This window comes from Pseudomonas gingeri, from assembly GCF_013385425.1.
Classification (GTDB): Bacteria; Pseudomonadota; Gammaproteobacteria; order Pseudomonadales; family Pseudomonadaceae; genus Aquipseudomonas; species Aquipseudomonas gingeri_D.
Genome location: NZ_JACAQA010000002.1, coordinates 57,490 through 288,175 on the forward strand (window position 1 = coordinate 57,490; position 230,686 = coordinate 288,175).

Consider the following 230,686-nt stretch of genomic DNA (forward strand, 5'->3'; position numbering starts at 1 on the left):
GATGTACGCACCCCGGAAGAATACGAAGCCGGTCACCTGCCCGGCGCCCGCTCGACGCCGGGCGGCCAACTGGTGCAGGAAACCGACCATGTCGCCAGCGTGCGCGGCGCGCGCCTGGTGCTGGCCGATGACGACGGTGTAAGGGCCAATATGTCCGCCTCCTGGCTCGCCCAGCTGGGTTGGGAAGTGCATGTGCTGGATGACCTGCAACCGGCTCATTTCAGCGAGCAAGGCCCGTGGCAGGCGCCGGTCCCGGCACCTCGGCAGGCCGAAGTCATCAGCCCGCAGACCCTGGCCGAGTGGTTGACCCACGGCGACACCGCCGTACTCGACTTCACCAGCAGCGCCAACTACGTCAAACGCCACATCCCCGGCGCCTGGTGGGCCCTGCGCGGGCAATTGCCGCAAGCCCTGGCCAAGGTGCCGACGACGCAACGCTATGTGCTGACCTGCGGCAGCAGCCAACTGGCGCGCCTGGCGGTGGCCGAAGTCGAGGCCCTGACCGGTAAGCAAGTGTTCCTGCTGCAAGATGGCACCGCCAGCTGGATTGCCGCACAACTGCCGCTGGAGGAAGGCGAGACCCACCTCGCCTCACCGCGCATCGACCGCTATCGCCGCCCCTATGAAGGCACCGACAACCCAAGGGAAGCCATGCAGGCCTACCTGGACTGGGAGTTCGGCCTGGTGGAGCAACTGGCCCGCGACGGCACCCATGGTTTTTTCGTGATCTGAGCCCTCCAGGCTTCTGCACCGCATGCCGGGCAGCGCCGTTTGCCATACCACACATTGAATTCAGCCCGACCCCTTTCTCCAGGCGGAGGTGACACGAAACATCAAGCTTCGCCTGGAGCACGCTGTCATGCGCTTTACCCAACCGTTCAAGCACCTGCTGCTCGCCAGCGCCCTCGCGTTCGGCGCGGCGAGCCACGCCGCCGACCTGCAACCGCTGTTGGTGGCCAATCAAAAGTCGACGATCAAAGTGCTGCTGGAGGTCTCCGGCGAACTGGCCGACGTGCCCTACGAGATCCAGTTTTCCGAGTTCCCCGCCGCCGCCCCGCTGGGTGAAGCACTGAATGCCGGTGCCGTGGATATCGGCGCCTTGGGCGATGCGCCCTATGTCTTCGCCCTCGGTGCCGGTGCGCCGCTGAAGGTAGTGAGCATCATCCACGCCGAGGGACGCTACACCACGGCCATGCTCACGCTGAAGGATTCGCCGCTGAACACTGCCGCTGATCTCAAGGGCAAGCGTATCGTCACCACCCGCGGCTCCATCGGCCACTTCCTGGCGATCAAGGCGCTGCGCAGTGTCGGCCTGAGCACCCAGGACGTGCAATTCATCTACCTGCTGCCCAGCGAGTCGCGCCTGCTGCTGGACAACGGCAGCGCCGACGCCTGGGCGACCTGGGATCCCTACACCACCATCGCCACCACCCAAAGCCAGGCCAAGGTCCTGGTCAGTGGTGACAGCCTGCTGACCAACCACTTGTACCTCGCGGCCACCAGCCAGGCCATTGCCGGCAAGCGCCAGCAACTGGACGACTTCGTTGCCCGGGTCGATCGCGCCTATCGCTGGAGCAATGCCCATCCCGAAGCCTATGCCGCCGCCCTGGCCAAGGTCACCGGCCTGCCCCTGGCGGTGCATATAGCCGTGGCCAAGGCCACCCATATGCAACCGGTGGCGATCGACGACGCGGTGATCAGCGGCCTGCAAACCACCGCTGATATCTACCAGGAAGAAGGGCTTCTCATCCGACACATCGACGTCTCCCAAGGCTTCGACAAGAGCTTCAACGCCCAGCGTGCCCCCTTTACCCAAGCTTCTCGATAAACAGCCTTCCCGCTAAAGGAGTGAGAACATGAGCAAACGCCAACTGAAACTCGGTGCGATGGTCCATGGCGTCGGCCATGGCTGGGGCGAATGGCGCCATCCGCAGGCCCAGCCCAACGCCAGTGTCAACTTCGGTTTCTACAAGCAGCAGACACAACTGGCGGAAGGCGCGAAGTTCGACTTCGTGTTCATTGCCGACAGCCTGCATATCCATGAAAAATCCAGCCCCCACTACCTCAACCGCTTCGAACCGCTGACCATCCTCTCGGCCCTGGCGGCGCTGACGTCACACATCGGCCTGGTGGCGACCGTCACCGTCAGCTACACCGAACCCTTCCAGGTGGCGCGCCAGTTTGCCTCCCTGGACCATATCAGTGGCGGCCGCGCCGGCTGGAACGTGGTGACCTCCTGGCTCAGCGGCACCGCCGACAACTTCGGCAAGGCCGAGCACCCGCCCCATGCCGTGCGCTATCGCATCGCCAAGGAGCACGTGGAAGTGGTCAAGGGCCTGTGGGACTCCTGGGAGGACGACGCCTTCGCCTATAACAAGCAAAGCGGCGAGTTCTTCACCCCCGGCAAGCTGCATGCCCTGGAACACAAGGGTGAGTTTTTCTCAGTCAAGGGCCCGCTGAACATCGCCCGTTCCCGCCAGGGTCAACCGGTGATTTTCCAGGCCGGCACCTCCGAGGCCGGGCGTAACTTTGCCGCCGAGAATGCCGATGCGATTTTTGTCCACGCCGAGAACTTCGACGAAGCCCGTGCCTATGCCCAGGACCTGAAAAAGCGCGCCCGTGGTTTTGGCCGCGATGCCGATCAGCTGTCGATCCTGCCGGGCATCCGGCCGATTGTCGGCCGCGATGAAGCCGAGGTGGAAAGCCGCTATCAACAAGCCGTGGAACTGGTGACCGTCGAGGATGCCATCGTGGCCCTGGGTCGGCCGTTCAACGATCATGATTTCAGCCAATATCCGCTGGACGCGCCGTTCCCCGAATTGGGCGACCTGGGCTCCAACAGCCAGAAAGGCGGCTCTGACCGCATCAAACAGCTGGCCCGGGACGAAGGCCTGACGTTGCGGGAAGTGGCGCTGCGCTTTTCGCGCCCCAAACGTGATTTCGTCGGCACCCCGGAGCAGGTCGCCGACGCGATCCAGACCTGGTTCGAAGCGGGCGCTGCCGACGGTTTCATTATCAACTCGCTACTGCCGGATGGCTTGCAGTCCTTCACCGAACAGGTGGTGCCCGTGTTGCAGCAACGTGGTCTGTTTCGCAGCGAATACAGCGGTGTCACCCTGCGCGACAACCTCGGCCTGGAGGTCCCGGCCAATCGCCATAGCCTCGCCTTTGAATCCGAAGCGCAACAGGAGGCACTGGCCTGACCATGATGAACACGATCATCCAGGGACAGCTCAATCGTCGCGGTTTCCTGACCGCCAGCTCCGTAGCCTTGGCCGCACTGGGGTTGTCGACCCTGGTGCCACGGGCGCTGGGGGCCACGGCAAAACTTTCGGAGCTGACCCTCGCCGTCGCCAGCTACCGTGGCCAGGACTCCTATTTCACCGACGATGCCGGCACCTCCGATACCCCCTACAAAGTCGACTATGCGGAATTTGCCGGCGGCAACCTGATTGTCGAGGCCTTGGCTTCAGGCAGCCTGGACATCGGCGGCATGAGTGAAATCCCGCCGATCTTCTCGATCCAGAGCCATCGCGAGCCCAAGCTGATCGCCGTCCTTCAAGGCGACGTGAACAACCAGGTGATCCTGATCCCCAAGGACTCGAAACTGGAATCCGTCGAGCAACTGAAGGGCAAGCGGGTGGGCTATGTGCGCTCCACCACGTCCCACTACTTTTTGATCAAGGCCTTGAAGGAACAAGGGCTGACCTTGAACGACATCACCGCCGTCGCACTCACCCCACAAGATGGTTTCAGCGCGTTCCAGAGCGGCCAGCTGGACGCCTGGGTGATCTACGGCGTGTTTATCCAATTGGCGAAATTTCGCAGTGGCGCCCGGGTGCTGAAAACCGCCCTGGGCTACCTCTCGGGCAACTACCTGATCGCGGCCCGCCCCGCCGCCCTGGAGGACCCTCTGCGCAAACAGGCGATCCAGGACTACCTGCAGCGCGAAGCGCGCACCCTGGAGTGGATGAACAACAACCCCGAGCCCTGGGCCGTGAAATCGGCGCAGTTGCTGGGGGTGGATAAAGCGGTGTTCCTCGACATGTACAACAGCCGCAGCCAGCCCTACAAGCTGATCGAAGTGAATGAGCAGGCCATCGCTTCGCAGCAGGAAGTGGCGGATCTGTTTTTCAGCGCCGGGGTATTGAGCCAGCGCTTGGATGTCAGCCCGTTGTGGGATCGGCAGTTCAAGTTGCTGCCGATATAAACACTATTTTGATCGAGTGAGCCGACCATGAGCCTTTCCTCTCAACAAACGCCACTGCTGCGCTCGGTGGCAGTGGCCAATTTCGAAGCCTTGCTGGAACGCATCAGCAGTCAGTTGGCCGCCACCGCTCATCTTTACGACGAAAGCGGCGCCTTCCCCCATGACAATTTCAAGCTGTTGCACGAACACGGCCTGGTGGCCCTGACCGTGCCCAAGGCCCTGGGCGGTGGCGGCGCCAACCTGGCCCAGGCGCGCAAGGCCATCAGCGCCATTGCCAAGGGCGAGCCCTCCACCGCCTTGATCCTGGTGATGCAGTACCTGCAACACACCCGTTTGCAGGACAGCAAAACCTGGCCTCCGGCCTTGCGCACGCAGGTGGCCGAGGACGCGGTGAGCAAGGGGGCGCTGATCAACGCCTTGCGCGTCGAACCGGACCTCGGTACGCCAGCCCGTGGCGGCCTGCCGGCGACCATCGCGCGACGCACCTCTGCCGGCTGGCGGATCAGCGGGCGCAAGATCTACTCCACCGGCAGCCACGGTCTGACCTGGTTCAGCGTCTGGGCCCGCAGCACCGATGAAGACCCGCTGGTCGGTGCCTGGCTGGTGCACAAGGACACGCCCGGCATCAGAATCATCGAGGATTGGGACCATCTGGGCATGCGCGCCACCTGCAGCCACGAGGTGGTATTCGACAATGTCCTGGTGCCGCTGGATCACGCCGTCAGCGTCAGCCCCTGGAGCGCACCGCAACCCGAGCTGGATGGCGACGGCTTCCTGTGGATGTCGGTACTGCTTTCATCGGTCTACGACGCCGTTGCCCAAGCGGCTCGGGACTGGCTGGTGGGCTGGCTGGAACAACGCAAGCCCTCCAACCTCGGCGCGGCACTCTCGACCCTGCCGCGCTTCCAGGAGACCGTCGGGCATATCGACACCTTGCTGTTCGCCAACCGCAGCCTGCTCGATGCCGCGGCTGAGGGACACACGCCCACGAGCAACGCCGCGCAACTGAAATTCCTGGTCACCGGCAACGCCATCCGCGCCGTCGAATTGGCCATCGAGGCGTCCGGCAATCCCGGCCTGTCACGCCACAACCCCTTGCAACGGCATTACCGCGACGTGCTCTGCAGTCGCGTTCACACGCCGCAGAACGATGCCGTGCTGCAAGGTGTCGGCAAAGCCGTCTTCGCCCAGCGCCAGCCAAAGGAACGCCCATGAGCCAGCTTGTGATTGCCAGCCAATTGGATGAAGACCTCAACGAGGTGGTCCGCCAGCGCCTCGCCCAAGCGCACCCTGGCGTGCGCCTTATCGGCGTCCCGGCCGGGGTACCCAGCGACCTGGCACCCGAGGTCAGTATCCTGCTGGCGCGGCCGATCAATGTACGCGGCTACCTGGCGCCGGACACGCCACCGCCGGGCTGGCCCTATGGGTTGAAATGGATTCAGGTGGTGTCTTCCGGTATCGACTTCTACCCCAAATGGTTCTTCGACGGCCCACCGGTGAGTACGTCACGGGGCAGCGCCGCCGAGAACATCGCCGAATTCGCCCTGGCCGCGATCTTCGCCGCCGCCAAGCGTCTACCGGACATCTGGGTGCATGACTCACAGTGGAATTTCACCGCGCTGACACCGCTCAAGGGCACCACCCTGGGGATTCTCGGCTTTGGTGCCATCGGTCGCAGCCTCGCGACCAAGGCCCACGCCCTGGGCATCAAGGTGCTGGCGTTGCGTCAGAGCCAGACGCCCTTCGAGGTGGAAGGTGTCGAGGCCGCGCGGGATATCCATGACCTGTTTGCCCGCGCCGATCACCTGGTGCTGGCCGCCCCCCTGACCGACGCGACCCGGCATATCGTCAACACTGCCGTGCTCGCCAGCGCCAGGCCCGGCCTGCATCTGATCAACATCGCGCGCGGTGGCCTGCTTGACCAGGGAGCGTTGCTTGAAGCACTGGAGAACGGAACGATCGGCCTCGCCTCGCTGGACGTCACCGAACCCGAACCGCTGCCGGACGGACATCCGTTCTACGCCCATCCACGGGTTCGTCTGTCACCCCATACGTCGGCGATTTCCAGCAACAGTGGTCACGAAATTGCCGACAGTTTCCTCGCCAATCTCGAGCGCGTCCTCAACGGCCTGACACCAGAGAACCTGGCGAACGTGCAGCGCGGGTACTAGCAACGGAGCCAAAGGCGCGGCCAGCGGCGCCGGAGCGGGACCTTGCGAAACGCCTCCAGCAACTGATCGGTATCGATGTTCCGCTGCTCGGGGTCGAAGCTCAGCGTCTGGCGCAAGGCAGGCCAGAGACGGCCCGGCAGTTGTGCCGGACGTCGCAGGGTTCGCTCCAGACCTTGGTCCCTGGCCTTGAGCGCATCCAGACGATGGAAAGGGTGCATGCCGCTGGCCAACTCATACAGCACGCATCCCAAGGCATAGATGTCCGTCGCGACCGATAATGGCGCCCCTTCCAGCAGTTCGGCTGCCGCATACGCTGGCGTCCAGGCTTTGAAACGCGACCGGTTCAACTGCGCCAGGCCGGGCAAGACTCCCGCCATCGGCCGACCCAGGCCGAAATCGAACAGCCGCGGGCCATCCTTCGCCAACAGGACATTGCCGGGTTTCACATCGCCATGCAGCACCCCACGCTGGTGCACATGGGCCAATGCCTCCAGCAGGCCAATGGCAATAGGCTGCAACACCGGCCAAGACAAGCCCTCGGGCCGCTCGCACAGCAGCCGGTCCAAGCTCATGCCCTCAATCAACTCCTGGGTCATGAAGGTCCGCGCACAAGCAGTGTCGACTTCAAAACTGTAGGTACGTACCACACAGGGATGACACAGCCGTCGCATCAGGGCGAACTCGCTGTAGAGCAACGCACTGGCATCCGTGACATCGACAAAGTCGGGATTGAGCAGTTTCAACGCCACCCAAGGCGCCGGATCACCGAACTGCTCGTGCAGCAGATCCCGGGCCCGGTACACCACCCCCATTGCACCCGCCCCCAGCAGACGTTCGACACGGTAACGTTGCGCCAGAAGCAAAGGCAGTTCGCTGAGACGAGCCGTTGCCAAGGGTTCAAGACCTGGCAGGCAACCCTGTTGCCAGGGCCGAGGCGCCGTCATCGCTGCACGACCACGGCCGTCAGGTTGTCCTGCGCCGGACCGGCCAACGCGCACTCGAACAGTCGGTCCACCGCCCGGCGAGGTGAGCCGAGAGCCAAGGCGCCGCTGAGCTGTGTGTTGTCCACTGACTGATAAAGACCGTCACTGCATAACAGAAACGCGTCGCCCGGACGCACCTCGAACGTCAACACCTCCAGGCTCAGACGCGGCTGAGCACCGACCGCCCGTGTCAATGCATGATCGCCCGACTGTCGAGCTGCCCCCTCGGTCCCCCCGGGTTGCTCGGAGAGCCTTTGCTGCCAAAGCGAGTGATCCTTCGACAGCTGGTACAGGGATTGGTCACGCCACAGGTAACAGCGACTGTCTCCCGCCCAGATGCAGATGCCCTTGCCCTGCTCGACCAGCAGTGCAACCACGGTGCTGCCGATCACTCCACCCTGACGGTCGCACGCCAGGGTCAGCTCCTCGGTCAGGCGCCGGTTCAGCCAGTGCAGGCAACGCCTGACCGCTTCGCCGCGCAACTGCACATCAGGTTCGGGTGGCAGCATCGCCAGGTGGTTGACGATCAACTGGCTGGCAATGTCCCCCGACTGATGCCCCCCCAGGCCGTCGGCCACGGCCCACAGGCCCAGGGCCGTACTGTCGAGAAACGCATCCTCGTTGCGCGTCCGGACCTTGCCGGGATCGGTACGCCCGGCGCTGCAAGGGAATTTCGAGCGCACCATCAGAGTTGCGCCGGCAGTTGAAAGCGCCGCACCGTTTCCAGTTCAAAAGGATTCGGTGAGCGCTGGCTGGCCAACAGGTAGTTGAATCGTGCCCCCGCCAGGTCCGCCTTCATCACCAGGACATCACGGCCACTGAGGTATTCGGTCTGCATCAGGTCCAGCAGGCGAAACAACGACCAGGGCCCGGTGTTCTTCTCGATCCCGACGGGACGCTCGGCCACCCGCTCCAATACCAGGCTGGTGCGCCCGTCCTCGACCTCGCTGGGCCAATGGAACAGCACTGGTACCACCGGACCATGGCGGTATTCCATCGACTGATTGCCGAAACGGAACTCGGCACGGCTGACCACCGGGTCCAGCGTGTAAGGTTCTAGCCGGAAGCGAACCGACGGCTCCGGTGAATCGGGTTCGAAGAAGCTCTGGCGAATACGTTGCGCCCGCCCCATCTGTTGCAGCACCAGCGATGACATCGGCAACCCGAGTCCATCCACGCGACGCAACTGGTAGGCCCCCGACTCGTGGCTGACAAAAGGCCTCAGGTAATCATTGAAGAAACGTTCGACGACGCCTTGGGCCTTGAAAAACTCGCGAAAGTCATTGAGGGCGACATCGCTGCTGCTATGGGCATGAAACGGATAACGCTGATGAATCGACTCCTTGTAGAAGCCATACACCTCATGCTGGTAGCGGCGGTCGACGTACTGATGGGCCAGCGTCAGGACCTGTCCCCAACTGTGATCGGCGATCACACCGAACCACTCGCTTACCGGCACCGGCAAACGGGCGGCGGCGGTACGCAGGTGCGTCATGGCATCGCGCTGGCCGCTCATTCGCGACTTTGCCAGTTCAAAAGCGGCCTGTTCCGGTTGATGGGCACGCACCAGGGTCGCCAGTTGAGCCTGTAATTCGTTCAACGCCTGCAAGGCCATGCGTAACTCGGCCGTTGGCGCCCCCTCATCGTCGAGCAGGTGGTGCAGAGGCTCGAAACGACGCTGCAAGGCCTCTCGACCGGCACTCGGCAAGCTGTTTGCCACGGCACCCGCGGTCTGGTCGGCGAGCACTGCCAAGGCTTTACCCGGCATGGCGTCGGTAGCGCCCTTCTCACCATCGCTGCCCGCCGAGAAACGGGTATTTTCTCGCACCAGCGCCAAGGTCTTGATCAACGGCGAATCAACCGCGGACAAGGTCGTCAGGTAGCCGCTGCCCAAGCTAGCCTCCAGTAGCGGCTGCAGGGACAACGCCGCCACCGCCTCGCCCCAGTGCCGTGCATAATCGGCAAAGTAGAGTTGCTCCAACTCGACCATCAATTGACGCAACTCGGCGGCGCTCAGCGTGCGTTCTCCGAGCACCCAGTGCTCACGCTGGATCTGTCCGGCCAACGACGTGGCCAGGCTCAGGGCAAACTGCTGATAGCCGCGCTGGGTATACAAGCCGGCAATCCTATGATCGATGCCGGCCAAGGCGGCGCCCTGGCTGCCGAGATGCTGGCTGAGGCGATAGTCGGGCAGACGACCGCCGTTCTGGCGCAGGCTGCGATAGACCACGCTCGCCAATGCCTCTTGGCGCAACAACTGGCGGGTTTGTGCAACCAGGTTGTCGTCGAGCGAATAGCTGAACGGTTGGGCCAGCAGACGATCCAGATGCGGCTCCAGATCGCCCGGCAGGCCCGGCTGTGCCTGGTGCTGGGCGGACCACTGGACAAGGATTTTCTCCTTGAGCCAGGACGCTTCGCGATGCTCGGCCAGGCCCAGCATCAGGTAGGCCCGCAGGCTGTCGAGCAGGGCTTCACGATCAGGATGCTGACCACGCACCTGAGTCTCCAGACCACGGGCGATGTAAGGCAACAGCCGCTCACGCAGCGTTTGTTCGTAGGCCCACTCGACCGGCGGCCGACTTTCGCCACCCTGGTAGAGGCCGTTGCGCTCGGACAGAGGTACCTCGCCGGGCGCCGGAAAGACCTGGGTCGCGGCATAGCTGATCTCCAGCGCCGCCAGCAAGGCTTGCCCGTCGTCCTGTGTAGCCGGAAGCAGTGGGTGTCGTGTCAATTCCCGGGCAAACTCACGGATTCGCTCAAGACGCTCATGATTGGAGGAAAAACCAATGCTCCAGATCAGCCCGAACACGGTCAGCACCCCCAACGCCGCGCCATACACTGCCTTTTGCCCCCACTCGATACGGCGTCGCTCTCGCCCGTCGAGCCCGGCGACATGCGCCTCGGGAAACACCACCTGCTCAAGCAGATCGGCGATAAAGCCTGGACGCTGGTCGCGCACACACGTCAGGTAGACGCCGCGCAAGCGCAGGTCGCGGGAATGACTCTTGCCTGAAAACACCGCCTCGATAAAGCTCCCCAGTGGCGTGACGATACGCTCCAGGTGACGGGGAAACTCGAGAATCCGTGCGCGACGCTGGAGCAGGCGTTCCTGATGCAAACGTTGAATCAACTGGCTGTTGAGGCGCTGCAACAGGGCATCGAACATCTCCCGAAACACGGCTTTTCCAGGGCTGGACAGCGTCTTGGGGAAACTGAAGCCCAGGACCTGCCCCCACTCCTCCCGTGACAAAGAGTCAAAGAACTCCTCAAAACCAGCCAAACTATCGGCGTGGCTCAACACCAGGTAAACCGGCACCTCGACATGCAACGTCCGGCGTATTTCCAGCAGCCGTGAGCGTGCTTGCAGTGCCAGCTTGTCGGCGGCCTGATCGTCCAGTTTGTCCAGGCTTTTCAGCGAAACCACCAGCAGAACACCATTGAGCGGCTGATGGCGACGCCGGCGACGCAATAGCTCCAGTAGCGCCGACCAGACTCGGTTGTCGACAGCACCGTCGGGTTGCTGCAAATGCCCACCTGGTGCTTCAAGCAGCACCGCCGGCGCGGCGAAAAAGCCCTGGATATCCTGCCCATCTCCACCGCTGATCCGGGATTCCTCGTCTGCGGATCCCAGAACGGGCTCGAGCCCAAAACCTTCCAGCAGCGTGCTTTTCCCCGCGCCTTGAGGACCGATTACCAGGTACCAGGGCAGCGCTTTGCGTCCCTGCTTGCCCTGACGTCGATAGAGTTCCGCGCTGTTCAAACGTCGCACCAATACCTGTAGACGCTGCTGCTGAGTGTCCAGGCGCTTATCGAGTCGGCGTTGCGTCAGCAGCCGTGCGTGGCTTGAATTCCTGTCTGCCTCGGCGGGCTGACGAAGGTTACGACGCCAACTGACCACGACCATGGACAGCCCCCAGCCCAGGAACAGCACGCTGATACTCAACAATCGGGCCGCGGCGGCGGCCCAGAACCGATAGTCGGCCACGGCGAGCCAGGGCCCCGCGAACCAGATGAACAAGGCCATGCCCAGCACCAGCAACAGGCTCCAGCACCAGGTCTGGCACAACCCGGTGATCAGGCTCTTCAACAATTTTTTCATTTCACATCCTTGCGCAGATCGACCATCGGCGGGTTCAACGGTGGGTAATGTTGCAGCACCAGCTTTCTCTGCTCCCCGAGCACCCAGGCAAATCCTCCGTACATGACGCCCAGGCAGGTCAGGGTAAAGAGTGGTACCAGCCAGCCGGGGACCGAGCGAACCCGTCTTGCCGGTTGCCGTCCCACCCCCTGCCAGCAAGGCGACAGCTCTCGGGCGGGCTCACCGCGGAGCTGACGAATCTGTCGATAGAGACTGTCGCGGGTTGCGTCCAGCGCCAGGGAGCCGCGGTTGGCGATGCGGTATTTGCCTTCAAAACCCAACGCCAGGCAGAGGTACATGAGCTCCAGCAGGAAAAGGTGCTTGACCGGGTCCTGCAACAGGCGCTCCAGCAACTGGAAGAACTTCTCGCCACCAAAGGTTTCGTTGTGAAAGCGGCTGAGCAGGCTCATCTTCGACCAATGACCCTCCTGGCTGACGGCAGCACTCATGACCGCCTCGTCCAGCGCGGTACAGAGCACATAACGGGCGCTCATCACCTGGCTGGCCTCCAGCTCCAACTGCAGGGCGCGTGCTTCGAAAGCCTCAAGTTTCAACACCAGGCGCTCGTGCAGTGCACCCAGGCTACGGTCGCTTTCGTGACGACTGATGGCCGCCAGTTCTTCCAGCAGATCGGCCGCGGCGATCACCAGGCGGTTTATGCCCTGGGTAACGGTTTCTTGCGGCCGGGCGCGAGAGGCATGAATCATCCGCGCCTGTAACTGCTCGACCTTCGGTACGGCATCGGCGTCCGTCAACGGCCCCTGGAACACGTTGCTCTCGTCGAGTCCGACCAGTACCGTCAGGTCGTCCCGGGGGGCCTGGGTTTCGTCCTTGTGCATGTTCAACTCCTGATAGCCCAGAAATGCAGTTCAAGTTCACCAAGCTCGCCCGACTGGTGAAAGGCGAACCCACCCGAACGGGCCAACTGCGCCAGCTCCTGGGCATTGGGCTCCAGGCTGAAATAGGTCTGGCCCGAATCAAAGGGAATCTGTCTCGGCGCGACGGGTAATGGCGTCACGCGGATGCCGGGCAGGTGCAGATTGACCAGGTCGCGAAGCCCCTCGACAGTGCCGACCTTCAAGTGCGCGGGCAGGCGCTGACGCAATTGCTCGCGGCCACAGTTGGCACTTGCGGCGATCACGAAGGTGGCGGAGCCGATCAGGTCAGAGTCCACCAGGGGAGAAACCAGGATGCCGTAATGGCGGGGTTCCAGGATCAGCTCGATGGCATGCTGTTCAAGGACCATGGACAGCAACTGACGCACCTCGACCATCAAGGCGCGAAAACTGCCGCCCTGGTCACCGTGTCGATAAGCAGGCACGAACTCAGGACGCCGGGAGCCGGCGGAGAACGTGGTTAACTCGCCGAGCACTTCGAGCAGCAAGCGATAAAGGCGTTCCGGGTGTAGCCCGGCCTGCTCCTGATGGTGGCGCAGCAACAGTTCGGTACGGTTGATCATTTGCAGCATGATGAACTCGCCCACCTCTGCCCCGCCGACCTTGCCATTGGAACGTATCCGCTCGGCCAGGCAGTGAGCTCGATTGTCCAGCAAGGCGATCACTTCCCTGAGGCAGGCACTCAGGAACTCGGAGGACTGCGTTTCGATCACCGTCGGCATGAACTCGGGGTCAAGGCTGATGGTCCGGTCGGCATTGCTGCCCTGTATCTGGCACAACGGCAGCTTGACCCAGGCCTGGTCGTTGCCTGACTCCCCCGCCAGCAATTGCAGATTGGGTTGGGCGCAGAGGATCGAACTGCGGGTCTGCGCGCCGGCATTGGAGTCCATGACTTCGGCTTCATAACTGCAATAACGCGCCAATACCTCTTCCTGGCTCGCTGACCGTGCCTCGATGTGATGACCCGTGACCAGCGGCAACGCCAGGTAGATCGGCATGGGACCACTGTTGGCCGGTATCTCCAGCATCAGGGGCTGGCGGCTGCCCTCCCTGTCGAACAAGCTGCCATCGGGCAATACGCCGGCCGCCCGATTGAGCACGACCTGGCCGATCTGCAGGAACTGCGGGTCGATCTCCACCTGGGTAAACCCCCAGAAATGACGGCTCGACAAGCGGGTCCGGATCTTGAGTTGGTGGTCGTAGTACCGATCGTTGTGTTGCAGATGCTGAGGACGCAACAACATCCCTTCCTGCCAGATGACTTTGTGTCTGTTCATGGTCGGTGCTCCGTCCGGTCAGGTAATCCGGAAGCTTGATGAATGCCGGTGTGATCGAGCACCAGTCGGATCTCGCTGCGCTGGGTGTCAGGCAAGGTCAGGACGTGGCGCCAGCGGGTGTGGGGCAGATCGCGATAGGCCGCCAACAGCCCCACGTAGCGGCTGCCCGGGGCGATGCGCAGCTTGAGCGCCAGGTCTTCCCCAGGACGTAACTCCAGCTCCTGGGTGGCAATCAGATCTTGGGGAAGAGACTCCCTGGCGCGGTCGTAAAGACTGAAAAAATCGGCGTTTTCGAAGGCCACCGGGTGTTTGAGTTCAAACAAGCGCAACACGATGGGTGACGGTCGCCCATTGAGGTCGTGGTTCAACTGCTCACTGGCCTTCAGTTGCAAGTCCAGCTTGGTGACCGACGAAAAAGGCGATAGCGCCGAACAGCCCGACAGCAGCCAGATAGCCGCGCCAAGTAACAACGAGCGGATCTCAAACATGCTCGCTCCCCTGGCTCGCGGAACGGGAAAGCCTGTCGGTCTGGCGAGCCAGTTGTGAACAGCTCGCGAGAAAATCCGTGGCGCTGACATGCCGTGCCAGTCGGGCGGCCTGCAGGGCCAGGTCTTCACGGCTGTGCTCATCGAGATCGCTCAGGTCGACACCCAGCACACGGCCGAAACGTTGCCAGAAATCAGCCGAGGGCGGCCCTGGCAGGTGCCTGCTGGCAATGACTGTCGAGGTGCCCCATTCGGGCAGTGGCACACGTTCCATAAGCCCGGGAGCATGATCCGAGTGCATCGACACCCGAGCGCTGGCCGCGGCGCTCAAGTGGTCCAGTTCACTGTAGATACGCTCCTGTTGATCCAATGCCCGCAACGGGTCGAGATCGAGCAGGACAGCCTCCGCCAGCTCCGGCCCGGGTTGAGGCAACGGCCTGACCACCGAGGGCCGTTGACGCAGACTGGCGCGCAGCTCGATACCTGCCAGCACATAGACTTCGCCGTCCTCGATACGCTGCTCGCGTCCTCTGGCCAGGAAGGCGCCACCGGGTTTGAGCTGGATGCCGTTGCGACTGGTATCGGTCAGGTAGAAAGCCCCATCGTGATAGCTGACCAGCGCGTGAAAACCGGAGAGATGCCGCGCGGGATCGACAAGGCTCAAATGGCATTCGGGGGCACGCCCGATGGTGCCGCCGGCGCGGGTGAAGGGACGGCTTTGCAAGGGACTGCCGACTCCCCTCTGTCCGGCGGACACATGAAAAATCAGTTCCATGAAACAGCACTCCTTGAACTATGAACGGCGATCGACCGCGGTGGCGTCACCCAACGAGCGATAGGCCTCGTCGTCAAATCTGTAGTTGCCGCTGCAACTCCAAAGCACAGCGATCACCAGCAACAGACACACACTCGATAACCAACGGCGAACAGACATTGTTTTCTCCACTAACAAAAACGAATACGCAGGCAGAACCGCTCAACTCGCACACTGGGCAAGATCGATGTTCAAACGCGCCATGCGATACAACAGGGTGCGACGAGGCAGCTCCAACTCACGGGCCACCTGGGATTTGTTGCCGCCGTTCTCACGAAGGGCCGTCAACAACAGATTTCGCTCTATCTGATCCATCCGGTCGCGCAGGCTTTTGCGGCCAGGGGCAGAACGCCCGGGATGCAAGGCAAAATGCCCGGCCAGCAGGACATCGCCCTCGCACAACAGAACGGCACGCTCCACCAGCGCCTTGAGCTCGCGAACATTGCCGGGAAAACCATAGGCACAGAGTTGCTCGATAGCCCCGTGCGACCATTGCAGCGGCGCTCGTAGCAGGCGCTGGCAGGTGCTTTGCGCAAAGTGTCGAGCCAGTAGCTGGATGTCACCTTCGCGCTCACGCAAGGGCGGCAGCTCGATGGGAAACTGTGCCAGGCGGTAGTAGAGATCTTCGCGAAAGCGCCCGCTGGCCACCAACGCGGAAAGGTCGTGATGGGTTGCCGCGAGAATCCGGACATCCACACGATGGCTGTCATTGCAGCCCAGGGGACGGATTTCACCTTCCTGCAATACGCGTAACAGCTTGGCTTGTAGTGGCAACGCCAGGTCGCCGATCTCATCGAGCAACAAGGTCCCGCCATCGGCCAGGTCAAAGAGGCCGCGGCGATCCCGATCAGCCCCGGTAAAAGCCCCCTTGCGAAAACCGAACAGCTCGCTTTCCAGCAGATTCTCAGGAACCGCGGCGCAGTTCTGCACGACGAAGGCACGGCTACGTCGAACACCATGCTCATGGATCGCACGCGCCACCAGTTCCTTCCCAGTGCCCGTCTCACCGCCCAGCAGGACCGTGAAATTGTTGTCCAGTACCTTGCCGATCAACCGCCAGGTTCGCTGCATGACCGCGCTGGAGCCGATCATCCCGAAGCGCTCGGTACCCTGCACAGGCAGACGAGCCGTAGTAGGTGGAGCAGATTTCAACAGTGGCAGCTGGGCCAATACCAGCGTCCCCAGCGCACCCAGCGCTTCCTCAAGGCCGGTCGGATCGATGCGCCGGGCGCTCGCGCAAACCAGCACACCCTGCTTGTGCCCAGGCAACGCAATGCATAGCAATGAGCGCCAGGGCTGTTCACTTCCCGGTAGAAAGCCGGTGTCATGGAGCCTGTCGTCAAGGTCGGCCAGATACAGCGATCGACCTTGTTCAAGGACATAACGTAGCAACGGCGGCACGGCCTGAGATTGAAAAGACCTGGCGAGCGAGCTGCTCTTGAACTGCGGTATATATTCATGACTCAGATGCAGGGTCGAGTCCTGCTCGTCCAGCCAGTACAACTGGCATAACTCGCAGACACTCAGCTGGCCCGCCATGCAAACGAATTCTTGCAATAGCGAGACGCTATCTTCTGCACGCGCCAGCTGAGCCAGTTTGGCCACCAGAGCCCTAGCCTCGTTAATCAACATAGTTGCCATGCTCAATAAAAGGTGTGATCAACCGTGACCGTGCCGTCGGATTTTTCCGGTTCCAGCCAACTGGACCAGCCCAGGCGACAGCTGTTTTCCGCACCCAGATGCAAATCTCGCCGCTGCGTCTCGCGTAACACCAGACGCACATCGAAGTTCAGTGGATCACGCAGGGTAAAACGCACCAACGCATTCAATATCGGATGGTTGGAACCACCGGGAAGAAACTCATGAAAACCCAGCCAATCCAGGTTTCTGATATGGACACGAAACTTTCCACTGCAGTCCGATACACAGGTTCCCAACACCAGGTCATGTCCCAATGAACTGTTGGCAAGACTCAAGCGGTTCCGTTGATCCGGCACAATCATCAGCGTTCGCTCGACACACTGCTCTATGGTTATTTCAACCCGGTTGAAGTAGTAACGCAGCACTGCCTCGATCAACGCCGCGCAATGGGCCCGCTGGCTCAGCAGCCCCAGATAGGGCAGCAGGCGCTTCCAATCCAGCTCCTCGGCCTGGCGAATATCCTCTCCCCCCAGGCCCGCCAGGGCATAAAGTTGTTCGGACAGCGGATCCGTGGCGCCATGGCGAAAACGCTTGTAATAACGATACTTTTGCCAGACGGGTAATATCAGCCGTTGAAGACGGTGATGAAAGACATCCAGGAAAGCTCGGGTTGCCTGTCCGGTTTCTGTTTCCTGAAGTACCTGTTCGGCATAAAACATCGGCAATGGAGAACTGGCACCAGACAACGCCATCAGGTTGAAACGCAAACACGCACGTAACGAACCGGCCTCTTCAAAGAACGTGACCTTGTCAACGTCACTGCCGGGAAAAGCAAAACTTGGGTTGGCCTGAAATTCAAGTTTCTCGTACAGGCTGTCTTCATCCAGATCGGGGTAGGCTTCACGTAATCTGGTAATCACCACCCGGACGGCTTGAAACAGCGTGTATTCTCGAATCGTACAGGTCAACGCATTCAAAACAGCGGTTGTTGCCCCAAACGTGGCGTCCATTTATAAACCTCTCCCTTGGCACTGAGAACGTGCAACTCATGAAATGAATTAAGCCCGACATACAGTGCGAAAAACTCGTTGAGCACCGTGGCAAACAGGAACAGGTCGCCTTCTCCGCCAAAGTGTTGCGGGTCCATCGCCAACTCCGTGCGCAGGCCTCGCAGGGGAAGACCGCCATAAAGTCGATCGGTCGCTTGATGGCGGATGGATTTGAGACCGGCGAGGCGCTGCTGGCTGACCTCCTGCAGCCGCGTGTCGTGGTGGCTGGCAAAGTCATAGGTCTCGAGCACCTTGCGCAGTGCCGTGATATTGGCCAACGACAAGTAATTCAGTGACATGTTGCTGATGAGTTTCCAGAGCATGCCCTGCCCCAGGGGCGGCGGATAAAAGCGGCTGGCCGGGGTGATATTGCGAAAACTCAAGGACTCCGGAAGACCGCTGCCGGCATGACAGATATCGCCCACTGAAAGACGCTGGGGCAGATTCTGATTGGTGCAGGTGAGTTCAGTGGAGAGCGTCTCGGCCAGTAACACACCCTCGCTGTTAAAGCGCACATAAGTGTCCAGACCGTCGTGTGCCAACGAAGGGCGCTGACGCAGGGTGTAATGCGCGACCGACTGCCCCGGGCCGCAATGGCTATCGTGCTCGAAGGATTCGAAAGGCACAAAATCACGATAACCCAAGCCTCCCGCGCGCCACCCGGTCATGCGATCCACCGAATACACACCGCACTGACCGGCCTCGTACTCGGTCGGCAGCAACAGGTACTCGTCCTGCTTGCCATCCAGTTGCAGGGGCAACCCATCGTGCGGGAACAAGTTGACAATGGGTGTGCAGTACAACTTGATGTTCTCAAGCGTGGGCCGCAACTCCCGCGTCTCATCAGCCGCCTTGATCGTGAAACGAACCTCCAACCCACGCACGTTGGCCAGGACATCGTCCGGGAACTGCTTCAAGGCCTCCAGCCCGAGCAGATCGACAAACAGGAACTTCTCCTTGAAGGAGAAATACTCCTGCAACAGGCGATAACCGCGGAAGGTGTTGAGCGGGTACGGAATCAAGGCTTCGTCTTCGGCGAAACCCACGGGTGACATCGATTGGGCCGGCAGGGAAAACGACTGCGACATTCCCCCGTTGTCCAACAGTACCTGCCCATCACGGCCCAGTAATACGACACTGATGCCTTGCAGATGACGTGAAAAATTGAGATAGAGCATCTGGCTGATATAACGCTCACCCGCCAGGTGCAGACGCAAGCGTTTGAGTTCCAGCTGCCCCAGGTGGCCTTCGCCCGTCATGTTCAATTGCAGGCTCAACAGGCTCCGATCACCCTTTGTCGAATAGCTCAAGGCATTCAAGACAAGTGGCAGCACCTCAGTGGAATAGCAGGTGCGAAAACGGCAACGCACGCCGTCGATACCACGGCTCTCGACCGACGAATGACGAGGTACCTCCAGCGCCGGCGCGGCCAACGGCGACGGATCGAACTCGAGCACACTGAAGGCCGGCAATGGCCGCATATAGTTGGGCCATAACAGTTGCATGAGTGAGTGCGTCAGTTCCGGCAGTTCGTCATCCAACCGTTCGCGCAAGCGCCCGGTCAGAAACGCGAACCCTTCGAACAAACGCTCGACATCCGGATCACTGCCACTCTCCCCCAGAAAAGGCGCCAGGGCCGGATTACGCTCGGAAAAGCGCCGACCGAGCGTGCGCAGGGCACTCAACTCACTCTGGTAATATCGATTGAACGACGACACAGCTCACTCCTCATCCGCTTTGACGGTCACTTCGCAGCGCTCATCCAGTACCGCCAGAAAACGGACCCTGTGTTTCAGATTGCCCACTTCGAGCATTCCCTCGATGCTGAAAGACAGCCTCAGCGAGCCCGGCGCAGAAGAACCGGGCACGACCGAAACGGCAGAAAGTCGCGGCTCATAGGTTTCTATGAATTGGCCTATGGCCCGGGCGGTTTCGACCAGGACGTCGTACTGGCTCAAGCGCATATCGTTGATATCCGGAAGGCCATAATCCGGCAGCGCCTGGACGCTGCCTCGCCGACTGCCCAGCATCCGCGTCAAGTGGCTGGCCACCGACGCATTGACCGCGCGTTCCAGGCTCCAGCCCTGGCGATGCAAGGCCTGGCCACTCAACCGTTCGAACAGACTGCCGTAAGCCATGGCCTTAGACCGGTTGGTCTTTATCGAGCTTGCCGACCAGGGACAACGTGAAGTCGGCCCCCATGTACTTGAAGTGCGGTCGAACGCTCAAGCCGATCCGGTACCAACCCGGCTCGCCCTCGACATCGCTGACCGCGATGTTGACTGCCCGCAAGGGCCGTCGTCCGCGGACTTCCGCACTGGGGTTGTCCTGATCGGCGACGTACTGGCGTATCCATTTGTTCAGTTCCAGCTCCAGGTCGGTGCGTTCTTTCCAGGAACCCAGTTGCTCGCGCTGCAGGACCTTCAGGTAATGCGCCAGGCGGTTGACGATAAACAGATAAGGCAGCTGTGCACCGAGCTTGTAGTCCAGTTCGGCATCCTTGCCCTCTTCGCTGTTGCCGAAGAACTTCGGCTGCTGAACGGAGTTGGCCGAAAAGAACGCGGCGTTGTCGCTACCCTTGCGCATCGCCAATGAAATGAAACCCTGCTCGGCCAATTCGTACTCTCGGCGGTCCGACACCAGGATCTCGGTAGGAATCTTGGTCTCGATTTCACCCATGCTTTCAAAATGGTGCAGAGGCAGGTCCTCCACCGCCCCGCCGCTTTGCGGCCCGATGATGTTCGGACACCAGCGGTACCGGGCAAAACTGTCGGTCAGCCGGGTGGCAAAGGCGTAGGCGGTATTGCCCCATAGGTAATGCTCGTGATCGCCACTGACGTTTTCCTTGTAGACAAAGGTCTTCACCGGATTGTTTTCCGGATCGTAAGGGCTGCGTAGCAGAAACCGTGGCAGTGTCAGGGCCAGGTGACGCGCATCTTCCTGCTGCCGGAAGCTCTGCCATTTGGCGAACTGCGGTCCCTCGAAGTGATCCCGCAGATCCTTTATGTCGGGCAGCCCGGTAAAGCTCTCCAGGCCGAAGAAACGTGGGCCGGCAGCGGCAATGAACGGCGCATGGGCCATGGACGCCACGCTGGCGACATACTGCATCGTTCGCACATCGGGTGCGCTGGGCGAAAACGCATAGTTGCCGATGATCGCTCCGACCGGCTCACCGCCGAACTGGCCGTACTCCGCCGTATAGACATGCTTGTAGAGACCCGACTGGGTCACTTCCGGAGAGTCTTCGAAGTCCTCCAGCAGATCCTGCTTGGAGACATTCATCAGCTCGATCTTGATGTTTTCACGGAAGTTGGTCCGGTCCACCAGCAGGTGCAGGCCACGCCAGGACGACTCCAGGGACTGGAATTGCTCATGGTGCAGGATTTCATCCATCTGCCGGCTGAGCTTCATGTCGATCTGCGCAATCATGCGATCGACCAGGGCCTTTTTGACCGGCTCGCCGCTGTTCTGTGGTTTGAGCAACTCCTCGACAAAGGCGGATATGCCGCGCTTGGCCACCTCGTAGGCGTCGTCCTCGGGAGTCAGTTTCGTCTCGGCGATGATGCAATCGAGCACGCCATAGTCCGAGGTCAGCTCACGGTGCTGCTGTAGGGTATCGTTAGTGGTCACAATGGCTTCCTTGTTATCAGTTGGGTTCGGCGGGCGAAGGGTCCAGGCCGAGTTCAATCAGTGCCCGGTCGCGCAACTGTCCATCGGCAAGCACACCTTCTATCGCGCGCCTGAACGCTGGCGCATTACCCAGTGGCCCCTTGAGGGCAACCAATGCCTCGCGCAGGGCCATCAGCTCCTTGAGCTCGGGAATCTGCTCGACTAGATGGGCCGGGCCAAAATCCTTCATGCCGCGCACGCTCAGATCGATCGCCAGTTCCGCAGCCGGTTGGTTGTCCTTGAGTACGTTGCGTACATTAAACTGAAGGCGCAGTTGTTGTTTTTCCATGACATCGTCAAAACTGTTCTTGTCGATGCTGATGGGCTTTCGGTCCTCAACTTTGCGTTCATCCGGACGCTGGACAAAATCGCCGACCACCAGAAGTTTCAAGGGAAGTTCCACATCCTCCACGGCGCCGCTCTGCGCTGGCTTGAATGTAATATTGATACGTTCCTTCAAGGGTTGAGAAGATTCTCGGGCCATGGGCTACTCTCTTTTCCATTTTAGATAATGACCGCGTCAAGATTCAGATGACAAAGACGGCGATACGCACGCGCCCTGTCTTCTTGCGTGTCGGTGGTTTCAGGCAGTGCTTCAAAACACTGATACAGCAGATGCAATACTTCCGCGGCCAGATCCGGCTCCCAAGTCTGCAATCCCGACGCCTGTAGCTGTTGATCGAGGGCATCGAGTTTCAACCTGGCCAACTCGTACTGCCTGGCCTGAAAGCACAACTTGACCAGCGCCAGTTGCCAGAAAAAAACGGCGCGCTGCCCACGGGCCGCTTGCATGCCCTTCGTCAGTAACTGGACCGCGGACTTGAAGCCATCCTTGAGCAATACCGGCTGAACGTCCTGCAGCGCCTGCTCCCAGGCCGCATCGACCGGCACTCCATCGCGGGCACTCGGCGCTACAGCCGGTCGTAGATGCAATAAAACACGGCTGCTGATCCAGCCTCTTGTCGCGCCATCCGCAAACGGCGCACCATCGTGGAAACGCAGTTCGGCGATGCCGGGAAGCCGTTCGAGAAACAGCGCGAAATGCAACTCCAACTCCCGCACCGCCTGGCTCAGACTCAAGGCCTGAAGGCACTCCCAGAGCATACGCAGACCATCGAACCAGAATGGCGCCCCGGCCAGCGTGGCTTCCAATTTGGGCAACAACGCCTCATGGTCACCGCGTGCCAAGGCCTCGGCGTAGATCCTCAGCGTATCCAGCGGTGGCGCCCTCAATGCCGTGACCTGCTCGCCATCATGCTCCGGCAGCCGTTCGATGGGCAGCCAGAGCAGCGTCCGACTCAAGCCCAGTGCCTTGGCCGTCGCCGCTTTCTGGCGTAGCCACCAGGCACACAACGGACGGGCCAACTCCTGTTGCAGACGCAGGCTTTTCTGCGCCTCCTTCTCACCATCAATGCGAACGCCATGGGTGGATGAACCGGAAGCAGCCGAGGGCGCCTGGGCATTCATGCCCGTTGCCTGGGACGACTCGGACCGGCGAGCCGATGGGCGATTGGCCCAGCCCGACAGGCGCCGTGCAATCGAACTGATCTGCGGAGCTTCACCGGCCAGCCGCTCATCCAGCAGTTTGTCCAGCTCATTGAGGCGCGCCGCCAGCGCGGTAAGAACGGACGCCTGCTCGACCTCCCGGCATTCACCTTCCAGCGCCTTTTCGATTTGCGCGATCAGCCAGCCGATAGCCGCCGAGCGGGTACGCGGCTTGAGCGGGTGCAGCACTGGCCAGTGGTATTCACACAGGTGGCCGACCAACTCCAGCCCGGCCAGCAAGCCGGGGAACGCCGCCTGCTTATAGAGCGCCCAGGTCATCCAGCAAGCGACCCGCAGATCCTTGGAGTGATGACGCAGGATCACCTCGCTTTCGACCTTGACCTTGTGCCAATCCACTCCGTCCGTGGCATAAGGGGAAAGAGCCTTGCCCAATTCCCGCTCAAGACTTTCGTATTCACCGGAAAAGCGCACGTCATCGCCGGCAAAGTTATCGACGAAAACCGGAACACTCGCCAACTCGAAACAATAAGACTGCAATACGCTCGGACAGGTCATCCTTGGCCTACATAAAATTAATCAATAAAAAATCCGAATATCCAACAACACAGTATTACAAACCCACAAGAAAACGCGATTTTTCCTAATCACCAAACAAGCTTAGAAGTTGGTTGTTATGTTCACAATGGAAAAAACCACAGCAGCGCGTAGGAAATATCTACATGAAGAATAAGATCCCATGTAACTCCCGAAAAAATTAAAATCTCCTAAATCATTCCGCATCTAACAACAAGGCCCAGCAATACAAAAACATAAAACCAGACACTTATTTTTTCCATATAAGGTGCCCTGCTCGGTAACCAGACCTTCAGCCAGACACTGCTGTGCGACCGACGCTTCCTGGATCTGCCGAGCATGGGCAGGCGGACTTTTCATCAGACGCACTGGGCGGTACGGCCTTCAACATCCACTTTCCGATCCCTGAACCCTTAACAACCTCCCTACACTCTCTCTATTGAGCCCGGCGCGACCCGCGACCTAAACTCGCCGGCCCTCACACGAGAGATCCCCTCATGACAGCACCTGCCTCCCCCGCAGCCGAGTCGGACCACCGCTGGCTCGCCTTGATCGTCCTGTGCCTCGGGGTACTGATGATCGTGCTCGACACCACCATCGTTAACGTCGCGCTGCCGTCGATCCAGACCGATCTGCACTTCACGCAAACCTCCCTGGCCTGGGTGGTAAACGCCTATATGCTGACCTTCGGCGGCTTTCTACTGCTGGGCGGTCGCCTGGGTGATCTCTATGGCCATCGACGCCTGTTCCTGCTCGGTATCGGCTTCTTCACCCTCGCCTCGCTGGCCTGTGGCCTGGCCCACAACCAGGAAACGCTGATCTGGGCCCGGGCCTTTCAAGGCCTGGCCGCCGCCGTGGTGACCGCCGTGGCCCTGTCGCTGATCATGGACCTGTTCAGCGAACCGGCCGACCGGGCCAAGGCCATGGGCGTCTACGGTTTTGTCTGTGCCGGTGGCGGTAGCCTGGGCGCCCTGCTCGGCGGCGTGCTCACCAGCACCTTGAGCTGGCACTGGATCTTCCTGGTCAACCTGCCGATCGGCGTGGTGGTGATCGCACTGTCCCTGCGCCTGCTCTCGAAAACCCTCAACCAGCACCCGTCCCGCGACCTCGATGTGGCCGGCGCACTCAGCGTGACCGCCTCGCTGATGCTGGCGGTCTACGCCATCGTCAATGGCAATGAAATGGGCTGGACATCACTGCGCACCGTCGCGCAACTGCTGATTGCCGTCGGCCTGCTGCTGGCCTTCCTGGTCATCGAGACCCGCATAAAAGTCCCGCTGATGCCCTTGCGCCTGTTCCGCCTGCGCAACCTGGCCATCGCCAATATCATCGGCGTGCTCTGGGCCGCCGCGATGTTTGCCTGGTTCTTCCTGTCGGCGCTGTACATGCAGTTGGTGCTGGGCTACACGCCCTGGGAGGTGGGACTGGCGTTCCTGCCCGCGAACCTGATCATGGCGGTCTTTTCCCTGGGTATCTCGGCCAGGCTGGTGATGCGTTTCGGCATTCGCCTGCCCCTGGCGGTCGGGCTGGCGCTGGCGGCCCTGGGGCTGCTGCTGTTCGCCCAGGCGCCGGTCAACGGCCACTTCCTGCCCAACATTCTCCCGGGCATGCTGTTGCTCGGCCTGGGCGCGGGCATTGCCTTCAATCCGTTGCTGCTGGCGGCGATGAATGACGTCGCGCCGTCCGAGTCGGGGCTGGCTTCCGGCGTGGTCAATACCGCTTTCATGATGGGTGGCGCACTGGGATTGGCGGCACTGGCCAGCCTGGCCGCGGCGCGTACCGAATCGCATCTGGCAACAGGAGTGTCGGCACTCTCGGCCCTCAACGACGGCTATCAGAGCGCCTTTCTGGTGGGCGCGGTGTTTGCCGCGCTGGGTGCGGGCCTGGCCGCGGTCATGATGCGCAGCAAGAGCGGTGAAAGCCTGGGTGGTGCCGAGGCCTAGCTTGCAGCCTGACGTTCGAGCCGGCCGATATCAGCCATGAATTTCTCCGCCGGCAAGGGGTGCCCCAGCAAGTAGCCTTGCAGGGAGTCGCACCCCAGACGGGTCAGGAAACTCTGCTGCATATCGGTTTCCACCCCTTCGGCGACGATCCGTAACCCCAGCGCCTGGCCCAGGGCGACAATCGCCGAAACGATCGCCGCATCGTCGGAGTCATGCTCCAGGTCGCGGACAAAACCACGGTCGATCTTCAACTCGTTGGCCGGCAGGCGCTTGAGGTACATCAGGCTCGAATAGCCGGTGCCGAAATCGTCGATGGACAGGTCCACGCCCATGTCCGAAAGTTTCTGCAACACTTCCATACTCGCATCGGCGTCACTCATGGCCGTGGTTTCGGTGATCTCCAGGGTCAGGCTGTTGGCCGGCAACTGATGCCGGGCCAGGGCGCTGGCCACGCTGTCGACCAGGCCCGCATGGCAAAACTGCAGGGCCGAGAGATTCACCGCGATACGCCAGTGCTGGTAGCCCTGTTCATACCACAGGTGCATTTGCCGACACGCTTCGTTCAGTACCCAGTCGCCGATGGGGATGATCAGGCCGGTCTTTTCCGCCAGGGCGATGAACTTGTCCGGCAGCAACAACCCTTCCTCGGGGTGCTCCCAGCGCAACAGAGCCTCGGCGCCGATCGGTGTGCCCTTCAGGGCGTCGAACTTGGGTTGGTAAAAAAGACGGAACTGTTGCTGTTCCAAGGCCTGGCGCAGGTCCTGCAAGAGTTGCAACTGCTTGCGGGCGTTGCTGTTCATCGATGCGTCGAAGAAGCTGTGGCCGTTTTTGCCCGCCCCCTTGGCGTGATACATCGCCGCGTCGGCGTTCATCAGCAATTCTTCGGCGGTCTGACCGTTGCCCGGGAACAGCACGATGCCGAGGCTCGCGGAGATCAGCAGGTCGTGGTCGCCCACCCGGAACGGCCGGGAGATCAGGCCGACCTGACGCGACGCCACTTGCAGCGCATCGTCCGGCTCGGCCAACTGCACCAGCAACACGAACTCATCACCACCGATGCGCGCCAGGGTGTCCTGGCCGCGCAGATCTTCGCGCAGGCGCAGGGCGACTTCGCGCAGCAACTGATCGCCCATGTGGTGGCCGAACGCATCGTTGACCGGCTTGAAGCCGTCCAGATCGATAAACATCAGCGCAAAGCAACCGCCTTCGTCCGTGGCCTTGTGCATCGCCTGGTCGATCCGGTCCGCCAGCAGCACACGGTTCGGCAAGCCGGTCAGGGTGTCATGCAGCGCCAAATGGATGAGTTCCTGGTTCGCCTGACTCAGCGAATTGGCCAGCATGGCGGTCCGGGCTTCGAGTCGGGCATCGAGCAGCGAGGTCAACAGGGCGATGGACAGCACCGCCAGGCTGGTGACCAACACCAGATTGTCCAGCCCCTTACCGGACAACCCGCTGCCCACCGCGCCACAGAAACTGCCCTGGCTGAAGTTGGCGGCCGCCATGCCGGTGTAGTGCATGCCGACAATCGCCAACCCCATGACAACCGACGCACCGCTACGGGCCAGGCGCACATAGGGTGTGCTGCGCCGCAGGTGAAAGGCGATCCACAAGGCCGCCGCCGAGGCCACCACGGCAATCACCAGTGAGGCGCCGAACAGGGTCGGGTCGTAATCGATACCGGGCTGCATCTGCAGTGCCGCCATGCCGCAATAGTGCATGGCACTGATGCCAGCCCCCATGATCAGGGCGCCGAGGGCCAATTGCACCACCGGCAGGCTGGGCTGGCTGACCAGCCAAAGGGCAAAGCCGCTGGAAAGAATCGCAATCAGCAGTGACAGCAACGTCAGTGGGCCGTCGTAGGCCAAGGCAATCGGCAGCTTGAACGCGAGCATGCCGATAAAGTGCATGGACCATACCCCCACGCCCATGGCCATGGCACCGCCGGCCATCCACAGGTACACCGCCCGTCCGCTGGCCGTGGCAATGCGCCCGGCCAGATCCAGCGCGGTATAAGAGGCCAGGATCGCCACACAAAGGGACATGAAGACCAGCGCGGAGGAATAGCTACCAATGAGCATGACGAATCTCTGAAACATCGAACCGGGCAATGCCCGAACTCGGTGAAAAAACGGCGGATTGTACCTGCTTCCCTGCGAGTGCACGGTGGAATATTGGCTACTGGCCATTATTCAGGAGGACCTGCCCGACGTATAGGTCAGCGCCCAGGGAAGACCGACCAACGGCATGCTGTATCGATTATGCGCAGGCTCGACCGGCCCAACACTATTTGACGTGCTGGTCGCCTAATCGATGATAGCCGATCAGGCGTAAGTCGCTCCGGTCCAGGCCTGATCAAGCCCTCTCTCCCGGAGATTCACGTTTGACCCGCTCGATATAACGCGCCACCGCCGGGGCCTTTTCAAAACGTCGATAAATCAGCGACAACCAGGAACTTGCCTCGCAGCCGTGGATCGGTCGATACACCACATTCGGCAGGTTCACATGGCCGACCACCGATTCGGGCACCACCGCCACGCCCTGCCCCAGGGACACCGCCGCGATCACCGCCACCAGCCCGCCGGGCTGCGGCCCCAGCTTCGGCGCATAACCACCCTGGGCGGCGACCTGCAGGGTGCCGCTGATCTGCTCCGGGAGAATGAAGGTTTCATTCTGCAAATGTTCGGTGCCGATCTGTTTCAGACGGCACAACCAGGCATCGTCCGCCACGGCCAGCACAAACCCTTCGGCGTTCAGGCGCACCGCATCCACGCCCTCGGGCAAGGACATCGGCGAGCGCACATAACCGATATCGAAACGTCCCTCGGCGATCAACCCAGGCAGCACCGCCATCGGGCTTTCGCGCACCGTAAGGCTGACCTCGGCGAACTCCCGGCCGAAGGCCTTGACCTGGCGCTGCAGCACCCCGGAATACACCGCCGAGGCTACATAACCGAGTTCGATATGCCCGACTTCACCGCGTCCGGCCCGCTGCGCATTGCGCTGGGCAAACTCGAACTGGCGCACCGTTGCTTCGGCTTCCGGCAGCAGTGCCGCACCGGCTTCGGTGAGGGTGACCTCGCGCTGCCCACGCAAAAACAGCCGGGTGCCGAGAGCGACCTCCATATCCTGGATCTGTCGACTCAGGGTCGGCGGTGCGATATCCAGCTGCTCGGCCGCCCGGGTGAAATTGCGTTGCCGGGCCACCGCCAGGAAATAGCGGAAATGACGAATTTCCATACAGGCATTAGCTCAAAGGTAATGAAGTACCGAAGCCCACCTAACAAAGCCAGGTCCGAGCCGCGATAAGCTGCTTCTACCGCCACAGTAGAGAGCTTGTACCATGCGCGTCAAATCCCTTATTCCCTTGTTTTTGCCTGCTTGAGCCTGCCGTTGGTGGCAACAGCCGACTCATCACCCGCCATTGCCCACAAGGCAATCCTTGACCTGGGGCTGGCCCGTACGCTGCTCGAGGCCGCCGAGCAGGCAGCCACGGCAAAAGGCTGGCCCTGCGCAATTGTGGTGGTCGATGACGGCGGCTGGCCGGTCCTCGGCGAACGCATGAACGGCGCCCCCGTAGTGGCCGGTATTCAACTGGCCGAAGGCAAGGCCCGAACGTCGGCGCTGTTCAAACGGCCGTCGGGCGATCTGGAAAACGCCGTCAACGGCGGACGCCAGGCCGCCCTCAGCGCCGGCCTGGTGATGATGAAAGGGGCACAGCCGATTCGCCTCGAAGGCCAGGTGATCGGCGCCATCGGCATCAGCGCCGACACCCCGGCCCATGACGATGAAATCGCCCTGGCCGCCATCGCCGCCCTGCCGTCGCAGGCCCAGCCATGAGCCGGGTCAGCCCACGCTTGACACTGCTGACCGCCTCCGGCGTCTGCTCGCTGATTGTCCTCGATACCAATATCGTCGCCGTCACCCTGCCTAGCATTGCCCGCGACCTGGGGGCAAACTTCGCCGATATCGAGTGGGTGGTCAGTGCCTACATGCTGGCCTTCGCCGCCCTGCTGCTGCCGGCGGGGAGCATCGCCGACCGCTTCGGCCGACGCAAAACCCTGCTCTGGGGCCTGACCCTGTTCATCCTCGCATCACTGGGCTGTGGCGCCGCACCCGACAGCCTGTTCCTCGATATCGCCCGCGCCATCAAGGGCGTCGGTGCCGCGCTGTTGCTGACCTCCGCCCTCGCCTCCATCGGCCACGTCTTTCACGACGAGGCCGAGCGGGCCAAGGCCTGGGCCTTCTGGGGTGCCTGCATGGGAGTCGCCATGACCGCCGCGCCAACCCTCGGCGGGCTGATTACCCAGTACCTGGGCTGGCGCTGGATTTTCTACCTAAACCTGCCGGTGGGCCTGCTGCTGATGGCGATGGTCCGCCACGCCGTGCCGGAGTCCCGGGACAGCCAGGCGGCGCGCCTGGATCCCTGGGGCAGCCTGGCCTTCAGCGGCGCCTTGCTGTGCCTGATCTGGGGCTTGATCGAAGCCAATCGCATCGGTTGGAACAGCCCGCTGACCTACACCCGGCTGCTGGGCGGCGCTGCGCTGCTGGGCCTGTTCGTGTTCGTCGAACGGGTGCAACAACGGCCGATGGTCGACCTGCAACTGTTCCGCCACCCGCGCTTTATCGGTGCCCTGCTGGGGATGTTCGCCTATGCCGGTTGCGCCCAGGTGATGATGACCCTGCTGCCGTTCTACCTGCAAAACGGCCTGGGCTTTTCCGCCGTGGCTTCGGGCCTGGGCATGTTGCCCTTCGCCCTGGCCATGCTGATCTGCCCGCGTATCGGTATTCGACTGGCCTCACGGTTCGCCCCGGCGACAATGATGGCGAGCGGCCTGACCCTGGTCGGTTGCGGCAACCTGCTCAGTGCCTGGGCGGTCGGCAGTGGCAACTACCTGCCATTTGCCCTGGCGATTACCGTGACCGGTGCCGGCGCCGGACTGCTCAACGGCGACACCCAGAAAAACATCATGGCCTGCGTACCCCGGGAACGGGCCGGCATGGCCTCGGGGATGAGCACCACCATGCGCTTCAGCGCGATCATGCTGACCATCGGTGTGTTCGGTGCCCTGCTCGCCAGCCATACCGAGCAATTGCTCCAGGCCAGCCTCGCCGCCCAGGCCGCGCCCTGGCTCGATCAGGCCCGGGCGATTGCCTCGCGGGTGGTCGCCGGTGATATGCCGGCGGCCATGGCAACGCTGCCGGAGTCCGCACGCCAGGTGGTCCAGCCTCTGGCTCGCGCAGCCTTCGTCGGGGGCTTTGCCACGGTGCTCTGGGTCGCGGGCTTGCTGGCGTTGTCAGGGGCGTTGGTGGTGGGCAGTTTGATGCGCCATCCGCTGCCCGCCAGCCGCTCTTATTCATTGGCCAGGGAATAAATCCGTACGGGGCTCGTCGTACGGGCACTGAAATTATTCAGCCGCCCAATTTAGAAGCCCTTACAGTGGTAGCCGTGGTTGCGGGGACTGGATCGACGCCAATACCCGCTCGGTGTTTTCCGTGCAACTGACCCCATCGGGTCGGTTGCGGATGCTATTGACGATCCCCAACAACTGCATTTTGCTATGGGCCAGGCGCGCCTGCATGGCTTCGATCTGATCGATCTTGCGCTCCAGGCTGTCAACCATGACCTCATGGCCCAAGCCCCCGGTCTCGGCCACCGGCACCAACGCCCGTAGTTCCTCGAGACTGAAACCCGCCTGCTGTGCGCACTGGATGATCGACAATGTCTGCAACACCTCGGCCGGATACTCACGGTAGCCGTTGGCCTGGCGCTGTACCTTGCGAATCAACCCCTGGGCTTCGTAAAACCTGATCTTCGACGCCGCCAGGCCACTGCGTAGGGCCAGTTCACCGATCTTCATAAGAGGCCTCGAATGGACGCTTGACATTAAAGTTAGGTTTAAGCTTAGCCTGAACTCCCCACTACCCCGGAGTCAAGCATGTCCCCCTTTCAAGCACTGCTCCTGCCCAACGGCGTACAGATCCCGAATCGCATCGCCAAGGCCGCCATGGAAGAGAACATGGCTGACCTGGATAACGCGCCTTCCGCTCAGTTGATGGAACTCTACCGCGCCTGGGCCGACGGTGAACCGGGTTTGCTGCTGACGGGCAACGTGATGATCGACCGTCGCGCCATGACCGGCCCGGGCGGTGTGGTGCTGGAAGATGAAAAACACCTGGAAAAATTCCGCCATTGGGCCGCCATTGGCCGGGCCAAGGGCGCGCAATTCTGGATGCAGATCAACCATCCCGGACGCCAGACCATGGCCAATCTCGGCCAGACCGCCTGGGCGCCATCGGCGGTAGCGCTGGACCTGGGCGGCTTCTCGAAGATGTTCGCCGAACCTCGTCCCATGAGCGAAGCGGATATCGAAGAGGTGATCGGGCGTTTCGCCAACAGCGCCCGTCTCGCCGAGCAAGCGGGATTCACCGGTGTAGAGATCCATGCGGCCCACGGCTACTTGATCAGCCAGTTCCTCTCACCGCTGAGCAACCAGCGCAAAGACCGTTGGGGCGGCTCGCTGGAAAATCGCGCCCGTTTGTTGCTGTCGGTGGTCAAGGCGATAAAGGCCGTGGTTTCGCAGGACTTTTGCGTGGCGATCAAACTCAACTCGGCGGACTTCCAGCGCGGCGGCTTCGACGCTGACGATGCCCGCCAGGTGATCGAATGGCTGAACGACTTGCCGGTGGATCTGGTCGAGCTTTCAGGCGGTAGCTATGAGGCTCCGGCCATGCAGGGCGAAGCACGGGACGGTCGCACCCTGGCGCGGGAGGCCTACTTCATGGAAATGGCCGGCGAGTTGGCGAAGGTGGCGAAAATGCCGGTGATGGTCACCGGTGGCATTCGGCGCTTGCCCATCGTCGAACAGGTGCTGGACAGCGGCATCGCCATGGCCGGTATCGGCACTGCGTTGGCCGTGGAACCGCACCTGCCCCGACACTGGCGCGAAGGCCGCGACAGCCATCCGCAATTGCCACCGATCCACTGGAAGAAAAAGCCGCTGGCGGCCTTGGCGAACATGGCGGTGGTCAAGTTCCAACTGCAGCGCCTGAGCAAGGGCAAGCGCCCTCACCCCGAGGTTTCGGCGGTGTGGGCGCTGGTGCTGGATCGGTTGTTTATCGGTCGAAGGACAAAGCAGTATCGCGCGGCGATGAAGAACCTGAGCGCCTGATCCCGTTAGCGCCCGGCAAACCGCAACCGAGACAGCATCTTCAAATCGCCATCCTTGTAATACCCATCGCTCCAGCTGTTGTCCGGCGACAGCGGCTGGACCTGCTTGAGCTCCAGCTTCTTCGCGTAATAGCGAAACCGGTAGTGCTCATAAAAGCGCAGGATCTCCAGGCCATAACGATCCGCCAGATCGGTATCGCCACGAATCACCAGGTAGTTCTCGTCATTGCCATCGCTGGCGCCGACGCTGAGGTTGTGGCTGCCACTGATAATGGTCGGCGCGTCGGTGGTGAAGTCAGTGACGATGGCCTTGGTATGCACCAGCAGGTTGCCCTTCTGGCCAAGGAGCCCCTCCTTGATCCAGCCCTCCAGGCCGGTATTGAGCAGCGCCGTGGCCACGAAATCATCCGTCCGATCGGCATGAATCCCGGAGATGCTGCTGGCGGTGTTCTGCAAGCCGAAACGCAGCACATCGTCGTGGGGCTTGCCGAGCAAGGCGTCGAGGATTTCCTGGGGCAAGGCAAAGGCCGTGGCGAACAGCACATCCTTCTGCGCCGCCGTAATGATCTGCACGAACTCCTTCAGATCGCCCTGTCCGGTACGCGGGGAAAACCCGGCGAACAGCGGCTGGCTCGGGTCCATGGGATTGTTCTGGGTGATCCACTTGCGGGTCGCCGCCACATCCGCCGGCGCCGCCCAGATCTCCTCGAAGACCTGGGTGTACTCGGTGGCCAGGCGGACGTCGTCAAGCACATGCACCACGTTGGCCTGACGATAGACACCATTGGCGGTGAAGTTGGTGCTGCCACAGAGCACGGCTTCAGGCCGGTACTCGCCACCGGCGTCGCGCTGACTGAGCACGATGAACTTGTCATGGAAGATATTGCTGGTGACCCGACCCCGTTTGCTCTCGGCCGGAATCGGCGCCAGGCTCTGCTCGTTCAGGGTGGTGTCCTCATCACCGACCTTGGCGTGGTAGAGCACGCGAATCCGCACACCGCGCTGCTGCGCCGCGTTCACCGCATCGACTATCGCTTTCAACTGATACTCGTAGATGGCGATATCCAGGCCCCACTGCACATCCGTTGCACGGGCAATAAAACCCAGCAACTCTTCCAGCAGGCCGTTTTCCAACCACAGGCGCGCCGCATCGGGCCAGGCTTCGATGGGCAGGTTTTTCTGGGTGGTGATCAGTTTGTCCAGATCCGGAAATTTGCGTTCGAAGCCCTGGCTGGCCGCCACCGCACGGTTGAAGATCACCCGCTGGCCCTTGGGCAGGCCATTGTCGGTGGTCACCGTCACCGCCAGCGATTCGCCCAGTTGCGGCGCATCAGGCGTGCCGTAGGCCAGGTGCACCCGGTAGTTGCAGGTGCTGCCGGGCTCGACGTTGTAGTCGGCCCAACGGAATTTCTGCAAAGGTGCCAGATTGCTCGGGGTCGCGTGGTACTGGGGGAAGGTGTGTTCCTTGCCGGGGAACGTCAGGCTGTTGAACAGGAACTCCCAGGGCGCGCTGCCTTCCTGGCGTTCGATGGCAAAACCGAGCAGGCCGGCCCGCCGCGATTCGGCCAGGTCGATGGCCAGCAACACGCCACTGGTCCCGGCGTAGGCCTTGACCCGAAAATCGTCCTGGGGATTGCTCTGAAGTACGCGCATGCACCACATCCTTGGGAAGTCCGCTGAGGTGTTCGAGCGTAGCGAATTTTTATAACGCCAGGCACTTCATACGCGACTTTCACCATGAAATTTTCCATCCAAGGTTTCAACCGTCCGACCTTGATCAACGACAAGCGGCGAGTTACCGTCTGACTCCATCCGGTGCCCCCGACGCCAGAACCAGAGAGGACATGCCATGGAATCCCCCTTGCACCCCAGCGTAGGACCGGCCCTCAGCTTCAACGGCGGCTTCGTCGACACCCTGGGTTTCCTCGCCTTGCAAGGGCTGTTCACCGCCCACGTCACCGGCAACTTCGTCACCCTGGGGGTGAGCATTGTCCATGGCACCTCCGGCGCACTGCCCAAGCTGATCGCGCTACCGGTATTCGTGCTGGTGGTGGGGCTGACGCACCTGGCCGCGGTGGCCATCCATCGTCGGGGGCTGACGCCGCTGCGCCTGCTGCTGGTGACCCATACGCTGATACTGGCCGCCTTCGCTTTCCTGGCGATTTTCTGGGGCCCCTTCATCGACGGCGACAGCACGACGGCGCTGATCACCGGCATGACCGGGGTCACCGCCATGGCGATTCAGAACGCCATTTCCCGCCAGCATATGAAAGGCACACCGCCGACCACGCTGATGACGGGCAACGTCACCCAGTTCGCCGTCGATGTGTTTGCCCTGTGGACCGAGCGGGACATGCAGCAACGGAGCGTGATCAAACAACGTCTGAAACCGATTTGCACGACGCTGCTGGCCTTTGCCTCAGGCTGCGTCAGCGCCGCCCTGCTCTATCTGGCCTGGGGATTGTGGGCGCTGATTCTGCCGGTAGTGGTCGCCGTGGGCGTCTGCCTGGGTGTCTACCGCGGCGACCGACTCAAGCCGTAACCGGCGTTACCCCTCAATGCCCGTGTGTCGAGGGGTGAGTGTGGGCCTGCAATGAATCGGGCACACCGGTACGAACCAACCCGCCCTCCTCGATCCAGATGCAGGTTTGTTCATAGGCACGCTGCAACAGGGCGTCGGTCTGGCTGAAGTCAAAGACCGAGATCCCCAAGGGACACAAAGGCGCTACCACGTGAATACCCGCCCGGTGCGCGTAGAGTTCGATATCCCGCACCAATTGCCGCATGCTCATCAGGTTCAACGTGTGCAGCGCCAGGGCCACCAGGCCGGCCGGCGGTTGTGGGCAGGCGCAGCCGAAGCCCGTCGGCACCACCACGATGCGATTGGCCCCCAGGTCGACCGCGCTGGCAATCGGTGTATTACTCGCCACACCACCGTCGATCAACAACTTGTCGCCAACCCTCACACAAGGAAATACCAACGGGATCGCCGCACTGGCCAGCAGCGCCTGTTCCGCGCTGCCGCTGGACAACAGCTCTTCGGCCCCCGTCAGCAGGTTGGTGGTGACGATATGCAGTGGCAGGACCGTGTCTTCGATCCGTGCCACGGGCAACGCTCGCTTGACCAGTCGCTCCAGCGCCGTGGCCTGCAACAGAAAGCCGCGCCGATTGATCAGCGCCCCCAGGGTATCGAGTAACGACAGGGGAAACACATCGCCCTTGCGCAAACTGCGCCAGAAGTCCGCCAGCTCCGCCACCCCCTGCGCGGTGGGCCGTGCGGCAAAGTAGGCGCCGTTGATGGCACCGACCGACGCGCCGATCACCAGGTCAAAGTTCACCCGGGCCTCTACCAGGGCCTTGAGCATGCCCACCTGGACCGCGCCGAGGCTCCCACCTCCAGCCAACACGAGGGCAGTTTTGACAGCGTGCATGGCAGGCCTCGCTCGTACTCAATGACGGTCATACAGGAGCATAGCTGGCGACTTGAAACTCAACGCGATAGCCAACTAGTATTGGGTCCGGACTCAATACTCCTTGGCCGTGAACGAGACCGTGCTCCTTTCTTCACATCGAGAGGGCGTTCTTCGTGAGCCTCGGGATAGTTGCGTGTCCGGCACAGTAACCGGTTCAAGCCCCAGGGGCTGCCAGGATTCTCTTCACCGCATCAAAAGGACAGGATCAATGAAGCTTATCGGTATGCTGGACTCTCCCTACGTGCGCCGGGTCGCTATCACCCTCAAGCACCTGGGCATCGCCTTCGAACACCAGTCGGTGTCGGTGTTTCGTGACTTCGAGCGCTTTGCGCAGATCAACCCGGTGGTCAAGGCCCCGACCCTGGTCTGCGACAGCGGCGAAGTGTTGATGGACTCAGGGCTGATTCTCGAATATCTGGCGCTGATCGCCGGTCCCGGCCAGGCCTATGCCAGCCTGGCCGAGCAGGTGCGCGGACTGCGGCTGATCGGGCTGGCCCTGGCCGCCTGCGAGAAATCGGTGCAGATCGTCTATGAAAAGAATCTGCGTCCCGCGGAGAAACAGCATGGTCCCTGGCTGGAACGGGTTGGCGGCCAGTTGGCAGCCGCCTACACGCAGATCGAGAACGAACTGTCACGCCAGCAACTGCCCCAAGACGGCACGATTCGTCAGGAAGGCATCAGCCTGGCGGTTGCCTGGAGCTTCAGCAAGATGATGCTCCCCGAGCAATGCCTGGCGGCACACTATCCGCACCTCGAACAATTCACGGCCTATGCCGAGCGCCTGGAGATTTTCGTCAGTACTCCGGCCACCTGATTCCCCGCTTCCTCCCACACCTGTTGATCCTGTCGGCGGTCAGTGACTAGGCCGCCGACACGGCACCATAGTGGCGAACTGGCATTTCGGCAAAACTCGACAATACTTGGTCGCGATCGGAATGCTCAGTCACTCTTCTCCTCGAAATGGAGTTCGCCATGAAGTCGCAAGAACTGGAACTTGATGTGGCGGTGGTCGGCGGTGGCGTCTCAGGTTGCTACAGCGCCTGGCGACTGCAGCAGGTTCATGGCGATACGCAGAACATTGCCTTGTTCGAATACAGCGACCGGATCGGCGGACGCCTGTTCAGTATCACCCTGCCAGGCTTGCCCAATGTGGTCGCCGAGGTCGGCGGCATGCGCTACATCCCGGGCCCTGACGGCCATGTGGTGGTGGACAGCCTGGTCAAGCACCTCAAGCTGCCCAGCCAGGATTTCCCCATGGGCGCGCCCAAGCCGGTCTATTCGAAGAACAACCTGTTCTACCTGCGCGGCAAGCGCTTCCGTTATCGCGACTTCGTCGAAGCCCCGGAAAAAATCCCCTACGACCTGGCCTGGTCCGAGCGCGGCTTCTGCCCCGAGGACTTGCAGGTCAAGGTGATGAACTACGTCTACCCCGGCTTCGACAAACTCAACCTGTGCCAGCAGATGCAGGTCAGCGTGTTCGGCAAGGAAATCTGGCGGTACGGCTTCTGGGACCTGCTCTACCGGGTGATGAGCAATGAGGGTTACCAGTTCATGAAGGATGCCGGCGGCTATGACGCCAATGTCGCCAACGCCAGCGCCGTGACCCAGCTTCCGGCCACCGAATACAAGGACACCACCGAGTTCCTGACCCTGACCAAGGGTTTCCAGAGCCTGCCCCTGACCCTGGCGGCAAAGTTCGCCAAGCTGCCCGGAAAACTGCCGGGCAAGCAGCGGGTACAGATGAACCAGCGGCTGACCGCCATCAGCTACGCCAAGGACGCCGACTTCCCCTACCGCCTGCACTTCCAGGCCACCACCACGGTGGACGGCAGTACCCGCGACAGCGGCGGCCAGTCCGTGGTCAAGGCGAAGAAAATCATCCTGGCCATGCCCCGCCGGTCCCTGGAACTGATCGACTCGCCGTTCTTCAGCGATCCCTGGCTCAAGGACAATCTCGGCTCGGTGCTGGTGCAATCGGCCTTCAAACTCTTCCTCGCCTACGAGCAACCCTGGTGGCGCGCCCTCGGCTTGGTGGCCGGGCGTTCGGTCACCGACCTGCCGGTGCGGCAGATCTACTACATGGGCACCGAATGCGAGCAGAAAGGCGGCGAGCCGACACTCAACTCGTTGCTGATGGCCTCCTACAACGACATCGGCACCGTGCCGTTCTGGAAAGGCCTGGAAGGCGGTGCGCCCTTTGTTGGCCACACGCCTGTCAACCTGGCCGGCCTGCTCAAGTCCGAACCGGTGGTGCCCAGGACCCAGTTCACCGTCAGCGACGAAATGGTCCGGGTAGCGCAGATGCAGGTCACCCAGGTCCATGACCAGGTGGAACTGCCGCGTCCCTACTCGGCGGTCTATCACGCTTGGGACGCCGACCCGTACGGCGGCGGCTGGCATGAATGGAAAGCCAATTACCGGCTCGACCAGATCATCTGCCGCATGCGCCGGCCGGTGGAAAACCAGCAGATCCATATCGTCGGCGAGGCCTACTCCTATGGCCAGGGCTGGGTCGAAGGCGCCCTGACCGTGGCCGAATCGACACTCCAGGACTTCTTCGGGCTCAAGCGTCCGACCTGGTTACCCAAGCACTACGCCCTGCTGCCAGTGCCGACACCCGACGGTTGTGCCCTGCAACCGGGCCAGCGCCCGGCCTGCAAGGACTGCGCGGACACCCTGAATGAAGTGACTCAATTTGCCTATAAGGGGATCGACCATGGCAATACGTAGAGACTTTACTGTCGCTGACTACCTGCTGGCACGACTCCTTCAACTGGGTGTGCACAAGGTGTTCCAGGTCCCCGGCGATTATGTGTCGGGATTTATGGATGCCCTGGAGAAGTCCGCCGATATCCAGCCGGTCGGCGAAGTCAATGAAATGAGTGCCGCCTACGCCGCCGACGGTTACGCCCGTTATGCCGGGATCGGCGCGGTATCGCTGCAATACGGTGTCGGCACCTTCAGCGCGGTGAATGCCATTGCCGGCGCCTATGTCGAGCGCAATCCGGTGGTGGTTATCAGTGCCAGTCCGTCGGCGAAGAATCGCCAGATCATCTGGGCGGCGGACGTCCTGTTCCACCACTCCACCGGCGACCTGGACGTCGGGCGCAAGGTGTTCGAGAACATCACCGTCGCCTGCGAACTGCTGGACGACAGCCGCACCGCACCGGCACTGATCGACCGGGCGCTGGTCGCCGCCATCAGCCAGCGCCGGCCGATCTACCTGGAAGCCTGGCAGAACGTCTGGGGCGAACCTTGCGAGGAACCCGTCGGCGAACTGTCTCCCGTGCCGGCCGCCTGCGATCTGCTGTCCCTGGAAGCGGCGGTCGAGACCTCGGTGCAACGCCTGCGCGAGGCGAAAAAGCCGTTGATCATGCTCGGCATCGAGATCGCCCGTTTCGGCCTGCAAAAGCAGGCGCTGCACCTGATCGAAGCCAGCGGCCTGTCGTTCACCACCTCATTGGAAGCCAAGACCGTTGTCGACGAAAACCACCCGCAATTTATCGGCACCTATGCCGGTACCGCCTCTCGGCTGTGGACCCAGGAGCTGGTGGACCAGACCGATTGCATCCTGGCCATCGGGGTCATCTTCACCGACGACTACCTGCAACTGCTGAAAAAGGATTTCGGCCAGATCATCCTGGTCAACACCCAGCTGGCCCGCACCGGCTTGCAGTACTACCCCCATGTTCCGCTGCCGCAGTACCTCACCGCGCTGACCAGCGCACTCGGCCTGGACGATGATTTCCCGCTGCCCCTGCGCCCGCGCGAACCACTCTCGCCGCTGCTCAAGGCAACCGACCATGACACGCCCCTGAGTTACGAGCGGTTCCTCGACACCCTCGCCGATTTCGCCCGGGAGCAACGCCTGTGGGACAACAGCGCGCTGATCCTCGGTGAAAGCTCGGCGCTGTACGCCGCCAGCAATATCATGGGCATGCCCGAGAACAGCTTTGTCGCGGATGCCATCTGGGGTTCCCTCGGTCACGAGACCGGCTGTGCCCTGGGAGTGGCCATGGGTGGCCAGCGCCGGCCGCTGGTGGTCGCCGGCGACGGCGGCTTCATGATGATGTGCCAGTCGCTGTCGACCCTGGTGCGCAATCGCGTGAATGCCGTGGTGTTCGTCATGAGCAACGAGGTCTACGCCATCGAGCAGGCCTTTGTGAACATCAACGCCTTCAAGGAACACGGCGAGTTCGCAGCGTTCGACATCCTGCCCAGCTGGGATTACCTGGCCTTGGCCCAGGGTTTCGGCGCCAAGGGCTACAAGGTCTCGACCCTGGGTGAGTTGCGCGAACTGCTGCTCAAACTGCTGGTGATCGACGAGACCGTGCTGGTCCAAGTGGTCATTCCGCAAAAAGACCTTGCGCCCCAGATCGAACGACTCGCGTCCTGAAAGGAGCATTCACTACATGGCTGTATTGCGTCTTGCTGTCGCTGCCCTGCTGCTCACCGGCCTGTCCGTGGCCCAGGCCCATACCCACGGGCCTGAAACGGCCGAAACTCCGAAACGTTTCACACCCGTCTCGCCGGACACCCCGTACCTCGAAGTCCTGCACCAATGCGTCAGCCAGAAGGACACCGAACAGGGCCAGTTGCTCTCGGGCCTGGGCGGCACGCGCTACCCCATGGTCAGCCTGAAGGACGCCGACCGGGTCGAAGCTTTCTATAGCCAGGGCATGGCCCTGCAATACGGCTTCAATTTCTCCGAAGCAATCCGCGCCTTCTACCAGGCCAGCCGTTTCGACGAAGGTTCGGCGATGCCTTATTGGGGTATTGCCCTGTCGGCCAACTCCAATATCAACAGCGACGCCACTCCCGGTTGCGACCAACTGGCCTATCGCTCGGCGCAGATTGCACTGGAGCACGCCAATGCTCGCCTCAAGGACCCGGACGCCAAGGCCCGTTTCAGCGAAGGGCAGTTGCAGCGTGAAGTCGATTACGCCAAGGCGTTCCTCAGCGCCTATACCCTCAAGGACGGCCAGGTCAGCCTCGACGGCGACGGCAAACAGCACTACGCCGACGCCATGAAAGAACTGTCGCAGACCTATTTCGACGACCTCGATGCCGCCACCCTCTACGCCGACGCCCTGCTCAATCTGACACCCTGGAAATGGTGGGACGGCGAGGAGGCGGTCTCCGATCAGGTCCACCCGACGCCGGCGGCCTATCAGGCGCTGCAAGTGCTCAACCGCGTACTGGTGCAGGACAAGCTGCACACCGGTGCCAATCACTTCTATATCCACGCCATCGAGGAGTCGCCGTTCCCCGACAACGGGTTGCCCATGGCCAATCGCTTCCGCGACCAGAATCCGGCCATCGGCCACCTGGTGCACATGGCCTCGCATATCTACCAGCGCACCGGCAATAACGCCCTGGCCAGCGTCGCCAACTACACGGCGGTTTCGGTGGACCGGGCCTACGCCCATCAGGTCGGCCCGCAGAGCCCCTACCCGTTGCATTACCTGGGCCACAACATTCACTTCCTGATCTGGACCCTGTCCATCGAAGGCCGTCGGAACGAAGCCATGAACATGGCCGAGGAACTGGTGGAGAACACCACGCAGTATTCGGCGCTGGAGTTCCTCTGCAAGCAGTACCCCGACGAGATCCGCACCAAGTCGGACTACTTCTATGCCGTGCCCTATTACTTTGCCGTGCGCTTCCAGGACTGGGCAGCGCTGGAGCGTATCGAACCGAAGATCGAGCAGGGTCTGAAGACCATCAACGAGACCTGCACCCAGGCCGACAAGGATTGGCAGCCACTGACCGCGCCTTACACCCGGGTAATGGCCGCTTATGCCAAGGCTTATCGGCAGTTGGCCGAGGACGGGGCGGACAAGGAGAAGGTCAACGACGCGCTCAAGGGCTACTGGCAGGCGGTGACCGATACCCTGAAAGCCTCACCGGCTCTCAACTACGGCAACAACAAGGCCTCGGAGCTGTTTCGCATCGCCAACCTGATCCTGCTGAACAAGGCCCAGGACAGCAGCCACGGCAAGCTGGACTTGGCGTCACTGCGGGAAACCGCTGCGAAGGTGTTTGGCAAGGATCCCTCACAGGCCTTGGCCACTGACCTCAAGTCACTCCAGGGCGATAACCAGGAACAGATCATCGGCGCCTGGCGCAAGGCGGTCTCCATCCAGGACGCACTGAGCTATAACGAGCCGCCGGACTGGTATTACACCTTGCGTGAGTCCCTGGGCTACGCACTGTTGGCCCAGGGCAAGGCGGCCGAAGCCGAGAAGGTTTTCCGTGAAGACCTGATGGGCAATCGCCTCAGTGGTCGTTCGCTCAACGGGCTGAAGCTCAGCCTGCAACAACAGCCTGACAAGCCGGTGCCGGCGCTGCTCGACAAACAACTGCAGACCGCCTGGCGCAACGCAACCATCAGCGCCGCGCCGTCAGGCTTCACCACACAAGCGGTTCTGAAAGCCGGCGACTAGCCCGGCAGGCACTGGAAGTCGCCGGTCTCGGCGACTTGCTTGCCATGGGAGTCCATCAGGCGCGCGTTGACTTCCTGGCCCAGGCTCGACTCCACCAGCTTGTAGTGCTCGCCGGCCTTGAACTGGTTGAAGCTGACTTCACCCGAACAATCCTGCTGGTTGCCATCGCCCCACGGCATTTCCACCAGCATCACGTCCAGCTTGTGGGCGCCAGGTGGCACTTCGAAGAAACGCCCGTCATCGATTTTCTTGCCATCGACCTTCTCGGCGAGCATGTCGTTCGGCGCTTCATTTTGCAGACCGATCCAGGCTTCGCTCGGATCCGCTTTCGGCATCGGGCCGGCACACGCGGACAGCAGAAAAGCCAGGCCCAGGGTTGGAATCAGCATCAGGGGTTTGAATGTCATGGTGTTCTACCTCAAAAAATGAAAAAGCTGTCAGCGGTTAAATGCAGGAAAACTTCCTGGAATGGGCCACGGTCACGCCTTGGTCGTTCACCAGCTCAGCCCCTACATCCGCACCCGATCCCGACTCCACCAGGTGATAGCGCTTGCCGGCCTTGAACTGGTCGTAGTCCACCTGACCGGTGCACTCGGGCTGTTCGGTATTGCCGTTGGCCCCCTGGACCAGGAGCACTTTCAGATCGTGCTTGCCCGGCGCCACTTCGAAGTAGCGGCCGTCATCGACGCGCTTGCCATCCACACGCTCTGCCAGCAGGTCGTCGCTCGACTCCTGCCCCAGGCCGATCCAGGCTTCGCTCGGATCAGCCTTGGGCACTGGCGCTGCGCAGGCAGACAGCAGGCAAACCAGTCCAAGGGTCGAAATCAGCATCAGCGGCTTAAGTGTCATTGAATGAATTCCTCTCATCTTCAAGTGCTTTATCGCTGGACGGAAAGTCCGTCTAATCGAGGCAAAGAGTGGCGGACTAGAGGCTTTTGCACAAATGAACACACATGAAGGGATTTTCAGTCCTTATCTAAAAGATCCTTCATGTTGGTGAAAGCCAAACGTTAAGTTCCAGACGCAAGACTGCCGGTGTTTGCAATTCCACTCCCCGGAGGTTCAGGCATGCTCGGGCTGGTAAAGACCGCACTGCTCAAGCCCTACACGTTTATCGTGTTGGCGATATTCATCTGCATCATCGGGCCGCTGGCGGCCATGCGTACCCCCACCGATGTGTTTCCCGATATCGGTATCCCGGTGGTCGCAGTGGTCTGGCAATACAACGGCCTGTCCCCAGAGGACATGGCCGGCCGGGTGATCTACACCTACGAACGCTCCTTGAGCTCCACGGTCAACGACATCGAACATATCGAGTCGCAATCGCTACCTGGCATGGGCATCGTCAAGATCTTCTTTCAGCCGGGAGTGGACATCCGCACCGCCAACGCCCAGGTGACCGCGGTCTCGCAGACCGTGCTCAAGCAAATGCCGCCAGGGATCACCCCGCCGCTGATCCTCAACTACAGCGCCTCGACGGTGCCGATCCTGCAGATGGCGTTTTCCAGTCCGACGCTGTCTGAAGCGAAGATTCGTGACCTGGTACAGAACAATATCCGCCTGCCACTGACCTCCGTTCCGGGCCTGGCAATTCCGACGCCGATGGGCGGCAAGCAACGCCAGATCACCCTCGACCTCGATCCCCAGGCGCTGGCCGCCAAGGGCCTCTCGGCGCAGGATGTGGGCAATGCCCTGGCCGCGCAGAACCAGATCATTCCGGTGGGTACCGCCAAACTCGGCCCCTACGAATACACCGTGCTGCTGAACAACAGCCCGAAAGTCATCGAAGAACTCAACGACCTGCCGATCAAAACCGTCGACGGCGCCCTGATCACCATCGGCCAGGTGGCCCACGTGCGTGACGGCTCGCCGCCACAGACCAATATCGTGCGGGTCGATGGCCGCCGCGCGGTGCTGATGCCGGCGATGAAGAACGGCAATATTTCCACCCTGTCGATCGTCGACAACATCCGCAACATGCTGCCGCTGATCAATGAAACCCTGCCGCCGGAGCTCAAGACCTCGCTGCTGGGCGACGCTTCGGTGTTCGTCAAGCAGTCGGTGGGCAGCGTGGCCCGCGAAGGCATCATCGCCGCCCTGCTGACCAGTGCGATGATCCTGCTGTTCCTTGGCAGCTGGCGCTCGACCCTGATCATCACCGCCTCGATTCCATTGGCGGTGCTCTCGGCCATCGCCCTGCTGGCCGCCACCGGCCAGACCCTCAACGTCATGACCCTCGGTGGTCTGGCGCTGGCGGTGGGGATCCTGGTGGACGATGCGACGGTGACCATCGAGAACATCAACTGGCACCTGGAACAGGGCAAGGCGGTCAACGATGCGATCCTCGACGGCGCGAAACAGATCGTCGGCCCGGCCTTCGTTTCGCTGCTGTGTATCTGCATCGTGTTCGTACCGATGTTCATACTGCAAGGCATCGCCGGCTTCCTGTTCCGGCCGATGGCCCTGGCGGTGATCTTCGCCATGGCCAGTTCCTTCCTCCTCTCGCGGACCCTGGTGCCGACCCTGGCGATGTTCCTGCTCAAGCCCCATATGGTCGAGGGCGGCAGCGGTCATCATCCCGAAGATGAATTTATCAACCATCACGAAGGCGAACAGCACCGCAAGCCACGCAACCGCCTGCTGCAAGGCGCACTGAATTTCCAGCAGGGCTTCGAGCGCGGCTTCTCCACGGTACGTGACGTCTACCATGGCCTGCTGACCCTGGCGCTGGGTTGCCGCAAGCGCTTCCTGCTGGGTTTCCTCGCCTGTGTGCTGGCCTCCTTCAGCCTGCTGCCGAGCCTGGGCGAGGACTTCTTCCCGGCCACCGACGCCGGTGCCCTGGCCCTGCACGTACGCCTGCCGCTGGGTACACGAATCGAAGAAAGCGCCGCGACCTTCGACCGTATCGAAGCACGGATCCGCGAGGTGATTCCCGCCGAGGAACTGGACAACATCGTCGACAACATCGGTATTCCGTTGAGCGGTATCGACATGGCCTATAGCAGCAGCGGCACCATCGGCCCGCAGGATGGCGATATCCAGGTCACCCTCAAGGCCGATCACCAGCCCACCGCCGACTACGTGAAAAAACTGCGCACGGCTTTGCCGGAAAGCTTCCCCGGCAGCCAGTTCGCCTTCCTCCCGGCGGATATCAGCAGCCAGATCCTCAACTTCGGCGCACCGGCCCCGCTGGACGTGAAAATCTCCGGACGCAGTGCCGAGGAAAACCGCGTCTTCGCCCTCGAACTGCAACGACGCCTGCAACACGTACCGGGGATCGCCGACCTGCGGATCCAACAATCGGTCGGCTACCCGTCGCTGGAAGTGAAGGTCGACCGCATGCGCGCCAAGGGCCTGGGCATTACCGAGCGTGACGTCACCAACAGCATGGTCGCCTCCCTGGCCGGCAGCTCCCAGGTGGCGCCGACCTTCTGGCTCAACCCGGCCAACGGCGTATCCTATGGCGTGGTCGCGGCCACTCCGCAATACCGCCTGGACAGCCTGCCATCGCTGGAAGCACTGCCGGTCACCGGTAGCAACGGCCAGTCGCAGATCCTCGGCGGCCTGGCGACCATCAATCGGGTGCAGAGCCCTGCGGTGGTCACCCACTACAACATCCAGCCGACCCTGGACATCTACGCCAGCGTGCAAGGCCGAGACCTCGGCGCGGTGGCCCATGACATCCAGAAGATCCTCGACGATGCCTCGTCCTTGCGGCCCAAGGGCGCGATTGTCAGCCTGCACGGACAGATCGACGCCCTCCATGAAGCCTTCGGTGGCCTGAGCTTCGGCCTGCTCGGCGCGGTGGTGCTGATCTACCTGCTGATCGTGGTCAACTTCCAGTCCTGGGTCGACCCGTTCGTGATCATCACCGCCCTGCCCGCGGCCCTCGCCGGGATTGTCTGGATGCTGTTCTTGAGCGGCACCTCGCTGTCGGTGCCGGCCCTGACCGGGGCCATCCTCTGCATGGGCGTGGCCACCGCCAACTCGATCCTGGTGGTGAGCTTCTGTCGCGAACGCCTGGCCGAACACGGCGATGCCCTCAAGGCCGCCCTGGAAGCCGGCTACACCCGTTTCCGTCCGGTTTGCATGACGGCCCTGGCGATGATCATCGGCATGTTGCCGCTGGCCCTTTCCGAAGAACAGAACGCCCCCCTCGGACGCGCCGTGATCGGCGGTCTGATCCTGGCGACCACTGCCACCCTGCTGTTCGTCCCCGTGGTGTTCAGCCTGGTGCATGGCCGCCGACCTATTCGCGCCGTAGCTGGAGAAAACACCCATGACTGATCGCAAACCTTCGGGCAAACGCCTGCTTTACATGGGCGTCGGCGGTCTGACCCTGGCCGCCTTGCTGGTCGCCAACGGGATTGCCGCGCGAACCCGCCACGAAAAATCCGTGACCGCCTGGACCGAATCCGCCGCCATCCCCATGGTCAGCGTCTTCAAGCCGGCGCAGAACGCCGCCGGCGACACCCTGCGCCTGCCGGCCCACCTCGAAGCCTGGAGCAAGGCGCCGATCCATGCACGGGTCAGCGGTTACCTGAAGGACTGGAAAACCGACATCGGCAGCCAGGTCAAGGCCGGCCAGATACTCGCCGAAATCGACAGCCCGGATCTCGACCAGCAGGTCGCCCAGGCCCATGCCCACCTGGTGCAGGAACAGGCCAATGCGCGCCTGGCCGAAACCACCGCCACCCGTTGGCAGAACCTGGTGGCGACCCATTCGGTATCACGCCAGGAGGCCGATGAAAAAAGCTCCAATGCCGCCGCGGCCAAGGCCAATGTCGAAGCCGCCGCCGCCGACTACGCGCGGCTGTCGGCACTGGAAGCGTACAAGACCATTCGCGCGCCCTTCGCCGGCACCATCACCGCCCGCAACACCGATATCGGCCAGCTGATCAAGGCCGACAACGACAGCGATCCGGAACTGTTCGACATCGCCGACACCCATCAACTGCGGCTCTACGTACCGATTCCGCAGAACTACGCCAGCGTGATCCGTCCCGGTCTCGAGGTGAAGCTGACGGTGCCGGAACATCCGGGCCAGCAGTTCAACGCAAAATTGCTGGGCAACTCCACCGCGATCGACTCGCGCTCCGGCACCCTGCTGGCGCAGTTCGTCGCCGAGAACCCGGACAACGTCCTGCTGCCCGGCGACTATGCCGAGGCGACCCTGCCGATCCCGGCGGACACCAACGGCGTCAGCATTCCGGCCAGCGCCTTGATCTTCCGTGCCCAGGGCACCCAGGTGGCGGTGCTGGACGCCCAGTCCCATGTGCACCTGCGTGACATCCACATCGGCCTGGACCTGGGCGAGCGCCTGGTCATCGACCAGGGCCTGAAACCCGCCGACACCGTGATCGACAACCCGCCGGACGCCCTGCGCGAAGGCGACCCGGTGAAACTCGCCGACGCCGGAGGCCAACATGTCCCCAAGGCTTAAGCTCAGCGCCTGGCTCTTGATGATCGCGGCCTTGCAGGGTTGCTCCCTGGCGCCGACCTACAAGCCGCCGCAACTCGACTTGCCGGAGCACTATCGCGAACAGACCAGCGACGGCCCATGGCACCTGGCACAACCGGGCGACAAGCTGTCGGAACAATGGTGGTCGCTGTTCCAGGACTCACACCTCAACGACCTGCAGCAGCGCCTGCTCAAGGCCAACCCTGACCTGGCCGCCGCCCTGGCGCACTACGACGGTGCCCAGGCCTATGCGAGCCAGTTGCATGCCGGGCTGTTCCCGCAGATCAGCGCCAGCGCGCAGCCCCTGCGCCAGCGCCAATCGGACAATCGCCCGTTACGCGGCAGCACCCAGCCGGCGGTATACAACAGCAACACCGCAGGCTTTGCGCTGAACTTCGACCTCGACCTGTGGGGACGGATTCGCAACCAGGTGGCCGCCGGCGATGCCCAGGCCCAGGCCTCCGGCGACGACCTGGCGGTGGCGCGCCTGAGCCTGCAACAGCAATTGGCGACCTTGTATATCCAGCTCAACGGCCTGGACGCCCAGAGTCGGATTCTCAGCAGTTCCCTGGATGACTACACCCAGGCGCTGCAACTGACCCGTGACCGCTACCAGGGCCAGATCGCTTCGGAACTCGACCTGACCCGTGCCCAGAGCCAACTGGCCGAGGCCCAGGCACAACTGGACGACGTGCGCGGCCAACGCAACCTGGCCGAACACGCGATAGCCGAGCTGGTGGGTGAACCGGCCAGTGATTTCCAGTTACCGCCGACCCAGGCAATCCTGACCATTCCCAAGGTACCCGGCGCCCTGCCCAGTGGCTTGCTGCAACGCCGTCCGGATATCGCCGCGGCGGAACGCCGGGTGTTTGCCGCCAATGCCGGGATCGGCGTGGCCAAGGCCGCCTGGTACCCGGACTTCAGCCTGACCGGCCTGCTCGGCGGCCAGACCCAGGGCAGCGGCAGCCTGCTGTCGACGGGTAATCGCTACTGGGCGTTGGGGCCGCTGGTCAACCTGCCGATCTTCGACGGCGGTCGTCTCAGTGCCCAGGAGCATCAGGCCAAGGCCGAATTCGACGAGGCTTCGGCCCATTACCGCAGCCAGGTCCTGCGCGCGGTGCGCGAAGTCGAGGACAACCTGGCGCAACTGCGCGACTTGCAGCGCGAGGCCCTGGATGAGCAAGCGGCGGTCAATGCCGCGCAGAACACCCAGACCCTGGCGATGAACAGCTACCAGGCCGGGGCCGTGAACTACCTGGATGTGGTGACGGCGCAGACGGCGGCACTGCAGACCCAGCGGCAGTTGCAGGCGTTGCAGACCCGACAGCTGCAGGCCAGCATCGGCCTGATGACCGCGTTGGGTGGTGGTTGGAGCGCCCAGGGCTGAACGCGGTTCCTGTAGGAGCCAGCTTGCCGGCGATTGCGATGTCACCTTCGCCACCGCTATCGCTGGCAAGCCAGCTCCTACAGGTCTCGTGGCGTACGAGAGACCTCGTTTCCTGACTGCGCAACTTCTGTCCCACCACTGGGATGAAAAACACCGCCTCCAGCTCCGCAGCGCCTGCAACACAAGGCCCCCATCCATCTGGCAACTTCCTGCCCGCTCATGCGCAACACCTTGCGCACTTTTCCTGAAGAAACACCCTTTAAATCTATAAATTTTCTAGAAAATCAAAGTAACTAGTTGTTTTTAAACAAAAACTAAAGAACAGGCACAACTCTTGATCTGTAGACCTGCGAACCCATCGAGTTTCCCTTGATGGCAAACAGCACCTCTTCGGACAAGGAATTCATCCATGCCAACACCTGCCTACCTGACCCTGCAGGGCACCAAGCAAGGCCTGATCACCGCGGGTACCTTTACCCAGGACTCGGTCGGAAACATCTACCAGGAAGGTCATGAAGACCAGATCCTGGTCCAGGGCTTCGCCCACGACGTCACCATCCCCCGCGACCCGCAGTCCGGGCAACCGACCGGCCAGCGCGTGCACCAGCCGCTGATGATCAGCAAGGTCTTCGACAAGTCCTCGCCGCTGATCTTCAGCGCCCTGACCAGCGGGGAAAAACTGACCAAATGCCGCCTGGAGTGGTACCGCACCTCCTCCTCCGGCACCCAGGAACACTATTTCACCATCGAGCTGGAAGACGCCATCGTCGTCGACGTGAAATCGCGCATGCCCAACTGCCAGGACCCGAACCAGGCGCACTTCACCCATCTGGAAGACGTGTTCTTCAGCTACCGCAAGATCACCTGGACCCACGAAGTTGCGGGCACCTCAGCCTCCGATGACTGGCGCTCCCCGGTGATCTGATTGCCCTTTGGCGTCGTTCGGCCTGGCCGACGACGCCTTCCACCGTTCCCTCAAACCTTATGGCGCGCCGCGGCTTCGGCATTGGCGAAGGTTTCGTACGGCCCTGATTTCACGCCAAAGGGTTTTCCAAGGAGGAATCCATGCCAGTGCCAGCCAATCAACCTCGCTTCAGCCTGACGATCGAGGACTTCGAACACCCACTGCAGATCGCCGCCTTCAACGGCCGTGAAGCCCTTAACCAGCCCTTCAGCTTCGATCTGGAGTTGGTAGGCGAACGGGATCTCGATCTGCAAAGCCTGCTGCACAAGCAAGCCTTTCTCAGACTCTGCCCCTCGGGGGCGGGTATCCACGGGCAGTTCCATCGCGTCGCCCAGGGAGCACGGGGCAGGCGCCTGGCGCAATACCAGGTCAGCCTGCGCCCACGCCTTGCCGACCTCGAACACCGTATCAACCAGCGCATCTTCCAGCACCTCAGTACCCCGCAAATCATCGCGCGGGTGCTCAATGACCACGGCCTGTTCTGCAACCACTACCGCTTCCACCTCGGTGGCCACTACCCGGAGCGGGAATACTGCGTGCAGTACCGGGAGTCCGACCTGCATTTCATCCAGCGTCTGTGCGAAGAAGAAGGCCTGCATTTCCACTTCCAGCATGATCCCGGCGGCCACACCCTGGTGTTCGGCGACGACCAGGCGTTTTTCCCCACACAAGCGCCTCGGCGCTATCAAACAGACAGTGGCCTGGCAACATCGACCACGGTCATCAAGCACTTCAACGTGCGCCTGGAAACCCGAAGCAGCGGCGTCGCGCGACGGGATTACGACTTCGAGAATCCCGGCCGGCCCCTTGAACAGATCAGTCGCGGCGAACAGCTGCCAGATCTCGAGGACTATGCCTTCCCGGCGCTCGGTATCGACCCGCGGCATCGTAAACAACGGGCTCAACGAGCCCTGGAGCGACACCGCTGCACCTTCCGCCAAGCCCAGGGCCGAAGCGATATCCCCGTTCTGTCGAGCGGCCATCTGCTGACGCTCAGCGAACACCCGAACGACGACTGGAATGCCCTCTGGCTGTTGACCGAAATCAACCACGAAGGCCGGCAACCGCAAGTCCTGGAAGAGCTCACCGCCACCGCCAACACGGCGGACGGCTTCCGGCAGGGCTATCGAAACAGCTTCCGCGCCCTGCCCGGCGACACGCCTTTTCGCCCCGCACCGAGCCACCCGAAACCACGCATCGATGGCAGCCAGACCGCCGTGGTCACGGGTCCGCCGGGCGAAGAGATCCATTGCGATGCCCATGGCCGGATCAAGGTGCAGTTCCACTGGGATCGGGCTGCGCCCCACAACGACTCCAGCAGTGGCTGGTTGAGGGTCGCCTCGGCCTGGGCCGGAAACGGCCATGGTGCGCTGAGCCTCCCCCGTGTCGGCATGGAAGTGCTGGTGAGTTTTCTCGAAGGCGACCCGGATCAGCCGCTGATTACCGGTTGCCTGCACCATGGGCGCAACCGACCGCCCTACGAGTTACCCGCCCACAAGACCCGCAGCGTCTTCAAGACCCTCAGTTCACCCGGCGGTGGCGGCTTCAACGAGCTGCGCATCGAAGACCGCAAGGGCCAGGAGCATATCTACCTGCACGCCCAGCGTGACTGGCAACAGGTGGTCGAACACGACCAGTTCATCCAGATCGGTCATGAACGCCACGACAGCGTGACCGCCAACAGCTACCGCGAACTCAAGGCCGACGAACATCGCAGCACCTCGGCCGATCGCAAGACCGAGGTAGGGGCCGACGATCACCTGAATATCGGCCAGAGCCGGCATATGCGACTCGGCCACGGCTATCTGCTCCAGGCCGCCGAGGAGATCCACCTCAAAAGCGGTGCCCGGGTGGTGATCGAGGCCGGTAGCGAACTGACCCTCAAGGTCGGCGGCAGCTTTATCAGGATTGATGGCAGCGGCATCACCCTGAGCCCGGAACCGAACGCTGATACCGGGGCGGTGCCGGGTGTCGGCACTCGGGTTGCCACCTTGCTGCCCGGTCTGTTCCAGGCCATTGACCGCCCTCTCCCCACGGCGCCTTTGTCCATGGCGCAACTGACCACCCTGCTGCGTGGCGCAGCGTTCTGCGAAGAGTGCGAGAAGTGCAAGGCAGGTGTCTGTGAGCTCTGACCTCCTGACACCCGAGCGCTGGCTGGCCCAGGTCCCGCTTACCCCTCACGAACGGCTCTATCTGATACTCGGCGACGCCAGCGAGGCCAAGCCTCTGGCGGCCTTGCGCAAGATCGGCAGCCCACTGGCCCCCCTGCCGGTCTGGAGGGACACACCTTATGCCGATTGGTTTGAGGTGATGCCTTATGTCCTCGAACTCACGGCGCAAAGCCCGTTTCTGTCGTGGATAGCCGACACCGGCTACCAGGATTGGGGCTGGCTTGCGGTGTCGTCGAATACCCCGGAACAGCTTGTGGCGCACCTGCGCGGGCTGACCCAGGTGAAGCTGCCGACGGGCAACCCGGTGTTCTTCCGCTTCTGGGACGGCCGCCAATGGTTGCCGACCCTCGACTTTCTCGGCGCCGAGGCCGGTGAGCTGCTGCCGGGCGTGAGTCGCTATCTCATCAACGGCCAGGCGCGAACGCTCGCCACCGCGGTCAGGCGCGAAGCCAGGACCTTTCCCTGGTGGGAGGTTCCGCCGTTGCTGCTGGAACACCTGTCCGGGGCGAGCCCCGAAACCCTGATTGACAACAGCCTGCAGTGGCTGAGCGAAGACCATCCGGCGCTGTATGACGCCGCGCCCATCCCCCACCTGCGACACAAGATCGCCCGTTTCCTGGAGCGTTCGGCGCCCGGCCCGAACCGGCAGGACGCCCTGCTCGCCTACCTCACCCGGGAACTGGAGACTGGAGGGTTTCTGGCCAGGGAGGCCAACCGATGAACCGCATCGACTACATCGAAACACAACTCGACGATTTCAAGGACAGTCTGACGCTCTATCACCAGCAGACCCACAGTTGGTACGCCCAAGCACTGGATCAGGTCAGCCATGCCGCGGACCTGCCTTCACTGCTGAGTATGGACCGGGTCATCCGCTTCGGCGACAGCCACAAGGTCGTCGGTCTCCAGGACCGCGACTTCCTGTCCAATGTCGCACAGTGCCCGGACAGCGGCGTGCTGAACATCGAGAGCCTGTTCGAGTCGGTCCACGAGATTCCACTGGGCGATCTGCTGGTCGACGTCATCTCCGTCGACGGTGGTCCTGCGACCCCGATCCTGCTTGATGCCCAGGGCAAAGGCAGCTTCCAGGGCCAGCCGGGTCAGTTTTATCGGGTGCGGGTGCAAGGAGGCGTCACGTCCGAGCAGGTCGACGCCCTGTTCGCCGCCTACGCGGACCTGACCCAGGACCTGGAAACCTGGTTGCGTCGCGAATGGAGCGGCTTCAAACCGCAATGGTCGTCGCAGACCGCCTCGACGGCACTGCTGGCCGTCGGTGAAGGCCTGGCCAGCGGCAGTTGGGAAGCGATCAAGGGGGTATGGGAAGGGCTCGAGCTGGTGCTCGACATCCTCAAGGATCCCCTCGCCTATGTTGATCGCCTGGGCAGTGGTGCCCAGGAGCTGGCCGACCTCGCTCGACGGGCACCCGCCGTGATGGAAAAGGCCCTGTTGCTGGCCAGCGATGAAGCCGCGCTCTTTCTGTTGTTGCGCACCGCCGCGATCTGGCTGGCGTCGCTGCCGCCAAGCCAGCTCGCCGGAGACACCGCGCATGTTGTGGCGAGCACCCTGGTCTCCGTGCTGATCGACTTGCTTCTGGGGTTGGTGCTCACCGTCGCGGCGGCGGGAGCCGGTGTCGCCTATCTGGCCCTGCGCCTGAAGAAGTACGGCAGCCAGATGGTGGAAGCCGGCACCCGTTTTATCCAGGGCCTGTTCAACCTGCTCGATGGATTCATGGGTTATGTCGGTCGTTACAAGGCCGTGGCGGCTCGGGGTGTCGCGGGCGCACAAAAAAAGGGTGTCCTGCAGATGCGCTGGGACGGGCGCAAGAACGCCACGCTGCGCCAGACCGAACACCTCGACGACGTTCCGCGACAAGCCGGCAATCCCAACGGCCACAGCGCCGAGCGCGCGGACAAGACCCAGACCCAGGGTTGCCCGGTGTCGATGGTTACCGGGGAGGAACTGCTGACTCTGGTCGACGGCGAGCTGGACGGCCCCTTGCCGTTTTCCTGGAGCCGACTGTATCGCACCAGTGCCGTGGAAACCCGCCAGGGCCTCGGTCCGGGCTGGAGCCATGGACTGGCCCACAGCCTGAGGTTCGACGGTGACGACGTCATCTGGACCGATCAGGAAAACCGCTCCATCAGCTTCCCTCGTCCCAGTACCCAACGGCCGGCCATTCACAACAGCCTGAGCGAAGCGGCGATCTACCTGGGCGATACGCCCGATGAACTGATCCTGACCCAGGCCGGTAGCACGCCGTGGTTCTATCACTTCAAGTACGACCGGTACGGCGCCCGACTGTTTTCCCTGAGTGACCGACATGGCAATCGACTGAGCATCAGCCATGACCTCGAGGGCCGCATCCAGCGCTTGGACAACGGCCTCGGACGCGCCCTGCTGTTGCGTTACGACCGTAGCCGTATCGTCGCGGTCGAGTATCAGCAGGAACAGCCCGGCGCTTATCTCTCCGAAGGCTGGCAGACCTTGCGCACGCTGGTGCGCTATCGCTACGACGACCAGGGCCACCTGATCGAAGCCGCCAATGCCGTCGACGAGTGCGAGCGCTACGCCTATGACGAACATCACGTCATTCGTGAGCGCCAGTTGGCCGGCGGTGCCGCGTTCTACTGGGAGTGGCAAGGCGTGGGCAAGCGAGCCCGCTGCGTACGCCACTGGGCCAGTTTTGCGCAGATGGACAGCCGTTACACCTGGGGCGACGACGGCAGCGTTACCGCCCTGCATCTCGACGGCAGCGAAGAAGTCTTTGTCCACGATGAGCGGGCGCGGCTGATCCGCAAGGTCGATGCCGATGGCGCCGAGCAACACAAGGACTACGACGCCCAAGGCCGGCTGATTGCCGAAAAGGATGCCCTGGGCGCCATTACCGAATACCGCTACAGCGAAGCCGGCCGGCTGCTGGCCGTTATTCCGCCGGAAGACGAACCGACCTTCTACGAGTATCACAACGGCCATCTGTGCAGCGTGCAACGTGGCCAGGCACGCTGGAAATATGCCCGTAACCCACAGGGTGATATCACCCGCACGACCGACCCTGCGGGCCAGGTCACCGAGTATGAATACGAACGCCGGGGCCTGCTGAGCGAGATCCGTCATCCGGATGGCAGCCGGCACAGCCTCAGTTGGGACCGACTCGGGCATCTCTTGGAAGAACGCCTCCCCGACGGCAGCCTGCTGAAATACGGCTACGACGAACAAGGTCGGCAAACCAGCCGACAGGCAGCGGACGGGGCCGTCACCCGCTACACGTGGAACGCCATTGGCCGCCTGACCCAGGTTGAAATGCCCGGCGGGGCCAAGCGCCGCTTCAGCTACAACGCCTACGGCAAGATCACCGCCGAAACCGATGAACTGGGGCGGGTGACCCGTTATGAATACGCGGACGACCTGCACCAGGTCAGTCGTCGCCTCAACCCCGATGGCAGCCAGCTGCGCTATCGCTACGACAACGCCCGGCTGCTGCTCAGCGAAATCGAGAACGAACGTGGCGAGCATTACCGCCTCGACTATTACCCCAACGGCCTGATCCGCGAGGAAACCGGCTTCGATGGCCGGCGCACAGCCTACGCCTACGACCTCAACGGCCATCTGCTGGAGAAAAAGGAGTTCGGCGACGATGGCAGCGAGCTCGTCACCGGCTACCAACGCGACAGTACTGGACGCTTGCGGCTCAAGAGCCTCGCCGATGGCCAGAAGATCCACTATCACTACGATGGGCTGGGCCGTCTGGTCAGCGTCGATGACGGGCACTGGCCGCTGACCTACGGCTACGACAACCAGGATCGCCTGACCAGCGAACACCAGGGTTGGGCTACGCAGCGTTATCGCTACGATGCCGTGGGACAGTTGATTCACTGCCGTTTGCCGGACGGCAACCTGATCGATTATCGCTACTTACCGGGCGGGAGACTGATCGGTGTCGACCTCAACGGCCGGCACCTGACCCGCCACCGCTTCGAGGCCGGACGCGAGCGCCTGCGCCAACAGGGTCAGTTGCTCAGCCATTACCGTTACGACGAACAAGGTCGGCTGCTGAAACACCGCCTCAGCCAGGACAATAGCGGGCGTTACCAGCGTTTCTACGCCTATGAAGCCAACGGCAATCTGGCGAGTATCGACGACAGCCGCCACGGCCTGCGCCGTTACCAGTACGACCCGCTGGATCGACTGAGTGAAGTCCGTGGCGATCCCTGCGAACGTTTTGTCCACGATCCCGCCGGCAACCTGCTGGGCGATAGTCCACGCATGGCGCGAACCCGCGGCAACCGTCTGCTGTTCCGTGGTCATAGCCATTTCGACTATGACGCCTTTGGCAATCTGGTCCGTGAACGCAATGTGAGCGAGCCACAGCTCGTTACCGAATACCGCTATGACTGCCAGCACCGACTGGCCGGCGTCAGCCTGCCGGATGGCAGCACGGTCAGCTACCGCTACGACGCCTTTGGCCGCCGTATTGCCAAGACCTGCGCGGGCCGGACCACCGAATACCTCTGGCAAGGCGACCGGCTGATTGCCGAAAGCGGCCCGGCACATTACCGCAGTTACCTGTACGAGCCGGACAGTTTCCGGCCCCTGGCCCTGCTCAATGGCGAGGGGCCGGAGCAGGTCGAGGCGTTCCATTACCAACTCGACCACCTGGGTACACCGCAGGAGCTGACGGACGAAGCCGGCAATATCCGCTGGGCGGCGCGCTACCACGCCTATGGCCGGATAGCCCACCTCGACCGCGCGGATATCGACAACCCGCTGCGTTTCCAGGGCCAGTATTTCGATACAGAAACCGGCTTACACTACAACCGGCATCGCTACTACAATCCCGAAACCGGCCGCTACCTCACCCCCGACCCGATCAAACTGGCCGGCGGGCTAAACAGCTACCAGTACGCGCCCAACCCTACGGGGTGGGTGGATCCGTTGGGGTTGAGCTGTGACTGTCCTGGTTCAGACAAAAAGAAAAACGACACAACCCGCTCTCAAGGACCTGATGTCGAGAGCGGAGAGCCAAAGAGTCCAGAGGCCGGTGGAGATAAAAAATATCTCTATCGGGGAGAAAACAAATACCGCCCCAGTGAAATTTTTGAGAGCGGATTCACAAGCAAAGGCGATAGTACGGACCTTTACCTACATGCATTGAATAGCAAAGACCCACTAAGCAACTTCATAAGCACCTCCACATCAAAGGACGTCGCAATAGATTTTGCAACCAATTTCAGAACTAAAAAAGGATATTTGTTTACACTCAAAAAAATTCATGGCCGCGACGTAAACAAAGAGCTTGGAAAACATTCGGAGTACCAATATGAAATGGAGATAGCCATACCAAATCGTATCAACAGCGAAGACATTTTAGGCGCGACCCCACTAAAATCAGATGGGAGCTACGTCGGACACTCCATACCAAACCCTCGGAGAAAGTAAATTGAAACCCATAAAAATCAAAATACTTATCAACAATGAAAAGCAGACTGCAACTTTAGCATGCAACACCAAAACAACATCCATGAAGCTCATCATAGATGGCGCCCCTGAAGAAACTTACATCGCCGACGACTTCTATGAGTGCCTCGGAAAAATCAGAAAAGAACATCAAAATATAACCTTTCTCTGTAAGGGCTCAAAAATAAATGTTCGCCCATCGAGCATGTCATCACAAATGTCCCTTGGAATAAAAGCGTATGAATTGACACTAGGAAAACCGTCTTCACCAAAAGATTTAGTAGACATTTTTGACTACGAGGAAAACGACCTCACCAACAGCCGAGAAGAACAGGAAGCCTTCTATATGAAATGGCGCGAGACACCAAAATCTTGAAATTTAAAATCGATGATATTTTATTTTTCAGTCACAAAAACAAGAAAAATATAACTGCAACTAATTTGGCACCAGAAAAGACTCCTCAGCAAAAATCCCGATGACTGCTCACCGGGACCACACATCAACTACAAACCAAAATCTCAACACGCACAAGCAACCCCTCCCTCCCGTTGCAGTGCCTGCTCACCCACCAGGCTGAAGCCTTCATCCAGCCATCCCATCACCCCACCCATCATCTCCTTCACCGGATACTCGAGCGCAGCCAGTTTCACCGCCGCACGGTGGGCGCCGTTGCAATGCGGGCCCGCGCAATAGACCACAAACAAGGTGTCCCGCGGGTATGACGCCAGGTACTCGGCGGTCATCAACCGATGGGGCATATTGATCGCCCCGGGCACATGCCCCTGTGCAAAGGCCGACTCGCCCCGCACATCCACCAGCACGAAATCCAGCTCGCCACCCTGCTGGCTGGCATGCACGTCGGAACAGTCAGTTTCCAGGGTCAGGCGGTGACTGAAATGCTTCAGGGCAATCGCCGAAGAGGCGGCAGGGATACTACGAACCAGGCTTGCCATGGTGTGGATGCTCCAATCAGTGGGTGTGAGAACACTTTATCCAGCGCGCCGTTATCGCTACAGTGGCGCACAAGACACTTACTGGTAAGTTTCCGCCATATGACTTCCTTTCCCGGCCTGGTCGCGATCCTGGCATACGATGGCCTCTGCACTTTCGAATTCGGCATCGCCGTGGAGATCTTCGGCTTGCCACGCCCCGAGTTCGACTTTCCCTGGTATGAACACCGTATCGTCGGCGTCGATTCAGGGCCGATGCGGGCCATGGGCGGTATCCAGGTGCTGGCCGACGGAGGGCTGGAACAACTTGACGACGCCCGAACCCTGATCGTTCCCGGCTGGCGCAGTCGTACCGAGCCACCTCCTGCGCCACTTATCGAGGCCTTGCAACAGGCTCACGCCCGAGGTGCGCGGATCGTTTCCATTTGTTCAGGGGTGTTCGTACTGGCTGCGGCCGGTCTGTTGAATGGTCGACAGGCAACCACCCACTGGCGTTACACAGAAGAACTCGCTCAGCGCTTTCCCGCCATCGAGGTGAATCCCGACGTGTTGTATGTCGACGCCGGGCAAGTCATCACCTCGGCCGGCAGCACGGCCGGTATCGATGCCTGCCTGCATCTGGTCGCTCGTGACTTCGGCACCCAGGTGGCCAATACCGTGGCCCGGCGACTAGTCATGTCGCCTCAGCGTACCGGTGGCCAGGCGCAATTCATTCCGGCACCGGTCGGTCGTACGCCACGCAATGATCTGTCACGGGTCATGCAATGGGCCCGGGAACGCCTGCATGAACCGCTGGAGGTCCGCCAGCTCGCCAGCGAGGCCGCCATGAGCGAACGCACCTTCCTGCGACGCTTCAGCGAGGCAACCGGCATCACGCCCAAAGCCTGGTTGCAGCACGAACGACTGGCCAGGGCCCGAGAATTACTGGAAAGTGGCAATGAAAGCAGCGATCGTATCGCCGAACAATGCGGTTATCGCTCCGTCGAAAGTTTCCGGGTTGCGTTTCGCAGCCTGGTCGGTTTGCCACCTTCGGTTTATCGCGAGCGCTTCGGGCAGGCACAACGAGATTGAACAACACTGAGGCACGTACCGTATGGATACCCAGAACCTGATGTATGCCGGCCCCCTGATCTCCCTCGCCCTGCTCTGGGCCGTTGCCGTGGTCACGCCAGGGCCGAATTTCTTCACCACCGCCCAACTCGCCGCCGGTAACTCGCGCAAGCATGGCGTGGTCTGCGCGCTGGGTGTCGCCACGGGTACCATCCTCTGGGGCCTGGCCGGTGGGCTGGGGGTCAAGTCGCTGTTCACCGCCGCACCATCGCTGTACCTGGTACTGAAGATCGCCGGTGGCGCCTACCTGATCTACCTCGGTGTAAAGCTGTTCCTGCGCAAACACCCCGCCAGCGCCGGCCGGCAACCCACACTCCACGAACCCAAACGCAGCCTGCTCTCGGCCTATGACCGGGGCCTGCTGGGCAATATGACCAATCCCAAGTCGGCGCTGTTCGTCGCGACCATCTTCGCCACCACCATGCCCAGCTCCCCGTCCGCGCCGCTGCTGGCCATGGCCGTCGCGATCATGAGCAGCCTGTCCTTCTGCTGGTACTCCAGCGTGGCCCTGGTGTTTGCCAGTACGCGGATGTCAGCCTTCTACAGCCGCTGCCGCAAAGGCCTGGATCGTTTCGCCGGGACTTGCTACCTGCTGTTCGGCGCCCATCTGATGGCCAGCCGCTGAGTCAGGGCCGCAGAATCTCACCATCCACCGCGTCGCCGATTTTCAGGAAATGCCCGCCGGCGACGTGGTGCAAGGTACGCAACGCGTCATGCCCCTCAAAATGCCAGCGCCCCTCGCTGAACACCCGCGAATCAGCCTGGGCTGAAATCACTTCGGCCAGGAACAGGTCGTACTGTTCGTGGTTGTGCGGCTCCGGCAACAAGCGACACTCCAACCAGGCGACACAGCCCTCCAGCATCGGCGCATCGATCTTCTCAGCCTTGAAGGTTTCCAGGCCGTAGGCATCGAACTTGTCGCGGCTATGACTCTGGGTCAGCTCCAGGCCGGAAGTCGTACCGACGGTTTGCACGACATCGGCTTGGGCAACGCAAGGCACGTTGATCACAAAAGTCCCCGAGGCCTCCAGCAGACGCCGCGTCCAGGTGGACTTGTCGATCACCACCGCGACCTTCGGTGGCTCGAAGTCCAACGGCATGGCCCAGGCGGCCGCCATGATATTGCGCTGGCCATCGTGGGCAGCGCTGACCAGCACCGTAGGACCGTGATTGAGCAGGCGATAGGCTTTGGACAATGGCACGGCGAGACGATGATGGGCGGACATGAGCAATGTTTCCTGGCAAAAATACAGAGTGGACATCCTAGGGGAGCACGCCAGGGAAACACAGCCCCTCTCGGGCAAAGAAACTGCATCGTTCCATGTCTGCCGCTACCCGGAAAATTCAACCGCAAGAGTCGGAGTGTTTGGCCCCAGCGGCCTTTCTAGACTGCAAGCCTCACCGGATATGCCCCGAGGCAAGCTCATGCACACCCGAATACAATCACTGGATTGGCCGGCGATCCGCCGCGACCTGGACCAGCAAGGCAACGCCCTGTTGCCCAACCTCCTCAGCCCCGAAGAATGTCTGGAACTCGCCGCCCTGTACCCGCGCAAAGCGTCTTTTCGCTCCCGGGTCGTCATGGCCCGCCACGGTTTTGGCCAGGGCGAATACCAATACTTCGCCTACCCACTTCCGCCACTGGTCCAGCAACTTCGCACCGACCTCTATCCGCCGCTGGCAACGATTGCCAATGACTGGAACGAACGCATGCAAATAGCCGGATCGTTTCCCGAAACACACCAGGCCCTGCTCCAACGTTGTCATGACGCCGGCCAGCAACGCCCCACCCCATTACTGCTGCAATATGCAGCCGGAGACTACAACTGCCTGCACCAGGACCTCTACGGCGAACAGGTGTTTCCGCTGCAAGTCGCCATTCTGCTGTCCCGACCAGAAGAAGACTTCAGCGGCGGCGAGTTCGTCCTCACCGAGCAGCGCCCACGCATGCAGAGCCGCCCCCAGGTGGTCCCGCTGAAACAGGGCGACGCAGTGATCTTTGCCGTGTCCCAGCGCCCGGTTCACGGCACGCGGGGGTTCTATCGCGTAAATATGCGCCATGGCGTCAGCCGCGTGAATGCAGGCCAGCGGCATACCCTGGGCATCATCTTTCATGACGCCACCTGACATCCCGCTCACAGTCAGTAGAATTCAACCGCAAGACTCGGAGTTTTCCTGTCTCGCAGTGCCCCTAAGCTGAGCGAGAACTGAATCTTCCGACAGGAGAACACCATGAATACCTCGACCCAAGGAAACTCCATGGAACAGGATCCGCGCTGGCAAGCGGTACTGACACGGGACGCCAGCGCCGACGGCAGCTTCGTCTACGGCGTCAGAACCACGGGCGTGTATTGCCGCCCGAGCAGTGGCGCGCGTCGGCCCAATCCGGAAAATGTCGAGTTCTTCGATACCCCCGAGCAGGCCGAAGCTGCCGGCTACCGGCCAAGCCGGCGTGCCGCCGCCGACCAGACGTCGATCAACGAGCAACACCTGGCCCTGGTGACCCGGGCCTGCCAACTCATTGAAACGTCCGACACCCCACCCTCACTCAATCCCCTGGCCGAACAGTTGGGCCTGAGCCCTTTTCACTTCCATCGGGTCTTCAAGTCGGTCACCGGTCTGACACCCAAGGCCTACGCCACCGCTCATCGCGCCGGCAAACTACGGGCACAGTTGGCCCGGGGCGGCTCGGTCACCGAGGCCTTGTACGAAGCCGGCTTCAACGCCAGCAGCCGGTTCTACGAATCGTCCAATGGCGTGCTGGGCATGAAACCCAGCGACTATCGCGCTGGCGGTGCCAACACCGATATTCGCTTTGCCATCGGCGAGTGCTCGCTTGGGGCAATCCTGGTGGCACAGAGTGATCGAGGTGTCTGCGCGATCCTCCTCGGTGACGATCCGGATGCGCTGGCCAAGGACTTGCAGGACAAGTTCCCGCAGGCGCATTTCATTGGCGGCGACGCCGCCTTCGAGCAACTGATCGCCAAGGTGGTGGGTTTTATCGAAGCACCGGCCATTGGCCTGGATCTGCCGCTGGACCTGCGCGGTACAGCTTTTCAGGAACGGGTCTGGCAGGCACTGCGCAACATTCCAGTGGGCAGTACCGCGAGTTATGCCGAGATCGCACAGATGATCGGTGCGCCGAAATCCTTCCGCGCCGTGGCCCAGGCCTGTGGCGCCAACAGCCTGGCCGTGGCGATTCCCTGCCATCGGGTGGTGCGCAGCGACGGCAACCTGTCCGGTTATCGCTGGGGCGTGGAACGCAAACGGCAGTTGCTGGATCGGGAAGCGCAATAGGTTGCCACAACACAGGGTGTGCGGCGCTCCAACGCTGCCTCACCCCAGGCAGCACCCAGGATCGAATCCCTCGCCCCGAGAATAAAGATTGCAGGCTAACGATCTCCGCCTTTACCCTTCCCCACCCGCCTACCACCAAGGCTTCAGCTTCAATAATGTCCTCCGTACTAAGCGTCCTGCTGCCCATCTTTGCCCTGATCCTGGTCGGCTTCATCTGCCGTCGAACCAATCGACTGGGGCCCAACGCGGCTTCCGAGATCAACCGCATGGTGGTCTGGCTGTGCCTGCCGGCGCTGCTGTTCAAGGCCACGGCGACCGCGACCTGGGAACAGATCTGGCACCCGGGATTTGTCCTGGCATTTACCCTCGGTACCTTGGCGATGTTTGTCCTGACCTTGTTGCTGCGCTGGCGCAAGTCCGGGCATTTTGCCGACGCGAGCATCGATGCCCTCAGCGCGTCCTACGCCAATACCGGGTATATCGGGATTCCACTGTGCGTGATGGTGCTCGGCCAGAACGGCCTGGAGCCGGCGTTGATCGCCTCTTTGCTGGTGGTCTGCGTGCTCTTCGGACTGGCCCTGGTGTGTATCGAGATCGGCTTGCAGACCGAACGCCAGGTGCACCGGATCATCTTCAAGGTGCTGCTGGCCCTGGCGAAAAATCCGCTGGTGGTTTCACCCTTGCTCGGCGCGCTCTGGGCCTGGGGTGGAGCACCGTTGCCGGCGCCTTTCGAGAAGTTTCTCAGCCTGCTGGGCGCCGCCACCATTCCTTGCGCGCTGATCTCCCTGGGGCTGTTCCTCGCCCACAAGCAACAAGGCCCACGCCAGGGCGCGACAATGCTGGTGCTGATCAAGCTGATCGCCCACCCGCTGCTGACCTGGTTCCTCGCCTTCAAGGTGTTTCATCTGCCGCCGCTTTGGGCCAATTCGGCGCTGCTCTTGAGCGCGCTGCCCACCGGCACCGGGCCCTTTATGCTGGCGGAGTACTACAAGCGCGAAGCCTCGGTGGTGTCGAGCACCATCCTGATTTCCACCCTGGGATCACTGGTGACACTGTCGATCTGTCTGTATGTGATCGGCAACTGAGGTCCTAAGCCTCAGACGCCACCTCTTGCGTCAGTAACCACTCCCGCGTGTCGCTGAGCACCTGATCGGCCAACCGCGGATCATCACAGACTCGCGCCAACACCATGGCGCCGACCATCGCGGCCCAGCTTCCAGTAGCGGCACGGCGTTTTTCCTCGACCGTGGCACCCGTCATGGCCTGGCTCAAACTCTCGATCTGACGGCGAATACTCCCGGTCATCTGCGCCCGCGCCTCGGGGGCCTGACGGCTGGTCTCCGATGCCAGCCCGGCCATCGGACAGCCACCGGCACAGTCCTTCAAATGTGCGGAACTCAAATACTGCGTGACATAACCCGCCACGTCAGCGCCCGCCGGCACCGCCGTCGAAAACACATGGGCCAGGGACTGGGCCACCAGATCGTCCTTCGAGGCGAAATACCCGTAGAAACCGCCATGGGTCAGCCCCGCCGCCTTCATCACCTCCGACACGGTGACCGCCTCATAACCCTTGGCGCGAAACAGCCGACTGGCGGCTTCGAGGATATTGCGCCGGTTCTCTGCCACCTGCTCGCGACTGACCTTCATTGGAAACCTCCGGTAATAGGCTTGACAGTATACATGACAGCCATCATATTTACTAAACATGACAATGGTCATGAATAAATCAACCCGCTGAGGATTACCGTCATGACAGTCAAACCCGCCGTTCTGATCACCGGCGCTTCCACCGGTATCGGTGCCGTGTATGCCGATCGCTTTGCCAAGCGCGGCCACGACCTGGTGCTGGTGGCTCGGGACAAGGCCCGCATGGACAGCCTGGCCGAGCGGCTGCGGCAGGAAACCGGAGTTTCGGTGGATGTGGTCCAGGCCGACCTGACCGATGCCGGCGATCTGGCCCGTATCGAAGCTCGGGTTCGCGACGACAACAAGATAGGCATTCTGATCAATAACGCCGGGATGGCCGGAGCCGGGACTTTCCTGGAGCAGGTGCCTGATGCGGTGAGCCAGGTCATCAACCTCAACATCACCGCCCTGGCCCGCCTGACCAGTGCAATCACCCCGCGCCTGGTCCAGGCCGGCACGGGGTCGATCATCAACGTCGCGTCGGTGGTCGGCCTGGCGCCGGAACTGCAGATGACGGTCTATGGGGCGACCAAGGCCTTTGTACTGTTCTTCAGCCAGGGACTGAATATCGAACTCGGTGGCAAGGGCTTGTATGTGCAGGCCGTCCTGCCGGCCGCCACCCGCACCGAAATCTGGGAACGCTCGGGCAAGCGGATCGAGGACCTGTCGGCGGTCATGGAAGTCGATGATCTGGTGGATGCGGCGCTGGTGGGCTTTGATCGCCGTGAAACCGTAACCATTCCACCGCTGCCCGATGAAGGCCAGTGGCAAGCCCTGGAAGCCGCTCGCCTGGCGATGCTGCCGAACTACATGCAGGTCCTGCCGGCGGCGCGTTATCGCAATGGCGCCTGAGGTCAGCGTCGCGCCACGATAGCGCGTCGTACTCTGGAGCCGGATCTTCTGATCCGGCTGCTCCAAACCCTCAGCGCACAAGCACCCGCTTGAAGCCCAGCGTCCAGCCCTGTTGCATCCCCGCCGCCGCCAGCAGAATGGCAATCACCCCGACCCACTGCACCAGCACCAACTGGTGACCGAAGGCGAACCAGTCGACGAAGATCGCCGCAATCGGGTAGATAAAGGACAGCGCCCCGGTCATGGCCGTCGGCAATTTCTGGATCGCGCCATACAGCAGCACATACATCACCCCCGTGTGCACCACCCCCAGGGTCAGCAAGCTGCCCCAGGCACTCGCCTGCTGCGGGAACGCCGAAATATGCGCCCAGGGCGCCAGCAACAGTACCCCGGTGCAGACCTGGACCAGGGCGATCAGGTGCGGCGGTGTCCCCTTCAAACGCTTGATGATCAACGCCGCGATGGCATACAACAGCGCCGCCGCCAACGCCAGGCCGATACCCAGCAGATACTCGCCGCCGCTCTCTCCCGGCTGCCCGTGGGCACTGACAATCGCCAGCATCCCGACAAAAGCCAAACCCAGCCAGAACAACTTCTGTGCGGTGATCTTCTCACCGAGAAACAACGCCGCCAGGCCCACCAGCATAAACGGCTGGACGTTGTAGACCGCCGTGCCGATGGCAATCGAGGCCCGGGAATAGGAGGCGAACAGCAGCACCCAGTTACCGACGATCGCCACGCCGCTGAGCACCGCCAGCAGGAAGGTGGTGCGGGTCAGGATGCCCGGGCGCAGAAAGCCCATGACGGCGCAGATCACCAGCAAGGTCAGTGCACCGAACAGGCAGCGCCAGAACACCACGTCCAGCACCGGCTGGCCGGACACCAGCACGAACCAGCCGATGGTCCCCGAGATCAACATGGCCGCGACCATTTCCAGCGAGCCACGATGCAGTGATGTGTTCATGAATGAGTTCCTCTGAGTCAGCCTTGGACAGATGGCAAAAGTATGCCGATTCCTCCAGCCGCTTCTCCAGCGCCAGAAATAGGCTAGACTTTGCTTCTGCCTTTCTTATCAAGGCAATTTTAGCGATTGACCTAACGAGACCGCCATGACTGACGAAATCGACCACTTATTGATCAGCGCCCTGATGAGCGACTCACGGCGTTCGCTCAAGGCTCTTGCGCAGGTCAGCGGGCTGTCCTCGCCCAGCGTCGCGGAACGCTTGCGCCGGTTGGAAGAACGCGGCGTGATCAAGGGCTACACCGTCGATGTGGAACCCAAATCCTTCGGCTACCTGTTGCAGGCCATCGTGCGTATTCGCCCCCTGCCCGGCCAGTTGCAGGAAGTGGAACGACAGATCCAGGCGATTCCCCAGTTCACCGAATGCGACAAGGTCACCGGCGACGATTGTTTTATCGCCCGTTTACATGTCCGCGATATGGAGCAGCTCGATACGCTGCTGGACCGACTCAACCATCACGCCGAAACCAACACCGCCATCGTCAAGAAGACACCGATCAAGCGCCGCTTGCCGCCGATGACCTGAGATAATCCGTTCAACCCCGCGCCTCTGCGCAAAAACACAACGCGTCGTCGGGAAATACGCCATCAAACAGGTCGCCATACGGACTTGAAATGGCGGAGGTACACACTCGGCACGCTATAAGAAATCGCCCACGCCCCGATAGGCCGAAACCTTCAACACACGTGGGGGCCCAACGGCTGGCGAAGGCCCACCGCTGGGTTATCATTCACCCATCACCCCTTATCCATCGGATACCCTCCCATGCCCACTCTTACCCAAGCCGCCCCCGCCCGAGGCTGGTCGCTCTGGTGGAAACCATTGCTGTTTCTCGCCGTCGCCGCCATCGGCCTGTACTACGTCAAATGGTCGCCCTATTACGCCAAGGCCTTCGTCGCCGCCGACAGTCACAGCATCGGCGCCTCGATCATCAACGACAACCCGGCCTCGCCGGTCGCCGCCGCGCTGGCCTACGCCCAGGTGTACTTCCTGGCGATCTGGAAAGCCGCGGTACTGGCAGTGATCCTCGGCTCGCTGCTGCAAGTGCTGATTCCCCGCGACTGGCTGTTGCGCCTGTTCGGGCGCGCCGGTTTCGCTTCGACCCTGCGCGGTGGCCTGTTCGCCCTGCCCGGCATGATGTGTTCGTGCTGCGCGGCACCGGTAGCGGCCGGGATGCGTCGACAGAACGTCTCGGTGGGCGCGGCGCTGGCGTTCTGGATCGCCAACCCGGTGCTCAACCCGGCGACCCTGGTGTTCATGGGCTTCGTGCTGGGCTGGGGCTTTACCGCGATTCGCCTGGTGGCGGGCCTGGTGCTGGTACTGGGGGTTTCGCTGGTGGCACAACGGGTCGCCCGTCCGGAAACCTTGCCGGAAGCGGCGGTGGAAGCCGTGGTCGATGCCAGCAGCCCGGACCAGAGCAGCTTTATGGCACGCTGGGGCAAGACCCTGTGGCAACTGTTCTGGACCACCATCCCGATCTATATCCTGGCGGTGCTGTTGCTGGGCGCGGCGCGGGTCTGGCTGTTTCCCCATGTGGATGGCGCCATGGGCAACAGCCTGCTGTGGCTGGTACCGCTGGCGATTATCGGAACCTTGTTCGTGATCCCGACGGCGGCCGAGATTCCCATCGTGCAGACCATGATGACCCTGGGCCTGGGCACCGCGCCGGCCGTGGCACTGCTGCTGACCCTGCCGAGCATCAGCCTGCCGTCGCTGCTGATGCTGCGCAAGGAGTTCGACGCCAAGGTGCTGGTGACCGTGGCGGTGCTGACGATGCTGGTGGGTGTGGTCAGCGGGCTGGTGGCCATGCTGGTCTTGTAAGACGCACTACCCACTCAACGCCTTTGGCGGCGGCTCCTGAGATACTCCAGCACCGCCGCCTGCTCCCCGGCAAACTCGATCCGCTCGCCTTTGCTTTCACGCTGGAAGGCGTACATCGGGTCGTAATATTCGTTCAGCAAACCTTCGATCCACCCCCGGTGCAGCTCCACCGCACCGCTACGCTCCTGCTCTTCCAGCGCCGCCTGCATCAAGGCCTTCATCCGCTGGTGTCGCTCGCCACCAAGGCGCTTGTGGATGTTGTCCAGGCTGCCCAGCAGTCGCTCGGCAAACAACCGGAATCCCTGATCGGCATACACCGCGACGAATTCCGCGCAGAGATCAACCACATAGTCCCGCAGGATGCGCTCGACCCGGCTCTCCAGGCTGTCTTCAAGCCAGACCATGGGAAACCGTTGCATCCCCTGGAACAGCGTCAGTGGCAAGGCACAACGCCCGACCATGCGGCTCTCATCCTCCAGCACGAAGGATTCGATGCCCCGGTCCTGCTTCTTCAGCAGGTCCACGGCCAGACGGTTTTCAAAGTCGATATTCGACGGCTGGCCGGTAGCGCGCTTGCCGAAGCTGGAACCGCGATGGTTGGCGTGCCCCTCCAGGTCCAGGCTGTTTTCCAGTTGAACGATCACATCGGTCTTGCCGGTCCCCGTCATGCCCCCCAGCAAGACGAAGTCCGCCTGGGCCACGGCCAGCTCAATGGTCTGCATCAGAAAGCTGCGCATCGCCTTGTAGCCACCAGCGACGCGTGGAAAGTCGATCCCCGCGTCGCGAAGCCACTGCTGGACAATCTGCGAACGCAGCCCGCCACGAAAGCAATACAGCACGCCGTCGGGATGGGCGCGGGTGAAATCGGCCCAGGCCTGGAGCCGGGCCGCCTTGACCTCGCCGCCCACCAGTTGGTGACCGAGGACAATCGCGGCCTGCTGCCCGTGCTGCTTGTAACAGGTGCCCACTCGTTGCCGCTCGAGGTCGGTCATCAGCGGCAGGTTGACCACCCCGGGAAAGGCGCCCTTGTTGAATTCGACAGGCGCCCGGGTATCCATCATCGGTGTGTCATTGAGAAACAAACTGCGGTAGTCGGTGATATCACGGGACATCAATACACCTCTACCGCGTGGCTCTGTCGCTCTACCAGTTGGCCGATGGGCTCAAGCTCCAGGCCCAGTTCGGCAGCCACGGCGAGGAACTCGGCCTCGCCTTCGGCGCTGACCGCCACCAGCAGCCCACCGCTGGTCTGCGGGTCGCAGAGCACGCGCTTGTGCAATTCGCGCAGAGGCCCGACCTTGCTGGCGTAGCTGTCGTAATTGCGCAGGGTACCGCCGGGCACGCAGCCCTGATCCAGGTAATACTCGACGGCCGGCAGGCGCGGCACCTGCTCATACACGATACGCGCGGTCAGGCCACTGCCATCGGCCATTTCCACCAGGTGACCCAGCAGGCCGAAGCCGGTGACGTCGGTCATCGCGGTAACCCCCGCAAGCTTGCCGAAGCGACTGCCGGGTTTGTTCAGGGTGCACATCCAATCCCGGGCCACGCCAACGTCTTCGCTGCGCAACTTGCCTTTCTTTTCCGCGGTGGTCAGCACGCCGATCCCCAGGGGTTTGGTCAGGTACAGCTTGCAGTCGGCCGTCGCGGTGTCGTTGCGCTTCATATGGCGCTTTTCCAGCAGACCGGTCACCGCCAGGCCAAAAATCGGCTCGGGGGCGTCGATCGAGTGACCGCCGGCCAACGGGATACCCGCCGCGTCGCACACCGCGCGCCCTCCACGAATTACTTCACGGGCGATTTCCGGGGCCAGCAGGTTCACCGGCCAGCCAAGAATGGCGATGGCCATGATCGGATCGCCACCCATGGCGTAGATGTCACTGATGGCGTTGGTGGCGGCAATCCGACCGAAATCGAAGGGATCGTCGACGATCGGCATGAAAAAGTCGGTGGTGGAGACCACGCCACGCTCTTCATCGATGGCATACACCGCGGCATCGTCACGCGAGGCATTGCCGACCCAGAGTTTCGGGTCGAGGTTCTGCGCGCCACTGCCGGCCAGGATCACTTCCAGCACCTGGGGCGAGATCTTGCAACCACAGCCGGCGCCGTGGCTGTACTGGGTCAGACGAATCGGTTCGCTCATCGGTACACCTCAATCCGTTTCAAATTCCATCGAGTTTAACAGAGCCATCGACACCGGGCCCGGATCAGACATGGCCCAATCGTGAGCTTGCCCGGCCCGATTGGCGCTCATGCCCGGGGATTTGCGGCTCAACATCGAGCTGCCCCACCGGCGAGCCATTGCCCGCCTCCCCGGCCCCTGTATCGACCTCCAACAAAAACGGGAACCCTCCTACCATGAACAAGGCAAAACTGAGCCTCGCCTGGCAGATCGTCATCGGTCTGCTGCTGGGCATCGCCGTCGGCGCGCTCCTCAACCACTCCAGCGCGGACAAGGCCTGGTGGATCGGCACAGTCCTGCAACCGGCGGGCGACCTGTTTATCCGCCTGATCAAGATGATCGTCATCCCGATCGTGATTTCCTCGTTGATCGTCGGTATCGCCGGGGTCGGCGACGGCAAGAAACTCGGACGCATCGGTTTCAAGACCTTGCTGTACTTCGAGATCATCACCACCGTGGCAATTATTGTCGGTCTGGTCCTGGCGAACCTGTTCCAACCCGGCCATGGCATCGACATGAGCCTGCTGGGCACCACGGACATCTCCCAGTACGAGAAAACCACCAACGAAGTGCAGGCCAACCACGCCTTTATCACCACCCTGCTGAACCTGGTGCCGTCGAATATCTTCGCCGCCCTCGTACGCGGCGACATGCTGCCGATCATCTTCTTCTCGGTGATGTTCGGCCTCGGTCTGTCGAGCCTCAAGGACGAACTGCGCCTGCCCCTGGTCGGGGTGCTGGAGGGCGTCTCGCAAAGCATGTTCAAGGTCACCCATATGATCATGCGCTACGCCCCGCTCGGGGTTTTCGCCCTGATTTCGGTGACTGTGGCCAACTTCGGCTTCGCCTCGCTGTGGCCGCTGGCGCGCCTGGTGACCCTGGTGTACGCCGCCATCGCATTTTTCGGCGTGGTGGTGTTCGGGCTGGTGGCGCGGATCTGCGGCTTCTCGGTGTTCCGACTGATCCGTATCCTCAAGGCCGAACTGATCCTCGGTTTCTCCACCGCCAGTTCGGAAACCGTGCTGCCACGGATCATCGAAAAGATGGAAGCCTTCGGCGCGCCACGGGCCATCAGCCGTTTTGTGGTGCCCACCGGCTATTCCTTCAACCTCGACGGCTCGACCCTGTACCAGAGCATTGCGGCAGTGTTCATTGCCCAGTTGTACGGGATCGACCTATCCCTCGGTCAGCAGATCACCCTGGTGCTGACCCTGATGGTGACGTCCAAGGGCATCGCCGGGGTGCCGGGAGTGTCATTCGTGGTGCTGCTGGCCACCTTGGGCAGCGTCGGCATTCCCCTCGAAGGCCTGGCGTTCATTGCCGGCGTGGACCGCATCATGGACATGGCCCGCACCGCGCTGAATATCGTCGGCAATGCCCTGGCGGTGGTGGTCGTGGCGCGCTGGGAAGGCCTGTACGATGACGCGGCGGGCGAGCGTTACTGGCAATCGCTGTCGCGGCCGCAAGCGGACGAGGAGCAGGCGTTTGTCCCGGCGCGTTAACGGATAGACTGACGCGAGACACCTGAATGACCACCCTGGAGGTCGATCCCATGGCGCATTTATCGCCCAAGCTCAGCAGCATGTCCCCCGACGTGTTCCGCTTCGAGATCAGCGAAAGCACAGGTTATGCCCAGGACTGGCACGCCCACGACTGTCATATGCTGCTGTTACCGCGCCAGGGCGGGTTGTTCCTGTCGACCGAAAGCAACAGCAATGCGCTCCACGTCTCGCGCCAGGCCTTTTCCCTGGTGCCAGCGGATTTCGCCCACTCGACCCAGGCCGCCCCGGGTCGGGAGAAACACGTGGCGCTCTACGTCGACTCGCACTACATCAATCACCAGGGTCGGCTCGACGGCTACCAGGCCTTTGCCGAACAGGCTGATCGTTCGGGGATCTGGCAAGGCAGCGAGACCCTCGACAGCATCCTGCGCCTGCACGACCAGCTGGCGTCGGGATGCTCGGCCGAAGCCTTCCAACGCCAGGTCCCGCACCTCAACCACCTGCTGTTCGAAGAGTGCGCCCGACTGATTGCCCGCCAGCAACCGCCGACGCAGCACAGCGATAGCCAGCGCAATGCCCTGCTGGTCCGCGATATCCAGCGCTATGTGCGCGAACACCTGCAGGACGAGCTGAATGTCGACCTTATCGGCTATCAGTTCCACCTGTCGCGGCGCCACCTCACCCGCCTGTTCAAGGCCTGCACCGATGAAACCCTGGTGGATTTTACCAATCGCACTCGGGTCGAAACCGCCGCCCAACTGATCTCCAGCAGTTCCCTGTCGATCCTCGAGGTCAGCCTGGCCGTGGGCATCGATTCGCCTTCCTACCTGGCGCGCCTGTTCAAGCGCTACCTGGGCCTGGTGCCCAGCGACCTGCGCAAGCCACATTGAGGTCATGGCCCAAACGTTCGCTTGCAGGACCCGATCCACCTAGAACCTGTCGCTGTCCGTTGCCAGAATCGACCTTATCCACCGTGTCGTGAGGTCAGGTATGAGTGATGTACAGGTTGTAGAAGTCTTCAAATCGAAACAGGGTGGCGGCAACCCCGCCCCCATCGCCGTCGCGGCCGACGGCCTGAGCGCCGAGCAGATGACCGCTATCGCCCGCGCCTACGGCCATGAAAGCGGCTTTGCCTTCACCCCGCAGGATCAGGCCAGCCACGACTACCATTTCCGTTTCTTCGTCCCCTTGCATGAAATGAGCATGTGCGGCCACGCCACCATCGGCACCGTCTGGCTGCTGCAACAACTCGGCAAGCTCGACCGCCAGCAGCTGTCCATCCAGACCCAAAGTGGCACCGTGACCGCGCATATCCAGGGCAAGCCGGGTGATGACGCCTTTATCGAGATTTCCCAGCCGGCGGGCGTGGTGAGCAAGGTCGAGGATGCCGAGATACGGGCACGGATCATCGAGGCCATCGGCCTGCAAGCGGACGACATCCTCGACCTGCCGTTCCTGAACGCCGCCACCAGCCGCATCAAGACCCTGGTTCCGGTCAAGACCCCGGCCCTGCTGGATGCCGCGCGTCCCGACTCGCCGCGCATCAAGGACCTGTGCGAGCAGATCGACTCCACCGGGCTCTACCTGTTCTGTCCACGTCCGGACATCGCCCGGCAGTTCGACAGCCGGCAATTCCCCAAGGCCTCGGGCTATCCCGAAGACGCCGCCACCGGCATTGCCGCCACGGCCCTGGCGTTCGGCCTGCTGGAGTACGGCATGATCGAGGCCGATGAACAGCCGATCCTGGTGCATCAGGGCCGGGCCATGGGTCGACCCTCCGATATCTACGTGCGCCTGGACCTGGACGCAGGCAGTGCGCAGCCGGTCGGTTGTTATGTCGGTGGCTACAGCGCGTTTGCCGCCGAACAGCAACCGGCGGGAGAGCAGCATGAGCGCTGAAATCCGCCAATGGCTGCCGTTCTCCAAAGTCCGACAACCCTACCAGGCATTGCTCTGGGCGATTTACCGCGAGGCGCCGCACAGCTTCGTGGTCCCGACACACTTCAAGTTGAGCGTGCGTGACGGCAACCTGCTGTGGGTATCGGGCCAGGTGCCGCGCTTCAACCATGAGATTCGCCATACCGGGATCGTCGGCCAGGATATTTCCCTGGAGCAGGCGCGGGAAGCGGCCCGACTGTGCACGGCAAACTTCCTGTCGATTGTCGCCGCCGCCTGCGATGGCGACCTGGAACGTGTCGAGCAGATCGTTCGCATCACCGGTTATGTACGGGCCCCCTCGGATTTCGGCGCTCAATCCGAGGTGATCAACGCGGCCTCCGAAGTCCTGGTCCAGGTCTTCGGCGACCGTGGCCGACATGCGCGCTCGGCCATCGGCGTGCAGTCCCTGCCAGGTGGCGCGGCGGTGGAGATAGAAGGTGTGGTTCGATTGAAGGATTAAACGGCGTTTTCCTTTACCATTCGCTTACTTCGGACGGTAAAGGGAGCACCAGGCCACATGGATCAGCGCACAGCAATCACCGACTGGGTCCGGCGGGCGCCACAATCCAGCCCGCTGGAGCGTATTGAAGCATTCTTTTCCGGCCACGGCTTCGACCCTCATCGCCACGACACCTACGCCATCGGCTGCACCTTGTCCGGCGTGCAGAGTTTCAAATATCGCGGCAGCCAGCGCCATAGCCTGCCCGGCGGTACCTTGGTACTGCACCCGGACGAGGTGCACGACGGCGAGGCCGGGACGCGGGATGGCTTCAAGTACCGCATGGTCTACGTGCAACCCTCCCTGATCCAATCGGCACTGGGCGGGCAGCCCCTGCCCTTTGTTCCAGGCGGTATCAGTCACGATCCGCGCCTGCGCCGGGCCACCGAAGCCCTGCTGCGGGGCATGGACAACGTCCTTGATCCACTGGAGGAGGAAGACGCGCTGTTCGACCTGGCCCAGACCCTGAATGCGCTCTGTGGCGCACCACGCCAGCCGCGAAGCTTCGATTACCAGGCGGCGGAACGGGCTCGAGCGTACATTCACAGCGCCCTGGATCGCACGGTTACCCTCGATGAGCTGGCCGAACACAGCGGGCGTGATCGCTGGAATCTGTCACGGGACTTTCGAATGCTGTTCGGCACCAGCCCTTATCGCTACCTGAGCATGCGCCGCCTGGACCTCGTCCGGTCATTGCTGGTTCAGGGTCGATCACTGGCCGAGGCGGCGTTGATCGCCGGCTTTACCGACCAGAGTCATATGACCCGCCAGTTCGGCAAGACCTTCGGTCAGTCGCCGGGACGCTGGCTGAACATGCAGCGCCTGCACAATCGTACAAGCGGTCGACACTGAAATGCAGCTAGGCTGGGTCTTAGTCATCCGCTCAGAGGTCCAGCCCATGAATACCCCGCAAGCCCTTTCACCCATCAATTTCGCGCAGAAACTCGCCCTGTTCGATGACAAGTGGAAACCCCGGGTCATTGCCGAAATGAACGACTATCAGTTCAAGGTGGTGAAGATCGAAGGCGATTTCGTCTGGCACTCCCATGCCGATACCGACGAGACATTTATCATCCTGGAAGGCGTGCTGCGCATCGACTTTCGTGACCGCCAGGTGCATCTGGCAGCCGGCGAAATGCTGGTGGTGCCCAAGGGTGTCGAGCACAAGCCGTTTGCCGAGAAGGAGGTCAGGATGCTGCTGATCGAACCACGGGGGGTGGTCAATACCGGAGACGAAGGCGGGGAAATGACAGCCAGCAATGACGTCTGGGTTTGAGGTGTCCTGTGGGAACTGGCTTGCCAGTTCCCACGGAAATCGCGTTTCAGGTCAGGCCGACAACGAATAGATCAACGCCGAAATCGCCACCAAGCCCACCAGCGTGACGAATACGTTGGACATCTGCCCCGAATACTGACGCATCGCCGGCACCCGGCGGATCGCGTACATCGGCATCAGGAACAGCAGCGCCGCGATGACCGGCCCGCCGAGGGTCTCGATCATGCCGAGAATGCTCGGGTTCAAGGTCGCCACCAACCAGCACACCACCAGCATGAACGCCGCCGTCATCCGGTCCAGGGCCTTGGCGCCGGGTTTGCGGCCACTCTTGGCGATCAGGCCCTTGAGGCCTTCGCTGGCCCCGATGTAGTGCCCCAGGAACGACTTGGAAATCGCCACGAAGGCAATCAGCGGCGCCGCGAAGGCAATGGTCGGGTTGCTGAAGTGGTTGGCCAGGTACGACAGGATCGACAGATTCTGCGCCTTGGCTTCGGCCAGCTGCGCTGGCGACAGGGTCAGCACGCAACTGAAGACGAAGAACAGCACCATCACCACCATCAGCAGGTGCGCCCGCGACAGGATCTGCGAGCTGCGCTCTTCGGCATGGGTGCCATAACGACGCTTCTGGTCAACCGCAAAGGCCGAGATGATCGGCGAATGGTTGAAGGAGAACACCATCACCGGAATCGCCAGCCACAAGGTGTGCAGCAAGGCCGACGGCTCGGGCGGGCTGCCGGCCGTGGCGAGGATGCCGCCGTTCCAGTGCGGCACCAGGTACACCGCCAGGAACAGCAAGGCGACAATAAACGGATAGACCATCAGGCTCATGGCCTTGACGATCACCTGCTCGCCGCAACGGACCACCACCAGCAGGCCAAGGATCAGCATCAGCGACAACAGCGCCCGCGGTGGCGGCACCAGGTGCAGTTGATGTTCGAGGAAACTGCCGACGGTATTGGTCAAAGCCACGCTGTAGATCAGCAGGATCGGGAAGATCGCGAAGAAATACAGCAAGGTGATCAGCGCCCCGGCCTTGATGCCGAAATGCTCTTCCACCACTTCGGTGATGTCCGCGCCATCGCGCCCGGAGAGCACGAAACGGGTCAGGCCACGGTGGGCGTAGAAGGTCATGGGGAACGCCAGCACCGCCAGGACCAGCAACGGCCAGAAGCCGCCCAGCCCAGCGTTGATCGGCAGGAACAAGGTGCCCGCGCCGATGGCCGTGCCGAACAGGCCCAGCATCCAGGTGGTGTCTTGGCGGCTCCAGTTGCTCAGTACAGCGGGTGCCGATTCATAGCGTTCGTCGACGCTGTTGGCCTGGTCATTCATCCGGTCGAATCTCCGTTAGCCGGTCATTACCACGCGACCGGGGCGGATAAAAAGCATGTCACTGGCAGCGCCCCGGCCATAAGAGGGGCGCGATTGTCCGGGATTAAGCTTGAGAAGCAAAGGGTTAGCTGAGTAACGGTCTATTGCTGAGGCAGTTTTATCAGCCATGGCACGTGGAGTATTGATACACTGTAACAATTAACTTCAGCCTCTCGATCAGTGCCCTCCCATGACCTCCGTGCAATGTCGTGCCTGCTTTACCGCCCTTCTCCTGCTCCTGGGCAGCTCGTCGGCCCTGGCTGACGACCTGATCATCACCTGGCCCGGCGACTGGGAGGTGCAGACCCTGCCCCCGGCCCAGAATGCCGCCGGTGAAGTGATCAGTGGCCTGCGCCAGCGCGCGGTAAAAAACGACGCCAATGGCGATCCGCTGATGGTCATGGAATTGACCGAGTCGGGACTCAATCCCGACCACGCAGTCAACCTCCCCGGGGTGTTGCTGGAGATGCGCAAGGCGGTGCAGAAGAACTTCGTCGAGCGCGGTTTCATGAGTGTCTGCAACCGGATTCACGACAGCACCCTGGGCGGCATGGCGGCGGTAGAGACTACCTGCACCATCACCCAGAACGGCGGGCACGTGATGACCCAGACCCTGGTGGCCGCAGCCCGCGACGGCAAGGCGTATTCCTTGCTTTATGCCGGGTCGGCGGACGGTTACAAGAGTGTGGAGCCAGTGGTCAATGGAATCCGGGCGAGCCTGCACCTGCAGCCCTGATTCCCCAGCTACCCGGCCAGGAACCCCCGGGCCATGCCGCTGGCGGCAATCACCATCAGCATGATCAACAAGGCTTCGATATGGCTGATCCGCGCGAAAAGCCGGGCGCGGCCGATATCGATGACCGAGCTCTTCTTCCGGGCGATACGCCATTTGATCAAGGTGATCATCGGCGCCAGTTCCAGCAGCAGGATAATCACGAACAAGGTCAACTTGAGGTGGAACAGCGGCTGGTGCAGGTAGTAATCCGTGCCCTTCTCGAAACCGCCGAAAGCGCGCAGGCCACCGGTGATCAACAGGACACCGGCGCTGATGCCCCAGAGATTGTCCCAGACAAACACCTGCCGCAGTTCGGCCGGACTGGTGCCGGTGAGACGACGCAAGGCCCCGCCACGTGCGAGGACCGCCGCCAGGGCGATACCGAACGCCAGAAGGTGAAGCGCTGCCAGGGACCAGTGAGCAAACATTGAGTCGTCTCCTTGAATGAGCAAGACAGTTGTAGCTCAAGCCGCCGATATTTGCGCAGGTCCCCGGCTCGACTCAGGGTCTCAAGGCAACAGGATCACCTTGTCACTACCGCCCTGATTGACCTCGGCATAACGCGCCAGGCCCTCGGACAGCGGCGACTCCAGCAACCCCGTCGGCAGCTCCAGCAAGCCCTCGTCAAAGAAGCGCCCGAACTGATCGAGCATTCGCGCACAGGCCTCGGTGCCATAGAGCAACGAGTTGATCCCGACCACCGAACCGCCCTTGCGGTACAACGCCAGTGCCGGCAATTGCACATGGCCGTCCACCGGCGCGGCGATGATCGCGATCCGACCGAAAGGCGCCAGGGCCGTCACGGCCGGCGGTAGCCAGAAGCCGGTGGTGTCGAAGATCACATCGGCGCCACCGGGGAATACACCATTGACCGACGCCGCGAGGTCTTCCGGCTTGTCCAGTTGAATGGCATCAAAGCCCTTGTCCTGAAGCGCCTTGACCTGCTCCGCACGGCGCACCGCGCCCAGCACCCGGGCCCCGCGAATCTTCGCCAGGGCCAGCGCGGCGCTGCCGACGGCGCCATTGGCACCGATCACCAGCAAACGCGTGTCGGCCTTCACCAGGCTGCGTTCCAGGGCATCCCAGGCGGTGGTGAACGGCACGCCGAGGCTGGCGGCCTGGGCGAAGCTCAGGTGCGTCGGCTTGATCGCCACACCGCTGGCGGGCAGGGTCAGGTATTGGGCATGGGAACCGTCTCCGGTAAAGCCCAGTTCCTTGCCGGTGCCCCAGACTTCCTGGCCCAGCAGCGATTGCGGCCCTTCGATCACCACCCCGGCGAAGTCCCGGCCGGGAATCCGTGGCAGCGTGGTGTAGGAGAAACGCCCCAGCACGTTTTTCACATCGCTGGGGTTCAGGCCGGCCGCCTTGATCTGCACCAGGACTTCTCCGGCAGCAGGCACAGGGGTGGGCACGTCGACCAGTTGCAGGGCCGAGAGATCGCCGGTTTTCGCAAATTGCAGGGCTTTCATACAGTACGTATCCAGTCAGAGAAAAACGCGGGATTCAGGACAGCCAGCCGGCGACCAATTGCTTGCCCAGGGGCCAGGCCTTTTCACCCAGTTGCATGCCCAAAAGGCCAACCAGGGCCACGGCGGGCGGTGCCGGGGAACGGAAGTCGAGCCCGCCGTAAAGCAGGCCGACAGCTATGCCGATGACGAGAGAAACAAGGTAGCTCATGACGAACTCCAGGCTCGGTGAGGGAATGCCCAGAGTCTATGACCGGCAAAGCGGGGGCGTCGGTCAAAGGCTTCTGTCTTTCGGCCAAAGCACCCTCCTCTGCAGGAACAGTGCTCGTCAGCCCGCCGGATAGTGGGACGGGGCAACGCCCAGGGCGCGCCGGAACATATCGCTGAAGCTGCTGGGCGAATAACCCAGCTCCCGGGCGATACGACTGACCGGCACACCCTGGATCAACTCCGCCACGGCCGTCGCCAATTGCACCTGGCGCCGCCATTCGGCGAAGCCCATGCCCAGCTCGCCCTGGAACAAACGCGCCAGGGTTCGTACGCTGGCCCCAGCCGATTGCGCGTGCTGCTCAAAAGAGATGTCCAACGACGGCGCACTCATGACCGCCTGGCACAGGTTCATCAGGCGGCGATCACTGTCCGAGGGCATGGGAATCTTCAGAAATGCGCGGCGTGCCCGCTTGAGTTCCAGCAGCGCCAGGTTGACCAACGCTTCGTAATAGTCGCCCCGGGGATCCTCGGCCTGCTCCACCAGATGCACGATCAACTCGCGCAGCAAGCCGCCGACCTCGATCACCTGGACCCTGTCTTCAAGGGTTTCGGCCAACGCCGGGCGCAGGTAGATATTGCGCATCTGCAGGTCCGATACCACCCGGATCCCGTGGGGAACACCAGGCGGCAGCCACACCGCGCGCTGCGGCGGGACCGCCAGGGCTTCGTGGGGTGTCTCGACCCACATCACCCCCGACATCGCATAGAGCAACTGGCCCCAGGCATGGGCATGGGGCTCGATAAACAAGCCCCGCGGGTAAGTCCGGGCCAGGGGTTGTACCGGCCTGTCGGTGTCGCTCAGGTCCGGCGGTGCGGCCAGGGCCATGGCTCAGCCGGCAACCGGCGTGCGCATGGTGACGAACTCTTCGGCCGCCGTCGGGTGCACGCCGATGGTTTCGTCGAAATGCTGCTTGGTGGCGCCGGCTTTCAAGGCAATGGCCAGCCCCTGGACGATTTCCCCGGCATCCGGCCCAACCATGTGACAACCCAGCACCTTGTCGGTCTTGGCATCCACCACCAGCTTCATCAGGGTCCGTTCCTGGCACTCGGTCAGGGTCAGTTTCATCGGCCGGAAGCGGCTTTCGAAGATCTGCACTTCATGGCCCTGCTCCCGCGCCTGCTCTTCGCTCAGGCCGACGGTGCCGATATTCGGCAGGCTGAACACCGCCGTCGGAATCATCGCGTAGTCCACCGGACGATACTGCTCAGGCTTGAACAGACGACGGGCCACCGCCATGCCTTCGGCCAGGGCCACCGGGGTCAGCTGCACACGACCGATGACATCACCCAGGGCGAGGATCGACGGTTCGTCGGTCTGGTATTGCTCGTCGACCTGGATAAAGCCGTTCTTGTCCAGCTTCACCCCGGTGTTTTCCAGGCCCAGATTGTCCAGCATCGGCCGCCGGCCGGTGGCGTAGAAGATGCAGTCCGCTTCCAGCTCGCGACCGTCCTTGAGGGTAGCCTTGAGGCTACCGTCGACCTGCTTGTCGATCCGCTCGATATCGGCGTTGAAGTTCAGGCCCAGCCCGCGCTTGGTCAACTCTTCCTTCAGATGACGGCGCACCGAACCGTCAAAACCGCGCAGGAACAGGTCACCGCGATACAGCAACTGGGTATCGGCGCCCAGGCCGTGGAAGATCCCGGCGAATTCAACGGCAATGTAGCCGCCGCCGACCACCAGGATGCGCTTGGGCAGTTCCTTGAGGAAAAACGCTTCATTGGAACTGATGGCGTGCTCGCGGCCCGGAATCTCCGGAATCTGCGGCCAGCCGCCAGTGGCGATCAGGATGTGTTTGGCACTGTAGCGTTGGCCGTTGACTTCGACCTGATGCGGGTCCACCAGCTTGCCGTGGCCTTCGAGCAGGGTCACGCCGCTGTTGACCAGCAAACTGCGGTAGATGTCATTGAGGCGGTGAATTTCCTTGTCCTTGTTGGCGATCAGGGTCGCCCAGTCGAAGTCCGCCTCGCCCAGCGACCAGCCAAAGCCCTGGGCCTGTTCGAAGTCCTCGGCGAAATGCGCGCCATACACCAGCAGTTTTTTCGGCACACAGCCGACGTTGACGCAGGTCCCGCCCAGGTAGCGGCTTTCGACCACCGCCACCTTGGCACCAAACCCCGCGGCAAACCGCGCGGCACGCACACCGCCGGAACCGGCGCCAATCACAAACAGGTCAAAATCGTAGGCCATTTCAATCTCCTCGGCAGGCGCACAGCATACCCGCTGTAGCCTTCTGGGTCAGCGTCAGGCCTACATGAGGGCGCACTAACGAAAAAGCCACCCGGGTGGGTGGCTTTCTTTCTACGCAGTGCTTTCTGCAACAGCAGGCTCGATCAGTAAGCCTTGCCGGTCTTGTAGAAGTGCTCAAAGCAGAAGTTGGTCGCTTCGATGTAGCCTTCGGCGCCGCCGCAGTCGAAACGCTTGCCTTTGAACTTATAGGCAATCACGCAGCCGTCCTGGGCCTGTTTCATCAGGGCGTCGGTGATCTGGATCTCGCCACCCTTGCCTGGCTCGGTCTGCTCGATCAGGGCGAAGATGTCCGGGGTCAGGATGTAACGACCGATGATCGCCAGGTTCGACGGCGCATCTTCCGGCTTCGGCTTCTCAACCATGTTGCGTACGCGGTACAGGTCGTCACCGATCAGGTCGCCGGCAATCACGCCGTACTTGTTGGTTTCCTGCGGATCGACTTCCTGGATCGCGACGATGGTGCAGCGATACTGCTTGTACAGCTTGACCATCTGGGTCAGGACGCCGTCGCCTTCGAGGTTGACGCACAGGTCGTCCGCCAGTACCACGGCGAAGGGTTCGTCACCGATCAATGGACGGCCGGTCAGGATCGCGTGACCCAGGCCTTTCATTTCGGTCTGACGGGTGTAGGAGAACGAGCACTCGTCCAGCAGTTTGCGGATACCGACCAGGTACTTTTCCTTGTCGGTGCCCTTGATCTGGTTTTCCAGCTCGTAGCTGATGTCAAAGTGGTCTTCCAGCGCGCGCTTGCCGCGACCGGTGACGATCGAGATCTCGGTCAAGCCGGCATCCAGCGCTTCCTCGACGCCGTACTGGATCAGTGGCTTGTTCACCACCGGCAGCATTTCCTTGGGCATGGCTTTAGTCGCTGGGAGGAAGCGAGTACCGTAACCGGCTGCTGGGAACAAGCATTTCTTGATCATATAAGTCCTTGAAAGGGCGGTGTGTACAAGTTTCGGCGCAGTCTAATCAGGCAGCGGCCACCTTACAATGCCCTGCTGATAGCAGACTGACGTCAATCTAGAGAAACCTGGCGGCAGATAGTTCCGGGATTGTGTCAAATTTTGCTACATCCGGCGCTCACAGGCCCGGTCAAGCCTCGACCTTTACGCTTCGGCCAGCAACTCTAGCCGCTATTGACGGTTTATGCCTTGATCTGAGCTATCATCAGCACCTTTCATCAGCCCATGAGACAGATCGATGTCGGCAGCAAAGAACGTGAACGGTTACCTGATCAATCAAGCAAAAGATGGCCAATGGTGGCTGACCGGTGTCGATGGCGAACCTGTTGCCGGCCCGTTTCCGAGCGAAGCCCTGGCCATTGAAGTGGCCTCGGTGTTCGAAGATACACCCGCCCCCGCCGCCCGGCGTCGTGGCAACAAGGACTGAAGCCGGCATGAACAAATTTCTGGCATTGATCGCTCTACTGGCCCTTGGCGGCTGCGCCACGGCGTCCAAAACCTACCTGAACAACGGCCAGCAGGGCCTGGCTATCGACTGTTCGGGCGAGGCGATGTCCTGGGCCAAGTGCTACGAGAAAGCCGATGCCTCCTGTGCCGGTACCGGCTACACCATCGTCGGCACCGACGGCACCCCGTCGCCCAAGGAAAGCGACAAGACCCTGGGCGTCGACGTGGGCAACTTCAAAAGCCGTACGGTGATCGTCAAGTGCAAATAGCCGCAGGCCCAGTCGGGGCATGCGCGCTGGCAGCTTCAGCCTGAAATGCAATGCTCCGCGGCATTGAGCACAGCCTTGGAGCGCAAGGGAAAATTCGACATGCTCTCGAAGACCTTGATGCTGCTGCCGCTGGAGCGCTCTTCAATAATCAGTACCGCCGACGGATGGGTGGAGAATTGGTCACGCACGACCACCTTGACCCCGTCCTTGTGATACGGTTCGATCAACGAAGGCCCGCGCTCCTTGGTCAGCCGGGTATCGAAGCACTGGGCATAAGCCATGGGCTTCTTGCCTGAGATCACGCTCATTGTCGGCGGTGACTGCTCGATGTCCGATACACTCGCACACCCGCTCATGGCCAGAGCAACCAATGCCCACACACCCCACTTCATAAGCAAATCTCCAGTAAAGACGGTAGGACAGCGTCCGGGCGATTTTTCTCCCGCGTCCAAGGATTTAATCCAACTTTTATGGCGACAAGCCTACACAATCCGTCAAACTGGCGCCCGTGCCGATCGAATAAATCCGCCAGCGCGCTAAAAACGCCCTGCGCCACATGCTATCTTTTTGATTTTGTAGAAAAAGCCTTCTGGAGACGCCCTTGAAATTCATCCACCAGCGCGAGCACCTCAACGAAGACGACATCGTCGTGATCGAATGCTCCCAGACGTGCAACATCCGCCTGATGAACGACGCCAACTTTCGCAGTTTCAAGAATGGCGGCCGACACACCTACCACGGCGGCGCCTTTGATACCTTTCCGGCGAAGATCACCATCCCGAGCACCGGTTTCTGGAACATCACCATTGATACCGTGGTGACCAAGCGCGCCATCAGCGTTACCCGCAAGCCGAACCTGACACACTCGATTCGCATCATCCGACGCTCCAGCTCGAAACTGCGCTGAATCGCCACCGCTGTCCATCTTCTCGTTACTGGAATCGCCGTGAACACCACACCCACCACCAAGTACGTCATCAAATACAAGCTCAACGGTGAGCGTCGCTTCGAATTCGCCCAACTGGAAAACGGCAGCGACGAGCAAGCCCTGGCCGCGCTGAAAGCCATTCATGGTGAAAGTGACGATGTCATCAGCGATGTGAAAGCGAGCAAGGCCCTGTAAACCTCGCCACCCGCAGCCTGCCATGACCCTCGATCTGTTTGCCGACGCCGACCTGCAGCAACCCGAACGCTTCGAAGCCATCGGCGCGCAATCCTGCGTGCTGCGCGGCTTCGCCCTGCCCTGGGTCGAGCGCCTGTTGCCGGCCCTGGCCGAAGTTCTGGTAGAGGCGCCGTTTCGGCAGATGGTCACCCCGGGTGGGTTCACCATGTCCGCCAGCCTGAGCAGTTGTGGCGAACTGGGCTGGACCACCGATCGCGACGGCTACCGCTATACCCGCATCGACCCGCAAAGCGGTCGACCCTGGCCGGAAATGCCCGAGGTGTTCCAGCAACTGGCGGTGGACGCGGCCCGGGCGGCGGGGTTTACCCACTTCAGTCCCGATGCCTGCCTGATCAATCGCTACCTGCCAGGGGCGAAGATGTCCCTGCACCAGGACCGCAACGAGCGCGATTTCAGCGCGCCCGTGGTCTCGGTCTCCCTGGGGCTGCCGGCGATCTTCCTGTTCGGCGGCCACGAACGCAGCGACAAGACCCGGCGCATCCCGTTGTTTCACGGCGATATCGTGGTGTGGGGCGGCGTCGACCGGCTGCGTTTCCATGGTGTCCTGCCGATCAAGGAAGGCCATCACCCACAGTTGGGGGCCGAGCGCATCAACTTCACCTTGCGCAGCGCCGGTTAGCCGCCCGCACCCTAACGGTTGACGTCCACCACCACCCGACCGCGCACCTGCCCGGCGAGCAATCGCGGTGCTAGTTCAAGCGCCTCGCTCAGACTGATTTCCTGGCTGATCAGCGCCAGCAGCCCACGGTCGAGATCTTTTGCCAGGCGCTCCCAGGCGAGGATTCGTTGCACCTTGGGTTGCGTCACGCTGTTGATCCCGGCCAGGGTCACGCCGCGCAGAATAAAGGGAGCCACCGAGGCCGGAAAGTCCATGCCCTGGGCCAGGCCGCAAGCGGCCACCGTGCCGTTGGCGCGGATACCGGCGCAGACGTTGGCCAGGGTGTGGCTGCCCACCGAATCGATGGCGGCCGCCCAGCGCTCTTTCGCCAGTGGTTTGCCCGGCTGCGACAGGGTCTCGCGATCGATGATCTCGGCAGCGCCCAGTTGTTGCAGGTAGGCATGCTCGGCGGTACGTCCGGTCGAGGCCACCACCCGATAGCCCAGCCGCGCGAGCAAGGCCACGGCAAAACTGCCGACGCCGCCGTTGGCCCCGGTCACCAGCACATCGCCCTGATCCGGCGTCAGGCCATTGCGCTCCAGGGCCAGGATGCTGAGCATGGCGGTGAAACCCGCGGTGCCGATGGCCATGGTCTGCGCCGGGGTGAAGCCCGCTGGCATCGGGATCAACCAGTCACCGTTGAGCCGGGCTTTCTGCGCCAGGCCACCCCAATGCCCTTCGCCGACACCCCAGCCATTAAGCAGCACCCCATCGCCGACCCGATAATCGGCGTGGCTGCTCTGCTCCACCGTTCCCACCAGATCGATTCCCGGCACCATCGGAAACTGTCGCACCACCGGGCTTGCGCCGGTGATCGCCAAGGCATCCTTGAAATTCAGGGTGCTGTAGGCCACCCGCACCGTCACATCGCCTTCCGGCAACTGCGCCTCGCTGATGGATGCCAGGTTGGCCCGATAACCGTCCGCGTCCTTTTCGATCAAGATGCCGTTGAACATACTTGCCTCCAATTTAGACCGATCGTCTAGAAATAAACCAAAAAAATCAGCGCGCCAGACTGCGCACAAATCCCTGCATGAAAATTTCCAACGGTACATCGCTGCGCACCAGCCGGGCGCGCAATACCGCACCCTCCCAGCCAATCCAGAAAAAGCTCGCCAAGGCCTCGCAGTCCGCGTCCGCCGCCAACTCGCCCGCGGCTTGCGCCGCTTGCAGACAGCGCGACAGGCGCAACTCCCAACTGCGAAACACAGCGTCCAGTTGCTCGCGGTAACTGTCCGGCAACAGCGTCACTTCCTGGCCAAGATTGCCCACCAGGCAACCGCGACGAAACTCATGCCGGGCCATGCCGGCCTTGGCCTCGTCGACAAAACCGCGCAGGCGCTGCAACGGTGGCAGGGACGCATCCAGCAGCCAGCGGTCGAGCTTGCGGGCAAAATACCCGGCGTAACTCTCAAGCACTGCCTGGCCAAAGGCTTCCTTGCTGTCGAAGTAGTGGTAGAACGACCCCTTGGGCACCCCGACCCGCTTGAGCACGGTGTCGATCCCCGTGGCCATGAAACCTTGTTCGGTGAGGATCTCGGTGCCGCAACGAATCAGCATCTCGCGGGTTTGCAGGTTCTCCCGGGGGATCTTCGGCGGACGGCCAGGCTTGCGCGGTGCAGGGGTTATCGAAGTCATGGGCACAATATAGACCGATCGACTACAAAATACATGCGACCAAAGGCTTAGCCCGGCTCAATCGACGATGCCGATATACACCGCCACGCTGTCGGGCCCGGTATAGGCTTCAAAATCCGTGGCAAAACGGCGCTGCCCGGGATGCTGCTCGAAGTAGGACCAGATCCGCCCCCAGGTGTCGATCACGGTTTGAGGCATGGCGCCACGACCTTCGAAGACCAGGTAAGGACCCGCCTGTACCTGCAACGTCTCGTAGCCGGGTGCAGGCGCGCTGACCGCCACCGCGGCCGTCACATCGAAATAGCCGCTGGCATCGGATTCGTAACCGGAGTAGACGCCATACACCAGCGAGTCCGGCGTCCGGTTACTGATGCGCTGCGCCAGCCCCTCTGCGTAAAAGCCGCCCCACAGACCTCCGATCCTTGCCGTCCGGGCTTGCTGTTCATCCTGATTGCGGGTGCGGACCTGCGGGCCGGACACCTGGAAAGCCGCCACTTCTACGCGTTTCACGTCCATCTGAATTGTGCTCCTGAAGGGGTGTTTTGAAGTGCGACAACTTTAGGTGGATTTTTCGGTGCCGTCACCGGGGCAGCATTTTTTTGCGTGTTCAGACAAGACAGCGACTGGCCTTGCAGACCTTATTCCTGATACAAACCAGTCCTGTTCTCGTCGTTATCCTTTTATCTGCCCCGGAGAAAAGTCGTCATGAGCACCTGGCCTGACACCCGCATTCTTGACCTGTTCGGCATCGAACTTCCGATCATCCAGGGGCCGCTGGCCGGGGCGACCACGTCCGCCATGATGATCGGCGTTGCCCGGGCCGGCGGCCTCGCGTCCCTGCCCTGCGCGATGCTGACCCCGGAGCAGATTCGTCAGGAGGTGCAGCTCTTTCGCAGCGCGACCCAGGCGCCATTGAACATCAACTTCTTCTGCCACCAACCGCCGGCCGCGGACCCGGATCGGGAAAAACGCTGGAAAGAGCGCCTGGCCCCCTACTACCGTGAACTGGGCGTGGATTTCAATGCGCCGACACCGGTGTCCAGCCGTGCCCCCTTCGATGAAACCAGTTGCCAACTGGTGGAAGAGCTGCGCCCGGAGATCGTCAGTTTCCACTTCGGCCTGCCGCCCGAAGCCCTGCTCAACCGGGTGAAAGCCACCGGCGCGACCATCGTCGGTTGCGCCACCACTGTGGATGAGGCGCGCTGGCTGGAAGAGCGCGGCTGCCACGCGATCATCGCCATGGGCAACGAAGCCGGCGGCCATCGCGGTATCTTCCTGAGCAGCGACCTCAACACCCAGGTCGGCACCATCGCCCTGGTGCCACAGATCGCCGATGCGGTGGATGTGCCGGTGATTGCCGCCGGCGGTATCGGCGACGGCCGTGGCATCGCGGCGGCCTTTATGCTCGGGGCCTCGGCGGTACAGTTGGGGACCGCTTACCTGTTCACTCCAGAGGCCAAGGTCTCGGCGTCCCATCACCAGGCACTGCGCACGGCGAAGGAAAGCGAGACGGCGCTGACCAATCTGTTCACCGGCCGGCCGGCACGGGGCATCATGAACCGGGTGATGCGCGAGCTGGGGCCGATCAGCGACATGGCCCCGGCGTTTCCCCTGGCCGGCGGTGCGCTGCTGCCGCTGCGGGCCAAGGGCGAGGCGGACTTCAGCAATCTCTGGTCGGGCCAGGCATTGCGGCTGAGCGTGGAGCTGCCGGCCGAGGCGTTGACCCGGCAGCTGGCGGAACAGGCCCAGGCGATATTGACCAGACGCTGAGCAGGAGCCGGGCCCCTCGCCAGGGCCATCAAATCGCTATATATTTATTTATATAGCGATTTACCCTCTCAGCGCCGCACACTTCCTATAACAAGCGGCGCATTTGCCTGTCCCTTTCCTTTGAACGGAGCCGCTTCATGACCATTCGTGCCTCACGCTTTGCCCCGACTTGCCTGGCCACCCTCCTCGGCGTGCTCGCTTTCAGCTCGGCCCAGGCTGACGAAGTCCAGGTCGCCGTCGCGGCCAACTTCACCGCGCCGATCCAGGCCATCGCCGCCGACTTCGAAAAAGACACCGGCCACAAGCTGGTCGCGGCCTACGGTGCCACCGGCCAGTTCTACACCCAGATCAAGAACGGTGCACCGTTCGAAGTCTTCCTCGCCGCCGACGACAGCACCCCCGCCAAGCTGGAAAAAGAAGGCGATATCGTTGCCGGCTCGCGCTTCACCTATGCCACCGGCACCCTGGCCCTGTGGTCGGCCAAGGACGGTTATGTCGATGCCAAGGGCCAGGTGCTCAAGGACAACCAGTACCAGCACCTGTCCATCGCCGACCCGAAAGCCGCGCCTTACGGCCTGGCCGCCACCCAGGTCCTGGCCAGACTCGGCCTGACCGACAAGGTCAAGGACAAGCTGGTCACCGGCCAGAACATCACCCAGGCCTACCAGTTCGTCTCCACCGGCAATGCCGAGTTGGGTTTTGTCGCCCTGTCGCAAATCTACAAGGACGGCAAGGTCACCAGCGGTTCGGCGTGGATCGTTCCGGCCGACATGCATGAGGCGATCAAGCAGGACGCGGTGATCCTGACCAAGGGCAAGGACAACGCCGCCGCCAAGGCCCTGGTCGAATACCTGAAGGGCCCGAAAGCCGCCGCCATCATCAAGTCCTACGGTTACCAGCTCTAAATGCCGCTCACGAGTGCTGACTTCGCCGCCATCTGGCTGACCCTGAAACTGGCGTCCCTGGTCACGCTTATCCTGCTGGTGATCGGCACTCCGATTGCGCTCTGGCTGGCCCGCACCCGCTCCTGGCTGCGCGGACCGGTCGGCGCGGTGGTGGCGCTGCCGCTGGTGCTGCCGCCGACGGTGATCGGCTTCTACTTGCTGATCGCCTTCGGCCCCCACGGCTATATCGGCCAGTTCACCCAGTCCATCGGACTGGGCACCCTCACCTTCAGCTTCACCGGGTTGGTGATCAGCTCGGTGATCTACTCGATGCCCTTTGTGGTGCAACCACTGCAGAACGCGTTCAGTGCCATCGGCACGCGCCCGCTGGAGGTGGCGGCGACCTTGCGCGCCAACCCCTGGGACACTTTTTTCAGCGTGGTCCTGCCCCTGGCACGACCCGGTTTTATCACCGCCGCGATCCTCGGCTTTGCCCATACCGTCGGCGAGTTCGGCGTGGTGTTGATGATCGGCGGCAATATCCCGGAAAAGACCCGGGTGGTCTCGGTGCAGATCTACGACCATGTCGAGGCCATGGAATACCTCCAGGCCCACTGGCTGGCCGGCGCCATGCTGGTGTTTTCCTTTATCGTGTTGCTGGCGCTTTACTCGAGCCGCAAGACCAAAATGGGCTGGAGTTGAGCCATGGCTTCTTCGATACAGGTTCGCCTGCACCTGGATTATCCGGACTTTGCCCTGGACCTCGACCTGCAACTGCCCGGCCGTGGCGTCACCGCCCTGTACGGGCACTCGGGCTCGGGCAAGACCACCTGCCTGCGCTGCATCGCCGGCCTGGAAAAAGCCCCCGAGGCCCTTATCCGGATCAACGACCAGGTCTGGCAGGACAGCGCCCGTAAACTCTTCGTCCCGCCCCACAAGCGCGCCCTGGGCTATGTGTTCCAGGAAGCCAGCCTGTTTGCACATCTGTCGGTGCGCGCCAACCTGGAGTTCGGCCTGCGCCGCATTCCCCGCGCACAACGCCGGGTCGACATGGCCCACGCCACCCACTTGCTGGGCATCGGGCATCTACTCGACCGCCACCCACAGCACCTGTCCGGCGGCGAGCGCCAGCGCATCGGCATCGCCCGGGCACTGCTCACCAGCCCGCAACTGCTGCTGATGGACGAACCGCTGGCGGCGCTCGACAGCCAGCGCAAGAACGAGATCCTGCCATACCTCGAACGTCTGCATGACGAACTGGATATCCCGGTGCTCTACGTCAGTCACTCCCAGGACGAAGTGGCGCGCCTGGCCGACCATATCGTCCTGCTCAGCGCGGGCAAGGCTCTGGCCAGCGGTCCCATCGGTGAAACCCTGGCCCGGCTCGACCTGCCCATGGCCCTGGGCGATGACGCCGGGGTGGTGATCGAGGGCACGGTCAGCGCCTATGACGACCAGTATCAACTGCTGACCCTGCAATTGCCCGGCAGCCTGCTGAACGTGCGAGTGGCCCACGCACCGCTGGCCCCGGGCAAGCGCCTGCGCGTCAAGATCCAGGCCCGGGACGTCAGCCTCAGCCGGCAACCGGGCGAACACAGCAGCATTCTCAATCTGTTGCCGGTGACCCTCATAGGGGAAATCCCCGCCGACAACAACGCCCATGTGCTGATCCGCCTGGAGGCCGCGGGTACCCCGTTGCTGGCGCGGGTCACCCGTTACTCCCGTGACCAGCTCAAGCTGGCTCCGGGACAGACCCTCTGGGCACAGATCAAGTCGGTGGCGGTGCTCGCCTGACGGCACTCGATTCCCGCAAGACCGTCGCCGCGTTCTACACTGCTGCTCACTCCCCGAGCGACGGAAGACCCGATGACGGCCAAACCAACAGCGACGCTTCTCGACACCCTTGAAGGCCAGCGCCTGGCCGGTGAGGATGCCACCCGCTGGCGCGAATGGGGACCATACCTGAGTGAACGGCAATGGGGCACGGTACGCGAGGACTACAGCGCCGACGGCGATGCCTGGACCTATTTTCCCCACGAGCACGCCCGTAGTCGGGCCTATCGCTGGGGCGAGGAAGGTCTTGCGGGGTTTTCCGACAAGTCCCAGCACTGGTGCCTCGGACTGGCCCTCTGGAACGAGCGCGACCCGATTCTCAAGGAGCGCCTGTTCGGCCTGAACAATGCCGAAGGCAACCACGGCGAAGACGTCAAGGAGCTGTACTTCTACCTCGACGGCGTGCCCAGCCATGCCTATATGCGCATGCTCTACAAATACCCGCAGGCGGCCTTCCCCTACAACGACCTGATCACCGAAAACGCCCGGCGCGGCCTGGCCGATGCCGAGTACGAGATCCTCGATACCGGGGTGTTCGAGGACAACCGCTATTTCGATATCACGGTCGAGTACGCCAAGCAGGGCCCGAACGATATCGTCATGCGGGTCAGTGTGCATAACCGCTTTCACCAACCTGCCCGCCTGCGCGTGCTGCCCCATCTCTGGGCGCGCAATGACTGGAGCTGGAGCGACCACGCCCGACGGCCGCGCCTGGTCCTGGAAGGTGACAAAATCAGCGCCCAGCACGCCGGCTGCGACCCCATGCAAGCCAGCGCCTGGGGCGATGACGGCTTTGAGTGGCTGTTCTGCGAAAACGAAACCAACACTCGGCGACTGTATGGCTCGCAAGACCGCGGACCGTTCAAGGATGGTATCAACGACCATGTGGTGAACGGTGCCGATAGCATTCGCCGGGATACCGGGACACGGGTGGCAGCGCACTTTTCCCTGGCGCTGCAAGGGGATGAAACCCGCACGGTCTACCTGCGTTTCGCGCCGCCCGATGCCGCAAAAATCAATGCCCGCCACCTGTTCGAAAAGCGCCGCCAGGAAGCCGATGACTTCTATGCCGCCCTGCAGGACGGTCTCGAAGACGCCGACGCGCGCAATGTCCAGCGCCAGGCCCTGGCCGGCCTGCTGTGGTCCAAGCAGCTCTATTACTTCGATGTGAACCAGTGGCTCGACGGCGACCCGACCCAACCGCAACCACCGGCCGAACGCCTGCACATCCGCAACACCCACTGGCGGCACCTGTCGAACTTCGACATCGTCTCCATGCCGGACAAATGGGAATACCCCTGGTACGCCTCCTGGGACCTGGGTTTCCAGGCGGTGGCCTTCGCCCTGATCGATCCGGGCTTCGCCAAGCACCAGTTGCTGCTTCTGGTCAAAGACCGCTTCATGCACCCCAACGGCCAATTGCCCGCCTACGAGTGGCGTTTCGACGACGCCAACCCACCGGTGCATGCCTGGGCGTCATGGCGGGTCTACCAACGGGAAAAACAGCTGACCGGCAGCGGTGACCTGGATTTCCTCGAGCGGATCTTCCACAAACTGCTGCTGAACTTCTCCTGGTGGGTCAACCGCAAGGATGCCGAAGGCCGCAACCTGTTCCAGGGCGGCTTCCTGGGCCTGGACAATATCGCCCTGTTCAACCGCTCCGACGACATCCCGCCCGGCTACACCCTCGACCAGGCCGACGGCACCGCCTGGGTCGCCGCCTATGCCCTGGACATGATGCGCATCGCCCTGGAACTGGCCAAGCGCAATCCGGTGTATGTCGATATCGCGGTGAAATTCTTCGAGCACTTCCTCTATATCGCCGGGGCGATCAATCGGGTCGACGACAGCGCCGAAGGCCTCTGGGACAACCAGGACGAATTTTTCTACGACGTGCTGCAACACCCGGACGGCCAAAGCGAACCGGTGCGCCTGCGCTCCATCGTCGGCTTGATGCCACTGTTCGCCGTGCTGGTGCTGGAGCAGCGCGAACACGAAGGCCTGCCCGGCCTGCGCGAGCGGTTGCTGGGGTTCATGCACCATCGGCCCGACCTCGCGGCACTGGTCTCGCGCTGGAACGAACCTGGCGACGGCAATCGCCTGCTGCTGGCCCTGCTGCGTGGCGAACGCACCAAGAACCTGCTCAAGCGCATGCTCGATGAAGCCGAGTTCCTCTCCGACTTCGGCATCCGCTCACTGTCCAAGGTGTTTGCCGAACAGCCGCTGGCAATGCAGCTCGACGGCAAGACCCTGAGCGCCCGCTACCAACCGGCGGAGTCCGACTCGCGCCTGTACGGCGGCAACTCCAACTGGCGCGGGCCGTTGTGGATGCCGGTCAACTACCTGCTGATCGAATCGCTGCGCGAATTCCACCGCTACTACGACGATCACTTTTCCGTGGAATACCCCAGCGGCTCGGGCTATCTGTCGTCCCTGGACGAAGTCGCCGACAGCCTGGGCCAACGCCTGACCTCACTGTTCCTGCTCGACGAGAACGGATGTCGCCCAGCCATGGCGGCCTACACGCAATTGCAGGCCGATCCGGCGAGTCGCGACCTGGTGCTGTTTCATGAATATTTCCATGGCGACAGCGGACGCGGCCTGGGGGCCTCCCATCAGACCGGCTGGAGCGCGTTGGTGGCCTTGCTGCTGCAACCGCGGCGCTGATCCGCGATAAAAAAGTCCGGTCATAAAATTAAGTGGATATGTACTCGAGCGCCACGGCGATACATATTCACCTCATTGAAACAAACAACTTCAGAACTCAATACCCGAAGACTATCTCCTTCACTTCAGCTTATATTCAGGTTACTCCAACAAAACGCTGCATTTGATATTGACTTCAAGCACCCCGTTGAGTAAATTCCCCCTGCCTGCTGCTCAGGCCTTTTTTCAACTCACAAAAGAACCCAATGGACACAGTATCTAGACGCTGTCCGGTTCCCGCGAATGCGGCTCACCGGGCGCTTAACCCAGAAAATGACGGGACTCGACGTACAGGTCGGGTGAGCTGCGCCAGGGCTTGATGCTCTTTCCGTAACTCGCCTCTGCCGGCGCCAGTCCGGTCGAGAGGTGTGTTATGACTTTCAAAACCTACGTAATGCCAGGCGTTCGCGCCTTTGCTTCGAACATGCGCGTCAAATTGTCCCGTGAGCCGGTGAAGTCGGCCCGCGGCAACGCCCTGTTCGCCGCCCCCTCCTCCAAGGCTTCGGCACGCGCTTGCGTCTGCTGGCGTATCTGCCCGGCCACCGGCCAGCTGCAACAACGCTGGAATTTCGATGACAGCCAGGACCCGCAGAGTCCCGGGCTTGCGCAGCTGTTCCAGCGCGCCGGCCTGACCCTGAACCTGTATGTCGAGGCCCGCGCCGCTTAATTATCCGGCACTGACACTGACAACTACCGCCCCTGCACTCCCCACTTGGAAGTGCACGGCATAGTTATGCCTTTAATTATTAAAACTTGAGTATTTCATTATGGACGAAGCCAGTAGGCGGTTCGCTGTTCGTCATTATTTGGTGAACGGGCAGCGAACGTTAAAACCTTATACACCCTCTTACTCGAATCACTCGCATCCGCGTGACTCGGCCTGTATTCGTTCGCCTGTTGAATAGGTGAGTCGTCTATATGCCCGGTCACGAAGACGTGACAGAGGCATCGCTATGAACGCAGTCAAAGACCCTATCCGGCCCACCGGAAACCGTGCGACGCAAGACACCAAACTGTCGATGCGCGCCGCTCGCGAATCGCAACACACCCTGGCCACCACCCTGAGCAACGTCAACGCCAGCCGTGACGGCCTGACCGAACTGGACGCCGCCGGCCGCCTGCAACGCGAAGGCTTCAACGAAGTCGCCCACGACAAGCCGCCACACGTCCTGATCCAGTTCCTCCAGGCGCTGAACAACCCCTTCATCTACGTGCTGCTGATCCTGGCCGGCATCAGCTTCTTCACCGACTTCTGGCTGGCCGAGCGCGCCGGTGAAGAAGGCGACCTGACCAAGGTCATCATCATCATGACCATGGTGACCCTGAGCAGCACCCTGCGCTTCTGGCAGGAACACCGCTCGGCCAAGTCCGCCGAAGCCCTCAAGGCCATGGTCCGGACCACCGCCACGGTGCTGCGCCGCGAGCAGCTGGGCAACAAGCCAGTACTGCGCGAAGTGCCGATGCGCGAACTGGTGGCCGGCGATATCGTGCAGTTGTCGGCCGGCGACATGATTCCGGCGGATATCCGCCTGATCGAATCCCGCGACCTGTTTATCAGCCAGGCGGTGCTCACCGGTGAAGCCTTGCCGGTGGAGAAGTACGACACCCTCGGCGATGTCGCGGCCAAATCCGCCTCCACCGGCACCGACCAGAGCAATCTGCTGGACCTGCAGAACATCTGCTTCATGGGCACCAACGTGGTCAGCGGCACCGCCAAGGCCGTGGTGGTCGCCACCGGTGCGCGTACCTACTTCGGCTCGCTGGCCAAGGCGATTGTCGGCTCGCGGGTGCAGACCGCCTTCGATCGCGGGGTGAACAGTGTCAGCTGGCTGCTGATCCGCTTCATGCTGGTGATGGTGCCGATCGTGTTCCTGCTCAACGGTTTCTCCAAAGGCGACTGGAGCGATGCCCTGCTCTTCGCCCTGGCGGTCGCCGTCGGCCTGACCCCGGAAATGCTGCCGATGATCGTCAGCGCCAACCTCGCCAAGGGTGCCATGGCCATGGCCCGGCGCAAGGTGGTGGTCAAGCGCCTGAACGCCATCCAGAACTTCGGCTCCATGGACGTGCTGTGCACCGACAAGACCGGCACCCTGACCCAGGACAAGATCATCCTCGAGCACCACGTCGACGCCACCGGCCAGCGCGATGACGCGGTGCTGGGCCTGGCCTGGCTCAACAGCTACCACCAGAGCGGCATGAAGAACCTGATGGACCAGGCGGTGCTGCAATTCTCCCGGGAGACCCCCAACTTCCAGGAGCCGTTCGCCTACAGCAAAGTCGATGAACTGCCCTTCGACTTCGTCCGTCGGCGCCTGTCGATCATCGTCCAGGACAGCCATGCCGATCACCTGCTGGTGTGCAAGGGCGCGGTCGAGGAAATGCTCGCCATCTCCAGCCACGTCATGGAAGGCAACGAGGTCGTAGCCCTGGACGAGCAACGTCGCAAGGCCTTGCTGGCCCTGGCCAATGATTACAACAAGGACGGTTTCCGCGTCCTGCTGCTGGCCACCCGCGACATTCTCAAAGGCCAGACCAAGGGGCAATACAAGACCGCCGACGAGCGTGACCTGGTCATCCGCGGCTTCCTGACTTTCCTCGATCCGCCGAAGGAAACCGCCGGGCCGGCGATTGCCGCCCTGCGTGAGATCGGCGTCACGGTCAAGGTGCTGACTGGCGACAACGCCGTGGTTACCTGCAAGATCTGCCGTGAAGTCGGCCTGGAGCCAGGCCTGCCGCTGCTGGGCCAGGACATCGAGCATATGGACGACGCGACCCTCAAGCTGCGGGTCGAGGAGCGCACGGTCTTTGCCAAGCTGACCCCGTTGCAGAAATCCCGGGTGCTCAAGGCCCTGCAATCCAACGGCCATACCGTCGGTTTCCTCGGCGACGGCATCAACGACGCCCCGGCCCTGCGGGATGCCGACGTCGGGATCTCGGTGGACAGCGGCACGGACATCGCCAAGGAATCGGCCGACATCATCCTGCTGGAAAAGAGCCTGATGGTGCTGGAAGAAGGCGTGCTCAAGGGCCGCGAAACCTTCGGCAATATCATGAAGTACCTGAACATGACCGCCAGCTCCAACTTCGGCAACGTGTTCTCGGTGCTGGTGGCCAGTGCGTTCATCCCGTTCCTGCCGATGCTGTCGATCCACCTGCTGCTGCAGAACCTGATCTACGACATCTCCCAGCTGGCCCTGCCGTGGGACAAGATGGACAAGGAATACCTGCGCAAGCCACGCAAGTGGGACGCGAAGAACATCGGGCGTTTCATGCTGTGGATCGGGCCGACCTCGTCGATCTTCGACATGACCACCTTTGCCCTGATGTGGTACGTGTTCGCCGCCAACAGCGTGGAAGCCCAGGCATTGTTCCAGTCCGGCTGGTTTATCGAAGGCCTGCTGTCGCAGACCTTGGTGGTGCACATGCTGCGGACCCAGAAGATCCCGTTCTTCCAGAGCACTGCGTCACTGCCGATCATCGTCATGACCTGTCTGGCGGTGTCCATCGGCATCTACCTGCCGTTCTCGCAACTGGGCACGCTGGTGGGCCTGGTGCCGTTGCCGATGGCGTACTTCCCATGGCTGGTGGGCACCCTGCTGGCCTACTGCGTGGTGGCCCAGAGCATGAAGATGTTCTATATCCGCCGCTTCAAGCAGTGGTTCTGATGCGGTTCGTCAGATAACACCGAACCTTGTAGGAGCAGGGCTTGTCCGCGAAGGGGACCTCAAGACCGCTAAAAGCTTCGCGGGCAAGCCCTGCTCCTACAGGTGCGTGGTGTTCATACGATTGTATTCGCGCATTGGCACCTATAACCCGGCCATCCCCCGGAGCCCACCATGGAACCACTCAGCCAGTTCCTCGCCGTTCTCGACTACAGCTATCGGGCGCTGTCGGTCCTGTTCCTGACCAAAGCGGCAAAAGTGGTCAGGCGGGTCACCGTGAAGCTCTATGTTCGCGGGACGCTGACCGCTATCGAAATGCGCTACCTGCTGGCGTTCTCCAGCACCATCAGTCGTGTCTCGGTGAGGTTGCTGCGCCCACCCAGAAAGTAAAAAACCAGTACGTGGAGAATCCTCATGTCTGGAACCGCTCTGTTGATCCACCTCGCCGGCGCCATCGCCTTGTTGCTCTGGGGCACCCATATGATTTCAACCGCCCTGCTGCGTGGCTTCGGCACCCAGCTGCGCAATGGCCTGGGCCGCAATCTCGATAAACGCTGGAAGGCCCTGCTCTGTGGCATCGGCATCACCACCGTGCTGCAAAGCAGTACCGCGGTAAGCCTGATGGCCAGCTCTTTCACCGCCGCCGGCACCCTCAGTCTCGCTCCGGCGCTGGCGGTGATGCTGGGGGCCAATATCGGCTCGACCCTGGTTGTGCAACTGCTCAGCTTCGACACCTCGATCGCCATCCCCCTGGTACTGCTGGCGGGCTTCGTGGTGTTCCGTCTGCGCGACGACTCGCGTTATGAAAGCGTCGGCTGCGCCCTGATCGGCCTCGGCCTGATGCTGCTGGCGCTGAGCCTGCTGGGTGCCGCCCTCGGGCAGATGGAAAGCACGCCGTTGTTCCATGTGGTCATGCAAGGCCTTGACGGCGACCTGTTGATCGCCTTGCTGGTGGCGCTGCTGCTGACCTGGATGTGCCATTCCAGTGTCGCGGTGATCCTGTTGATCGCCTCCCTGGCCAGCACCGGGCTGATGTCGCCGGTGACCACCCTGGCCCTGGTGCTCGGGGTTAATATCGGCGGCGCCTTGCCGTCGGTGATGAATGCCGGCACCCCGGTCGCCCGACGCCTGCCCCTGGGCAATCTGCTGGTGCGGCTGTTCGGCGCGCTGCTGTTGCTGCCGTTCGCCTCGCTGCTGGGCAAGAGCCTGGCCGCTACCGCCATCGCCCCCGCGCAGTTGGTGGTGTACCTGCATATCGCCTTCAACCTGCTTCTGGGCCTGGGCTTTATCGGTTTGGTGGATTGGCTTGCCAAGGGCCTGACCCGACTGCTGCCGACACCGGAGCAGGCCGCCGACCCGGGCATGCCGCAGTACCTCGACGAAGCCGGCCTGGAAGTGGCCAATATCGGTCTCTCGAACGCCGTGCGCGAAGCCCTGCGCATCGCCGACATGCTCTCGGTGATGCTCGATCGGGTACTGCAACTGTTCCAGAAACCCGGCGAGGTGTCGGCCGAGGCTATCCGCCAGCTCGACCAGTCCCTGGACCTGCTCAGCGCGGCGATCCGCGCCTACCTCGCGGATATCGGCCAGGACGGCCTGAGCGACGAGGATGCCGACCGCGCCCAGGAAATCCTGATGTTCGTGATCAACCTGGAGCATGCCGGCGACATTCTCTCGACCAACCTCGCCCAATTGGCGGCGCGCCGTCGGCGCCGTGGCGAACGCTTCTCGGAGTTCGAACTGGGGCACATCTATCCGTTGCACGAAGAGCTGCGCGAAAGCCTGAGCCTGGCGGTCACCGTGTTCCTGCGCGAAGACACCGTCACGGCCCATCGACTGGTGGAGCGCAAGGAGGTGATTCGCCGCCTGGAAGCCGGCGCCAGCCGCGAACACTTTCGCAAGCTCAGTGCCGACAAGAGCACCTGGGCCGAATCGGGGGATATTTTCCAGCGGGTGCTGCGCGATTACCGGCGTGTACACCACCACATCGCGGCACTCGCCTATCCAGTGCTCGAACGCTCGGGAGAACGCGTCCCGGAAACTCAGTCCCCGGGCGCGAACGAGCCTGCACCCGGGCCTGTACACGCCCTTGAACTCAACGACGAGCCCCGGCTCGACAAGGATAACTACCCATGCGCGTCCTGATCTGCGCCGGGCGCTATTACCTGAACGCGGCGATGTGCCGCAAGGTGCTGGAGGCTTATCACCAGACCCGCAAGATCAGTGTCCTGATTCATGGCGGCAACCAGTTCCTGGGCAGTGAGATCGAGGATTGGGCCCGGGAAAGCGGTACGCACCTGGTGCGCTATCCGTCCAATTGGCAGCTCTATGGCAAGCAGGCCGAACGCCGGCGCAACCAGTTCATGCTGATGGACAGCGAACCGCAGCTGGTGATTGCCTTTCCCGGCGGCCACGACACTGAAGAGCTGGTGGCCCAGGCCAGGGCCATGGAGATCGATGTCCTGTCCCTGGAGGACTGAGCGTCTGTTCACCCCTTATCAAGCAACACCCTGCCCGGCCTTTTACCTAGGTAGAGGTCAGGCCATTGCCTGCACGCGGTCACTGACCGCCCACCCCGAAGGAGCATCAAGCATGAATGAAGAACCCGGTTGTAACGCGTACCACCACGACCTCCATACCCCTTTGCCCGTTTCACGACGACGCGCATCCGACGCGCGCGCCCGTGAGCATCTGATCACCGAGGCCTGCCATGAAAAAATCCACTTCTCGCCACACCAAGCGAACGACCACCGCCCGGCCGACGCCGACGGTTTCCAGCTCCCTGCTTAAACACCTGCCCCCGGCCCAGCGCCGCGCCCTGCAACGCACGGTGGTGCTTGTCGGTGCCACTTTCAGTACCTTCCTGCTGCTTTCGCTCTACTCCAAGGCCCACGCGGCCGGCGGCTCGTACGTCGTCGATGATGGCGGGATCAACGACCCCGGCCAATGCAATATCGACACCTGGTACAAGAGCGGCCGGCACAACGCCGCCAGCGGCGAAACCGTGCTTTCGGCGGACTGCACACCGACCAGTCTGCCCGCCGTGCAACTGGGTGCCGACATCAACCGCAGTCGTGACGACGGCGAGCACACCACGATGCTGAGTCCGCACCTGAAGGCCTCGATTTTCACTCGGGAAGACCTGGGGCTCGAAGCCGCAGTAGTGGCCCAGGCCCACGTTGCCACGGATCGCCGGCATGCCTTCGACGGCGCCGACCTCGCAGTGCCGCTGACCTACACGCCTTTCACACCCTTGCGCCTGACCGTCAGTGCCGGCTGGTACCACGCCCATAACGACGGCGCGCCCAGCGAGGGCCGGAGCTGGGGCGGTGGTGTGGAATACGATGTGCTGAAGTCGCTGACCCTGGTGGCCGAACGTTTCGGCCAACAAAATGGCGACCAGGGCTGGCAGGCCGGACCGCGCCTGCATATTGGCAAAAATCTCGACATCGACCTGGTGGCCGGTCAGCACCTGTCGGGCGATCGCGATCGTTGGTTCACCACCGGCGCGACGGTGCGCTTCTAAGCCACCGGCAACGAACCTGGTGCTTGCACGCCAGGTTCATCAGCCTTACTGCCCAGGCACCTCATCCAACAGCAGGACCTGGCGCTCACTCAACAAATCACCGATCGCCGCGGCCATCGCCTTGTAGTGCGCGGTGCCGCGGTGGTGTTCGATGGCGGCCTGATCGATCCAGCGCTCGACGAAGATGAAACGCTCGGGGTCGGCCTGATCGACATGCAGGATATATTCACGGCAACCAGGTTCGGCGCGGGACGGGACCACGCAAGCCCTGAGATGGGATTCCAGCTCTGCTGCCTTGCCCGGTTTGGCATGAAGACTGGCAACGACACGAATTTCATGGTTCATGGAATTTCCTGGAAAAGGGAGATGAAGTCGTCAGCGATCATGAGCCCTTGCTCCGACGCCTTCAAGTCAAAGGAGTGCATTCGCCACAGGCGCGATATTGATTGGGACCGGGTTTTCAACGGCAGACGAACAACACAGCCCGGCTTTGCACCGGGCTGTGTGTCTCAAGGTTTGAGCGGCAGTTCTTCATCAAGCTCAGAAAGGCTTTTGCCATCGTCGGGGTGTTTCCAGGTTTGCGGCACCTGGTGATCGTCTTCGTTGCCGGGGGTCTCGCTGAGCGGTTCTTGATCCTCATCCGGGATCGGCACCTTGCGCCAGGGCATGGCCTGGACACCCGGGTACGCAAACGCAGTGAACGGGGAAGCAGGTTGAGTATCCATACGCACCTCGCATCAGCAGCCCGGACCATCCGGGCTGTCAGTTTCAGTGTAGGCCTAGCCTGCCGCCCCCTCCACCTTGTGGCCGTCGACTGCGACTATTTGGCATCCAGCGCGTGTTTCGCCGCCTGCTCGATCAGCGCCGCCACTTCCTTGGGGTGGGACTCGTAGACCGCATGGCTGGCGCCAGCGATTTCAATGGTGTGGCTGTTGGCGCGCTTGGCGTACATGCGCTCCAGGTCCGGGTTGATGATCCGATCGGCTTTTGCCACGGCGTACCAGCTCGGCTTGGTTTTCCAGGCGGCCGAAGTAGCGGCGGTGGTAAACACCGAGGCAGAGGTCAGGGACTGGGCATTGGCCTCGAATTCAGCCTGGGCCTTGGGCAGGTCAGCCGCGAAATCAGCGGCATAGAACGCCGGATCCAGGTAGAGGAAGCCGTCCGCGGTTTTCTTCACGGCCTTGGTCAAATTCGGATACAGCTTGCCGTTGGCGGCTTCGGTTTCACCGATATCCAGGGCATGGGCAGCAATGTAGACCAGGCCCACCACATGGTCGTCGGTACCGGCATCGGAAATCACCGCGCCGCCGTAGCTGTGGCCGACAAGAATGGTCGGACCGTCCTGCATCGCCAGGATCCGCTTGACCGCCGTCACGTCATCGCTGAAAGCGGTCAGCGGATGCTGCGCCACCGAGACGTGGTAACCGTCCTTGACCAGGATGTCGTAGACCGGCTTCCAGCCCGCGCCATTCACAAAGGCGCCGTGGACCAGAACGATATTGTGCACGGGGGCCGCTGCCGGAGCCGGGGCCGCCGTTGCGCTGCCGGCCATCGCCAGGGTCATGCAGGCCAGGGAAACGGCCGCCAACAGGGAAGGTACTTTCGCAAATTTCATGGGAATTCGTCTCGCTCGGGATTCGGGTGATCGCCCGGCCTTGTCGGCCATTGCGCCAGTACAAAGTGGCTTGCCCTAGTCCGACGCGCACCACGCCGAGTTATTCCACGACCCGCTGAAAAATATTCGAAAAGCCCGTACCGGCATGCTGCTTACACGCCATCGGACAGCGGCCGTCACCAGGGTGAGGTCAGAGAAAATGGCAGGCGCAGGGGCTCGATGGGACCGTCACGCATACCGCACATCTCGTCGTGGACGACGTGTTGCACCAGCACACAGGGTAGCGACGGCAACTCGCGCAACAACTCACGCACATGACTCGTGGAACGCAGCCGCAGCACTTCACCGCGCGCGTCCAGCAAGGTACGCATGCCCTGCTCCAGTCGAGCTCGCAGCAGGTAGAAGCCGCCCTCCAGCGATAGCAGCTCCAGTTCCTGGACACGCCCTTCGGCGGCCCATTCGCTCAAAGTCTGAAGGTTCATTGCGACACCACCGGCTGCCGGCGGAAAAACAGGGTCACCTGACCCAGTTCGACGCCGAGCTTGCTCATGCTCGAACGATTGATCAAGGTGTCCTCATCCATCAGGTACATCCAGTCGTCGAGGCTCACCTCCCAGGTCGAACCGTCCACCGGCAGGTTCATCTGATAGCGCCAGCGCAGGGCATTGCCCGCTACTTCACCACGCGCCTCGCCGACCACATCGGCGGCACGGCCGGTCCAGTGCCCGGTGGCCCCAGGGGTCAGGGTCCAGATCCGCTGCTGGCGGCTGCCGTCGCTATAGAGGAAATGTTCGTCGAGAATCAGTTGCTCACCTTCGCGACGACTGGCGATCTGCACATGGAATCTCTTGACCACCTCCCCCGAACGTTTCTGGAAGATCCCCCAGGCCTCCACCGGTTGCGAAAAGAAGCGCACCAGATCGAGCGAGGGACGTTCGGCGGCGTAGTGATCGACTTCGACGTTGCCGCAACTGCCCAGCAAGAAGCAACAAAGCGCCATCAGCAGGATTCGCATGCTCCAACACCTCGTAGACTCCGAAAAACTTCAGGAGAACACTCGAAATACTATACAGAAAATAATAATTGTAAAGGTTTTGCCCGACCGGCATCAATTCGACTCCTGTCGAGATATTTGCGAGTCAGAGTGGTAGGCAGCGCGACAGAAAAATCTTGCATCACAGCCGGAAACAACCTGTAGAGCTTGATTTTTCGAGCAGGACGACTCAAATGCAACGCTGTGCATCGGCTCGATGCCGAGCCCAAGAGAACAGCGCTTACCTCCCCGGCATAAGCGATCAAAAAACGATAACCGCCAAAAACCGACACAGAATGAACAACTTATTCAATAAATTCCTATACAAAAACTCACAACCGTACAGATACGTCCACCCACACCGAGATGAAATCAAAGCGCCATCATCCGCTCGCCTTGAACAGGACGGAAAAGGACTATGCTCTGGGAACCCGAAAATATTTCAGGCATTAGCACGAGTGAATCGCTATGAACACGACCCATGGTTCATCCGCAAGCTGTCTTGCTTGTAAAGAGGGCACCGCTCTCGAGTTCGATTTCAGCATGGCATTCCAGCCAATCGTGGACGTCCGCACACACCAGGTATTTGCCTACGAAGCCTTGGTCCGCGGACTTGACGGAAGTGGCGCCCAAAGTATTTTGAGCCAGGTTTCTGAAAGCAATCGTTATGCATTCGACCAGGCTTGCCGGGTAAAAGCAGTCGAATTGGCCGCTCGACTCGTAATACCTTGCTATCTCAGTATCAACTTCCTACCCAATGCGGTGTACCAGCCGGCGGCCTGCATCCGTGCCACGCTGGAAGCGGCAAGGCGCTTCAATTTCCCGACGAGTCGAATTATCTTCGAAGTCACCGAAAACGAGTATCTGGTTGATAAGCAGCATATCAAGCAAATTATGCTGGAATATAGAAAACAAGGCTTCAAGACTGCCATCGATGACTTTGGTGCAGGTTATTCCGGGCTCTGTTTTCTCGCCGAGTTTCAACCCGACATCATCAAGCTGGACATGGAGCTTATCCGAAATATCCATGATGACCGAGTCAGGCAGGTCATCACCGACAGCGTGCTGGGCATGTGTCGATCTCTCGACATACGGGTGATCGCCGAGGGTGTCGAAAGCGAAGAGGAGTATCTCCAACTCCGCCGCCTTGGCGTTGAACTCTTCCAGGGCTACCTGTTCGCCCGCCCGCAGTTCGAAGCACTGCCCAGCATCACATGGCCAACCGAACCAGCGGGCAACGGCCAGACCGCTTGAACAAGCCGTCGACCTGCTCCGCGCACCGGTAAAGACAACCGAAAATCCCGTGCTAGCATGCTGCCTTTGCCCTGCGACAAGGGCTGACAGTGGAGAACGGAGATGGTTGAAGGTCAGCGATTCGCGGCGTTTCTATTCGATATGGACGGGACACTGCTCAACTCCATCGCCAGCGCCGAGCGCGTCTGGGCCCAATGGGCAGAGCGCCACGGCCTCGATGTGGAAGCCTTCCTGCAGACCATTCACGGTGTGCGCAGTATCGAAACCGTGCGCCGCCAGAACCTGCCGGGCGTCGATCCCGAGCGTGAAGCAGCGGCGATCACCCAGGCCGAGATCGACGACGTCGAAGGCGTGATCGCCATCGAAGGCGCAAAAGCCTTTCTCGCCAGCCTGCCGCCGGAGCGCTGGGCGATTGTCACCTCGGCGCCGCGGGCCCTGGCCGAACGGCGGATGGCCGCTGCCGGCCTGGACTTCCCGCCACTGGTGATCACCGCCGAAGATATCGCCCACGGCAAGCCGGCGCCCGACTGCTACCTGCTGGCAGCACAACGCCTGGGCGTTCGCCCACAAGACTGCCTGGTATTTGAAGATGCCCCGGCGGGCATTACCGCGGGAGAAACCGCTGAGGCACGGGTGGTGGTGATCAGTGCGACCCACGCCCACCCGATGGAAACCCCGCACCGGGTGCTGGCGGATTACCGGCAGGTCGCCGTCCATATCAACGATCAGGGCCTGGCGCTGGTCCAGGCCTGATCGAATCGGTCAGATGTACTGCACACCCAGCGAGGCCAGGGCCTTCCAGTAATCCGGGTAGGTCTTGGCCACGCAATCGGGGTCCTGGATGCGGATACCGGCGACTTTCAAACCGGCCAGGGCAAAGCACATGGCGATGCGATGGTCGGAGTGGGTGTCGATCAAGGCATCGCAGGTGGTGCCGGCCAGGGCCGGATCGGCGGCGACCAGCAGGTCGTCACCCTCCACGCTCGCCAGGCCCGGACGAATGCCGTTGAGGCCATCGAACAGCGCCTGGACCCGATCGCATTCCTTGACCCGCAAGTTCGCCAGCTCAACGAAACGCACCGGAGTTTTATTGAACGCCGCCAGTACCGCCAGGGTCGGGATCGCGTCCTGCATCTGCGAACCATTGATCACGGCGGGCATGTGCGGGAACTGCTGGATCACCTCCAGTGCCTTGGCGTCCGGCTGGGTGAAGTCTTCACCGGCCACGCCCAGGTCGATATGACCGTCGGTCAGGGCTTGCGCCGCCCACAGGTAGGTGGCCGCCGATGCGTCCGGCTCGATGCGGTAGTCACAGGCCTGGTAGCCGGTGGCGGCAACGCGCCAGAGGGTTTCGTCGAGCACTTCGACCTGGGCACCGAAAGCCTGCATGCAGGCGATGGTCAGGTCGACGTAACCACGGGCACCGATGTCCTTGCCGGTCAGGGCCACCTCGATCGGGGCCTCGCCGCAGGCCGCCAGCATCAGCAAGGCCGATACGTACTGGCTGGACAAGCCGCCGTCGATCTCGAAACGCTTGGCTTGCACGCCGCCACGACCGTTCACGATCACGGGTGGGCAGCCGGTCTCGCTTTCAACGTCCAGGCCGCCGCGCTGCAGGGCCTCGAGCAGCGGGCCAATCGGGCGCTTGCGCATATAGTGGTCGCCGTCCAGCACCACACGACCGTTCACCGTGGTCACCGCCGCGGTCAGGAAGCGCACCGCGGTCCCGGCATTGCCGAGGAACAGCGGTTGTTCCGGCACTTGCAGCTTGCCGTTGCCGGTGACCACGAAGGTGGTTTCGTCCGGTTCGTCGATCTGCACGCCCATCTGCCGCAGGGCAGTGGACATATGGCGGGTGTCATCGCTTTTCAGCGCGCCGGACAGGCGGCTGGTGCCCTTGGCCAGGGCGGCGAGCAACAAGGCCCGGTTAGTGATCGACTTCGAACCGGGCGGCGTCACCTTTCCGTTCAGGGACGCGTTCGGCGGGATCACGGTGAGGGTTTGCTGCACAGCCATTCATCAACTCTCCAGGCTCGAAAGATAAGCGCACAAGCTCGTGCACCTCGACAGTCCGCCATGATGCCATTAATGCGCCCGCTGGATCATCCGTTTCCGTCGTCGGCGGCAATGGCTTTCAGGTAGTTGTAAACCGTCGCCCGGGAAATCTCGAAGTATTCGGCGAAATAATCGACGAAATTGCGGATATCCAACAGCCCGCCGGCCTTGGCCTCGATCAGTGCCAGGCGGATTTCGGCGCGGCCGAAATCGCTTCGGCGCACGCATTGGCGGGCCGAGATGGCTTCGACGATATCGTTGAGCTTTTCCCGCCAGTCGGCATTGAACAAGGCCTGTGGACGCGGCTGCGGCTGGCTGCCGGCGGCAAAGCCGCTGAGCAGCTTCTGCACCTGGGACAGGGCCGTGACATCGAAATTCAGGCACAGCAGGGCGACGATCTCGCCGCTGTCGGCGCGCGCGGCGATACTGATGGAACGCAACTGGCGATTGTTGGCGCCGTTCTTTTCATAGGGGCCGATGACGTCCGCGCCCTGCTCCAGTTCAGCAAGATCGTCGAGCAACGAGGGATCGCCGACCTTGCGCCGGGAGAAACCGTTGGCGATGTGGGTGATCCGTCCGTTGCGGACATCGTGGACCACCGCTTCAAGGTCGGGAAACAGCAGCGCCGCGAAACCATCGGCGGCGGCGTTCATAAAGGCGATATCGACCATAGGGGAGCCGGGCCATTGAAAATAAGCGGGAATTGTACGCAATGCCCCCTGCAGGAGCGAGCTTGGTGGCGAGGCCCCCGACGCCTAACGCTCCGCGTTGCGCAGCGACTCGATCGCCAGGCTGGCAATGGCAATGTCATGGGCCGCCAGTCCCGTCAGGTCGGCCACGGTCACATCGTCATCGCTGAAGCGCCCCGGGACCTTGCCCGCCAGCACCTGGCCCAGCGAAACATCGGCTCCGGCCTCCACCAACCCCGCCGCCAAGGCATGGGCCAACTCACCCCGCTCGGCGCACTGATGCCGATCATCGGTCATGATCACCCGGGCCCGGGCCAGGATCGCCGGGTCCAGCTCCTGTTTGCCGAGGCTGTCGGCTCCCAGTGCAACAATATGGGTACCGGGCCGTACCGCCGAAGCCGGGACCAGCGCCTCGGTTGAAGGCGTGCAGGTGATCACCACGTTGCAACGCTCGAACAATAGCTCAACGCTCGGCAACGCCTGGGCGATCAGGCCCTGATGGCTGAGACTGGCCGCCAACCGCGCGGCTTTGTCCGGGCTGCGGCCCCAGATAAACACCCGGTCGATCCCCAGCATCTCGGCGGTCCAGCGCGCCTGGTGCTCGGCCTGATGGCCGCTGCCGACAATGCCCAGCGCCGTGACCCGCGACGGCGCACCGGCCTTGGCCGCCAATGCACCGGCGGCGGCAGTCCGCCAACTGGTCAACCAGCCTTCGTCATTGAGCACGGCCAGGGTCGCCCCGGTCCGCGCATCGAAGACCAGCATCAGGCCGTTATTGGTCTCAAGGCCCTTGGCGGCGTTCCCATAGAACCCCATCGCCACCTTGACCACAAACACCCCGCCACCACGGAAATGACCAAACTTGATATGACAGTCCCCCGGCGGATCCTGGAACAGCAACTCACCGCCACGGGGCGCGACGACTTCACCCTCGGCATGGCGGATAAAAGCCTCGCGCACCACCCGCAACATGTCCTTGCGCAGCAGCACGTCGCGCAACTCCCCCAGGCCATGGACCGGCAACGCTATCGGGCTCATGGACGGCGACCGCGCAGGTAGTTGGCAAACACCTCCAGCCCCTCCTCCATATGGGCCCGGCCATAACCGATACGAAAGCGATCCTGGGGCACCGGCCCCAGCGCCGACTCGTAGATGCTCGACGGCAACAGCAGCACGCCAGTGCGCTCCACCAGGTCGGTGGCGAAACGCTCGACCCCTTCGGCCCCGAGGTAACGCGGGTAGGCAATGCAGCCGCCATCAGGGCGATACCACTCGAACAACTCTTCGAACTCGCGGAAGAATCCATCCAGCAGCGTGAGGTTGTGGCGCATCAACTGGTGGATCCGCGCCAGGATCGGCTCGCGAGCCTTGAGCGCGATCCGTGCCAGCACTTCACTCGGGCCGGCGTTACAGATCGACAGGTAATGCTTCATGCGCTCCATGCGCGACAGCAACCCACGGTCCTGGCAGGCGATCCAGCCGATGCGCAGCCCCGGCAAGCCATAGGGCTTGGACATCACCGCCAGGGACAGGCCACGTTCGTAGACATCGGCCACCGCCGGCAGTTGCCCGCCCTCACCCAGGCCCAGCAAGCGATAGGCCTCGTCGCTGAACAGGTAGATACCGTGCTGGCGGCACAGGTCGACCAGAGCGTCGAAACGCTCGCGTTCAAGGATCTTGCCGGTGGGGTTATGGGGAAAGTTGATGGAGATCAGCCGGGTATTGGGGCGGATCGCCGCCGCCACCGCGTCGATATCCAGCGTCCAGCCCTGCTCCGGGTCCAGGGCCACGCCCGTGACCTCGCAGAGACTCAAGGGGATGGTTTCCGAGGACTGGTAGTTGGGCGTTACCACAATGGCGTGGTCGCCTTTGTCCAGCAGCGCATGCATGGCCACATAGAGCCCTTCCTCGGCCCCGGCGAAGCAGAGCAGATCGGCCGGAGCCAGACGCTCGTAGGTTGAAGCGATCACCTCCAGCAACTCGGGCGCGCCAAATGTCTGGGTGTAGCCCAGGGACAAGGTCTCGAAGGCTTCGCGGTCCGGCGCATCGGCCAACGCCAGCAACGCCTTGATGGTCAGGCTTTGCGCATCGGATGCGGTCATATGGTAGCGCGCGGAAAACTCCCACTTGGAAAAGTAGGTTTCCAGGCGGAAATCCGGAAGTGTGGCCATGTGATTTTTCCCCAGGTCGATTCAAGTCACGGCCCTTGCGTCAGGGACATCAGGCCTTGGAATGAGAATACCCAGAACAATACACATTGTCTAATTTTTACAAATTATATAAAAACACATTCTCAAGCCATCACGCTCTTGTGTTCGGACCCACTCAATCTGAGAGGCAGAATCACCAGGGGAATGCCATCCAGATGAAGTCGGCGCTGCAGCAGCAAGGGCGTCTGGTTGTGCAGCCACTCGCTGAAACCCCAGCTGTCCTGCAGGATCAGCTTGTTGCTGAAACAGACGCAGCCCGGGTAATGCCGGGTCGCCTCACCGAGCAGCTTCTGCAACTCGGCGACCGGGTCGGTGCCGTAGCCGATTCGCCGTGTCGCGCTGATACCGGCCTGGGCACAGAAGGCCTCCAACTGATCCATGGACTCGTCGAGCCGGGTCTTGCGCCGTTGCACACCGTCGATCCGCCCCCACACATGCCCTTCCACCTTGACGATGCCGACAAACACCACATTGGCGAAACGGTTCGGGAACAGACGCTGCACCCAAAGCAAGGTATGGATCGCCGCGCCCCAATGTTCGGTGGCCAGGATCACCGCCGTCGGCGCGTCTGGCGTGGGCTCGATGCGGGTGACGGTTGCCAGCACCTGCGCCGGCAGGGTGAACTCGGTATCCATCTGCAGGCGCAGGGTTTCCACCTTGGCGTAGTGGTGCCGGACCAGGGCACAGCCGCCGATCACCAGCAGGGTCAGGCAAAGGGTCGCCCAACCGCCTTCGAAGAACTTTTCCGTCAGGGTCACCAGCAGGATGCCCGAGGCCACGCAAAAGCCCGTGACCGACACCAGCATCCGCCCGAGCCAAGGCCCTTCGCGGCGATGCTGCCACCAGTGGCGGCACAGCCCGGCTTTGGCCAGGGCCAGGCTGAGAAACACATTGATGCTATAGAGCACCACCAGCAGCCCCAGCGATCCCCTTGATAACAGCAGGATCAGCAGCGCGCAGGCCCCCACGAAAACCACCCCGTTCTGCTTGACCAGGCGGTTCGACAGGTTGCAGAAACGGTGCGGCAGCCAGGAGTCGGCGGCCATGCGGCCGAGCAGCGAGGGGGCGAAGATCAGGATCGAATTGGCCGCCACGAAGACAATCGCACCTTCCAGTGCCAGGGTCAGCAGGAGCAGCCCATGACTGGCACCCGGTGCAATCCCGAGTTGCTCGATAACGGCCTTGAACACCACTGCGTTCAGGGTCTGCCCATAGGTCGGTTGCGCCCCCCAGAGGCTGTACAGAAGAATCATGCCGCCGGCCATGAACGCCAGGGAAAAGCCCACCGAGAGCAAGGCGGTGCGACCGGTCTTGATCCGGGGCTCGGCCAGCAGGTTGACGTTGTTGGCAATCGCTTCGGACCCCGCGTAGGTACTGCCCCCCAGGGAATAAGCCCGCAGGAACAGCGCCACCAGCAAGGGCCAGCCGATATCCCCGGACAAGGCCACGGTATCAGCGGAGCTGCGCACCAGCGTGCCCGTCAGGTCACCGGCTTTCGAGGCAACGCCATAGACGATCAGCCCCACATGCACCAGCACAAACCCCAGCGTCAGGGGCAGCAGCAAGCGGATCGAGTCGGCGATGCCGCGCAGATTCAACAGGATCAGCAGCAGCACCAGGCCGACCTCCACCACCAGCTTGTGGCTCTGCCACTCAACCGGCAACAGGCTGAACAACGCATCGGTGCCACTGGCCAGGCAAACCGCAATGGTCAGCACATAGTCGACCAGCAAGGCGCAACCGGCCACCAGGCCGAGCCTGGGGCCCAGCAGTTTCGAGACGATCTTGTAGTTGCCGCCGCCCGAAGGAAACAGCTCGACCACCTGACGATAGGCCAGCGACAGGACCCAGACGGTCAGCAGCGTCGCCAGGGCCAGGAACACCCCCAGCTCGGGATGGGCCCCCAGCGCCAGATAAGCTCTTTCCGGGCCATAACTGACCGAAGCCAAACCGCTGGCTCCCAGGCCCGCCCAGGCCAGCAGACCGACCAGCAGCGTATGGGCGCGTGTATCGGGGGCCAATGGATCGCGCGCGGGCCCGATAATCCCCTGTGCCAGCCGTTCCAGTTTGAGCATGAGCGCCGCCTTGAATGCGTTGTTAATAGCCTTGATGTCAGTTAGGACCCCAGGTGTCAATTCGCCAAGTTTCTTTACGGAAAATTGATAGCGCCAACGCCTAAAAAGACACAGGCCTTATCAGACCCGGATAATCCGAAACTTATACTGAAACTGTACCCACCGAGATCGGCCAGACCGATTGAAAGTGCCCACTAACGCTACAGGTATCGAGGACTAACATCATGTTACTCAGCGCACTCCTGTTTGCAGCGATCATCGGCTTTTATCTGTTATGCGGGCTGGTCGTCTACTTTGCCGACAACGTCATCACGCCCTCGAAAGCCCCGGATATCAAGCCCGTGCTGCCGAACCGGCACAGCCGCAACTGATCCTGGAAACGGCTCGCCGACCGATTTAAAGTCACGCAGCGGGCGTGCCCCGTCCGCTGCCCCCACTCAAACACGGCAAGAAGGAATACTCGACATGGCCATTGATCTATTACTGGCGCTGGTGGTTGGCGTAGTGATCTATCTGTTCTACGCCGTTATCAATCCGGAAAAGTTCTGACGGCCTGTTTCTGTTTAATAGCGCACGCCAGAACAGTCCGCTGATTCAGGAGTTAACGCAATGTCACACCTCTGGCTACAAATCATTATTACCTTGATCGCCACCCTGGCACTGAGCCTGGTGGCGGGACGTTATCTGGCCAGGGTGGTGACTGATCAGAAAACCGTGCTCGACCGGGCGCTCGATCCACTGGACAACCTGCTCTACCGGCTGATCGGCAAACAGGCCTGCAGCCAGGCGATGAACTGGAAAAGCTACACCCTGCACATGCTGGCGACCAACCTGGTGATGGCCCTGCTCATCTACCTGGTGCTGATCTTCCAGAATGTCCTGCCGCTCAACCCGCAGCATTTCGCCGGCATGGAACCGATGCAGGCGTTCAACACCGCCATCAGCTTTATCACCAACACCAACTGGCAGAGTTATGGCGGCGAAAGCACCCTGTCCAACTTCAGCCAGATGGCCGCCATCACCTTTCCGATGTTCACCTCGGCGGCGACCGGTTTCGTGGTGGCAATTGCCTTTATCCGTGCCTTGCTGGTCACCGACGGCGGCGCCAATCTGGGCAACTTCTACCGCGACCTGATCCGCTTTATCACCCGGGTGCTGCTGCCCGTGGTGCTGGTGCTGAGCCTGTTCCTGATCTGGCAAGGCGTGCCGCAGACCCTGGATGCCAGCCTGGTGACCGATACCCTGCAAGGCAGCCACCAAACCCTGACCCTGGGCCCGATCGCCGCACAGGAAGCGATTGAAAACCTCGGCACCAACGGCGGCGGCTTCTTCAACGTCAACGCCGCGCACCCGTTCCAGAACCCCAACGCCCTGACCAACTTCGTGCTGATCCTGCTGATGGCCAGCCTGCCCGCCGCCCTGGTGGTGATGTTCGGCCACATGATCAAGAACCACCGTCAGAGCGCGGTGATCTATAGCGTCATGGCCCTGATGCTGGTGGGTTTCCTGCTGCTCTGCGTGATTCCGGAGCAGGCCGGTACGCCGCTGCTGAGCCAGCTGGGTATCGATCCCCATGCCAGCGCCCTGCAGGCCGGCGGCAATATGGAAGGCAAGGAAGTGCGTTTCGGCATCGCCGAAAGCGGACTCTACGCCGCCTACACCACGGCATTCACCACCGGCTCGATCAACTCGATGCACGACAGTTTCACCCCACTGGGCGGTCTCTCGACCCTGGTGCAGATGATGCTGCAATGCGTCTTCGGCGGTAAGGGCGTGGGCTTCCTCAATTTCCTGATCTACGGCCTGGTCGGGATCTTCGTCGCCGGCCTGATGGTCGGGCGCACCCCGGAGTTTCTCGGCAAGAAGATCGAGAAGCGCGAAATCATCCTGGTTTCGCTGGCCATGCTGATTCACCCGCTGGTGATCCTCGCGCCCTCGGCCTGGTCGATGGTGATGCCCTACGGCGTGGCCGCGCTGGGCAATGCCGGGGTGCATGGCTATTCGGAAGTGCTCTATGCCTTCACCTCCGCCGCCGCCAACAACGGCTCGGCCTTTGGCGGCCTGAACGCCAATACGCCCTGGTACAACCTCGCCATCGCCTGCGTGATCGTGATCGGTCGCTACCCCTCGATCATCTTCCTGATGGCGGTGGCCGGCTCACTGGCGGCCAAGCCGACCCTGCAGCCCAACATAGGCACCCTGCGTACCGATACCCCGATGTTCGGCATCTGGTGGCTGGCGACGATCGCTATCGTCGGCGCACTGACCTTCCTGCCGGCGCTGGTCCTGGGACCGATCGCCGAGTTTTTCGCCATGAACAAGCACTTGCTGTTCTAAGGGTGAGGAGACTGAGATGAAAATTGAAAAAGCATTGCCACTGGCCCCGCTGTCGACCCCGGTTGCGGCCCGCAAGGCGCCGCGCGCGGAGAACCGGCAGGAGCGTCTGCGGCTGATCCTGGTCGAACCGCTGAAAAAGTTCGATCCACGGGTGCAGATCAAGAACCCGGTCATGTTCGTGGTCTGGATCGGCACCCTGGTGACCGCTGCGCTGACGATCAACCCGCAACTGTTCGGGCCATCGAATGCCACGTCGCTGTACAACGGCGTGGTGACCTTCATCCTGTTTATCACGGTGTGGTTCGCCAACCTCGCCGAAGCCATGGCCGAGGGCCGTGGCAAGGCCAAGGCCGCTTCGTTGCGCCACACCACCACGCAGCTCAATGCCACCCGGCTGCTCTCTGACGGCCGCCAGGAATTGGTGTCCGCTGCATCGTTGCGCAAGGACGACCTGGTCAAGGTCAACCGCGGCGAACTGATTCCCATGGACGGCGAAGTGGTCGAAGGCGCGGCCTATGTCGACGAGTCGATGATCACTGGCGAATCCGCACCGGTGATCAAGGAGTCCGGTTCGGACGTCAACTCCACGGTCACCGGCGGGACCAAGGTGATCTCCGACTCGTTGGTGATCCTGGTCACCGCGTCGCCCGGCAACACCTTTCTCGACCGAATGATCAGCCTGGTGGAAGGCGCCAAACGGCAGAAGACCCCGAACGAGATCGCGCTGACGGTGCTGCTCTCGGTGCTGACCCTGATCTTCGTGATCGTGGTCACCGCCATCGCCCCGGTGGCGAGCTACCTCAACGCACAGATCAACGTCGCCGACCTGGTGGCCCTGATCGTCGCGCTGATCCCTACCACCATCGGCGCCCTGCTCTCGGCCATCGGTATTGCCGGGATCGACCGCACGCTGCGCTTCAATATGCTGGCGATGTCCGGCAAGGCCGTGGAAGCCGCCGGCGACGTCAACACCCTGCTGCTGGACAAGACCGGCACCATCACCATCGGCAATCGCCAGGCCACCGAGCTGCTACCGGTCAAGGGCGTCACCCGCCAGGAGCTGCAACAGGGGGCTTACCTCGCCTCGTTGTTCGACAGCACCCCGGAAGGCAAGTCCACCAGCGCCTATGCCAAGAGCCTGGGTGTCCATGAAGAAAACCGGCTGGAAGAAGCCATCGGCATGGACTTCTCGGCACAAACCCGCATGAGCGGTTCCGATCTGGCCGACGGGCGCGTGGTACGCAAGGGCGCGGTGGATTCCCTGGTCAACTACGTCAGGGACAGCTACGGCAGCGAGATTCCCGCCGACCTCGAGCGCCTGGCCCTCGGCGTCAGCCAGCAAGGCGCGACGCCCCTGGCGGTGGCCATCGACGGGCGGATCCTCGGCATCATCAACCTCTCCGACGTACTCAAGCCGGGAATCCGCGAGCGGGCCGCACAACTGCGCGCCATGGGCATCCGCACGGTAATGGTCACCGGCGACAACCCGACCACCGCCAGTGTGATCGCCGCCCAGGCCGGCCTCGACGATTTCGTCGCCCAGGCCACCCCCGAGGACAAACTCAAGCTGATCCGCAGCGAACAGGCGGCCGGACACCTGGTGGCCATGACCGGCGACGGCACCAACGACGCCCCGGCCCTGGCCCAGGCGGATGTCGGCCTGGCCATGTACACCGGGACCATGCCGGCCAAGGAGGCGGCGAATATCATCGACCTGGATTCCGACCCGACCAAGCTGCTGGACCTGGTCACCATCGGCAAGCGCATGCTGATCACCCGCGGTGCCCTGACGACCTTTTCCATCGCCAACGACGTGGCCAAGTACTTCGCCATCCTGCCGGCGCTGTTCATGGTCGCCCTGCCGGGCCTGGCGGCGTTGAACCTGATGCACCTGGCCACGCCGCAAAGCGCGATCCTCTCGGCGCTGATCTTCAACGCCCTGATCATTCCGGCGCTGATTCCCCTGGCCCTGCGCGGGGTCAACTTCATGCCCAAGAGCGCGGAAACCATGTTCTATCGCAACTTGCTGGTGTATGGCGTCGGCGGGCTGATTGCGCCCTTTATCGGCATCAAGCTGATCGACCTGTGCCTGGCACCCTTCCTGTAGGAGGATCTGATCATGATCAAGTTCTTGTCACCGGCCCTGCGGGTCACTGCGGTCACCTTCGTACTCTGCGGCATGGCCTACCCCTTCGCCGTCACCGGGATCGGGCAGTTGCTGTTTCCCGCCCAGGCCAATGGCAGCCTGCTGAAAAACCCCGAGGGCCAGGTGATCGGTTCGGCATTGATCGGCCAGCAATGGGATGCCCCACAGTGGTTCCATGGGCGGCCATCGGCCACCACCGACACCGATCCCAAGGACCCGCTGAAAACCGTGCCATCGCCCTATAACGCGGCCAGCTCCTCGGGCTCCAACCTGGGGCCGACCAGCCAGGCCCTGAGCGATCGGCTGACCGCCGACCGGCATGCCCTGGAGCAGTCCCAGCCGGAACTGGCCGGCCAGAACCTGCCCGCCGATATGCTGACCACCTCGGCCTCCGGCCTGGACCCGGACATCAGCCCGGCCAATGCCGCCTTGCAGGCCACCCGCGTGGCACAGCAACGCGGCGCACCGCTGGATAACGTGCTGGCGCTGGTCCAGGCCAATACCCAGGCGCCGGCGCTGGGGGTGTTCGGTGAATCGCGGGTCAATGTGCTGGCCCTGAACCTGGCCTTGCAACGGGACTATCCGAGCCATCAATAAGGCGGGACAATAGGCGGGACTTAACCTGCAATAGCGACACCGCCATGAACGTACAAGCTTCACGCAACGCCCCGTCCCTGTTCTGCCTGCTGGTGCTGGCGATCAGTTTTTCAATGATCGCCGGCTGTTCGGGGAGAGGTTCGCAAACCCCGGTCGGCGGTTACGCCTGCTACGCCAAGGCGGTGCCGACACTGGGGGATGGCGGATTGGCCTGGGGGCCGAACGTGAAAAGCGCCAGCGTCAAGGCGATGGGCAACTGCCAGCGCTACGCCGCTGAATCGGGCGGAACGCCGGCGACCTGCAAGGTCACCCTGACCGGCTGCCGCTAAAAGCACACCGCAACACCTGTAGCTGGCTTGCCGGCGATGAGGCCAGTAAGCCTTGCATCGACCTTACTGACGTCATCGCCGGCAAGCCGGCTCCTACAGGAAACGCGTTCAACCTTGATGGACAGGCGTTAGCCGCGGATACCCGGCGCCATGAACTCGGGACCCACAGGGTCCTTGACGGTATTGAGCAGGATCTGGTCGATCTGCTTCAGTTCATCCGCCGACAGGCTCCAGCCAAAGGCGTCTTCGATGCCCTTCAATTGCTCAGGCTTGCGCGCGCCCCACAAGGCGATGGTCGGCCCCTGGTCGAGCACCCAGCGCAAGGCCAGGGCCAGCACCGACTTGTCATGCCGCTCACGGGCGTAGAGGTCCAGCGCCGCCACGGCCGCCAGGTACTGTTCGAAACGCGGGGCGCGGAATTTTGGATCGACACCACGGATATCATCGCTGCCAAACGCCGTCGCCGCGCTCATGGAACCGGTCAGCAGCCCGCGGCACAGCGAACCATAAGCCAGCACCACCAGCGAATGCTGCCTGGCATAGGGCAGAATGTCGCTATCGATGGCCCGTTCGAACAGGTTGTAGGGCGGCTGCACCGTGGCCAGCGCGGTGTATTCACGGAACTCGTCCATCTGCGCCGGCGAATAGTTACTCACGCCCACCGCCAGGATCTTGCCTTCCTGACGCAGCTTTTCCAGCTCCAGCGCGGTTTCCTGCTGTTCGACCAGAGGGTCGGGCCAGTGGATCTGGTACAGATCGATATAGTCAGTCTGCAAGCGCCGCAGGGAGTCTTCAACTTCCCGACGAATCCGCACGGCCGTGGCGTTACGCCGAACCGAACCGTCATCCCACTGCAAGCCGGCCTTGGTGGCGATAACGGCTTGATCGCGTACGCCCTTCAAGGCCTTGCCGATCAGCTCTTCGGAATGCCCCTTGCCGTAGACCGGCGCGGAATCAATCAGGTTGATACCCCGTTCCAGGGCGTGACGCAGGGTCTGGATCGAGACTTCATCGTCCGCGCCTCCCCACATCCAGCCGCCCATGGACCAGGTGCCGAGGGCAATGCGCGAGACCGGTTTGTCGATACCGGCGATGGCGATGTGTTCGATGCTCATGATGATCTCCAATGGAATCGAAGCATAAAAGGATCATGATTTTAGATCATCCATGGTTGAATAAGGCTCAACACCCCGTTCACCTTCTCTCCTCGTAAAGAACCCATGACATGGCAGCTTTCAACCGCTCCGAACTGGCCGATCTCAATGTGTTCATGGCCATCATCCGCCGCCGCAGCTTTCGCCAGGCCGCCCATGAACTGGGGGTCACCACCTCGGCCCTGAGCCACACCCTGCGCAACCTGGAAACCCGCCTGGGGGTCAAGCTGCTCAACCGCAACAGCCGCTCGGTGGAACCCACGGATGCCGGTGCCCTGCTGGCGCAGAAGCTGGCCGTCGGTTTCGCCACCATCCAGGAAGCCCTCGACGAACTCGACCGTTATCGCCATGCGCCGATCGGCCGGCTGCGCCTGAATGTGCCCCGGGATGCCGCCCGCCTGCTGGTCAGTCCGGTGCTCGGCGAGTTCATGGCGGCCTACCCGCAGATCAACCTGGACCTGAAGGTCGAGGACCGTCTGGTGGACATCGTCGCCGAAGGTTTCGATGCCGGTATCCGCTATGGCGCGACGGTGCCCCAGGACATGATTGCCGTGCCCCTGACCGGCGAGTTGCGCTGGATCATGATTGCCTCCCCCGACTATCTCGCCCGCCGTGGCGTCCCGGAAAAACCCGCCGACCTGCTGGAGCATGCGTGCATCCGGATGCGCCTGGGCGACAACACGGCCTACAAGTGGGAACTGGGCAACGGCGCGCAAATGATCCGCCTGGATGTCCCCGGAGCCCTGACCGCCTCGGATACCCAGGCGGTGATCGACGCGGCGCTGGCCAGTGTCGGGATTGCCTATTGCCTGGAAAAACGCGTCACCCGGGAACTCGAGGACGGCAGCTTGCAGGAGGTGATGCCGGACTGGTCGAGCATGGGCGCCCCGTTCTGCCTCTACTACTCCAGCCAGCGCCAGTCGCAGCCGGGGCTGCGGCAGTTGATGGAGATGATCCGTCGGCACAACCTTCCACTGTAGGACTCGCCCTCGCGGCAACCTGAATACTTTCAGGAGGGGCTTGCACAGCCAATATTATGGTATACCATCATACCACATGATCAACGTGCACCCAGGAGCCCCCTTATGAGTTTCGAAATCCGCAAGATCGTCAGTTATTCCGAACAGACCCTGATCGAAGGCGGCAAGGCCGCGGACAAACCGGTGACCATGATCGGCCTCGCCGTGGTGATGAAAAACCCCTGGCTGGGTCGGGGTTTCGTCGAAGACCTGAAACCGGAAATCCGCGCCCACTGCTCCGACCTCGGCGCCATGATGGTCGAGCGCCTGGTGGCCGCCATCGGCGGTGCCGACAAGATCGAGGCTTACGGCAAGGCCGCGGTAGTCGGCGCCGACGGTGAAATCGAACATGCCTCGGCGGTGATCCACACCCTGCGCTTCGGCAACCACTACCGCGAGGCGGTCCAGGCCAAAAGCTACCTGAGCTTCACCAACAAGCGCGGCGGGCCCGGCACCTCGATCCAGATCCCGATGATGCACAAGGACGACGAAGGCCTGCGCTCGCACTACATCACCCTGGAAATGCGCATCGAAGACGCTCCGCGCGCCGACGAGATCGTCGTCGTGCTCGGTTGCGCCGACGGTGGTCGCCTGCACCCGCGCATCGGCAACCGCTATATCGACCTGGAAGAACTGGCCGCCGAGAAAGCGCGGTAATCAATAAGAAAGGCAGGAGCGCTCCATGATTCGGCTCACCGCTGAACGCACCCCGGCTGGCACCAGTTACCTGGCGACCGGCCAAGGCCAGCCTGTGGTCTTGATCCACGGCGTGGGCCTGAATAAAGAAATGTGGGGCGGCCAGATCGTTGGCCTGGCCACGACGTACCGCGTGATCACCTACGACATGCTCGGCCACGGCGCCAGCCCGCGCCCGGCCAGCGGCACCCCGCTGCTCGGCTATGCCGACCAGTTGCTGGAGCTGCTCGACCATCTGCAATTGCCCCAGGCAAGCGTGATCGGCTTTTCCATGGGCGGGCTGGTAGCGCGGGCGTTTGCCTTGCACTACCCGCAACGTCTGCAAGCCCTGGTGGTGCTCAATAGCGTGTTCAATCGCAGCGCCGAACAGCGTGCCGGCGTTATCGCCCGCACCGCCCAGGCCGCCGAGCACGGACCGGACGCCAACGCCGAAGCCGCGCTGTCGCGCTGGTTCAGCCGCGAATACCAGGCGGCCAATCCCGCGCAAATCGCCGCCCTGCGCCAGACGTTGGCGGACAATGACCCACAAGGTTACCTGACCACCTATGAACTGTTCGCCACCCAGGACATGTACCGTGCCGAGGATCTGGGCGGCATTCAGGTGCCGACCCTGATCGCCACCGGTGAGCTGGACCCGGGGTCGACCCCGGAAATGGCCCGCCAATTGGCCGAACGTATTCCCGGCGCCACGGTTGCCGTGCTCGCCGAGCAACGGCATATGATGCCCGTGGAGTCGCCGCGCCTGGTCAACCAGGTGCTGCTGGACTTCCTCGCCAACGCCCACGCCCGACAAAATCAGATAAAGGGGATCGTTGCATGACACTCACCCGCTTCCAGATGTGCATCGACGGTGAATGGGTCGATGCCCTGTCCGGCCAGACCTTCGACAGCCTCGACCCGGCCCTGGCCGAACCCTGGGCACAGTTGCCCGACGCCGGCGAAGCCGATGTCGAGCGCGCGGTCCAGGCCGCGCAAAGGGCTTTCGACAACCCGACCTGGCGTGGCCTCAGTGCCACCGCCCGGGGCAAGCTGCTGCGTCGCCTCGGCGATCTGATCGCGGAAAACAAGGAGCGCCTGGCCCAACTGGAAAGCCGCGACAATGGCAAGCTGATCCGCGAAACCCGCGGCCAGGTCAGCTACCTGCCGGAGTTCTTCCATTACACCGCGGGCCTGGCCGACAAACTCGAAGGCGGCACCCTGCCGCTGGACAAGCCGGACCTGTTCGCCTACACCGTGCACGAACCCATGGGCGTGGTCGCCGCGATCATCCCCTGGAACAGCCCGCTCTACCTGACCGCGATCAAACTGGCACCGGCCCTCGCGGCGGGCAACACCATCGTGCTCAAACCTTCCGAGCACGCCTCGGCCACCGTCCTGGAACTGGCGCGCCTGGCCCTGGAAGCCGGCATTCCGCCCGGCGTGGTCAATGTCATCACCGGTTACGGCGCAAGCACCGGTGCCGCCCTGACCCGCCACCCTTTGGTGCGCAAGATCGCCTTCACCGGCGGCGCGGCCACCGCCCGCCATGTGGTACGCAGCAGCGCCGAGAACTTCGCCAAGCTGTCCCTGGAACTGGGCGGCAAGTCGCCGAACATCATCTTTGCCGACGCCGACCTGGACAGCGCGATCAACGGTGCCATTGCCGGGATCTACGCGGCGTCCGGCCAGAGTTGCGTCTCAGGCTCACGACTGCTGGTCCAGGACGACATCTATGACGAATTCGTCGAGCGCCTGGTGGCACGCGCCCGGCGCATTCGCATCGGCAACCCGCAGGACGACGCCAGCGAGATGGGCCCCATGGCCACCGCGCAGCAACTGGCCGTGGTCGAAGGCCTGGTGGCCGACGCCCTGGCCGAGGGCGCGCGCCTGCGCCTGGGCGGCAAGCGCCCGCCGAACCTGGGTAACGGCTGGTTCTACGAGCCGACCCTGTTCGAGTGCGACCGCAACTCGATGAAGATCATGCAGGAAGAAGTCTTCGGTCCGGTGGCTTCGGTGATCCGTTTCAAGGATGAGGCCGAGGCCCTGGCCATCGCCAACGACTCGCAGTTCGGCCTCGCCGCCGGCATCTGGACCCGCGACCTGGGCCGCGCCCATCGCCTGGCCCGGGACATCCGCTCCGGGATCATCTGGGTCAACACCTACCGCGCGGTCTCGGCCATGGCACCCATCGGCGGTTTCAAGAACAGCGGCTACGGTCGCGAGAGCGGCATCGATTCGGTGCTGGCCTATACCGAGCTGAAAACGGTGTGGATCAACCTCTCGTCAGCCCCCATGCCCGACCCCTTCGTGATGCGCTAGGAGACAAACGAGATGATCGAACCCGGTATCTACAAAGAAGTCATGGGCTCCTTCCCGTCGGGCGTCACGGTGGTCACCACCCTGGACGCCGAGGGGGGCATCGTCGGCATCACCGCCAGTGCCTTCAGCGCCCTGTCCATCGACCCGGCGCTGGTGCTGTTCTGCCCCAACTACGCCTCGGACACCTACCCGATCCTGCGGGACAGCAAGCAGTTCGCGATTCACCTGCTGTCCGCCGACCAGACCGCCGAAGCCTACGCATTCGCCGGCAAAGGCAAGGACAAGGCCAAGGGGATCGCCTGGCACCTGAGCGCCCTGGGCAACCCGCTGCTGGACAAGGCCACCGCCATCATCGAGTGCGAACTGTGGCGCGAATACGACGGTGGCGACCACGCCATTATCGTCGGCGCGGTCAAGAACCTGATCCTGCCCGAGCAAGCGGTGACGCCGATGATCTACCACAAGGGCAAGCTCGGCCCGCTGCCCGCGCTGGCCTGAGGTTTTGCCACGGCGCGAGCCGACGCGAATGAACGGCGCATGATAAGCTTGCCGGTGATTTCGGCCCTCGATCGGCCCCACGAACTTTTAGAGCGGATCCCATGAAACGCCTGCCACTCGACGACAGCTTCAAGGTCAATCGCAACCCCGTTACCCTGCGCGAAATCGTGCTGGACAAGCTGCGAAGCGCCATCATGAACTTCCAACTCATGCCGGGAGACCGCCTGGTCGAGCGCGACCTCTGCGAGCGCCTCGGCGTCAGCCGCACCTCCGTGCGCGAAGCCCTGCGCCACCTCGAGTCCGAAGGCCTGGTGGCGTTTGCCGATGCCAAGGGGCCGAGCGTCGCCATCATCACCCTGGACGATGCGGTCGATATCTACGAACTGCGCTGTGTGCTGGAGGGCCTGATCGTCCAGCTGTTCACCCTGCGGGCCAAGGCCAAGGACATCAAGGCCCTGGAAAAGGCCCTCGAAGTCAATCGCAAGACCCTCAAGGACGGCGAGCTGCAGCAGGTCATCGACTCGGTGCAGGGTTTCTACGACGTCCTGCTCGAAGGCTCGGGCAACCGTGCCGCGGCCACCCAGTTGCGCCAGTTGCAGGCCCGGATCAGCTACCTGCGGGCCACCTCGGTGTCCCAGGAAAACCGGCGCGGCGCCAGCAACCAGGAAATGGAACGCATCGTCGAGGCCATCAAGAGCGGCGACCCGCTGGCCGCCCACCAGGCCTCGGTCGACCACGTGCGCGCGGCGGCCAAGGTGGCGCTGGAATACCTCAAGCGCAAGCAGGACGAAACCGGCCCGGCCCCCGAGATCACCGCGCCCATCGCCCTCAAAGAACCCCGTATGGGCCGCTGACATGCCCAGCCCGCGCTTCTGCCCGCAGTGCGGCGGCGCCGACCTCGCTCGGCAAGTGCCGCCGGGCGATACCCATGAACGCCTGATGTGCGCGGGCTGCGGCTACATCCACTACGTCAACCCGAAGATCATCGCCGGCTGCATCATCGAGCGCGACGGCAAGTACCTGCTGTGCCAACGGGCGATCCCGCCACGGCCCGGCACCTGGACCCTGCCGGCAGGCTTCATGGAAGGTGGCGAGACCACCGAGCAGGCGGCCCTGCGGGAAGTCTGGGAAGAGAGCGGCGTGCGCGCGGAAATCCTCTCGCCCTACTCGATCTTCAGCGTGCCGCAGATCAGCGAGGTGTACATCATCTTCCGCGCCATCGCGCTGGAGATCACCGGCCAGTTCGGGCCGGAAACCCTGGACTACCAATTCTTCGCGCCCGAGGACATCCCCTGGGACAGCATCTACTACCCGGCGATCCGGCAGATCCTCGAACGCTACATCGAGGAACGCCAGGCCGGGGTCTACGGCATCTACATCGGCAACGACGACAGCGGCAAGATTCACTTTATCCGCTGAGCGCCCTCAGGGCGCCATGCCCTCGACAATGATCACTTCGGCCCGGGCCGCGCCTTCGCGGTGCCCGCGCGCCTCCTGATACTCCGCCGAACGATAGCAGGCCAGCGCCTGGTCGTAGGAGTCGAACTCGATCACCACATTACGCTGTGGCGTTTCCCGCCCCTCCAGGGCCTCGGCGCGCCCGCCCCGTGCCAGCATGCGTCCGCCGTAGCGGGCAAATACCGCTGGGGCGCGGCTTGTGTACTCGGTGTATTGCTCGGGGTCCGTGACATCCACATGGGCAATCCAGTAAGCCTTCATCGATGACCTCATTGCTGGTTGATTTTGTATTATGGTATACCATAAATCACACATTCAGACAGAGCGAGCGCCGGCATGGCCTTTGACAGTATCCAGGACATCATCGACGACTACCGCCAGGGCAAGATGGTCCTGCTGGTGGATGACGAAGATCGCGAAAACGAAGGCGACCTGCTGATCGCCGCCGACCGTTGCAACGCCCAGGCTATCAGCTTCATGGCCCGCGAGGCACGCGGGCTGATCTGCCTGACCCTGACCGACGAGCATTGCCGGCGCCTTGGCTTGGAACAGATGGTGCCGAGCAACGGCAGCGCGTTCAGCACCGCCTTTACCGTGTCCATCGAAGCCGCCCACGGCGTGACCACCGGCATTTGCGCCGCCGACCGCGCCCGCACCGTCGAAGCCGCGGTGGCCGCCGATGCCCGCGCCGAAGACCTGGTCCAGCCCGGGCATATCTTCCCCCTGCGGGCCCGGGAAGGCGGCGTGCTGACCCGTGCCGGGCACACCGAGGCCGGTTGCGACCTGGCGCGCCTGGCCGGCTTTACCCCCGCCTCGGTGATCGTCGAAGTGATGAACGATGACGGCAGCATGGCCCGGCGCCCGGACCTGGAAGTATTTGCGCGAAAACATGGCATCCGGATCGGCACCATCGCCGACCTGATCCACTACCGCCTCAGCACCGAGCACACGGTGCTGCGGATCGGCGAACGGGAACTGCCGACGGTGCACGGCATGTTTCGCCTGATCACCTTCGAGGACCGCATTGAAGGCGGCGTGCACATGGCCATGGTGATGGGCGATATCCGCCGCGATACGCCGACACTGGTGCGAGTCCACGTCATCGATCCGCTGCGTGACCTGGTCGGCGCCGACTACCACGGGCCGAGCAACTGGACGCTCTGGGCGGCGCTGCAACGGGTCGCCGAGGAAGGCTGCGGCGTCGTCGTGGTGCTGGCCAACCACGAATCTTCCCAGGCGCTGCTGGAGCGCGTACCGCAGTTGACCCGGCCAGCGCGCCAGTACAGCCGTTCGCAATCGCGGATCTATTCGCAGATCGGTACCGGGGCACAGATACTGCAGGACATCGGTGTCGGCCAACTGCGCCACCTGGGGCCGCCGCTCAAATATGCCGGGCTGACCGGCTACGATCTGCAGGTGGTGGAAAGCATCCCCTTCACGCAACCCTGATACCCCGTAAAAAAGCGCCAAGGCCGGATCACCGGTAAGGCAAAGTGCTTGCAGAAAGTTTGGAATACCATAATATGATATTCCGTAGACCGGAGATATTTGCCAAGTGCCCCCGACAGGGAAAGCACCCATAAAAGCCCTTGGCGCGGTCGCCTTAAAAGGCCCCGATGGACCTACTGCTCCCGATAGGCGGGCATCAACAACCCGCTCAAAAACACAACAAATGAGGGCGTGAAAATGGTGTTGAACAAAGGTGCAACCGCGACATTGCTCGCGGGTTTCCTGGCAATCGGCAGTTCCTTCGCCATGGCCGCCGACAGCGTCAACTTCGTCAGTTGGGGCGGCAGCACCCAGGACGCGCAGAAACAGGCCTGGGCCGATCCGTTCAGCAAGGCCAGCGGCATCACCGTGGTCCAGGACGGCCCCACCGACTACGGCAAGCTCAAGGCCATGGTCGAAAGCGGTAACGTGCAGTGGGACGTGGTCGACGTCGAAGCCGACTTCGCCCTGCGCGCCGCCGCCGAAGGCCTGCTCGAGCCGCTGGACTTCAGCCAGATCCAGCGCGACAAGATCGACCCGCGCTTCGTCTCGGACCATGGCGTCGGTTCGTTCTACTTCTCCTTTGTCCTCGGCTACAACCAGGGCAAGCTGGGCGCAGGCAAGCCCCAGGACTGGAGCGCCCTGTTCGACACCAAGACCTACCCGGGCAAACGCGCCCTCTACAAATGGCCGAGCCCCGGCGTGCTGGAGTTGGCCCTGCTGGCCGACGGCGTGCCCTCCGACAAGCTCTACCCGCTGGACCTGGATCGCGCCTTCAAGAAACTCGACACCATCAAGAAAGACATCGTCTGGTGGGGCGGCGGCGCGCAGTCCCAGCAGTTGCTGGCCTCCGGTGAAGCGAGCATCGGCCAGTTCTGGAACGGCCGGATCTACGCCTTGCAGCAGGACGGCGCAGCGGTGGGCGTGAGCTGGAAACAGAACCTGGTCATGGCCGACATTCTGGTCGTCCCCAAAGGCACGAAAAACAAGGCGGCGGCCATGAAGTTCCTGGCCAGTGCCAGCAGCGCCAAGGGCCAGGCCGACTTCTCCAACCTGACCGCCTATGCCCCGGTCAACATCGACAGCGTCGCGCGCCTGGACTCGGTACTGGCACCGAACCTGCCGACTGCCTACGCTAAGGATCAGATCACACTCGACTTCGCATACTGGGCCAAGAACGGTCCGGCCATTGCGACACGGTGGAACGAATGGCTGGTCAAATGAAAATGACGGCCACGCTTTCCCCTGACACCCGTCCGACCGGGAGCGCCCCTGGCGCTGCCGGCCTGGCCAGCAGCAAGGCGGCGGTCATGCAGCAGTCTTCCACGTATGCGCAGCGCTGGCGGGGGGCGGGTAACCTGTTACCCGCCCTGCTGTTCCTCGGCCTGTTTTTCCTCGCACCACTGATCGGCCTGTTGCTGCGTGGCGTCCTGGAGCCCACGCCGGGGCTTGAAAACTACCAGCAACTGTTCGCCAACTCGGCCTACGCCCGGGTCCTGCTCAACACCTTTTCGGTGGCCGGGCTGGTCACGCTGTTCAGCCTGCTGCTGGGCTTTCCCCTGGCCTGGGCGATTACCCTGGTGCCCCGTGGCTGGGGCCGTTGGCTGCTGAATATCGTGCTGCTGTCGATGTGGACCAGCCTGCTGGCCCGGACCTATTCGTGGCTGGTGCTGCTACAGGCTTCCGGGGTGATCAACAAGGCATTGATGGCCATGGGCATTATCGACCAGCCGCTGGAGATGGTGCACAACCTGACCGGCGTGGTGATCGGCATGAGCTACATCATGATCCCGTTCATCGTCCTGCCGTTGCAGGCGACCATGCAGGCCATCGATCCGATGATCCTGCAGGCCGGGGCCATCTGCGGGGCCAGCCCGTGGCGCAACTTCCTGCGGGTGTTCCTGCCGCTGTGCCGGCCGGGGCTGTTTTCCGGCGGGCTGATGGTCTTCGTCATGTCCCTGGGTTACTACGTCACCCCGGCCCTGCTGGGCGGCGCGCAGAACATGATGTTGCCGGAGTTCATCATTCAACAGGTGCAGTCGTTCCTCAACTGGGGCCTGGCCAGCGCCGGTGCCGCCCTGCTGGTGCTGATCACCCTGGTGTTGTTCTACTTCTACCTGAAGCTCCAGCCGGAATCCCCGGTCGGTGCCAGTAACGCGAGGTAAGCCGTCATGCTCCTGACTCCCAATGCCATGAGCCGGCGCCTGCGCCTGGGCCTCTACCTCACCACCGGACTGATCGCCCTGTTCCTGCTGCTGCCGATCGTGTTCATCGTGCTGCTGTCGTTCGGCTCCTCCCAATGGCTGGTGTTTCCGCCACCGGGCTGGACGCTGAAATGGTACGGCCAGTTCTTTTCCAACCCGGACTGGATGAACGCCGCCCTGGCCAGTTTGAAGGTGGCGATCCTGACCACCTTCTTCGCGGTCGCTCTCGGCCTGCCGACGGCCTTCGCCCTGGTCCGTGGACGCTTTCCCGGCCGCGAACTGCTCTACGGCCTGTTCACCCTGCCGATGATCGTGCCCCTGGTGATCATCGCCGTGGCGGTGTACGCGCTGTTTCTCAAACTCGGCTACACGGGGACGCTGTTCGCCTTCGTGGTCAGCCACGTCATCGTCGCGCTGCCCTTCACCATCATCTCGATCATCAACTCGCTGAAGCTGTTCGACCAGTCGATCGAGGATGCCGCGGTGATCTGCGGTGCCTCGCGCCTGCAGGCGGTGTTCAAGGTGACCTTCCCGGCGATTCGTCCCGGCATGGTCGCCGGGGCGCTGTTCGCCTTCCTGGTGTCGTGGGATGAAGTGGTGCTGAGCGTGATGATGGCCAGCCCGACCCTGCAGACCTTGCCCGTGAAAATGTGGACCACCCTGCGCCAGGACCTGACCCCGGTGATCGCCGTCGCTTCGACGCTGCTGATCGCCCTGTCGGTGCTGGTGATGGTGATCGCCGCCGCCCTGCGCCGGCGCAATGAACTTCGCGCCTGAGCGCCAAGGAGTAGAACATGAGTGCCGTGATCAAAGACCCCGCGCAACAACCCGACCGCCCCCTGGTCAGCCTGCGCAACCTGAACAAGCACTACGGCGACTTCGCCGCCGTGGACAATATTTCCCTGGATATCCGGGAGGGTGAATTCCTCACCTTCCTCGGCTCCAGTGGCTCGGGCAAAAGCACCACCCTGTCGATGCTGGCCGGTTTCGAGACGCCCAGCAGCGGTGAAATCCTGGTGGGTGGACAGTCCCTGGTCAAGGTGCCGCCGCACAAACGCGATATCGGCATGGTGTTCCAGCGTTACTCGCTGTTTCCCCACCTGTCGGTGCGTGACAACATCGCCTTCCCGCTGACCCTGCGCAAGCTCAGCAGCGAGGAGCGCGAGCGCCGGGTCGAGGCCATGCTCAAGCTGGTGCAGCTCGAAACCTTTGCCCATCGCCGCCCTTCCCAGCTCTCCGGCGGCCAGCAACAGCGTGTGGCGATTGCCCGGGCGCTGGTCTACGAACCGCGCATCCTGCTGATGGACGAACCCCTCGGCGCCCTGGACAAGAAGCTGCGCGAAGACCTGCAGGACGAGCTGCGCCAACTGCATCGTCGGCTGGGCATCACCATCGTCTACGTAACCCATGACCAGGAGGAAGCCATGCGCCTGTCCCAGCGCATCGCGATCTTCAGTCACGGCAGGATCGTGGGCCTGGGCAGCGGCTACGACCTCTACCAGAACCCGCCGAACGCCTTTGTCGCCTCATTCCTCGGCAACTCGAACTTCCTCAAGCTCAAGGCCCGGGGCAATGCCGCGGGGGATTTCGAGGGACAGACCCTGACGATCCGGCCGACCAGCGGGGTTTCCAGCGACCAGCCGCTGTTGCTGATGGTGCGCCCGGAGAAAGCCCTGGCCCTGAGCCTCGAACAGGCCGCCGCCGAACCCTTGCCGGCAGGCTGGAACGAGGTCTCGGCCAAGGTCGGCGAAATGCTCTTTCTCGGCGAAAGCCAGACCTGCAGCGTGGTCACCGACGGCGGCACGGCGATGACGGTCAAGGCGCTGTCGGCCACCGGCATGCCGCTCAAGGCCGGCGATCCATTGCGGGTACGCTGGGCCAGCGCGGACGCTTGCGTCTATACCCAATGGAGCGAGGGCGATCTGAACAAAGCAGCCGGCGCCCATTGAATAAAACCCGGGCTCGGGTGTTATATCCGGGTAGCCAGGCACTATCGGCCGTGCAACCCGGAGATCCGAATGAACATCCTGTTATCTGCGACAGCGCTGGCCAGTGCTCTTCTCAGCACGACAACACTGGCGGCGCCCCCGGACTGGCAGTTGGCCAAGGACGAAGACGGCATCCAGGTCTACCTCCGCCACGTCCCGGGCTCGCGCTACCAGAGCTTTCGCGGCGAGACGCGGATCAAGGCCGATGTCGGCACCCTGAGCAACCTCCAGGAAAACCTGCGGGTCGCCTGCAAATGGCTGTATGCCTGCGCCGATATGCGCCTGCTGAAAAATGACGGTGACGACACCTGGGTCTATCTGACCACTGCACTGCCGTGGCCGGCGCAAACCCGTGACATGGTGATCCATGTGCACAGCGAGCGCGCCGACGACGGCAGCCTGACCCGTTATCTGGAGGCGGTACCCGGCTTCGTCCCCCTCGTGCCGGGACAGATCCGTGTCAGCCAGATGAAGGGCACCTGGACCATGCACCCCGAAAGCGACACGCAAACCCGCGTGACCTATGAGCTGCAAGCCGAGCCGGCCGGCGATATCCCCTCCTGGCTGGCCAACCAGTTCGTGGTCGACGCACCGATGGTCAGCCTCAGGACCTTGCGCGTGGTGGCCGAACACCAGGGCATACGCGACGCCGAAACGGCACCGTAGTCAGGCCTGGAGCCGGACCTTGAAGTCCTCGATCCAGGCCCGGACCATGGCCGAATAAGGCGCCTCGGGCCGGGCCATGCGCTTCATTTCACTGAGAATCCGGTCCTGGAGGAAGTACAGGCGCTTGGCGATACTGGCGACCGTGGCCGAGGGCGGCGCCTCGGGATCAGGTAGAAGCTCATCCGCCATAGTCCCCACTTCCAGCGCGAGCATTTCCAGGAACTCCAGCTGGCGCAACAGACGCGTGCGCTCCTGCACCAGGCCCAGCCGGTTCAAACCGTAGACATGAATCGAGACGCTGCCCTTGAGGCTCAGCCCGGCGGCCAGTGCTTCCTGGAGATTTCCATCCATGGCCGCATCAGTCATGGCAGGAAGGTCCGCCCCCGTGTGCGGCCTGGGCAGTACCAGGCCGATCAGGTTGTCCCGGTCGATATGAAACCTCAGGTGTTCGTCGGGGTTGTCACGACACGGGTCGAGCAGTAGCGGGTATTCGTCGGCAAAGTCCTGCGCAGCGGACATCGCCCGCCGGCCGAGAATAGGGAAGCTGTCCTTCTTGCCGGAAAGCAGCAGGCTGCCCTGGTTGAACCCCTGGCGGTCGTCCCGCAGGGTCAGCAGTTTGGCCGACAACCTGGGGGTGACCTGCTTGCGCTTGCGGTTGCAGTCGATGCAACTGGGCAGCAGATTGTCCCAGTCCATGGCCACCCACCAGTAACCGGGATGGCTGGCGTCCTCGGACACCGCGCCCTTGGGCCGATAGTGCTCGACATCCACCGGCGCGGTGGAGGCAAAGAAGCTCTCGCAATAGGCGCATTTGCCGTGGAACAGCTCATCAAGCTGCTTCTTGACGCTATCGGATTTGTACACCGCAAAAGCCGGTGGGTTGCCAGTCGGTGCGGCGAACCAGGCCTTGAGTTTTTGCAGCTCCTTGGCGGCGGGCGAGTCGGCTCCGGACAGGGCATCCGGCGCCTTGGCAATCGTTCGAATGACCGCACGCATGCTTCAGATGCCCTCCAGGACAGCGAGGATCCGCTTTTTGGATTCCTTACGCAGTTCGCCGAGCTTGAGCGCACTGACCTGCCGGCGGTTCTGCAGGTATTCCACCACCGCTTCCTGTACCAGCCGCTGGACTTCGGTGGCGCCCACCGGCAAGGCGTCGCTGATATCCCGTTCGAAGCGGCTCCAGGCGTGCTGCTGGGCGTCGCTCAGGGGCTGGCCCTGCTCGCGGGCGGCCAGCAGATCGGCGAACATCGCCAGCTCGCGCTCGGTATCCGGCTGGTCGGTGGAGGTGAGGCTGAAAAAGTCCGAGGTCAACAGCTGCTCAATGGTCAACTGGCTGACGTTGGGCAGGCGGATCACCTGCTCCACCATCACCGGCCAATCACTGTCGGGATTGTCCTCGCTGGCGACCCTCTGCATGACGATCACCTCCCCCTCTCGCATGCCGCGCAGGCACAGGGGGTCGTGGGTGGTGGCGATAAAGGTCACGTTCGGCAAGGCGCTACGCAACGCGCCCATGATCTGGATTTTCCAGCGCGGGTGCAGATGGGCTTCGACCTCGTCGATCAACACCACCGCCTGGGCGGTTTCCAGGCTCTCGAAGTAAGGGTTGATGCGCCGGTTCATCAGGCCCTGGATGATGTCGCAGACCATGGCCAGCACCGAGCGGTAGCCTGAGGACGCCAGGCTCAATGGGGTTCGGCACAGGGTCCGGCTACCGGCCGTGGCCGTGACGATCAGGCAGCGCTGGTTTTCAACATCACGCTCCATGACTTCGAACTCGCCCTCGATGGAGAGGATATCCCGCAGGGCCCGCACCACGTTGTCGAACTCGACCGGTTTGAGGCTCAACAGCCATTTTTCCGGGTTGGACAACAGGGCCGTGGCGTCGAAAAGGTTGATAACCGATTTGCCCGGACTGTAGCGCCGCACCTGCTTCTGGTATTGGCGGAAGGCGCCGTAGGCGAAGACCGGTGGCGTGATGGGTGTACCTTCGGGCCAGTAGCCTCCGCCGGCAATGGTCAGCTCTCGTTTGCTGGAATCCTGGAAGGTGACCGTTACCGTCGCCGAGGTGCATCGAGGGACCAGCCCTGCGCCCAGTAACTCAGGATCGAGGGGCAGCGAGGCGACGTCGACCGGTAGCTGCGCGCGAGCCTCTTCGGAGCACAGCGCCAGGGCCGAGGCTTCGAGGATGGAGCTTTTTCCGGCGGCGTTTTCACCCAGGATCAGCAAGGCAGGTTGTACGGGCTTCACGCTGGAGGCGGGATAATCCTGTGCGGATGGCATCAGCAGTTCGAGATGTTCAATTCCCTTGAAATTACTCAAGTGAATCGAGGCCAATGGCGAGTACTCCCGTGGAAAGGACTGCGACGGCTTAAGCGCTTGGGCGGGAGTTTTCACAATCGGAAGTGCCAACCTGGCTTCAAGCCCCTCACGCCAGTCTTCAAAATCTGGATTTAGAGCAATGGCGTGAAATGTCCAGTGAATACGGCGGAGCGAAAGTGCCAGCGGCTGGACTTTGGTAGGTGAAAGCGCCAACAGGATACGACGGCACAGCAAGTACCAAAGCCCCCCAAACTCCAGTGAGGAAAAGTCAAGGACTGGCGGAAATGGCACCTTATCCTCCTCCACTTCAGGAAGCCGCTCGTAGAGCAGTTCGTCGAAATAGGATTGCAGTCTGCTTCTACGCTGCTCAACCAACTGACTGCGATTGAGCTTGAAATGGGAGATCGTTTCTCGTGCCCGCCCTGTCAGTGCAAGCAGCTCACCGGAAAGATTCACAGATAGGTGCCGGGCAATGCTTACTCGCTCGCAGGGATCGAGCAGGAGATGCCGCTCCTTGAGCGGATAGTCGCGCCATTCACCCAGGCTCTCCGCTGCGTAGGCTTCAAGCTGACCCTGTGTCGGCAGGGGTGAACGGGTACCCCGAACAGGGAAGTAGCCAGGCCGGTCGGGTTCACAGCCATTGCATATGGGATAGATATTCTCCCAGGCATTGCTCAGCCAGAAGTAATACAGATGAGCATCTGGCGTGTGCTCTACGGGGCTGACGCCTTCCCCAGGACGAAATCGGTAAAAAGACGTGGGGCCTCTGCGTTCACAGAACGCGCACTTGCCGTGAAACAACCGATCCAGGCTAACGTGAACGGATGGATGATCCAGATTGAAGTCCAACTCCGGGGCTCGGGTCTGTGCTCTCTTCGTCTGGTCCGCCAGAAAATAATCGGCCACCGCTTGCCTGCTGACGCTGGCCTCCCGACTTTGCAACCAACTCGGCGGCGGCACAAAACTGCGATCAAAGCGCTGCATGACTCTCTTCCCTAAGCAGTCAGGGGGAAAGCCTGTCGCCCCCCCCAAAAAGCACAGACTCTAAACGGCACCTAGGGAAAAGTGTAGCCGTTTCACACCGGCAGACTGTATCGAGCCAATACACCAGAAAAAAAGCTCTTGCATGCATGGTATTACGGTATACCATAATACTTAAATCCTACAAAAAGCAGCTCCAGCCACCCGAGGACCGCCCCATGATCGATGCCGCCATCTACAAACAAGTCATGGGCTCGTTCCCGTCCGGAGTCACCGTGATCACCACCCTGGATGACGACGGCCAGGTGGTGGGCCTGACCGCCAGCGCCTTCAGTTCCCTGTCCATGGACCCGGCCCTGGTGCTGTTCTGCCCCAACTACAGCTCCGACTCCTATCCGGTGCTGATCAAGAACAAGCGTTTTGCCATTCATGTGCTGTCCGGCGGCCAGCAAAACGAGGCCTATGCCTTCGCCCGCAAAGGCAAGGACAAGGCCCAGGGCATCCAGTGGACCTTGAGCGAACTGGGCAACCCGCTGTTGCCCAATGCCAGCGCCATCATCGAATGCGAACTGTGGCGCGAGTATGAAGGGGGCGACCACGCGATCATGGTCGGCGCGGTGAAGAACCTGATCGTGCCGCGCCAGGACGCCGGGCCGATGATCTACTGCCACGGCAAGATGGGCGCCCTGCCCGTTCTCGCCTGAGCCAGTACAACACTGCGCAGGCGGTCCTTGCTTAAGGGCAATAAACAGTATTATGGTATACCAATAAATCAGCAGACAGACCTGCCGGCCAACAACAAAAGACCCGAGGTAAGCGTCATGAAGTTTTCCCTCTTCATCCACATGGAGCGTTGGGACGAAAGTGTCAGCCACCGCCAATTGTTCGAGGACCTCAGCGAACTGACCCTGATGGCCGAGGCCGGCGGCTTCAGCACCGTATGGATCGGCGAACACCACGCCATGGAATACACCATTTCGCCGAGCCCGATGCCGCTGCTGGCGTATCTCGCGGCCAAGACCAGCACCATTCACCTGGGCGCCGGCACCATCATCGCGCCGTTCTGGCATCCGTTGCGGGTCGCCGGGGAATGCGCCCTGCTGGACGTGATCAGCAATGGCCGGATGGAAGTCGGCCTGGCCCGTGGCGCCTATCAGGTGGAGTTCGACCGCATGGCCGGCGGCATGCCCGCCTCCTCGGGTGGCCAGGCACTGCGGGAAATGGTTCCGGTGGTGCGCGCCCTGTGGCAAGGCGACTACGCCCATGACGGCGATATCTGGAAATTCCCCACCTCCACCAGCGTGCCCAAGCCGATCCAGAAGCCCAACCCGCCGATGTGGATCGCCGCCCGCGACCCGGACTCCCACAACTTCGCCGTGGCCAATGGCTGCAACGTGATGGTCACGCCATTGATGAAGGGCGACGAGGAAGTGCTGGACCTGAAGAACAAGTTCCAGGCCGCGCTGGACAACAATCCCGAGGTGCCGCGCCCGCAACTGATGGTGCTGCGCCACACCCACGTGCATGCGGTCGACGATCCCGAAGGCTGGAAAGTCGGGGCCACGGCGATCTCGAAGTTCTATCGGACCTTCGACGCCTGGTTCGGCAACAAGCAGGTGCCGGTCAACGGTTTCCTGGCGCCGAGCCCGGAAGAAAAATTTGCCGAACGGCCGGAATTCGCCCTGGAGAATATCCGCAAGAACACCATGATCGGCACACCGCAGGAAGTGATCGCGCGGATCCGTTATTACCAGGAGCTGGGGGTCGACGAGTTCAGCTTCTGGTGTGACAACAGTCTGCCCCACGCCGAGAAAAAGAAATCGCTGGAGCTGTTTATCCAACAGGTGGTGCCGGCCTTCCGTTGAGCCTCGCCAGACCGCGGGAGCACCGACCGGTTGCTCCCGCATCGCCGTGACCCGCTCGGGATCATGGCACCTTGCGTTCGAAAATCGCCCCCTCGATCCCCAGCACCTCGCGATTGTCCGAATAGATCCCCACGCCCTTCTCCCACACCGTCTTGATCGAATGGTCGGCACAGCGGATCCGGTAGTTGAGTTCGAACGCCTCCTGCCGCGACAAGGCATATTGCACCGCTCGCCAGACGTAATCGGCATCCTGCGGATGAATCAGGCTGTTGTAGGTGAAGTCATGGTTGTCCACCAGGCGCTGGGCCGGATAGCCGGTCAGTTGCAGGCAGCCGGCACTGACAAACTCCATCGTCCAATCCCGATTGTTGCGTCCGCGATAAATCAGTCCGGGCATGCTGTCCAGCAGGCTCAAGGTGCTGCGTTGACTGGCCTGCAAGGCAATTTCCCGACGCTTGTGCGCGGTGACATCACCGACTGCCAGGCAAAAGCCGTCGGCATTGCGCTTGAGATTGACCTCGAACCAGCGCAACTCCCCCGACGGGTGCACAAAACGCAGGCGCTGACTGAACGCGGTCTCGGGGCGGCGGCGCAACTCGTGGAGCGCCTGCCGCCATAACGGACGGTCCTCCTGATGCACGTAGTCGATCAGCGGGCGCTGGGCCTGCGGCCGGTCCATCAAGGCAACCCAGGCGCTATTGAAGCGGGCGATCCGCGCATCGTCGCCCAGCTCCAACAGGGCCACCGGGAAGCGGTCCAGTGCCGTTTCGGCCGGCTCGTTCAACAGCGATTCCAACAGTGATCCACGCTTGTCCATGGCTAATGACGCTCCTCTGGTCGCCCGCTACCGACGTTGTGCACCCACGCCGCCAGTTCCAGGCGTGAGTGCAGGCTCAACTTCTGCAGGAGATTCTTCACGTAGATCTTTACCGTTCCGTCGCTGATCCCCAATTCCCGGGCGATCTGCTTGTTGCTCATGCCGGCGGCAATCAGCGCCAGCGTCTGGCCTTCGCGCTCGGTCAGGCCGCCGGGGTCCGCCCGGTGTGGCGCCGGGGTGGACTCACCCTGCCCGGCCAGCAGCGAGACCAGGGTGTCGTCGAGGACAATCGCGCCCTTGTTGCAGTTGCGCATATAGGCCAGCAACGCATCGGGCTCGGTCTCCTTGAGCACATAACCATTGGCGCCCAGGCGCAGCGCGGCGAGCAACTCGCCACGGTCCATCGACGCGGTCAGCACCACGATCTGGCAGCCGAGGCGCAACTGGCGCAACTCATCGAGTACCTGCAAACCGCTGAGGCCGGGCATGTGCAGATCCAGCAGGACCTGTTGCGGCGCCAGGCTCAACGCCAGGTTGATACCTTCCCGCCCACTGGCCGCCTGGCCCACCACTTCGAAATCCTCACTGGCGGCGAACAACTGCGCCAGCCCCTTGCGGAACAGCGGATGATCATCGATCAACAATAAGGTCGTGCAGTCCATTGAAACTCCCCTGGGGATCGTCTGGGTGGCGGGAAAGGCCAAGGTGCACGCGCACACCGTGGGGCCGGATCGGTTCGATGGAGAGTCGCGCGCCGATGCTGCTGGCCCGCTCACGAATGATTTCCAGGCCGAAATGGTTGTCTTCGCCACAGGCCTGGCTCAGCCCGATGCCGTCATCCTCCACCGCGACCGAGACCTCGCCCTCCTGGGTCTGGCGCAGTTCGATGCGCACGTGCCGCGCATGGGAATGGCGCACCGCGTTGGCCAGGGCCTCGCGGATGATCTGCAGGATCTGCAATTCGGTTTCCGGGTTCAGGGCATCGTCGGCCAGGCGGTTGTCCAGCTCGAAGACAATGATGCAACGCCGGGAAAACTCCGCCACCGAGTCCGCCAGGGCCTGGCGCAGCGAACGCCCGTCCATGGTCAGGCGGGCACTGGTGATCAGCTCGCGGACCTGGCGCTGCAACTGGCTCAGGCCGCTGCGCAGCTCCCCCAGCGACGCATCCGCCTGGGCCGGCTCGCCCATGCGCGACTGCATCAGCCGCGCCTGGAATGACAGATAGCCCAGCTGCTGGGCCACCGAGTCATGGAGCTCCCGGGCCAGGGCGCCGTGCTGGGAAGTGGCGTGTTTGCGCTGCTGCTCGCGCTTGTGCCGCAGCAGTTGCACCGTGACCCCGACCGCCCGCGCCGCCTCCTCCAGCAACTGGCGCAAGGTCCGGCCGACCGGGCCCGGTGCATCGAGCAACAACAGGCCGCGCTGCGCGCTACCCACTTCAGGCAAGGCACAGAGCAGGCGGTGCGTACCGTGCCGGCGACACGCCGTGCAGGGCTGCGGCAACTCGCTCACCACACCGCCGCGCCAGGGGCAGTTGGCTTCGCCGTGGCACAGGCTGGTCAATTGTTTACGGGCCGGGCCCAGGTCCTCGTCACCGAGTATCAGGTTCAGGCGGTAACCGGGCAGCAGTGCTTCGAAACGGTCCAGCAGCCGTGGCCAGGCACCGTCAGCGTGCATCAGGCACAGCGGCAACTCGGCCAGCAGCCCGCGCACCTGGCGGACTTGCCCGGGGCTCACGCGCTGAAACCAGCGGCCCCACCACTGCGGTCGTGTTCGCACTGTCGATGACTCCCCGTCCGGTTGCTCCGCCCTGACCACTGCTGAGCAACTTCCATGCCCCGCCGCCCAATAACGACGGGCTATCTCCAAAGAGGTACTGCTTTTTCCAGATTGAGTGGAAATTCCTTCTGGGAAACTATCTTCCCCAGCAAGAAACAAGTCAGCCAGGAAATTCACCATGATGGATAGACCCAGCGCCGTCCCCGACCGGCTTCACAGCCTCCCCGTCTACCGGGAACCGATGCCCCGCGAGGCGACACGCCGGCACATCGTCGTCATGCAGTCGACGGCAGCCGGCGCGGCCTTTGTCGAAGGGCTCGACCAGCCGTTGCTGCTGAACGCCCAGGGCCGGGATTTCCCCGCGCATCTCACCGGCGTGCTGGCGGATGCCAGCGTCGGCTGTCACCTGTACATCCTCGGCGACGAAGCCTTTATCTGGCTGGTCCATGGCCAGGCCCGCAACGCCGGGCTGCACGACGACGAAATCGACATGATCCTCTCGGCCCCCGGCAGCCGCCGGATCTATTGCGTGCATTGCGGGCTGACCCAGGCCGCCGGCGCGGCGGACCGTTTCAACTGCATCGGTTGCCAGGTACGACTGGGCGTCCGTGCGCACTTTTCCAGACGCCTGGGGGCCTACCTCGGGGTCTGCGACGACACCGACCGCCCCTATGCTGGAGCCCACCCATGAGCACGCCGCTACAGGTCCGGGTCAGCGCGGCGCGCCTGCTCACGCCCCTGGTCCGCGAATTCACCCTGGTGCCTTGCGCGGGAACCTTGCCGGGTTTCTCTTCGGGCAGCCATGTGCAGGTCCATCTGCCGCTGGGGGAACACACCTTGCGCAACGCCTACTCGCTGACCGGCGACCCGGCCGACCACCGTCACTACCGTATCGCCGTGCGCCTGCAAGAGACATCGCGAGGCGGCTCGCGCTACCTGCACCAACAGGTCGAAGTCGGCGACACCCTGATCCTCTCGCCGCCAGCCAATCTGTTTGCCCCGCACTCGACCGCGCGACTACACATCCTGATTGCCGGCGGCATCGGCATCACCCCGTTCATGGCCTATCTCGACGCCCTGCAACGGCGGCGGGCGGATGTCGAGTTGCACTACCTCTACCGGCCGGGCCTGACCGATGCCTATCTCGACGAGTTGCAGGAACGCCTGGGGCCGCGCCTGCATCGTTACGCCACCGGTACGCCGTGTGACCTGTCGACGATCCTGCGCGACCGGCCCCTGGGCAGCCATGTCTACACCTGCGGTCCGCAGCGCCTGCTCGATGCGGTACGGGAAACCGCGAACCGCCTCGGTTGGCCCGCCAGCCGCGTGCACTGGGAAGCCTTCAGCGCCGCGCAGCCCGGCCGGCCCTTCGAACTGGAACTGGCCCGCAGCGGCCGCCGCCTTCAGGTCAGCGCCGGACAGAGCCTGCTCGAAGCCCTGGAAAGCGCCGGCATCGCGCCACCCAGCCTGTGTCGTGGCGGGGTCTGCGGCCAGTGCATGACCCGCCATCTACACGGCGAAATCGAACACCGCGACAGCTTCCTGAGCCGTGCCGAACAGGCCGAGTTCCTTATGCCCTGTGTCTCGCGCGGTTGCGGCCCGCGGGTTTTGCTAGATCTCTAGGAGTCGACCATGTCCGTTCAATTCAGCCCACTCCAGACCTACCGGGAGCCCTTCAACTTTCGCAACAGCCCCAAGGCCATCCAGCGTTTTCCGTTCCCCTTCAGCGAGGACAGTTACCTCTATTCGGTGAATATCGAACCGGCGAACTCGAAGGATCCCGGCTCGATCTACGAGCACTGGTTCGATATCGACGAGCACTACCGCTCGGAAATGGCCGAACGCGCCCGGGTCCTGGACCAGGACCCACGCCGCTACCTGGTAATGCCGCATATGCAGGAAGCCGCCTGGGACGCCCTGGAAATGCTGATGGAAAAGCTCGCCGCCGATTATCCGCAGTGGTTCGAACTCGACTGCGACGGCTTGAACTGGCACTGGCGCAACAAGGCCCTGGCTATCGACCAGCGCTTTATCTTCGGCGACGCCACGACCTTGCCGTGCGAGCCGCTGGAGTTCATCACCCGCCAGGTCCAGGGCGATTTCGCCCTGCTCGACCAGCGCGACGGCGACCTGTTCATGGACGCCGGCATGGTCACCAGCCCGGCGGACTGGTCGCTGGCCTTCGATGCCGGCATGAGCTTCAAGCAATGGCATTCGCCGGTGCCCATGGCCCACCAGATGGGCATCTTCGAGCGGGCCCTGAAATACCTGCTCAATGTCCCGGTGGGCCAGCCGGTGCGGCGCCTGAACTGGACGCTGACGATCAATCCGCGCCTGGACTCCTCGCCGGAAACCTTCCACGAATGGGGCGCCGACCGCGGCAGTGTCACCGCCGAAAACGCCGGTCGCCTGGTGCACCTGCGGGTCGAACTGCAACTGATGGCGCGCCTGCCCCGCAGCAACGGCCTGATGTTCAGCATCCGCACCTACCTGATCAGCCTCGACGAACTGGTCAGCCAGCCCGGCTGGGGCTGCCGCCTGCACCGCGTGCTGCGCGACCTGCCGGAGCCGATCGCCGACTACAAGGGCATGACCCGCTACCGAGAGACCCTGGTCAAGTGGCTGAGCCGCTTCGACCCCGACGCCTGACCCCTTACCCAATTTTTGACCGACAAGGACCTGCATATGGCTCATTCATGGCGCATTTCCGCACTCGCCGAGCGCCACCGCGCACTCGGCTCGAACCTGGAAGACTGGAACGGCATGGGCACCGCCTGGACCTACGCCAGCGACCTCGCCGATCACCACGAGGCAATCCGCACCCGGGCCGGACTGATGGACGTGTCCGGGCTGAAAAAAGTCCATTACGTCGGCCCCCACGCCGAGAGCCTGCTGCAATGGGCAACCACCCGGGACATCAGCAAGCTGTATCCGGGCAAATCGGTGTACGCCTCGATGCTCGACGAGGAAGGCAAGTTCGTCGACGACTGCATCGTCTACCGCACCGGCCCCAACGCCTTCATGGTGGTCCATGGTGCCGGCAGCGGCCATGAAATGCTGGTGCGTTCGGCCCAGGGCCGGCAGGTCGCGGTGCTGTTCGACGACGATCTCCACGACCTGTCGCTGCAAGGCCCGCTGGCGGTGGATTTTCTTGCCGAGCACGTGCCCGGCATTCGCCAGTTGCCCTACTTCCACCACCTGCAGACCCGGCTGTTCGAGCGCCCGGTGATGATCTCGCGCACCGGCTATACCGGCGAGCGCGGCTACGAGATCTTCTGCAAGGCCGCCGATGCGCCCTTGCTCTGGGACCAGATCCTGGAACAGGGCGCGGGCCTGGGCATCATTCCCTGCGCCTTTACCGCCCTGGACTGGTTGCGGGTGGAAAGTTCGCTGATGTTCTTCCCCTACGACAACTCGCAGATGTACCCCTTCGCCGACGAGAAGCCCGGCGACACCCTCTGGGAAATGGGCCTGGAGTTCACCGTCTCGCCGGAAAAACGCGACTTCCGCGGCGCCGAGGAACACCGCCGCCTGCAGGGCCGCGAGCGCTTCAAGATCACTGGCCTGCTGCTGGACGGCGTCCGTGCCGCCGAGGCCGGCGACACCCTCTGGCAAGGCGGCCAACAGGTCGGCGTGGTCACCTGCGGCATGTATTCGCGCTTGAGCAAACGCTCCATGGCCATCGCCCGCATGAACGTCGCCTGCTCCGTGCCCGGTATCGCCCTGCAAGTGCGCGGCAGCCTGGAAACCGGCGCCGTCAGCCACGCGCTGCCCTTCGACGATCCGCAGAAAACCAAACGCACCGCCAAGGGCTGAGCCACCCCGGGAGTTTCCATGGACCATCCAGAGCCACACTACATTCTCAAGATCACCTGCCCGGCCACCTCCGGCATCGTCGCGGCGGTCACCTCCTGCCTGGCCGGGCAGAACTGCTACATCAGCGAGCTGGCGCAGTTCGACGATGAGTTCACCGGGCGTTTCTTCATGCGCGCGGTGTTCCGCTTCAACAAAGGTTCGAGCGCCGACGTCGGCGCACTGCGCGAAGGCCTCGGTGGCCTGGCCGGCGGCTTCGACATGCAGTGGGAGCTGTTCAGCGGCGCCGAACCGACGCGAGTGCTGCTGATGGTCAGCAAGTTCGACCATTGCCTGACCGACCTGCTCTATCGCCACCGCAAGGGCGAGATGGACATGACCATCACCGCCGTGGTCTCCAACCACCTGGACCTGCGGCCGATGGCCGAGCGCGAGGGCATCCGCTTCATCTACCTGCCGATCACCAAGGACACCAAGGCCGGGCAGGAAGCCGAGCTGCTGCGCATCGTCGAGGAAACCCGCACCGACCTGGTGGTGCTTGCCCGCTACATGCAGATCCTCTCCGACGACCTGTGCCGCAAGCTGTCAGGCCGGGCGATCAATATCCACCACTCGTTCCTGCCGGGGTTCAAGGGTGCCAAGCCCTATCACCAGGCCTACGACCGTGGCGTGAAGCTGATCGGCGCCACCGCCCACTACGTCACCAGCGACCTGGACGAGGGCCCGATCATCGAGCAGGAAATCCAGCGGGTCGACCACACCCACCGGCCCGATTCCCTGGTCGCCATCGGCCGCGACACCGAAACCGTCGCGCTTTCCAAGGCCCTGAAATATCACCTGGAACACCGGGTCTTCATCAACCAGGACAAGACAGTGATCTTTCGCTGAGCGCCGACCCCATCATTAAGAGGCACGATCATGACTTTACGCGTGGCAATCATCGGCGCCGGCCCTTGCGGCATGGCGCAACTGCGAGCCTTCCAGTCGGCCCGTGACAAAGGCGCCGAGATCCCGGAACTGGTCTGCTACGAAAAGCAGAGCGACTGGGGCGGCATGTGGAACTACACCTGGCGCACCGGCCTGGACGAAAACGGTGAGCCGGTGCACGGCAGCATGTACCGCTACCTGTGGTCGAACGGCCCCAAGGAGTGCCTGGAGTTTGCCGACTACACCTTCGAAGAGCATTTCGGCCGACCCATCGGTTCCTACCCGCCGCGGGAAGTGCTCTGGGACTACATCAAGGGCCGCGTGGAAAAAGCCGGGGTGCGCCAGTACATTCGCTTCAACAATGTGGTGCGCCAGGTCAGCTTCGACGCCGACAGCGGCCGCTTCACTGTCCAGGCCCATGACTACAACCAGGATCTTCAGACCGAGGAAAGCTTCGACTACGTGATCAATGCCTGCGGCCACTTCTCCACGCCCAAGGTCCCGTACTTCGAGGGTTTCGAGCAGTTCGCCGGACGCATCCTGCACGCCCATGACTTTCGCGAGGCCCTGGAATTCAAGGGCAAGGACCTGCTGATCGTCGGCAGCAGCTATTCGGCCGAGGACATCGGCTCCCAGTGCTACAAATACGGCGCCCGGAGCATCACCAGTTGCTACCGCAGCGCACCGATGGGCTACCAATGGCCCGCCAACTGGGAGGAAAAACCGCTGCTGCAACGCCTGGAAAACAACCGCGCCTATTTTGCCGACGGCAGCAGCAAGCACATCGACGCGGTGATCCTCTGCACCGGCTACAAGCATCACTTCCCGTTCCTGCCGGACGAACTCTGCCTCAAGACCGACAATCGCCTGTGGCCGATGAACCTGTACAAGGGCGTGTTCTGGGAGCCCAACCCACGGATGATCTACCTCGGCATGCAGGACCAGTGGTACTCCTTCAACATGTTCGACGCCCAGGCCTGGTATGCCCGCGACGTCATCCTCGGGCGCATCGCCTTGCCGTCTCACGCCGAGATGGTCGCCGACAGCCGGCAATGGCACGCACGCGAGCAGACCCTGGAAACCAACCAGCAGATGTTCGAGTACCAGGGCGCCTATATCCAGCAACTGGTGGACGCCACCGACTACCCCGATTTCGACATCGCCGCGGTCAACGACACCTTCCTGCACTGGAAGCACGACAAGGCCGAAAACATCATGGGTTATCGCGACAAGTCCTACCGTTCGCTGATGACCGGCACCCAGTCGCCGCCCCATCACACACCCTGGCTGCACGCGCTGGACGACTCCATGGCCGCCTACCTCGGCGAACCGTCCACCTCGATCCAGTCGGTTGGCTGACAGGGGAGTCGCAGCATGAACGCACCACGTGTTTCGCATCCCCGGGAGCCCGGGCTGTTTGCCCGGGCGCCGGCGCAGGAACGTTATCGGGTGGCCGCCGGCGGCGTCGGCCTGGTGGCCCTGGAGCCCGGCGACACCTTGCAGGTGATCGACGTCGAAGGCCTGCAATCCTGCGAGCTGCTGGCCCTCGCGGCGAACGGCCACAGCGCCCTGGCACAATGGGCACTGGCCGCCACGCCGGGCGGCGAGTTTATCGCCGGGCAATTGGCTGAGCCGAGCCTGCACAGCCGACGCATTCTCCAGGCCTTGCACAAACGCGGTATCGATCTCCACTCACTGCCCCGCGCCGCCTCACTCTGGGGCGACGACAACGTAGCCGGGCACAGCCGCCGCTTTGTCGCCAGTGATCCGCTGCTGGTGCTGGTGGCCGCCCCCGCCAGCCCCCACGCCGTCGACCGGCAATACCGGCCCAGCGAACTTCGCCTGGTGGTCGAGCGGGCCAACCCGTCGCCGCTGTGGCTGCCCGAACTGCCGGAACCCTTGGGCGAACTGGTAGACGAGTTCACCGTGCGCGCCGGCAGCGCCCGCGGCTACACCGTCGCCAAGGGCCAATATATCCAGGTGCTGGATGTCGCCGGCCGGCAATGCTCGGACTTTGTCGCCTTCGACCGCCGGGCGCTGGAGCGCGGTCAGGAACTGGACCTCGACCCGACCGTCACCCGCACCTTGAACGGCAGTGCCTACCCGGCGCCCGGGCTGTTCTCGAAGTTCTTCGACCGGCAGTTTCAGCCCATGCTCGAAGTGGTGCGCGACACCGTGGGCCGTCACGACGCCTTCGCCCTCGCCTGCGCCGCCCGTTATTACGAAAGCCAGGGCTATTTCGGGCACGACAACTGCAGCGACAACCTCAGCCGCGCCCTCGCCCCCCATGGCGTAAAAGCGCGCGCCGGCTGGCCGGCGATCAACTTCTTCTTCAACACCGCGATCGACGCCCACCAGCAGATGACCCTCGACGAACCCTGGTCGCGCCCCGGCGACTATGTGCTGCTCAAGGCCATGAACGACCTAGTCTGCGGCAGCTCATCGTGCCCCGACGACATCGACCCGGCCAACGGCTGGAACCCGACCGACATCCATATCCGCGTCTACAGCGAACAGGAGCGTTTTTCCATCGCCATGAGCACTCGAACCACGGCGGACGCCGACCCGATCCTGACCCGTGAATCGGGCTTCCACAGCCGCACCAGCAGCCTGACCGGCAGCTTCACGGACTACCGCAACTGGTGGCTGCCCCTGCGCTACGACGGTTTCGGCGCCATCGACGAATACCTCGGCTGCCGCGAGCGCGTGGCGGTGATGGACCTGACGGCCCTGCGCAAGTTCGAGATCCTCGGCCCGGACGCCGAAGCCCTGTTGCAGTACTGCCTGACCCGCGACGTGCGGCGCCTGGCGGTCGGCCAGGTGGTGTATTCGGCGATGTGCCACGAGCACGGCGGCATGCTCGACGACGGCACCCTGCTGCGCCTGGGGCCGGATAATTTCCGTTGGATCTGCGGCGAGGACTATGCCGGCACCTGGCTGCGGGAACAGGCGGCGAAGCTGGGCATGAAGGTCTGGGTCAAGTCCGCCAGCGAGCAGATCCACAACCTGTCGGTGCAGGGTCCGCTGAGCCGCGAACTGCTCAAGCAGATGGTCTGGACCCCACCGACCCAGCCGGACCTGGAAAGCCTCGGCTGGTTCCGCTTCCTGGTGGGGCGCCTGGACGGCTACGACGGTTGCCCGCTGATGATTTCCCGCACCGGCTACACCGGCGAGCTGGGCTATGAGGTCTGGTGCCAGCCCGAGGACGCCGGGCGGGTCTGGGACCGGATCTGGCAGTTGGGCCAGCCCCTGGGCATCGTCCCCCTGGGCCTGGAAGCCCTGGACATGCTGCGCATCGAAGCCGGGCTGATCTTTGCCGGCTACGAGTTCAGCGACCAGACCGATCCATTTGAAGCCGGGATCGGTTTCAGCGTGCCGCTCAAGAGCAAGACCGACGACTTCATCGGTCGCGACGCGCTGCTGCGGCGCAGCGCCCATCCCAGCCACAAGCTGGTGGGCCTGCAACTGAGCGGCAATGAAGGTGCCCACCATGGCGATGCGGTCTATCGCGGGCGGGCCCGGGTAGGAGTCATCACCAGCGCCTGTCGCTCGCCACTGCTGGGCAGCAATATCGCCCTCTGTCGCGTCGATGTGGCCTGCGCCGAGATTGGCATGGAGCTTGAGATCGGCAAGGTCGATGGCCTGCAGAAGCGCATCAGCGCCACGGTCACGCCCGCAATCTTCTACGACCCGGACAAGAGCCGGGTGCGCGGTTGATCGGAATAACGAACGGTTACGCCAACTGACTTTGACTGCCCAACGCCCCTCCACTCAGACATGGGAATACAACGATGGAAGCGACGACGTTCGAGACCGTACCGCCGGCCACCGCCGCGGTCGGCAGCCTGCACCGCAAGATCGATTGGCGCGGCGCCTTCTGGGTCGCCAGCGGCGTGCCCGCGCTGGTGCTGTTCTCCATTGGCGCGATTGCCGCCACCGTGGGCAAACCGGCCTGGATCGTCTGGATCGTGTCGATCCTGTTCGGTTTTATCCAGGCCTTCACCTATGCCGAAATCGCCGGGCTGTTTCCGCACAAGTCCGGCGGCGCCTCGGTCTACGGCGCCATCGCCTGGGTCCGCTACAGCAAGCTGATCGCCCCGGTGTCGGTGTGGTGCAACTGGCTGGCCTGGTCGCCGGTGCTGGCCATCGGTTCGGGACTGGCCGCCGGCTATATCCTCACCGCGCTGTTTCCGGCGGACGCACTGATCAACACCTGGCAGTTCACCCTGCTTGACCTGGGCTGGGTCAAGAGCGGCCTGTCGCTGCGCATCAACGCCACCTTCGGTATTGGCCTGCTGATCCTGCTGGGAGTGTTCGCCGTGCAGCACGGCGGCATCCTGCGTTCGGCGCGACTGACCCTGGTGCTGGGCGCCACTTCGCTGATTCCGCTGCTGCTGGTAGGTGTGGTGCCGCTGCTTACCGGCGACGCGGCGCGGGTCAACTTCCTGCCGTTGTTCCCCCTGGCCCACGACGCCGCCGGACAGGTGATCGACGGGCCCTGGGATATTTCCGGCTGGTCGCTGATGGCCGGCGGCCTGTTCATGGCCGCCTGGTCGACCTACGGCTTCGAGACCGCCGTGTGCTATACCCGGGAATTCAAGGACCCCAAGCGTGACACCTTCAAGGCGATCTTCTACGCGGGCCTGCTCTGCATCCTGGTGTTCACCCTGGTGCCACTGGCTTTCCAGGGCAGCCTCGGGCTCGGTCAACTGGTGACGCCGGCGGTGCTCGACGCCAGCGGCGCGGTGGTCACTCCCGCCGTCTACAGCGGCCTGCTGTCGCCAGCGATCTACAGCGGCATGGGCGTCGGCCAGGTGATGGCCGACAGCATCGGCGGCGGCAAGCTGGTGGCCAATATCGTGCTGATCATGCTGATACTGGCCACGCTGCTGGCGATCATGACCTCGATGTCCGGCTCTTCGCGCACCCTGTACCAGGCCTCGGTGGACGGCTGGTTGCCCAGGTACCTGGGGCGGACCAACGAACACGGCGCGCCGACGGCGGCGATGTGGACCGACCTGACGTTCAATATGCTGCTGTTGCTGATGTCCGACTATGTGTTCGTCCTCGCGGCGTCGAATGTCAGCTACATCATCTTCAACTTCCTCAACCTCAACGCCGGCTGGATCCACCGCCTGGACCGCCCGGACTGGGCCCGTCCGTACAAGGCACCGACCCTGTTGCTGGCGGCCGGCGGGGTGCTGAGCTTCGTCAACCTGGCGTGCATGGGAATGGGCGCGGATATCTGGGGCGCCGGTACGCTGTTCACCGGCCTGTTACTGGCGCTGCTGATCATTCCGGTGTTTGTCGTGCGCCATTACTGGCAGGACAAGGGCCGTTTCCCGGAAGCGATGCTGACCGACCTGCATATCCAGGCCGATGCCGGACTCAAGCGCGCGGGTATGCTGCCTTATGTCACACTGCTCGCCGGCGTGCTGGTGGTATATTTCTGCCACCGGCTGGTGGCCTGACCGACCTGAAGGACACACACCTTGTAGGAGCAGGGCTTGCCCGCGAAGCTTTTGGCGGCCTCAAGGGCCCCTTCGCTGGCGAGCCAGGCTCCTACAAGGTTCCAGGGTGCTTGCGAGACCGCAGGATGGCCAGCAAACGCCTGGCCCCACTCTTTTTCCTATCCAGACCATGGTGACGCATTCGATGAATTCTTCCCTTGCACCGGCCCGTGACATCGACGGCAAGGCAATCGCCGCCCAGGTGCTCAATGAAGTCCGCGACGAAGTCGCGAACCTGGCCCGGCAAGCCATCTTCCCCGCACTGGCCGTGGTCCTGGTGGGCGACGACCCGGCCAGCCAGGTCTATGTGCGCAATAAATTGCTGCGCGCCGAAGAAGTCGGCATTCGCTCACTGGAACATCGCCTGCCCGCAAGCACCGGCCAGGCCGAGCTGCTGCAACTGATTGGCGAACTGAATGCCGATCCGACAGTGAACGGCATCCTGGTGCAACTGCCGTTACCCGCGCATATCGAAGAAAATGCCGTGATCCAGGCCATCGACCCGCTCAAGGATGTCGACGGCTTTCACCGGGAAAACGTCGGCGGCCTGGTTCACGGCGTCGAAGTGCTGACGCCCTGCACCCCCAGTGGCTGCATGCGCTTGCTCCAGGAAACCTGCGGCGATCTGCGCGGCAAACACGCGGTGGTGATCGGCCGTTCGAATATCGTCGGCAAGCCGATGGCGACCCTGCTGTTGCAGGCCGATTGCTCGGTCAGCGTGGTGCACTCGCGCAGTGTCGATGCCCCGGCGTTGTGCCGGCTGGCGGATATTGTGGTGGCCGCTGTCGGGCGCCCGCAGTTGATCGACGCCAGTTGGCTCAAGCCGGGCGCGGTGGTGATCGATGTGGGTATCAACCGGATTGAAACCGAGACCGGCAGCCACCTGGTAGGGGATGTCGACTATGCCAGCGCCCGCCTGGTGGCCAGCGCGATCACCCCGGTACCGGGTGGGGTCGGGCCGATGACCATTGCCTATCTGATGAAGAACACCGTGATTGCCACACAGTTGCAGCAATCCCGGTAGACGCTGGCTGTTGTGCTGTCCTGGCAGACGCCATCGCCGGCAAGCCGACTCCCACTGGGTTTGTGTCGTACGCAAATGGGTAGTCGACACTGCCCCCTGTAGGAGCCGGCTTGCCGGCGATGCGATATCAGCCGTTACAGCGTTTCACCGGCCGGCACACCGGGTCCAGGCTCAATGGTTGTAAGCGCGCTCATTGTGCTCGGCCAGGTCCAGCCCCATCTCTTCCACCGACTCATCGGCGCGCAAGCCGATCAACACCTTGATCACCTTGAGAATCACCCAACTGACGACAAAGCAGTAGGCCGTGGTCAGCGCCACCCCCTTGATCTGCGCCAGGACCTGCCCGCCCAGGGTCACGCCCTCCACCAGGCCGCCCATCGACGGCACGCAGAACACCCCGGTCAGCACCGCGCCGATCATGCCGCCGATGCCATGCAGTCCGAAGACATCGAGGCTGTCGTCATAGCCGAAGCGTCGTTTCAGCACGGTCACACTCAGGTAGCAGAACACCCCGCACAACAAGCCGATGGCCAGGGCACCGCCGACGCCGACATAGGCGCAGGCCGGGGTGATCCCCACCAAACCGGCCAAGGCACCGCTGGCCAGGCCCAGGGCACTGGGTTTGCCGACCTTGAACCACTCGGTGAACATCCAGCCGAGAATACCGGCACAGGCGCCCAACTGGGTATTGAGCATGACGATGCCCGATAGCCCGTTGAGACCGCCGCCGGAACCGATATTGAAACCGAACCAGCCGACCCAGAGCATCGCCGCGCCGGCCATGGTCAGGCTCAGGTTGTGCGCCGGCATCGGCTCGTTCTGATAACCCTTGCGCTTGCCGAGGATCAGGCACGCGGCCAGGGCGGCGACGCCGGCATTGATATGCACGGCGGTGCCGCCGGCAAAGTCGAGCACGCCCCAGTTGTGCATCAGGGCCCCGGACCCGCCCCAGACCATATGCGCCACCGGCGCGTAGACCAGGGTGAACCAGACCGCCATGAACAGCAGCGCCGCCGAGAACTTCATGCGCTCGGCAAAGGCCCCGGCAATCAGCGCCGGGGTGATGATGGCGAAGGTCATCTGGAAGGTCACGAACACCCCTTCCGGGATATCACCCACCAGGCTGTCGGGTTTCATTCCGGCCAGGAAGGCCCGGCTCAGGCCACCTACAAAGCTGTTGAAGGTCACCTGGCCGTCGATCATGCCGGTGGTGTCGACCACCATGCTGTAGCCGTAGATCACCCACAACACGCCGACCAGACCAGCGACACCGAAGCACTGGGTGAACAGCGAGAGCATGTTTTTTGCTCGGACCAGGCCGCCGTAGAACAGCGCCAGGCCCGGCAGGCACATGAACAGCACCAGCACCGCCGCGGTGATCATCCAGGCGGTGCTGCCGGTATTGAGGGTCGGGGTGTCGGCTGCTTGAGCCACGGGTGCTATCGCACCGAGGGCCAGCAGCAGTAAAAGGGATTTGCCAGGTAGACGATTGACCATTATTGAAGCTCCTGCAAAAAGAATGGGGATGTCTGGCAGCGAGCAATGTGAGAGTGGACGGGCCTCGGGGCCTCTTCGAATGATGAACGTGCAAATACCGCCGTCCCTGTCAGGGCCCGTCACGGCTGAGCACGCTCTCTGCAGGAGCCAGCTTGCTGGCGATGAGGCCGGTGAGCCTTGCATCGTCTGAGCGGCCGCTATCGCCAGCAAGCTGGCTCCTACAGGTTTTTCGGCGTGTTCAAGATTCCATTGGAGTCTTGGTTCAGTAGCCCGAACCCGGAATCCACGACGTGCCGGCCAGCGGCACCCGGGCCATGGCCGCCGATTCCACGGTCAGGGCCACCAGGTCCTCGGGATCGAGGTTATGCAGGTGCGACTTGCCACAGGCCCGCGCCATGGTCTGCGCCTCCAGCACCAGCACCCGCAGGTAGTTGGCCAGGCGCCGGCCGCCTTCCACCGGATCGAGGCGCTTGGACAGCTCCGGGTCCTGGGTGGTGATCCCCGCCGGGTCACGACCGTTCTGCCAGTCATCGTAAAAGCCGGCCGCCGAGCCGATCTTCTTCAACTCCTCGTCCAGGCGCGGGTGGTTGTCACCCAGGGCAATCAATGCCGCCGTGCCGATCGCCACCGCATCGGCCCCCAGCGCCATGGCCTTGGCCACATCGGCGCCGTTGCGAATCCCGCCCGAGACGATCAACTGCACCTTGCGATGCATGCCCATCTCCTGCAACGCCTGGACCGCCTGGGGAATCGCCGGCAGGATCGGAATCCCCACATGTTCGATAAACACCTCCTGGGTCGCCGCCGTGCCGCCCTGCATGCCATCGAGCACAATCACGTCGGCCCCGGCCTTGACCGCCAGCTTGACGTCGTAATACGGCCGGCTGGCGCCGATCTTCACGTAGATCGGTTTTTCCCAATCGGTGATTTCCCGCAACTCGGCAATCTTGATCGCCAGGTCGTCCGGGCCGGTCCAGTCCGGGTGCCGACAGGCGCTGCGCTGGTCGACGCCGATCGGCAGCGTGCGCATGCCCGCTACGCGCTCGGTGACTTTCATCCCCAGCAGCATGCCGCCACCGCCCGGCTTGGCGCCCTGCCCCAGGACGATCTCGATGGCATCGGCCTTGCGCAGATCATCCGGGTTCATGCCATAACGCGACGGCAGGTATTGATAGACCAGGTGCTGCGATTGCCCGCGCTCTTCCGGGGTCATGCCGCCGTCACCGGTGGTGGTGCTGGTGCCGGCGATAGTCGCGCCACGACCGAGGGCTTCCTTGGCATTGGCCGACAGCGCGCCGAAGCTCATGCCGGCAATGGTCACCGGAATCTTCAGGTGGATCGGCTTCTTGGCGAAGCGGTTGCCGAGAATCACATCGGTCCCGCACTTCTCCCGGTAGCCTTCCAGCGGGTAGCGCGAGACGCTGGCACCGAGCAGCAGCAAGTCATCGAAGTGCGGCAGCTTGCGCTTGGTGCCGCCACCCCGGATGTCATAGATACCGGTCTCGGCGGCACGCTGGATTTCCTGGATGGTCAGGCGGTCGAAGGTGGCGGATTCACGCAGCACCGGAGTAGCGGCTTTTGGGTTAACAGGGTCGCTCATGGCAGTTCTCCTCGCGTGGATCAGTACGCGGACGCGTTATCGACTTTGAAGTTGTACAACTGACGGGCCGAGCCATAGCGCTTGAAGCTGGCGGGGGACTCGTCGAAACCGGCGCGGTTGAGCAGTTCCTGCAACTCTTCCAGGTGCTCGGCGCGCATCTCTTTCTCGACGCAATCCGACCCCAGGGACTGCACGCTGCCTTTGACGTAGATACGGGTTTCGTAGAGCGAATCGCCCAGGGCATCGCCGGCATCGCCACACACCACCAGGCGCCCGGCCTGGCCCATGAAGCAGCTCATATGGCCGATGCTGCCGCCGACCACGATATCGATGCCCTTCATCGAGATCCCGCAACGGGCCCCGGCATCACCCTCGATCACCAGCAGACCGCCATGGGCCGTGGCTCCGGCCGCCTGGGAGGCGCTGCCCTTGATCCGGACCATGCCGGACATCATGTTCTCCGCCACACCGACACCAGCATTGCCGTGCACGGTGATGCTCGCCTTCTGGTTCATGCCCGCGCAGTAGTAACCGGCATGGCCCTGGATATCGATGGACACCGCCTGGTTCACCCCCACCGCGAGGTTGTGCTTGCCGTTGGAATGGGTCACCACCCATTCACGGTCCTCTAGCTGATGGACCTGGTCATGCAGCGCCTGGTTGAGGTCGCGCACCGAGGCCGTGGAAAGATCGATGGTTTTCATGCAGGCACTCCTTAAGCTGATTCGCGTTCCCAGAGGTACAGGGTGGCCGGTGCCGGCTCCCAGACCTTGGCGTGTTCGATACCCGGCAGGCTCGACAGGGCCTGGTATTCCGAGGCCATGGCCACGTAGTCGTCGGTTTCGGCGATGATCGCCGGCTTGCAGGCCACCGGGTCGCGGATCACCGCAAAGCCGTTGCGGGTGCCGATGGCGAAGGTGAAGAAGCCATCGAGGTCGCGCAGTGAATGGTCCAGCGCCTGCTTCAGCGAGTCGCCCTGTTGCAGGCGCCAGGTCAGGTAACCGGCGGCCACTTCGGTGTCGTTGTCGGTCTCGAAATGAATGCCTTCGCGCTTGAGTTCCTGGCGCAGACGGAAGTGGTTGGACAGCGAGCCGTTGTGCACCAGGCACAGGTCCGCGCCAGTGGAGAACGGGTGACTGCCTTCCAGGGTCACCGCGCTTTCGGTGGCCATGCGGGTATGCCCGATAATGTGGCTGCCCTGCATGCCGGCCAGGCCGAAACGCCGGGAAATCTCCAGCGGCAGGCCCATGCCCTTGAGGATTTCGATGCTCTGTCCGGCGCTCATGATCCGCACCGACGGCGCCAGCTCATTGAGCAGCGCCCGGACCGGGGCTTCAGTGGCCTGGATTTTCAGCACCACGGCACTGGCGTTCTGAAACCAGTCCAGGGAGCAGCCCAGGCGCCCTTCCAGCTCGGCCATCAGTGGTTGCCAGTCGAAACCCTCAGTGGTCGCCTGCAAGGTCAGTTTGAGCCAGCCGTCGGCCACTTCATCACCGTAGATGGCAAAGCCGGCGCTGTCCGGGCCACGGTCGGTCATGGCCAGCAACATCGGCTCGAACAACTGGCCGAGCCGGGCTTCCAGCTGCGGATTTTTCAGGTAAAGCCCTACGATCCCACACATATCAAGTCTCCCTCGAAGACACAGGACGCCCGGTTTGACCCCGACCGCCCGAATGGTTGTTGAAGCGGTCGGTCAGAAGAATTCGGTGTAGCGCTGGATTTCCCAGTCGGAGACATGGCGGCTGTATTCCACCCACTCCATGCGCTTGAGCTTGATGAACTCGCCGACGATTTGCGGGCCCATGACCTCGGCGAACAGCGGGTCGGCTTCGAGGGCGTCGGTGGCTTCCTTGAGCGATTGCGGCAAGGTCTTGATGCCCCGGGCGGCGATCTGCTCCAGGCTCAGGCTGTAGAGGTTTTCGTTGCAGACATGCTCGACTTCCAGTTGCCGGTCGATGCCGTCCAGGCCTGCGGCGATGATCGCGGCGCTGACCAGGTAGGGGTTGCAGCCGGCATCCGGCAGGCGGAATTCGAGGCGTCCGTAAGGCACGCGGACCATCGCCGAGCGGTTGTTGGCGCCGAAGGCGATAAAGGCCGGGGCCCAGGTCGCGCCGGACAGGGAGTTACCCACCACCAGGCGCTTGTAGGAGTTCACCGTCGGCGCGGCGAAGGCACACAGCGCCGGGCCATGGGCGAGCAGGCCGGCGGCGAAGTGATAGGCCAGCTTCGACAGGCCCATGCCGCTCGGGTCGCTGGCGTCATGGAACAGGTTCTTGTTCTCGGCGCTGGCGATCGACAGGTGAAAGTGCATGCCGTTGCCGGCCCGCTTCGGGTCGGGCTTGGGCATGAACGAGCAGATCATGCCCAGGTCGTTGGCGATCTCGCCGGCAGCCATGCGGAAGAAGGTGAAGCGGTCGGCCGAGGTCAGGGCATCGCTGTAGGTGTAGTTGATCTCGAACTGGCCGTTGGCGTCTTCGTGGTCGATCTGGTAAACCTCGAAATCCACCGCTTGCAGCGACTCGGTCAGGTGCTCGAGAAACACCCGGGAACGCGACAGGCCCTTGTAGTCGTAGCAGGGCTTGTCGAGGTTGTCGCTGGCGTCGACCGCTTGCAGCTTGCCCTCGGCGTCACGGCGGAACAGGCTGAACTCCGGTTCCAGGCCAGTGTTGAGGGTCCAGCCCTTGTCCTGCAGGCGCCGGACCTGTTGTTGCAGGACATAGCGGCTGTCATAGGGATGCGGCTGGCCATCGACATGCCCGACACAGACCACGCGGCCATACCCCGGCTGCCAGGGCACCGGCGTCAGGGTCGACAGATCGCCACGGGCCATGAAGTCCGGACCGTGGGGCTCCATGCCCATGCCGCAGATGGCGAAACCGGCAAATCCGGCCCCTTCTTCCGCCACCGTCTTGAGTCCGCACACCGGCACCGATTTGGTTTTTGCCGCGCCATGGATATCGACAAATTGCGCAAGCACGTACTTGATCCCGTGCTTGTCGATAAGGCGCTGGGTTTCTGCTGGCAACATGGGGTCTTCACTCCTCGTGAAAAGGCAAAGCGCTAGGGATGGAGTTGACGCTCTCAACCTTCTTTATTCCGCAGAAGAAAGTTAATTTCTCTTCAGGAATGCAAAGCCCTTGCCAAGTCCCGCCATGCCGAAGTGCGACATCAGTGACCGCGCATTTGTGCTGTATATATGGGAAAATTGTTTTCCTTGTGGGAATACACCGCAGCGGCGGACCACACAGGTTGCCGCCTTGCACTTTCTCAGTGCGAAACTAATATTATTGAACAGAAACCGTGCAGGTCCCGATGAATATGCCGAACGAGCTCGAACCCCGCCTCAAGCTGGAGCAGTACCTGGGCATGCAGATCAAGCGCCAGCGCCTGGCCCAGGACCTGAAGCTGTCCGATGTGGCGAAGATCGCCGGCATCAGCCAGGGCATGTTGAGCAAGATCGAAAACGCCCAGGTGTCCACCAGCCTCGATACCCTGAGCCGCCTGTGCGACGTGCTCGGGCTGCCGATGTCCAAGCTGTTCAGCCAGTACGACCAGCAAGGTGGCAGTGCCCTGCTGGTCAAGGCCGACCAGGGCATGGAGGTGGTGCGCCGGGGCACGGAGAAAGGCCACACCTACCACCTGCTCAACCATACCCGCGGGCCGAAGAAGAGCTTCGAGGCGTATATGGTCAGCATGGATGACGCCAGCGAGGAGTTTCCGACCTTCTCCCATCCCGGCACCGAGTTCCTGCATCTGCTCGAAGGCGAGCTGATCTACCGCCACGGCAATCAGCTGTACCGCATGGAAGCCGGTGACAGCCTGACCTTCGAAGGCGAAGTGCCCCACGGTCCCGAGCAATTGGTGCAGGTGCCGATCCGCCTGCTGTCGATCATGAACTACGGCAACGGCAACGAATAAACCCGCCCCTCGCGCACGACGGCCAGAAACGCTGTCGTGCCGCCTGATATTTCCCACCAGTTAAAAAACTTTCAGAAACCTCTGGACGTCCCCCGCGCATTTCCCCTATAAAGCCGCTATTGGGAATATTTTATTCCCCATAAGAAAATACGCTTCATCCATGAAGCTGGCTTCACCGTTGTTTTTTATCGCCCTGCGATGAGCTGCCGCCACCCTCCCGAGGACGCGTCATGCAACACGACAAAAACCATTTCATCATCAAGATCAGCTGTCCGGCGGTGTCCGGGATCGTCGCCGCCGTCACCACTTACCTGGCGGACAACGGTTGCTACATCGGGGAGATGGCGCAATTCGACGACGAGTTCAGCGGCAAGTTTTTCATGCGTGCGGTGTTCCGCTTCAACGACGGCCTGCCCGCCGATATCGAGACGCTCAAGGCCGGCTTCGCCGACGTGGCCAAGGCCTTCGACATGGCCTGGGAGCTACACGATACGCGCCAGCCCATGCGCGTGCTGCTGATGGTGAGCAAGTTCGACCATTGCCTCACCGACCTGCTCTACCGCTACCACAAGGGCGAGATGGACATGACCATCACCGCCATCGTCTCCAATCACCTGGACCTGCGGCCCATGGCCGAGCGCGAAGGCATCCGCTTCATCTACCTGCCGGTGACCCAGGACACCAAGGCCCGCCAGGAAGCCGAGCTGATGACCATCATCGACGACACCCGCACCGACCTGGTGGTCCTGGCGCGCTACATGCAGATCCTCTCAGACGACCTGTGCCGGCAGCTCTCGGGCCGGGCGATCAATATCCACCATTCGTTCCTGCCCGGTTTCAAAGGTGCCAAGCCCTATCACCAGGCTTACCAGCGCGGGGTGAAACTGATTGGCGCCACCGCCCACTACGTCACCAGCGACCTGGACGAAGGTCCGATCATCGAGCAGGAAGTACAACGGGTCGACCACGTGTACCGCCCCGATGACCTGGTGGCGACCGGTCGCGACACCGAAACCGTGGCCCTGTCCAAGGCGGTCAAGTACCACCTGGAGCACCGGGTTTTCCTCAACCAGGACAGAACGGTGATCTTCCGGTGAACACACCCCGACTGATAGATGGCAAGGCCGCTTCGGCGCGGGTCCTGGAACAGGTGCGTCGTGAAGTCGGCGAGCTGCTCGCCCAGGCAGTGCAACCGGCGCTGGCGGTGATCCTGGTGGGCAGCGACCCGGCCAGCCAGGTCTATGTGCGCAACAAGATCCTGCGCGCCGATGAGGTGGGGATTCGCTCCCAGGAGCATCGCCTGCCCGGCGACACCAGCACCGAGCAGTTGCTGAACCTGATCAAGGGCCTCAACGACGATCCCTCGATCAACGGCATCCTCCTGCAACTCCCGCTGCCGGCGCAGATCGACGAACTGCGGGCCCTGGAAGCCATCGACCCGCGCAAGGACGTGGACGGTTTCCACAGTGAAAACGTCGGCGGCCTGAGCCAGGGCCGCGACGTGCTCGCCCCTTGCACTCCCAGCGGCTGCCTGCACCTGCTGGAACAAACCTGCGGCGATCTGCGCGGCAAGCATGCGGTGGTGGTCGGCCGCTCGAATATCGTCGGCAAACCCATGGCGGCTTTGCTGCTCAAGGCCGATTGCTCGGTCACCGTGCTCCACTCCCGTAGCCATGATGCCCAGGCGCTGTGCCGCCAGGCCGATATCGTGATTGCCGCCGTCGGCCGCGCCGGTCTGATCGACGCCAGCTGGCTGAAACCGGGAGCGGTGGTGATCGATGTGGGGATCAATCGGATTGATACCGGGAATGGCAGCCGCCTGGTCGGCGATGTCGATTTCGCCAACGCCCTGCCCCAGGTCTCGGCGATTACTCCGGTCCCCGGCGGCGTCGGCCCGATGACCATCGCCTTCCTGATGAAAAACACCGTGATCGCCGCCCGCCAGCAACACCAAGCGCAACGCAACCAATCGGAGGCCGTATGCCATTCAATCTATTGAAATACGGACTGAGCGCCGAATACCCGGTGGACGTCGACCTGCCGCCGCCCTGCGAGCTCAAGCCGTCCTATGACGTGGTGATCATCGGCGCCGGCGGCCATGGCCTGGCCACCGCCTACTACCTGTCACGCTACCACGGCATCAACAATATCGCCGTGCTGGAGAAGGCCTACCTGGGCGGCGGCAACACCGCGCGCAATACCGCGGTGATCCGCTCCAACTACCTCACCAGCGAAGGCGTGCGCTTCTATGCCGAGTCGGTGAAGCTGTTCCAGAACCTCTCCAACGAATTCGACTTCAACATCATGTACTCGGAGCGCGGCCAACTGACCCTGGCCCACACCGATGCGACGGTGCGCTCGTTCCGCCAGCGCGCCGAGGTCAACAAGCACTTCGGCGGCCGCACGGAAATGATCGACCGCCAGCAGATTCGCGAGCTGGTGCCCAGCCTCAATCTCGACCCCGGCCATCTGCCGGTGCTCGCCGGGCTCTGGCATATCGACGGCGCCACCGCACGGCATGACGCGGTGGCCTGGGGCTACGCCAAGCAAGCGGCCAAGCGCGGGGTGGAGATTCATCAGCTCACCGAGGTCCAGGACCTGGTGATCGAGAACGGCCGGATCCGCGCGCTGAAAACCAATCGCGGCACCGTGCAGTGTGGCTGCGTGGTCCAGGCCATCGCCGGGCACAGTTCGCTGTTGATGGCCAAGGCCGGGATCCGTTCGCCGATCCAGACCTTTCCCTTGCAGGCCATGGTGACCCAGCCGTTCAAGCCCTTCCTCGATCCGCTGGTGAGCTCCTCGGCGCTGCATTGCTATGTGCAGCAGACCAGTCGCGGCGAAGTGGTGTTCGGCGGTGGCTCGGACCCCTACCCGCTGTTCAACAGCCGTTCGACCCTGGACCTGAAGGAAAGCCTGCTGGCCCATGCCATCGAGATGTTCCCGTTCCTGGCCAACGCCAAGCTGATGCGCCAGTGGGCCGGGATCACCGACATGACCCCGGACTACAGCCCGATCATGGGCCTGTCGCCGGTGGAAAATTACTACCTGGACGCCGGCTGGGGCACCTGGGGCTTCAAGGCCACGCCGATCTGCGGCAAGACCATGGCCGAGCTGGTTGCCAGCGGCGGCCGGGTGCCGGAGCTGATCAAGCCCTTCGGTCTCGAGCGTTTCAGCACCTTCCAGCAAGTCAACGAAATGGGCGCCACGGCGGCCAGCCACTAACGGAGAGCGGACTGTGAAAATCATCAATTGCCCGCTCAACGGGCCGCGCAATATCAGTGAGTTCACCTACGGCGGCGAGTTCAAGCCGATGCCGGACCCGGGCACCTGCAGCGATGCCGAGTGGGCGGACTATGTCTTCAACAGCGAAAACCGCGCCGGGGTGGTCCGCGAGTGGTGGATGCACACGCCTTCCAGCTACTGGTTCCTGGCCGAGCGCCACACCGTCAGCGACGAGATCATCCGCACCTTCGATGCCAGGGAACTGTTCAGTTCACGGCTCGACTTCAATGCCCCTCAGTCCCGGGAGATCGCCGGATGAACAGTTTCAACCGCCTGCCCGCCCCCATGGGTTTGCTGATCGACCGCGACCAGCCGCTGGACTTCAGCTTTGACGGCAAGGCCTACCAGGGTTTCAAGGGCGACAGCATCGCCAGCGCCCTGCTCGCCAATGGCCGTTTCCTGCTCTCGCGCTCCTTCAAGTACCACCGCCCCCGTGGCCCGCTGACCATGGCCGGCCAGGACGCCAACAGCCTGGTGCAGTTGCCTCGCGAGCCGAATGTGCTGGCCGATGCTTATCCACTGGAAGCCGGCCTGGAGGTCCAGGGGCAGAATTTCAACGGTTCCCTGGATAACGACCGCGATGCCTACCTCGGCAAGTTCTCCAAATTCATGCCGGTGGGCTTCTATTACCGCTCGTTCTACAAACCCAGGGGCATGTGGAAAGTCTGGGAGCCGATCATTCGCAAGAAAGCCGGCCTGGGCGTGCTCGACCTGAAGTTCCAGCCCGAGTACTACGACAAGGCCTACCTGTTCACCGACCTGGCGGTGATCGGCGCCGGGCCCGCCGGGTTGCAGGCGGCCTTGACCGCCGCCAACTGCGGGGCCCAGGTGCTGTTGATCGAACAGCAACCGGTGCTCGGCGGCGCCCTCGCTTACGCGCGTTTCGATATCGCCGGCAGCCGTGCCGAGCACCTGCGCCGGGAACTGCTGGAGGCGGTCCTTGGCCACGCCAATATCCGCGTGCTGAGCGATGCCACCTGCAATGCCTGGTTCACCGACAATTACCTGCCGGTGATCCAGGGCAAGCGGATGTACAAGGTCCGCGCCCGCCAGTGCCTGGTGTGCAGCGGCGCGTTCGACCAGCCGGTGATTTTCCGCAACAACGACCTGCCCGGCGTCATGCTGTGCAGCGCCGCGCAACGCCTGATGAAGCTCTACGCGGTCAAGCCGGGCAAACGCGCGGTGGTGTTGACCGGCAACGATGACGGCTACTACACCGCCCTCGACCTGCACGACCAAGGGGTCGAGGTGGCCGCGCTGGTAGACCTGCGCAATAGCGCCGACCCGGCCCTGTCCCGCGCCCTGGAGCAACGCAAGATCCCCCACCTGACCGGCAGCACGGTCTATGAAGCCCTGCACGAAAAGGGCATGCGCCACGTCAACGGCGTGGAGGTGCGCACCATCAGCGGCCAGGGCCAGGTCAGCGACAGCGGCCTGCGCCTGGACTGCGACCTGCTGTGCATGTCCGCCGGCTATATGCCTGTTTACCAGCTGCTTTGCCAGGCCGGCGGCAAGCTGGCCTACGACGACCAGAAGGCCGAATTCAACCTCAGCGGCCTGCCGGCCAACCTCGCTGTCGCCGGTTCCGCCAATGGCCGTCATGGCCTGGACAACGTTCTCGCCGACGGTGCCAATGCAGGGCTCGACGCGGCCAGGGCCCTGGGGCTGAGCGTCGGCGCCGAGCGGGCGAACTACGCCCGGGAAAACCCGGTGAATTTCGACTGGCCGATTTTCCCGCACCCCAAGGGCAAGGACTTCGTCGACTTCGACGAGGACCTGCAGGTGCGCGATATCATCAACGCGACCAAAATCGGCTACCGCGACGTGCAACTGGTCAAACGTTATTCGACCGTGGGCATGGGACCGTCCCAGGGCCGCCATTCGGCCTTGCCCACCGCACGCCTGGTCGCGGCCTCGACCCAGCGCAATATCAGCGAAACCGGCGTCACCACGGCCCGACCGCCGTTTGTCGCGGAAAAGCTGGCCCACGTCGCCGGCCGCGCCTTCGATCCTTACCGGCAGACCCCGATGCACCGCCGTCACTTGGAAGCCGGCGCGAAAATGATGCCGGCCGGCATCTGGCAACGCCCGGCGTTCTACGGCAAGGCCGAAGACCGCGAGCGCTGCATGCAGGAAGAAGCCCGCCACGTACGCACCAAGGTCGGCCTGATCGACGTCTCGACCCTTGGCGGCCTCGATATCCGTGGACCGGATGCGGCCGAGTTGCTGAACCGGATGTACACCTTCGCCTTTCTCAAGCAACCGGTGGGCCGCTCGCGTTATGCGCTGATGACCAACGAACAGGGCGCGGTAATCGACGACGGCGTCTGCGCGCGTTTCGCCGAGGAGCATTTCTACGTCACCGCCACCACCAGCGGCGTCGACCGCATCTACCAGCAGATGCTCAAGTGGAATGCCCAGTGGCGCCTGGACGTGGACATCGCCAACGTCACCGCGGCCCTTTGCGCGGTCAACGTCGCCGGACCCGATTCGCGCAAGGTCCTGGAACAGCTTTGCCCGGACCTCGACCTGAGCGCCGACGGTTTCCCGTACCTGGCGGTGCGCCAGGGCACGGTCGCGGGGATCAAGGCACGGTTGCTGCGGGTCGGCTTCGTCGGCGAGTTGGGCTATGAAATCCACGTGCCGGCCCGCCATGGCCTGGCGCTCTGGGATGCCCTGGTCAGTGCCGGCCAGGCCCACGACATCCGGCCCTTCGGCGTCGAGACCCAGCGTCTGCTGCGCCTGGAAAAAGGCCACGTGATCATCAGCCAGGACACCGACGGCATGACCCATCCGGCGGAGATCGACATGGGCTGGGCGGTCAGTCGCAGCAAGCCGTTCTTCGTCGGTCGGCGCTCGCTGGACATCCTCGAAGCCCAGCCGCTCAAGCGCAAACTGGTGGGTTTCACCCTGCCCAAGGGCAGCCCGCAACCGCTGGAGGGCCATCTGGTGCTCGACGGTGCGGACATCAGCGGCAACGTCACCTCCTGCGAGTATTCCGCAAGCCTTGGCCGAATCATCGGCCTGGCCTATGCCGGGGCCCGCCAGAGCGAGCCGGGGCAACAGATTCCGATCCGCGTCGAAGGCGCGATCGTGGTCATGGCCACCGTGGTGAAACTGCCTTTCTTCGATCCCGAAAACCTGCGTCAGGGGCTTTGACTCATGTCCATTTTCGCCACGCATGACCCCATCGTGACTGCCTTGCCAAGCCACACACTGAGCGATTTGACCGACCTGCCGCGGGTCGGCTTTCGCGGCCGCGACAGCGCCCAGGCGCTACAGGCCAGCGGTTTCAGCCTGCCGGATCGGCCCAACCGTTGCGTCACCCAGGAAGATGGCAGCCAGGTCATCAGCCTGTCGGCCAGCGAGTACCTGCTGCTGGGCAGTCCCCGGGACCAGGGCTTGCGAATCGCCGATGAAGAAGCCCGCTGGGAACTCGACCATCAGGCCAACTACTTGCTACCACGCCAGGACAGCCATGCCTGGCTGCAACTGAGTGGCGAGCGGGTGCCCGAGGTGATGGCAAAGATCTGCGGGGTCGACCTGCGTCCGCAGGCCTTCGGGCCGGGGTCGGTGGCGCAGACCTCGGCGGCGCGGATCAACGTCATCGTGATCAATCCCCAGGTAGCCGAGGTCGCGACCTTGCATATCCTCTTCGACCGGGCATCACTCAGCTATTTTCGCGGGGCGTTGCTCGATGCCCTGGAGGAGTTCGGGGTGCAGGGCTAGCAACAGCCTTCGGCAGAAGGCTGGCGTGAACGGCGGGTGACGCGTTTGACAGCCGGTGGTGGGTACGAACCTAGTTCATGCCACCGGCAAAAGCCCTGCGCCCGGCCTTCATCTCGGTGCGCAATTCGCCGATGAAATTGGCAATCGAACGGATGCTGGTGAAGCCGCTGGTGGATACGCCATTGAGCTGCAGATCCACGCGACCCGAAATCGGATCGAAGATCTTGATCATCAAGGCACCGCTGGCATTCACCGTGCAGGTGCAGGACAGCGGAAGAAAGCCGGATTCAATGATCTGGCAGAGCTCTGCTTCTGGAATCATGCTGTTCATCCTTGATGATCAGTCCGGGTAGTGCTTGAAGAGTCCAGCATAGACCGGTTTTTTCAAACGCAAGACTCTGCGCGAGCAGATCGCTCAAGGGACTGTGATGCCTGTCACAGACAGGCACCCATCCCGCCGCGCCATCCGACGAATTGCACTCCCCCGCGACACATGGCCGATATGGCCTCGCGGCAGCACCTCTCAGCGCTGCTGCGAGGCAAAGCGGCCCTTGCCCGCCTGCTTCGCTTCGTACATTCGACTGTCCGCCTCACGCAACAGCTGTGTCGCGGATCTCGGATCATCGCGCCGGTACACCGCAATCCCGATACTCACCCCCACCTGCACGGTGGCCGCCCCGATCAGCACCGGCTCATTGATCAGTTGGATCAGTTTTTGCGCCAACTGCTCCGCGTCCTGGGTGCCGCCGAACTGGCCCTCCACCACGGCGGTAAATTCATCGCCCGCCAGCCGGAACACCGCATCCGTCTCCCGCAGGCAGGTCTTCAGCTTCTCGGCCACGATCTGCAGCAACAGGTCGCCGATTTCATGGCCAAAGGTATCGTTCACCGCCTTGAAACCATCCAGGTCAAGAAACAGCACCCCCAGGGGAACGCCGGTCCGGCGTGCCCTGGCCATTGCGTTGGGCAGGTATTCGAGCAAGGAGCGGCGGTTTGGCAATCCGGTCAGGGTATCGGTCAACGCCTCTTTCTCACGGCGCTCGGCCATGGCCTTGCGTTCGGTAATGTCGTGCAGGAAAACACTGAAAAACCGGTGCCCATCGATTGCGACCGGACTGATCCGCACCTCGACGGGAAAGACCGTGCCGTCACGCCGCAACGCCGATATCTCCAGGCGTTGGCGCAGCGCTTCATCATCACCGGTAGCCAGATACTGCCGCCACGCCGTCAGGCGAGCCTCGCGCATGGCCGTGGGGATGACCAGTTTTTCCAGTGACTGGCCCAGCGCTTCATCACGGGACCAGCCGAAGGTCGTCTCGGCCATGCGGTTCCAGGCCCTTATGGCGCCGGCCTCATCGATACTCACGTAGGCATCGCTGGCGTGCTCCAGCACCGCCGACAGCTCCGCCTCACGCTGCCTGAGCTCGCGATCGGCCTGCAGCCGTTGCAGCATCGTATGGGAGAGCATTTCATTGGCCCGCTGCAACTCCGCGGTACGTTCCTCGACACGCTGCTCCAGCCCGTGCCGCAGCGCCTGCAGGGACGCCTCGGTTTCCTTGCGGCGCTGGATGTTCTGGACCGTCGCGATGTAGTACTCCAGGTCACCGTCCACCGACAGCAGCTTGGCCACATGCAGGTCGACCCAGACCGAGGAGCCGTCCTTGTGCCGGTACCTTTTCTCAAGCTGATAACGATCGATTTCGCCACGGTTCAACTGGCGCAACAGATTCAAGTCACTGTCCAGGTCGTCGGGGTGAGTGATGTCCTGGAAGCTCAGGGTCATGAGTTCGTCGGCGTCGTAACCGACGATGGAACAGAACGCACTGTTGAGGCTGAGGAAGCGCCCGTCGCCCGCGACCGCCGCGATGCCCGTGGGCGCCAGGGCAAAGGCGGTTTTCAGGCGCGCCTCACTGGCCGCAAAGGCCGCCGCGGAGTGGGTGATATGGGAACGGGACAGCAACGCGGCTTCGCGCATCTGGAATTCCCGGCTGACCAGCCCGGCAAAGTCCTCCAGGATCTGCTGCGCCTCATCGGTGAAAACCCGGGCCTTGATATCTATCGCGCAGAGCGTACCCAGCGCATAGCCCTCGATGGAGCGGATCGGCGCGCCCGCATAGAAACGAATATGTGGAGCGCTGGTGACCAGCGGATTGGATGAAAACCGCGGATCATTCAGCGCATCCTGGACCACCATCGTATGCTCTTGCTCGATGGCAATGGTGCAGAAGGAAATATCCCTGGGTGTCTGCCGGATGTCCAACCCGAACCTGGACTTGAACCACTGGCGGTCGCTGTCGATCAGCGAAATCAGCGCAATGGGCATCCCGAGCGTGGCGGACAGCAACCGGGTCAGGCGATCAAAAACCGGCTCTGCCTCGGTGTCGAGCACCTCCAGAGCGCGCAACAGCTTTAAACGTCCAGCTTCGGTATGGGGCAAAATAGACGACCTCTCTCAGCTGACCCACCTGCGTTCTCCCTTCCATGTCGAGAATAGTGCAGCGATTCGCTCCGGGCGTGTGTTGGAGCCGCAGGCCACGGTCAGCACGGCTTGATGCTCACAGCATATGCCATTCTGGGTGGGCTTCAAGAAGGGGATGGTATTAGACTGGACCGGGCGATGAGTGCGGGGCGCTTGTCAAATGATCAAAGGATGAGCGCAGTGAACCGTACCAGACATATCTGCCTGATGGCGGACTACAACCAGTGGATGAACGCCAAGGTCTATGCGTCGGCCAAGACTTTGCCCGAAGAAGAGCTGGGCGCCGACAGGAAAGCCTTTTTCGGCTCGATTCTCGGGACGTTGAACCATCTGGCGGCCGGGGACAGGGTCTGGCTACAGCGATTCGCCCGGCACCCGGCGCAATACCTGGCCCTGGAGCCGATTCGACAACTGCCCACGCCCGAGCGCCTCGACCAGTTGCTGTTTCCCGGTTTCCAGGAGCTTGCGGTGCATCGGGCATGGCTCGATCAAATCATTGTCGAGTGGTCGGGCTCGGTGACAGAGTCGGACCTGGAGCATCCGCTCCACTACAAAAGCATGAAAGGCGTACCGGCTGACAAGAACTTCTATGGCCTGGTCATGCATTTTTTCAACCACCAGACCCATCACCGTGGGCAAGTGACCACCTTGCTGTCGCAGGCAGGTGTCGATGTCGGGAGTACGGATCTGGTGGGGCTTGTTCCGGACGAATTCCCCACATAATTGACGCCCGCTACCGTCCTGCCTTCCACGAAGGCGACGGGGCGTCCGACTCAGCGGTTCTTCGGCACCCTGCTAGGGCAAAGTGTCGCGCTTGGCGAAGATGCTTGCCATTTGCGCCGCGTTCTCGGTTCCCCAGGTACACAGCGGGACGATCGCATCAGCCAGACTGCGACCGAGCGGGGTCAGTGAGTAGTCCACGCGCGGCGGCACCTCCTTGTAGTCGGTCCTCGTTATGACCCGATCGGCTTCCAGATCCTTCAATTGCTGGATCAGCACCTTGTCGCTGACGCCTTGGGTCAAGCGCTTGAGCTCGCCGTAGCGCTTCGGGCCGCCGCGCAGGAAAAACAGGACCAGCGGTTTCCACTTGCCCGAGATGATACGCAGCGTGGCATTGAGCCCACAGCCGGTGTCGCAGATTTCAGAGGGTGTCGTCATTTTTTTGGGTACTTACCTAAAAGTGCATACTTGTCCTTAGGTTATCAGAACTGCATCCTTGGCCTCAAGCAAGCGGTTCCCTGCTTGCATACACAATGCTTAGGAAGGATGCACGTCATGACCAGACTGAATGGAAAGACCGCCGTGATCACCGGCGGCGCTACCGGCATCGGCCTCGCCGCTGCAAAACGCTTCATCGAGGAAGGAGCCTTCGTCTTCATCTTCGGCCGCCGGCAGGAAGCGCTCGACGCCGCCGTGGCTGAGCTCGGGCCCAATGCCCGGGCGGTGAAGGGCTCGGTCTCGGATGAGGCTGACCTCGACCGACTCTACGCCGCGGTGAAGGCCGAGCGCGGAACCCTCGACATCGTCTTCGCCAATGCCGGGGCGGGAGGCCAGCTTCGGCTCGGCGAGATCACCGCCAAGCACATTGACGAAACCTTCGACACCAATGTGAAGGGTACGATCTTCACGGTCCAGAAGGCGCTGCCACTGATGGGCCAGGGCGGCTCGATCATCCTGACCGGATCGAGCGCCGGCACCACGGGCGCTCCGGCAATGAGCGCCTACAGCGCGAGCAAGGCGGCAGTGCGCAACCTCGCGCGGTCCTGGGCGGAGGATCTGAAGGGCACCGGTATCCGGGTAAACGTGCTGTCGCCCGGGGCGACTGCGACCGATCTCGCGAAGGAAGCGTTGGGCGAGGAAGGTATGAAGGTTTTCACCTCGATGACGCCGCTTCTGCGCATGGCCGATCCAGCGGAGATCGGAGCGGCGGCCGCCTTTCTCGCCTCGTCGGACAGCAGCTTCATGACCGCCAGCGAGGTCGCCGTCGACGGCGGCCTGGCCCAACTCTGACGCGCCAGGCCCGGCACGTCATTCGACTATTCGGAGCGCCGTCGGGCGTGGTAAATCCAAGGAGAATATATGAGTTACGCAATTATCGGCTTCGGCAATATCGGCCAGGCACTGGCCAAGGCGTTTGCCCGCAGCGGCATCGAAGTATCCGTTGCAAGCACCCGCGACCCGAAAAGCTTTGCATCCGCCGCGGCCGCGATCGAACCGCAGATCATTCCCAAAACACTGGCGGAAGCGCTCAAGGCGGACATCGTCTTTTTGGCCGTCCGTTTTGAGTCGCATCCGGATGTCGCGAAGGCGCTGCCCAATTGGAAGGGCAAGACCATCATCGATGTGACCAATGCCTACGGCGTGTCCCCCGAGGAACTGGGAGGCCAACCTTCTTCCAGGGTCGTCGCGCAGGCCTTCACGGGTGCAGGACTGGTCAGGTACTCCCGGGGAAGATACATCCCCCATTGCGGACCAGCGCCTTCACCTCTTCGCCCACCTCCCGTGGGCTTTGGCTCAACCGAGCAATGAACGCCTTGCGGTGCCGCACATACGACTTCGAATCGTGTTTCGCGCTCCAAAGGACGATGTTAAGCACGATGGGGATGAGGTCCAGGCCCTTCTCGGTCAGCGTGTAGAAGTCCTTGCGCCCGTCGTCGGGGCTGGGCGCCCTCGAGAGAATGCCTTGCTCCTCAAGAAAGGCGAGGCGGGAAGCCAGGACATTGGTCGCAATTCCCTCTTCCGATTTCCGGAACTCGCCATATGTCTTCTTGCCCACAAAAACGATGTCGCGAATGATCAAGAGCGACCATCGGTCGCCGAAAATCTCCACACCGTAGTTCACTGCGCAATGGGACCGAATGTCTTCTTTACAGGTCGTTTTCATGTCCGGATCTTACATTGCTTGCATGAGGCAAGTAAATTCCGGCATATCACTTGCTTTTTATAAGTCATGTGAGCAGCATGATTTGTACTTCGAGCGCAGGCGCCGGGTCGCGCCGACGGCAGCCGTATCAGCCCGTCTTTCAACACGATGCCCTTGAGCACCGCCGACCCATTCGGGGAACATCGTCAGGTCGCCTACACCGGGGCCGACGGTATCTGCGCGAGGATTGTAAGCACAGGCCAGGCACTTGATATCGATGTTTTTCCGCACACTGAAATGATTGTGATCCACGCCGGCAACGTCCTGCTGCAATCCCGAGGCCAGACGCTGAAACTGCGCGTCGGCGTCTGGGACTCGACACCGTACGAACGCCAGGGTCGAGCGCACAAACTCAATGAACTGGTGCACCTGATTGAAGGCAGTGTGACCTTGCAGGGCCCCGAAGGTACGAGCCTGACGGTCAACACCGGTGACACGGTGTTCGTACCGCAAAGTACGCCGTGTGCGTGGAAAAGCACTCGCTACGTGCGCAAGTTCTATGCGGTGAAATAGACCCGGGGCGCAATGTACCCTGTCCGAAGTCCGGGCCTCGGACATGCGAATACCGTATACATGAGAAAAATGGCAGAACGCTATAAAGGTTCTGCTGTCTGGATAAGCGAGTTCAACACCAATTTTATTTCAGAAGCCGGATCCTTATGTCCTTGCAGTATCAAACCTTCCGAGAGAGCGGTGAAGGTCCGGGCAAGAGCGGCATGGTCAAGAGGAGGTTTCTTGCCGGCATGGTTGAATATAATGGTAATCAGCTTGCCCAGCGCCTCACTGTTTTCCTGATGTAAATCGTAGTAATGCTTCGAGAACGCCTCATCGCGCAAGGCGATCAGTTGCAGTTCGGCATCAAGAATCGCACAATTGGTATTATTCTTAAGCGTGTCAATATACGCATTCAATCCATGGGCCAGCTCTTCCGATGAATAGCCGGCAGCCAGGGTAGCACTCAACCGATCGATTTCAACTCGCTTGAACCGCTGAGTCAATTGCAGAAGCAAATCCGATTTGCTTGCAAAGTTTGAAAAAAAGGCCCCTTTGGAAAAACCGGCCTCCTCGGAAATAGCGTTGACGCTGGCGGCGTGAAAGCCCTTGCTGATCATAAGATCAGTGGCCGTGTCGAACAACTTATCTCTGGTTACTTGCTGACTTTCCTCTCGCCCCATTCTCTTTTTCATCACGCCTTCGGCTCCTTTGGCCAAACAAAAAACACCTATTTGTAACTAAATGTAAAGATCACCGCTTACCGCAAAAAACAATGTCAACTATCATATATTACACTCACCCTTTCAATCGTTTTAAATTTAATTTTCAAGGAAGCCCATCTACACACCATGTATCGGGGCAACGAAAAGAGGCCGCAAGATGGCCTGTACCCGCGAGTTTTCGCCGCTATCGCAAACATTGGCGACTCATGAAAACGCCTCGACTCCGATAGCTTCAAGATGCCTTGGTATCCACCTGACACGCTCTCCCTGTCCGATCGAGTCGGTGAGGCTGCCTTGTGACTTTCCTGTACAGAACCCCGTGGAGAAATATTTGCGGGACGCCCTCAAGCCCCTCGATCCGGGCGAATAGCCGTGACCGGCGGAGCGCTTGAGCCCTGGATTGCCGTGTTTCACGTCAGATTCAGGTGTCGACCTTGCGGAGCCAAGCAAATACCGCTTGATCTTCAGATACCGTATGGTTTTTAATTGCGCCGTTGACGCCCCCAGCACCCGATCGGAGCATCGAGTCCGGTGGCATCAATCTCAATACAGCAGCAGATGACCCTACAGGAGCTGGATTTTAATGGAATATGCCTTTGTCACAGGTGCTACTGGCCTGCTCGGAAATAATCTGGTTCATGCGCTTTTAAAACGAAATATCAAGGTAAAAGCGCTGGTCCGTTCCGTAGAAAAAGCCAAGAAACAATTCGGCAATCTGCCTGTCGAGTTTGTCCAAGGCGACATGCTCAATGTCGACGCCTTCAGCCATGCCCTGCGAGGCTGCGACGCCTTGTTTCATACGGCTGCCTATTTCCGCGACAGTTACAAAGGCGGAAAGCACTGGCAAAAACTGCATGACACCAATGTGACCGGAACCGAGCGCTTATTGCAGGCCGCTTATGCCGCCGGCATTCGTCGCGCCGTTCATACCTCCTCCATTGCCGTGCTGAAGGGCGATAGAGATCAAGTGATCGATGAAACCATGTCTCGCAGTGAACAGGAGGCTGACGATTACTACCTGAGTAAAATACTGTCCGAGCAAAAAGTTCAAGCATTCCTGTCGCAACACCCGGACATGTTCGTCGCCATGGTATTACCCGGCTGGATGTTTGGTCCCGGCGATATAGGCCCCACCTCATCAGGACAGTTCCTGCTCGACTTTGTTGGACAGAAATTGCCGGGGGTGCTCCCTGGAAGCTTTTCCGTTGTCGACGCCAGGGATGTGGCGGAACATCAACTCGCAGCCCTCACACATGGCCGATCCGGAGAGCGCTATCTGGCAGCCGGCAATCACATGGACATGAACAGTATTTTTCAGGTGCTGTCCCGTGTCAGCGGCGTAAAAGCGCCGGAGCGCAAAGTTCCATTGTTCATGCTGCGCTTTATTGCCTTGATGTATGAAGGTTATTATCGGATTACAAAAAAACCGGTACTCATCAGCACCTCCACGGTCAAACTCATGGAGCAAGAGCAAGGGCGTACCCATTTCAGCCATCAGAAAAGCTCAGAAGAGCTGGCGTGCAAGTTTCGCCCCGTCGCTGAAACACTGTTCGATACCCTGGACTGGTATCGTAAAAATAACTACATAGATGCCTGACTGAAACAGTTCATCTGTCACCTGCCTCTGCAGTGCTTTTTGTCTAGTTAAAAATTCAAGGATTGAGAGAGGTTGGTCAATGAAAAATCTTTTATGCAAAGAAGGTTTTCTGCATCGGTTCGTCGGTTTTTCAGAGTCTTTTCCCGACCAGATTGCCATCCGTCATCTGGACGCGGAAGAAGATACCGTCACTTACCGTGGTTTGCGAATCAAGGCTGAAGAGTGCAAGGGTGCCCTCAAGGCCCTGGATGTATTGCCGGGCGATAAAGTAGCGCTGGTTCTACCCAATGGCGTGGAATTCATCGCTTATTATCTGGCGATCATCGGCAGTGGGGCAATTCCGGTCATCCTCAACTACAAACTGACGTCATTCGAAATGACCAGCGTCATCAGCAGCGCCAGGCCGACGCTGGTCGTCACCACCGAAACCCTGTTCGAGCAACATCGCGAGCTATTCCAGCCAGCCTACGGCGTTCGTCACTCCTTGGTGTTGAACGCCGGGAGGGAGCCGTCATCGCCCTTGCCCGACAACGCAACGGCCGACTCTCGACTGCCTCGACACGGCGAGCCCTTGTTACTGCCCGAGGGCAATCCGATAGTCTCGGTACAGTTCACTTACCGGGGTATCGGTAGGCCTCTGGCCGTTTCTCACCGCTACCTTGACCTGACGCAATCGAGCGATGGGCTGCATGAGCAGTTTCATCCTCAAGGCATCGGCTCGGTTCATCTGGTGACGCTGCCGCTGTATGCCATCTTCGGACTGTCCGTGATGATGGTTTTTCCATTAAGCGTGGGCGCCACCCTGCTCATGACCAACACCCTGCTCAACAGGGATCTGGCAGAAGTCCTGTCTGAGCATAAGGTCAGCTTTGCCTGCCTGGTGCCCGACGTCATTCGCTACTTCAATACGCGACTGGCCAAACGCAAAGGCGCGCTTTTGCCGATGCACCCTCAACTGATGATTTATTCGGGTGGCAGCCATCTGCCGGCAGACGAAGCCGAGAAACTGGGCAGGCTGCTGGGATGCAATCCGGTACTACAAGGCTATGGATTGACCGAGAGCATGCCGGTGATTGTCCAAAGCTCGATTGGCAAGGTCCACCGCGGCGCCATGGGACAACCGATCAGCGGTGTGGAACTGCGGGTCGTCGATGCCCAGGGCCGGGATGTCGTACCCGGACGTATTGGCGAACTGCTGATACGCGGCTCGATGGTGATCGACGGCTATAACGACGCAGAGGAGGCCAATGCCCGGTTCTTCCGTGAGGGCTGGTTACACACGGGGGATCTGGTCTGGCGGGACGACGATGGACATGTGTTCTTCTATTGCCAACGCCTGCGAATCTCGAAGATCAAAGCGCAAATGGTCGACCTGACGGAAATCGAGTCCGTCGCCCTGAAGCACCCCGGCGTGGTCCGCGCGAAGGCCTTCATCGTCCCTGACAATAAAGAGGTCAACGTATTGCACCTGTGCGTTGAAGGGCACGGCGACCTGACCCAGAACACTGTCTCCACCCTGCTCGCGCGCGACCTCTCGGGCTTCAAGCTGCCCAGAACCATCGAGATTATCTCTCTCAAGGAAGAGACCCATGCAAGCTGATAGCACACAACCGGTACTGGCCGTTTTCGACTTTGACGGCACATTGACCGACAGGCATACCTTCTGGCGCTACATGCGTTTTATCGTTGGAACCCGATCGTTCTGGCTCCGGATCATTCCCCTGCTGCCCAAAATGCTCAGTGTGATCCTGGGAATCACACCGCTGATGCAAGCGCGACTGGCGTTCATTGCCTGTTACCTGGGCGGCCTGTCAGTCGAGCAAGAGCGCGAGCATGCCAAGTATTTCATTACCGAACAGCTACCGCTCTGGCTCAGGCCCGAGGCCCTGCGCCGATTGCAATGGCATCAATCCATGGGGCATGTCACGGCGCTGGTCAGCAATTCGCCGGAGAACTATCTGATTCCCTGGGGCCAGGCGGCGGGTTTCGATTATGTGTGCGGTACCCGCCTGGCGACTGCAAAGAACAAGCTGACCGGTGGGATATCCGGCACCAACTGTGTTGAGAGAGAAAAAGTCACACGGCTGAAAGGCTGTTTGAGCAACCTTGATGACTTTTACATTTATGCCTACGGAGACTCATCAGGTGACGATGCCCTGCTCGGCATTGCCAACTCTCCCTTCTATAGAAACTGGTACTGACAGATGAACACGCTGAGCACTTTGGCCCCCAAGCACTCCAGGCAACCCGATAACACCCCGACCGTCATGATCGTAGGCGCAGGCCCTATCGGTCTGTCCCTGGCTATCATGCTGAAAAAATGGGGTGTCTCTTTTCGCATTATTGAAAAGAATGCCGGCCCTTCGACCGCAACCAAGGCAATGGCCATTCATTCCAGAACCTTGGAAATTTTTCGGGACCTGGGTGTTGCCGATCAAGTCATCGGTGACGGGTTCACGATCAACCAGTTTTCGGTGCAATCGAACAGCAAACGGGTGCTGAACTACAACTTCTCCTACCTGGATGCGACCTATCCCCTGCTCCTCAGCCTGCCACAACCGCAGACAGAGAAGATCCTGCTTGAACGACTGAACGCCTTGGGGGTAGAGGTTGAGTGGAATACCGAACTGGTCGATATAGAAAACCAGCCAGGATCCGTGCGAATGACACTTCATCATGCACAGGGCAGCGATGAAGCCTTTACCAGTCGCTGGGTGGTCGCGTGCGACGGTGCCCGCAGCAACATCAGAAAACGCCTTGACATGACCTTCGAAGGATCGTCCTACGATCGATTCTTCATGCTCGCCGATGCCGATATCGAGTGGTCTGGAAGCAAGGACGAAGGCGCTTTTTTCCTCGGCGCACAGGACGGTTATGTGGCGGTCGCGCCGATCAGCGCACCATCGCGTTATCGACTGTTCATCGAGATGCCCTACAACCTGCCGCCAGAAGGTGAGCGCCCCTCCCTGAGCCTGGAGAGCTTCCAGCGGTTGTGCGAAGGACGCGGGCAAAAAATGACGCTGTCCAATATTTCATCGACCACCATCGCCTCTTTTCAACACCGCCGCGTGCAGTCGCTGCAGCAAGGCTCAGTGTTCCTGGTGGGCGACTCGGCGCATATCGGCAGCCCGATCGGTGGGCAATGGATGAACCTGGGGGTTTCCGAGGCCTATAACCTGGCGTGGAAGATGGCCTATGTCGATCAGGGCCTGGCGGATCCGACATTGCTGGAGAGCTACAACGAAGAGCGCTACCCGGTAGCCCTGGAAGTCGAGAACACGGCACACCGACTGACCGGACTGATTACCGTCAAGCATCGCGCCCTGGTTTGGCTGCGCGACAATGTCCTGCCACTGCTGAGCAACCGACGCAAGGTTCAGCGCAAGCTGCCCTCGATGATTTCCGGTCATCAGTACCACTATGGCAAAAGTGATTACATTCAAGAAGCGCTGACGAAAAAGCAGCGCAAGAACTGGGACAAAAAAGGGAAAAAACCCGAATTCCAGACATCCGTGCCTCGTGCAGGTCAACTGGCTCCCGATGTTGAGTTATGGCAACTGCAAGGCCGGTCGCCAAAACACTTAATCGACTTGTTCCACGGGACCTTCACGCTGTTGATTTTCAGCGCGGCCGATCAGTTTTCTCCCCTGTTACCGGGCTATTACTCGCTGGCCGAGTTGGTGGAAAAAGACTACCCGGGCATCAAGGCTTATTGCGTTATCGATGCCCTCAATAGCGCTGAGCTGCCTGCCTGGCACTCGACGTTGCTGGACCCCGATTGGCGGCTGCACAAGCGTTACCATGCCAAGGCGGGCACGTTGATGCTGATCCGTCCTGATGGCTACATCGCTTTCCAGGGGGCCGATGCAATAACGCTCTTCACGTATCTGAGCGCAAGATCCAGCCTGCTCAAGGGTGCAAAAAAAACAACATCGTCCATGATCGACGCAGTGGAACTCCAACTTTAAGTCTCTCTATGACTACGGTCAGTTTGGTTAATTGATTCACACCAGGCCCAGCCTTGGGTCATGTTTTTTGATTTCTTGCTTATAGAAATATATACCGACTTTGGTTAGGAGAACCTCATGCGCTTGCAACTCAACGATGTTGTGCAGGAATTTATCGTGTCCAATGGAAAAATAGCACACAGCTATTTCTCGCTCTCAGAAAAAATCATTGATTCACTGTGTGAGTCGAACATAGCAAAAGAATCAATATTGATGCGTGTGCTGGAGCAGGCCGAATCCGTCACCGCACATTACTTCAATGCTCATCAACAAGTTCTCGAGGGCGTTTATGCCCATGGGCTTGAAGCCCCTGTCAATAGAAGCCTTCCGGTGCTGGAACCCCTACAGTCGAACTCGGCCATACTGGCCTCGGCCCCCATTGCCGAACAACCCCCGACACTCAGCTACGGGCAATGGTTGCGCGCCGAAATAAGCTCGGTCACTGGTTTCAACAAGGAACACATCGACTTCGATCAGAGTTTCGAAAGCCTGGGCATCGATTCTCTCGGGCTGGTCGATATTTTCGAGTCCCTGGCCCAGCACTTCCCTGAAAAGAAAGACCTCACCTCACTCCTGTTTGATGCCCCGACCCCAACCGCCCTGCTGGCCCGGCTTGAAGCCAATCCGCAGTCCCCTGCCGTGGATGTCGAAGCCTGGGTATTTGAACAACTGGCACATATCACCGGTTTTGCGGTTGACCAGATCGACCGGAAACAGAGCTATGAAAGCCTGGGCCTGGACTCCCTGGTGCAGTTGGACTTCCTGGAGTCGATCGTCGCCTTGTGGCCGTCACTCAAGGCCAACAGTACCGAGTTGGCCAACGCCAAGTTTCCACAGGACACAATCGCCCTGATACAAGCCGCCCTCGCCAGCCCCGAGTCGACCTCGGCAATACCTTGTGAAGTGCAATCACCTGCCACAACGGACGCTCAAGGGCAGATGAACCATCTGCTTATCGACGCCCTGTCCCCCCTGATCCCGAACCCGCCAGAGTCGATCGATATCGAGGCCCCCTTTACACAGTTGGGACTCAACGGTTTTGCCCGGGAAGCACTCTGCCAATCAATGGCGCAACAGTGCTCTGCCAGCGAGTTTGCCGGTGAAGCGCTGATGTCGCGTCGTACGCCGCAGGAAGCCTTGTCGCTTCTGGCAAGACTGAGCTGAAGCACTGAGCCGCTGGAAAAAAGGCATGGAGTCCGGGTGATCGAGCAGATCAGCCCGCATTTGGGTAATCAGGAGATAGGGTATGAGTGGCGCGGTAACAACAGGGGGCGACTTTTGCTTCAGCGCAATGGCGGGCGAGTTTCCAGGGGCGCCGTCAACGGATGCCCTTTGGCACTTGCTCTCTGAAGGGCGGATAGCACCTATCGATTCGATGCCGGCACGCTGGGAGCTGAAGAAAGCGTCGATCTATTCAGACAAGCCCGGAGAAAAGGATCGCACCTATCTGGACAGTGCTTTTTGCCTGACCGATGACGTATCAATCCCTTCTCGTCATGAGGGACGTCAGGTCGCCATCGGCAAGAAAGTCCTCCAGACGCTCCTCACTCAGCTTGCCGGACAAGGCTCCACGCTGATCAAGGAGCGCACAGCCTTGGTGGTCGCGACGTCCTGGAGTGATGAGAGTTACTTCGTCACGGGCATGTCCGGAAAAGCCGATACACCAGGGAGTTCTTCGTCCCGGGGCTATACGCCGGGTGAACAAGTGGCTGAACTGGCGGCGACTTTTGCCTTGGGCGGCCCGGCGCTATCGGTCGATACCGCCTGCAGTTCGTTCCCCTATGCAATCGATATGGCTCAAGCCCTGATCAACAGTGGACAGGCGGATAACGCGATTGTCATGGCATTGAACACCGTGCTGCCACCGGCGCTGTTCCTGGGGTTCTCGCAGTTGACCGCCTTTTCCTCCCGGGCCCGGATGCAGGCGTTCGGCCAGGACGCTGACGGCATTGTGCCAGGCGAATGTGCGGTCGCCTTTCTGGTCGAACCCGTAGCGCAGGCCCTGATTGCAAAGCGCCGCCCCCTGGGCGTTTTGCGGGCATTGGGGCTTTCCGCCGACGGCGCCGAAGGCTCAGTGTTTGCGCCGGGCAAACAGGCCCAGTACACGGCTTACCAACGGGCCTATAACGGTCTTGATCCCCGCGACGTGGACTACATCGAGACCCATGGCACCGGCACACCCTTGGGTGACGCGACAGAGTTGGACTCATTGAACCGCTTCTTCGCCCCCCATCGCACAGGCGGCAAGAAAATAACCATCGGTTCGATCAAGTCCGTCATTGGTCATCCATTGGCCGCCGCCGGAGGCGCTTCGCTCGCCAAGGCCCTGATGATATTGCGCCATAAAGGTATTCCACCTCAGCCCAACTACCGACCCAGCGCAAAAGTCGGCGAAACCTGCCTGCAGTTGGCCAGCGGGCAGGTACAGCCCCTCGCTGATCGTCAGCCGGCGCTCCGGATAGGCATCTCCAGCTTTGGTTTTGGCGGCGCCAATGCGCATCTGGTGGTGGATGAATATATTCCTGACAACCGCCCTAGCGCTCCCCAGGTCGCCTCCGGCGTGCTGATGCTGGACCTGGCGATTGTCGAGGCTGAAGCGGCAATCGGCAATCACGGCTCATTGCAGTCATTCAAGCAACAGCTCGATCGGCCAGCAGCCCCCTCAGTCATTTTCCCTTATGGGCGCTTCGTTGATTACATCACGACGCCTGCCCAGCCTTTACTGGGAAAATTCCTGGCGCAGGATCGCATCATCGATATCGACGGTTTCGGCATGGGCCCCAAACCACTGGCCCATGTCGATCCGTTCAAGCTGTTGATCACCGATCGCGTCAACCATTTGCTGCGACGCCTGCCGGGTGTGGCCGGCTCCCCCGGCACGGCGATGGTCATGTGCTGCAACATGGGTGGCGAACGCTTCAGTAACGCGTACAGCAGCGCCCACAACTTCTACTCCCGGGCTCAAGGCAAGCCACCGGGCGTGGAGGTAACAGACGTGGCAACCATGCTGCCGAACATGTTGTCCGGCTACCCGGCGCAGATTTTCGACTTCAAGGGTTTCCATCAGACACTGGTTGGCACCCCGGGCCTGTTCTGGCAAACCCTGCTGGCATCGCAGCAATGGTTCAAGGAAGGCATCACCACCCTCTTGCTCGGTGCAGGGCGCTTTATCAGTGGTGAAATCGAGGTCGAACGCGCCCGACACTCAGCGACCCCGCAAGGTGAAGGATTGGGGCTGCTTGCCCTGCGTCCTTATCGACCAGGCTCCAGCGACAAACCTTTGCTGGTGATTCGCGCCGCGGTCCTGGCCCATGCCGCGAAGTCGCTGGAAGAAGCTTGCCAACGGCTGGGTAAGGAGCGCAGTCAATACCAGAACATTGAAGTCTGCGAGCTGCAGCCTGATGCGACTCACGCCGGCGGATCACTGCAGGAGATGACCGGTTTCCTGGCTGAAGCCAGTGGCATTGAAACCCTGTTGGCAGTGATGTTGAGTGCATCGTCTCACACGGTGATCGAGGTGCGCGAAGCCGGCAAGGCCGTGATGTGGCTATTTACGGAAAAGCTTCGGGAGTGGAGCCCGGCGGTCGAACCCAGCCCGGCCATCAAGTATCCCTTCACGTTGCGCTTTGCTCACTCGGCCGCCCACGAACTGCAGCAGGTCATCCCACCTGCCCGCCCTGTCAACCTTGCCCGCGAACGGCAACACGATGGCGTCGATGTACTGCAACTCAGTGACATGCTGACCAGCACCCTGCTCTCCGGGTTGCGTGTCAGGGTTCGTGCCATGGAGGGCCTGTTCGCCTTGCACCGTGGTGCTGAAGCCCAGCGCCCGACGCACTGGCAACGCGCCCCGGAAAATATCGTGATCGCCAACGTCCAGCGCAGCCCGCAGTCACTGCACGCCCAGCTCGTGGTGAACGAAGCACACCCTTATTTCTTCGATCACCCTCTTGATCACATCCCCGGCATTTTATTGCTTGAGGGTGTGTTGCAACTGATTGAACTGACCATGCCCCCACTGGGTGGACGAGTCGCCTATGTCAAAACCCTGAATATCAAGTTCCAGCAGTACGTACAAAAAGAGGGTGTGATCGATCTGCATCTGGAACAAGGCAAAGACCCCCACGTATTCAATGCGAAGGTCATGCAAGCCGGAAAACTGATGTGCACCTGCGTACTCGGGATGGCCTACAGCTCGGCGTTCGAGACAGCGCCCGCCGGCGAGTTCACGGCCACCCGCTGCCGCGACAAGGCCTTGCTGCACAAGGCCAGGGAAGAAAACGTCATCGTCAGTGACATCAGCGGCATCGCCCAGGGCTTGAGCGTGGACACGCTCAAGCTGGCGGACGAGCACTTCTTCCAGGAGGGCGACCCCGAGCACTATTCGATGGTGTATTTCCTCGAAGTTGCCCGCCAGTGCTACATGCAGATTGCCCACAGCTATCTGCGGATTCCACTCAACACCCCGATGAACCTGCTGGCCTTGAGTTTCACCCTGGATCGGCCAATCCCCAGGAACAGTCCGTTGTCCTTGGCCCCACAAGCCGGCTTTGACGCGCAGGACCAGCCATTCAAGACCAACCGCGTCTATATCGACCTGTTCAACCGCGGCGAAAAAATCGGCCAAGCCAGTATTACCGCTCAAGTGTTGAGTCGATCAGCGCCCGCGGCCTGAGGCATTGAATTGATCTCAATCTCCACCCCCGACAACCAAGGTGTCGCCGTGAACGATGTGAATGTGCAAGTCCGAGTCAAATCGTCGCCCTCGGAAATATGGAAGATCTGGAGCAATTTCCCAGAAGCCCCGTTATGGGATACCGACGTCAGCCATTGTGAGCTCAATGGTCCGTTCCAACCTGGAACGCGAGGCAAATGCATCCTCAAAAATGGCCTGACCATGCCGCTGAAACTGGAAGCGGTGAAGAAGCATGAAAGCTATCGGAACACGGCAAGGCTGCTTTGGATCGACCTTGAGTTCGATCACCGGATGCACAGGCTTTCCCCGGATGAAACCCAGGTCGTCCATAGCGCGAAGATCTCCGGACGCCTGAGTTTTCTATACCGCGGGCTGCTACGCAAGCTGCTGACCGCGGCCATGACCAGCGCACTGGACAACCTGTGCAGGTTGGCTGAACAACGAGCGAAAGCCACCAGTCCCCCTGGGCTCGAAAAGCCTGGGACGCATTTGCACCCTGTATGAAATATCCCGGGAGAGAGCGTGTTGAACGCTTGCTCCCCAACACGCTGCGCTTACTAATCGATAACGGCACACTTCGGACCGAGCATGAACCTACTAAAAAACACTCAGTATCTCGTGATGGGCGTCATTGGCATGGGCTTTATCGCCCCAGCGTCCAGTTCCGCCGACACGCTCGGCCCCTACATCAGTGCCATGGGCGGCTTGAACTGGGTGGCTCCACAGAACCTTAGCCAGAACCACCTCGACTTTGTCGAGATGGAGTTCAACCAACCGCTACACTCCGGCTACGCCACCGGACTGGCACTGGGCTGGCGATTTCCCGTCGGGCTCCGGCCTGAAGTGGAACTCAGCTACCGCAAAAACACCCTGACCCAGTTCAATCACCGGGTCTACGAAGGCGGCGGGAGCATCAACGGCAAAGGCGAAGAGGAAGCCACCAGCCTGATGGCCAACCTCTGGTATGACGTCTTGAACCTGCCGGCCCCCTTCAGCCGGTTCACCCCCTATATTGGCGGCGGCCTGGGCTACACCACCCTTTCGGTCAGTGGCCTGGAAGCCGGTGGCGTCCAGTTCGGCAACACTCATCGCGACACCGTATCGGCCTATCAACTCGGTGCCGGGGTAGGTTACGAGCTCACCGATCAATGGTCCATGTCCCTGGACTATCGATACCTCAAGACTCGTGATGCGCACTTCGGTGACATTCAAGGCCTGCCCCAAGGCGATGTGCACACTGACTACAGCGCCCAGTCACTGATGCTTGGCCTGCATTACTGGTTCTAAGCGATGGTTGGACTGCGGCCCGTGCCTCGGGCCGCAGGTGCACTTGATCACTGCACCAGCAGACTCGCTTCAGGCTTTTTTGCGAAGACCTTGCGCGGCAGCAACCACCAGGCCAGTGCCGGTAGCAGGATCAAGGCGCCGAGCATATTCACCAGGAACATGAAGGCCAAAAGGATCCCCATGTCGGCCTGGAACTTGATCGGCGAGAAAGCCCAGGTCGACACCGCCACCGCCAGTGTCATACCGGTCAGCAGTACCACCTTGCCGGTGAACAGCAACGCCTGGTAATAGGCCTGGGCCAGGCTGTCACCGGCTCGCATCCGTGCCAGGATCACGCTCAGGACGTAGAGCGCATAGTCGATGCCGATGCCCACGCCGAGCGCGATCACCGGCAGTGTCGCGACCTTCACCCCCATCCCCAGGGCGACCATCAGCGCCTCGCAAAGAATCGAGGTGAGCATCAGCGGCAGCATCGCGCAGAGGGTGGCACGCCAACTGCGGAAGGTCAGCAGGCATAACAGGCTGACCGCGCCATACACCCAGAACAGCATTTCATGCATGGATTTTTTCACCACGATATTGGTCGCGGCTTCGATCCCGGCGCTGCCGGCGGCGAGCATGAACTTGACCTCCGGCACCGGATGCCCGGCGATAAATTGCTCGCTGGCCTCCACCACCCGGCTCAGGGTATCGGCCTTGTGATCGGCCAGGTAAACGTACAGCGACAGCATCGAACAGCCCTGATTGAACAGCTCCCGCGGTGCCCGGGTCTGTACCGCGCCCAGTGCGCCGTCATTGGGGATCAGCTCATACCATTTGAAATTGCCTTCGTTGTAACCGACCGTGGCGATCTTGCTCAACGCCGCCATCGAGGTGGTCGACTCCACGCCGGGCAGTTGCTCCAACCGCCAGGCCAGCGCATCTACGGCGGACAGGCTGGCATAGCGGGTGCACTGATCTTCCGGCGTCTTGATCATGACCACGAAAATATCCGAGCTGGCCGCATAGTTGCCGGTCATGAACTGCGCATCACGGTTGTAGCGCGAGTCGACGCGCAACTCCGGGGCTCCGGGATCGAGATCGCCAATTTTCAGGTGCAGGCTCACGGCAAAACCGAACGCCGCCAGCAACAGGCCACCGAGCATGGCACCAATGGCCCAGCGCCGTCCGGTGAACCGATCGAGAAAGCGCCACAACGGGTGCTTGATCCGGGCCTGTAGCTCGGCGGTTTCCGAACTCAGGCTGCGTTGCGCCGCCGCCGGGCTGACACCGAAATAGCTGAGCAGGATCGGCAGCAGGATCAGGTTGGTGAAGATCAGCACGGCCACGCCGAGGCTGGCGGTGATCGCCAGGTCCTGGATCACCCGGATATTGATCAGCAGCAACACCGCGAACCCCACCGCATCACAGAGCAACGCGGTCATACCGGCGGCGAACAGTCGGCGGAAGGTATAACGCGCGGCCACCACCCGGTGGGTGCCGCGCCCGACATCCTGCATGATGCCGTTCATCTTCTGCGCGCCATGGCTCATGCCGATGGCAAACACCAGAAACGGCACCAGCGCCGAGTAAGGGTCCAGCTCATAACCGAGGATCGCGAGCAGACCCAGTTGCCAGAGCACCGCCACCAGCGAACAGGTCACCACCACCAGGGTGCTGCGCGCGCAACGGGTGTAGCCATAGAGCACCACCACGGTCACCAATACCGCCACCACGAAGAACAGCAGGACCTGGGTCAGCCCCTCGATCAGATCGCCGGCGATTTTGGTGAAACCGGTGATGTGAATCCGCAGGTCATCGGTCTGGTACTTGCTACGCAGGGCTTCCAGTTGCCGGGAAAAATCGCCGTAGTCCAGGGCTTTGCCGGTCTGCGGATTGATTTCGAGCAAGGGCACGAAAATCACGCTGGACTTGAAGTTGCCGGCCACCAACTGACCGACCTCACCGGAGCGGGCGACGTTGGTTCGCACCTGCTCGATACTGGCGACAGACCCGTCGTAATCGTCAGGGATCACCGTACCGCCATCGAGTCCCTCTTCGGTCACCGCGGTCCAGCGCGTGGTCGGGGTCCATAACGACTTCATGTAGGGCCGGTCGACGCCCGGCAGCAGGTAAAGCTCGTCGTTGAGCCTGGCCAGCGTGTCGAGGTAGTCCTTGGTAAAGATGCTGCCCTGCCCGACCTCCACGGCGATCCGCAACGAGTTGCCCAGGCCACTCAGTTCGCTGCGATTGTTCAGGAAATTGGCGACATAGGGGTGCCCGCCGGGAATGGTTTTCTCATAGCTGGCATTGATGCCGATGCGCGTGGCTTGCCAGCCGAGCACCAGGGTCACCAGCAGGCACAGCAGGATCACCCAGGGCCGGTGGTTGAAGATCGCCCGCTCGGCGAAATTGCCCGAAGCCTGGTCGAAGTCCTCCAGGCGACCAATCACGGTTTGAGTTTTGTCGTCTTTCAAGTCTGACTCCTGTTGCACGGGCCATGGCCCGGTAGCACTACACCGTGAAGTTTCAAGGTTTGCCGGAGGCCTGCGGATCCTGGTCGGCGGCCACGCCGCTCAAGCCGACACTGGCCAGACTGCCGTCGGCCGCCTGTTGCACGGCGGCGACCGTCGCGCCGTTGCGGCTCTGACGTTTGTCAAAACTGCGACCCTGGTCATGGCTGAGCAGGAGTTCCCCGCCCTGGCTGGCCAGCAGCAGACTGCCGTCCTGCAGTTCGATGGCACTCGCCAGCGTTGACTCGACACCGGTGTCCAGGCGTCGCCAACGGGTGCCACGGTCATCCGACCACCAGGCGTTGCCGCGCAAGCCATAGGCAATCAAGGCGCCCCCACGGGTGCCGAGCAGACCGAAAAAGCTGCCTTCATAAGGTGACTTCAAAGGCTGGAAGGAATGCCCGGCGTCGCTGGAACGCAACAATAGGCCGCGCTCCCCCACCAGCAGCAGATCGTTGCCCGATGCACGAATGCCGTAGAGGTTCAGGCCTTGTGGATTGTCCACATGCCGCATCCAGGGCTGCCAGCTTCGTCCACCGTCGTCGGTGCGATAGATCTGGTTGTAGGCACCGACGACGTAGCCATGCAGCCGGTCGCTGAAGTACAGGTCGAGAAACGGTTTGTCCGGTCCGTCGCTCAGTAAATGCCGCGCCTGTTCCAGATTGCCGGCACCACCCGGCTGATCGACATCGCGCTGTGCGCTCTGCACTGCCAACGCGGCGGCAGCCTCGCCATCGAGCTGCTTGTGCCAGGTTTCGCCACCATCCTCGCTGTGCAGTACCACCCCCAGATGCCCTACCGCCCAACCCTGCTCGGCATCGACGAATTGCACCGCCGTCAGGCTGACGCTGACCGGCACCTTGGCCTGACGCCAACTTTTCCCCGCGTCGTCCGAGAGCAGTACGATGCCGCGCTCACCGACCGCCACCAGACGTTCCCCGGCCCGGGCCAAACCGAGCAATACCGCGCGCGGGGCCTTGGCGGTGGGCAGTGCCAGCTGCTGCAGTGCCGCGAACGTCGCGGCCTGCCCAGCGCCAGACGTACTCGCCAACAGGAACAACGCCAGGGCGCAGGCCCCCCATCGCCGGCCAAAACGCGCAAAGATTCTTTCAAGGTTCATATCTTTATCCTGCTTGGGAAATCACTGGCGACCGCGACGAACCTCTCGCCCGCCACGGTCGCCCATGGTTCAACGCATGTTTTCGTTGGCCATGGCATCCGGCGTGAAGAAGGACGCCGAAGGTTTCGCGACTTTCTGGTACTGAACCGCCAGGTCATTGCTCGATGAGTTGAGGAAGTAGGCACCGGTGTCGAGGTTGTAGCTGCCCCACATGACCTGTGCGGTGAGCGCCGGCAGGTCCGGCGCCAGCAGCGTCAGCGAATACATCTGGCGCCCCAGCTTGCCCTGGGCGTCATAACCGTCGGCCATCAGGATCTGCCAGGAGTCCTCGTCGATGTAGTAGGTCCGACGCGGCACCACATGACGCTTGCCGGATTTGAGCGTGGCCTCGACCACCCAGACCCGATGCTTCTCCCAACGCACCAGGTCGGGATTGAGGAAGTTCGGTTTGACCAGCTCATCGCTCTTGGCCAGACCGGCACGGTTATTGTTGTAAGCGACGATCAGTTCTTTCTTGCCCATCAGCTTGAGGTCATAACGATCAGTTGGCCCGAACAGCATGAAGGCTTCGTCGAACAGGCCGACACCGGAGGTGACGAAGTCCGGGGTGTCATAGGCAATATTCGGCGCCCGACGTACCCGGCGCTGACCGACCAGGTATTGCCAGGCCGCACGGTTGGCCGGGTCCAGGTCCCAGTGAGTCATCAGGCCTTCGCCGGCCTTGGACGACGGCAGTTCGGTGAACAGTTTGCCAAGCAGGTATTTGCCGGAGAAATTTTCCGGGCTGCCGTTTTCGATGTAATAGGGAAACTGGTAGGTATACAGCGCCCGGGTGGCCTGGACCTTCTTGCCGCCCGCGGTCATCAGCCAGGTGTCGAACGGAGAACTGATGGTGTCGCCACCCTGCCAGGACAACCGGTAGTTCCACAGGACCTGCGCGCCGTTGTCCGGAATCGGGAACGGGATACCGCCATAGGCGCCGCTGACTTTCTCGCTCTCGACGTCCAGCGTGGCGCGGGTGGCATTCCTCGCGGTGTTGTCGTAGACCCATTGCGGGGCCGCGGCCGATCGGTGAGTCGGGTACACGTCCAGGCGATAGTCCGGGTATTTCTTCAACAGAATCTTGGTGCCTTCGGCCAGTTCAGCGGCGTACTGCTGCATATTCGAAGCTTTGATCGTGTACAGCGGTTTCTCCCCGGCGAAGGGGTCGGGACGTTTGTCACCCGGCTTGTAGCCCGGCGCGACCTGGGTGTAACCGCCATTCCAGGCCGGAATACTGCCATCGGCGTTGCCGGTGCGTTCGCCGCCCAGGGGCGTCAGTTCGGACTTCAAACGGGCGGCCTGTTCGGGCGACACCGCCGCCTGCGCCAGGCTCATGCCGACAAGGGCCAGGGTCAGGACGCAGGTGTTGAAAAAAGCTTGGTTGCGCATGGCAAATCCACCTTATTAGAATGAAGTTTTCACGTAGAGCGAAATGAAGTCGCGGTCGGCCAGGGATTGTCCGTAGCTGAAGTTGCCGTCCTGGCGCAGCCCGGCTTTCGGGGCGCCGAAGAAGTTCACGTAGTTCAGGCCGACATCCCAGCGCTGCAGATAGGTCGCCTTGAGCCCGACACTCCAGTCGCCGGAGTGGGTATTGCCGAAGCCCGACTTGTTCACCGCCGAAGAGCGCCCGTCGAGCACCACGCCCATGCCGATCGGCACGCTCAGGTCGATACCGTCGACAATCTGGAAATACGCCGGCTCCACCAGCACCCGTAGCGCCGTGGCGTCACGGGTCGTATTGGCGTCCAGGGCCGCGGCGTTCTCGGTGATGCTCAGGGTGCGGTTCCAGGCCAGTTCAGCCAGTGCCGAACCGCCGTCCCAGAAGGCCGTCGGCGACAACAGATAGATCGCTGAGAGGTTGGCGTGGGCGGTTTTGCCTCGGGCAAACAACGAGTGGTCACCGCCGTCCGCCAACATGCCTGGGGTGACCACTTGCAGATTGCTCACCAGCGGTGCATTCCAGCGAATCGAGGTTTCACCGGCGAAGTTGAAGGGGCCCTGGGCGGTGGAAAAGCTCATGCCGGCAGTGCGAATATCTTCGGCATAGACCTGACGATAAGTGCTCAGGATCGGCAACCCGGTGGCCGCCGCGGCCGGGCCGTCGAGGTAGGCGTACAGGCCGATCGGGGTTTTGTCGTGATACTGCGCAGCGTAAAAACCCAGCTCCAGCTCGGTCCCGGCCGGTTTGAAGCGGATCTGCATACCACCCTGCCCCGAGTTTTTCGGTTTCAGATCGCCCGCGTTCACCGTGTCATTGCCGAACACCTCATGCAGCGAACCGCTGCCGTAGCCGATGGCGTCGGTATCGCTCAGGTAGCTGCCGGCGCCAGGCAGGTTGGAGCGTTCCCACTCGAACTGGTAGTAGGCCCCCACCGACAGTTGCGGGTTGATCTGCAACTGCCCGGAGATCTGGTTGACCGGACGCAGGATCTCCTTGAACTGGGTCCCCGGCACGCTGAGCAACTTGACCACATCGGTCGGGCCCTGGGCATTGGCGATGCCATTGCCGCCGTAGAACAGGCTTTCACCGTAGACCAGGCTGTGCCGCCCCAGGCGCACCACACCCTGGGAGTCTTCACCCAGGTCCCCCCGCAGGAACACGAAGGCGTCGAGGATTTCGGCGTCGCGGCCATTGAGCTTGCGGGTATCGCTGAGGAAATGCGGTTGCTCGCTGCTGTCGGTTTCCTTGTTGTAGACATCGTCGTACCAGGCCGCGCCGCTCACTCGCAGCCCGTAGTTCTTCCGGCTGAGGTCCATTTCGGAAAACAGGTCCAGGCGATTGGAGACCAGGCCCGTGCCGAAGTTTTTATCGCCCTGGCCCTGGATCGAGGGATACAGACCGTTGGCGGTCGGTGCATTGGTCAGGCGGCTGTCCTGCCCCTGCAGGCGCCAGGCCTGGCTGTACTTGATGGTGTTGTCCCAGCGCAGTTTCCAGTCGGAATCACCGAGGTCCAATTGCATGGCCTGCGCCCTTTCAACCATCGCGCCTGTGCTGCATAACGCCAGAAACAGGGCGCAATGCTTAAAACGAAAGCCACCTATTACGTTGTCCATGGACGCTCCTCATTATTTTTATTTTCGGCATGGCTTTGCACGCATGGCGCCAGCCAACACGCTCGGATAGCGGCTTGCGCCGCTGCTTACAGGTTTGCGTTTCAGATATAGGTGGAGGCCAATCCGCCATCGACCGCCAGGTTGACGCCGTTGATCCAGCGCGACTCGTCGGCACACAGGAAGGCGATCACCGCCGCCACCTCATCGGCATAACCGGGACGCTTCATGCGATGGGCGTCGGCCTGGGTCCTGGCCTCGCCGAGCATGCTCACGAAGTCGCCGAGGATGGGGGTGAACACCGGGCCCGGCGCCACGCTGTTCATGCGCACCGAATGTTCGAGAAACCAGGGCTGGGCCTGCAGATAGTTCCAGACGATCAAGGCTTCCTTGAAATACTGGTAGCAGGTCTGGTCCGGTACCGGGTGCCCGGCCAGCCAGGCTTGCGCGGCGGCAAAACCCTCGATGCGCGCCAGCTCCTTGTGCAGTTCCAGGCGCAGCGGCCACTCGGCGCCAAGGATCGAGGCGATATTGACGATGCTGCCCCCCGCCGTGATGCGCGGCAGCAGCACGCGGCTCAGGTGGCGCAGGCCGAGGTAGTTGACCCGCGCCAGCAGTTGCGGGTCGGCGGTACCCGGGACTCCGGCGATATTGCACAGGCTATCTATCCGTGCGGGTAGCTGCGGCAACAGCCGGTCGATGCTCTCGACGCTGCCCAGGTCGCCCTGGACAAAGCCGTCCAGGGTCATGTGCGGAGCCTTCAGATCCACGCCGATCACCTGGGCGCCATGGCTGCGCAGCAGGCTTGCGGTGGCGGCGCCGATACCCGAGGAGACCCCGGTCACCAGCACAATCTTGTTGTCGAGCTTCATGTTGTGTCCTCTTATTGTTTTTGTGTATTCATCTGGTCGACCGCTCGCGTCGACCTGTCTTGCTCAGAACGGGTAGCGCGGCGCGGTGTCCTTGACCGTCACCCATTGCCATTGGGTGTATTCGTCCCAATCGGCCGGACCACCAACGCTGCCGGCATTTCCCGAACTGCCACGCCCGCCGAATGGATTGATGCACTCATCGGCCACCGTCTGGTCGTTGATATGCAGCAGGCCGCAATTGAGTCGCTCGCCCATCGCCATCGCACGCCCGAGCGAAGGCGAGATGATTCCCGCGGACAAGCCGTACTCGGTGCGATTGGCCAATTCGATAGCCTCCTCGTCGTTGGCGAAACTCACCACCGTGGCCACCGGTCCGAAGATCTCCTCGTCGAACGCACGCATGCCCGGACGCACGCCGGTAAGTACCGTGGGTTGGTAGAAAAGCTGGTCAAACTCGCCGCCCGCCTCCAGCCTTGCCCCCGCCCTCAAACTGTCCGTGACGATTTCATGCACCCGTTGCAACTGGCGCTTGTTGATCAAAGGCCCCAGCACCGCCTCGCCACGAGCCGCGTTGCCGACCGTGATCGTCCGGGCTTTCTCGGCCAAGCGGCGGACCAGTTCTTCAGCGATTGATTCATGAGCCAGGATGCGTCCGGTGGCCATGCAGATTTGCCCCTGATGCAACCAGGCGCCCCAGGCGGCATTGCTGGCCGCCAGGTCGAGATCGGCGTCTTCGAGCACGATCAGCGAGTTCTTGCCGCCCAACTCCAGGGCGACTTTCTTCAGATGACGCCCCGCCACCTCCGCGACCTTGCGGCCCGCGGCGGTGGAACCGGTGAACGCAATCATCCGCACATGCGGGTCGCGGCACAGCGCCTCACCGGCAACGGCTGTGCCCGGCAACACCTGCAACAGGCCTTTGGGCAGACCGGCTGCCTCGAACAGCCGGGCAATGATGAAGCCACCACTGACCGGAGTCTGCGGATCAGGCTTGAGCACCACGGCGTTGCCGGCCGCCAACGCTGGCGCCACCGAGCGCAGTGAGAGCACCAGGGGGAAGTTGAACGGGGAAATCACCCCGACCACGCCGTGGGGCAAGCGGCGGGCATAGGACAAGCGCCCCGCCTCGCTGGGAAGCACCAGGCCATGGGGTTGAGACAGCAGACCCGCCGCCTGATGCAGCAAGACGATCGCCTCCCTGACCTCATGTTCGCCCTTGAACAGACTGCCGCCGCTTTCCCGGGCGATGTACAGCGCCAACTCGGCAAAATGTTGCTGGGCCAGTGCGGCGGCCTTTCGAAAGATCTCCGCACGTTCCCGTGGCCCCAACGCCGCCCAGGCCGGCTGCACACGAGCAGCGCTGAGGCTGGCAAAGGCGATGTCCGCCGCATCCGCCAGCCCGGTCACCGTCAGCACCTCACCGGTGGCCGGCTCATATACGCTATTGCTGCCGCCCAACGGGCGTATCCAGTCGCCGGTGAAAATGCGCTCACACCACAACTCGTCCTGCAGGAAATCAGAGGGTTCACTTACCGCCATTTCGGCCTCCCGGCTCTTGTGTTTGTCATCGCCCGACACCGCCTTGCTGAAGCGCTGAAGTCGTCTGCGTGGTGAAAGCACTAGAGCAAGGGCCATGCCGATTTCCGCCAGGGCGCCGCTCTTCAAGCCGCGAAGGCTCTGGCTTGCGGGTTCGCGTGCAATACCCGCGGACAGGGCGATAGACCCGGCGAGCGTCCGATTCTGCGACACTTGTCCAAATGATAAAGTTATGTTTAATAACTATTATTGCAGTTGATCATTTCGATCAGTCGACTCGCCCAGGGGCATAACAATGAAAAATCCCCATTCGCTGTTCCCGGATCTCGCGCTGTCGGAGGAACATTTCTCGCCAAGGGGCGACAGTACCCAACTGGCGGAGGGCAACTCACCGACCCTGGCCGAGCTGACCGAATGCCTGTTCTTCTCCCCGGTCGACGGACGCATCTGGCTCAATGATCAGCGCATGCTGCTCTTGCACAGCTCATCCTTCGGCGCACTGCGTCGGGAGATCATCGATCGCCAGGGACTGGAACAGACCCGTGGCCTGTTTACCCGCACCGGCTACCTGTCCGGCGCACGGGATGCCCGACTGATCCGCGAGCGCTGGCCGGACGCCGATGCCGCGGCGATCTTCTCCGCTGGCACACGCCTGCATACCCTTGAAGGCATGACCAAGGTCGAACCCCTGCACTTCAAGTTCGATGCCGACTCCGGTTTCTACGAAGGCGAGTTCCTCTGGCATCATTCCTGCGAAGCCGACGAACATATCGCCGCCTACGGGATCGGCCAGGACCCGGTGTGCTGGACCGAACTGGGCTATGCCATCGGTTATGTCAGTGGGCTGTTCGGGCGCCTGGTGATCTTCCGGGAAATCGAATGCCGGGGCATGGGCCACGAGACCTGCCGCGTGGTCGGCAAGACCGCCGAGCAATGGGGCGATGTCGAACAGGACCTGAGTTATCTCACCGCATCACCGACCCATGCCCCCTTCAAGCAACATCAAGCCCCGGCACCCGCGCCCCAGGATGACAACGAGCTGTCCGGCGGCCCCAAACCCATTGGCGCCAGCGCGGCCTTCAATGCCGCCACCCTCGCCCTGCAACGCGTGGCGCCAACACCCGCAACGGTGCTGTTCAGTGGTGAGTCAGGGGTTGGCAAGGAGCTGTTTGCCCGTCAGTTGCACCAGTACAGCCCACGCCATCAGGCCGCTTTCGTAGCCCTCAACTGCGCCGCGATCCCGGACAATCTGATCGAGGCGGAGCTGTTCGGCGTCGAACGCGGCGCCTATACCGGCGCAACCCATTCGCGTCCCGGCCGCTTCGAACGGGCCCATGGCGGCACCCTGTTCCTCGATGAAATCGCCAGCCTCAGCCTGCCTGGGCAAGGCAAGCTGTTACGTGCCTTACAGGAGCGTGAGATCGAACGCATCGGTGGTGGTCAGCCGATCAAGGTTGATGTGCGAGTGGTGGCGGCGACCAACGTCGACCTGCGCAAAGCGGTAGCGGCTGGCGACTTTCGCGAAGACCTGTTCTACCGCCTGAACGTCTTCCCCATCACCCTGCCGCCGCTGCGCGAGCGACGCGACGATATCCCGTTGCTGATCAATGCGTTCCTGCGGCGCTTCTGCCAGGACTACGGGCGCAAGCCTGCCGGGCTGACCATGCGCGCGCTCAAGGCGCTGCTGCGCTACGATTTCCCCGGCAACGTGCGGGAACTGCAGAACCTGGTGGAGCGCGGCCTGATCGCCAGCGAAGATGGCCAAGCCATCGACCTGATCCACCTGTTTCGCAACGAGCCCATCCCCCAGGAGCTCTACTCCCTGGACAACAATGGCAGCCTGGCGGCCAGCAACCAGAATCCCACCGGCACACAGCCGCGTGCGGCCTTGCTGGAAACCTTGAGCCGGCTGGAGCAGGGTTTCTCCATCGAAGGACTGGAGTCACGCCTGATCGACGAAGCGCTGCAACACAGCGCGGGCAATCTGGCGGCGGCGGCGCGCCTGCTGGGGTTGAGTCGGGCGCAGTTTGCCTATCGCCTGAAGAAGTACCAACAGGCATCGGTCTGACCCAGGCCGCGCCTCTATATTCCACCACCCGAAGTGGCCCCGTGCCGGGCCTGGAGGGCATGTGCGGTTAAGCTTTATTTAATAAAGTATTTTTGCGACAAAGATAATCGATTATCCTGCTGGCTTTCGTACCCGCCTAATTAAAAGGACCTCCCGTGACTGGACTGCGTGAACGCCAGAAAGTCCTACGCCGCCAGGCCATCAGCAAAGCCGCAGTGGAGCTGTTCGAGCGCCAGGGTTTCCAGAACACCACCATCGAACAGATCGCCAACCAGGCCGGGGTCTCGGCGCCCACGGTGTTCAAGTATTTCGGCAACAAGCAGGAAATCATCCTGGAAATCCTGCACGACGCCGACCAGCGCGCCCTCAAGGACACCCGCAGCCAGATCCCCGAAATGGACGATCCGGTCGACACCTTGTGCTACCTGGAACAGCTCTTGACCCGCTACGCCCTGGAAGTGATGCACCCCAGTCTCTGGCGCGAACTGCTGCCGCTGATCCTGTTTGGAGGCGACAATGAACTGCCCGAAGGCTACCGTGCCATGAACGATGCGTTGCGCTCGGAAATCAGTGGCCTGCTCAGGGACCTGCAACAGGCCGGCAAGCTGCGCGGCGACCTCAACGTCGAGACCGCCGCCTTCCTGCTCAATGACTATGCGCACCTTCAACTGCTGCGGCTGGTCAATCAGGAGCCGCCAGACATGGCGTCTCATTCCAGCCAGGTCCGGCGCATCACCGCCCTGCTCTTCCAGGGCATGCACGCCTGAGCCGAGACCCGGCAGCCAGGCTGTTCAGCGATTGGTCTTGATGCTCGTCCAGGTGCGGGTGCGGATCCGCTCCATGGCTGCCGGCATGGGTTGCAGGGCGAACAGCGTTTTACGCGCCTCGTCCGGCACATACATATTGGGGTTGTTACGGATATCGGCATTCACCAATACGGTGGCGTCCTTGTTCGGGTTGGGGTAACCGATCTTGTTGCTGATCCGGGCGATCACATCCGGTCGCAGGATGTAGTTGATGAACGCGTGGGCCTCCTTGGCATCCGGCGCATTGACCGGCACCACCATCACATCCGACCACATGGGCGCACCTTCCTTGGGCAATGCCATCTCGACCTTGACCCCCTTGCCAGCGGCATCGGCCAGTTGCTTGGCCAGCGCTACGCCACCCGACCAGCCCACTGCGACGCAAATATCACCATTGGCCAGATCCATGCCGTAGCGCGACGAGTTGAAGTAGGTGATGTAAGGGCGAATTTTCATCATCGCCGCCTGGGCCTGCGGGTAGTCCTCACGCTTCTGGCTGTTGGGATCGAGGCCCTTGTAGTGCAAGGCGATGGGCACGATCTCGTTGGCCGCATCGAGAAAGCCGACGCCGCAACCGGCCAGTTTGGCGAGGTTCTCTTCCTTGAAGATCATGTCCCAGCTGTTCATCTGCACATTGGCGCCCAGGACCTGCCGCACCTTGTCGACGTTGTAGCCGATCAACGTGGTGCCCCACAGGTAAGGAACCGCGTAGCGATTGCCCGAGTCGCCCACGGCCTCCAGGGACTTCATGAACTCCGGGTCCAGGTGCTGCCAGTTCGGCAGTTGGCTGCGCTCCAGGGGTTCGATGGCACCCGCGGCGATCAGGTGACTCAGGTTGGAACTACTCGGGAAGACCACGTCGTACCCGGAGTTGCCGGTCAGTAGCTTGGACTCCAGGGTCTCGACACTGTCGAACACATCGTAAATCGGGCGGATGCCCGTTTCCTCCTGGAAACTCTTCAGGATCTCAGGCGGCAGGTACTCGATCCAGTTGTAGATCCGGACAGTCCGCTCTTCAGCCAGGCACAAACCACTGGCCGACAACGAAACGACAGCACCCAGCAAGGTGTTACGCAAAAGACGGTTCATGATGAAACACTCCAGCGCGGCCGCAAAGGCTCGCGGCACTTAGTAGCGGTAGGTGAAATACAGTTCCAGCGCGCTGAACTTCTGATCGTCACCGAACACCTGCCTGGCTGCCGCCAGCGGCTTGACCCAGTTATAGGACAGCGAAGTGGACAGCGATTTCGACGCAGCCCAATCGAGGAAGACGACGCTCTCGTCGGCAAAGCGTCGATCACTGACCGCCGCGCCCATGTAGTTTTTTTCATCCAGCCAGAACTGGTAGTGGATCGCGCCGAGGGTCAGGGTTTCGTTGAGGTGGGTCTTGAGCGAGAACTGTTGAACGTTTTCGTTACTGTTGAACAGCAAGTAGTTGCCGACCACGTCGCCAATCAGCCAGGTGCTCCAATCGACAAAGCCCTTGCTCAAAGGGTCCCAGGCTTTCTGACGGTTATCGGAAAGGTTGTTGTCGCCGGAAAAGCTCGCATAGCGATAGCCGATCACCGGGGTCAGTGGCAAGGTGTTGAAGGCATAATCCGCCTGGCCATACCAGGCATTGGCATCGTAATCCACGCCTTCGCCACTGCCCCGCTCCAGGGCGTATTCGCCATTCAGGGTCAGGTTCGCCACACCCGGGACTTTCGCATTGAGCGCCCTGAGGTTATACACCAGCATCCCGTCACGGCGTCGCGGCAGGGTACTGCCCCTGGGCCCCAGCGCATTGACCCTCATCGCCATGGCCCCCAACGTCACCTGATCGTCGAGGTTGTAATCCAGGTTGACGCCGGTCATGCGGAAGTCCCCCAGATCGTCATCGGTGCGCAAGGTGAAAGCCTGGGCTTTCAGGGAAGCATGGTCCCAGGCCAGGATCGCCGAATCCCTGAAGGCCGTCCTGGGACCCAGCCAGTAGGCGCCGTCCTTTTTCTGGTCGAGGTTACCGTCCATGACGATGAAGCCGGTGCCGATCAGGTAATTCTGGCGACCGGCAGTGAACGTCCACTCGCCACGGCGAAAGCCGCCGTAGAGTTCTTCTGTCGCCACCTTACCGTCGGAACTGCGGGTGAAACCACCAGCGTCACCATCACCCAAGGTCTTCGCCGCTACCAGAGAGCCGCCGGCCAGCAGGCTGAAATCCGGCTGCACCGCATACTCCAGCTTGACCCCGGGTTTCACGTAGAACTCCTGCCAGTCAATGCTGCTACCGCCGTTCCGGCCGTTACGCATATCAATCCGGCCGCTACCGAAATTGACATTGCGAGTGAAAAGCGTCGCTGCGCCGGCGGTGAGATTGACCTCCCCCTTGAGGTCGCCATCCTCGAAGGTGTAGCCCGCCATCGCCGCCTGGGTAGCCAGGGGTAGCCCGACCGCCAATAGCGCGCGTGAAAAACGCATCGTGGGAAACATAGTGAAGCTCCTGTGTGATTTATTGTTGTTACAGGGCAGTTGAGCGGCGGCGCAGTACGTCGCCAAGACCCCTTCGGGTCGGGTGAAGCGATTCGCAACGTTGTTGTTTTAAAGCGGTGCTCAACGACTCAGATGGCCGGCGATGGCGCGCAGCATGCGCACGCTGTCGGCATCGAATGGGCCGACGGCATCGGGCAGTGATGACTGCTTGACGATCACCACGCCGGATGGCTTGTCGATGAACAGGTATTGGCCATGAATACCACCGGCCATGAGCGCCTGACTGTGGTCGTTGAAGACGTACCACTGGCTGCGATAGGACGCGCCAGGTGTCCATCTGGAGAACTCGGGGTTCGCGGCGTAGATCGCCGGATCGGAACCGCCGACGATGCACGCGATGGCCTCGCTCGAGAGCAACTGCCGGCCGTCCTGCTGCCCCTCATTGGCCAAAAGGCGGCCGAAACGTGCCATGTCCCGCAGGGTGGCGCTGAAACCGGCCCCCGCCACACCACGGCCCCAGGGGTCGGCCATGAAGTAGCCGTCGCGCTCACACCCCAACTGGCTCCAGATGCCTTGCAGCAACTGGTCGCAGGACTTGCCCGAGGCGCGCTCCATCACCCAGGCCAGGGCTTCGGTGGTGGCGGTCACATAGTGGAAAAAACCACCATGTTCACCGCGCTTTCGCAGGGACGGCAGGTACTGGTAAAGCGACTCGAACTGAGCGTACTGCGGCGGGGTCGGCTGGAAACCGCAGGCGTAGCCATACTGTGAACTCTCGGAATTGGGGTCGTCATAGACCTCGCTGTATTCGATGCCCACGGCCATGTCGAACAGCTGCCGCACGCTGGCATCGGCAAACGCGCCGCCCAGCAGCTCCGGCACGTAATGCACCGCGGGCAATGCCGGGTCGAGGGTGCCCTCGCAGACCAGTTGCTCCCCCAGGGTGCCGATCAGCGACTTGGTGACCGAGAACATGACATGCCGATCCCGGCGCTGCTGGCCGTTGAAGTAGCGCTCGAAGAGCACCGTGTCGCCTTGCATCACCAGGAATGCGTCGGTGTGACTGGCCACCAGGTGATCGATGACGCTGATGCCCAGGCCGCATTCACTGACGAAACTCAGCTCATCCAGCGCCAGTGGCGCCTCCTTCAAGACACCGGTCGTACCAGGGTTGGCCTGCACATCGATGGACGGACGCAGGCGTGCCAGGTTGCGAAACCCCCACTGGTTGAACGGCGGGCTCATCCAGTTGGACCAGGTGACGCGATGTTCCGGTTCGGCCGGAAAACCTTGCATGAGTGACGACGCGACAGGTCCGTCGGCTGAAGACTCATTGGCCTCGACATAAAGACTGGCCAGCAAAGGCAGGTGGTTCTGACTCATGGGGTTGCCCCTGGAAATGACTCTGCGTGAGAGCAGATGCAGGAGAATAATTAACCAAGACTATTTATTTAGTCAATAAAATAATTAATAAGGTTAATTAATGCCTTGGCGCTGTGCGGTTCAGGCGTGCGTCAAACGATCCAGTGGATCCATTGAAAAGTAAAAAGCATTTTTTGTTTGACTTTAATCGCACAAAACAATCCTAATGGATCCACTAAATACAAAAAAAGCTGGGAGAATCGCCATGTATCTCAAGAACACCTGGTACGTCGCCTGTACGCCTGATGAACTCGACAAGCCCCTGGGCCGTCAGATCTGTGGTGAGAAGATGGTTTTTTACCGTGGCCATGAAGGCCAGGTGTCGGCCGTCGAGGACTTCTGCCCCCATCGCGGCGCTCCGCTGTCACTGGGATACGTCGAGAACGGCCAACTGGTGTGCGGTTATCACGGCCTGGTGATGGGTTGCGATGGCAAGACCGTGGAAATGCCGGGGCAGCGGGTCCGGGGATTCCCCTGCAACAAGACCTTCGCCGTGGTCGAGCGCTACGGATTTGTCTGGGTCTGGCCCGGCGATCAGGAGCAGGCCGACGCCGCGCTGATCCCTCATCTGGAATGGGCGATCAGCGACCAGTGGGCCTATGGCGGAGGCCTGTTTCATATCCAGTGCGACTACCGCCTGATGATCGACAACCTGATGGACCTGACCCACGAAACCTACGTGCATGCATCCAGCATCGGCCAGAAGGAAATCGATGAGGTCGCGCCGATCACCACGGTCGAGGGCGACGAGGTGATCACCGCCCGCCACATGGAAAACATCCTGGCACCGCCCTTCTGGCGCATGGCCCTGCGCGGCAACAACCTGGCCGATGATGTGCCGGTTGACCGCTGGCAGATCTGCCGCTTCAGCCCCCCCAGTCATGTGCTGATCGAAGTCGGCGTGGCCCACGCCGGCAAAGGCGGTTATCACGCCGATCCGCAGTTCAAGGCGTCGAGCATCGTCGTCGACTTCATCACCCCGCAAACCGAGACCTCGATCTGGTACTTCTGGGGGATGGCACGCAACTTCAACCCCCGGGACGAAGCCCTGACCGCGAGCATCCGCGAGGGTCAGGGCAAGATTTTCAGCGAAGATCTGGAGATGCTCGAACGCCAGCAACAGAACCTGCTCGACCATCCCCTGCGTAACCTGCTCAAGCTCAATATCGACGCCGGCGGCGTGCAGTCGCGCCGAGTCCTGGAGCGTCTGATCGCCCGGGAACGAGCCCCACAGGAGTCACTGACATGATCGAAGTGCGAGTGGTTTCGCGCCACGACGAAGCCCAGGACATCTGCAGCTACGAGTTGGCCAGTGTCGACGACCAACCACTGCCGGCCTTCAGCGCCGGCGCCCATATCGATGTGCATCTGCCTGGCGGCCTGATCCGACAATACTCCCTGTGCAACCACCCCGAAGAGCGCCATCGTTACCTGATCGGCGTACTCAAGGACCCGGGTTCCCGAGGCGGTTCACGGGCCATGCACGAGCAGATCCGGCCTGGTACGCGCCTGTCGATCAGCGCGCCGCGCAATCTGTTTCCACTGGTCCATGAGGCCAGGCGCAGCCTGCTGTTCGCCGGTGGAATCGGCATTACCCCGCTCCTCTGCATGGCCGAACGCCTGGCACACAGCGGCGCGGATTTCGAACTGCACTACTGCGCCCGTGCGCGGGACCGCGCGGCCTTTATCGAACGGTTGCAACACTCGCCGTTTGCCCACCGGGTGTTCCTGCATTTCGATCAGGAACCCGAGACGGCGCTGGACGCCGCCAAGGTCCTGGCCGCGCCCGAAGACGACGTTCATGTGTATGTGTGTGGCCCCGGTGGCTTTATGCAGCACGTGTTGGATACGGCCAAGGCCTCGGGCTGGCAGGAGCCCTGCCTGCATCGCGAGTACTTCGCCGCAGCGCCCATCGACACTGGCGCCGACGGCAGCTTCTCGATCAGGATCGCCAGCAGCGGCCAAACCTTCGAGGTGCCTGCCGACAAGAGCGTGGTGCAGGTGCTGCAAGACAACGGTATCGAGATCGCCATTTCATGCGAACAAGGTATTTGTGGCACCTGCCTGACTCGGGTTCTGGAGGGCGTGCCGGAACATCGCGACCTGTTCCTCACCGAAGATGAACAAGCCGCCAACGACCAGTTCACCCCTTGCTGCTCGCGTTCGAAAACGCCACTGCTGGTGCTCGATCTCTAGTTATCAGTCAATCAATCCATTTGCGTCATAAAACGGATACGGCCCGGGATACTCACCAAACACGCCGTTATGGGTCACCAACGCCTGCTCATGCCAGTGATGCAACAGATACCCCGGCGGTTCCAGGTTGAAATGCGCCGGGGCGGTGGGCTGCAGATCCAGCACGATTTGATGTGAGGTACCGGGGCACACACAAATCAGGCTGCCGCCGAAACGCCGCTGCATCGGCCGATGCAGGTGTCCGCACAACAACCGCTCGACCTGCGGGTGACGGGCAATGAGCCCCTCCAGGGCCATCGCGTTGATGAACGGCTCGCGGTCCATATGGCCAATGCCACTGATAAACGGCGGATGATGCAGAACCAATAGCGTCGGCGCCTCGGGGCGACGGGCCAGTTGTTCATCGAGCCAATGCAACTGACGGTCCTGCAACTGGCCGCCATGGGCGCCGGGTATGCTCGTGTCCAGACCGATAAGGCGTAGCGGATGCTCCTCGACCACCCAATCCAGTGGTTCACCGGCCACTCTCGGCCAGTAGGTGTGATCGGCGAATGCCGCCAACAAATGCTCCCGATTGTCGTGGTTACCGGGCACCAGGTAGAAAGGCATGTGCAGGCGCGCGAGCTCAGGGTGCAGCACGGCATATTCGTCGGGGCGACCGAAGTCCACCAGGTCGCCACTGATTACCACAATATCCGGGCGCGGCCGGCTGGCGTTCAGATGATCGACAGCACGACGCAATGCACCGAGGGTATCGACGACGCCATAGGTCAGTTTCTGACCGGCTTTAAGATGCAGATCGCTGATCTGCGCAACGAGAAATGGACGGTTCAAAAGACTGATCTCTGATCACTGATGCAGGGTGAACAACACTTGTGGTTCGATGGCCAAGGCAAGCATGGCGCCGGCCCCGTAAATCACGCCATCGGTGCTGTCCACCAACAACGGCTGGGGGGCGCCGACATCCACCAGCAGACGGCTTTGCGCCCCCTGGAAAAACTGGCCGACAAGACGTCCACGTAGATGCCCCTGGCAGTCCATCACCCGCAGATGTTCGGGGCGGCAATACACGGTGGCGGGCAGACGGGTGCCGCTCCATGGCAATTCACCGCCACTGACTTTCAAGCCATCGGTCGTGCGCTCGATCACCGAAAAAGCATTGAGGTTGCCCACGAAGCTGGCGACGAAAGCATTGGCTGGCTGCTGGTAGATTTCCCGCGGACTGGCCAATTGCGCGACGCGGCCCTGCTCCATCACCAAAATGCGATTCCCCAACGCCATGGCTTCGCCCTGGTCGTGGGTGACGAACACGGCGGTGATTCCCAGGCTGCGCAACAGCTGATCCAACTCGCTGCGCAAGCGCTCACGCAACTGCGCATCCAGCGCCGCCAAGGGTTCGTCGAGCAGCAACACCCGAGGTCGCGGTGCCAGGGCACGGGCCAGAGCGACCCGCTGGCGCTGACCGCCGGACAGCTCGTGAATACTGCGTTTCCCATGCTCATCCAGGCCGACCAGCTCCAGCAGTTCCGCGCAACGCTTGTTGCGTTCGGCGGGCGACATGCCGCGAATTTTCAGGCCGTAGCTGATGTTGCCGGCCACATCCAAATTCGGAAACAAGGCGTAGTTCTGGAACACCATGCCCACGTTACGGCGTTCGATGGGCAGGTGCGTGACATCATCGTCGCCCAAAAAAATCCGCCCTGCATCTGGACGCTCCAGACCGGCGATCAGGCGCAGGGTAGTGGTTTTACCGCAGCCGGACGGGCCAAGAACCGCCAGGGTTTCCCCCGCCTCGATGCTCAGGTCCAGGTCATGCACGGCAACGGTGCCATCAGCGAACGCCTTGCGACAACCCTCAAGGCGAATGGTGGTTCCGGTCATCGTTTTTCTCCACGGGAAAGACGGCTGCTGATGGCCTGCAGCGCGATAAGCAGCGGCACGATCATCATCAGAAATATAAGGGTGTAGGCGCTGGCGACTTCCAGCCGGGCCGAGGCATAACTGTCGGCCAAGCCCACCGGCAATGTCTTGGTCATCGGCGTGTGGAGCATCCAGGTCAGGTTGAACTCACCCAACGACAGGGTGACCACCATCAACACCCCGGCGAGAATCCCCGCCCGGCAGTTGGGCAGCACCACACTGAAGAAACGCCGGATCGGCCCCGCGCCCAGACTCGCCGCCGCCTCTTCGAGGACCGGCAAATGCTGGCGTTGCATCACCGCCATCACCGGACGCACCAGAAACGGCAGGGTGAACAGCACATGGCCGACCAGAATGAACAGCCAACTGCCGCGAAACCCGCCAAACTGACCATAGGTGAGCAGCAGTGCCAAAGCGCTGGCCAAACCGGGCATCGCCACGGGCAGCACCATCAGTTCCTCGAACGCGCGACTGAAGCGATTGTCCATCCGTACCAGCGCATAAGCCGCCGGCACGCCAACCACACAGACACACAGCGCACAAGCCACGGCCAGTTCCAGGGACAGCCAGACGGTCGGCGAATAAGCCTGCCAGACTTGCACCAGCCAGGCGAACGTGAGGCCGCTGGATATCCCCTGGAAATAATTACGCGTCACCCCGGCCAGCAGTGACATCAGCACCGGGACCAGCATGAAAGCGCAAACCAGCAAGGTAAACAGCAGTTGCCCGACAAACAGCGTTGAGCGCTTCACAAGACCGTCCTCGAAGGTTTGACCAACGTGCGGGCCAGCAACAAAACGATCCAGGTCAGCACGCCCAACACCACCGACAGCGCGGCGGCCAGTGCAAAATTGGCGTAGTTGGTGAACACGTTGTAAATCGCTACCGGCGTTACATTCAGCCGCGTGCCCAGCGTAAACGCCGTGCCGAAGGCGCCCATGGACGTGGCAAAGCAGATCGCCCCGCATGAGACCAGCGCCGGCGCCAGGCCGGGCACGATGACATCACAGACCACTCGCCAATGACCCGCGCCCAGTGAATGGGCGGCTTCTTCCAGGCTGCGATCCAGGCTCTCACACGCCGCCATCACCGTAAGGATCACCCGCGGAATCGAGAAGTACAGGTAGCCGACGAACAGCCCTGTCAGCGAATAGGCAAAAATCCAGCGCTCACCCGCCAGCTCAAGACCAAGGCTGGCGAACAGCCCTTGGCGGCCAGCCAGCAGGATGACCAGAAAGCCGACCACCACGCCGGGAAACGCCAATGGAAAGGTCAACAAGGCGACCAGCGCCGAACGGCCGAAGAAGCGCTGGCGCGAGAGAAACACCCCGCTGACGCCGCCCACCAGCAGCGCCGCGAGGGTCACCACCAGGGCCAGCATGCAGGTCTGCGCCAGACTGCCCAGGTATTGTGCACTGCTCAGCACCTGCCAATAGCCGCTGTCACTGCCATCGCGACTTTGCCCACCCAGCATAATCAGATGCGCCAGTGGCAGTAACCAGAACGCGAACAGCACGGCGGCCGCCGGCGCCAGCGCCCAGGCAGCGGTCGGCCGCAAGCGTGGCACCAAGGTCCAGGCCGAGCGGCCTTCCCGGGCTTTGACTTGCGAAGCCATCACTTACTTGACCTCACTCAGATAACGTGCGGAAAAGACTTCCTGCACCGCCGCCATATGTTCGTAATCGACCACGCCAGCCCGGGCATAATCGCTGTCCGGCAGGAACTGTGCGGCGACATCCGCAGGCATCTTTATCGCTCGCACGGGCCGCAGGTAGGCCTTGGCCCACAACGCCTGGCCTTGATCGGACAGGACGAAATCCAAGACCTTCTCGGCATTGGCCCGATGCGGGGCATTGCCGACCATGCTCATGACGTAAGGCACACTGATGCTGCCTTCCTTGGGAATCACAAACGCAACGTTGGCATTGTCCTTGTAGCGCGCTCGATAAGCGTTGAAGTCGTAATCGACCAGAATCGGCAACTCACCGGACAACACCCGGGCGTAGGCCGTCTGCTTGGGCACGATGGGTGCGTTTTTCGCCAGTTTCTGGAAGTAATCGATGGCTGGAGCGAAGTTATCCAGGTTGCCGCCCATGGCTTGGTTGATGGCCACCGCCGTCACGTAACCGACGAACGCACTGGATGGATCGAGGTAGCCCACCATGCCTTTGTATTCCGGTTTGAGCAGGTCGTTCCAGCTTTGTGGCACGGGCAGGCCACCCAGCGCATCGACATTGACCATGATGCCCAACGTGCCGGAATGAATCGCAAACCAGTGACCTTCCGGGTCTTTCAGGCCGGAGGGAATCTCCTCCCAGCCCTTGGGTTTATACATGCCAACCACCCCGGCCTTTTGCGCCTGCAAGCCGAAGGTGACGCCGTAATACACCACGTCAGCCACCGGGGCGGCCTGTTCGGCGACCAATTGCGCCAGTGACTGACCGGAGTTTTTGTTGTCTTGCGGAACCTGCACGCCAGTCGTATCGGCAATCGCCTTCAGTTGGGTGCCCCAGTCCGCCCACTCCGGCGGGCAGTTGTAGCAGATGGCCGTTTGCGCGGCTTGCGCCAGGTTGACGACGCCGCACAGCAGCAAAGCGGCCAGGGTTTTACTGATGCGGATCATCAAATGTCTCCTCGTAGGGCTGAGTACTTTCGCCTGGCCGGATATGACAAGGCAGGCAATGGGAAGCCGGTGCGGCGCCGGCGATCTGCGCCAGCAACTGATCGATCACGGTATAAGCCAGCGTCGCGATGGGTTGAACGACACTGCACAATGTCGGGTGTATCTGGGTGCCCAGGGCGATGCCGTCAAAGCCGATGACCGAGAGCTGCCGAGGTACGTTCCAGCCGTTACGTCGCAGTTGCGCAATCAGGCTGATTGCCAGCAAATCGTTGGAACAGACCAGCGCACTGAGCGCTTGCGGGCCATGTAGAAACGGCTCGATAGCGGCAAAGTCAGCCTGGGTATGGGCGGGCATTTCGATCACTGGCAAGCGGTCGAGACCGGCCTCACGCATCGCATCGCAATAACCGGCGTAACGCAGGCGAGCGCGGTCGGACTGCAAGGCGGGCCCCGCGACCATGCCGATCCGCCAATGCCCCGCTTCCAGCAGATAACGGGTCGCCAGCGCCATGCCCGCGCGGTTATCCACGGACACGCTGCTGTGGTCAGGATTGCCGGGTTGGTGGTAGGCCAGTACAAAGGGCGTGTCTTCCCTGGCAAGGCTTTGCAGTACCCGGCTCCGATCGGCATCCGTGACCGTCAGGACCAGACCATCGACGCGCTGACGCAACAATTCCTCGACCACCGCGCTTTCACGTTCGCTGCTGTAGTCGGTGGTTGCCAGCAACAGGTTGTAACCGCGTAAGCGCGCAGCGCGCTCCATCGCCTGGAATTGCTCGGCGAACACCGGGTTGAGCAGATTGGGAACCACAACGCCAATCAGTTTGGTGGTTTGCAGACGGAGTTGGCGGCCGAGACGATTGGGCCGAAAACCCAGTTCACGCGCTGCGGCGAATACTTGTTCTCGAGTCGCGGGACGCACCACTTCAGGGGAGGCAAAGGCTCGCGCCGCGGTCGCCCGCGAAACCCCGGCCAGTTGTGCAACCTCTTTCAAATCAGTCATTTTTGCTCGCTCGAGATCGATCTCATTGAGAGCGACATTACTCAAGGGACATGGCGTTTTCGCGATCAAAAAATGACAATTGGATGTCAGGCTCCCCTCGCCCACCTCGACTCCGTCCGAGGTCAGTGCTCAGGTGTCCATCAGTGCAGCCGGCAAGGCTGGAATCAGGAGCGGAGAATAACCTTCATCCGCTCTTCGGCCACCGCCGAGCCGAAGATCTCGGCATAGCGCAACGTGGCGTTGGCGTGCTCGCGCATGATGGCTTCGGCACGCGCGCCCTGGCGGTTGACCAGCGCATCGAACACCGAATGGTGCTGCATGTGCGCATAGTTGAAACGCCGGTACTCGCGAACCATGTCGTCACGGTCAACCGCCAGGGCGGTCACCGAGGCGAAAGGCAAATGGTCGTTGCGCGCCAGGGCGTCGGCGATGGCCGGGTTGTGGCTGCCTTCGACGATCACCTGGTGAAAACGCATGTTGAGATCGTGATAGAGCTCAAGGTCCTCGATGGTCACGAACCCTTTGTCGAACAGTTGATCACCTTGCGACAGGCACTGTTCAAGGCTCGCCCGGGCCTCGTCCGAAAGCCCCCGCTCGGCGGTCTGGCGCGCCGCCAGGCCTTCGAGCACGCCCCGCACTTCGACCGCACCGGCAATATCATCGGGATTGACGGAGCGCACCTGAAACCCGCGCCCGCCAAAACGCACCAACAGGCCTTCCTGCTCCAGCGTGCGGAACGCCATGCGCACCGGCATCCGCGAGACACCGAAAAGCTCCGCCGTGGGGTTTTCCATCAGCCGTTCGCCAGCCGCCAATTCGCCGGAGGCGATCATCTTGCGCAGCGCGACCAGCACCGTTTGACCGGGCTTACTCATCCAGGCAACTTCCAGAAAGGTGGGTTGCCATAGTAACGCAAGGTCTGGGCTGACTGCAGGGCGCTGTTTACGGATCGGGCTGCATACCGGCAAAGGCAGCGATGCCTTGCTTCAGCCTTGATACTCGGGATTTTCGATCAGCAAAGCCATGCCCTGCCCGCCGCCGACACACGCCGCCGCGATGCCATAACGCAGATTGCCCTCGCGCAACTGCCTGGCCAGGCTCAGCACCAGGCGCAAACCACTGGCGGCCAAGGGGTGGCCCAAGGCGATCGAGCCACCCCGTCGGTTGAGTCGGTCGCCATCCAGCCCCAGCACCTGGGCCACGGCCAGTACCTGGGCCGCCTGCGCCTCGTTGATTTCCAGCAAGTCGATATCGGCCAGGGCCAGCCCGCTGCGCTGCAGCAGCAACTGGATCGCCGGCGCTGGCCCTATGCCCATGAATTCCGGCGCCACACCTACCACGGTACTGGCCAGCAAATGGGCCAGCACCGGACGAAAAGCCCAAGACGCTCGCCCCACCAGCGCCGCCGCCGCGCCATCGACCAGCGCGCAACTGTTGCCGGCCGTTTGCACACCGCCGTCATGCACCGAGCGCAAGCGGCTCAAGGCCGTCAGATCGGTAGGCCGCGGATGACTGTCCCGCGTCACCCGCTCCACGCCCCGCGGCAACTGGATACTCCGTGCCTGATAGCCAGCCAGCTCAAAGCGTTCATTGCCCAGCGCCACCAGCTCCGGTGTAAACCAGCCGTCCGTCTGAGCCTGCAGCGCCAGTTGATGACTATCCAGCGCATAACGATCCACCACCTCACGACTCAGGCCATAGCGCTGGGCCAGGTTATCGGCGGTGGCAATCATATCCAGACCCGGCGCCGGGTCGTAGAGCGCTTCCCAGAGAAAGTCCTTGAACTCCACGGCGGCACCGAGGCGGAAACCGCCGCGGTGGACATAGGCGGCAATCGGATTGCGCGACATGGATTCAGCCGCCACGCACAGGGCCAACTGCACACCGTCGTCCAACTGCCTGGCGGCCTGGTGCAAGAGCTCGAAGCCGGTGGCGCAGATGCGCTGCACCGCCAGCGCCGGGATCCCTTGCGGCACGCCACTGTAAAGGCCGATATGGCGGGGCAGCAGGTAGGCATCGAAACTGGCCTGGGCCATGGAACCGGCGAGTACGCTGTCCACCGCTGTCGGATCGATAGCGGCGCGGGCCAGCACCTCGCGCCCGACCTTGATCCCCAGGTCGATCGGCGAGACCTGGGCCAAGGCCCCGCCGAGATCGACCCAGGGCGTGCGCAGCGCTTCGAAAATCGCCACATCGCGAAAACTCGAATACTGCCCCACGCTGTTCACGGTTGAGACCCGGCACGCAGGATCGAAGGCTCTTCGCCGCGATACAGCGCTTCGACCTTGGCGGCGCGCCACTGCAACACCGCACGCTGATTGATCGAGCCCTTGTCGGTGATTTCACCGCGATCGATGGAGGCCGGTTCATCGAGCAGCACGATCCATTCCAGGCGGCTGGCATTACCGGTGGCATCGCGGTTGAGCCGTTGCAGCCAGTCGCTGAACCACAGGCGCACAGGCACGCTGGCCAGGACCTCGACATCGCTGGCCTGCGGACTCAAGGCGGCCAGACGTCGACACTCATACAAGCGCGGAAAGACCAGCGCCCCCAGGCACTCGCGATCCGGCGCGGCCACCACCAGGTCCTGGACATAGGGCGAACCTTCGAGCACCGCGCGATTGCGCAAGGGGCCGACACTGACAAAGACCCCGGAAGACAACTTGAAGTCCTCGGCAATCCGCCCGTCGAACATCAGGCCCAGTTCCGGGTCTCTCGGATCCGCGAGCTTGAGGGCATCGCCGGAACAGTAGAAGCCCTGCTCATCGAAGACTTCGGCGGTCTGCTGCGGCGCGCGCCAGTAACCCGGCATGATGTGCGGCCCGCGAAAACGCCCCTCCAACTTGCCATCCACCGGCACCAGGCGCACCTCACAACCAGGCGCCGGCAAGCCGATGTACCCGGCCATGGACAACGGCCCGGTGGTGAAGGTGCAGGACGGCGCCGCCTCGGTCATGCCAAGCCCGGCCATCATGCGAATACGTTCACCACAATGCGCTTCGGCAACCCGGTCCAGGCGGTCCCAGATCCGCTGGGACAATCCGGCGGCGGCGAAAAAGAACAGTTTCATGCGCGAGAAGAAACATTCGCGCAACTCAGCGTCCTGCTCCAGGGCGCTGACCAGTTCCTCCCAGCCCTTGGGCACGGTCAGGTAGGCGGTGGGCGACACGTCCTTGAGGTTGCGCAGTGTTTCGGCAAAGCCCTGGACGGTGGGCTTGCCGTCGTCCAGGTAAAAGGTCCCGCCGTTGTACAGCACGATACCGACATTGTGGCTACCGCCGAAGGTGTGATTCCACGGCAGCCAGTCCACCAGCACCGGCGGTTCTTCGCCAAACACCGGGAAGGTCTGCAACAGCATCTGCTGGTTGGCGCAGAGCATGCGCTGGGTCGTGACCACCGCCTTGGGCAGCTTGGTGGAACCCGAGGTAAACAGAAACTTGGCGATGCTGTCGGGCCCGGTGGCGGCGAACGCTGCTTCGGCTTCGGCCGCGCCGGGTTGTTGCAGCAAGCTGGCAAAGCGGCTCTGCCGGCGCCCCGGCATCTCGCCACGGACGCTGATCAGTGGCGTCTCGACCGGTAACACGGCGTCTATCGCGCGCTGGAAGGCGGCAACATCACTGACGAACACCAACCCCGGCTGCAACAGATCGCAAACATGCCGCAGCTTGGCGAAATCCTGCGACAACAACGAATAGGCCGGAGAGATCGGGCAATAGGGAATACCGGCGTACATGGCCCCCAGCGCAATCTGCAGATGCTCGATGTCGTTACCTGAAAGGATCGCCAGCGGCCGCTCGGCCGAAAGACCATAACCCAGCAGGCCCTGGGCAATGGCGCGGACGCTGTCGAGCATCTCGGCGTAACTCACCCGCCGCCAGCCACCGTCATCCTGACGCGCCGCGATAAAGGTCTGTTGCGGACGTACCTCGGCCCAATGCACCAGGCGATCGAGCAAACGCCTGGGCAACTCGGCCAGGGGTTCGAGGGAGCGCATGGACAGGATGCCCTGCTCTTCGCTGACCTCGACCGCTGGATGGCCGATGGACACTTGGCGATAACGCGGCGTACTGGCCTCGGTCCGAGGCGCTGATCTGAATTCTGAACTCATGGGTTTGTCCTCCTCAGATCGGGTAGTGCCGAGGTCCGTTCTGCAACGTCACCCAGCGCAATTGGGTGAAATGCTCGATGGCCGCCCTGCCGCCAAAACTGCCGTAGCCGCTGGACTTGACCCCGCCGAAGGGCATCTGCGCCTCATCGTGCACGGTCGGGCCGTTGATATGACAGATACCCGATTCGACCCGCTGGGCCAAGGCCAGGGCGCGACCGGTGTCACGGCTGAAGATCGCCGCCGACAGGCCGAACTCGGAATCGTTGGCCAGGCGCAGCAGCTCTTCATCGCCATCACCACGCAGTACCACGGCCACCGGACCAAAGGACTCTTCGCGGTACAGGCGCATGGCATCGGTGACACCGTCAAGCAAGGTCGGCTGCAAGATGCTGCCCTCCAATTGACCGCCGGCGAGCAGCGTGGCGCCCTTGTCGAGGGCATCGTCGATCAACAACTTGATGCGCTCGCCAGCACTGGCGTCCACCAGGGAACCGAGTACGCAATCCCCGGCGTCGGGGTTGCCCGCCGGCAAGGTGGCGATCTTCGCCACCAACCGGGCGACAAAGGCATCGGCGACTTTGACATCGACGACCAGGCGCTCGGTGGACATGCAGATCTGCCCCTGGTTGAAGAAGGCGCCGAAGGCCGCGGCCTCCACCGCCGCGTCCAGGTCGGCATCCGCCAGCACCAGAAATGGCGCCTTGCCACCCAGCTCCAGCAACGCCGGCTTGAGATGACGCGCCGACAGCTCACCGACGATGCGCCCGACATGGGTCGATCCGGTGAAATTGACTCGCCGTACCGCCGGGTTGGCGATCAGCCGCTCGACAATCGCGGCGGCATCCCGCGGCGCGTTGCTGATGACGTTGACCACCCCATCACCGAGGCCGGCGTCCTGTAACACCTGGCCAATCAACCGATGCACCGCCGGGCTCAGTTCCGACGCCTTGAGCACCACCGTGTTGCCACAGGCCAATGGCATGGCAATGGCCCGGGTGGCGAGGATCACCGGGGCATTCCAGGGGGCGATGCCCAGTACCACGCCGCACGGTTGGCGCAGGGCCATGGCGAAGCTGCCGGGGACATCGGAAGGAATGACTTCGCCATTGATCTGGGTGGTCATGGACGCGGCTTCACGCAGCATATTGGCCGCCAGATACACATTGAAGCCATACCAGTTGGCCATGGCGCCGGTCTCGCCGGCCGCCGCGATGAATTCCGCGCTGCGGGCCTGCAACTGCTCCGCCGCTCGTAACAGGCGGGTACGTCGTTCATTGGGAGCCAGGGCCGCCCAGCTCGGGAAGGCCGCCTTGGCCGCAGCCACGGCAGCGTCGGCATCTTCCAGGGTGGCGGCGGCAACCCGCGACACCACCTCACCGGTCACCGGATGACGCCGTTCGAAGGTTCGACCGTCTCGGGCGGGGCACGACTGGCCGCCGATCAGCAGGGGCACGTCCAGCATGGTGATTCCTCTTTATTGTCATTATCGGGAATACGTTCAAGCGGCATGGGCGCGGCGCACAACCGGATGCGCCGGCTGCGCGCCACGTGTTTCAGCGCTTATACGCCTGCAAGCCGGGCTTGATGCTCTTGTCGTCGAGAAACTGCTTCATGCCCTGCTCGCGGCCGCCCTCGGTATCCAGCAGGCGCGACTGATCGAGCTTGGCGTACAGGTAATCCTCGTTCTGCTCCCAGGTCAGTTCGCGGCAGCGCTTGAAACCGTGCTTGGCGGCCCGCAGGACCACCGGGTTTTTCTCCAGCAGGTTGCGCGCCAGCGCCACGGTGACTTCACGCAACTGCGCCAGCGGCACACTTTCGTTGACCAGCCCCATCTCGGCGGCTTTCTGCCCGCCAAAGGTCTTGCCGGTCATGATGTAGTACAGCGACTGGCGATGCCCCACCGTATCGGCCATGGCTTTGCTCACCAGGTTGCCCGGCGGGATGCCCCAGTTGATTTCCGAGAGACCGAAGGTCGCCTCGTCGGCGCAGATCGCCAGGTCGCAGGCCACCAGCGGGCTGAAGCCACCACCGAAGCACCAGCCGTTGACCATCGCGATGGTCGGCTTGGTGTACATGCGCAGCAGCTTCCATTGCCATTGCGAGGCTTCGCGGCGGATTTTTTCCTGGAGGATCTCCGGGCCGGCATCCACTTCGCGAAAGTACTCCTTGAGATCCATGCCGGCGGTCCAGGCTTCACCGGCCCCCGTCAGCACCAGCACCCCGGCGGCAGGATCCTGCTCCAGGGTCTCCAGCACATCGACCATTTCCCGGTTCAGGGTCGGGCTCATGGCATTGCGTTTTTCCGGACGATTGAGAATCACCCAGGCAATGCCTTCCTCGATTTCGACCTTGACGGTAGTCCAGCGACCTTCGTAATTGCTCATGGCGGGCTCTCTTGTTCCGGGCTTGAAGATGAGTAAAAACTAAACCTGAAAATTAGTTATGTCAATTAACCATTAACAAAATTAACTTGATTGCTTTTAACCCTGAACATTGTGTGGTGCCTGGACATCTGCAAGAGAGCATGGCTATCCCCGAGCAACCACGGCAAACTAGATAGTCTTCTTAACCTCCTGCCTGAGGATCCATCCCGCAATGGCCAAGTCTTCCAAGATTGCCGCCGCCCCCGAGTCCCCTGCCGAGAACGCCGAAACCCAAGCGCCACTGGACTCCGCCCTGGACGACCTGATCGGTTATGCCATGCGTCGGGCGCAGTTGAAGCTGTTCCAGAACCTGATCGAGCGACTCTCGGCCCACGATTTGCGGCCGGCGCAGTTCTCGGCCCTGGCGATCATCGACCAGACGCCCGGGCTGATGCAGGCCGACCTGGCCAAGGCACTGGCCATCGAACCACCCCAGGTGGTGCCGCTGCTGAACAAACTGGAAAGCCGGGCGCTGGCGGTGCGGGTGCGCTGCAAGCCGGACAAGCGCTCCTACGGGATTTTTCTCAGCAAGACCGGGGAGACCCTGCTCAAGGAGCTGAAACAGATCGCCACCGAGAGCGATCTGGATTCCACCTCCGCCCTCGACAGTCAGGAGCGCGAGGAACTGCTCAGGCTGCTGAAGAAGGTCTATCAGGCATAAACACCGGCGCCGCGGCTGGCGCCGGGACCGGGCCGGCTCCAGTCGCGCCGGCGATACACAACCACTACCTCACGCCTGGGCATCCATCTGCGCCCAAACCGCCTCAGCCAGATGGAAGGTGGCGTTGGCCGCGGGAATGCCGCAATAGATCGCGCTCTGCATCAACACCTCCTTGATCTCGTCGCGGCTCACGCCGTTGTTTTTCGCGGCACGCAAGTGCAGGCGCAGCTCCCCTTCGCGGTTCATGCCGATCAGCATGGCGATGGTGATCAGGCTGCGGGTGTGCCGTGGCAACCCGGGGCGGGTCCAGATATCGCCCCAGGCATGTCGGGTAATCATCTCCTGGAACTCGCCATTGAACGGCGTCAGATGTTCCAGACTACGATCCACATGGGCATCGCCGAGCACTTCGCGGCGCACTTTCATGCCGGCTTCGTAACGTTGCTGTTCGTCCATTGCAGGATCCTTCTCTAAGGTTTGAAAGCGTGATGTTCGGCCAGCGCGCGTTGGACCCAGCGCTGTGATTGCCCCAGGTAATGAGCCGGGTCCAGCAGGCGGTCCAGCGCCTCGGCGGACAGTTGCGCGGTCACTTGCGGTTCGGCGCCGAGCACCTGGCGCAAGTGCTCGCCCTGCTCCACCGCACGGCGGCAGCATTGTTCGATCAGATGATGCGCCGCATCGCGGCCGATACGCTGGGACAAGGCAATACTCACGGCTTCCGCCAGCACCAGCCCTTTGGTCAATTCCAGATTCTGCAGCATGCGCCCGGCGTCGACTTCCAGCCCTGGCACCACCTGCAAGGCCTGTTGCAGCGAGCCGGACACCAGGCAACAGAGCTCCGGCAGGGTTTCCCATTCGGCATGCCACAGGCCGAGGCTGCGCTCATGTTCCTGCGGCATTGCGCTGAACATCGTCGCCACCAGCCCGGGGCCCCGGGTCGCCGCACCGATCATGACTGCCGCTGCGACCGGATTGCGCTTGTGCGGCATGGTCGAGGAGCCGCCCTTGCCCGGCGCGGCCGGCTCGAACACCTCACCCGCCTCAGTCTGCATCAGCAAACTGAGATCGCGTCCGACTTTGCCCAGGCTGCCGGCGATCAGCCCCAGCAGGCTGGCGAATTCCACCAGGCGATCACGCTGGGTATGCCAAGGCTGGTCAGGCAGGTGCAGACTCAACTCATCGGCCAGGGCTTCGGCCACCGTAAAAGCCTGGTCGCCCAAGGCCGCCAGGCTGCCGGAAGCCCCACCGAATTGCAGGCACAGCAAGCGCGGTTTGACTTCAGCGAGACGCTGGCGATGGCGAGTGATAGCGCCCAGCCAACCGGCGATCTTCATGCCCAGGGTCACGGGTGTCGCCTGTTGCAGCCAGGTACGCCCGGCCAGCGGGGTGTTCGCGTGGCGCGCGGCCTGCTCGGCGAGCGCATCGGCCAAACGCCCCAGATCACCTTCCAACAGCGCAATGGCTGAACGCAGTTGCAGCACCAGGCCACTGTCCATCACATCCTGACTGGTGGCCCCCATATGCACGTAGCGCTCAGCGGTCGGGTTGGCCACGGCAATCTTCCTGCCCAACGCCTTGACCAGCGGAATCGCCGAATTGCCGGCATTACCGATGGCCACGGCCAACGCGTCGACATCGAACAGCTGCGCGCTACAGGCCGCTTCGATATCACCAACGACCTCCTGGGGTATCAATCCGGTGCTGGCTTGCGCGCGCGCCAGGGCGGCTTCGAAGTCGAGCATGCCTTGCAACCGGCCTTGATCGGAAAAAATCGCCCGCATCGCCGGCTGGGTGAAATAGGCATCGAAAAGTTGATTCGTCGGTCTGTTCAAACCACAGCTCCAGGATTCATGAAAAACAATGAGGCGCTCTCAGGTCGCGTCCGCATGGCTGACCAGCCCCTTGATCACCACAGCGAGGGTCGCCAAGGCCGCCGGCACTACCAGCGCGGTCAGCACCTGTTCGAAGTTCCAACCCAGGCCCAATAACGTCGCCCCGGCCCAGGCCCCGAGGATCGCACCAAAACGACCGATACCGAGCATCCACGACACGCCGGTGGCGCGACCCTGGGTGGGGTAAAAACGCGCGGCCAGCGATGGCATCGCCGATTGCGCGCCGTTGATGCACATGCCGGCCAACAGCACCAAGGCGGCCAATACACTGACATGGCCCAGGCTCTGCCCCACCAACCAGGCGAAGACGCCGGCCAACAAGTAAGCAATGCCAATGACCTTGTGCGGGTTGAATTTATCCATCGCCCAGCCCACACCCACGGCACTGAGCACACCGCCGAATTGGAACAGCGCGCCGATAAAGGCCGACTGCTCCATGCTCGCGCCGCTGTCACGCATCAGGGTCGGCAACCAACTGGTGAGCAGGTAGACGATCACCAACCCCATGAAATAGGTCAGCCACAGCAGCAAGGTACCGGCGCTATAAGCCCCGGAGAAAATCACCTTCAGCACGTTGCGGCTCTGCACCACCGTCTGTTCCGGCACGCTGAAGCCGGTGGCCGCCGCGACCTCCAGCGACGCAATCGGCGCCAGCACCTGGCGAATCCGCTCCACGCCACGATTGCGCACCACCAGGAAGCGTGCCGACTCCGGCAACCGGAACAACAGCACCACGGCCAGCACCAGGGGCAGGATCCCGCCGAGCATCAGCAGGCTGTGCCAACCCAGCAGCGGAATCAGCTTCGCCGAGACGAACCCACCACAGGCCATGCCCAGATTGAAACCGCAGAACATGCTGGTCACCAGCAACGACTTGAGCCGCTCGGGGGTGTATTCGGAGAGCAGCGTGGTGGCATTGGGCATTGCCGCCCCCAGGCCCAGGCCGGTCAACAGACGCAGGGCCAGGAGTTGGTCGATATTGCTGCTGTAGGCCGACAGTAGACTGAACACGCCAAACAGAAACACCGCCACCACCAGCACCCCCTTGCGCCCGAAACGGTCGGCCAGGGGGCCGGAACCCAGGGCACCGAAGACCATGCCGATCAGCGCGGCACTCATCACCGGTCCCAGGCTGGCGCGATCGATACCCCAGTCCTGGCTCAAGGCCGGGGCGATAAAGCCCATGGCCGCGGTGTCCAGGCCGTCGAGAAAGACGATCAGAAAACACAGCAGCACCACCCGCCATTGATAGCTGGACAGTGGCCTGGTGTTGATCAACAGCTGAACATCAAGCGTGCCCGCCACAGGCACAGGGGCTAATAACGACATACAGACATTTCCTTCTTCTTATTATTATCGGGTCGCTTGCATCGGCAAGCGCCCTGCAACTGCACGCAAGCCACAACCTTAGAAGTCGAAGAACACCGTTTCCGCCTCGCCTTGGACATGAATGTCGAAACGATAGGCCAGCTTGCCGTCGACCGTGCAACGCCTGGCAATCAGGGTTTCACGGCGTTGCGGCTGTTCGATCAGATTCAATACCGGATCAAGCGCATTGGCCTGGGCCTCGTCGTCGAAGTACAGGCGGGTCTGCAAGTGGATATTGATGCCCCGGGCAAACAGCGAAACGTTGATATGGGCCGCCATGGGTACCCCCGCGGCGTTGTTCAACGTGCCGGGCTTGATGGTGTTCAGCGTCCACTCGCCGACATCCGTGGTCGCGGTGCGGCCAAAGCTGTTGAAGGGCTTTTCCAGGTTGTAATCGCTGTCATAGACGCCTTTGTGGTTGGCCTGCCAGAACTCCAGGAACGAATCGCGAATCAGATGGCCATTGCCGTCGTAGACGTGCCCCATCAGCAGAATATGCTCGCCCGGCGCACCGGGTTTGGCCATCTCGTTCCAGATTTCCTGCTCGCGGGGCGGGTTGCCGGCAGCCTCCAGCGCCAGGCCGATATGCACATAAGGCCCGGCGGTTTGCGAAGGGGTTTCAGGCAGAAGTTGAACGGGCATGTGCGTGCCTCCTCAGCGGTTTTCGAAGTGGGTCTTGCGCTGGCCGCGCAGAACGATATCAAAGCGATAAGCCAGGCAATCCATGGGATTGGCCAGGCTCATATCGAGCCTGGCGATCAGGCTCTGCACCGCTTCCGGATTGGCGATCGACTTGACGATCGGGCACATGGGGATAAGCGGATCGCCTTCGAAATACAGCTGGGTGATCAAGCGCGTGGCAATCGACGGGCCGCTGATGGAGAAGTGGATATGCGCCGGACGCCAGTCGTTGGGACCGTTGCGCCACGGGTACGGACCGGGTTTGACCGTGCGGAAACTGTAATGACCGTCACGGTCGGTCAGGGCCCGGCCAACGCCACCGAAATTCGGGTCGATGGGCGCCAGGTAGCTGTCTTTCTTGTGTCGGTAGCGACCACCGGCATTGGCTTGCCACATCTCGACCAGTGTGTGTGGGACTGGCTTGCCGTATTGATCGCAGACGCGACCGGAAACAATGATGCGTTCGCCGATCGGCAAGCCTCCATTGTTGAAATTCAGCAGCAGATCATTGTCGTGCCGCCCCATCTTCAGGTGGGAAAAGTCTGGGCCGCTGGTTTCCGACAGGGACTGGGGAATGCTCACCAGGGCCTGACGCGGGGAACGAAGAATAGAGGTTTTGTAATCGGGCGTCAGGGCTTTGGGGTGCCAATTGCGGTCACGAATGACGAAGCGGCTGTTGTCCGCATCAGACATGTCGGGCTCCTTATTGTTAGAGGTAAGAGCTGCTTGGATAGCAGTCTGTCCCTCAGTCTCCTTTGATAGTGCCCCCGCCAAAACTGAAAAAACCAACCTCATCCATATCCAAATGGTTATGGATAATGATCCTCGCGATATTCCAGCCCTACTTCGCGCAACACCTCCACACGCCGCCTTCGAGATCTGGCATCCGCTAACGCTGGATGCGGAATTGTTTCGGTGACTGCCCCGTGCCGCGCTTGAAAAAGCGCGAGAAGTAGGCCGGTTCGGAAAAGCCCAGGCTGTCCGACACCTGGTTGATGGTCATGGCGGTGTAGACCAGATCGCGCTTGGCTTCCAGCAGCAGCCGCTGGTTGATCATCTGCAATGCCGATTGCCCGCAGAGGCGTCGGCACAAGGCATTGAGGTGAGCCGTGCTGATCCCCAGCGTCGCCGCATAGTGCTCGATGGGTAGATGCTCGCGAAAGCGCAGCTCCAGTGTCCGGGTGAACATCTGCAAATGCTCTCGGCCCCGTTCAAGCGGCAAGGCGTCCGGCGGCGTGCGCTCCAGACTGCGGCGACTGAGCCAGATGGACAGCACCGTGATCAACGATTGCAGCATGGGATCACGGCCGGGCTGGTGTTCACCGTATTCCCGGGTGATGGCTGAAAACAGCGTGTCCAGATACGAATGCGCGGAGCCGATCGGGTAACAGGCCGCCGTGGTCAATACCGGACTGTTGAGCGAAGCGCCGAGCTGTTCGGCCAGGGGCTGTGCCAGGCTGAGTACGTGGCCTTGAATATCCTCGGAGAACTTGAAGGTGTGCACACACAGCGCCGGCACGACTTGCAGCGCAGCGGAATCGATGTGGTGGATCTCGTCTTCGACCTTCAGTGTCGCCTGCCCTGCCTGCACGTAGAGCAGCTGCACCAGGTCGCTGTGCCGGTGGGGTTTGATTTCCCAGCCATGCAGTTTGCTGCGCTCGGGGATCGACTCGCAATGGATCAAGTCAGGGGTCGGCCAGGCGCCGGTCTCGCCGTAGAGCTTGAACACCGGAACAGGCACAGCGGATGATTTCGACATCTACCTCCCCTCCACAACGATCCACGAAAAGTCCATGGAATGCATCGGATATTGCCTTCATATCCGCACTTTAGCCACTAAAAATACAGGAGACAAAAACAACAGTGCCCGACAAGGCCCAACGCCTTCAGCGGTACCAGACAGGACTACCCTCCATGAAAACCCAAGTCGCTATCATCGGCTGCGGCCCCTCCGGCCTTTTGCTCGGTCAACTGCTGCATCGTGCCGGCATCGACAACGTCATCGTCGAACGCAAGAATCCCGAATACATCCTCTCGCGAATTCGCGCCGGCGTGCTGGAACAAGGCATGGTCGATCTGTTGCGCGAAGCTGGTGTCAGCGCGCGCATGGATGCCGAAGGCCTGGTGCATGACGGCTTCGAACTGGCCTTCGACGGACGCTGTGAACGCATCGACCTCAAGGCACTGACCGAGGGCAGAACGGTCATGGTCTACGGTCAGACCGAAGTCACCCGTGACTTGATGGACGCACGTGCCGCCGTGGGCGCAACGACTCTTTACGAGGCCGAGAATGTGCAGCCCCACGGCATGCAGAGCGACAATCCTTACGTGACCTTCGAACATCACGGCGAGACCGTGCGCCTGGACTGCGATTACATTGCCGGCTGCGACGGCTTTCACGGTGTATCCCGACAATCGATACCGGCAGAGACGCTGAAGATTTTTGAACGGGTCTACCCCTTTGGCTGGTTGGGAATCCTGGCCGACACCCCGCCGGTCGGCCATGAACTGATCTACTCCAACCATGAGCGAGGCTTCGCCTTGTGCAGCATGCGCTCGCCGATGCGCACCCGTTATTACGTGCAAGTGGGCGCCGAGGAAAAGGTCGAGGACTGGTCGGACGAACGTTTCTGGGAAGAGCTCAAGCGCCGTTTGCCAAGCGCTATCGCCGAGCAATTGGTCACGGGCCCCTCGATTGAAAAGAGCATCGCGCCGTTGCGCAGCTTTGTCGTCGAGCCCATGCAATATGGTCGACTGTTCCTGCTCGGCGATGCGGCCCATATCGTTCCGCCCACCGGCGCCAAAGGCTTGAACCTGGCGGCGAGCGATGTCAGCACGCTGTACCGGATCCTGCTCAAGGTTTATCGCGAGGGTCGCACCGACTTGCTGGAGAAATACTCGCAAATCTGCCTGCGTCGGGTCTGGAAAGCCGAACGCTTCTCCTGGTGGATGACCTCGATCCTCCACCGTTTTCCTGATACCGATACCTTCAGCCAGCGTATCCAGAAGAGCGAACTCGATTACTTCACCGACTCGGCCGCCGGACGCAAGACGATTGCGGAAAACTATGTCGGGCTGCCCTATGAAGCCATCGAATAACTGAATTGCCCCCCACTCTTTGCGCATCATTCGACGGAACGAAAAAAACCAGCGCTCTACACTCTCGCCTTTCAGCGGCTCGGTTCACCATCATCCCGGCCCATCAGGATTTCCTCGACGCGGCAGGCCGCGAATGACTCAAGCGAAGACCCAACACCATGAGACAAAGACTTTGCCCATGACATTGCCGAGGAGGCTCTAGCGCTGTAAGCGTGTCCGCTTTTGGCCGTTTTCTGCCTGATGCAGATGGGCTGCTCTCGGCCGGAAGCACGGAAGATGACTAAACGCGTGAACCGGCTATCGACCCAGCACGCAATGATGGCAATATGACTCTTCTTAGGAAAAGTAGCATTCGGCGCGAGGCGAAGCCGGATGTCATGCGCACAGGGATAAGGAACATGGCTTCGATTCAGGTGGATGGTGAGGACAAGACCGCAAAGATCAGCGACTGGTCGATTCGCTGGAGCGACAAGTACGAAGCCCTGGAACTGACGTGTCACTTCCCCTCCAAGAAAAAATACACCCGCCCGCTCAGTAACTGCCAGGTCTCGCCCACCCGCGAGTTGACCAATGTATTGCTGCACAAGTCCGGCAGCAAGATCGTCACGCCTATTGCCAAAGCTATGATTTACGGCGAGCGATATGCCGTCGTGCACTACCCGGACGCCGAAAAGCCCTATATCTACAAGATGGACGGTATCGGCTTTACCGCCCCGACATCAATGAAGGAAACGCCGGTCTTCCGCTATTTCACTACCGTGGCGAATGCCCGAAAGGATCACGCTGAGTCGAAGACCAATCGTGAAATTGCCGATAATGTAGTGCGCCAGCTCGGAAAACTGCCCGCGATCGCTGGCACTGCCTTGCAAGCCTATTGTACGGGGCGCAACGGCACGCTGGCGCCGGGTCAGGGGCTCATCTATCCGTTCGGGCTTAACGAGAGTCAGCTTCAGGCGGTCGAGCGGGCGTTCAGCGCGCAAATCAGTGTGATCGAAGGTCCACCAGGGACCGGCAAGACCCAAACGATCCTCAACATCCTCGCCAATATTCTGTTACGTGGGCAGACGGTAGCGGTGCTATCCAACAACAATGCTGCCGTGGAAAACGTCTACGAAAAGCTGGAGAAATACGGCCTGGGCCACTTGGTCGCCAGGCTTGGCAACCATGACAAACGTGAGGCCTTCTTCGCCGACCTGCCTGCGTGGCCATCAAGCGCGCCCGAGTCGGCACCGTCCCTAGATGAGATCCAGGCCTTGCTGACCCGCTTGAAGCAGCACCTGCAAGACCACAACAGGGCGGCACAACTGCAAATCGAGCTGGACGAGCTGGTCATCGAGCGGCGCTACCTGCAGCAGTGGCAGGCAGAAAGCGATGTGCACGCCACAAGCTCGCTCGACAAGTACGGCCTGACACCGCGCAAGACTGCGGACCTCATGGCCTATCTGGCGTACCTCGGCGAGCAGCGCATTCATCTCAAAGACCGCATCGAGCTTCTGTTCAAATTCAGAATCTTTCGCACCAAGCCATTCGCCGAGAGAGAGGCGCGCATGGCCGTTTTCCATGCACTGCAGATGCATTACTACGACAAGTCGCTACGGGACAAGGAAGCGGAGCTGCAGGCGTGCCGTGAATCGTTGGCACGCGCGAATTTCACGGCCCTGCTGAAAGAACTGACAACAGCATCGATGCACCATCTGAAGCAACATCTGCAACTTCAGGTACCACCGTCGGACAGCTTTGATGTCAAAACTTACTGCCGGCATTTCGATGCCTTCGTGCAGCGCTTCCCTATCCTGGGCAGCGGCACGCACTCCATCGTCAATTCGATCGCGCAAGGAGCGGTCCTCGACTACGTGATCATCGATGAAGCCTCTTTGCAGGACATCGTGCCGGGCATCCTGCCACTGGGCTGCGCAAAGAACCTGATCGTCGTTGGAGACAACCGCCAGTTGCCGCATATCCCTGTGGCACTGGGGCTTCAAGCGCCCGCCGAGGTCTACGATTGCGAGCACTACAGCCTGCTGGATTCGTGTATTGCCGTGTTCCAGGACGCGCTGCCCAGAACCCTGCTGAAAGAACATTATCGCTGCCACCCCAGGATCATCCAGTTCTGCAACCAGCAGTTCTACGACAACGCACTGGTGCCGATGACCGAGGACAAGGGCGAAGCCCCTCTGCGCCTGGTGGTGACAGCCAAGGGCAACCACGCCAGGAAGAACACCAACCTTCGGGAATTGGACTCCCTGCTGAAGGTGCTTGAGGACGAGGGGCAGCCTGTCGGAATGGACGGCGAAGGCCGCGGTTACATCGCCCCGTTCCGGGCGCAAGTCAACCTTTCCGACATGCACTTGCCGACGGATTTCATCAAGGACACCGTGCACAAGTTTCAGGGGCGCGAATGCGACGAGATCGTCTTCTCCACCGTGCTGGACAAGAAGCGCTACAACCAGGAGCGGCAACGCCTGGATTTCGTCGATGATCCACGCATGATCAACGTGGCAGTTTCGCGGGCCAAACATCGCTTCACCCTGGTGACCGGCGACGAAGTGTTCGATAACAACGGCCACATCGCCGCGCTGATCCGCTACATCAGCTATTACGCGCAGGACGAGCAGATCGTACGCGCGCCGGTGGTGTCGGCATTCGACTTGCTGTACCGCGAGTACGACCAGTCTCTGGCACGCTTGGACGCCCGCCTGCGGCCCGAGGACTCACGCTACAAGTCCGAGCAGATCGTGGCACAGTTGCTGCGCGAAGCGCTGTCAGCCCCGGCGTGCCAGGCATTGAAGTACCACACACAGATCCAGCTGGATAAGCTTGCATCGCCGGGTAGCCTCGACTGGACGGAGCCCCAACGGGCGTTCATGAGGCGCGCCAGTTGCGATTTCGTGATCTATTTCAAAGTGGGCAAGAAACCTATAGGGGTGATCGAGGTTGATGGCGGGTATCACGACCGACCCGTGCAGGCAGCTCGGGACGCCATGAAAAATGAGATTTTGGCTAGAAGTGGCATTCCTATTCTGCGGCTGCGGACAGTTGAGAGTGACATTGAGCGCAGAGTTGGCGACTTTATCGGGCAGTGGGCTAGTCCTACGCATGGCGGTATTCGCGATTCCCACATCACGTTGTAAATCAAATCACGCTTGCTACGCGGGAGCTTCTTCACACAGCTCTTCGCCGACGCCCGCACCGCCTCGTCCGTACCATGGATACAACGCCAACACCTCAGCGTAGGCATCTTCGTCCTGTATCAAACTGCGGGGCTCTCCCTGCTGGCGGAGGGCTCCATCTGGTACACGGTCGCCAAACAACATAACGGCTCGGGCCGAATCGGCCTGCCGTGAGACCCAGGACAAACCCTGTATGTCAGGGCATTGGGTATGGATCGCGGCGGCCCACTGACGTGTTGCCGGATACTGGTCCTTCTCGGTATCAATCAGGTGCCGGCGCGGCACGCCCAGTTTACGAAGGGCCACACTGCCTAAATCAGCCAACACCAGATCACGAGTGCTGTGGACTTCAGAATGGACCTGCTCTGTATGCGGCGCGGTCTCGATCATCGATACGCAGCTCGAATTCGTCCGATTCCATGCCGGGCTTGTCCAGCGTTCGGAGCAACAGCAAGCGGTCGTTGATCAGCGCGGTAATGTCGGCACCGTCAGCGACGACACGGAAAGTGGGTTTCATTTTTGCGAACTCCAGAAACAACGAACCCCGCACAAGGCGGGGCTAATAATCCGGCACTACAAGGTTGCACCTTGTCGTTACTCTTTGCTCAGGGAGCTATGTGTCCAGCAAGATCGCCGCGTAATCCATCGCGCCGTGCAGGATGTGAACGACCACGACACGGTTGGCCTCTACTCGATAGAAAATGGCATAGCTTTCATGAACCCGACGCCGGATACCGTAGCGTGGCACCAGCGGGAATGCTTGGTGCATGTCCGCCAGGCTTAGACATTTATCGCGTAGCTCGTTAATGAAGGACAACGCACGTAACGGATTGTCTTGAGCAATGTAATCACCAATGCGCTCCAGATCACCTTCCGCTTCGTCTGTTAGCTGAACGATCATGCAGTCTTATCAGCCATCTCTGCGTATTTTGCAGCCAGTCGGTCGAACACCTCTTCCGCAGGCTTGATGCGACCCGCGTCGATGTCGCCCATACCACGAGCAATGGAAGCGTCCAGCGCGGCCAGGCGGGTTTCCCGATCCTGAACCAGCCGTACACCTTCGCGTAGCACTTCGCTTTTCGAGCCGTAGCGACCAGACTCGATGAGCTGCGTCACATAGTTCTCAAGCGGTTTTCCCAACTCGGCACTAATCATGTTTTATCCTCCAGGTAGCCCCACATCCAGAGTAGCCAATTTAATAACTGTTATCAATCCCACAACTGCACCTGCTCCGCTACCGGATCAGAAGCGTCTGGAAAGGTAATCGTTCGTGCCTGATTCCGCCGTGTGCGAGCGTCTTTCAGGGAGATGTCGGGGTAGATACCCAAGGATATGCGCGGCTGCTGTTCTTGCCACTTGAAGCGGAAGTGCCAGGCCTTCGTGCCATTAGTCGCCACGAACAATGAAAGTCCGGCGCTGTCGCTGAGGCTGTATCCTTTGTCTTCAGGCTTTGCCTGCCTGACGGCGGTGTCTGTGAGCGGCATTTAGTACATCACCCAAAAATCGAACTCAGGATGTACTAAAAAATGTACTAAAAATGTGGGGCTGGGGTGAAGATCCACGAAAGATCTTGAAAACAAAAAACCTGCGCAAGGCAGGTTTTATAAGGGTTTCAGAGATCTCGTCGGATGCCCTGAAAAGCAAAGATGGTGCCCGAAGCCGGAATCGAACCGGCACGCCCTTACGAGCGGGGGATTTTAAGTCCCATGCGTCTACCAGTTTCGCCATTCGGGCGGTAGCGCGGTGAAGCGGTCTACGCAGTGGCTTATTTTCCGAGCCAAAGCCCTTCAAAACCTGCCAGCCAACCTGGTGCCTGCGCGACAAGGGGACGAATATATACATCCCCATCCGGCGAAGCAAGTTTCGCCGACGTCAATTCCCCACGCCACACACATTTCGCAACCATCTGATTTTCAAAGAATTGCCCGGCACCTGGCATGCCTCGAACCAGGACGCCCCCTCAAGGACCCTCCCACCTGGCCAAGTCATTGGATTTCCAAAGGTTATGCATCAAATTGATATCAGGCTGTAACTATTTCATCACAAACGGCCGCCATAATCGGGCACAGCCAAAGGATCTGGCCCCATCCCAAGAAGCCCGCACATGCGGGCTTTTTGCTGTCTGGCGCGAAAGCGCTGGGCCTCCAAGCCCACAAACAAGGCTAAAGCACCCGCCCATCCCAACCAACCGTCACGTTACCCGGCAATTCTTGACGATGCTGCAGCAACCAGGCATCCAATGTATGCCCGACATGGGTCAACACGCCCTGCCCTGGCTTTAATTCTTCGATGCACTGCAATGCCAGCGTCAAATCATTGTGATTACGCGGTGCCTGGGGCTGCGGCGGCATCGAACAATCAAGCACCAGCACGTCGAGCGCTTCGCGTTGCAGCCAGGCCGTCGTCGCCGGCGGCAAGCCGACAGTGTCGGTGAGGTAGGCGATGCGCCGCCCCTGCCCTTCGAACAGATAACCCTGGGTCGGTTTTGAGTGTTGCAGTGGCAGCGCCGTAACACTGAGCAAACCGAAATGCCGGGTTTCGAATTCAGCGAAAGGCTGACCGAAATCGAGGATGCCAGGGTGTTTGTAGAGATCGGACAAACCCTCCGGATCCACCGGACCGTGCACAGGAATCATCAACCCATGACCCCAACGCAGATGCAGCAGCCCCTGGGCGTGATCCGCGTGGTAATGGGTCTGGAAAATGCCGTTGAAGCTTCTCGGTGGAAAGCGTTCGGTGAGGTCGGGCAAGCCGCTGTCGATCAGCCAGCGCTGGTCACCACACTCGATCAGCGCGCTACAGGGCAGACGCCGCAGGCTTGCATCACCGCGGGCCAACTCGCAAGCGACACATTCGCAACCGTAGACCGGCACTTGCCGGGCATCACCGGTGCCGAGCAGGGTCAAGCGCATAGAGTTTCTCCATTAAGGCACGCCAGCAAGCACTCGACTGTGCGCTCCAGCGCTCCAGAGTTGTCGATCAGGCACAACCCTGGCACGGCCTCGGCGATCAGGTCCTCACTGAAGCGGACATTACGCGCCAACCGTTGGTCAATTTCCGCCAGCGATTCACGTCCGCGTGCCAGCAAGCGTTGACGTAACACCGCCTGATCCACGCTCAGCAGCAACACCCACAACTGCGGATAGCGCAAACGCGTCTGCGCCAGATGGCCACGGGAACCATTGACCAGCACGTCCTCCCCCGCCGCCAGCCAATCATCGATATCCCGAGGAATGCCATAGGACAACCCATTGGCGTGCCAGCTCAGGGCAAACTCGCCCTGAGCCTCCAGCGCAGCGAACTGCTCCGGGCTCACGCCCTCGGCCGCCTCGCCCCCCGCCTGCGCCGAACGGGTGATCACCCGCCGCGCGATACGGCATCCCCGTTCGGCCAGGCGCACTCGCGCGGCATCCAGCAGGCTGTCCTTGCCCGAACCGGAAGGCCCGATGAGATAGATCAACCTGCCTGCCATCAAAACACCCTGTTCGCTTGTCGCCAGACCTGTTGCACAACCGGCAGCCCATCCCGGCACCTGGCCTGCACCAGATCAGCCCGCAGGCCGATGGCAATTTCGCCGCGATCGCTCAAACCGGCCGCGCGCGCCGGCGCCAGACTGATCATCTTGACCGCTTCGGGCAGATTGCAGTGATTGTCCAGCGCCGCCAGCGAGAACGCGGCTTGCAGCAGGCTCGCCGGGTAGTAGTCGCTGGACAGTATATCCAGCAATCCCTTGGCGGCCAGGTCGGCGGCGGCCACATTACCCGAATGGGACCCGCCACGGACCACGTTCGGCGCCCCCATCAACACGCTCATGCCCAGCCGCTGGCAGCCCCGGGCCGCTTCCAGGGTGGTGGGGAATTCGGCGATGGTCATGCCGTAGCGCGCCGACTCCTCGACATGGGCCACGGTCGCATCGTCATGGCTGGCCACCGACAGGCCACGGGCCAGGCAGTGTTCGACGATGGCGGCGCGATAACGATCGCTGTACTCCTTCGAGTTGGCCATTTGCAGGACGATAAAGGCATCCATCGTCTCGTCGTTCAAATGGTACTTGCCCATGTAGTACTCGCGGTACTTGGACTCCAGCACGAACTGACGCTGGCCCGGCGAGTGGTCCATCACCGACACCAGCTGCACCAGCGGGTTTTCCACCAGGTCGCGGAATACGCTCAGGGTGTCCGGGTGGCAGAGTTCACAACGCAGGTGCAGGCGGTGTTCGGCGCGGGTCAGCCCGGCGCCCTCGGCTGAAGCGATAGCCTCCAGCATCGCCGGCAGTTTCTGCATGCGATTGCCCTTGGGATTGACGTCGCCGATGGACACCGCGTCGAACACCGTGGTGATCCCGGCGGCGATGATCTGCGCATCATGGCTGAGCACCGCCGACGTCGACGGCCAGTCCACGCCGGGGCGCGGGGTCATGTGTTTTTCCAGGTTGTCGGTGTGCAACTCCACCAGGCCGGGCAACAGGAAATCACCGTTCAGGTCCTGGGCCTGGGGCAACTGGCTGCGGCCTTCGGCGATATCGACGATCACCCCGTCACGCAGCACCACGGAGCCCTCGATCACACGGTCGGCCAGGACCAGACGGGCATTGCTGAGGATCTGTTCAGCGGGCATGGGCGTATTCCTCTTCGGCAACGGCGGTTGGGGTCATGTCGAGATGACGGTCGGCCACCGCTTCACGGGCGGCATGGTCGTGGAAAATGCCGATCAGCGCGGTACCGCCGGCCTTGGCTTCGTTCATCAGTTCCAGCACCACCTGGCGATTGTTGTCGTCCAGGGACGCGGTGGGTTCATCCAGCAACATCAGCGGCCAGGCGACCATAAAGCCCCGGGCGATATTGACCCGCTGCTGCTCGCCACCGGAGAAAGTGCCCGGCGCCAACTGCCAGAGACGCTCGGGGATATTCAGGCGACCGAGCAAGAGTTCGGCACGGGAACGCGCCAGGGCCTTGGACCAGCCACGGGCCAGGGCCGGCTCCATCACCACGTCCAGACAGGCAACACGGGGGATCACCCGCAGGAACTGGCTGACATAGCCGAGGGTCTGCCGGCGGACCTGGAGAATGTCCCTCGGCGCGGCGCCCACCAGCTCCAGCCACTCACCGGCATGCCTCACCCGAATGCTGCCGCCCGCCGGCAGATAGTTACCGTACAAGGTGCGCAGCAAGGTACTTTTCCCGGCGCCGGACTGGCCATGCAGCACCAGGCATTCGCCGGCCCGCACACTGAAATCCACCCCGCGCAGCACATTCAGCACCACGCCATTGTGCTGGTGCAGGGTGAAGGTTTTCGAGAGGCCACGGACCTCGATCAAGTTAGTCATCGCACTGGATTCCACTTCACGAACAAGGCTCATGGCTGCAACACCGAAGACACCAGCAGTTGCGAGTAAGGGTGTTGCGGATCGTCGAGGATCTGGTCGGTCAGCCCGGTTTCCACCACATGTGAGCGGCGCATCACCATCAGGCGGTCGGCCAGCAGACGCGCCACCGCCAGGTCGTGGGTGACGATCACCACCGCCAGGTCCAGCTCCCGGACCAGGCCACGCAGCAGGTCGAGCAAGCGTGCTTGCACCGAGACGTCGAGGCCGCCAGTGGGTTCGTCCATGAAGACCAGGCGCGGGCTCGATACCAGGTTGCGGGCGATCTGCAGGCGTTGCTGCATGCCGCCGGAAAAGGTCCGGGGCAAATCGTCGATACGCTGCGGGTCGATTTCCACCTGGCTCAGCCAGTCGAGGCCAGCGCTACGCAGCTGCTGATAGTTGCGTACGCCCTGGGCCATCAGCCGCTCACCGATGTTGGCACCGGCCGAGACGCCCATGCGCAAACCATCCCGTGGGTTCTGTTCGACAAAGCCCCATTCGGTGCGCAACAAGGTCCGGCGCTCGGCCTCGCTGGCGCTGTACAGGTCCAGCCATTCACCGTCCTTGCCGCGATAACCGATGCTGCCGCGCTGGGGCGGCAGGCGCCCGCTCAACAACGAAAGCAAAGTGGATTTCCCCGAGCCGGACTCACCGACAATCCCCAGCACTTCACCGGGATACAGGTCGAAGCTGACACCCTGGCAGCCCTTTTCCAGGCCGTACAACAACGTCAGGTCACGCACTTGCAACAGCGGTTCGGCGGATAGGCTGACCGACTGCTCTTCCATCAGGGACAGGTTCATTGCTTGCTCTCCTGCTGCTCGACCCGTTGGGCGCAGTACCAGGTGTCGGAACAGACAAAACGCTGGGTGCCGGCGTCGTCGATGATCAGTTCGTCGAGGAAGGAGTCGTGGCTGCCGCAGATGGCGCAGCACTCTTCCCACTTCTGCACTTCGAAGGGATGGTCTTCAAAGTCCAGGCTGGTGACGCGGGTGAACGGCGGCACCGCGTACAAACGCTTTTCCCGTCCAGCACCAAACAGCATCAACGCCGGGCTCATATCGAGTTTCGGGTTATCGAATTTGGGAATCGGCGACGGGTCCATCACGTAGCGCTCGTCGACCATCACCGGGTAGGCGTAGCTGGTGGCGATATGGCCGAAGGTGGCGATGTCCTCGTACAACTTCACATGCATGACCCCGTAATCGTTGAGGGCGTGCATGGTCCGGGTCTCGGTTTCCGAAGGCTCGATAAAACGCAACGGCTCGGGAATCGGCACCTGGTAGACCATGATCTGATCGGCTTGCAACGGCGTTTCCGGGATGCGATGACGGGTCTGGATCAGCGTGGCGTCAGGGGTGCTTTCAGTGGTGGCAACACCCGCCGTGCGGGCAAAAAAGCGCCGGATGGAGACCGCGTTGGTGGTGTCGTCGGCGCCCTGGTCGATCACCTTGAGCACATCCTCGGCCCCCAGGATCGCCGCGGTCAGTTGCATGCCGCCGGTGCCCCAGCCATAGGGCAACGGCATCTCGCGACCACC

Annotated in this window: 211 protein-coding genes, 1 tRNA gene and 4 pseudogenes (2 of these 216 running past the window's edge); 112 read left to right on the forward strand and 104 right to left on the reverse strand. The window is 61.9% G+C overall.

Annotation, left to right across the window (positions count from 1 at the left end):
* The 6 genes from HX830_RS00795 to HX830_RS00820 form a co-directional block, all read left to right on the forward strand.
* Positions 1–732, forward strand: the 3' portion of a protein-coding gene (locus HX830_RS00795) for a rhodanese homology domain-containing protein (protein ID WP_177098659.1). It extends 852 nt beyond the left edge of the window; the window shows 732 of its 1,584 coding nt (coding positions 853–1,584); its start codon lies beyond the left edge, outside the window; its stop codon occupies positions 730–732.
* Positions 733–859: 127 nt separating this feature from the next.
* A complete protein-coding gene (locus HX830_RS00800; protein ID WP_177098660.1) occupies positions 860–1,828 on the forward strand; it encodes an ABC transporter substrate-binding protein in 969 nt (322 codons plus the stop codon).
* Between the two features lie 28 nt (positions 1,829–1,856).
* A complete protein-coding gene (locus HX830_RS00805; protein WP_177098661.1) occupies positions 1,857–3,203 on the forward strand; it encodes an LLM class flavin-dependent oxidoreductase in 1,347 nt (448 codons plus the stop codon).
* A 2-nt stretch (positions 3,204–3,205) separates the two neighbouring features.
* Positions 3,206–4,210, forward strand: coding sequence for an ABC transporter substrate-binding protein (locus HX830_RS00810; RefSeq protein WP_103498426.1), 1,005 nt, complete (start codon positions 3,206–3,208; stop codon positions 4,208–4,210).
* Positions 4,211–4,237: 27 nt separating this feature from the next.
* A complete protein-coding gene (locus tag HX830_RS00815; protein ID WP_177098662.1) occupies positions 4,238–5,425 on the forward strand; it encodes an acyl-CoA dehydrogenase family protein in 1,188 nt (395 codons plus the stop codon).
* Positions 5,422–6,381, forward strand: a complete 960-nt coding sequence (locus HX830_RS00820) for a D-isomer specific 2-hydroxyacid dehydrogenase family protein (protein WP_177098663.1) — start codon at positions 5,422–5,424, stop codon at positions 6,379–6,381. Before HX830_RS00815 ends, HX830_RS00820 begins: the two co-directional genes overlap by 4 nt.
* Here the strand turns inward: HX830_RS00820 and HX830_RS00825 are convergent.
* The 14 genes from HX830_RS00825 to tssA form a co-directional block, all read right to left on the reverse strand.
* Positions 6,378–7,325 (reverse strand): serine/threonine-protein kinase, encoded by a 948-nt coding sequence (locus HX830_RS00825; protein ID WP_177098664.1) that lies wholly within the window; start codon positions 7,323–7,325, stop codon positions 6,378–6,380. The genes HX830_RS00820 and HX830_RS00825 overlap by 4 nt on opposite strands.
* Entirely contained in the window at positions 7,322–8,053 is a 732-nt protein-coding gene (locus HX830_RS00830) for a PP2C family protein-serine/threonine phosphatase (protein WP_248746240.1), read from the reverse strand. Before HX830_RS00830 ends, HX830_RS00825 begins: the two co-directional genes overlap by 4 nt.
* Positions 8,050–11,463, reverse strand: a complete 3,414-nt coding sequence (tssM, locus tag HX830_RS00835) for a type VI secretion system membrane subunit TssM (protein WP_177098666.1) — start codon at positions 11,461–11,463, stop codon at positions 8,050–8,052. Before tssM ends, HX830_RS00830 begins: the two co-directional genes overlap by 4 nt.
* Positions 11,460–12,341 carry a type IVB secretion system protein IcmH/DotU gene (icmH, locus tag HX830_RS00840; protein ID WP_177098667.1) on the reverse strand — a complete coding sequence of 294 codons (882 nt, stop codon included), beginning with the start codon at positions 12,339–12,341 and terminating at the stop codon, positions 11,460–11,462. Before icmH ends, tssM begins: the two co-directional genes overlap by 4 nt.
* A gap of 2 nt (positions 12,342–12,343) precedes the next feature.
* On the reverse strand, positions 12,344–13,675 hold the full coding sequence (gene tssK / locus HX830_RS00845) for a type VI secretion system baseplate subunit TssK (RefSeq protein WP_177098668.1): 1,332 nt from the start codon (positions 13,673–13,675) through the stop codon (positions 12,344–12,346).
* Positions 13,672–14,163 (reverse strand): type VI secretion system lipoprotein TssJ, encoded by a 492-nt coding sequence (tssJ, locus tag HX830_RS00850; protein WP_177098669.1) that lies wholly within the window; start codon positions 14,161–14,163, stop codon positions 13,672–13,674. The genes tssK and tssJ overlap by 4 nt, the downstream gene beginning before the upstream one ends.
* Complete coding sequence (locus HX830_RS00855) at positions 14,156–14,935, reverse strand: FHA domain-containing protein (protein WP_177098670.1); 780 nt, start codon at positions 14,933–14,935, stop codon at positions 14,156–14,158. Before HX830_RS00855 ends, tssJ begins: the two co-directional genes overlap by 8 nt.
* 201 nt (positions 14,936–15,136) lie before the next feature.
* A complete protein-coding gene (locus tag HX830_RS00860; RefSeq protein ID WP_177098671.1) occupies positions 15,137–16,615 on the reverse strand; it encodes a sigma-54 interaction domain-containing protein in 1,479 nt (492 codons plus the stop codon).
* Between the two features lie 2 nt (positions 16,616–16,617).
* Positions 16,618–17,625: a type VI secretion system baseplate subunit TssG gene (tssG, locus tag HX830_RS00865; RefSeq protein WP_177098672.1), complete on the reverse strand. Its 1,008-nt coding sequence runs from the start codon at positions 17,623–17,625 to the stop codon at positions 16,618–16,620.
* Positions 17,589–19,382 carry a type VI secretion system baseplate subunit TssF gene (gene tssF, locus HX830_RS00870; RefSeq protein WP_177098673.1) on the reverse strand — a complete coding sequence of 598 codons (1,794 nt, stop codon included), beginning with the start codon at positions 19,380–19,382 and terminating at the stop codon, positions 17,589–17,591. Before tssF ends, tssG begins: the two co-directional genes overlap by 37 nt.
* Before the next feature lie 3 nt (positions 19,383–19,385).
* Positions 19,386–19,802 carry a type VI secretion system baseplate subunit TssE gene (gene tssE, locus HX830_RS00875; protein ID WP_177098674.1) on the reverse strand — a complete coding sequence of 139 codons (417 nt, stop codon included), beginning with the start codon at positions 19,800–19,802 and terminating at the stop codon, positions 19,386–19,388.
* Between the two features lie 4 nt (positions 19,803–19,806).
* Positions 19,807–21,258 (reverse strand): type VI secretion system contractile sheath large subunit, encoded by a 1,452-nt coding sequence (gene tssC / locus HX830_RS00880; protein WP_177098886.1) that lies wholly within the window; start codon positions 21,256–21,258, stop codon positions 19,807–19,809.
* A gap of 52 nt (positions 21,259–21,310) precedes the next feature.
* The gene (gene tssB / locus HX830_RS00885) at positions 21,311–21,817 is read right to left on the reverse strand and encodes a type VI secretion system contractile sheath small subunit (protein ID WP_177098675.1); all 507 of its coding nucleotides are present in this window, start codon (positions 21,815–21,817) and stop codon (positions 21,311–21,313) included.
* Positions 21,818–21,837: 20 nt separating this feature from the next.
* Positions 21,838–23,394, reverse strand: coding sequence for a type VI secretion system protein TssA (tssA, locus tag HX830_RS00890; protein ID WP_177098676.1), 1,557 nt, complete (start codon positions 23,392–23,394; stop codon positions 21,838–21,840).
* A 515-nt stretch (positions 23,395–23,909) separates the two neighbouring features.
* Here tssA and HX830_RS00895 point away from each other — a divergent pair.
* Positions 23,910–25,355 (forward strand): DHA2 family efflux MFS transporter permease subunit, encoded by a 1,446-nt coding sequence (locus HX830_RS00895; protein ID WP_177098677.1) that lies wholly within the window; start codon positions 23,910–23,912, stop codon positions 25,353–25,355.
* Here the strand turns inward: HX830_RS00895 and HX830_RS00900 are convergent.
* On the reverse strand, positions 25,352–27,433 hold the full coding sequence (locus HX830_RS00900; RefSeq protein WP_177098678.1) for a putative bifunctional diguanylate cyclase/phosphodiesterase: 2,082 nt from the start codon (positions 27,431–27,433) through the stop codon (positions 25,352–25,354). The genes HX830_RS00895 and HX830_RS00900 overlap by 4 nt on opposite strands.
* 274 nt (positions 27,434–27,707) lie before the next feature.
* Entirely contained in the window at positions 27,708–28,592 is an 885-nt protein-coding gene (locus HX830_RS00905) for a LysR family transcriptional regulator (protein ID WP_103499630.1), read from the reverse strand.
* Positions 28,593–28,695: 103 nt separating this feature from the next.
* On the opposite strand from HX830_RS00905, the pseudogene HX830_RS00910 reads away from it, so the two are divergent.
* Together HX830_RS00910 and HX830_RS00915 are read left to right on the forward strand one after the other, a co-directional pair.
* Positions 28,696–29,192: pseudogene (locus HX830_RS00910) on the forward strand (GlcG/HbpS family heme-binding protein).
* Positions 29,189–30,727, forward strand: coding sequence for an MFS transporter (locus HX830_RS00915; protein ID WP_177098679.1), 1,539 nt, complete (start codon positions 29,189–29,191; stop codon positions 30,725–30,727). The pseudogene HX830_RS00910 and the gene HX830_RS00915 overlap by 4 nt, the downstream one beginning before the upstream one ends.
* Positions 30,728–30,787: 60 nt before the next feature.
* Here HX830_RS00915 and HX830_RS00920 read toward each other — a convergent pair whose 3' ends face one another.
* Positions 30,788–31,213: a MerR family transcriptional regulator gene (locus tag HX830_RS00920; RefSeq protein ID WP_103497014.1), complete on the reverse strand. Its 426-nt coding sequence runs from the start codon at positions 31,211–31,213 to the stop codon at positions 30,788–30,790.
* Between the two features lie 78 nt (positions 31,214–31,291).
* On the opposite strand from HX830_RS00920, the gene HX830_RS00925 reads away from it, so the two are divergent.
* Entirely contained in the window at positions 31,292–32,524 is a 1,233-nt protein-coding gene (locus HX830_RS00925) for an NADH:flavin oxidoreductase/NADH oxidase family protein (protein ID WP_177098680.1), read from the forward strand.
* Positions 32,525–32,529: 5 nt separating this feature from the next.
* On the opposite strand, the gene HX830_RS00930 is transcribed toward HX830_RS00925, so the two are convergent.
* Positions 32,530–34,176, reverse strand: coding sequence for a phospholipase D-like domain-containing protein (locus HX830_RS00930; RefSeq protein ID WP_177098681.1), 1,647 nt, complete (start codon positions 34,174–34,176; stop codon positions 32,530–32,532).
* A gap of 196 nt (positions 34,177–34,372) precedes the next feature.
* On the opposite strand from HX830_RS00930, the gene HX830_RS00935 reads away from it, so the two are divergent.
* Positions 34,373–35,065 carry a YoaK family protein gene (locus HX830_RS00935; protein WP_103497011.1) on the forward strand — a complete coding sequence of 231 codons (693 nt, stop codon included), beginning with the start codon at positions 34,373–34,375 and terminating at the stop codon, positions 35,063–35,065.
* A 13-nt stretch (positions 35,066–35,078) separates the two neighbouring features.
* On the opposite strand, the gene HX830_RS00940 is transcribed toward HX830_RS00935, so the two are convergent.
* Positions 35,079–35,954 carry a patatin-like phospholipase family protein gene (locus HX830_RS00940; protein ID WP_177098682.1) on the reverse strand — a complete coding sequence of 292 codons (876 nt, stop codon included), beginning with the start codon at positions 35,952–35,954 and terminating at the stop codon, positions 35,079–35,081.
* A gap of 250 nt (positions 35,955–36,204) precedes the next feature.
* On the opposite strand from HX830_RS00940, the gene HX830_RS00945 reads away from it, so the two are divergent.
* From HX830_RS00945 to HX830_RS00960, 4 genes are all read left to right on the forward strand, one after another.
* The gene (locus tag HX830_RS00945) at positions 36,205–36,810 is read left to right on the forward strand and encodes a glutathione S-transferase (RefSeq protein ID WP_177098683.1); all 606 of its coding nucleotides are present in this window, start codon (positions 36,205–36,207) and stop codon (positions 36,808–36,810) included.
* 158 nt (positions 36,811–36,968) lie between these two features.
* Positions 36,969–38,726, forward strand: a complete 1,758-nt coding sequence (locus HX830_RS00950) for a flavin monoamine oxidase family protein (RefSeq protein WP_177098684.1) — start codon at positions 36,969–36,971, stop codon at positions 38,724–38,726.
* Positions 38,713–40,392 carry an alpha-keto acid decarboxylase family protein gene (locus tag HX830_RS00955; protein WP_177098685.1) on the forward strand — a complete coding sequence of 560 codons (1,680 nt, stop codon included), beginning with the start codon at positions 38,713–38,715 and terminating at the stop codon, positions 40,390–40,392. Before HX830_RS00950 ends, HX830_RS00955 begins: the two co-directional genes overlap by 14 nt.
* Positions 40,393–40,408: 16 nt before the next feature.
* Positions 40,409–42,442: a hypothetical protein gene (locus tag HX830_RS00960; RefSeq protein WP_177098686.1), complete on the forward strand. Its 2,034-nt coding sequence runs from the start codon at positions 40,409–40,411 to the stop codon at positions 42,440–42,442.
* Here HX830_RS00960 and HX830_RS00965 read toward each other — a convergent pair.
* Both HX830_RS00965 and HX830_RS00970 read right to left on the reverse strand, forming a co-directional pair.
* A complete protein-coding gene (locus HX830_RS00965; protein WP_152741899.1) occupies positions 42,439–42,849 on the reverse strand; it encodes a PA0061/PA0062 family lipoprotein in 411 nt (136 codons plus the stop codon). The genes HX830_RS00960 and HX830_RS00965 overlap by 4 nt on opposite strands.
* Positions 42,850–42,886: 37 nt before the next feature.
* Positions 42,887–43,291, reverse strand: a complete 405-nt coding sequence (locus HX830_RS00970) for a PA0061/PA0062 family lipoprotein (protein ID WP_103497002.1) — start codon at positions 43,289–43,291, stop codon at positions 42,887–42,889.
* 219 nt (positions 43,292–43,510) lie between these two features.
* Between HX830_RS00970 and HX830_RS00975 the strand changes: the two genes are divergently transcribed.
* From HX830_RS00975 to HX830_RS01010, 8 genes are all read left to right on the forward strand, one after another.
* Positions 43,511–46,729 (forward strand): efflux RND transporter permease subunit, encoded by a 3,219-nt coding sequence (locus HX830_RS00975; RefSeq protein ID WP_177098687.1) that lies wholly within the window; start codon positions 43,511–43,513, stop codon positions 46,727–46,729.
* A complete protein-coding gene (locus HX830_RS00980; RefSeq protein ID WP_177098688.1) occupies positions 46,722–47,885 on the forward strand; it encodes an efflux RND transporter periplasmic adaptor subunit in 1,164 nt (387 codons plus the stop codon). The genes HX830_RS00975 and HX830_RS00980 overlap by 8 nt, the downstream gene beginning before the upstream one ends.
* The gene (locus HX830_RS00985) at positions 47,869–49,290 is read left to right on the forward strand and encodes an efflux transporter outer membrane subunit (RefSeq protein ID WP_177098689.1); all 1,422 of its coding nucleotides are present in this window, start codon (positions 47,869–47,871) and stop codon (positions 49,288–49,290) included. Before HX830_RS00980 ends, HX830_RS00985 begins: the two co-directional genes overlap by 17 nt.
* A gap of 409 nt (positions 49,291–49,699) precedes the next feature.
* Positions 49,700–50,215, forward strand: a complete 516-nt coding sequence (locus tag HX830_RS00990) for an Hcp family type VI secretion system effector (RefSeq protein ID WP_152741903.1) — start codon at positions 49,700–49,702, stop codon at positions 50,213–50,215.
* A 140-nt stretch (positions 50,216–50,355) separates the two neighbouring features.
* Positions 50,356–52,386 (forward strand): type VI secretion system Vgr family protein, encoded by a 2,031-nt coding sequence (gene tssI, locus HX830_RS00995; RefSeq protein ID WP_177098690.1) that lies wholly within the window; start codon positions 50,356–50,358, stop codon positions 52,384–52,386.
* Complete coding sequence (locus HX830_RS01000; RefSeq protein WP_177098691.1) at positions 52,376–53,146, forward strand: DUF4123 domain-containing protein; 771 nt, start codon at positions 52,376–52,378, stop codon at positions 53,144–53,146. Before tssI ends, HX830_RS01000 begins: the two co-directional genes overlap by 11 nt.
* Positions 53,143–57,861 carry an RHS repeat-associated core domain-containing protein gene (locus HX830_RS01005; protein WP_177098692.1) on the forward strand — a complete coding sequence of 1,573 codons (4,719 nt, stop codon included), beginning with the start codon at positions 53,143–53,145 and terminating at the stop codon, positions 57,859–57,861. Before HX830_RS01000 ends, HX830_RS01005 begins: the two co-directional genes overlap by 4 nt.
* Before the next feature lies 1 nt (position 57,862).
* A complete protein-coding gene (locus HX830_RS01010; protein WP_177098693.1) occupies positions 57,863–58,255 on the forward strand; it encodes a hypothetical protein in 393 nt (130 codons plus the stop codon).
* Between the two features lie 143 nt (positions 58,256–58,398).
* Here HX830_RS01010 and HX830_RS01015 read toward each other — a convergent pair whose 3' ends face one another.
* On the reverse strand, positions 58,399–58,833 hold the full coding sequence (locus HX830_RS01015; RefSeq protein ID WP_100943821.1) for a rhodanese-like domain-containing protein: 435 nt from the start codon (positions 58,831–58,833) through the stop codon (positions 58,399–58,401).
* Between the two features lie 99 nt (positions 58,834–58,932).
* Here HX830_RS01015 and ftrA point away from each other — a divergent pair, with 99 nt between their 5' ends.
* Both ftrA and HX830_RS01025 read left to right on the forward strand, forming a co-directional pair.
* The gene (gene ftrA / locus HX830_RS01020; protein WP_177098694.1) at positions 58,933–59,901 is read left to right on the forward strand and encodes a transcriptional regulator FtrA; all 969 of its coding nucleotides are present in this window, start codon (positions 58,933–58,935) and stop codon (positions 59,899–59,901) included.
* A 22-nt stretch (positions 59,902–59,923) separates the two neighbouring features.
* Positions 59,924–60,565: a LysE family translocator gene (locus HX830_RS01025; protein WP_177098695.1), complete on the forward strand. Its 642-nt coding sequence runs from the start codon at positions 59,924–59,926 to the stop codon at positions 60,563–60,565.
* A gap of 1 nt (position 60,566) precedes the next feature.
* Here HX830_RS01025 and HX830_RS01030 read toward each other — a convergent pair whose 3' ends face one another.
* The gene (locus tag HX830_RS01030; protein WP_152741908.1) at positions 60,567–61,166 is read right to left on the reverse strand and encodes a flavin reductase family protein; all 600 of its coding nucleotides are present in this window, start codon (positions 61,164–61,166) and stop codon (positions 60,567–60,569) included.
* 199 nt (positions 61,167–61,365) lie between these two features.
* Between HX830_RS01030 and HX830_RS01035 the strand changes: the two genes are divergently transcribed.
* From HX830_RS01035 to HX830_RS01045, 3 genes are all read left to right on the forward strand, one after another.
* Positions 61,366–62,067 carry a 2OG-Fe(II) oxygenase gene (locus HX830_RS01035; RefSeq protein WP_177098696.1) on the forward strand — a complete coding sequence of 234 codons (702 nt, stop codon included), beginning with the start codon at positions 61,366–61,368 and terminating at the stop codon, positions 62,065–62,067.
* A 105-nt stretch (positions 62,068–62,172) separates the two neighbouring features.
* Complete coding sequence (gene ada / locus HX830_RS01040) at positions 62,173–63,237, forward strand: bifunctional DNA-binding transcriptional regulator/O6-methylguanine-DNA methyltransferase Ada (protein WP_152739343.1); 1,065 nt, start codon at positions 62,173–62,175, stop codon at positions 63,235–63,237.
* 155 nt (positions 63,238–63,392) lie between these two features.
* Positions 63,393–64,322, forward strand: coding sequence for an AEC family transporter (locus tag HX830_RS01045; protein WP_152739345.1), 930 nt, complete (start codon positions 63,393–63,395; stop codon positions 64,320–64,322).
* A gap of 4 nt (positions 64,323–64,326) precedes the next feature.
* Here HX830_RS01045 and HX830_RS01050 read toward each other — a convergent pair whose 3' ends face one another.
* A complete protein-coding gene (locus HX830_RS01050) occupies positions 64,327–64,887 on the reverse strand; it encodes a TetR/AcrR family transcriptional regulator (RefSeq protein ID WP_177098697.1) in 561 nt (186 codons plus the stop codon).
* Positions 64,888–64,989: 102 nt separating this feature from the next.
* Between HX830_RS01050 and HX830_RS01055 the strand changes: the two genes are divergently transcribed.
* Entirely contained in the window at positions 64,990–65,778 is a 789-nt protein-coding gene (locus tag HX830_RS01055) for an SDR family NAD(P)-dependent oxidoreductase (RefSeq protein ID WP_177098698.1), read from the forward strand.
* A 70-nt stretch (positions 65,779–65,848) separates the two neighbouring features.
* Here the strand turns inward: HX830_RS01055 and HX830_RS01060 are convergent, their stop codons facing one another.
* Complete coding sequence (locus HX830_RS01060) at positions 65,849–66,742, reverse strand: DMT family transporter (RefSeq protein ID WP_103494674.1); 894 nt, start codon at positions 66,740–66,742, stop codon at positions 65,849–65,851.
* Positions 66,743–66,887: 145 nt separating this feature from the next.
* Here HX830_RS01060 and HX830_RS01065 point away from each other — a divergent pair, with 145 nt between their 5' ends.
* The gene (locus tag HX830_RS01065) at positions 66,888–67,325 is read left to right on the forward strand and encodes an Lrp/AsnC family transcriptional regulator (RefSeq protein WP_100943811.1); all 438 of its coding nucleotides are present in this window, start codon (positions 66,888–66,890) and stop codon (positions 67,323–67,325) included.
* A gap of 240 nt (positions 67,326–67,565) precedes the next feature.
* The gene (locus HX830_RS01070) at positions 67,566–68,621 is read left to right on the forward strand and encodes a permease (RefSeq protein WP_103494673.1); all 1,056 of its coding nucleotides are present in this window, start codon (positions 67,566–67,568) and stop codon (positions 68,619–68,621) included.
* Between the two features lie 14 nt (positions 68,622–68,635).
* Here the strand turns inward: HX830_RS01070 and mnmH are convergent, their stop codons facing one another.
* Both mnmH and selD read right to left on the reverse strand, forming a co-directional pair.
* Entirely contained in the window at positions 68,636–69,733 is a 1,098-nt protein-coding gene (gene mnmH, locus HX830_RS01075; protein ID WP_177098699.1) for a tRNA 2-selenouridine(34) synthase MnmH, read from the reverse strand.
* Positions 69,733–70,767, reverse strand: a complete 1,035-nt coding sequence (gene selD / locus HX830_RS01080; protein WP_152739357.1) for a selenide, water dikinase SelD — start codon at positions 70,765–70,767, stop codon at positions 69,733–69,735. Before selD ends, mnmH begins: the two co-directional genes overlap by 1 nt.
* Positions 70,768–70,982: 215 nt before the next feature.
* Here selD and gltP point away from each other — a divergent pair, with 215 nt between their 5' ends.
* The 6 genes from gltP (at position 70,983) to HX830_RS01110 (ending at position 76,021) form a co-directional block, all read left to right on the forward strand.
* Positions 70,983–72,308 carry a glutamate/aspartate:proton symporter GltP gene (gene gltP / locus HX830_RS01085; protein WP_177098700.1) on the forward strand — a complete coding sequence of 442 codons (1,326 nt, stop codon included), beginning with the start codon at positions 70,983–70,985 and terminating at the stop codon, positions 72,306–72,308.
* A 26-nt stretch (positions 72,309–72,334) separates the two neighbouring features.
* Positions 72,335–73,198: a helix-turn-helix domain-containing protein gene (locus tag HX830_RS01090; protein WP_177098701.1), complete on the forward strand. Its 864-nt coding sequence runs from the start codon at positions 72,335–72,337 to the stop codon at positions 73,196–73,198.
* A gap of 100 nt (positions 73,199–73,298) precedes the next feature.
* On the forward strand, positions 73,299–74,207 hold the full coding sequence (locus tag HX830_RS01095) for a PhzF family phenazine biosynthesis protein (RefSeq protein ID WP_177098702.1): 909 nt from the start codon (positions 73,299–73,301) through the stop codon (positions 74,205–74,207).
* Entirely contained in the window at positions 74,197–74,706 is a 510-nt protein-coding gene (locus HX830_RS01100; RefSeq protein ID WP_177098703.1) for a RidA family protein, read from the forward strand. The genes HX830_RS01095 and HX830_RS01100 overlap by 11 nt, the downstream gene beginning before the upstream one ends.
* Before the next feature lie 57 nt (positions 74,707–74,763).
* A complete protein-coding gene (locus HX830_RS01105; protein WP_103494666.1) occupies positions 74,764–75,597 on the forward strand; it encodes an AraC family transcriptional regulator in 834 nt (277 codons plus the stop codon).
* Between the two features lie 46 nt (positions 75,598–75,643).
* Positions 75,644–76,021 carry a cupin domain-containing protein gene (locus HX830_RS01110; RefSeq protein ID WP_177098704.1) on the forward strand — a complete coding sequence of 126 codons (378 nt, stop codon included), beginning with the start codon at positions 75,644–75,646 and terminating at the stop codon, positions 76,019–76,021.
* 51 nt (positions 76,022–76,072) lie between these two features.
* Here the strand turns inward: HX830_RS01110 and HX830_RS01115 are convergent, their stop codons facing one another.
* Positions 76,073–77,350: a serine/threonine transporter gene (locus tag HX830_RS01115; protein WP_177098705.1), complete on the reverse strand. Its 1,278-nt coding sequence runs from the start codon at positions 77,348–77,350 to the stop codon at positions 76,073–76,075.
* A 229-nt stretch (positions 77,351–77,579) separates the two neighbouring features.
* On the opposite strand from HX830_RS01115, the gene HX830_RS01120 reads away from it, so the two are divergent.
* Positions 77,580–78,125, forward strand: a complete 546-nt coding sequence (locus HX830_RS01120; RefSeq protein WP_177098706.1) for a DUF4946 domain-containing protein — start codon at positions 77,580–77,582, stop codon at positions 78,123–78,125.
* An 8-nt stretch (positions 78,126–78,133) separates the two neighbouring features.
* On the opposite strand, the gene HX830_RS01125 is transcribed toward HX830_RS01120, so the two are convergent.
* From HX830_RS01125 to galU, 6 genes are all read right to left on the reverse strand, one after another.
* Positions 78,134–78,592, reverse strand: coding sequence for a DUF2214 family protein (locus HX830_RS01125; RefSeq protein WP_177098707.1), 459 nt, complete (start codon positions 78,590–78,592; stop codon positions 78,134–78,136).
* Between the two features lie 81 nt (positions 78,593–78,673).
* On the reverse strand, positions 78,674–79,633 hold the full coding sequence (locus HX830_RS01130; RefSeq protein ID WP_103494661.1) for a quinone oxidoreductase family protein: 960 nt from the start codon (positions 79,631–79,633) through the stop codon (positions 78,674–78,676).
* Positions 79,634–79,667: 34 nt separating this feature from the next.
* A complete protein-coding gene (locus HX830_RS01135) occupies positions 79,668–79,841 on the reverse strand; it encodes a DUF1427 family protein (RefSeq protein WP_103494660.1) in 174 nt (57 codons plus the stop codon).
* A gap of 117 nt (positions 79,842–79,958) precedes the next feature.
* Positions 79,959–80,726 (reverse strand): AraC family transcriptional regulator, encoded by a 768-nt coding sequence (locus tag HX830_RS01140; RefSeq protein WP_177098708.1) that lies wholly within the window; start codon positions 80,724–80,726, stop codon positions 79,959–79,961.
* A 3-nt stretch (positions 80,727–80,729) separates the two neighbouring features.
* Complete coding sequence (gene gorA, locus HX830_RS01145) at positions 80,730–82,088, reverse strand: glutathione-disulfide reductase (protein ID WP_177098709.1); 1,359 nt, start codon at positions 82,086–82,088, stop codon at positions 80,730–80,732.
* 143 nt (positions 82,089–82,231) lie between these two features.
* On the reverse strand, positions 82,232–83,071 hold the full coding sequence (gene galU / locus HX830_RS01150) for a UTP--glucose-1-phosphate uridylyltransferase GalU (protein ID WP_100943795.1): 840 nt from the start codon (positions 83,069–83,071) through the stop codon (positions 82,232–82,234).
* A 277-nt stretch (positions 83,072–83,348) separates the two neighbouring features.
* Here galU and HX830_RS01155 point away from each other — a divergent pair, with 277 nt between their 5' ends.
* Entirely contained in the window at positions 83,349–83,537 is a 189-nt protein-coding gene (locus HX830_RS01155; protein ID WP_103494657.1) for a hypothetical protein, read from the forward strand.
* 7 nt (positions 83,538–83,544) lie between these two features.
* Entirely contained in the window at positions 83,545–83,826 is a 282-nt protein-coding gene (locus HX830_RS01160; protein WP_103494656.1) for a hypothetical protein, read from the forward strand.
* Positions 83,827–83,861: 35 nt separating this feature from the next.
* Here HX830_RS01160 and HX830_RS01165 read toward each other — a convergent pair whose 3' ends face one another.
* Entirely contained in the window at positions 83,862–84,218 is a 357-nt protein-coding gene (locus tag HX830_RS01165; protein WP_152739384.1) for a hypothetical protein, read from the reverse strand.
* A gap of 209 nt (positions 84,219–84,427) precedes the next feature.
* Between HX830_RS01165 and HX830_RS01170 the strand changes: the two genes are divergently transcribed.
* From HX830_RS01170 to alkB, 3 genes are read left to right on the forward strand one after another with little or no spacing between them, the layout of a single operon-like run.
* Entirely contained in the window at positions 84,428–84,733 is a 306-nt protein-coding gene (locus tag HX830_RS01170) for a DUF1883 domain-containing protein (protein ID WP_100943791.1), read from the forward strand.
* Between the two features lie 39 nt (positions 84,734–84,772).
* Positions 84,773–84,949 (forward strand): hypothetical protein, encoded by a 177-nt coding sequence (locus tag HX830_RS01175; RefSeq protein ID WP_177098710.1) that lies wholly within the window; start codon positions 84,773–84,775, stop codon positions 84,947–84,949.
* 22 nt (positions 84,950–84,971) lie between these two features.
* Entirely contained in the window at positions 84,972–85,628 is a 657-nt protein-coding gene (alkB, locus tag HX830_RS01180; protein ID WP_177098711.1) for a DNA oxidative demethylase AlkB, read from the forward strand.
* An 11-nt stretch (positions 85,629–85,639) separates the two neighbouring features.
* On the opposite strand, the gene acuI is transcribed toward alkB, so the two are convergent.
* From acuI to HX830_RS01195, 3 genes are read right to left on the reverse strand one after another with little or no spacing between them, the layout of a single operon-like run.
* Complete coding sequence (gene acuI, locus HX830_RS01185) at positions 85,640–86,623, reverse strand: acrylyl-CoA reductase (NADPH) (RefSeq protein ID WP_177098712.1); 984 nt, start codon at positions 86,621–86,623, stop codon at positions 85,640–85,642.
* Between the two features lie 46 nt (positions 86,624–86,669).
* Positions 86,670–87,305, reverse strand: a complete 636-nt coding sequence (gene acuR / locus HX830_RS01190; RefSeq protein WP_177098713.1) for an acrylate utilization transcriptional regulator AcuR — start codon at positions 87,303–87,305, stop codon at positions 86,670–86,672.
* 57 nt (positions 87,306–87,362) lie between these two features.
* Positions 87,363–87,821, reverse strand: a complete 459-nt coding sequence (locus tag HX830_RS01195) for a GyrI-like domain-containing protein (RefSeq protein WP_177098714.1) — start codon at positions 87,819–87,821, stop codon at positions 87,363–87,365.
* 189 nt (positions 87,822–88,010) lie between these two features.
* On the opposite strand from HX830_RS01195, the gene HX830_RS01200 reads away from it, so the two are divergent.
* The 11 genes from HX830_RS01200 (at position 88,011) to HX830_RS01250 (ending at position 101,686) form a co-directional block, all read left to right on the forward strand.
* Positions 88,011–89,075 carry an NAD(P)H-dependent flavin oxidoreductase gene (locus HX830_RS01200; protein WP_177098715.1) on the forward strand — a complete coding sequence of 355 codons (1,065 nt, stop codon included), beginning with the start codon at positions 88,011–88,013 and terminating at the stop codon, positions 89,073–89,075.
* Positions 89,076–89,212: 137 nt separating this feature from the next.
* Positions 89,213–89,980, forward strand: coding sequence for a molybdate ABC transporter substrate-binding protein (gene modA / locus HX830_RS01205; protein ID WP_152739399.1), 768 nt, complete (start codon positions 89,213–89,215; stop codon positions 89,978–89,980).
* Positions 89,981–90,661 (forward strand): molybdate ABC transporter permease subunit, encoded by a 681-nt coding sequence (modB, locus tag HX830_RS01210; protein WP_152739403.1) that lies wholly within the window; start codon positions 89,981–89,983, stop codon positions 90,659–90,661.
* Between the two features lie 3 nt (positions 90,662–90,664).
* The gene (modC, locus tag HX830_RS01215) at positions 90,665–91,753 is read left to right on the forward strand and encodes a molybdenum ABC transporter ATP-binding protein (protein WP_152739405.1); all 1,089 of its coding nucleotides are present in this window, start codon (positions 90,665–90,667) and stop codon (positions 91,751–91,753) included.
* 72 nt (positions 91,754–91,825) lie between these two features.
* On the forward strand, positions 91,826–94,459 hold the full coding sequence (locus tag HX830_RS01220) for an MGH1-like glycoside hydrolase domain-containing protein (RefSeq protein ID WP_177098716.1): 2,634 nt from the start codon (positions 91,826–91,828) through the stop codon (positions 94,457–94,459).
* 412 nt (positions 94,460–94,871) lie between these two features.
* Positions 94,872–95,165, forward strand: a complete 294-nt coding sequence (locus HX830_RS01225; protein WP_103494645.1) for a hypothetical protein — start codon at positions 94,872–94,874, stop codon at positions 95,163–95,165.
* 286 nt (positions 95,166–95,451) lie between these two features.
* Complete coding sequence (gene mgtA / locus HX830_RS01230; protein WP_177098717.1) at positions 95,452–98,163, forward strand: magnesium-translocating P-type ATPase; 2,712 nt, start codon at positions 95,452–95,454, stop codon at positions 98,161–98,163.
* Between the two features lie 171 nt (positions 98,164–98,334).
* The gene (locus tag HX830_RS01235) at positions 98,335–98,550 is read left to right on the forward strand and encodes a hypothetical protein (RefSeq protein WP_100943779.1); all 216 of its coding nucleotides are present in this window, start codon (positions 98,335–98,337) and stop codon (positions 98,548–98,550) included.
* Between the two features lie 24 nt (positions 98,551–98,574).
* Positions 98,575–100,305, forward strand: a complete 1,731-nt coding sequence (locus HX830_RS01240; RefSeq protein ID WP_177098718.1) for a Na/Pi cotransporter family protein — start codon at positions 98,575–98,577, stop codon at positions 100,303–100,305.
* Positions 100,293–100,640 carry a DUF2493 domain-containing protein gene (locus tag HX830_RS01245; RefSeq protein WP_177098719.1) on the forward strand — a complete coding sequence of 116 codons (348 nt, stop codon included), beginning with the start codon at positions 100,293–100,295 and terminating at the stop codon, positions 100,638–100,640. Before HX830_RS01240 ends, HX830_RS01245 begins: the two co-directional genes overlap by 13 nt.
* 230 nt (positions 100,641–100,870) lie before the next feature.
* Positions 100,871–101,686 carry a hypothetical protein gene (locus tag HX830_RS01250; RefSeq protein WP_256350368.1) on the forward strand — a complete coding sequence of 272 codons (816 nt, stop codon included), beginning with the start codon at positions 100,871–100,873 and terminating at the stop codon, positions 101,684–101,686.
* Between the two features lie 45 nt (positions 101,687–101,731).
* Here HX830_RS01250 and HX830_RS01255 read toward each other — a convergent pair whose 3' ends face one another.
* From HX830_RS01255 to HX830_RS01275, 5 genes are all read right to left on the reverse strand, one after another.
* The gene (locus tag HX830_RS01255) at positions 101,732–102,031 is read right to left on the reverse strand and encodes a putative quinol monooxygenase (RefSeq protein ID WP_152739418.1); all 300 of its coding nucleotides are present in this window, start codon (positions 102,029–102,031) and stop codon (positions 101,732–101,734) included.
* A 164-nt stretch (positions 102,032–102,195) separates the two neighbouring features.
* Positions 102,196–102,354: a hypothetical protein gene (locus HX830_RS01260; protein WP_177098625.1), complete on the reverse strand. Its 159-nt coding sequence runs from the start codon at positions 102,352–102,354 to the stop codon at positions 102,196–102,198.
* Between the two features lie 152 nt (positions 102,355–102,506).
* A complete protein-coding gene (locus HX830_RS01265) occupies positions 102,507–103,301 on the reverse strand; it encodes an alpha/beta hydrolase (protein ID WP_152739422.1) in 795 nt (264 codons plus the stop codon).
* A 176-nt stretch (positions 103,302–103,477) separates the two neighbouring features.
* Positions 103,478–103,783: a DUF6482 family protein gene (locus HX830_RS01270; protein WP_152739424.1), complete on the reverse strand. Its 306-nt coding sequence runs from the start codon at positions 103,781–103,783 to the stop codon at positions 103,478–103,480.
* Positions 103,780–104,316, reverse strand: a complete 537-nt coding sequence (locus tag HX830_RS01275) for a DUF3833 domain-containing protein (RefSeq protein ID WP_152739426.1) — start codon at positions 104,314–104,316, stop codon at positions 103,780–103,782. The genes HX830_RS01270 and HX830_RS01275 overlap by 4 nt, the downstream gene beginning before the upstream one ends.
* Before the next feature lie 486 nt (positions 104,317–104,802).
* Between HX830_RS01275 and HX830_RS01280 the strand changes: the two genes are divergently transcribed.
* Positions 104,803–105,588: an EAL domain-containing protein gene (locus tag HX830_RS01280; RefSeq protein WP_152739429.1), complete on the forward strand. Its 786-nt coding sequence runs from the start codon at positions 104,803–104,805 to the stop codon at positions 105,586–105,588.
* Between the two features lie 102 nt (positions 105,589–105,690).
* Complete coding sequence (locus tag HX830_RS01285) at positions 105,691–106,341, forward strand: HAD family hydrolase (protein WP_177098720.1); 651 nt, start codon at positions 105,691–105,693, stop codon at positions 106,339–106,341.
* 9 nt (positions 106,342–106,350) lie between these two features.
* Here the strand turns inward: HX830_RS01285 and HX830_RS01290 are convergent, their stop codons facing one another.
* The 5 genes from HX830_RS01290 to HX830_RS01310 form a co-directional block, all read right to left on the reverse strand.
* Positions 106,351–107,604, reverse strand: a complete 1,254-nt coding sequence (locus tag HX830_RS01290) for a 3-phosphoshikimate 1-carboxyvinyltransferase (protein WP_177098721.1) — start codon at positions 107,602–107,604, stop codon at positions 106,351–106,353.
* Between the two features lie 86 nt (positions 107,605–107,690).
* Positions 107,691–108,314 carry a helix-turn-helix transcriptional regulator gene (locus HX830_RS01295; RefSeq protein WP_177098722.1) on the reverse strand — a complete coding sequence of 208 codons (624 nt, stop codon included), beginning with the start codon at positions 108,312–108,314 and terminating at the stop codon, positions 107,691–107,693.
* 84 nt (positions 108,315–108,398) lie between these two features.
* The gene (locus tag HX830_RS01300) at positions 108,399–109,370 is read right to left on the reverse strand and encodes an ornithine cyclodeaminase (protein WP_177098723.1); all 972 of its coding nucleotides are present in this window, start codon (positions 109,368–109,370) and stop codon (positions 108,399–108,401) included.
* Positions 109,367–110,503 (reverse strand): aminotransferase class I/II-fold pyridoxal phosphate-dependent enzyme, encoded by a 1,137-nt coding sequence (locus tag HX830_RS01305; protein ID WP_177098724.1) that lies wholly within the window; start codon positions 110,501–110,503, stop codon positions 109,367–109,369. The genes HX830_RS01300 and HX830_RS01305 overlap by 4 nt, the downstream gene beginning before the upstream one ends.
* 122 nt (positions 110,504–110,625) lie before the next feature.
* Positions 110,626–112,617: an APC family permease gene (locus HX830_RS01310; protein WP_152739440.1), complete on the reverse strand. Its 1,992-nt coding sequence runs from the start codon at positions 112,615–112,617 to the stop codon at positions 110,626–110,628.
* 224 nt (positions 112,618–112,841) lie between these two features.
* Here HX830_RS01310 and HX830_RS31985 point away from each other — a divergent pair, with 224 nt between their 5' ends.
* From HX830_RS31985 to HX830_RS01335, 6 genes are all read left to right on the forward strand, one after another.
* Positions 112,842–112,988 carry a hypothetical protein gene (locus tag HX830_RS31985; protein ID WP_164886179.1) on the forward strand — a complete coding sequence of 49 codons (147 nt, stop codon included), beginning with the start codon at positions 112,842–112,844 and terminating at the stop codon, positions 112,986–112,988.
* Positions 112,989–113,082: 94 nt separating this feature from the next.
* On the forward strand, positions 113,083–113,166 hold the full coding sequence (kdpF, locus tag HX830_RS32370; protein WP_100943765.1) for a K(+)-transporting ATPase subunit F: 84 nt from the start codon (positions 113,083–113,085) through the stop codon (positions 113,164–113,166).
* Positions 113,167–113,226: 60 nt separating this feature from the next.
* Positions 113,227–114,954, forward strand: a complete 1,728-nt coding sequence (gene kdpA / locus HX830_RS01320) for a potassium-transporting ATPase subunit KdpA (protein WP_177098726.1) — start codon at positions 113,227–113,229, stop codon at positions 114,952–114,954.
* A gap of 16 nt (positions 114,955–114,970) precedes the next feature.
* Positions 114,971–117,061: a potassium-transporting ATPase subunit KdpB gene (kdpB, locus tag HX830_RS01325; protein WP_177098727.1), complete on the forward strand. Its 2,091-nt coding sequence runs from the start codon at positions 114,971–114,973 to the stop codon at positions 117,059–117,061.
* 12 nt (positions 117,062–117,073) lie between these two features.
* Positions 117,074–117,697, forward strand: coding sequence for a potassium-transporting ATPase subunit KdpC (gene kdpC / locus HX830_RS01330; RefSeq protein ID WP_177098728.1), 624 nt, complete (start codon positions 117,074–117,076; stop codon positions 117,695–117,697).
* Positions 117,698–117,741: 44 nt separating this feature from the next.
* Positions 117,742–118,026, forward strand: a complete 285-nt coding sequence (locus HX830_RS01335) for a hypothetical protein (protein WP_177098729.1) — start codon at positions 117,742–117,744, stop codon at positions 118,024–118,026.
* 128 nt (positions 118,027–118,154) lie between these two features.
* Here HX830_RS01335 and HX830_RS01340 read toward each other — a convergent pair whose 3' ends face one another.
* Positions 118,155–119,141: an aldo/keto reductase gene (locus HX830_RS01340; protein ID WP_177098730.1), complete on the reverse strand. Its 987-nt coding sequence runs from the start codon at positions 119,139–119,141 to the stop codon at positions 118,155–118,157.
* Between the two features lie 110 nt (positions 119,142–119,251).
* On the opposite strand from HX830_RS01340, the gene HX830_RS01345 reads away from it, so the two are divergent.
* The 7 genes from HX830_RS01345 to HX830_RS01375 all read left to right on the forward strand — a co-directional run bounded on the left by HX830_RS01345 (position 119,252) and on the right by HX830_RS01375 (position 125,110).
* Positions 119,252–120,160: a LysR family transcriptional regulator gene (locus HX830_RS01345; protein ID WP_152739449.1), complete on the forward strand. Its 909-nt coding sequence runs from the start codon at positions 119,252–119,254 to the stop codon at positions 120,158–120,160.
* A gap of 105 nt (positions 120,161–120,265) precedes the next feature.
* A complete protein-coding gene (locus HX830_RS01350) occupies positions 120,266–120,856 on the forward strand; it encodes an amino acid synthesis family protein (protein ID WP_103494624.1) in 591 nt (196 codons plus the stop codon).
* A gap of 25 nt (positions 120,857–120,881) precedes the next feature.
* On the forward strand, positions 120,882–121,715 hold the full coding sequence (locus tag HX830_RS01355; RefSeq protein ID WP_103494623.1) for an alpha/beta fold hydrolase: 834 nt from the start codon (positions 120,882–120,884) through the stop codon (positions 121,713–121,715).
* Complete coding sequence (locus HX830_RS01360) at positions 121,712–123,193, forward strand: aldehyde dehydrogenase (RefSeq protein ID WP_103494622.1); 1,482 nt, start codon at positions 121,712–121,714, stop codon at positions 123,191–123,193. Before HX830_RS01355 ends, HX830_RS01360 begins: the two co-directional genes overlap by 4 nt.
* A gap of 12 nt (positions 123,194–123,205) precedes the next feature.
* Positions 123,206–123,691 (forward strand): flavin reductase family protein, encoded by a 486-nt coding sequence (locus HX830_RS01365; RefSeq protein WP_103494621.1) that lies wholly within the window; start codon positions 123,206–123,208, stop codon positions 123,689–123,691.
* A 101-nt stretch (positions 123,692–123,792) separates the two neighbouring features.
* Positions 123,793–124,545, forward strand: coding sequence for a GntR family transcriptional regulator (locus HX830_RS01370; protein ID WP_100943754.1), 753 nt, complete (start codon positions 123,793–123,795; stop codon positions 124,543–124,545).
* Between the two features lies 1 nt (position 124,546).
* A complete protein-coding gene (locus HX830_RS01375; RefSeq protein WP_152739450.1) occupies positions 124,547–125,110 on the forward strand; it encodes an NUDIX hydrolase in 564 nt (187 codons plus the stop codon).
* A 6-nt stretch (positions 125,111–125,116) separates the two neighbouring features.
* Here the strand turns inward: HX830_RS01375 and HX830_RS01380 are convergent, their stop codons facing one another.
* Positions 125,117–125,410 (reverse strand): DUF1330 domain-containing protein, encoded by a 294-nt coding sequence (locus HX830_RS01380; protein ID WP_152739451.1) that lies wholly within the window; start codon positions 125,408–125,410, stop codon positions 125,117–125,119.
* A gap of 75 nt (positions 125,411–125,485) precedes the next feature.
* Between HX830_RS01380 and ribBA the strand changes: the two genes are divergently transcribed.
* The 6 genes from ribBA to HX830_RS01410 all read left to right on the forward strand — a co-directional run bounded on the left by ribBA (position 125,486) and on the right by HX830_RS01410 (position 131,495).
* A complete protein-coding gene (ribBA, locus tag HX830_RS01385; protein ID WP_177098731.1) occupies positions 125,486–126,598 on the forward strand; it encodes a bifunctional 3,4-dihydroxy-2-butanone-4-phosphate synthase/GTP cyclohydrolase II in 1,113 nt (370 codons plus the stop codon).
* A gap of 237 nt (positions 126,599–126,835) precedes the next feature.
* Positions 126,836–127,861: a polyamine ABC transporter substrate-binding protein gene (locus HX830_RS01390; RefSeq protein WP_103494617.1), complete on the forward strand. Its 1,026-nt coding sequence runs from the start codon at positions 126,836–126,838 to the stop codon at positions 127,859–127,861.
* On the forward strand, positions 127,858–128,802 hold the full coding sequence (locus HX830_RS01395; protein ID WP_177098891.1) for an ABC transporter permease: 945 nt from the start codon (positions 127,858–127,860) through the stop codon (positions 128,800–128,802). The genes HX830_RS01390 and HX830_RS01395 overlap by 4 nt, the downstream gene beginning before the upstream one ends.
* A gap of 6 nt (positions 128,803–128,808) precedes the next feature.
* Positions 128,809–129,618 carry an ABC transporter permease gene (locus HX830_RS01400; RefSeq protein ID WP_103494615.1) on the forward strand — a complete coding sequence of 270 codons (810 nt, stop codon included), beginning with the start codon at positions 128,809–128,811 and terminating at the stop codon, positions 129,616–129,618.
* Between the two features lie 17 nt (positions 129,619–129,635).
* Positions 129,636–130,790 (forward strand): ABC transporter ATP-binding protein, encoded by a 1,155-nt coding sequence (locus tag HX830_RS01405; protein WP_177098732.1) that lies wholly within the window; start codon positions 129,636–129,638, stop codon positions 130,788–130,790.
* 69 nt (positions 130,791–130,859) lie between these two features.
* Complete coding sequence (locus HX830_RS01410; RefSeq protein WP_103494613.1) at positions 130,860–131,495, forward strand: START domain-containing protein; 636 nt, start codon at positions 130,860–130,862, stop codon at positions 131,493–131,495.
* Here HX830_RS01410 and HX830_RS01415 read toward each other — a convergent pair whose 3' ends face one another.
* Positions 131,496–132,491 (reverse strand): endonuclease, encoded by a 996-nt coding sequence (locus HX830_RS01415; protein ID WP_103494612.1) that lies wholly within the window; start codon positions 132,489–132,491, stop codon positions 131,496–131,498.
* A 3-nt stretch (positions 132,492–132,494) separates the two neighbouring features.
* On the reverse strand, positions 132,495–134,801 hold the full coding sequence (locus HX830_RS31990) for an AAA family ATPase (RefSeq protein ID WP_256350369.1): 2,307 nt from the start codon (positions 134,799–134,801) through the stop codon (positions 132,495–132,497).
* A 215-nt stretch (positions 134,802–135,016) separates the two neighbouring features.
* Between HX830_RS31990 and HX830_RS01425 the strand changes: the two genes are divergently transcribed.
* Positions 135,017–135,502 (forward strand): flavin reductase family protein, encoded by a 486-nt coding sequence (locus tag HX830_RS01425; protein ID WP_100943743.1) that lies wholly within the window; start codon positions 135,017–135,019, stop codon positions 135,500–135,502.
* A 117-nt stretch (positions 135,503–135,619) separates the two neighbouring features.
* The gene (locus HX830_RS01430; protein ID WP_152739456.1) at positions 135,620–136,663 is read left to right on the forward strand and encodes an LLM class flavin-dependent oxidoreductase; all 1,044 of its coding nucleotides are present in this window, start codon (positions 135,620–135,622) and stop codon (positions 136,661–136,663) included.
* Between the two features lie 61 nt (positions 136,664–136,724).
* Here the strand turns inward: HX830_RS01430 and HX830_RS01435 are convergent, their stop codons facing one another.
* From HX830_RS01435 to HX830_RS01445, 3 genes are read right to left on the reverse strand one after another with little or no spacing between them, the layout of a single operon-like run.
* Positions 136,725–137,480, reverse strand: coding sequence for a PAS domain-containing protein (locus HX830_RS01435; RefSeq protein ID WP_177098733.1), 756 nt, complete (start codon positions 137,478–137,480; stop codon positions 136,725–136,727).
* A 2-nt stretch (positions 137,481–137,482) separates the two neighbouring features.
* Complete coding sequence (locus HX830_RS01440; protein WP_177098734.1) at positions 137,483–138,142, reverse strand: response regulator; 660 nt, start codon at positions 138,140–138,142, stop codon at positions 137,483–137,485.
* Complete coding sequence (locus HX830_RS01445; protein ID WP_247263226.1) at positions 138,111–139,214, reverse strand: sensor histidine kinase; 1,104 nt, start codon at positions 139,212–139,214, stop codon at positions 138,111–138,113. The genes HX830_RS01440 and HX830_RS01445 overlap by 32 nt, the downstream gene beginning before the upstream one ends.
* 220 nt (positions 139,215–139,434) lie before the next feature.
* On the opposite strand from HX830_RS01445, the gene HX830_RS01450 reads away from it, so the two are divergent.
* From HX830_RS01450 to folD (HX830_RS01490), 9 genes are all read left to right on the forward strand, one after another.
* On the forward strand, positions 139,435–139,947 hold the full coding sequence (locus HX830_RS01450) for a dimethylamine monooxygenase subunit DmmA family protein (protein ID WP_177098736.1): 513 nt from the start codon (positions 139,435–139,437) through the stop codon (positions 139,945–139,947).
* The gene (locus tag HX830_RS01455) at positions 139,944–140,879 is read left to right on the forward strand and encodes a PDR/VanB family oxidoreductase (protein WP_177098737.1); all 936 of its coding nucleotides are present in this window, start codon (positions 139,944–139,946) and stop codon (positions 140,877–140,879) included. The genes HX830_RS01450 and HX830_RS01455 overlap by 4 nt, the downstream gene beginning before the upstream one ends.
* Before the next feature lie 9 nt (positions 140,880–140,888).
* Positions 140,889–141,905: a heme-dependent oxidative N-demethylase family protein gene (locus tag HX830_RS01460; protein WP_177098738.1), complete on the forward strand. Its 1,017-nt coding sequence runs from the start codon at positions 140,889–140,891 to the stop codon at positions 141,903–141,905.
* Positions 141,906–141,941: 36 nt separating this feature from the next.
* Complete coding sequence (locus HX830_RS01465) at positions 141,942–143,072, forward strand: aminomethyltransferase family protein (RefSeq protein WP_177098739.1); 1,131 nt, start codon at positions 141,942–141,944, stop codon at positions 143,070–143,072.
* 18 nt (positions 143,073–143,090) lie between these two features.
* Positions 143,091–143,957 (forward strand): formyltetrahydrofolate deformylase, encoded by an 867-nt coding sequence (gene purU / locus HX830_RS01470; RefSeq protein ID WP_177098740.1) that lies wholly within the window; start codon positions 143,091–143,093, stop codon positions 143,955–143,957.
* Positions 143,958–143,987: 30 nt separating this feature from the next.
* Positions 143,988–145,355 carry an NAD(P)-binding domain-containing protein gene (locus HX830_RS01475; protein ID WP_103499803.1) on the forward strand — a complete coding sequence of 456 codons (1,368 nt, stop codon included), beginning with the start codon at positions 143,988–143,990 and terminating at the stop codon, positions 145,353–145,355.
* A gap of 15 nt (positions 145,356–145,370) precedes the next feature.
* Positions 145,371–147,713, forward strand: a complete 2,343-nt coding sequence (locus HX830_RS01480; RefSeq protein WP_177098741.1) for a DUF1989 domain-containing protein — start codon at positions 145,371–145,373, stop codon at positions 147,711–147,713.
* Between the two features lie 74 nt (positions 147,714–147,787).
* Entirely contained in the window at positions 147,788–149,467 is a 1,680-nt protein-coding gene (locus HX830_RS01485; protein ID WP_103499805.1) for an APC family permease, read from the forward strand.
* Positions 149,468–149,651: 184 nt separating this feature from the next.
* Positions 149,652–150,530 carry a bifunctional methylenetetrahydrofolate dehydrogenase/methenyltetrahydrofolate cyclohydrolase FolD gene (folD, locus tag HX830_RS01490; protein ID WP_177098742.1) on the forward strand — a complete coding sequence of 293 codons (879 nt, stop codon included), beginning with the start codon at positions 149,652–149,654 and terminating at the stop codon, positions 150,528–150,530.
* A 171-nt stretch (positions 150,531–150,701) separates the two neighbouring features.
* On the opposite strand, the gene HX830_RS01495 is transcribed toward folD (HX830_RS01490), so the two are convergent.
* From HX830_RS01495 to glnT, 5 genes are all read right to left on the reverse strand, one after another.
* A complete protein-coding gene (locus tag HX830_RS01495) occupies positions 150,702–152,027 on the reverse strand; it encodes an ammonium transporter (RefSeq protein ID WP_103495375.1) in 1,326 nt (441 codons plus the stop codon).
* Positions 152,028–152,289: 262 nt separating this feature from the next.
* A complete protein-coding gene (locus tag HX830_RS01500; RefSeq protein ID WP_103495374.1) occupies positions 152,290–153,627 on the reverse strand; it encodes an FMN-binding glutamate synthase family protein in 1,338 nt (445 codons plus the stop codon).
* Between the two features lie 20 nt (positions 153,628–153,647).
* Positions 153,648–154,331 (reverse strand): protein glxC, encoded by a 684-nt coding sequence (locus tag HX830_RS01505; RefSeq protein WP_103495373.1) that lies wholly within the window; start codon positions 154,329–154,331, stop codon positions 153,648–153,650.
* An 11-nt stretch (positions 154,332–154,342) separates the two neighbouring features.
* Positions 154,343–155,248 (reverse strand): class II glutamine amidotransferase, encoded by a 906-nt coding sequence (locus tag HX830_RS01510; protein WP_177098743.1) that lies wholly within the window; start codon positions 155,246–155,248, stop codon positions 154,343–154,345.
* A 72-nt stretch (positions 155,249–155,320) separates the two neighbouring features.
* Entirely contained in the window at positions 155,321–156,655 is a 1,335-nt protein-coding gene (gene glnT / locus HX830_RS01515; protein ID WP_177098744.1) for a type III glutamate--ammonia ligase, read from the reverse strand.
* 284 nt (positions 156,656–156,939) lie between these two features.
* Here glnT and HX830_RS01520 point away from each other — a divergent pair, with 284 nt between their 5' ends.
* From HX830_RS01520 to HX830_RS01550, 7 genes are all read left to right on the forward strand, one after another.
* Positions 156,940–157,545, forward strand: coding sequence for a helix-turn-helix domain-containing protein (locus HX830_RS01520; protein WP_103495377.1), 606 nt, complete (start codon positions 156,940–156,942; stop codon positions 157,543–157,545).
* Positions 157,546–157,775: 230 nt separating this feature from the next.
* Positions 157,776–158,642, forward strand: coding sequence for a formyltetrahydrofolate deformylase (gene purU / locus HX830_RS01525; protein WP_152739469.1), 867 nt, complete (start codon positions 157,776–157,778; stop codon positions 158,640–158,642).
* Complete coding sequence (gene folD, locus HX830_RS01530) at positions 158,639–159,544, forward strand: bifunctional methylenetetrahydrofolate dehydrogenase/methenyltetrahydrofolate cyclohydrolase FolD (protein WP_177098745.1); 906 nt, start codon at positions 158,639–158,641, stop codon at positions 159,542–159,544. The genes purU (HX830_RS01525) and folD (HX830_RS01530) overlap by 4 nt, the downstream gene beginning before the upstream one ends.
* A complete protein-coding gene (locus HX830_RS01535) occupies positions 159,526–160,767 on the forward strand; it encodes an FAD-dependent oxidoreductase (protein ID WP_177098746.1) in 1,242 nt (413 codons plus the stop codon). Before folD (HX830_RS01530) ends, HX830_RS01535 begins: the two co-directional genes overlap by 19 nt.
* Before the next feature lie 13 nt (positions 160,768–160,780).
* Positions 160,781–161,086 carry a sarcosine oxidase subunit delta gene (locus HX830_RS01540; RefSeq protein ID WP_103497285.1) on the forward strand — a complete coding sequence of 102 codons (306 nt, stop codon included), beginning with the start codon at positions 160,781–160,783 and terminating at the stop codon, positions 161,084–161,086.
* A complete protein-coding gene (locus HX830_RS01545) occupies positions 161,083–163,986 on the forward strand; it encodes a 2Fe-2S iron-sulfur cluster-binding protein (protein WP_177098747.1) in 2,904 nt (967 codons plus the stop codon). Before HX830_RS01540 ends, HX830_RS01545 begins: the two co-directional genes overlap by 4 nt.
* Before the next feature lie 3 nt (positions 163,987–163,989).
* Complete coding sequence (locus tag HX830_RS01550; protein ID WP_177098748.1) at positions 163,990–164,556, forward strand: sarcosine oxidase subunit gamma; 567 nt, start codon at positions 163,990–163,992, stop codon at positions 164,554–164,556.
* Between the two features lie 70 nt (positions 164,557–164,626).
* On the opposite strand, the gene HX830_RS01555 is transcribed toward HX830_RS01550, so the two are convergent.
* Both HX830_RS01555 and HX830_RS01560 read right to left on the reverse strand, forming a co-directional pair.
* Complete coding sequence (locus tag HX830_RS01555) at positions 164,627–164,878, reverse strand: DUF1652 domain-containing protein (protein WP_103497282.1); 252 nt, start codon at positions 164,876–164,878, stop codon at positions 164,627–164,629.
* A gap of 201 nt (positions 164,879–165,079) precedes the next feature.
* Positions 165,080–166,960, reverse strand: a complete 1,881-nt coding sequence (locus tag HX830_RS01560) for a sensor domain-containing diguanylate cyclase (RefSeq protein ID WP_218171170.1) — start codon at positions 166,958–166,960, stop codon at positions 165,080–165,082.
* Positions 166,961–167,215: 255 nt separating this feature from the next.
* Between HX830_RS01560 and HX830_RS01565 the strand changes: the two genes are divergently transcribed.
* Entirely contained in the window at positions 167,216–167,758 is a 543-nt protein-coding gene (locus HX830_RS01565) for a DinB family protein (RefSeq protein WP_177098749.1), read from the forward strand.
* A gap of 72 nt (positions 167,759–167,830) precedes the next feature.
* Here the strand turns inward: HX830_RS01565 and HX830_RS01570 are convergent, their stop codons facing one another.
* On the reverse strand, positions 167,831–168,193 hold the full coding sequence (locus HX830_RS01570; protein ID WP_103497432.1) for a winged helix-turn-helix transcriptional regulator: 363 nt from the start codon (positions 168,191–168,193) through the stop codon (positions 167,831–167,833).
* Positions 168,194–168,310: 117 nt separating this feature from the next.
* Here HX830_RS01570 and HX830_RS01575 point away from each other — a divergent pair, with 117 nt between their 5' ends.
* Together HX830_RS01575 and HX830_RS01580 are read left to right on the forward strand one after the other, a co-directional pair.
* Entirely contained in the window at positions 168,311–169,045 is a 735-nt protein-coding gene (locus HX830_RS01575) for an SDR family NAD(P)-dependent oxidoreductase (RefSeq protein ID WP_177098750.1), read from the forward strand.
* A 69-nt stretch (positions 169,046–169,114) separates the two neighbouring features.
* Positions 169,115–169,564 carry an NADPH-dependent F420 reductase gene (locus HX830_RS01580; protein ID WP_152739474.1) on the forward strand — a complete coding sequence of 150 codons (450 nt, stop codon included), beginning with the start codon at positions 169,115–169,117 and terminating at the stop codon, positions 169,562–169,564.
* Here the strand turns inward: HX830_RS01580 and HX830_RS01585 are convergent.
* A complete protein-coding gene (locus HX830_RS01585; protein WP_152739475.1) occupies positions 169,470–169,919 on the reverse strand; it encodes a winged helix-turn-helix transcriptional regulator in 450 nt (149 codons plus the stop codon). The two genes, HX830_RS01580 and HX830_RS01585, sit on opposite strands and share 95 nt — an antisense overlap.
* A gap of 126 nt (positions 169,920–170,045) precedes the next feature.
* On the opposite strand from HX830_RS01585, the gene HX830_RS01590 reads away from it, so the two are divergent.
* Positions 170,046–170,471 carry a cupin domain-containing protein gene (locus tag HX830_RS01590; protein WP_371317467.1) on the forward strand — a complete coding sequence of 142 codons (426 nt, stop codon included), beginning with the start codon at positions 170,046–170,048 and terminating at the stop codon, positions 170,469–170,471.
* Between the two features lie 80 nt (positions 170,472–170,551).
* On the opposite strand, the gene HX830_RS01595 is transcribed toward HX830_RS01590, so the two are convergent.
* Positions 170,552–171,148 carry a TetR family transcriptional regulator gene (locus HX830_RS01595; protein ID WP_177098752.1) on the reverse strand — a complete coding sequence of 199 codons (597 nt, stop codon included), beginning with the start codon at positions 171,146–171,148 and terminating at the stop codon, positions 170,552–170,554.
* A 610-nt stretch (positions 171,149–171,758) separates the two neighbouring features.
* Here HX830_RS01595 and HX830_RS01600 point away from each other — a divergent pair.
* From HX830_RS01600 to HX830_RS01635, 8 genes are all read left to right on the forward strand, one after another.
* Positions 171,759–172,772, forward strand: a complete 1,014-nt coding sequence (locus tag HX830_RS01600; protein WP_103496053.1) for an SDR family oxidoreductase — start codon at positions 171,759–171,761, stop codon at positions 172,770–172,772.
* A gap of 79 nt (positions 172,773–172,851) precedes the next feature.
* Positions 172,852–174,372, forward strand: a complete 1,521-nt coding sequence (locus tag HX830_RS01605) for a class I adenylate-forming enzyme family protein (RefSeq protein ID WP_103496054.1) — start codon at positions 172,852–172,854, stop codon at positions 174,370–174,372.
* Complete coding sequence (locus HX830_RS01610; protein WP_152739479.1) at positions 174,362–174,973, forward strand: HAD-IB family hydrolase; 612 nt, start codon at positions 174,362–174,364, stop codon at positions 174,971–174,973. Before HX830_RS01605 ends, HX830_RS01610 begins: the two co-directional genes overlap by 11 nt.
* Positions 174,974–174,976: 3 nt before the next feature.
* Complete coding sequence (locus HX830_RS01615) at positions 174,977–176,740, forward strand: FAD-dependent monooxygenase (RefSeq protein ID WP_177098753.1); 1,764 nt, start codon at positions 174,977–174,979, stop codon at positions 176,738–176,740.
* Positions 176,741–176,857: 117 nt separating this feature from the next.
* Complete coding sequence (locus HX830_RS01620; RefSeq protein ID WP_177098754.1) at positions 176,858–177,943, forward strand: acyl carrier protein; 1,086 nt, start codon at positions 176,858–176,860, stop codon at positions 177,941–177,943.
* An 82-nt stretch (positions 177,944–178,025) separates the two neighbouring features.
* A complete protein-coding gene (locus tag HX830_RS01625) occupies positions 178,026–181,454 on the forward strand; it encodes a polyketide synthase family protein (RefSeq protein WP_177098755.1) in 3,429 nt (1,142 codons plus the stop codon).
* Positions 181,455–181,502: 48 nt separating this feature from the next.
* Complete coding sequence (locus tag HX830_RS01630; protein ID WP_103496062.1) at positions 181,503–181,979, forward strand: SRPBCC family protein; 477 nt, start codon at positions 181,503–181,505, stop codon at positions 181,977–181,979.
* Positions 181,980–182,063: 84 nt separating this feature from the next.
* Complete coding sequence (locus tag HX830_RS01635) at positions 182,064–182,762, forward strand: outer membrane protein (RefSeq protein ID WP_103496059.1); 699 nt, start codon at positions 182,064–182,066, stop codon at positions 182,760–182,762.
* Positions 182,763–182,809: 47 nt separating this feature from the next.
* On the opposite strand, the gene HX830_RS01640 is transcribed toward HX830_RS01635, so the two are convergent.
* The 6 genes from HX830_RS01640 to HX830_RS01665 form a co-directional block, all read right to left on the reverse strand.
* Entirely contained in the window at positions 182,810–185,218 is a 2,409-nt protein-coding gene (locus HX830_RS01640; RefSeq protein ID WP_177098756.1) for an efflux RND transporter permease subunit, read from the reverse strand.
* A gap of 52 nt (positions 185,219–185,270) precedes the next feature.
* The gene (locus tag HX830_RS01645) at positions 185,271–186,374 is read right to left on the reverse strand and encodes a WD40/YVTN/BNR-like repeat-containing protein (protein WP_177098757.1); all 1,104 of its coding nucleotides are present in this window, start codon (positions 186,372–186,374) and stop codon (positions 185,271–185,273) included.
* A 69-nt stretch (positions 186,375–186,443) separates the two neighbouring features.
* Positions 186,444–187,805 (reverse strand): DUF1329 domain-containing protein, encoded by a 1,362-nt coding sequence (locus HX830_RS01650; protein ID WP_177098758.1) that lies wholly within the window; start codon positions 187,803–187,805, stop codon positions 186,444–186,446.
* A 15-nt stretch (positions 187,806–187,820) separates the two neighbouring features.
* Positions 187,821–189,470 (reverse strand): DUF1302 domain-containing protein, encoded by a 1,650-nt coding sequence (locus tag HX830_RS01655; RefSeq protein WP_177098759.1) that lies wholly within the window; start codon positions 189,468–189,470, stop codon positions 187,821–187,823.
* Between the two features lie 101 nt (positions 189,471–189,571).
* The gene (locus HX830_RS01660; RefSeq protein WP_177098760.1) at positions 189,572–190,339 is read right to left on the reverse strand and encodes a coniferyl-alcohol dehydrogenase; all 768 of its coding nucleotides are present in this window, start codon (positions 190,337–190,339) and stop codon (positions 189,572–189,574) included.
* A 63-nt stretch (positions 190,340–190,402) separates the two neighbouring features.
* Complete coding sequence (locus HX830_RS01665) at positions 190,403–191,878, reverse strand: benzaldehyde dehydrogenase (RefSeq protein ID WP_103496980.1); 1,476 nt, start codon at positions 191,876–191,878, stop codon at positions 190,403–190,405.
* Positions 191,879–192,170: 292 nt separating this feature from the next.
* Between HX830_RS01665 and HX830_RS01670 the strand changes: the two genes are divergently transcribed.
* Together HX830_RS01670 and HX830_RS01675 are read left to right on the forward strand one after the other, a co-directional pair.
* Complete coding sequence (locus tag HX830_RS01670) at positions 192,171–193,943, forward strand: sigma-54-dependent Fis family transcriptional regulator (protein ID WP_177098761.1); 1,773 nt, start codon at positions 192,171–192,173, stop codon at positions 193,941–193,943.
* 155 nt (positions 193,944–194,098) lie between these two features.
* Positions 194,099–194,710 carry a TetR/AcrR family transcriptional regulator gene (locus HX830_RS01675; RefSeq protein WP_103496940.1) on the forward strand — a complete coding sequence of 204 codons (612 nt, stop codon included), beginning with the start codon at positions 194,099–194,101 and terminating at the stop codon, positions 194,708–194,710.
* 24 nt (positions 194,711–194,734) lie between these two features.
* On the opposite strand, the gene HX830_RS01680 is transcribed toward HX830_RS01675, so the two are convergent.
* The 3 genes from HX830_RS01680 to HX830_RS01690 form a co-directional block, all read right to left on the reverse strand.
* Positions 194,735–195,838, reverse strand: coding sequence for a polyamine ABC transporter substrate-binding protein (locus tag HX830_RS01680; RefSeq protein WP_177098762.1), 1,104 nt, complete (start codon positions 195,836–195,838; stop codon positions 194,735–194,737).
* A gap of 39 nt (positions 195,839–195,877) precedes the next feature.
* Positions 195,878–197,215, reverse strand: coding sequence for an alginate export family protein (locus HX830_RS01685; protein WP_177098763.1), 1,338 nt, complete (start codon positions 197,213–197,215; stop codon positions 195,878–195,880).
* Between the two features lie 120 nt (positions 197,216–197,335).
* Complete coding sequence (locus HX830_RS01690) at positions 197,336–198,598, reverse strand: serine hydrolase domain-containing protein (RefSeq protein ID WP_103496943.1); 1,263 nt, start codon at positions 198,596–198,598, stop codon at positions 197,336–197,338.
* A gap of 244 nt (positions 198,599–198,842) precedes the next feature.
* Here HX830_RS01690 and HX830_RS01695 point away from each other — a divergent pair, with 244 nt between their 5' ends.
* Positions 198,843–199,886 (forward strand): aromatic ring-hydroxylating oxygenase subunit alpha, encoded by a 1,044-nt coding sequence (locus HX830_RS01695; protein WP_177098764.1) that lies wholly within the window; start codon positions 198,843–198,845, stop codon positions 199,884–199,886.
* Positions 199,883–200,833, forward strand: coding sequence for a PDR/VanB family oxidoreductase (locus HX830_RS01700; protein ID WP_177098765.1), 951 nt, complete (start codon positions 199,883–199,885; stop codon positions 200,831–200,833). Before HX830_RS01695 ends, HX830_RS01700 begins: the two co-directional genes overlap by 4 nt.
* 3 nt (positions 200,834–200,836) lie before the next feature.
* On the opposite strand, the gene HX830_RS01705 is transcribed toward HX830_RS01700, so the two are convergent.
* The 11 genes from HX830_RS01705 to HX830_RS01755 form a co-directional block, all read right to left on the reverse strand.
* A complete protein-coding gene (locus HX830_RS01705) occupies positions 200,837–201,667 on the reverse strand; it encodes a phosphodiesterase (RefSeq protein WP_177098766.1) in 831 nt (276 codons plus the stop codon).
* A 15-nt stretch (positions 201,668–201,682) separates the two neighbouring features.
* Positions 201,683–202,714, reverse strand: a complete 1,032-nt coding sequence (locus tag HX830_RS01710) for an ABC transporter ATP-binding protein (RefSeq protein WP_177098767.1) — start codon at positions 202,712–202,714, stop codon at positions 201,683–201,685.
* Positions 202,711–203,505 (reverse strand): ABC transporter permease, encoded by a 795-nt coding sequence (locus HX830_RS01715; protein WP_177098768.1) that lies wholly within the window; start codon positions 203,503–203,505, stop codon positions 202,711–202,713. Before HX830_RS01715 ends, HX830_RS01710 begins: the two co-directional genes overlap by 4 nt.
* A complete protein-coding gene (locus tag HX830_RS01720) occupies positions 203,502–204,368 on the reverse strand; it encodes an ABC transporter permease (RefSeq protein ID WP_177098769.1) in 867 nt (288 codons plus the stop codon). The genes HX830_RS01715 and HX830_RS01720 overlap by 4 nt, the downstream gene beginning before the upstream one ends.
* Positions 204,369–204,371: 3 nt before the next feature.
* Positions 204,372–205,376, reverse strand: coding sequence for an ABC transporter substrate-binding protein (locus HX830_RS01725; protein WP_177098770.1), 1,005 nt, complete (start codon positions 205,374–205,376; stop codon positions 204,372–204,374).
* Positions 205,360–206,379, reverse strand: coding sequence for a LacI family DNA-binding transcriptional regulator (locus HX830_RS01730; RefSeq protein WP_177098771.1), 1,020 nt, complete (start codon positions 206,377–206,379; stop codon positions 205,360–205,362). Before HX830_RS01730 ends, HX830_RS01725 begins: the two co-directional genes overlap by 17 nt.
* Before the next feature lie 164 nt (positions 206,380–206,543).
* A complete protein-coding gene (locus HX830_RS01735) occupies positions 206,544–207,254 on the reverse strand; it encodes a GntR family transcriptional regulator (protein ID WP_177098772.1) in 711 nt (236 codons plus the stop codon).
* A gap of 111 nt (positions 207,255–207,365) precedes the next feature.
* A complete protein-coding gene (locus HX830_RS01740) occupies positions 207,366–208,607 on the reverse strand; it encodes a thiolase family protein (RefSeq protein ID WP_177098773.1) in 1,242 nt (413 codons plus the stop codon).
* Entirely contained in the window at positions 208,604–210,487 is a 1,884-nt protein-coding gene (locus HX830_RS01745) for a feruloyl-CoA synthase (RefSeq protein ID WP_177098774.1), read from the reverse strand. The genes HX830_RS01740 and HX830_RS01745 overlap by 4 nt, the downstream gene beginning before the upstream one ends.
* Before the next feature lie 13 nt (positions 210,488–210,500).
* Complete coding sequence (locus tag HX830_RS01750; protein ID WP_177098775.1) at positions 210,501–211,949, reverse strand: aldehyde dehydrogenase; 1,449 nt, start codon at positions 211,947–211,949, stop codon at positions 210,501–210,503.
* Positions 211,950–212,040: 91 nt separating this feature from the next.
* The gene (locus HX830_RS01755) at positions 212,041–212,871 is read right to left on the reverse strand and encodes a p-hydroxycinnamoyl CoA hydratase/lyase (protein ID WP_177098776.1); all 831 of its coding nucleotides are present in this window, start codon (positions 212,869–212,871) and stop codon (positions 212,041–212,043) included.
* A gap of 211 nt (positions 212,872–213,082) precedes the next feature.
* On the opposite strand from HX830_RS01755, the gene HX830_RS01760 reads away from it, so the two are divergent.
* Positions 213,083–213,571 (forward strand): MarR family winged helix-turn-helix transcriptional regulator, encoded by a 489-nt coding sequence (locus HX830_RS01760; protein ID WP_177098777.1) that lies wholly within the window; start codon positions 213,083–213,085, stop codon positions 213,569–213,571.
* A gap of 69 nt (positions 213,572–213,640) precedes the next feature.
* On the opposite strand, the gene pcaC is transcribed toward HX830_RS01760, so the two are convergent.
* From pcaC to HX830_RS01790, 6 genes are all read right to left on the reverse strand, one after another.
* Positions 213,641–214,027, reverse strand: a complete 387-nt coding sequence (pcaC, locus tag HX830_RS01765; RefSeq protein WP_177098778.1) for a 4-carboxymuconolactone decarboxylase — start codon at positions 214,025–214,027, stop codon at positions 213,641–213,643.
* 14 nt (positions 214,028–214,041) lie between these two features.
* Entirely contained in the window at positions 214,042–215,403 is a 1,362-nt protein-coding gene (locus tag HX830_RS01770; RefSeq protein WP_177098779.1) for a 3-carboxy-cis,cis-muconate cycloisomerase, read from the reverse strand.
* A 39-nt stretch (positions 215,404–215,442) separates the two neighbouring features.
* A complete protein-coding gene (locus tag HX830_RS01775; RefSeq protein WP_177098780.1) occupies positions 215,443–216,792 on the reverse strand; it encodes an MFS transporter in 1,350 nt (449 codons plus the stop codon).
* Positions 216,793–216,870: 78 nt separating this feature from the next.
* Positions 216,871–217,473: a protocatechuate 3,4-dioxygenase subunit alpha gene (gene pcaG, locus HX830_RS01780; protein ID WP_152739486.1), complete on the reverse strand. Its 603-nt coding sequence runs from the start codon at positions 217,471–217,473 to the stop codon at positions 216,871–216,873.
* Between the two features lie 12 nt (positions 217,474–217,485).
* Positions 217,486–218,205 (reverse strand): protocatechuate 3,4-dioxygenase subunit beta, encoded by a 720-nt coding sequence (gene pcaH, locus HX830_RS01785; RefSeq protein WP_177098781.1) that lies wholly within the window; start codon positions 218,203–218,205, stop codon positions 217,486–217,488.
* 196 nt (positions 218,206–218,401) lie between these two features.
* Entirely contained in the window at positions 218,402–219,271 is an 870-nt protein-coding gene (locus tag HX830_RS01790) for a helix-turn-helix domain-containing protein (RefSeq protein WP_177098782.1), read from the reverse strand.
* A gap of 155 nt (positions 219,272–219,426) precedes the next feature.
* Here HX830_RS01790 and pobA point away from each other — a divergent pair, with 155 nt between their 5' ends.
* Together pobA and HX830_RS01800 are read left to right on the forward strand one after the other, a co-directional pair.
* Positions 219,427–220,611, forward strand: coding sequence for a 4-hydroxybenzoate 3-monooxygenase (gene pobA, locus HX830_RS01795; RefSeq protein ID WP_177098783.1), 1,185 nt, complete (start codon positions 219,427–219,429; stop codon positions 220,609–220,611).
* A 398-nt stretch (positions 220,612–221,009) separates the two neighbouring features.
* The gene (locus HX830_RS01800; protein ID WP_177098784.1) at positions 221,010–223,742 is read left to right on the forward strand and encodes an AAA domain-containing protein; all 2,733 of its coding nucleotides are present in this window, start codon (positions 221,010–221,012) and stop codon (positions 223,740–223,742) included.
* Here the strand turns inward: HX830_RS01800 and HX830_RS32715 are convergent.
* From HX830_RS32715 to HX830_RS01860, 13 genes and pseudogenes are all read right to left on the reverse strand, one after another.
* A pseudogene (locus HX830_RS32715) lies at positions 223,712–223,849 on the reverse strand (DUF7740 domain-containing protein); the annotation flags it as partial. The gene HX830_RS01800 and the pseudogene HX830_RS32715 sit on opposite strands and share 31 nt — an antisense overlap.
* 97 nt (positions 223,850–223,946) lie before the next feature.
* Positions 223,947–224,171: pseudogene (locus tag HX830_RS31995) on the reverse strand (RES domain-containing protein); the annotation flags it as partial.
* A pseudogene (locus HX830_RS01810) lies at positions 224,155–224,298 on the reverse strand (phage late control D family protein); the annotation flags it as partial. The pseudogenes HX830_RS31995 and HX830_RS01810, both read right to left, overlap by 17 nt.
* Positions 224,299–224,394: 96 nt before the next feature.
* The gene (locus HX830_RS01815; RefSeq protein WP_177098785.1) at positions 224,395–224,682 is read right to left on the reverse strand and encodes a type II toxin-antitoxin system RelE/ParE family toxin; all 288 of its coding nucleotides are present in this window, start codon (positions 224,680–224,682) and stop codon (positions 224,395–224,397) included.
* On the reverse strand, positions 224,679–224,936 hold the full coding sequence (locus HX830_RS01820) for a type II toxin-antitoxin system ParD family antitoxin (RefSeq protein WP_152739492.1): 258 nt from the start codon (positions 224,934–224,936) through the stop codon (positions 224,679–224,681). Before HX830_RS01820 ends, HX830_RS01815 begins: the two co-directional genes overlap by 4 nt.
* 53 nt (positions 224,937–224,989) lie before the next feature.
* Positions 224,990–225,265 (reverse strand): Arm DNA-binding domain-containing protein, encoded by a 276-nt coding sequence (locus tag HX830_RS01825; protein WP_177098786.1) that lies wholly within the window; start codon positions 225,263–225,265, stop codon positions 224,990–224,992.
* Positions 225,266–225,428: 163 nt separating this feature from the next.
* Positions 225,429–225,515, reverse strand: a tRNA-Leu gene (locus tag HX830_RS01830).
* A 428-nt stretch (positions 225,516–225,943) separates the two neighbouring features.
* Positions 225,944–226,693 carry a phosphonate metabolism protein PhnP gene (gene phnP, locus HX830_RS01835; protein WP_177098787.1) on the reverse strand — a complete coding sequence of 250 codons (750 nt, stop codon included), beginning with the start codon at positions 226,691–226,693 and terminating at the stop codon, positions 225,944–225,946.
* Positions 226,684–227,253 carry a phosphonate metabolism protein/1,5-bisphosphokinase (PRPP-forming) PhnN gene (gene phnN, locus HX830_RS01840; RefSeq protein WP_177098788.1) on the reverse strand — a complete coding sequence of 190 codons (570 nt, stop codon included), beginning with the start codon at positions 227,251–227,253 and terminating at the stop codon, positions 226,684–226,686. Before phnN ends, phnP begins: the two co-directional genes overlap by 10 nt.
* Entirely contained in the window at positions 227,253–228,398 is a 1,146-nt protein-coding gene (locus HX830_RS01845) for an alpha-D-ribose 1-methylphosphonate 5-triphosphate diphosphatase (protein WP_177098789.1), read from the reverse strand. Before HX830_RS01845 ends, phnN begins: the two co-directional genes overlap by 1 nt.
* Positions 228,388–229,107 carry a phosphonate C-P lyase system protein PhnL gene (gene phnL, locus HX830_RS01850; RefSeq protein ID WP_177098790.1) on the reverse strand — a complete coding sequence of 240 codons (720 nt, stop codon included), beginning with the start codon at positions 229,105–229,107 and terminating at the stop codon, positions 228,388–228,390. Before phnL ends, HX830_RS01845 begins: the two co-directional genes overlap by 11 nt.
* Before the next feature lie 29 nt (positions 229,108–229,136).
* Positions 229,137–229,949: a phosphonate C-P lyase system protein PhnK gene (phnK, locus tag HX830_RS01855; protein WP_177098791.1), complete on the reverse strand. Its 813-nt coding sequence runs from the start codon at positions 229,947–229,949 to the stop codon at positions 229,137–229,139.
* A protein-coding gene (locus tag HX830_RS01860) for an alpha-D-ribose 1-methylphosphonate 5-phosphate C-P-lyase PhnJ (protein WP_177098792.1) crosses the window boundary here: on the reverse strand, positions 229,946–230,686 show its 3' portion. 132 nt of this gene lie beyond the right edge of the window; only the last 741 of its 873 coding nucleotides appear in the window; its start codon lies off the right edge, out of view; it ends in the stop codon at positions 229,946–229,948. The genes phnK and HX830_RS01860 overlap by 4 nt, the downstream gene beginning before the upstream one ends.

Coding starts and splice junctions, on each gene's coding strand:
- modC (WP_152739405.1), top strand. CDS start 90,665: ATGGCTTCTTCGATACAGGTTCGCCTGCACCTGGATTATCCGGACTTT.
- HX830_RS01110 (WP_177098704.1), top strand. CDS start 75,644: ATGAATACCCCGCAAGCCCTTTCACCCATCAATTTCGCGCAGAAACTC.
- HX830_RS00900 (WP_177098678.1), bottom strand. CDS start 27,433: ATGCTCATTGGTAGCTATTCCTCCGCGCTGGTCTTCATGTCCCTTTGT.
- HX830_RS01120 (WP_177098706.1), top strand. CDS start 77,580: ATGACCTCCGTGCAATGTCGTGCCTGCTTTACCGCCCTTCTCCTGCTC.
- HX830_RS01380 (WP_152739451.1), bottom strand. CDS start 125,410: ATGAAGGCTTACTGGATTGCCCATGTGGATGTCACGGACCCCGAGCAA.
- phnL (WP_177098790.1), bottom strand. CDS start 229,107: ATGACTAACTTGATCGAGGTCCGTGGCCTCTCGAAAACCTTCACCCTG.
- HX830_RS01615 (WP_177098753.1), top strand. CDS start 174,977: ATGAACACGCTGAGCACTTTGGCCCCCAAGCACTCCAGGCAACCCGAT.
- HX830_RS00970 (WP_103497002.1), bottom strand. CDS start 43,291: ATGACACTTAAGCCGCTGATGCTGATTTCGACCCTTGGACTGGTTTGC.
- HX830_RS00825 (WP_177098664.1), bottom strand. CDS start 7,325: ATGACGGCGCCTCGGCCCTGGCAACAGGGTTGCCTGCCAGGTCTTGAA.
- HX830_RS01050 (WP_177098697.1), bottom strand. CDS start 64,887: ATGAAGGTCAGTCGCGAGCAGGTGGCAGAGAACCGGCGCAATATCCTC.
- tssE (WP_177098674.1), bottom strand. CDS start 19,802: ATGGCTTACGGCAGTCTGTTCGAACGGTTGAGTGGCCAGGCCTTGCAT.
- HX830_RS01220 (WP_177098716.1), top strand. CDS start 91,826: ATGACGGCCAAACCAACAGCGACGCTTCTCGACACCCTTGAAGGCCAG.
- HX830_RS01345 (WP_152739449.1), top strand. CDS start 119,252: ATGGCAGCTTTCAACCGCTCCGAACTGGCCGATCTCAATGTGTTCATG.
- tssG (WP_177098672.1), bottom strand. CDS start 17,625: ATGGACGCCACGTTTGGGGCAACAACCGCTGTTTTGAATGCGTTGACC.
- HX830_RS01355 (WP_103494623.1), top strand. CDS start 120,882: ATGATTCGGCTCACCGCTGAACGCACCCCGGCTGGCACCAGTTACCTG.
- HX830_RS01605 (WP_103496054.1), top strand. CDS start 172,852: ATGAAAAATCTTTTATGCAAAGAAGGTTTTCTGCATCGGTTCGTCGGT.
- HX830_RS01235 (WP_100943779.1), top strand. CDS start 98,335: ATGGAACCACTCAGCCAGTTCCTCGCCGTTCTCGACTACAGCTATCGG.
- acuR (WP_177098713.1), bottom strand. CDS start 87,305: ATGACTTCGATAACCCCTGCACCGCGCAAGCCTGGCCGTCCGCCGAAG.
- HX830_RS01370 (WP_100943754.1), top strand. CDS start 123,793: ATGAAACGCCTGCCACTCGACGACAGCTTCAAGGTCAATCGCAACCCC.
- HX830_RS01260 (WP_177098625.1), bottom strand. CDS start 102,354: ATGCCCTGGCGCAAGGTGCCGATCCCGGATGAGGATCAAGAACCGCTC.
- HX830_RS01300 (WP_177098723.1), bottom strand. CDS start 109,370: ATGAGCCCGATAGCGTTGCCGGTCCATGGCCTGGGGGAGTTGCGCGAC.
- pcaC (WP_177098778.1), bottom strand. CDS start 214,027: ATGGACGAACAGCAACGTTACGAAGCCGGCATGAAAGTGCGCCGCGAA.
- HX830_RS01255 (WP_152739418.1), bottom strand. CDS start 102,031: ATGAACCATGAAATTCGTGTCGTTGCCAGTCTTCATGCCAAACCGGGC.
- HX830_RS01500 (WP_103495374.1), bottom strand. CDS start 153,627: ATGAGCGACCCTGTTAACCCAAAAGCCGCTACTCCGGTGCTGCGTGAA.
- HX830_RS01745 (WP_177098774.1), bottom strand. CDS start 210,487: ATGAGTTCAGAATTCAGATCAGCGCCTCGGACCGAGGCCAGTACGCCG.
- kdpB (WP_177098727.1), top strand. CDS start 114,971: ATGAAAATTGAAAAAGCATTGCCACTGGCCCCGCTGTCGACCCCGGTT.
- HX830_RS01570 (WP_103497432.1), bottom strand. CDS start 168,193: ATGACGACACCCTCTGAAATCTGCGACACCGGCTGTGGGCTCAATGCC.
- HX830_RS00965 (WP_152741899.1), bottom strand. CDS start 42,849: ATGACATTCAAACCCCTGATGCTGATTCCAACCCTGGGCCTGGCTTTT.
- HX830_RS00960 (WP_177098686.1), top strand. CDS start 40,409: ATGGCTGTATTGCGTCTTGCTGTCGCTGCCCTGCTGCTCACCGGCCTG.
- HX830_RS01350 (WP_103494624.1), top strand. CDS start 120,266: ATGAGTTTCGAAATCCGCAAGATCGTCAGTTATTCCGAACAGACCCTG.
- HX830_RS01060 (WP_103494674.1), bottom strand. CDS start 66,742: ATGAACACATCACTGCATCGTGGCTCGCTGGAAATGGTCGCGGCCATG.
- HX830_RS01425 (WP_100943743.1), top strand. CDS start 135,017: ATGATCGATGCCGCCATCTACAAACAAGTCATGGGCTCGTTCCCGTCC.
- HX830_RS01650 (WP_177098758.1), bottom strand. CDS start 187,805: ATGCGCAACCAAGCTTTTTTCAACACCTGCGTCCTGACCCTGGCCCTT.
- HX830_RS01245 (WP_177098719.1), top strand. CDS start 100,293: ATGCGCGTCCTGATCTGCGCCGGGCGCTATTACCTGAACGCGGCGATG.
- HX830_RS01070 (WP_103494673.1), top strand. CDS start 67,566: ATGCCCACTCTTACCCAAGCCGCCCCCGCCCGAGGCTGGTCGCTCTGG.
- HX830_RS00855 (WP_177098670.1), bottom strand. CDS start 14,935: ATGGAACTGATTTTTCATGTGTCCGCCGGACAGAGGGGAGTCGGCAGT.
- HX830_RS01400 (WP_103494615.1), top strand. CDS start 128,809: ATGCTCCTGACTCCCAATGCCATGAGCCGGCGCCTGCGCCTGGGCCTC.
- HX830_RS01415 (WP_103494612.1), bottom strand. CDS start 132,491: ATGCGTGCGGTCATTCGAACGATTGCCAAGGCGCCGGATGCCCTGTCC.
- HX830_RS01195 (WP_177098714.1), bottom strand. CDS start 87,821: ATGGACGTGAAACGCGTAGAAGTGGCGGCTTTCCAGGTGTCCGGCCCG.
- HX830_RS01155 (WP_103494657.1), top strand. CDS start 83,349: ATGTCGGCAGCAAAGAACGTGAACGGTTACCTGATCAATCAAGCAAAA.
- pobA (WP_177098783.1), top strand. CDS start 219,427: ATGAAAACCCAAGTCGCTATCATCGGCTGCGGCCCCTCCGGCCTTTTG.
- HX830_RS01365 (WP_103494621.1), top strand. CDS start 123,206: ATGATCGAACCCGGTATCTACAAAGAAGTCATGGGCTCCTTCCCGTCG.
- HX830_RS01700 (WP_177098765.1), top strand. CDS start 199,883: ATGATCGAAGTGCGAGTGGTTTCGCGCCACGACGAAGCCCAGGACATC.
- HX830_RS01065 (WP_100943811.1), top strand. CDS start 66,888: ATGACTGACGAAATCGACCACTTATTGATCAGCGCCCTGATGAGCGAC.
- HX830_RS01410 (WP_103494613.1), top strand. CDS start 130,860: ATGAACATCCTGTTATCTGCGACAGCGCTGGCCAGTGCTCTTCTCAGC.
- HX830_RS01005 (WP_177098692.1), top strand. CDS start 53,143: ATGAACCGCATCGACTACATCGAAACACAACTCGACGATTTCAAGGAC.
- HX830_RS01160 (WP_103494656.1), top strand. CDS start 83,545: ATGAACAAATTTCTGGCATTGATCGCTCTACTGGCCCTTGGCGGCTGC.
- HX830_RS01335 (WP_177098729.1), top strand. CDS start 117,742: ATGAACGTACAAGCTTCACGCAACGCCCCGTCCCTGTTCTGCCTGCTG.
- HX830_RS01125 (WP_177098707.1), bottom strand. CDS start 78,592: ATGTTTGCTCACTGGTCCCTGGCAGCGCTTCACCTTCTGGCGTTCGGT.
- kdpA (WP_177098726.1), top strand. CDS start 113,227: ATGTCACACCTCTGGCTACAAATCATTATTACCTTGATCGCCACCCTG.
- HX830_RS01815 (WP_177098785.1), bottom strand. CDS start 224,682: ATGATCGTTCAGCTAACAGACGAAGCGGAAGGTGATCTGGAGCGCATT.
- HX830_RS01505 (WP_103495373.1), bottom strand. CDS start 154,331: ATGAAAACCATCGATCTTTCCACGGCCTCGGTGCGCGACCTCAACCAG.
- HX830_RS31990 (WP_256350369.1), bottom strand. CDS start 134,801: ATGCAGCGCTTTGATCGCAGTTTTGTGCCGCCGCCGAGTTGGTTGCAA.
- HX830_RS01265 (WP_152739422.1), bottom strand. CDS start 103,301: ATGAAATTTGCGAAAGTACCTTCCCTGTTGGCGGCCGTTTCCCTGGCC.
- HX830_RS01340 (WP_177098730.1), bottom strand. CDS start 119,141: ATGAGCATCGAACACATCGCCATCGCCGGTATCGACAAACCGGTCTCG.
- gorA (WP_177098709.1), bottom strand. CDS start 82,088: ATGGCCTACGATTTTGACCTGTTTGTGATTGGCGCCGGTTCCGGCGGT.
- HX830_RS01600 (WP_103496053.1), top strand. CDS start 171,759: ATGGAATATGCCTTTGTCACAGGTGCTACTGGCCTGCTCGGAAATAAT.
- HX830_RS01480 (WP_177098741.1), top strand. CDS start 145,371: ATGAACGCACCACGTGTTTCGCATCCCCGGGAGCCCGGGCTGTTTGCC.
- HX830_RS01430 (WP_152739456.1), top strand. CDS start 135,620: ATGAAGTTTTCCCTCTTCATCCACATGGAGCGTTGGGACGAAAGTGTC.
- HX830_RS00860 (WP_177098671.1), bottom strand. CDS start 16,615: ATGGCAACTATGTTGATTAACGAGGCTAGGGCTCTGGTGGCCAAACTG.
- ribBA (WP_177098731.1), top strand. CDS start 125,486: ATGGCCTTTGACAGTATCCAGGACATCATCGACGACTACCGCCAGGGC.
- phnN (WP_177098788.1), bottom strand. CDS start 227,253: ATGGCAGGCAGGTTGATCTATCTCATCGGGCCTTCCGGTTCGGGCAAG.
- HX830_RS01555 (WP_103497282.1), bottom strand. CDS start 164,878: ATGATTCCAGAAGCAGAGCTCTGCCAGATCATTGAATCCGGCTTTCTT.
- HX830_RS01475 (WP_103499803.1), top strand. CDS start 143,988: ATGACTTTACGCGTGGCAATCATCGGCGCCGGCCCTTGCGGCATGGCG.
- HX830_RS00895 (WP_177098677.1), top strand. CDS start 23,910: ATGACAGCACCTGCCTCCCCCGCAGCCGAGTCGGACCACCGCTGGCTC.
- HX830_RS01105 (WP_103494666.1), top strand. CDS start 74,764: ATGGATCAGCGCACAGCAATCACCGACTGGGTCCGGCGGGCGCCACAA.
- kdpF (WP_100943765.1), top strand. CDS start 113,083: ATGGCCATTGATCTATTACTGGCGCTGGTGGTTGGCGTAGTGATCTAT.
- HX830_RS01520 (WP_103495377.1), top strand. CDS start 156,940: ATGAATATGCCGAACGAGCTCGAACCCCGCCTCAAGCTGGAGCAGTAC.
- ada (WP_152739343.1), top strand. CDS start 62,173: ATGAATACCTCGACCCAAGGAAACTCCATGGAACAGGATCCGCGCTGG.
- HX830_RS01375 (WP_152739450.1), top strand. CDS start 124,547: ATGCCCAGCCCGCGCTTCTGCCCGCAGTGCGGCGGCGCCGACCTCGCT.
- HX830_RS01820 (WP_152739492.1), bottom strand. CDS start 224,936: ATGATTAGTGCCGAGTTGGGAAAACCGCTTGAGAACTATGTGACGCAG.
- HX830_RS01225 (WP_103494645.1), top strand. CDS start 94,872: ATGACTTTCAAAACCTACGTAATGCCAGGCGTTCGCGCCTTTGCTTCG.
- selD (WP_152739357.1), bottom strand. CDS start 70,767: ATGAGCGAACCGATTCGTCTGACCCAGTACAGCCACGGCGCCGGCTGT.
- HX830_RS01545 (WP_177098747.1), top strand. CDS start 161,083: ATGAACAGTTTCAACCGCCTGCCCGCCCCCATGGGTTTGCTGATCGAC.
- HX830_RS01140 (WP_177098708.1), bottom strand. CDS start 80,726: ATGGCCCTGGCCGCACCGCCGGACCTGAGCGACACCGACAGGCCGGTA.
- HX830_RS01250 (WP_256350368.1), top strand. CDS start 100,871: ATGAAAAAATCCACTTCTCGCCACACCAAGCGAACGACCACCGCCCGG.
- HX830_RS01635 (WP_103496059.1), top strand. CDS start 182,064: ATGAACCTACTAAAAAACACTCAGTATCTCGTGATGGGCGTCATTGGC.
- HX830_RS01730 (WP_177098771.1), bottom strand. CDS start 206,379: ATGACTGATTTGAAAGAGGTTGCACAACTGGCCGGGGTTTCGCGGGCG.
- HX830_RS01015 (WP_100943821.1), bottom strand. CDS start 58,833: ATGGCAAGCCTGGTTCGTAGTATCCCTGCCGCCTCTTCGGCGATTGCC.
- glnT (WP_177098744.1), bottom strand. CDS start 156,655: ATGTTGCCAGCAGAAACCCAGCGCCTTATCGACAAGCACGGGATCAAG.
- purU (WP_152739469.1), top strand. CDS start 157,776: ATGCAACACGACAAAAACCATTTCATCATCAAGATCAGCTGTCCGGCG.
- HX830_RS01135 (WP_103494660.1), bottom strand. CDS start 79,841: ATGAGCTACCTTGTTTCTCTCGTCATCGGCATAGCTGTCGGCCTGCTT.
- HX830_RS01720 (WP_177098769.1), bottom strand. CDS start 204,368: ATGGCTTCGCAAGTCAAAGCCCGGGAAGGCCGCTCGGCCTGGACCTTG.
- HX830_RS01035 (WP_177098696.1), top strand. CDS start 61,366: ATGCACACCCGAATACAATCACTGGATTGGCCGGCGATCCGCCGCGAC.
- HX830_RS01090 (WP_177098701.1), top strand. CDS start 72,335: ATGACCACCCTGGAGGTCGATCCCATGGCGCATTTATCGCCCAAGCTC.
- HX830_RS01435 (WP_177098733.1), bottom strand. CDS start 137,480: ATGGACAAGCGTGGATCACTGTTGGAATCGCTGTTGAACGAGCCGGCC.
- HX830_RS00930 (WP_177098681.1), bottom strand. CDS start 34,176: ATGCGCGTACTTCAGAGCAATCCCCAGGACGATTTTCGGGTCAAGGCC.
- HX830_RS00980 (WP_177098688.1), top strand. CDS start 46,722: ATGACTGATCGCAAACCTTCGGGCAAACGCCTGCTTTACATGGGCGTC.
- HX830_RS01760 (WP_177098777.1), top strand. CDS start 213,083: ATGGCCAAGTCTTCCAAGATTGCCGCCGCCCCCGAGTCCCCTGCCGAG.
- acuI (WP_177098712.1), bottom strand. CDS start 86,623: ATGTTCAACGGCATCTTGATCGAAAAGGACGCGGACGGTTATCGGGCC.
- tssB (WP_177098675.1), bottom strand. CDS start 21,817: ATGGCCCGAGAATCTTCTCAACCCTTGAAGGAACGTATCAATATTACA.
- HX830_RS00955 (WP_177098685.1), top strand. CDS start 38,713: ATGGCAATACGTAGAGACTTTACTGTCGCTGACTACCTGCTGGCACGA.
- pcaH (WP_177098781.1), bottom strand. CDS start 218,205: ATGTCTGATGCGGACAACAGCCGCTTCGTCATTCGTGACCGCAATTGG.
- HX830_RS00905 (WP_103499630.1), bottom strand. CDS start 28,592: ATGGAAATTCGTCATTTCCGCTATTTCCTGGCGGTGGCCCGGCAACGC.
- tssA (WP_177098676.1), bottom strand. CDS start 23,394: ATGACCTGTCCGAGCGTATTGCAGTCTTATTGTTTCGAGTTGGCGAGT.
- HX830_RS01800 (WP_177098784.1), top strand. CDS start 221,010: ATGGCTTCGATTCAGGTGGATGGTGAGGACAAGACCGCAAAGATCAGC.
- HX830_RS00945 (WP_177098683.1), top strand. CDS start 36,205: ATGAAGCTTATCGGTATGCTGGACTCTCCCTACGTGCGCCGGGTCGCT.
- HX830_RS01645 (WP_177098757.1), bottom strand. CDS start 186,374: ATGAACCTTGAAAGAATCTTTGCGCGTTTTGGCCGGCGATGGGGGGCC.
- pcaG (WP_152739486.1), bottom strand. CDS start 217,473: ATGCCCGTTCAACTTCTGCCTGAAACCCCTTCGCAAACCGCCGGGCCT.
- icmH (WP_177098667.1), bottom strand. CDS start 12,341: ATGCACAAGGACGAAACCCAGGCCCCCCGGGACGACCTGACGGTACTG.
- HX830_RS01100 (WP_177098703.1), top strand. CDS start 74,197: ATGAGCGCTGAAATCCGCCAATGGCTGCCGTTCTCCAAAGTCCGACAA.
- HX830_RS01095 (WP_177098702.1), top strand. CDS start 73,299: ATGAGTGATGTACAGGTTGTAGAAGTCTTCAAATCGAAACAGGGTGGC.
- HX830_RS01285 (WP_177098720.1), top strand. CDS start 105,691: ATGGTTGAAGGTCAGCGATTCGCGGCGTTTCTATTCGATATGGACGGG.
- HX830_RS01390 (WP_103494617.1), top strand. CDS start 126,836: ATGGTGTTGAACAAAGGTGCAACCGCGACATTGCTCGCGGGTTTCCTG.
- HX830_RS01550 (WP_177098748.1), top strand. CDS start 163,990: ATGTCCATTTTCGCCACGCATGACCCCATCGTGACTGCCTTGCCAAGC.
- HX830_RS01610 (WP_152739479.1), top strand. CDS start 174,362: ATGCAAGCTGATAGCACACAACCGGTACTGGCCGTTTTCGACTTTGAC.
- HX830_RS01655 (WP_177098759.1), bottom strand. CDS start 189,470: ATGGACAACGTAATAGGTGGCTTTCGTTTTAAGCATTGCGCCCTGTTT.
- galU (WP_100943795.1), bottom strand. CDS start 83,071: ATGATCAAGAAATGCTTGTTCCCAGCAGCCGGTTACGGTACTCGCTTC.
- HX830_RS01825 (WP_177098786.1), bottom strand. CDS start 225,265: ATGCCGCTCACAGACACCGCCGTCAGGCAGGCAAAGCCTGAAGACAAA.
- HX830_RS01625 (WP_177098755.1), top strand. CDS start 178,026: ATGAGTGGCGCGGTAACAACAGGGGGCGACTTTTGCTTCAGCGCAATG.
- HX830_RS01165 (WP_152739384.1), bottom strand. CDS start 84,218: ATGAAGTGGGGTGTGTGGGCATTGGTTGCTCTGGCCATGAGCGGGTGT.
- HX830_RS01275 (WP_152739426.1), bottom strand. CDS start 104,316: ATGCGAATCCTGCTGATGGCGCTTTGTTGCTTCTTGCTGGGCAGTTGC.
- phnP (WP_177098787.1), bottom strand. CDS start 226,693: ATGCGCTTGACCCTGCTCGGCACCGGTGATGCCCGGCAAGTGCCGGTC.
- HX830_RS01455 (WP_177098737.1), top strand. CDS start 139,944: ATGAGCACGCCGCTACAGGTCCGGGTCAGCGCGGCGCGCCTGCTCACG.
- HX830_RS01270 (WP_152739424.1), bottom strand. CDS start 103,783: ATGAACCTTCAGACTTTGAGCGAATGGGCCGCCGAAGGGCGTGTCCAG.
- HX830_RS01580 (WP_152739474.1), top strand. CDS start 169,115: ATGAGTTACGCAATTATCGGCTTCGGCAATATCGGCCAGGCACTGGCC.
- HX830_RS01660 (WP_177098760.1), bottom strand. CDS start 190,339: ATGAAGCTCGACAACAAGATTGTGCTGGTGACCGGGGTCTCCTCGGGT.
- HX830_RS01665 (WP_103496980.1), bottom strand. CDS start 191,878: ATGGCGGTAAGTGAACCCTCTGATTTCCTGCAGGACGAGTTGTGGTGT.
- HX830_RS01310 (WP_152739440.1), bottom strand. CDS start 112,617: ATGCTCAAACTGGAACGGCTGGCACAGGGGATTATCGGGCCCGCGCGC.
- HX830_RS01055 (WP_177098698.1), top strand. CDS start 64,990: ATGACAGTCAAACCCGCCGTTCTGATCACCGGCGCTTCCACCGGTATC.
- HX830_RS01695 (WP_177098764.1), top strand. CDS start 198,843: ATGTATCTCAAGAACACCTGGTACGTCGCCTGTACGCCTGATGAACTC.
- tssK (WP_177098668.1), bottom strand. CDS start 13,675: ATGAACAGACACAAAGTCATCTGGCAGGAAGGGATGTTGTTGCGTCCT.
- modB (WP_152739403.1), top strand. CDS start 89,981: ATGCCGCTCACGAGTGCTGACTTCGCCGCCATCTGGCTGACCCTGAAA.
- HX830_RS01510 (WP_177098743.1), bottom strand. CDS start 155,248: ATGTGTGGGATCGTAGGGCTTTACCTGAAAAATCCGCAGCTGGAAGCC.
- mgtA (WP_177098717.1), top strand. CDS start 95,452: ATGAACGCAGTCAAAGACCCTATCCGGCCCACCGGAAACCGTGCGACG.
- HX830_RS00800 (WP_177098660.1), top strand. CDS start 860: ATGCGCTTTACCCAACCGTTCAAGCACCTGCTGCTCGCCAGCGCCCTC.
- HX830_RS01755 (WP_177098776.1), bottom strand. CDS start 212,871: ATGAGCAATTACGAAGGTCGCTGGACTACCGTCAAGGTCGAAATCGAG.
- HX830_RS01290 (WP_177098721.1), bottom strand. CDS start 107,604: ATGGCTGTGCAGCAAACCCTCACCGTGATCCCGCCGAACGCGTCCCTG.
- HX830_RS01575 (WP_177098750.1), top strand. CDS start 168,311: ATGACCAGACTGAATGGAAAGACCGCCGTGATCACCGGCGGCGCTACC.
- HX830_RS01305 (WP_177098724.1), bottom strand. CDS start 110,503: ATGGCCACACTTCCGGATTTCCGCCTGGAAACCTACTTTTCCAAGTGG.
- HX830_RS01620 (WP_177098754.1), top strand. CDS start 176,858: ATGCGCTTGCAACTCAACGATGTTGTGCAGGAATTTATCGTGTCCAAT.
- HX830_RS01685 (WP_177098763.1), bottom strand. CDS start 197,215: ATGTTTCCCACGATGCGTTTTTCACGCGCGCTATTGGCGGTCGGGCTA.
- HX830_RS01535 (WP_177098746.1), top strand. CDS start 159,526: ATGCCATTCAATCTATTGAAATACGGACTGAGCGCCGAATACCCGGTG.
- HX830_RS01025 (WP_177098695.1), top strand. CDS start 59,924: ATGGATACCCAGAACCTGATGTATGCCGGCCCCCTGATCTCCCTCGCC.
- phnK (WP_177098791.1), bottom strand. CDS start 229,949: ATGAACCTGTCCCTGATGGAAGAGCAGTCGGTCAGCCTATCCGCCGAA.
- HX830_RS00935 (WP_103497011.1), top strand. CDS start 34,373: ATGGAATCCCCCTTGCACCCCAGCGTAGGACCGGCCCTCAGCTTCAAC.
- HX830_RS01495 (WP_103495375.1), bottom strand. CDS start 152,027: ATGGTCAATCGTCTACCTGGCAAATCCCTTTTACTGCTGCTGGCCCTC.
- HX830_RS01450 (WP_177098736.1), top strand. CDS start 139,435: ATGATGGATAGACCCAGCGCCGTCCCCGACCGGCTTCACAGCCTCCCC.
- purU (WP_177098740.1), top strand. CDS start 143,091: ATGGACCATCCAGAGCCACACTACATTCTCAAGATCACCTGCCCGGCC.
- tssM (WP_177098666.1), bottom strand. CDS start 11,463: ATGAAAAAATTGTTGAAGAGCCTGATCACCGGGTTGTGCCAGACCTGG.
- HX830_RS01280 (WP_152739429.1), top strand. CDS start 104,803: ATGAACACGACCCATGGTTCATCCGCAAGCTGTCTTGCTTGTAAAGAG.
- HX830_RS01045 (WP_152739345.1), top strand. CDS start 63,393: ATGTCCTCCGTACTAAGCGTCCTGCTGCCCATCTTTGCCCTGATCCTG.
- tssI (WP_177098690.1), top strand. CDS start 50,356: ATGCCAGTGCCAGCCAATCAACCTCGCTTCAGCCTGACGATCGAGGAC.
- HX830_RS00975 (WP_177098687.1), top strand. CDS start 43,511: ATGCTCGGGCTGGTAAAGACCGCACTGCTCAAGCCCTACACGTTTATC.
- HX830_RS00920 (WP_103497014.1), bottom strand. CDS start 31,213: ATGAAGATCGGTGAACTGGCCCTACGCAGTGGCCTGGCGGCGTCGAAG.
- HX830_RS01360 (WP_103494622.1), top strand. CDS start 121,712: ATGACACTCACCCGCTTCCAGATGTGCATCGACGGTGAATGGGTCGAT.
- ftrA (WP_177098694.1), top strand. CDS start 58,933: ATGACTTCCTTTCCCGGCCTGGTCGCGATCCTGGCATACGATGGCCTC.
- HX830_RS00820 (WP_177098663.1), top strand. CDS start 5,422: ATGAGCCAGCTTGTGATTGCCAGCCAATTGGATGAAGACCTCAACGAG.
- HX830_RS00940 (WP_177098682.1), bottom strand. CDS start 35,954: ATGCACGCTGTCAAAACTGCCCTCGTGTTGGCTGGAGGTGGGAGCCTC.
- HX830_RS00805 (WP_177098661.1), top strand. CDS start 1,857: ATGAGCAAACGCCAACTGAAACTCGGTGCGATGGTCCATGGCGTCGGC.
- alkB (WP_177098711.1), top strand. CDS start 84,972: ATGACCCTCGATCTGTTTGCCGACGCCGACCTGCAGCAACCCGAACGC.
- modA (WP_152739399.1), top strand. CDS start 89,213: ATGACCATTCGTGCCTCACGCTTTGCCCCGACTTGCCTGGCCACCCTC.
- HX830_RS00925 (WP_177098680.1), top strand. CDS start 31,292: ATGTCCCCCTTTCAAGCACTGCTCCTGCCCAACGGCGTACAGATCCCG.
- folD (WP_177098742.1), top strand. CDS start 149,652: ATGAATTCTTCCCTTGCACCGGCCCGTGACATCGACGGCAAGGCAATC.
- HX830_RS00985 (WP_177098689.1), top strand. CDS start 47,869: ATGTCCCCAAGGCTTAAGCTCAGCGCCTGGCTCTTGATGATCGCGGCC.
- HX830_RS00915 (WP_177098679.1), top strand. CDS start 29,189: ATGAGCCGGGTCAGCCCACGCTTGACACTGCTGACCGCCTCCGGCGTC.
- HX830_RS01735 (WP_177098772.1), bottom strand. CDS start 207,254: ATGAGTAAGCCCGGTCAAACGGTGCTGGTCGCGCTGCGCAAGATGATC.
- HX830_RS01460 (WP_177098738.1), top strand. CDS start 140,889: ATGTCCGTTCAATTCAGCCCACTCCAGACCTACCGGGAGCCCTTCAAC.
- HX830_RS01680 (WP_177098762.1), bottom strand. CDS start 195,838: ATGAACCGTCTTTTGCGTAACACCTTGCTGGGTGCTGTCGTTTCGTTG.
- HX830_RS01845 (WP_177098789.1), bottom strand. CDS start 228,398: ATGCCCGCTGAACAGATCCTCAGCAATGCCCGTCTGGTCCTGGCCGAC.
- HX830_RS01240 (WP_177098718.1), top strand. CDS start 98,575: ATGTCTGGAACCGCTCTGTTGATCCACCTCGCCGGCGCCATCGCCTTG.
- HX830_RS01440 (WP_177098734.1), bottom strand. CDS start 138,142: ATGGACTGCACGACCTTATTGTTGATCGATGATCATCCGCTGTTCCGC.
- tssJ (WP_177098669.1), bottom strand. CDS start 14,163: ATGTTTGAGATCCGCTCGTTGTTACTTGGCGCGGCTATCTGGCTGCTG.
- HX830_RS01725 (WP_177098770.1), bottom strand. CDS start 205,376: ATGATCCGCATCAGTAAAACCCTGGCCGCTTTGCTGCTGTGCGGCGTC.
- HX830_RS01790 (WP_177098782.1), bottom strand. CDS start 219,271: ATGTCGAAATCATCCGCTGTGCCTGTTCCGGTGTTCAAGCTCTACGGC.
- HX830_RS01585 (WP_152739475.1), bottom strand. CDS start 169,919: ATGAAAACGACCTGTAAAGAAGACATTCGGTCCCATTGCGCAGTGAAC.
- gltP (WP_177098700.1), top strand. CDS start 70,983: ATGAACAAGGCAAAACTGAGCCTCGCCTGGCAGATCGTCATCGGTCTG.
- HX830_RS01775 (WP_177098780.1), bottom strand. CDS start 216,792: ATGTCGTTATTAGCCCCTGTGCCTGTGGCGGGCACGCTTGATGTTCAG.
- HX830_RS01750 (WP_177098775.1), bottom strand. CDS start 211,949: ATGCTGGACGTGCCCCTGCTGATCGGCGGCCAGTCGTGCCCCGCCCGA.
- HX830_RS01690 (WP_103496943.1), bottom strand. CDS start 198,598: ATGAGTCAGAACCACCTGCCTTTGCTGGCCAGTCTTTATGTCGAGGCC.
- HX830_RS01485 (WP_103499805.1), top strand. CDS start 147,788: ATGGAAGCGACGACGTTCGAGACCGTACCGCCGGCCACCGCCGCGGTC.
- HX830_RS01710 (WP_177098767.1), bottom strand. CDS start 202,714: ATGACCGGAACCACCATTCGCCTTGAGGGTTGTCGCAAGGCGTTCGCT.
- HX830_RS01465 (WP_177098739.1), top strand. CDS start 141,942: ATGGCTCATTCATGGCGCATTTCCGCACTCGCCGAGCGCCACCGCGCA.
- HX830_RS31985 (WP_164886179.1), top strand. CDS start 112,842: ATGTTACTCAGCGCACTCCTGTTTGCAGCGATCATCGGCTTTTATCTG.
- HX830_RS01130 (WP_103494661.1), bottom strand. CDS start 79,633: ATGAAAGCCCTGCAATTTGCGAAAACCGGCGATCTCTCGGCCCTGCAA.
- mnmH (WP_177098699.1), bottom strand. CDS start 69,733: ATGTCCCGTGATATCACCGACTACCGCAGTTTGTTTCTCAATGACACA.
- HX830_RS00990 (WP_152741903.1), top strand. CDS start 49,700: ATGCCAACACCTGCCTACCTGACCCTGCAGGGCACCAAGCAAGGCCTG.
- HX830_RS01115 (WP_177098705.1), bottom strand. CDS start 77,350: ATGAATGACCAGGCCAACAGCGTCGACGAACGCTATGAATCGGCACCC.
- HX830_RS01200 (WP_177098715.1), top strand. CDS start 88,011: ATGAGCACCTGGCCTGACACCCGCATTCTTGACCTGTTCGGCATCGAA.
- HX830_RS00950 (WP_177098684.1), top strand. CDS start 36,969: ATGAAGTCGCAAGAACTGGAACTTGATGTGGCGGTGGTCGGCGGTGGC.
- HX830_RS00810 (WP_103498426.1), top strand. CDS start 3,206: ATGATGAACACGATCATCCAGGGACAGCTCAATCGTCGCGGTTTCCTG.
- kdpC (WP_177098728.1), top strand. CDS start 117,074: ATGATCAAGTTCTTGTCACCGGCCCTGCGGGTCACTGCGGTCACCTTC.
- HX830_RS01670 (WP_177098761.1), top strand. CDS start 192,171: ATGAAAAATCCCCATTCGCTGTTCCCGGATCTCGCGCTGTCGGAGGAA.
- HX830_RS01030 (WP_152741908.1), bottom strand. CDS start 61,166: ATGTCCGCCCATCATCGTCTCGCCGTGCCATTGTCCAAAGCCTATCGC.
- HX830_RS01405 (WP_177098732.1), top strand. CDS start 129,636: ATGAGTGCCGTGATCAAAGACCCCGCGCAACAACCCGACCGCCCCCTG.
- HX830_RS01295 (WP_177098722.1), bottom strand. CDS start 108,314: ATGGTCGATATCGCCTTTATGAACGCCGCCGCCGATGGTTTCGCGGCG.
- HX830_RS01395 (WP_177098891.1), top strand. CDS start 127,858: ATGAAAATGACGGCCACGCTTTCCCCTGACACCCGTCCGACCGGGAGC.
- HX830_RS00815 (WP_177098662.1), top strand. CDS start 4,238: ATGAGCCTTTCCTCTCAACAAACGCCACTGCTGCGCTCGGTGGCAGTG.